The organism is Nocardia sp. Root136, assembly GCF_001427185.1.
Taxonomy (GTDB): domain Bacteria; phylum Actinomycetota; class Actinomycetes; order Mycobacteriales; family Mycobacteriaceae; genus Nocardia; species Nocardia salmonicida.
Window position 1 is genome coordinate 1 of record NZ_LMFE01000012.1, and the last position, 230,686, is coordinate 230,686.

Below are 230,686 nucleotides of genomic sequence, written 5' to 3' on the forward strand. Positions count from 1 at the left end.
AGTTTCATAGAGTTACGGTAGTTATAGCGGTGGGGAAACGCCCGGTCCCATTCCGAACCCGGAAGCTAAGGCCACCTGCGCCGATGGTACTGCACTCGACAGGGTGTGGGAGAGTAGGACACTGCCGGAACATCCTTCGCGATAGGGGACCCTTATTTGGGTCCCCTATCGGCGTTTGTGGGCTCGATGCGAGTCCGGTACGCCAGGCGGACGATGCCCCGTCCTTCGTCCGTGGTTGAATTCTTAGTGGCGGGGCCATGACAACACTCCCCGGAGGCCGGGGAACCTAGAGAGGGATCGCCGTGTCGGAACACAACGACGGACGGAAGCCTTTCCGCCGGGACGGAGACGCCCCCGGTTTCGGCCGGCGAGGCGAACCGACCGATCGCCCCCGCGGCGGACACGGTGACAATCGCGGCTCGGGCCGTGGCGAAGGCGGCGGATTCCGCCGTGACGACGCGGGCAGCCGGGGAAGTAGCGCCGGTCGTGGTGATTCCGATCGTGGCAGCTCCGATCGGGGTGGATTCCGTCGCAATGACGACAATCGCGGCTCCGGTCGTCCCGAGGGTCAGCGTGGCGGATACAACCGTGACGATCGCGGTGGCAGCAGCGACCGTGGTGGATTCAAGCGCAGTGACAGTGGCGACCGTGGCGGCTATCCGCGTCGCGATGACGCCGGTCGTAGCGGCTCCACTGATCGCGGTGGATACCGCGGCAACAACGACGACCGTCCCCGTGGTGGCTCGGATCGTGGCGGCTCCTCAGATCGCGGTGGCTACCAGCGTCGCGACGACAGCAACAAGGGCGGCTACCCCAAGCGCGACGACGCCGGTCGCAGCGGTGGTTACCAGCGCCGCGATGACAACGATCGTGGCGGATACAACCGTGACGATCGCGGTGGCAGCAGCGACCGTGGTGGATTCAAGCGCAGCGACAGTGGCGACCGCGGCGGCTACCAGCGCCGTGACGATGCCGGTCGTGGCGGCTCGAGTGATCGTGGTGGATTCAAGCGAAATGAAGGCGGCAGCGACCGTCCCTCCGGTGGTTACGATCGCGGCGGTGACCGTGGCGGCTACCGCGGCAACGACGACCGCCCCCGTGGTGGCTCGGATCGTGGTGCCACCTCGGATCGCGGTGGCTACCAGCGTCGCGACGACAGCAACAAGGGTGGCTACCCCAAGCGCGATGACGCCGGGCGCGGCGGCTACCCCAAGCGTGACGATAATGATCGCGGTGGCTACCCCAAGCGTGACGACAACGATCGCGGCGGATTCAAGCGCAGTGACAGTGGCGACCGCGGCGGCTACCAGCGCCGTGACGATGCCGGTCGTGGTGGCTCGAGTGATCGTGGTGGATTCAAGCGGAACGAAGGCGGCAGCGACCGTCCGTCCGGTGGTTACGATCGCGGCGGTGACCGTGGCGGCTACCGGGGCAACAACGACGACCGTCCCCGTGGCGGTGCAGGCGGGTTCCGTCGCGGCGAAGGCGACGACCGTTCGCGCGGCAGCTCCGATCGTGGAAGCGACCGTAGCGGCAGTTCGGATCGCGGTGGCTTCCGTCGCAATGACAGTGACGACCGTTCGCGCGGTGGTTCGGATCGTGGCGGCTACCAGAAGCGCGACGACAAGGGTGGTTACCCGCGGCGCGACGACAGCAACAAGGGCGGATACCCCAAGCGCGACGACAACGATCGCGGTCCCCGCCGGGACGACGATCGTGGTCGCGGCGGCTTCAAGCGTGATGCCCGCGCCGGTGGCGGTCAGGGACGGTTCGTCGGCGAGGACGGCAAGCCGCTCAACGGCACCTACCGCGAGAAGCGCACGGAGCGCGAAAGCGATGTACTCGGCGTCGTGTCGGCAGCGGCCGCTTCCGATATCGACGAGTCGACCATCGACGACAGCGCGGCCTCGGTCCGCGAGTCGGACAACATCTCTGCGGCAGCGACCGACAAGTCGGCTGCGTCCACTGAGCAGTCCGAGGACGCCTCATCCGAGCGCCCCGAGTCGAATGAGGCTCGCGTAGCCGATGTCGAGAAGGCCACTAGAAGCACATCGGCTGACACCGACGCGGATGCGGGCGATCGTCTTCGCGGAGTGTCGGATAGTGACGACCGGGCCGGCTCCGGGGATCGCGACGACAACAAATCGCGTGGCGCGGTGACCCCTGATGATCAGTCGCAAACTTCGGCCGTCAGCGATCGCGCTTCGGACCACGGCGATGATCCCCGTGACGCTTCAGATCACGGCGAAACCGTGCGTGCCGGTAACGAGTCGGATCGTGATGACAGCCCGCGCGGTGCCGGTCGTGACGACCGTTCCGGCGGTTCGGTTCGTGACGATCGGGTTCGCAGTGACTCCGACCGCGGCGAGCGCCGTGGATTCGCTGATCGCGGTGCCCGTACAGATCGTGACGACCGTTCGCGCAGCGGTTCGGAGTCCGGTGGCGAGGACCGTCGTCGTGGCGGCGAAGGTGCTCGCACGGCAGGTGGGCGGCCGGACGATCGCCGTGCGGCTCGTCCCGAGGAGCCCGATCTGCCCGAGGACGTGCAGGCCTCCGATCTGGATCCGGCCGTGCGCCGCGATCTGCTGAGCCTGGACAAGAACAACGCCGATTCGGTGGCCCGGCACATGGTGATGGCCGTCGAGCTGCTCGAAGACGACCCGCGCCTGGCGCTGGCACACGCACGGGCCGCGCGGCAGCGTGCGGGCCGGATCGCGGTGGTGCGTGAGACCGCCGGTGTGGTGGCCTATCACGCCGAGGAGTGGGCCGAGGCCCTGTCGGAGCTGCGGACCGCGCGACGGATGTCGGGTGGCGCCGGACTGCTCGCGGTGATGGCGGACTGCGAGCGTGGTCTCGGCAGGCCGGAACGGGCCATCGAGCTCGGTCGCAGCGAGGAAGCGCAGACGCTCACCGGTGACGAAGCCGCTGAGCTGCGCATGGTGGTGGCCGGCGCCCGGATGGATCTGGGTCAGTTCGACCAGGCCGTGGTGACGCTGCAGGCTTCGGATCTGGATCCCTCGCGCACCGGTTCCGCCGCAGCGCGCCTGTTCTACGCCTACGCCGATGCGCTGGTGGCGGCAGGCCGGACCGACGACGGACTGCAGTGGTTCCTCAACGCCGCTGCCGCCGACCTCGACGACGAAACCGACGCCGAGGAACGGGCAACCGAACTCACCGGCGACGCGCAGTAGATCAGCACCAGGCCGCGGGCCGAGAACTCCTCACGGGTTCCCGGACTGCGGCCTTTTGCATGTCAGAAGGGTGCCGAACCGCGGCGGCCGGGTCGGGAGAAGGCGACGGTCTCGCCCGCGACGCGCTGGTCGCCGAAGTGGGAACCGGCACACCGTGCACGAATACTCGGCACATGCTCGATCATGAAGGGTGCGAATGCTATTCGACAGCGCAGCAGAACCGAAGCTGTCGGTGCCTTCGCCTAGGGTCGCGGATGTGCTCGACCCGGCAGTGACGACGGAGTGAGGGTGGATGAACCGGCTGCGCGATCAATATGACGCTTTGCTGCTCGACCTGGACGGAACGCTGTACCGCGGACCCGAGGTCATCGAGGGTGCTCCCAAAGCGCTGGTACCGGACGGTGATTCGGCCCAACGGTTGGTCTACGTCACCAACAACGCCGCACGCGGTCCCGGTGCCGTGGCACACCACCTGGACGAGCTCGGCTACCCGGCCACCGCGGACGACGTGGTGACCAGCGCGCAAGCCGCCGCGCGCATGCTGGCCGAACGTCTGAGCCCCGGCGACAGGGTGCTCGTGGTCGGCACCGACGATCTGGTCGCCGAGGTGAAAGCCGTCGGCCTCGAGCCCATCCGCCGGTTCGGCGACACCCCGCCGTCGGCAGTCGTGCAAGGTCATTCGCCGACGACCGCGTGGCCGGACCTAGCCGAAGCCGCCTACGCCCTGCGCGCCGACGCGCTGTGGATCGCCGCCAATGCCGACCGCACCCTGCCCAACGAGCGAGGCCTCGCGCCGGGCAACGGTTCGATGGTCGCCGCGCTGGCCACCGCCTCCGATCGCGAGCCGTTGGTCGCGGGTAAGCCCTACGCGCCGCTGATGGAAGACGCGATCGAGCGAGCGGGCACCCGTCGGGCCCTGGTGGTCGGCGACCGTCTCGATACCGATATCGAGGGCGCCAACGGCCTCGGCCTCGACTCGCTGCTGGTGCTGACCGGAGTCAGCACCCTCGACGAGGTGATCAGCGCACCCGCGGCCCGGATCCCCACCTACATCGCCGCCACCCTCGACGCCCTCAACGACACCGCCCTGGCCGAGCCCGCCGCGCCCGCGGACATCGCGGAACTGTTGCGACAGCATCCCGGCCGGGCGGTACGGGTGCGCGCAGCCGATTCGGAAATCCGATAGCGTTGACGCCACGATGAGTACTGCGAGTTCACCGCCGAACGGCGCGTCACAGCCACCCCGGCCCGGGATTCCCGTGCCGGGCGCTCACCTGCCCGGTGTCCCGGCGCATCAGGAACCGGCTGATCCGAGCAGGATCAAGGCCGATGTCGACGCACTGCTCGCCGAACTCGGTCCGCCGCCTGCCATAAGCCCGGCGGAGAACACCGAGACCGGCGCCGACATCACCCGCCGTGCGCGCATCCTCGAGCAGGCGCACGACGTACTGGTGGACGCGCTGGCGACAGTGGACAAGATCTGAGGTGGCCAGGCGAGCGCGCGTGGACGCCGAACTGGTTCGCCGCGGATTGGCGCGATCGCGAGAACACGCGGTCGAACTGATCGGCGCGGGCCGCGTCCTGATTGCCGGAACCGTCGCCGTGAAACCCGCGACGGCCGTGGAGACGGGAACCCCGCTGATCGTGCGGGAGGAACCCGACGAGGTGTCGTGGGCCTCGCGTGGTGCGCACAAACTGCTCGGCGCACTCGAGGCCTTCGAACCCGAGGGGCTCAGCATCGCGGATAAGCGGTGTCTGGACGCGGGTGCGTCGACCGGCGGTTTCACCGACGTGCTGCTCAACAAGGGCGCGCGTGAAGTGGTCGCGGTCGACGTCGGCTACGGCCAACTCATCTGGCGACTGCAGAACGACGACCGGGTCAGGGTGTTCGACCGCACCAACGTGCGCAACATCACCCCCGAATCCATCAGTGGCACAGTCGACATCGTCGTCGGCGACCTGTCCTTCATTTCGCTCGGGCTCGTACTTCCCGCGCTGGCGGCCTGCGCGGCCGACGGTGCCGATCTGCTGCCGATGGTGAAACCACAGTTCGAGGTCGGCAAGGACCGGGTCGGATCGGGTGGGGTGGTGCGTGACCCGGCGTTGCGTACCGAGGTGGTGTGCGATGTGGCGAACGCCGCAGCCGCGCTCGGACTGCGCACCCTGGGTGTGGTCGCCAGTCCGCTGCCGGGCCCGTCGGGCAACGTCGAGTATTTCCTGTGGCTGCGCAAGGTCGGCCCGTTCGACTACGACGCCGAACAGGTGCGGGCGCTGGTCGCGCACGCTGTCGAGGAGGGTCCGCAGTGAGTACGCATCCCGGCGGCAGGGAGATCCTGCTCGTCGCCCATCCCGGCCGCGCGGAGATCATCGAGACCGCGCATCGGGTGGCGAAGATCTTCGCCGAAGCGGGCATCTGCCTGCGGGTGCTGGCCGACGAGGCCGACAGCACCCGGTTCGAAGACGAAGCCGGATATCCGGTGCGGGTGGTGCCGCACAGCCCGTCCGCGGCGCAGGGCTGCGAGATGGTGCTCGCCCTCGGCGGCGACGGCACCTTCCTGCGCGCGGCCGAACTCGGCAGGCCAACCGGTGTGCCCGTGCTCGGAATCAACCTGGGCCGCATCGGTTTTCTCACCGAAGCCGAGGCGGAGAACCTCGACGAGGCGCTCTCACAGGTGGTCGATCGCGACTACCAGGTGGAAAACCGGATGACCATCGATGTCACCGTGCGCGTCGACGACACGATCGTCGAACACGGCTGGGCGCTCAACGAGGCCAGCCTCGAGAACGCGCAGCGTATGGGTGTGCTGGAAGTGGTGCTCGAAGTGGACGGGCGGCCGGTCTCGGCGTTCGGCTGCGACGGCATCCTCATCTCCACTCCCACCGGGTCGACCGCCTACGCGTTCTCGGCGGGTGGGCCGGTGGTCTGGCCCGAAGTCGAGGCGATGCTGGTGATTCCGAGCAATGCGCACGCGTTGTTCGCGCGGCCACTGGTGACCAGTCCGGATTCGCGGATCGCGGTGGAGACCGTGGCGACCGGGCACGATGCGATCGTGTTCCTCGACGGCAGGCGAACCCTCGCGCTGCCGCGTGGTGGCCGTGCCGAAGTGGTGCGCGGCGAACAGCCGGTACGTTGGGTGCGGCTCGATTCGGCGCCCTTCGCCGACCGGATGGTGCGCAAGTTCCAGCTGCCGGTCACCGGCTGGCGGGGCAGACAGCGAACGGAAGAGCACTGATGCTGACAGAGATCAGGATTGACGGACTCGGTGTCATCTCGACGGCCACCGCGCAGTTCCATGCCGGTCTGACCGTGCTCACCGGCGAGACCGGTGCGGGCAAGACCATGGTTGTCACCAGCCTGCACCTGCTCAGCGGTGCGCGCGCCGACGCGGGACGGGTACGCCTCGGCGCGACGAAAGCCGTGGTGGAGGGCCGTTTCGTCGTCGATGACGTGAACGAGGCGGCGCGCGCGGCGGTCGGGGAAGTGCTGGAATCGGCGGGCGCCGAGGCCGACGAGGACGGCAGCGTGATCGCGGTCCGCACCGTCAACAGCGACGGACGTTCGCGCGCGCACCTCGGTGGGCGCGGGGTGCCCGCCTCGGTGCTCGGCGAGTTCACCTCGCGGCTGCTGACCGTGCACGGCCAGAACGACCAGTTGCGGTTGCAGCGGCCCGAACAGCAACTGTCGGCACTCGATCAGTTCGCCGGCGACGGGGTCGCCGGACTGCTGCGCAAGTACCAGGTGCATCGCCGGTCCTGGTTGGACGCGCGCGCCGAACTGCTCGAACGCACCGCGCGCAGTAGGGAATTGGCGCTCGAGGCCGACCGGCTCAAGTACTCGCTCACCGAAATCGACGGCATCGCGCCCGAACCCGGTGAGGACACCCGCTTGGTCGCCGAGATCCGCAGGCTCAGCGATCTCGATTCGTTGCGCGAGGCGGCCGTCGCCGCGCACGAGTCGATGTCGGGTCCCAGCGACGCGCCGGCCGACGGCGGTGGCGTGCTCGATCTGCTCGGCGGTGCCCGCGCCCGTCTGGACTCCGCCGACGACCCGGCGCTGGCCGCGCTGGCTCCGCGGCTGGGCGAGGCGATCGCGGTGGTCGTCGACGTGGCCACCGAACTCAGCAGCTACCTGTCGGAATTGCCGTCCGATCCCAGCGCGCTGGACACGATGCTCAATCGACAGGCCGAGCTCAAATCCCTGACCCGCAAATACGCCCCCGATATCGACGGCGTGATCGCCTGGGCCGACGAGTCGCGCGCGCGCCTCGACTCGCTCGATGTATCCGAGGACGCGCTGGCCAAGCTGGCCGGTGAGGTCGAGACCGCCGCGGGCAAGGTGCGGGAGGCGGCACGCAAACTCAGTGCCGCGCGCGCCAAGTCGGCGGGCAAGCTGGCGAGCGCGGTGAGCACCGAGCTCGGTGGGCTGGCGATGGGCAAGGCGCGCTTGGAAGTCCACGTCCGTCCGCTCCCGGCCAGTGCCCAGGATTCGGCGCCGCTCGAGATCGGCGGGGTGCAGCTGCACGCTGGGTCGAACGGGTGCGACGAAGTGGAATTTCGGCTCTCGGCGCACTCCGGCGCGCAGTCGCTGCCCTTGAGCAAGAGTGCTTCCGGCGGTGAACTCTCGCGGGTGATGCTCGCGCTCGAGGTGGTGCTCGCCGGTTCAGATCACGGCGCGACCATGGTGTTCGACGAGGTCGACGCGGGTGTCGGTGGCCGGGCCGCGGTGGAGATCGGCAAGCGCCTTGCCCGCCTGGCCCGCACCCACCAGGTCATCGTTGTGACCCACCTGCCCCAGGTGGCGGCCTTCGCCGACACCCACCTGGTGGTGAACAAGTCCGACGATGGAAAAGGCAAGGTGGACAGCGGAGTTCGCACGCTGACCGACGAGGAACGAGTGGTGGAGCTGGCACGCATGCTCGCGGGTCTGGACGACACCGAGACCGGCCGCGCGCACGCGGAAGAACTACTCGAAACCGCCCGAGCCGAGAGGTTGCCTGCCTGAGAAAGCGACGTCGCCTACCGCAACGGCAGGCGACGTCGACTTCGATCAGCGCAGGGCTTTGCGCACGCCCCCGATGAGCTGGTTGGTCAGCTGACGCAGGCCGAACTCGAGCACCTTCGCGGGCACGGGCAGCGACGGCTCGGACTCCATCGTGTACACCACGCGGGTGCCGCCCTCTGTGGTGTCGGCGAAGGTGATGGCGCCGACGTGGCGCTTGACCGGCGCGCCCTTGACGATCTTGTATTCCATCCGCTCGCCGGGAACCAGCGCGGTGATCTCCTCGGTGACGCCGAGCTTGCCGAAGCCGAGCACGTGCTGGGCGCCGACGCCGGTGGTCGGGTCGCCCGCTTTGACGAGCTTGACCTGGATCGGCAGGTACGGGCTGACGGCCTCACGCTCGGTGAAGAGGCGGTAGACGATGTCGCGAGGTGCGTCGAAAACCGTCTCGACGGTGCTGCGTGGCATGAATATGTCTCCTGTCCGAAATGTCTGTGACCCGGAGCATACGGGTAGTCGTCACCTGTGCGCCGACCGGCGCGCCTCCACCAAAGGTTGAGGGTTTGGCTTCATCATCGGCCTTATGAGGATGCCGGCGTTGTTGTCACGGAACACGGAAACGTTGCCCGGTGTCGCCGGGATCGCCCGGGTGGATCGCGATACCGGACGATTGCTGCGGCGGGTCGGCCCAGGGGACGTGGTCGTCCTCGACGAGACCGATCTGGACCGCCACACCGCCGACCGGTTGGTCGAGGCGGGGGTGCTCGCGGTGATCAACACCTCCCCATCGATTTCCGGTCGGTATCCCAATCTGGGACCAGAAGTATTGGTGGCCAACGGGATCGTGTTGATGGACACGGTGTCCTCCGACGCGTTCGGCAGAATCAAGGACGGGTCGAAGGTCCGCATCGACAGCGGCATCGTCTATGCCGACAAGCTCACCAAGAAGGAACCCGAGGTCCTGGTCGAGGGCATCGAATTCGACGAGTCGGCCATCGCCGATCGAATGATCGAGGCGCGCAACGGCCTCGCCGACCACCTCGACGCGTTCGCGGGCAACACCACCGAATTCGTCCGCACCGAGAGCGCGCTGCTGATCGACGGTGTCGGCGTGCCCGATATCGAGCTGGATATGCGCGACCGGCACGTGGTCGTGATCGCCGACGGCTCGGGCCATCTCGCGGAACTGCAGCGTCTCAAGCCGTTCATCAAGGAGTACGCGCCGATTCTGATCGGGGTCGGCAGCGGCGCGGATACCTTGCGCAAACTCAAGTACACGCCCGACCTGATCGTCGGCGATCCCGACGAGATCAGCACCGAGACCTTGAAATCGGGCGCCGAGATGATCCTGCCCGCCGACACCGACGGGCACGCCAAGGGGCTGGAGCGCATCCAGGATCTCGGTATCGGCGCCACCACGTTCCCGTCCTCTGGTTCGCCCACCGACCTCGCGTTGATGCTGGCCGACCACCACGGCGCGTCCCTGATCGTGCTGGCGGGCGCTCCTGCCTCGCTCGAGGACTTCTTCGACCGTGGGCGTCGCGACAGCAATCCGGCCACTTTCCTGACCAGGTTGAAGGTCGGTGCGAAGCTGGTCGACGCGAACGCGGTGTCGACGCTGTACCGGCATCGTTCCGCGGGTGCCGCGGTGGCGTTGGTGGTGCTGGCCGCGCTGGTGGCGATCGTGGTGGTGATCTTGGCCTCGCACAACGGCTCCGAGATGCTGGACTGGGCCATCGAGTACTGGAACAGCTTCGTCCTGTGGGTGCGTGGTCTGCTGTGATCTCGCTGCGTCAACACGCCATCTCGATCGCGGCGATCTTCCTCGCACTCGCGGTCGGGGTGGTGCTCGGTTCACACACCCTCGCGGGCGGCATGATCTCGGGCTTACGGTCGGACAAGACCGACCTGAACACCCAGGTGGACGAACTGGCTGCCCAGAACGCGCAACTCACCGCCCGCCTCGACTCCGCCGACCAGTTCATCGCGGGCTCGGCAGCCCGAATTCTGAGCGGCACACTGGCCGACCGCACGGTCGTCGTCCTCACCACCCCCGACGCCGACCCCGCCGACATCGACGGTGTGAGCAAGTCCCTGCAAACAGCAGGCGCCACACTGACCGGCCGCGTAGCCCTCACCGAGTCCTTCGTGGACGCGGGGGAGGGCGACCGCATGCGCTCCACCCTGACCAACATCGTCCCCGCGGGCGCCCAACTGAACACCGGCGCCGTGGACCAGGGCAGCCTCGCAGGCGATCTGCTCGGCCTCGCGCTGCTCCAGGACCCCACGACGAACCAGCCACGCAGCACTCCCCAGGAACTCGCCCTGATCCTCGAGACCCTTCGAGGCGGCGGCTTCCTCACCTATGGCGACACCCCGACCGGCCCCGCCCAACTCGCTGTCGTCGTCACCGGCAACGGTGTCGAATCCGACACCGGCCAGGGTGCGACTATCGCCCGCTTCACCGGCGCCCTCCGAGCCCGAGCCGCGGGCACCGTCCTCGCGGGCCGCGCGGGCGCCGCCGAAGGCAACGCTCCGATAGCCACCGTCCGATCCCAAGCCCCCCTGGCCACAACGGTCACCACAGTCGACAACCTCGACCGCGAAACAGGCCGGGTAACAACAGCACTCGCCCTCACCGAACAACTCACCGGCGGCGCGGGCCGCTACGGAACAGGCACGTCAGCGACCTCCCTGACTCTGGTAGCCATGCCCCGCTGAGTGAGAACCTCACCACCTTCCCGAGTCGAGTTCCTGCGCCTGGCGTCCCGACGAAACTCCTGATCTCGGGAGAACATGGGTAACTCCATGTACTCACATCGGTGTAGCTTACGGTTGGTGTCGTTGCACCGGTCGCTATCGCGTGGGCGGTGATCAGCCGGTAGTCGATGGTGAGGGCCGCAGCCGGATCTCGTTCGCCGACGCGGCGGTGGCACTGCTCGATGAGATCGAGAATCCACGATTCATACAGCGCCGCTTCACTATTGGCTACTGACGAGATCAGTAGGTGACGAGCGGCCGGATTCGATTCTCGAATCCGGCCGCTCGTCGCTCAGTTGATCTGATGGTTCTCTGCCCGGTAGTCGCATGCTAGATCCACACGGTCTCTGCACAGCTGGGTAACCAGATCGGACACAACTGATCGATACTGTGGCCGCATGGTCGCCCGTGGAAACCGTGGAACCGTCTCACGTACACGCTGCATGTTGTCGCCGTCGGCGCGTTGGCTACGGCGTGGATGGCGATCGGCCTCGGACTGTACTCGGAGCCGGGAGCAGATCCAGGGCTCGAGCTCGAAGCGGGCGGCCGCGTCGCGGCCAACCTCATGGTCTATTGGCCGTTCCTGCTTGTGATTAGCCCGGTACTGATCCTCACTGGCATGTTCGGGCTGCTGCCCTACCGGTTCGCGCCCGGCGGCACCATCGTGGGCGGGGTAGTTGCCAGTCTGTTCGCTCAGTGGAACCGAGCTGTACGTGTCCGATTACAAGCCCGCAGGTCCGGACACCTCGACATCAGCGTCGGCGCGGCATGCTTCGCTGTTGCCGCGGCGCTCGCAGCAGCTTTCGTGCATTGTTGTGCTAACCGCTCCAGTCGGACGCATGCGGCCACGATGCGAGGCGGAGCAGTGGTCAGGCTGGTTGGTAGGTCAGGTCCATCGCGCCGGAGGCGTAGGTAGATGAGCGGACCAGGGCCAGCGGAGTCTGGACGGTGCCCTCGGGGAACAGCCGCTGACCGGTGCCCAGCACGATCGGGTGCACCAGCAGCCGCAACTCGTCCAGCAGCCCCGCCTGCAGCAAGGCGCGGGTCAGGCTGATGCTGCCCGACAGGTTGACGTTCTTGCCCGGCTGCAGCTTGAGGTCTTTTACCGCGGTTAGGACATCACCGTCGATCACGGCGGTGTTGTTCCATGCGGTCTCGCGCAGGGTGGTGGAGGCGACCAGCTTGCGGATGCCGTTGATCGCATCGGCCATCGGTCCGGTCCGGTGCGGCCAGGCCGAGGCGAACGTCTCATAGGTCACCCGCCCCATCAGCAGCGTGTCGGCCTCGGCATGCATCTGCCCGACCGCGGCACCCATCTGCTCGTCCATGTACGGGAAGTGCCAGGTCTCCGGTGCCTCCACCACGCCGTCCAGCGACACGAACAGCCCGGCCACGATCTTTCGCTCAGCGGTCATCGAATATCTCCTCACAATCAGGGGTCGAAATTCCCTGTCCCCAGTGCTTCTGCTGTCTACCGGGGCGGGTGAGATAAACAATGCCGTCCGGCGCGGCACCCATCAACGCCCGATCACGCTACGATCGGTTAGCTGAACTACATGATCGGAGAGTGTGGTGCTGCAGCGGCACAAAATCGAGGTGCTGCTGACGCTCGGCAGGTGTCGGTCGAAGCGCTGTCTGATCACCCCGTAATCGGAGTGCCGGCCGATATGCCCGGGGCGTTCCAACATGATCGCAATCCGGCCTCAACGCCTTCGGGGCCCTGACATCGCCTATCTCCCCTTTACCGACGCCCTGCCGATAAGCTGGCGGCCCGCAGGTCGAGAGCGGGCTCGCCGAGAACGACATTGCTGATGATCAGCTCGATCAGCACCCGGTTGAAGTCGTCGCTCGTGCGTCGGTAGCGTTGGGGGCCCGCCTCGACAGCGGCCGAGGCGATCCTCCGCACGTTGGAGGTAAAGGGGAGAACGACATCTCGCGAACGGTAGTGCGTCCGGTCGCCGGGCTTGGGCGTCTCCTTCGGTTCGGCGGGCTCGGTGCGAATGGATCCCGGGGTGGATCGGCGGTACGCCGAGGCAGCGTGGTTCAGATCGTGCGGCGCAGATGGACCGCGACGGCGGTGAGGCCGCCGAGGCCCAGTGCAGCGCCCGCGCTGAAGGCGAGGACGGAGACGGACGAGGCGGCGAAGCCGGCCAGCACGCCGACCGGGACAATCCGGCAGGCCAGGGCCCAGCCGCGCCGACCGGTGGCGGCGAAGTGGCGAGCAAGGATCACGAAGGCGACGCACAAGGCGAGGAATCCCGCGCCCGCGGCGAGCAGGTGGACCGCGCCGTGCGCGCTCATCGTGGGCGGCGGGCCGACCGGAGTGCCGGCAGGGTAGCCAGCGCCGGGATCGGCGCGGAAGACAGAGTTGAGCGCGAACGAGACGCCGAGCGCCGCGACCAGGCGGGGCACCCAGGTGCCGGCGGTGGTGCCGCGCAGAACCTGCCGAATGCCGACCGCGCCCGCGCACATCAGGGCACCGGTTACGAGGAACACCCCGCAGTGGATCCAACCGTTGTCGCCCAGGCTGAGCTGGCTCAGCGCGTTGCGGCCGAAGGAGAAGCTGTCGTCAGCCAGACCGAGGACGAGTCCGACGGCGAGGAAGAGCGGGCCCGCGGCGGCACCGCAGGCGAGCAGGGTGCGTGGGTCGCGCGGGAACCGGGCCACGCTGGGGGCGGTGGAGGTGGTGAGTGTGGGGGTCATGAGTGGTGCCTTCCTGGTGTAAGTGCCACTCATGTAGACCGGCGGGAGAAAGCGAACTGAGCGGCCCCGGGGATGTGATGTAGGCCATGCATCGACGTAGATGCCGATGGCCTTCTAGCGCTTGCTGCCAGCTCAGGGCAAAATCGGCTGCTATGACCAGCCGGCCAAGAAGAAGATGCTGGTCAGTGCAGTTCCCCTTCATATGGTGCCCCGCCGAGGGCACAGTCGGGAAACCATTCCCGCCGGTCAGGCGTGGTTTTTGAGTCAATCGAAATCGGCAGGAATGCAAAACCCCAGATCGGGTGTCACAGGTTCGAACCTTAGGGGGTTGCTGTCAGCTATCACCCCAGCTCGGAGAGTCTATAGAGCAGCATGGCCGGCCTGGCTCCCGATCGAATGCCATCTTCCAGGCCACGCTTATCAGCGGAACGCGCCGCTGACGCAATTCGCCCACTCGGCGTAGCTGGTGGCGGGACGGCCGAGGACGTGTTCGACGTCGGGGCTGACCGAACGCTCTTCGGGGGTGGGTTCGCCGAGGATCGAAAGGGTGTGAACCGCAACGGATTCCGGCATGAAGTCGAGCATATTGGCCCGTGCTTGTTCGCGTGTGAGCTCGACGAACCGCAATGGTTCGCCCAACGCTGCGGCGATCGCCGCTGCCTGTTCGCGCGGGGTGATGGCAGCGGGTCCGGTCACCGTGTACGCCTGAGCGTGATGCCCGTCCTCGCGGAGCGCCGCCACCACTACCGCCGCGATATCGAACAGAGCCACCACCGGTAGCCCGATATCACCGAAGGGTGCGGGAACCATTCGCTGGGTGCGCACCGGCTCGATCCAGGCGAAGGTATTGCTGGCGAAACCAGCGGGCCGCACCGCCGTCCACTCCAGATCAGAAGCCGCCAAGGCCTTTTCGAAGGCGACCGTCCGGGCGTACCCGGGGTTGTCCGCCCGGGGCGCCGCACCCTGTGAGGATAGAAAGACCACTCGCTGAACACCCTGCGTGGCAACGGTTCGAGTAGCTCGGCCGGTTCGGGACCGACCATCAGCTGATCGCCGGAAATCAAAAGGAACATCGTCTCCGCCCCCGTTACCGTTAGTTGGCTCCTACCTCAGTGGCTGCCAACGCAGCGGCGTACGTGACTGCGCGGGCGAGTACGGGGCAAGCCCAAAACGGCCGTTGCGTGCGCTGTGGGTGGTCTTCTCCGGCGCCTGTTGCCGTCGTCGACCGGTGCGTCCACGTCCAGCTCCGACCTCGCGATCAATTCAGCGCGCCTCGGCGGCGAGCCCGATCCCGAGCCCGATGAGCACCGCTGCCAGTGCCCGCTCCATCCGCTGTCGAATACTGCTGCGCCGCAACCAATTACCTGATCGATCAGCGGCCAGCACAATGCCCACGCACCAGGCCGTATCGATCACCAACTGAATAGCCGCGAGAATCGCCACCGTCGGTAGAACAGGCCCCTCCGAGGAGAGGAACTGCGGCAGAATCGTCATCCCGAAAACAGCCGCCTTCGGATCCCGGCAGGTCCTCATAGCACCAACGAGGTTCGTGATCTCAATGTGGCACTGGGTGCCGTTCGATCACAGGCTAGCCATCCCCTGCAGTTCGGATTGCAACCCTACTGCTCGGCCTTCCGAGTGGCCAGGCGCTGCCGCCAGTGGTCCATGGCCTGCTGGAAGGCCTCGCTCACGAGGAGGAGGAGTTCGGCAGAAGTTTCGAAGCGGGCACCCGCCGGGGTGGTGGTACCGAGGATCTCGGCCGCGCGCTGTGACTCAGTCGCCAGGTCTTTGCTCATCTGCAGACCTGCCAGAAGGTTCCGGACCCAAAGTTCATCGTCGATGACATAGCGTTCGCGCCGCCCGCCGGGCACCCGTTCTCGCCGAAGCATCGCCTGCCCTTCGAGGAAGGTGATGGCATGCGAGATCGACGCGGGGCTGACGCAGAGCCGCTGGACCAGCTCCGCGGAGGTGAGCGCGCCGGAGTCGGTGATATGCAGGCAAGCCAGCACACGGGCCTCCATCCGGGGCATCCCCTGCTGAATCAGCAGCGCGGTAAAGGATTCGGTGAGGTCCTGGACCGCTTGGGGGTCGCGCCCGTGTCCGCTGTCGGGGATCGGCACCCGAGGTCGCGAGTGTTTCTGTCGGCGCGCACGCTGGCGTGTGTCCTGGTGTGCCCGGTCTGCCCGGTAATCCTCGGGTCCGCCATTGCGGGTGACCTCTCGCATGATGGTCGAGGCCGGACGCTCGAGCTGTCGGCCGATATCCGCGTATCCGAGTCCTTCGGCCAGTCCCGCGGCGATCTGCTGACGGTCCTCATTGGTGAGCCTGCCTCCGGGCATCGGGGCTGGTCCTTTCTCTGCGTCAGGCGCGGAACTAGTGCCCGCGCTCACCGCCCAGTATGCGTTCAACGTCATCTCATTGCAAAGACAAGCAAATTTTCCCATTGCGTTTATCGTCATTATCATTGCAACTTCGTCGATTGAAGCTGTCTCACCTGGTGATGTGAACGTCGATTGATGTTGACGAAAATGTGAACGCAACGTACTGTTCTGATCGTTCAGAGATTCTCGAATTTCTACGGATTTCGCAGAGTCAACACCGCGTGCAAGGAGATTCATCATGGGCAAGTCGACTGCTTCGAACCCGGCCCCCTCGTCCTGGGTCGGCATGGTGTCGGTGGACGACACCGAGTTGGCGGTGACCGACACCGGCGGCATCGGCCGTCCGGTCATCTACCTCAACGGTTCCTACGGCGTGCAGAAGCACTGGCAGCACGTCATCGCCGAACTCGGTAGCGACTACCGTCACATCACCTTCGACGAGCGCGCTCGCGGGAAGTCGCGGCGGTCCGCGGATTACTCCTTCGAGGCGTGTCTGCGCGATATCGATGCGGTCATCGAAGCGACTGGCGTTCAGCGGCCACTGATCGTGGGCTGGTCCTACGGCGCGCTGCTCGCGGCGCACTATGCCGACCGGAATCCGGATCGCATCCTGGGGGTGGTGTGTGTGGACGGTGCGATGCCGTACGGGCTGACCGGCCCAGAAGGCCGTGAGCAGATCCGGAAACTGTTCCGCCGCATGCGATTCCTGATGCCGGTGGCACGCCCGCTGGGCCTGGCCGCGCGGATGTCCGCCGATCAGCACGCCGATATCAATATCGAAGCCAATGAACTTCACGCCGCCCTCGCGCCGGTCCTCGAGCGCGTCACCATCCCGATGCGCTACGTCCTGGCGACCGGCGCGAACCTCGGCGGCAGCACGGAGGTCATGGAGGCGGTGCGCGCGTCACTGAATCCGGTGCTCGTCAGCAACTCGAACCTGAAAATCAGCGAGCAGGTCGCGAGCAATCACTCCCACATCTTGCGCAAGGACTTCCACGCCGTGGCCGACGCGGTGCGTGAGACGGCGACGGCTCGGGGTCAGTAGGACCACGTTCCCTCTCATCCATTGAACCGACCTTCATCGCACTCGTCTCGAGTCGAGCATGTCGAATCACCAGCAAGCCGGGGCCGGACGGTAGTCGAGGACGACAGTGCCGGAATCGAAGTTCTGGGTTCCTGCCAGCCGCCACGTAGTGCGGGATGCGTGCTCGGTGGTATCGCCGTCCAGTAGCACCGCATTGCCGCTGACCCGCTGAAGTGTCTTCGGCGCAATATATTTCGGGATTCGTCGCAGGCCGGCCGCGAAGGCGTCGGATTCGCCGCTGGCGAACTGTCCTCGGCACAGTAGCTCGTAGGTGATACGACCGAGCAGCAGTGCTCGGCTGTCCATGAGCTGTCCGCGCCGGTATTTCAGGTAATCCCTGTCGGTGAACCGCCTAGTCCATGACGGGTCTCCGGCGATTCCGTCCACAGACATATCGGCCGGCACAACGACTTTGCTCACCTTGACGAACACCCTACCGTCGAGAGCCGCCTCCTCGGACACGGATGCGCGGCGTGATGGTTCCAGCCTCGAAGGCAATCCGCCGGACAGCAAGTACGGAATCGAGCGTGCTGCGTTGAGCGCCACTTCACGATAGAAGGAAGACACATGCTCGAACGCCTGGAGCTGGAGGCTTTTCTCACGCTCGCCGAGGAGCTGCATTTCGGTAGGACCGCCGAACGCTTGCATGTGACAACGAGCCGCATCAGCCAGACGATACGCAAGCTCGAACGCCGCATCAGCGCACCGCTTTTCGACCGCAACAGCCGCACGGTGACACTGACGCCGCTCGGCAAGCAGCTACGTGACGAACTGCGCCCCGCCTACGACCAGATTTCCGCGAGCATCGCCGCGGCGAGCCAGGGCAACAGCGTCAAACGAACTATCGCAGTGGGTTTCTCGGCTGCCTGGTGTGGAAACCTGATGGTGAAGGCGACCGATCTGTTCCGTATCCGATATCCGGATACCGTCGTCGATGTCGAAGAGATTCAGCTGGTCGATCCGCTCGGCCGAATGCGTTCGGGTGCTGTCGATCTCCAGCTCACCGAATTTCCCATTGCCGAGCCCGACATCACGACGGGAGCGATCATGTTCGCCGAACCGCGCGCACTGATGGTTCCCGCCGGGCATCCGTTCGCGGCGCGAGAGTCGCTATCCATGGAGGATCTCGCGGACGCGACGCTGATCACCCTCGCCGACGAGCTGATTCCGCGCTACTGGAAGGATTACCACTTTCCCCGCCGGACCCCGTCCGGGCGGCCGATACCGCAGGGACCGGCCACGAATTTCTGGCCCGAGGTCCTCGTACACGTCAGCCAAGGCGTCGGTGTCAGCACCGCCGCTCTGCGCGCCGAACAGTTCCACGCCCGCCCCGGCATCGTATTCGTACCCTTCCGCGACGCACCGACAATAGATTACGGCCTGATGTGGCCGAGCGCGGGACAGAACCCGCTCGTCCAAAGATTCGTCGAAACCATTGCCGAGGTCGCTCTTTCGGATCATTGAGGCTGGCTACACCCAGCGTTACCGACTAACCGCTTGTCGGGTCACTGCGCAATCGCGAGGATCATGGAGCGGCCAGAAAGGCCCGCGCGGCACGACTCCATGCCCGATACACGGGGAAATTCCCTCACCGACGCAAACGGATTCGTGGCCTGAACTCGAAAGGTAGACCATGCGATTGCGCATCATGTCGCTGACCACCCTGGCAAGCGTGGCGATGTCCGCCCTGCTGGTCAGCGGCTGCGCCAACGACGACACCACCGGCGGTGTCGTATCCACCTCGGAAGCCCGTTCCGCCGCGGCCGATCAGGCCTCTGCCGACGCCAAAGGCCGCTACGCCGAAATCAACGGCGGTCGGCTCTATTACGAGACGCGTGGCAGCGGGCAGCCGTTGATTCTGCTGCACGGCGGACTCGTCACCGCCGAAAACTCCTTCGGCGGCCTCATTCCCGAACTGTCCAAGACCCGCCAGGTCATTTCGGTGGAACTGCAGGCTCACGGCCACACGCCCGATCGGGACCGGCCGCTGACCTACGAGTCGCTGGCCGATGACATCGCGGCGCTCATCAACCACCTCGAGCTCGGCAAGGCCGATCTACTCGGTTATTCACTCGGCGGTGGCGTGGCCATGCAGGTGGCCGCCCGCACACCGAATCTGGTCAACCGCCTGGCAATCGTTTCGGCGCCTTACCGTTCCGACGGCTGGCTGCCCGAGACCCGCGCAGGCATGGCCGCCATGGACCCTGTTGCCCTGCGTGAATCTCCCATGTACCCGCTCTACACCAGCATCGCGCCGGATCCAGGTGGTTGGACTTCCCTGGTCACCAAGACCAGGCAGCTGCTCACCCAGAATTACGACTGGACCGCACAGCTGGCCAAGATTCAGGCACCTGCCCTCATCCTGACCGCCGAATCCGATGCCCTGTATCGAGACCACGCCACCGATATGGTGGCCCGGCTCAACACGGCGAAGCCTAATGCCGGGCGACTCGAAATAATCCCGGGCACAACACATTACGACATCATGTACCGGCCCGACCTGCTCCTTCCGGTGCTCGGTACGTTCCTCTAGCCGACGCCCGTCCGACAGCGCCCACGCAGCGGCCTGGCACGGCGCGATCAGAGGCAACGCCGTGCCAGGTGGCGCCGGGTCGGGCGCTGAGAGCTGCCCTATATCGAATTCCCCCGTTCCCGAACAGCAAGAGGAACTCCTGTCATGCGCACCTGTGCTCCGCACATCACCATCGCCACCACCTTGATCACCGCCGGTGTCTGCTTGGGCGCCCCTGCCCAGGCAGACACCGGCGCCGCTCCCGCAGCCGTCGGCTTCACCGCTACCGTCGACGACTCCTCGGCCATCCTCACCATCGACTCCGGCGCACTCGTCGTCGAGAAAGACATACTCGAGATTCACGGCACCGCGGGTTCGTTGCTCGGCGGAGCCGAACTATCGTTCCGCATAGACGATTTCGTCTTTCCCATCGATGCCGAAATCCGTGACCGCACCGCCACCCTGACTCCGCGCCTGGACCTGGCCCACGCGGTATATCAGCCGGTTGCCCTGCCCTTCGAGGACACGGCACCGTTCAAGACGCCCTACGAGCGCGAGCAGGCCGCCTGGGCGCGGATGACGAGCACCATCGGCGTGGGTGTCAGCATCGGCGCTCTGGTCGGCGGAATCGGCGGCGCGACCGTTGGCTGTGTACTCGGCGGAATCGCCGGAGCGACCGTCGCCGCCGCGACCATCGTGGGCATGTTCGGACCATTCATCCCCGCCGCCGCCGTCGGCTGCCTCGGCGGCGTCGCCGCCATCGGTGCGATCGGCGCCGTAGCCGGACAACTGCTTGTCGCCGCGCCAATCGCGGTCGCTGCCGCCGCACAGTACTTCGCCACGATCAACGCCCCGATGCCGCCTTACACCACCCGGTAATTAAGCTCAACCCAGAAGATCAGGGCCTGCTCCAGCATCTATTTACCCACGCGGACACCCTTCCGGCATCGCCAACCACTTACAAACCACGGCCCGATTCTCGGAATGCCCGTGGTGGCTCGGGTGCCTTGGGACACGCCTTGGGGCACGGGTGTGCTCACCGATGGTTTGCGGGGGTCATGGACTCGGGTCTCGTACCGGGTCGGGTTGCAGGTCGTGGTGGCCGAACTGGTCGGCGGTGAGCAGGAATTTCAGCGGAATGTCTTGGGGGAATAGTTATATCCGCTGTTCCTGGAAGCAGTCGAGGGTCCGGCATCCCCGGGTGAGCAGGCGGAGCAGGATGTGCGCGGCGTCGATGTTCACGCGGGCGGCGGCGTAGCGGCCCGCGACGTATGCGCCGAGGCCGTGTTGTCAGTTGCGTGGTGGCCTCACCGGTATCGGTCGGGTCGGCCACCATCGGGGCGGATACAGCAGCGCACCACGCTCGCGCGGCGGAGAGGGGGTAAGCAGGTCGCGGGCGTGGCGGACCTGTTCGGGCGTCATCGCCGGCGGCCGCCCCAGCCGCTGCCCGCGTGCCCGCGCGGCGGCCAATCCTTCGTTGGTGCCTTGGACGACCAGCTCGCGAATGCCGAATTGAAAGCTGCTGTCGTGCAACAATTCACTGGTGCTGCGCGGCAAAGGTGTCGGGTGCATTTCATGCGGAATCTGCAAGGTGCGGTCGGTGCCAAGCATGTGCCGACGGTGATGGCGGCAGTCAAGACGATCTTCGTCCATGCCGACCCCGATGATGTTGCCGCCCAGTGGGACCAGGTCACCGACACCCTCGCGGCATCGGTTCCGAAGGTCACCGCGATGATGACGGCCGCGAAACACGATGTCCTCGCGTTCACCGCGATCCCGCGCGCTCATTGGTCCAAGATCTGGTCGAACAACCCGATCGAACGGTTGAACAAGGAGATCAAACGCCGCGCTGATGTCGTGGAGATCTTCCCAACCCGGCGGCATTCCTACGGTTGGCGACCGCGGTCGTGATCGAGTTCCGCGACGAGTGGCAGGTCACCCGCCGCTACGTCTCCGATGTCAGCATGGACGAGCTGCGAGCGGTGATCGCCGCGAAGGAACACGCCGCCCGGGCTCTGGCTCCGACAACCGAAATCGGTCAGAATTCAACCTGACTCGTTGATCACTACGCTATACCTCAGCTGTTCTCGGCACTGTTGACACCGACCGCTGAATCCACCGTCGTAGTTGATCTCGCCCTGGCATTGCGTACACACAGACGGTTCCCCTGCCGCTCGCCGCGTGGCCTGTCGGGCTAGCCGTTCGGTCTCGCGGACCAGGCACGGAACGTGATGATCCGCGCCGGTTTTCGTGCGGACGGGGTTGCCGCAGAACACGCAGATCTTCTTGACGTACTCCACGGACAGGCTGTTCTACCGCGAGTAGCCGCGGTCGGGCCCTCGACCATGGCTGAGGGGGCGCGAACTGCGTGCCGCGCACCGTACTTCGTCTTCGAGCGAGCCGCGGCGTCCACGGCGTCGGGAAGATGAGTGCCCGGACCTGGCCGCCTGTGCTGCCTGATCGGCGACTCTCGTTAACTGAAACCGGTCCGGCGAAGCCCGTCCACGCCCAGCTGGGCGGGCTTCGCCGTTGACGCGAGGCATTCGATCAGGCGGCGACGGCGTGCCGGATAATGATGTTGCCGAGCGCGTTTCGCGCGCAGACGTGCACCGATTCGCCGGTGGGCGCCATCGGGGCGATCGTGTTGTGCACGGCGCCGACGGTGGCATCGGTTTCCAGTCGTACCGCACTGCCGGGGTGGATGCCCACCTCGAGCTCGCCGACGGAGGTCTCCAGCCGGATCTCACCGCGGGCTGCTTCGCCGATGCGGATATCACCCTTGGCGGTCTTGGCGACCACCGAGCCCTGCGGACGTTCGATCACGATGTCGCCCAGGGAAACCGACAGGTCGCAGTGGCCGAGCGCACCGGCACCGAGCAGCTGACCGACCCCGGCGGTGGCCGTCAGGCGCGAGCCGGTGGGGACCTGGACCGTCACCTCGATCGTGGGGTTGCCGCCGAACGGGCTGTGGGTGCGCCAGCTCTTCGGTGTCACCACGGTCAGCGCGCCGTTCGCGAACTCGACCGTGGTCTGCTCGGCGGCCCGGACATCGGCCTTCTTGCTCGCGTCGGCCGGCTTGACCTCGACGACGACATCGGAGCGATCGCAGGCGATCACGGTGACGTCGGCAGCTAGAACGTCGATGGTGACGGCGATCGGGGCGGTGGTGGGGAAGGTGTACATCTGGTGCTCCTCGGAAGGTGTTGGCGTTTCGTTGATGTGACTACTGTCGCGGGCGCCGCTGATACGGGCCTGACACCGAACTGACGCCCCCTCTGACACCGATTTCGCCCACCGGACGGCCGACCAGTACCGCGCGCGACCGGTGGACGACCGGTGCACAATGGGCAACGTGCAAATCGGAATGCTCGGACCGCTGGAGATCAAGACCGAAGAAGGCGGCTCGATAGCGGTGCCCGGCGCCCGCCTGCGAGCGTTGCTGGTCGCCCTGGCGCTCGAGCCCGGTCGTGCGGTCCCGAAGACGAAACTGATCGACTGCATCTGGGCCGAGCAACCACCAGCCGACGCGGCGAATGCCTTGCAGGCGTTGGTCTCTCGGCTGCGCCGACTGTTGCCCGACGGCGCGCTCGGGGTGGCGGCAGGCGGATATCGGCTGGCCGTCGACCCCGACGCGGTCGACGCCGTACGGTTCGAGCGACTGCTCGATCAGGCCCGCAGCGACGACGTGCGCCATACCGACCTGCTGCGCGCGGCGCTGGAGCTGTGGCGCGGCGACCCGATGCAAGATATCGGCGACATCGCCCCCTTCGACCCAGTCATCACCCGCCTGCACGGTCTGCGCCTGACCGCCATGGAGCAATGCTACGAAGCCGAGGTGCAGCGTGGTCGCGGCCCCGACGTGGTCGCCGAACTCACCGAAGTGGTCGCGCAGCACCCGGTGCGGGAACGGCTCGTCGGGGCACTGATGCGGGCATTGGCTTCGGCGGGTCGTGGCGCCGAGGCGCTGGTCGTCTATCAGCGGGCCAGGGAGGCACTGGCCGACGAATTGGGCGTCGACCCGTCACCGGAGCTGTCCGAATTGCATGTCGCGTTGCTGCGAGGCGAAGTGGGCGCACGCCCGACGCAACGCTCGACGAACCTGCGCGCGGAGTTGACCAGCTATGTCGGCAAACAAGCCGACATAGCCGCTGTCCGCGAACTCCTTGCCGCACACCGGCTTACGACCATCACCGGCCCCGGCGGTGCCGGCAAGACCCGGCTCGCCGTCGAGACCGCCCGCACTGTGCTCGCCGACCTGCCCCAGGGCGCGTGGCTGGTGGAGTTGGCTGCCACCGACGCCGCCGCCGACCTCGCGCAAACCGCGTTCGCGGCGCTGGGACGCCGAGACTCGCTGCTCGGCGATGCCCCGAACGCCGACCCGATGGACCGGCTCGTCGCCGCGATCGGCGACCGCGAAACGCTGCTGATCCTGGACAACTGCGAGCATGTGATCGAGGCGGCGGCGGCCTTCTCTCACCGGCTGCTCGGCGAGTGCACGCGCCTGCGGATCCTCGCGACGAGCCGGGAAGCGCTCGGCATCACCGGCGAGGCCCTGTGGCAGGTCGCGCCCTTGGCCCTGCCCGCCGACGACGCGGACGCCGCCACGATCGAGGCTTCGCCCGCTGTCGCATTGCTGCGAGACCGAGCGAGCGCGGTACGCAACGACCTCACCGCCGACCCGGACACCCTCGCGACGATGGCCAGGGTCTGCCGCGCACTGGACGGAATTCCGCTGGCGATCGAACTCGCCGCCGCCCGGCTGCGCACCATGACCCTCGATCAGCTCGCTCACCGACTCGATGACCGCTTCCGCCTGCTGACCGGTGGTAGCCGCACCGCGATCGCACAGCACCGGACCTTGCGCGCGGTGGTCGACTGGAGCTGGGAACTGCTCGCCGACGCCGAACGCAGGGTGCTGAGCAGGCTCGCCGTCTTCGCCGGGGGCGCGACTCTCGAAGCGGCCGAGCAGGTCTGCGCCGACGGCACCGTGGTCGAACAGTGGGAGGTGCTCGACCTGCTGACGGCGCTGACCGAGAAGTCGCTGCTACTGGTCACCGAGGATGCGAGCCCCCGCTACCGCATGCTCGAGACGATCAAGCAATACGCGGCTACCCGCTTGGTCGAGGCAGGCGACGAGGACTCCGCGCGGACGGCGCATCGCACCTACTTCACCGACCTCGCCGCCACTGCCGAACCGCACCTGCGTCGCGCCGCGCAACTGGACTGGCTGATTATCCTCGAGGCCGACCACGACAACATCGCGGCAGCCATGCGCGGCGCCCTCACGACGGCCGACGCTCCCGCGGCGATGCGGCTCGCGGCCGCCGCGGGCTGGTACTGGTGGCTGGCCGGGCGCAAAGTCGAGGGCACTGAATTAGTCCTCGCCGCCGCCGAACTCCCCGGCGAGGTGGACAACGAGATCAAGGGCACGGTGTACGGCCTGGTCGTGCACTTCCTGACCTCCGGTCACAACGGCGAGCAGCAGGTGCAGGACTGGATCCACAAGGCGTACCAGGCAGGCCGTGAGGTGCAGGGCGGCCATCCGGCACTGCGTTTCACCGGGGCACTGGAACGCATGCTGCGCGGACCGGACGAGATTCTGCCCGCCTTCGAATCGATGCTCCCCGACGAGGATCCGTGGGTGCGGGCACTGGCGCGATTGCAGCTCGGCAAGCTGCGCACGGTGCTCGGCCACGCAGGGTCCGACGCCGACGCCTATCTCGAGCAGGCGCTCGCGGAGTTCCGTGCCATCGGTGAACGCTGGGGAATCTCCTTCGCCCTGACGGAATTGGCGGTCCGCACCGCCACTCGTGGCGAATTCGCCGCTGCGCTGGCACTTTTCGAGGAGGCCGTCGCGGTGGTCACCGAGGCGGGCACGCTCGAGGACGTGGTGCGGATGCGATCACGGCAGGCCCAGCTGTACTGGCTGCTCGATGACGGCAATGCGAGCGCAGCCGCCTTGGCGCAAGCGCAGTCCTGCGCGGACAAGACCGGCTGGCCCCCGGCACAGGCCCAAGTTGCCTTGACTCGTGCCGAACTGGCGAGATGGACCGGCGACGCGGCGCTGGCACTCGAGCAGCTCGACCTCGCGTGCACGCTGCTCGGCGCCGAAGCCGAACAGCCGGTGATCATCGCTTTCGTCCAGGATCTGCTCGGCTACCTCGCCGACGACCTCGACCAGGCACGTACCCACCATGCCGCGGCCTACCGGGCGGCGTCGGCGGGTGGGCACGCGCTGCTGCAGGCCCAGGTACTCGTCGGCATCGCGGATCTGGCACTGCGCACCGGCTGGTACGACCAGGCCGCCCGCCTGCTCGCGGCCGCCGACGCCACGCGCGGACTGCCCGACCTGTCCCAGCCCGACACGGCTCGCATCGAACGAGAAACACGACATCACCTCGGCGAAGTGAAATTCACCGAGGCGATGCGGGAAGGTGCGGGGGCGGACCCGGCGAAGCTCGCCGAACTCACGCTCGCTTGGTGAACGTGGCCCGCGACCACAGGTAGCCGACGACGGCGAACCCGGCGCACCAGGCCAGTGCGGCGGCGGTAGTGCCCCCGGCCGGGTTGCCAGCCAGGAATCCGCGCACGGATTCGATGATCGGGGTGAAGGGCTGGTACTCGGCGAACTGCCGGACACCGGGGCCCATCTTGTCGGCGGGCACGATCGCGCTGCTCACGAAGGGCAGCATGATCAGCGGCACCACCGACATACCCGCGGCCTCCGGGGTTTTCGCGGCCATGCCGAGCGCGACCGTGAGCCAAGCCGCCGCGAACGCCGTCGCGAGCAGGACACCCAGCGCACCGAGCCATTGCACCGCGGTCGCGGGCGAATGGAATCCCAGCACGAAGCCGATGCCGAGCACCGACGCGATGGCAACCACGTTGGTCAGCATGCTCGCCGCGACGTGACCGGTGAGCACGGCGCCGCGGGAGACGTCCATGACCTTGAACCGATTGATGACGCCCTTGGTCATGTCCGAGCTGACCGAGACCGCGGTACCGGACAGGCCGTAGCTGATGGCCAGCATGAGCATGCCGGGCACCGCGTAGTCGATGTAGTCCTCGCCGACATCGAACGCGTCACCGAAGACGTACACGAAGATCAGCATCATCATCACCGGCATCAGCGCGGCGTTGAAGACCGTGATGGGGCTGCGGGTGATGTGGGTGAAGTTGCGGCGCAACATGACCGATGAATCGAACAGTGCGTCGGACAGGCTGCTGGGTGCGGTGGTGGTGCTCATCGTGCGTCGGCCTCCGTGGTAGCGCGCCCGGTCAGGGCGAGAAAGACATCATCGAGATCGGGGGTGTGGATCGAGACCTCATCGGCCTCGATGGCGTGTGCGGCGAGCTGATCCAGCAGGGCCCGCAGGTTTTTCGTGCCACCGTCGCCGGGCACGCTGAGCGTGAGCGCCTCGTCGTCGGGGGTCGAGCCCGACAGGATCGCCGCGGCGGCGGCCAGCTGGTCGGGCTGAGTGAACCGAAACTCGAGGTGGCTGCCGGGAATTCGGCGCTTGAGTTCGGCCGCGGTGCCCTCGGCGACGATGCGGCCCTGGTCGAGTACCGCTATCTTGTCGGCGAGCTGGTCGGCTTCTTCGAGGTATTGGGTGGTGAGGAAGATCGTCACGCCCTCGTCGGTGAGTTCACGCACTATCTCCCACATGGTGCGGCGGCTGCGCGGATCGAGACCGGTGGTCGGCTCGTCGAGGAAGATGATCGCGGGCTTGGTCACCAGGGTCATCGCCAGATCGAGCTTGCGGCGCATGCCGCCGGAGTAGCTCGTGGCCTGCTTGTCCGCCGAGGCCGCCAGATCGAAGCGCTCGAGCAGATCAGCGACCACTTGCTTGCCCGCCTTGCCGCGCACACGGTGCAGGTCGGCCATCAGGCGCAGATTCTCCGCGCCGGTGAGCAGGTCGTCGACAGCGGCGAACTGGCCGGTGACGCCGATCGCCTTGCGGACTGCCTTGGTGTCGCTCATCAAGTCGTGGCCTGCCACCGTGGCGGTGCCGCCGTCGGCCCGCAACAGGGTGGTGAGCACATTGACCGTGGTGGTCTTGCCCGCGCCGTTCGGGCCGAGCAGCGCGAAGATGGTGCCTGCTTCGACGGTGAGGTCGATGCCGTCGAGAACTGTCTTGTCCCCGTAGGACTTCCGCAGCCCGGAGGCCGCGATTGCTGTGTTGTTCATGCCGACAACATTCGCCCGGTCGGCTGATACCGGGCTGACACCGCCCTGATACGCGCGCTGGCAGCGCGGGCGCCGGGTCGTGCAAGGCGTCTGTCAGCCCGGCGTCAGCCCGGCGTCAGCGCACCATCCGACGGTGGACGAGTGAACAGCACAGCATTCGCCGAACCGGCCATCAGCTCCAGCCTCGTCGCGTCCTCGGGCGCCGGCCGCGTGCGTGCGTCACTGCGGTCCGATCACCCACTCGCCCAGCTGATCCGCTTCGCCCTGGTCGGCGGCGCGAGCAATGTCGCCTACGTGCTGGTATTCCTGGCCTTCGACGGCTTCGATCCCCTGGCCACCAACGTACTCGGCTCCATCGTCAGCACGATGATCGCGAACGAACTCCACCGTCGCCTCACCTTCCGCGCGTCGGGCACCATCGGCTGGTTCACCGCTCAATGCCAGGGCGGCACGCTGGCGCTGCTCGGACTCCTGTTCACCACCGCGACGCTGGCCGCCCTCGAGTTCACTGCCCCCGGCCTCGGCCACCTCCCGCAAGCGGCCGCGGTCCTTGTCACGATGGCAACCGTCGGCGGCATGCGTTTCCTCGCCCTGCGCAGCATGGTCTTCTGACGAGACCAACGAACCCCGGCTGCCCCGCGATCGTGGGTTCGTTCGGGGCTGTCAGCGGGTGGGGCGGGTGGTGGCCTGGTGGTCTCGCCAGAGGCCGAGATCGAAGTACAGGATGTCCGGCAGCGCCCCTGTCAGACGCCGGTACCGGTCACGGTCACCCGGTCCACCCACACGGTTGAGCGCGGGGACGTGACGCTGCAGCTCGTGGATGGTCGGGCGAGAATCTTGCGCCTGGCGAGTTCGGGCAGGACGGACTCGAATGCCAGCCCATCGCACACCGGTCACACCGATAGACGCTGCCATACATGGCCACCACCTTCTACAGCTATATGTTGCGCGACACCGTCTTTGGCAGTGTGAGCCTCGAGCTCCGACATAGCACGCTCTACGGCAACGAACTCGAGCCTTCGCCGAAACATTCAGTCGGCCGAGCTGGGAGTCAGTCCTGCTCGCTGACCAGGTTCACTGAGCTCGGGATCTACCGCAGATACACCGGTGAGTCTATGCAGTATGCGAAGCGGCGGCTGAGTATCGATCGGGGGGCGCCGGTTCCAGTCGCGCACGGCGCTCAGGCCCGACTGGAATCGTGGGCTGTTCACAGCACTGTCTCACGGCCAGTTATGGGTGTTTCGTGGCGGCGTGCGCTGGAACCTGCATTTCGGCACCAGCGCTTACATGCTCTCGGGGTGGACGTCTGGTCCGATGCTGAAAATGGAGCTCACCTCGGCTCAGGTGACCGGCTCCCACCACGACAGCTTCATCACCGCTCTGACCGACTCGACGTGGGGACTGCCGCTGGTGGTCCGAAAAATCGAGTGTCACTGCACTGAAGAAGGCCAACCGTCAGGCTCGTGCTGGATCGAGCTGGGACGGGCGGGCAATGGTGCCGACAAGCAGAACATCCTGCAACTGCGTTTCGGCTACGACGCGGGAGATGATCTGAAGCAGCTGATTCCCGAGTTTCTTGATATCGGAGCCGATCCCGGCTGGCTGCAGCGGGTGCTACCTCGGTCAGAGTGAAGCAGCTAGATCGACCAACGCGCTGGGTTCATCACCAAGCCTATCCAGCTTCGCGAGCGTCGTCGGCCGGATGCTGACACAACCGTTGCCGGTGGGCGGGCAAGCGGGGCTGTGCGCTGAAGGAGGTTGCATGTCGCCGCTGGGTTACTGCTGACGGTACGGAGGCAGGATGAAGGGGTGGCACCGCGCGTTGTGTCACCCCTTGGTTGCGTCCAGCCCGGGTGTGGAGCTCCACACACTTCACCCGTTCGGCCGCCGGACCTTCCACCTCTCTTCACGCCCATCCCGTCAGGTGCCCAGTTGATCGGGTGGAACAGACAACTGTTGTCGCCAGTACCGCGAAATGTGCACGTCAGCCACATTTTTGACAATTAGATGGCAATCGGCCACAGGTCACGCGGTACTGTCGGCACCGGGACCAGCGGTGATCCTTCTGGTGAGGACATTGGTAACTCGCCGGGCACGTCCAGCAGTCTCGAACCCCGCTCCGCAGGCCCGGCAGCCCAACACGCGGCCCGCAAACGACCGGCAAAATACGCGGAGAGGCGGACTAGCGGTACAGTGGTGGTCCGTGGGTCATCAACGGAATCAGGCTAAAAGTGCCACCAAGCACATCTTCGTGAGCGGTGGCGTCGCCTCCTCATTGGGTAAGGGTCTCACCGCCTCCAGCCTCGGTCAGCTTCTGACCGCGCGCGGCATGCGGGTGACGATGCAGAAGCTCGACCCGTATCTCAATGTCGATCCGGGCACCATGAACCCGTTCCAGCACGGCGAGGTGTTCGTCACCGAGGACGGCGCGGAGACCGACCTGGACGTCGGTCACTACGAGCGCTTCCTCGATCGCGATCTGACGATGGACGCGAACGTGACCACCGGTCAGATCTATTCGACGGTGATCGCCAAGGAACGTCGCGGTGAGTATCTGGGCGATACGGTGCAGGTCATTCCGCACATCACCGACGAGATCAAGAGCCGCATCCTGGCGATGCAGGGTCCTGATCTCGAGGGACATGTGCCGGATGTGGTGATCACCGAGATCGGTGGCACCGTCGGTGACATCGAGTCGCAGCCGTTCCTCGAGGCGGCCCGCCAGATCCGTCACGATGTGGGTCGCGACAATGTGTTCTTCCTGCACGTGTCGCTGGTGCCGTACCTGGCGCCCTCGGGTGAGCTCAAGACCAAGCCGACGCAGCACTCGGTGGCCGCGTTGCGCAATATCGGTATCCAGCCCGACGCGCTGATCCTGCGTTGCGACCGTGAGGTGCCGCAGGGTCTCAAGAACAAGATCGCGCTGATGTGCGACGTCGATGTGGAGGCGTGCATCTCCACGCCGGACGCGCCGTCGATCTATGACATCCCGAAGGTGCTGCACAGCGAGGGCCTCGATGCCTATGTGGTGCGCAAGCTCGGGCTGCCGTTCCGCGATGTGGACTGGAAGGTGTGGGGCGATCTGCTCGATCGCGTGCACAGCCCGCGCGAGACCGTCGAGGTCGCGCTGGTCGGCAAGTACGTCGATCTGCCGGACGCGTACCTGTCGGTGACCGAGGCGCTGCGCGCGGGTGGCTTCGCCCATCGCGCCAAGGTGAACATCCGTTGGGTGCCCTCGGACGAGTGCGAGACCGAGGTCGGCGCCCAGGCGGCGCTGCGTGATGTCGACGCTGTGCTGATCCCCGGTGGGTTCGGCATCCGTGGCATCGAGGGCAAGGTCGGGGCGATCGGCTACGCCCGCCACCGCGGCATCCCGCTGCTCGGGCTGTGCCTCGGTCTGCAGTGCGTGGTCATCGAGGCGGCGCGGTCGGTCGGCATCGCCGACGCCAACTCCGCGGAATTCGAGCCCGACACCAAGAACCCGGTCATCTCGACCATGGCCGATCAGGAAGACGTCGTCGCCGGTGAAGCCGATCTGGGCGGCACCATGCGCTTGGGCGCCTACCCCGCCACCCTGAAGAAGGGCTCGGTCGTCGCGCAGGCGTACGGCACCGAGAACGTGTCCGAGCGGCACCGGCACCGGTTCGAGGTGAACAACTCCTACCGCGATGCCATCGCCAAGAGCGGGCTGGTCTTCTCCGGTACCTCGCCGGACGGGCACCTGGTCGAGTTCGTCGAATACCCGGCTTCGGTGCATCCGTTCTTCGTCGCCACCCAGGCGCATCCGGAGCTCAAGAGCCGCCCGACCCGCCCGCATCCGCTGTTCGCGGCGCTGATCAGCGCCGCGTTGAAATACAAACTGGCCGAACGCCTTCCCGTAGACTTTCCGGAGGAAGAGCTCGCGGAGCAGCCCGCGCAAGCCTAGGAACAACGGCGATAGGAACGCATGAGCGAGCCCGGTAGTCACGACTTCGAGACGGTGTCGAGCCGGGTGCTCTACAGCGGCGCGATCCTGGCCCTGCGCCAGGATCAGGTCAGGATGCCGGACGGGCGGGTCGCCGAGCGCGAGGTCATCGAGCACCACGGTGCTGTCGCGGTGCTCGCGCTCGACGACGACGGCAATGTCGTGCTGATCCGTCAGTATCGGCATCCGATCGGTACCCGGTTGCTGGAACTGCCTGCCGGGCTGCTCGATATCGAGGGTGAGGACCCGCTCACCGCGGCCAAGCGTGAGCTGGCCGAGGAGACGGGCCTCGCCGCCGCGCAGTGGTCGGTGCTGGTGGATGTGGCGTTGTCGCCGGGCTTCACCGACGAGGCGCTTCGCGTGTTCTTCGCGACCGGTCTCAGCGTCACCGACCGGCCCGATCCCGAACACGAGGAAGCGGATCTGGAACTGGTGCGGATGCCGCTCGACGAGGCGGTGCGCGCCGCGCTGGCGGGCGAGATCGTGAACGCGACCGCGGTCGCGGGCGTGCTCGCCTACGCGGCGGCTCAGGCGAGCACGGCGCCGCTGCGCGCTCCCGACGCGCCGTGGCCCGGCCAACCGACGAAGTTCCTGCGACGCAAAGCCGCTGAGGCGCAGTCGGCGTCGGCTCACGGTAACCACGCGTGACCACAGCAGCGGCGCGCGCCTCGGCAGCCGAACCCGCGTACTAGACGGGCAGGGGCGTGCTCGAGCGGGAGATCGACGCCTACCTCGACCACCTCGCGGTCGAGCGCGGAGCCGCGCGCAACACCCTCGGCGCCTACCGTCGTGATCTGGCCCGCTACCGCAATTTCCTCACCGGACGCGGCGTCGAGAGCTTGAGCGCGGTGGCCCGAGGCGACGTCGCCGAATTCACCATGGCCTTGCGTTCCGGTGGCGCCGATCATCCTGCCCTGGCAGCCGGTTCGGTGGCCAGGGCATTGATCGCGGTCCGCGGACTACACCGCTTCGCCGCCGCCGAAGGAATCACCGACACCGATGTGGCGCATGCGGTGAAACCACCCGCGCCCGGGCGCCGGTTGCCCAAAGCGTTGCCCTACGACCAGGTTCTGCGACTTCTCGAGTCGGCGGGCGGTGAATCCGAGGGCTCCGACGGGGGACCGCGCGGACTGCGCGACCGGGCCCTGCTGGAATTGCTCTACTCCACGGGTGCGCGGATCTCGGAAATGGTCGGGCTCGACGTCGACGACATCGACGCCGAGCAACGCTGTGTGGTGCTGCACGGCAAGGGCGGAAAACAGCGCCTCGTGCCGGTCGGCCGTCCGGCACTGGCCGCAGTCGACGCGTATCTGGTGCGTGGTCGTCCCACCCTCGCCGCGAGCGGAAAAGGTTCCGGCGGAGCGCTTTTCCTCAACGCTCGCGGCGGCAGACTGTCACGGCAGAGCGCATGGCAGGTATTGCAGACCGCCGCCGAACGGGCCGGGATCGGGGCGACGGTCTCACCGCACACCCTGCGTCATTCTTTCGCCACCCACCTGCTCGACGGTGGCGCCGATGTGCGGGTGGTGCAGGAACTGCTCGGCCACGCTTCGGTGACCACGACCCAGATCTACACCCTCGTCACGGTGAGCACCCTGCGTGAAGTGTGGGCCACCGCCCATCCCCGTGCCACGTGAACCATCACCTCCGATACGCGCTGAGCAGGTATCGTGCGAACACGCCCGGCGTTGCCATGCTGTACCTCACCGGTCCGAGCGGTAGCGTCTACCCCAGAGTCAGACCGTACGAAAGCGAGCCGGTCCCGTATCGGCCTCGCTACCCTCGACAGGGGTTACCGGCAAGGAAAACGTATAAGGAGCAGCGGATCGTGACGACAGCGGAAACACCGTGGGACGGTGGACCGGAAGAGGTCGCCGAGGCCGTCGAGATGGGCCCGACAGGCCGCCCGCTGCGACTGGTACCCGATCCACCCCAGGTCCAGCGACATGGCGACGCACTCGTCGTCGCCATGTGCAATCAGAAGGGCGGGGTCGGAAAAACCACCTCGACCATCAATCTCGGTGCGGCACTGGCCGAATACGGCCGCCGGGTGCTGCTCGTCGACCTCGACCCGCAGGGCGCGCTCTCGGCCGGGCTCGGTGTCGCGCACCACGATCTCGATCTCACCGTGCACGACCTGCTGATCGGCGGTAAGGCGAAGGTCGATGACGTCCTGCAGACCACCAAGGTCGACGGCATGGATCTGTTGCCGAGCAACATCGACCTCTCGGCCGCGGAGATCCAGTTGGTCAACGAGGTCGGCCGCGAACAGTCGCTCGGTCGTGCCCTGCACAGCGTGCGCGATCGCTACGACTACATCCTCATCGACTGCCAGCCCTCGCTCGGCCTGCTCACGGTCAACGCGCTGGCCTGCTCCGACGGCGTGATCATTCCGATGGAATGCGAGTACTTCTCGCTGCGCGGCCTCGCCCTGCTCAACGACACCGTCGAGAAGGTGCGCGACCGCCTCAACCCGCGGCTGAGTCTCTACGGCATCGTGGTCACCATGTTCGATGCGCGCCTGCTGCATTCGCGTCAGGTGATGTCGCGCGTGGTCGAGGTGTTCGGCGATCTGGTCTACGACACCGCCATCTCGCGCACCGTGCGTTTCCCCGATGCCAGCGTCGCCGGGGAGCCGATCACCACCTGGTCGCCGAAATCGGGCGGCGCCGAGTCGTATCGAGCGATGGCCCGTGAAGTCATCCACCGGTCTGGCCGGTGATCGGAGCTACACCTGCGGTGCAAGCAGTACCCGAAGACGCGGTGCCGGCCGAGGAGAAAACCGGTTTTCATCTGCGGCTCACTAATTTCGAGGGGCCGTTCGATCTACTGCTGACGCTGATCAGCTCGCGCAAACTCGATGTCACCGAAGTCGCGCTTCATCAGGTCACCGACGAATTCATCGCCTACACCAAGGCATTGACCGCCGAACTGGCCGGCAACACCAAGCTGCGCGCGGACAAGATTCTCGATCAGACCACCGAATTCCTCGTCGTCGCCGCCACTTTGCTCGACCTCAAGGCGGCGCGGCTGCTGCCCTCGGGCGAGATGACTGACGCCGACGACCTGGAACTGCTCGATGCTCGCGACCTGCTGTTCGCGCGACTGCTGCAATACCGCGCGTTCAAGCAGGTGGCCGAGCTGCTCGCCGAGCTGGAAGCCGCGGCGCTGCGCCGGTATCCGCGCTCGGTGGCGCTCGAGGAACAGTTCGAAGGACTGTTGCCCGAGGTCACCCTCGGCGTGGATATCGCCGCGTTCGCCGAGATCGCCGCAGCGGCCTTTCGGCCACGCCCGATCGCCGAAGTCGGGCTCGGGCATCTGCACATGCACACCATCTCGGTCGCCGAACAGGCCGAGCTGGTGCTGGCCATCTTGAAACAACGCGGTCCGGGCGGCTGGACGACCTTCGCCGAATTGGTGGTCGACTGCACAGTCCCGGTGGAAATCGTGGCGAGATTTCTGGCGTTGCTCGAGCTGTACCGGGGCAAAACCATCGCTTTCGACCAACCGGATCCGCTCGGGCCCCTCGCGGTGAGCTGGCTCGGTGAGCTGGATCCCGACGCCGAGGCCGCGGCGTTGACTTTCGAGGAGGACTACGGATGACAGAGGCAGTGGTGGAATTCACCTCTGAGCCACTTGACGACCTCGAAGTGCGCTCGGCGCTCGAGGCGATGTTGCTCGTCGTCGACGCCCCCGCGCCGACAGAACAGCTGGCAGCGGCCCTGGACGACACCACCGAGCGCATCGAAACCGTGCTCCGCGCGATGGCGGCCGAACTGACCGAACGGGGCAGCGGCATCGACCTGCGTTTCGTCGGTGACGGATGGCGCTTCTATACTCGACAGGAGTACGCGCCCTATGTCGAGCGTGTACTGCTCGATGGGGCCCGGACGAAACTGACCCGGGCCGCCTTGGAAACCTTGGCGGTGGTCGCCTACCGCCAGCCGGTGACTCGCATGCGGGTCAGCGCGGTCCGAGGAGTGAACGTCGACGGAGTGATGCGCACGCTGCTGGCCAGAGGCCTGATCGCGGAAGCAGGTCAGGACCCCGAAACCAACGGCACGTTGTACCGCACCACCGAGTTGTTCCTCGAACGGATCGGGCTCGCCTCTCTCGGCGACCTGCCACTGCTGGCGCCGCTGCTTCCCGGCGTCGATCTGATCGACGAGATCAGCGAGAGCCTGGAAACCGATCCGCGGTTCACCAGGCTGAAGAAACCCGCCGAGTCCGACATGGATCTCGGCACCGACGATTGACAGTCACCAAGCTGAACAAACCCGCCGAGTCCGACAGGGATCCCGGCACTGACGATTGACAGGACAGATGAATAATTCCGCTCGCCGAGATGGCACACCGGATCGAAGAAATCGCAGCGACCAGCCCCGAAGTGGCGCGAATCGAACCGCGGGTAACCGTGGCGACAGTGCGCGCACCGGGCAGGGTGGCTCCCGCGCAGCGGCTCCCAGCCGGCGCGGCACCGGCGCGGGTGGCTTCCAGCGCGGTAATCAGACAGCCGCCCGGTCCGCGGGCAGCTTCCAGCGTGACGCGGAGTCCGGCGGCCGCCGTGGCACCTCGACCGGTGGTGGCTACCAGCGTGACGACCGTCGTGGCGGCCCCGCCGGCGGTGACCGTCGCGGCAGTTCGCCCGGTGGATACCAGCGTGATGATCGACGCGGCGCCCCGGCCGGTGGTGACCGTCGTGGCCCGTCTGCCGGTGGTTACCAGCGTGACGACCGTCGTGGCGCCCCCGCGGGCGGAGGTCAGCGTGACGACCGTCGCGGCACCGGTGCTTCCAGCGGTGGCGGTTACCCGCGTGGTGACGCCGACCGTGGACAGCGTGGCGGCACGGCTGGTCAGCGCAGCGGCGCTTCGGCCGGCTCCCAAGCCTTCGCGGCGCGCAAGAAGACCTCCTCGAAGCCGCAGAAGAAGGTCGTCGCTCCGACGATCCTGAACAACGCCAAGCCTGCGCGTCACCAGCACGCCGAGGTCACCGAGGGCCCCAAGAAGCTTCCGTGGGGCGAAGGCGAACGCCTGCAGAAGGTCCTCGCCAAGGCTGGTGTGGCTTCGCGTCGCGCCGCCGAGGAGATGATCGCCGCCGGTCGCGTCGAGGTCGACGGCAAGATCGTGCGTGAGCAGGGTCTGCGCATCGACGCCGAGAACGCGGTGGTGCGCGTCGACGGCACCCGTGTCGTGGTGCGCGACGAACTGGTGCACCTGGTGCTGAACAAGCCCAAGGGCTGGCAGTCCACCATGTCCGACGATCTGGGGCGCCCCTGCGTCGGCGATATCATCGCCGAGCGGATCGCCGCTGGTCAGCGCCTGTTCCACGTCGGCCGTCTCGATGCCGACACCGAGGGCCTGCTGCTGGTCACCAATGACGGCGAGATGGCGCATCGACTGATGCACCCCTCGTTCGAGGTGCCCAAGACCTACCTGGCCACCGTCGACGGTGAGGTGAACTACCGCCTGGTCGGCAAGCGCCTGCGCGAAGGCGTCGAGCTCGAGGACGGGCCGGCCAAGGTCGACAAGTTCATGGTGCTCGAGGCCTACCAGGGCCGGTCGCTGGTGAAGCTCGTGTTGCACGAGGGCCGCAAACACATCGTGCGTAGGCTGCTCGACGAGGTCGGCCACCCGGTGATCCGGCTGGTGCGCACCCACCTCGGCCCGGTGGCACTGGGTGACCAGCGCCCCGGCACGCTGCGGGTGCTCGGCCGCGACGAGATCGGCAAACTCTACGAGGCGGTGCAGCTGTGAACGGTGTGGACTTTCCCTTGGAGTTCGAGAGCGACCGGATGACCGGTGACGCGACGCTCATCGTCGCGATGGACGGCCCCTCCGGTACCGGCAAGTCCAGCGTGTCGCGTCGTCTGGCGGCGCGCCTCGGCGCCCGCTACCTCGACACCGGTGCCATGTACCGGGTCGCGACCCTGCGCGTGCTGCGTGCGGGCGTCGAGCTGACCGATGCGGCCGCGATCGCGGAAACCGTTGCGGCACTGCCGCTTTCGATCGGTACCGATCCCAGTCACGAGGTCATCGAACTCGATGGCGAGGACGTCTCGCAGGAGATCCGCGGCGACGCCGTCACCAAGGCCGTCTCGGCGGTTTCCGCGGTGGCGCCGGTGCGCGAGCAGCTCGTGGCCCTGCAGCGCGAGATCGCCGCGATGGCAGGGCGCATCGTGGTCGAAGGCCGCGATATCGGCACCGTCGTGCTCACCGGCGCCGATGCCAAGATCTACCTCACCGCCTCCGCGGAGGCACGCGCCGAGCGGCGCAATGCTCAGAACATCCGCGAGGGCCGCGGCGACGATTACGCGGCCGTGCTGGCCGACGTGCAGCGCCGCGACACCCTCGATTCCACCCGCACAGTGTCGCCGTTGCGCCCCGCCGCCGACGCGGTGCTCGTCGACACCAGCGACCTGACGATGGCACAGACCATCGAGGAGCTGTATCGCGTGGTGGCTCAGCAGCTTTCGGCCACGACAGGAGGTCCGCGATGATCGAAGAGATTCTCGTAGGCGACGGAACCTGGACCGACGAGTCCGAATGGGACGTTCTCGATATCGATGCGGACGGCGAAGGCGAACAGCACATCGCGATGCCGACGCTCGCCGTGGTCGGGCGCCCCAATGTGGGCAAGTCGACCCTGGTCAACCGCATTCTCGGCCGACGCGAAGCGGTCGTCGAAGACGTTCCCGGCGTCACCCGTGACCGCATTTCGTATGAGGCCAACTGGGCCGGGCGCCGCTTCATGGTGCAGGACACCGGCGGGTGGGAACCCGACGCCAAGGGTCTGCAGCAGCACGTCGCTCGCCAGGCCGAGGTGGCGATGGAGACCGCCGACGCGATCCTGCTCGTCGTCGACGCCACCGTCGGCGCGACCACGACCGACGAGGCCGCGGTGCGCAAGCTGCGCCGCTCCAAGATCCCGGTGATCCTGGTGGCCAACAAGGTCGACGACCAGAAGGTCGAGCTCGAGGCGGCCACGCTCTGGTCGCTGGGTCTCGGTGAGCCGCGCATGGTCTCGGCCGCGCACGGCCGAGGCACCGGCGACCTGCTCGACGACGTGCTCGGCGCGTTGCCCGAGACCCCGCGCGAAGGCACCGCTGTGGCGGGACCGCGTCGCGTGGCGCTGGTCGGCAAGCCGAACGTCGGCAAGTCCAGCCTGCTCAACAAGCTGGCGGGCGACGAGCGTTCGGTGGTCCACGATGTCGCGGGCACCACCGTCGACCCGGTCGACTCGCTGGTCGAGTTGGGTGGCAAGACCTGGAAGTTCGTCGACACCGCCGGCCTGCGTCGCAAGGTCTCCAATGCCACCGGCACCGAGTTCTACGCGTCGCTGCGCACGAAGTCGGCGCTGGAGGCTTCCGAGGTCGCGATCATGCTGATCGACGCCTCGGTGCCGATCACCGAACAGGATCTGCGCGTGATCAGCCTGGTCGCCGAGTCCGGTCGCGCGCTGGTGCTGGCGTTCAACAAGTGGGACCTGGTCGACGAGGACCGCCGCTACATGCTCGAGCGCGAGATCGATCGCGATCTGGTGCGCGTGCCGTGGGCCCAGCGGGTCAACATCTCCGCCCACACCGGCCGCGCCGTGGCCAAACTGGTGCCGCAGATGGAAACCGCGCTCGAGTCCTGGGACAAGCGCATCTCCACCGGTCGCCTCAACACCTGGCTCAAGGAAGTCATCGCGGCCACCCCGCCGCCGATGCGTGGCGGCCGTCAGCCCCGCGTCATGTTCGCCACCCAGGCGAGCACTCGCCCGCCGACGTTCGTGCTGTTCACCACCGGGTTCCTCGAGGCAGGCTACCGCCGCTTCCTGGAGCGCCGTCTGCGTGAGGAGTTCGGTTTCGACGGTTCGCCGGTGCGCATCTCGGTACGCGTGCGCGAGAAGAAGGAACGTAAGAAGTAATTCGTGTGTCAGACGAGTGAGCCCCGGCGAATTTCGCCGGGGCTCTTCGTTTTTCAGTTGCCGAGCACTCGGTCCAACAGGTGGTCGACCAATTGTGTCGCGCGCGAAGCGTAGTCGTCGTTGGTGAGCATTCCCTGTGCCAGCCCGCCGACCGCGAGCAGGGCCACCTCGGCATCGGCGATGAGCGTCTCCTCGTCGGCGTCGGGACCGCGCAGTTGCCGTAGTTGTCCCGCGACCGCGTCGTCTACATGCCCGAAATGATCGGCGCTCCCGGTCTCAGTGTGCAGACCGCGCCGATCGACGAATCGGGCTTCGGTACCTGGTTCGGTGAGGTACTCGACGGTCTCGGCGTCGACCGGGTTCACTTGGTCGGCTACTCGCAGGGCGCGTGGCAGGTGATGGTCATCGCGTCCGCTCAGCAGAAACGACTGGCCAGCGTGAACGTGGTGGAGCCGAGCGGCACCCTGACGAAGATCAAATGGAGCCTGTTGTGGATGATGCTCCGCGTCGGGGCCCGGCCCACGGATAAGAACCTCCGCACGATGAACGCGCGGCTCAATCCCGGCGTCACCCTGACCGATGCGGAATTCGCCGGCGTGAAAGCGGCACTCGGGTACATCCCCACGATCGGCTACCCGAAGTTGTTCACCGACGAGCGGCTGGCCACGATCACCACGCCGACCCTGGTACTGATCGGGTCGGAGTCGTTGGTGGTCGATCCGCAACTCGCCGAACAGCGCCTGCGCGACAACCTGCCCACCTGCGAGATCGAGATCTTTCCCAGGGCGGGACACGGCCTCTTCCACCAGTTCCCGAAACTGGTCACTGCCCGCATTCTCGACTTCACCCGCCGCTACGAGTCGACGGACGCCCGCCACGGCGAGTAGTCGACGCCGCTCGCCCTTGCCGTTCAGATGCCACCACGCCGCGCCCGCGATCACCGCGAAGAACGTGACCGCGGGCCTGATAATCGTCTGAGAACAACCAATTGGTGGACACCTTGGCAATGTCGGGCACGTTGATAGCGGTAAGAGGTCCTCTGTGGCCTCCGCGAGGGAGTGCGTCATGAGTCTTGTCGGAACCCTGGTCGGCTACGCGCTGACCGTGTTCTTGGTGCTGTTGATCGCCCGGATGGTGGTGGACTGGATCGATGCCCTCGGCAACGGTCCACAGTGGGCGCGCAAGGCGAGGGAGGTGACCCACGCCGCCACCGAGCCGGTCATCGCCCCGGTGCGGAAAGTATTGAAGCCGATACGCATCGGCGACTTCTCCCTCGACCTGGCCTTCACCGCGGTTTTCATCGCCGTCCTGATCCTGCGCGCCGTGGCGTTCAGCCTGTAGTCACCGATGAGTGCCTGGGCGCGCGGTCTACGGACAGGCCGGCGAGCAGGACCAGAGACTGCTCGGCATCGGAGCCCGGCTCGGCGTGATAGACGACGAGCGTCTGCCCCGGCGCCCCGTTGACCGTGAACGTCTCGTAGGACAGCGCGAGCTCGCCCACCAGCGGATGGGTGAATCGCTTCTGCCCGGCGGTTTTCGCGCGGACTTCGTGCTTGGCCCACAGGCGGCGGAAGTCCTCGCTCTTCAATGACAGCTCGCCGACCAGTTCCGTCAGGCGCAGGTCGTCGAGGTCGGTGCCCGTGCTGACCCGCAGCCCGGCCGCGGTCTCCGCGGCGATCTTCGGCCAGTCCGGAAAAATATTGCGCGACGGCCAGCGGCGTCGCGGCCAAGACTTCCATATGCCGCCCGAGCACCAGCGCCGGCGTGTCCGACCAGGTGCGCATCAGACGCAACAGGCTCGGCGTGACGCGTTCCGGTCGTCTCGCCGCGCGGGTGCGTCGCGGTGCCGGACGCGCCAACTCCCGCAGATGGGCGGCGCCGTCGTCGTCGAGAGAGAACACCCGGGCCAACGCCGCCACGATCTGATCGGACGGATGCCTGTCGCGGCCTTGCTCGAGCCGGATGTAGTAATCGGCGCTCATCCCGATCAGTGAAGTAGAAGCCGCGAATCAAGTGGAGGGGGCCCCGTTGGCCTGCGCTCGGCACTCCGCCTCTCGGGTGGTCCGGGCTACGGGCGTACCCAGTCCACTGGCGTCGAGTATGCGTCCGATCGCTGTTCTGCTCCGGCTCTGAGCTTTTAGAGGGGACTTTCTACTCTATTTGCTTCCTGTTAACTGTGTTGGGATTGTGGCTCCGTCAAATGCTCCACAGCGCAGGATGTGAGGTGGTCAGATGATCAATACCACGCAGGATCCCGATGTTTGCAATACAGACGAATCCGCAGTGGATGGCCAGTCCGTTCGGATGAGGTCGAGGATTCCGAGCCGATCTTGCGCGCAGCGCAATCTCGGGAGCAAGTGTCTGCATTCCTGCCGTCCAGACGATCCCAGGGCAGCGTGCTCGGTAATAAGTAGTCGGTCCGGGGCTGTAGCTACTGCCCCTTCTTCCGACGGGTCCCGCAGTGAATTCCATGTCATCGCCCGTCTCGATGCCGGTGACGCTGTCGCCGATGTATTCAGCAGCGATATCGCCGATGCGGCGAGCGGTGTTCGCCACATCGCTGATTGGCCGCAGTCGTTGCCGTTGCGGCCGAGCAAGGCGGTCGGTCTGGACGAGCTCGATCACGCGCTGGCCGACGCCGGGTATCAGCGCTCCAGTAGCTGGCGCAAGCGGGTTACCAACAGCGGTGCCGTGCGCTACTTCGCCCATGCGACCACTCCGTCCTGTGCTCGTGGGCGGACTCGATAGCCCCGCGCAAGGCACCGCCTTGCGCGATTTATCGGTCGCCCTCCCATACTTGCTATGCGCGCGCATGGCACCAGACCAAAGGCAAGAGACCTAATGGACTTGCAGATCTCGGATTCGGCAGGTGCGCAGTGGTTCACTCGTGCCGCAGCATGCGCCGGGTTCGCCCGTCGGCCTCGACACGCGGCCGCCAGCACGGCCATCGGCTATGTTCGTACCGACTTGCCCGGTCCTGGCCAGTCGCAGTACGAATCGCTGATCCGCGCCGCCGCTACCGATCTTGGCTATGACCTGCTCGGGACCCTGGTACTCACGGCGACACCGCTGAACCGGCTGCAAGTCATGGTTACGGAGTTCGCCGTCGATGCGGTGTTGTGTCCCTCATTCGCCCACCTTGATGGGCAGGTGCCCACCGAACTGCTGACGGTCACCGACGTGATCGTTGTCGACCCGCCCATCACCTACTGCCGCTGGGATCCCCAGTTCCTGGACTGAGTATCTTCGAGGGTTGCTCACCCTGTGATGAGCGACCCTGGGCCTTTCGGGGCTGCGAGGTTTCGGCGCTCGTTCAGGGTGCAACCCACCTCCATGGTCGCAAGCCCCGGTGCTCACGCAGGCATGCCAGCCGGTAGTCGGCCTGGTGGCGTGCGTGGTCGGAAACAGCGGCGTGTCGTAGCGCGAACAGACACAGCTCGAAGGATCGGACATCGCGGATCACCGGGTACCCCTCCCACTCGGTGACATCGGAGCCGTAGGCGTCGGCGAACTGCTCCCACCTCGCTGGCGGGTCCGAGAGAGTGTCGGACTGGACCGCGACGGTTGCTTGGTCCCACTGCGGGGTCCGATGGAGCAGCGTTCCAGGTCCACGACGTGTCCCCCGGAAGAGCTTTCGTCGAACCCGGATTCGTGAGCACCGAACTCGGTGCCGGAATGCGCGACGACAACCGGCGCGCTGAGCTCGATGCATGGCGGAACGACTTGGAAGTCCTTCTCCCCGAGGACATCGCCGACGCTGTCGCTTTCGCCGTCTCGGCGCCACGACGGGTGAATGTGGCCGAACTCGTCGTCGTCCCCACCGAGCAGGGATGACCCTGGACTCCGCTGGTGGAGGTTCACGGCTGATCGGGAGCCCCCTCCACCCGCCACCGCGTCAGCACCGCGCGCACGCAGGATGCGTCGGTGAGCGCGTCGACCGTGTCGGTGAGGGCGGATTCCCTGGCGCGGTGGGTGAGCACGATCAGGTGGGCGGCGTCGTTGTGGTGCTCCTGACGGACTCGCTCGATGCTCACTCCGTGGTCGGCGAAGACCGAGGCGACCTGGGCCAAGGCGCCGGCATGGTCGGTGACGCGCAGGTTCAGGTAGTAGCGGGTCGGGGTGTCGCCGAGGGGACTCACGGGGAGTTCGGCGTAGTAGGAGGCGCGGGGTGCGCGGCCGCCGTTGACGCGATTGCGCGCGGCGGTGACCAGGTCGCCGAGCAGAGCTGACGCGGTGGCGGTCGGGGAGTCGCGGCCGGTGAACATCAGCCGTCCGGCGCTGTCGGCTTCGACGGTCACCGCGCTGAACGGTGCGTCCACCTGGGCGAGCGGGTGGGCCTCCGGGAGCAGCGCGGGGTGCACGCGTACCGAAATGCTTTCCTTGCCACCGGCTTCGGGGCCGGGTCGCTCACTGATCCTGGTGCAGACGGTGAGTGGCCGCAGCCGCAGGGACAGCGCGGCCGCGGCGGCGAGGTCGTGCGGGTCGGCCGTGCCGAACTCCTCGAAATGCACGTCGGTGACGTCCACTCGGGTGTGGAAGGCGAGCGTCGCCAGGATCGCCGCCTGCGCCACCGCGTTGGTCCCGTCGGTGGGGAAGACCGCGAGCACCTGCCGCACCCGATCACCCGACAGCGATTGAGTCAGCGGCCGGACCACGGGGACGCCGCCGGTCACCGCCGCCTCGAAGAACAGATCGGCCCTGAATTCCTCAGCGGCCGAGGCCAACCGGGGCCCGTGCTCGGCGACCAGCGCCGTGTTCGCGGTGATCACCGACCGTCCCGCCCGCAGCGCGTCGAGCACGGCAGGCGCCGAGGCGACAGTCTCGGTCGCGTCGATGACGAGCTCGGCATCGGACATCGCACCGAGCACCAGTCGCGTTCCGGCCCGCTCGCTCAGATCGTCGACGGTGTCGCGAATGATCCGCACCGCCTCCGTGGCGAGTGGGCCGGTGCCGAGAACAGCGATGTGCTGATGGGTCATAGGAATTCGCCTAACGCCGAGACTGCCGAACCGGGAGCCGACACAGCGCGCGCCACCCCCTGCCCGCCAGTATCGCGGCCGAAACCATTCGGCCGCAGCCATTTTCGTTTCCGAATTGGTACGGCCGTGCCCGGATTGCCTGGATACTCGAAGGGTCACCCGCGGATCGCACGCGGGCGAGCAGGGGAGAGGACTTCGTAGATGGCCCTGGTTGTGCAGAAATTCGGCGGTTCGTCGGTAGCCACCGCGGAGCGGATCCGGCGGGTTGCCGAACGGATCGTGGAGACGAAGAAGCAGGGGCACGATGTCGTGGTGGTCTGTTCGGCGATGGGCGACACCACCGATGAGCTCCTCGAATTGGCGGGGCAGATCGCCTCGGCGCCGGAACCACGTGAGCTGGACATGCTGCTCACCGCCGGGGAGCGGATCTCGAATGCCTTGGTAGCCATGGCTATTCATGCACTCGGTGCGGACGCCAGATCGTTGACCGGCTCCCAAGCCGGCGTGATCACCACCGGCGCGCACGGTCGCGCCAAGATCATCGATGTCGATCCGGGGCGGGTGCGCCGCGCCCTCGACGACGGTGAAGTGGTGTTGGTCGCCGGGTTCCAGGGCGTGAGCCAGGACAACCACGATGTGACCACCCTCGGCCGCGGTGGCTCCGACACCACCGCTGTCGCGCTGGCCGCGGCGTTGCATGCCGATGTGTGCGAGATCTACACCGATGTCGACGGGGTCTTCACCGCCGACCCGCGCATCGTGGCCGACGCCCAGAAACTCGACCAGATCTCCTACGAAGAGATGCTGGAAATGGCGGCCTGCGGTTCGAAGGTTCTCATGCTGCGTTGCGTCGAATACGCGCGCCGCTACCAGGTGCCCGTGCATGTGCGCTCGTCCTACACCGACACGATCGGCACCACCGTCTTCGGTTCGATGGCCGACATCCCCGCCGACCAGGCCGTGCTCACCGGCGTCGCGCACGACCGCAACGAGGCCAAGGTCACCGTCGTCGGCCTGCCCGACGAACCCGGCTACGCCGCGAAGGTGTTCCGCGCGGTCGCCGACGCCGAGATCGGCATCGACATGGTCGTGCAGAACACCGGCACCGGTCGCACCGACATCACCTTCACCCTGCCCGCCGCCGACGGTGCGCGTGCGGTCGCCCTGCTGCGCGAGCGCCGCGCCGAGATCGGCTTCGCCGATGTCCGCTACGACGACCGCGTCGGCAAGGTCTCGCTGATCGGCGCGGGCATGCGCAACAATCCGGGCGTCACCGCCTCCTTCTGCGAGGCGCTGGCCGAGGCGAACATCAACCTCGACCTGATCGCCACCTCGGAGATCCGCATCTCCGTGCTGGTCCGCGACACCGACCTCGACGACGCCGTGCGCATCCTGCACCGGGCCTTCGACCTCGGCGGTGCGGAAGTCGCCGTGGTGCACGGTGGAACGGGCAGATGAGCCTGGTTGACGTCACGCCCGAGCCGGTAGTAATTTACCAATGAGTAAATTACCGAATCGGAGGGTTCGTTGAGTACCCAAATGACCACCTTCACCAGGGCGGGACTCGAGTTCGACGTCGTCGACTCCGGCCCACCCGACGGCCCCGTCATCGTTGCGCTGCACGGCTTTCCGCAAACCGCCACCTCCCTGCGGCCGCTCACCGACTTGCTCAACGCCCGCGGCTACCGCACCATCGCCCCGAACCAGCGCGGCTATTCGCCGGGCGCCCGTCCGGCGGGCCGCATGGCCTACCGTGTGCACGAACTCGTCGACGACGTGGTCGCGTTGATCGACGACATCGACCGTGGTCCGGTGCATCTGGTCGGACACGACTGGGGCGCGATGGTCGCCTGGTCGGTGGCCGCGGCCCGCCCCGAACTCGTCCGCACGTTGGTGACCGTGTCGGTGCCGCATCCTGGCGCCTTCACCCGCTCGATGATCAGCAGCGATCAGCTGCTTCGCTCGTACTACATGGCGTTGTTCCAGCTGCCGGTGCTCCCGGAGCGCTTCATCCGCGCGCGGCCTGCCGTCTTCGACCAGATCTTGGCCAAATCCGGCATGTCCGCCGACGCGATCGCCCGCGTGCATACCGAGATCATCGATTCGGGCGCGCTCACCACCGCGTTGAACTGGTATCGGGCCCTGGCGATCACCACACCGCGCGCCGTGACGGCGCGCGTCAGCGTGCCGGTGACGCATGTGTGGAGCACCGGCGACGTGGGGCTGACCCGCCGCGGCGCCGAGTTGACCGGCGGATTCGTCACCGGTGACTACCGCCTTGCCGTGCTCGACGGCTCGCACTGGCTGCCGGAGGAGCGCCCGGACGAACTCGCCGCGCTGGTCATCGACCGGATCGAGTCGCTGCGGGGCTGAGGTCTCAACCGATCGGCGAAGAAGCCAACGGCCGCAACGCTTCCACGGTCGCCGGGATCAACGGCGCGCGCCGCAAGGCCGCGCGGGCGGCCAGTTGCTCGATGATCCGCCCGCGCACCCCCGGCCATTCGTCGTGCAGGATCGAATAGAACGCGGTGTCTCGCACTTCGCCGTCGAGCCCACGCGAATGTGCCCGTCGCACACCGTCACTCACCGCACCCAGGCGTTCGATCGCCGCCCGGGAGCGCAGGTTGCGGGCGTCGGCGCGCAGGGTCACCCGCCGCACGCCCCAGCTGTCGAAGGCGTGGGCCAACAGCATCAGCTTGGAGTCGAGATTGACCTGACCGCCCCGCACCGCCGGGGTGAGCCAGGTATTGCCGATCTCCACCGCGTCGGGGATCGCCCCGCCCGGCAACGCGGTGACCGGTTCGGCCGACAGCGGCCAGGTCAGCGGTCCCTGCCAGTAGTCGATCCGGGTGAATCGGGTCGCTCCGACTACACACTCGTCGGCGACGGTGACGATCGCGAAGGCCAGCGCCGTGCCTGCCAGCTGCGCCGCCTCGGCCTGGAAGACATAGGTGCGTGCCTCCTGTTCGCCGTGCGGGACGACAGTGAACCCGGCCGGTCCGTCGAGCGCGGCGGCCGCGGCGATCAGTCCGGGTACGTGGTGGGGTGCGAGAGGTTCCAGCCGTGCGATGCGGCCGTGGAGGATAACGGGTGCGGGCATGGTGACCGGCGTCCCTTCGTCTGAGAGGGTCGCCGACAGCGCGAGGCGTGGATCTCACGCGGCACGCGATTTCGGCGAAGCGACACGAACGATCCAGCAGCATCGAAAAAACTAGATGCAAGATAGCCGACGCGACGCGTTCGCCAGTTCGAACCCACGCGGATGTCGCGGCCGGAAAGTTTCGGGTCGCGATGATCGGTCCTACCGCGGGTCGATGCCCCCTTCCGCGGTGCTGAGGGCGCGCCGTGGCCCAGGGGGGAGACGTCCCGTGTCACGGCCCGGTTTCTGCGCGACATAGCGACCGAAGCGGTTCGGGGCGTGCGGGTTCGGGGTGCGTGTCGCACTCGTTGATCGGTCTTCGTCACGGTGCCGTGTCGAAGGGCTCGTGGACGTACCAACTGGATCGCGGTGCGAGTCGGGGCTCGTTTTCCCACGTCAGGGCCGTAACGGTTCGATAAATGACACGCATGTCGGCTTCTTGAGCGAATGTCCAGTTCAACGGGGGTTTCGCCAGTTCCAACCCGTGTTCTTCGGATATGTAACGCGCGTTATCCCCTTGTGTCGCACAATTGTTCGATGTGATGCAGATCACACCTCCTATTCTCTGACCTGCCCAGCTGGCAAGCTCGTAATTGCTGAACGTTAACCGTTCGTGATCACCAACCGGATCGACGCCGATTCCCGGTCACGAACGGCCCGCAGTCCGCCGCGGCGCGACGGTCATCGAAAGATCCGATACGGATCGTCTACCGGCCGTATCGGGACGGCTGTCCGGAAGGGGCCTAGTTGATATGAGCAGCTTCTACTTCGACTCGAACAGCAATCTTCCAGTTACTGAACGAAGTCGCCGCCTCGCCGCGACCTCGGCCGTCGAATCGTCCATCGCCCCGCTGGCGACGCCCGGGTTGATCCTCGGTCTGATCCTGCTCGGTCTCGGCGTGGCCGGCCTGCTGCGCCTCGGTGATTGGGTGGGCAATTACGGGTCCGTCCTGGTCGTGTTGGCCTATCTCCTCTATATGACCGCGGCGGTGAGCCTGGCTCTCTGGGGTGCGGTCAGCGTCTGGTCGCTGCATCGGCGATAGCCCAGCGGTCGGCCGTGCGCGAGAGCCGGGCAAAAGCGACACTCGCTGGTTACGGTTCGGCCGATGGATGGTGTCGGATGGCTACGCGGTGCGTATTGTGGAATCTGGCAAATGTCGAGCATTTCGGTCGCCGGCGATTCCGATAAAAGCGTGTTGATCGGGGAATGTTATCCACCGCAGGGGGTGGGATAACATTCCCCGATCGTCACTTACCTCTCGTCGCCGACGAAATGTGCGTGGATTTCGAGCTGTTGCCGAGCTTCCGAGCTCGATTAAGGTGCAGGAATCGACCTACTCCATCCGGCGGAGGTGTGGACATGCCCGATTCCCCTCGTGGATCCACCGATAAGGAGCCGGAGCGGCTCGGCGCCATCATGAATCGGTCCGAGAAGGTGGTCGTTTCCCCGGTCACCGAACCGCCGGTCGATTCCACGCCCGACTCGCCCGAACGGGTCGCGATGCGGGCCGAGATCAAGAAGTTCGTGCTCACCGTCGTCGTCATCGCCGCGCTCGGCGGCGCGCTGTTCGGCTACGACACCGGCGTCATCTCCGGCGTGCTGGTCTACCTCACGCCCGACTTCGCGCTCAGTCAGACCCAGGTCGGCGTCATCACGAGTTCGCTGCTCATCGGCGCCGCGATCGGCTCGATCACCGGCGGCTGGATGGCCGACCGGTGGGGCAGACGGATGACGCTGCTGTTCGCGGGCGCCCTGTTCTTCGTCGGTGCGCTCGCCCAGGCGCTCGCACCCGATGCCACGGTCATGATCATCACCCGCCTGGTCCTCGGCGTCGCCGTCGGTACCGCCTCGCTGGTGGTGCCCATGTACGTCTCCGAGATCTCCCCGCCGACCTATCGCGGGCGCCTGGTCTCGATGAACTCGCTGATGATCGCCAGCGGACAGTTGCTGGCCTACATCGTCAACGCACTGCTCGCCCCGACCGGGAACTGGCGGCTCATGCTCGCGATGGCGGCCATTCCCGCCGCGGCGCTCGTGATCGGCATGTATTTCATGCCGGATTCGCCGCGGTGGTACTTGAAGCAGGGCCGCACCGCTGATGCGAAGAAGGTGCTCGAGCAGTCCTACTACCCCGAGAACGTCGAGCCGACGATCGCCGAGATCGAACAGTCCGAAGCCGCTGACGAGGCGGTCAGGGACAGTTTGAGCGACCAGTTGCGCAAACCGAAGGTGCGCGCGCTGTTCTACACCGGCGTCGGATTGGCCTTGATTCAGCAATTCGTCGGCGTCAATACCGTCATCTACTACGCGCCGTCCACTCTCGCCCAAGCGGGCATGGGTGACAATGCGGCGATCACCTCCTCGATCGGCATCGGTGTCGGCGCGGTGATCGGCGTGATGCTCGGCATGAGCCTGGTCGACAAGATCGGCAGGCGCCCGCCGATGTTCATCGGGCTGGGAATCATGGTCGTCGCGTTGGTCGGTATGGGTCTGATGGAAGGACTCACGCAGAGCACCGCCACCGGGTACGTGTTGGTGACATTGATGGTTGTCTACGTCTGTGCGTTCCAGCTCGGCGTCGGTGTGCCCACCTGGTTGCTGATCTCGGAGATCTTCCCCGCCCCGATCCGCGCCACCGCGATGAGTATCTGCACCTTCCTCATCTGGATGGGAAATTTCACCGTCTCGCTGATATTCCCGCCGCTGGGCGAACTGTGGGGCGCCTCGACGATGTTCTTCCTCTTCGCGGTCGTCTCCGCGATCTCGCTGGTGTTCTGCTATCGCCGGGTGCCCGAGACCATGGGCCAGTCGCTCGACGACATCACCAACGAAGCGGAGAGCTGAAAGGGCCTACGGGTAGGCTGACCAGGTGAAGCAACTGTGAAAAACCTGACGGTCGGCGTCGTCGCGACCTCTCGCAAGGAAAACGAACACCGGCTGGCCATCCACCCGGCTCACTTCGACCGCATCAGTCCCGAACTGCGCGGTCAGATCTACCTGGAACACGGTTACGGCAATCGATTCGGTTACCCCGACGATGTCCTCGCCCCACTGGTAGCGGGCCATCGCACGCGAGAAGAGCTCTTCGCCGAATGTGATGTGCTGCTCCTGGCCAAGCCGTTGGCCGAAGACCTCGCGCAGATGCGCCCCGGCACGATCGTGTGGGGCTGGCCGCACTGTGTGCAGGACGCGAGCATGACCCAATTGGCTGTCGACCGTGACCTGACCCTGATCGCCTGGGAGGCGATGAACCACTGGACCAAGTCGGGTGCTTTCAGCGTCCACGTGTTCCACAAGAACAACGAACTGGCCGGTTACTGCTCGGTCATGCACGCTCTCCAATTGCGCGGCGTGAGTGGAGATTACGGTCGCCGGATGCGCGCGGCGGTGATCAGCTTCGGCGCCACCGCACGTGGCGCGGTGCGGGCGCTGTCGGCGCTGGGGATCAGTGATGTGACGGTATTGACCCAGCGCAGTGTGTCGGCGGTGGCCTCGCCGTTCGCCTCGGTGCGGATGCAGCATTTCAAGCGTGATCCAGCACTGCCGGGCCGGACACTCGCCCTGAAGGCGCCGGAGCCGGGGCCGCTGGCGGAGATGCTGGCCAACTACGACGTGATCGTGAACTGCATGTTCCAGGACACCGAGGACCCGTTGACGTTCGTCATGAACGACGACCTCGAACTGTTCACGCGCGGAACACTTTTCGTCGACGTCTCGTGCGACGAGGGGATGGGCTTCGAGTTCTCGCGCCCGACCTCGTTCGCCGATCCGATGTTCACCGTCGGTGACGATTTGCACTACTACGGTGTCGACCACAGTCCCTCGTTCCTCTGGGACTCGGCGACGTGGGAGAACTCCGAAGCCCTGCTCGAGTACCTGCCCGTCGTGCTCGGCGGCCCCGAAGCGTGGGATGGCAGCGAAACGATTCGCCGGGCGATCGAGATTCGCGGCGGTCGGGTGCAGAACCCGCGGATCCTGTCGTTCCAGGGTCGCTCCGACACCTATCCGTACGCGGTGAACTGACCTTCGACCATCAGCGGCGCACGGGGTATTTCCCGTGCGCCGCTGGTCTGTCTGCTCGAAATCGGTCGGCCGGTTCCTGGCATATGCGCAGTAAGATGGCAGGAAATCGAGAGTTATTCGCAATGGCGAGGAGCGGCGATGGATGGGCACGACGCCGCGTGGAACGAGCGAGTGCGCGGTGAGAACACCACCCAGCGCCTCGATCGGAACTGGTCCTCGCTCCTGCAGGAATTGCGCGTCCTGCAGACCGGCGTCCAGGTGCTGACCGGCTTCCTGCTGACCTTGCCGTTCCAATCCAGGTTCGACACCCTGAACACCCCGTTGCGCGTTGTCTACCTCGTGGTGGTTTCCGCCGCCGTCGCCGCGACCGCGCTGCTGGTCGCCCCGGTGGCCATGCATCGGGTGCTGTTCCGCCGACATCGTCTCGATGTGCTCGTGATCGGCGCCCACCGCCTGGCACTCGTCGGAATCGCGCTGCTCGGCGTCGCGTTGACCGGCATCGCGGTGCTGATCTTCGATATGGTCATCGGCACCGCCGCGGGCGTCATCGCGGGAATTGTCGCGGCTGTGCTGTTTCTCGGTCTCTGGGTGATCCAGCCGTTCCTCTATCGGCACTAGCCAAGCCGAGCAGGCCGAGGGCGAAATCCGCGTAGGCGGTGGCGATCTGTTCGGGTGAGGACGGGCCGTCGAGCCGGAACCATTGGGGGAGCGCGGTGCACATCGTCGCGATGGCACGCCCCGCGTCGCGGGCATGGTCGGTCGATCTGTCCGCTTCGGCGAGCGCGGTGTCGATGTCGGCATCAAGGATGTACTGGATCTCGTTGCGGGAGGCCGTGATTCGATTGCGATCGACCGGGTTCAGGCTGCGCATCTCGCTGGCGCCGATGAAGGCGAGTTCGCGGCGGTGGGTGTGGAACAGTGCGAGTGCCTCGACGACACGGATCACTCGTTCGCGGCCGTTCGCGCCATCGAGACGTGCCGCGCGCACCCGCCGGTGCAATTCGTCCATGGTGAGGTCGAGAGCGCGGACCAGCAGGTCCTGCTTGTCGCGGTAGTGGTGGTAGACGCCGGGCACGCTCATGCCGGCGCGCGCCGCGATCGAGCGCATCGTGGCGCCGTGGTAGCCGGTCTCGACGAAGGAGTCGATAGCGGCGGCGAGCACCGGGTCGATATCCAGCGGCGGGAACTCGCGCCAGGAATCCGGTGTGGCGTAGGTGCCCGGGCCGGATTCGTCGGGCGCGCGGCGGCGAGGAGAGCGCGAAGGGGGCTCGGCGGAGGGCGCCGCGCGGCGTTCGGAGGCCGGCACATCATCAGCTCCAATGATGGCCTGGTCGTCGATCAGCCAGGCCACTGTCGTGCCCAACTCGATCGCCAGGGATCGTAGGCGCGCGACCGATGCGCCGGTCTTGCCGGTCTCGATGGCGCTCAGCGTGGCCGGGCTGACGTCGATCCGCTGGGCGACCGCCCGCAACGACAGTCCCGCCGTGGTCCTCGCCTGGCGCACCCGCGCGCCCACCGCATGTTCGGCTGCCATCGACTCCATGTTGTTCAGAATACCTGAACAACATGGCTCAGTGACCGCGCCTGTTGACAGCAGTAATAAGCACATGTCACTGTCATGGCAGTCTATTGCCGAGCGATCGTTCGGCAACCGAGCCGAGGAGCGGACCCGTGCCGATCGACCTGTCCCAGCCGTCCGAGGTGCAGAGCCTGGCCGAGCGCACTCGCGCCTTCATCCGCGACCATGTGCTCTCGGTCGAAGACGCGCACGACGGCGACATCGCCGCGGCAGGCGGCGAGAAGCTGCGCATCGAACTCCAGCAGGCCGCCCGCGACGCGGGTGTCTTCGCCCCGCACGCGCCGATCGAATACGGTGGCCACGGTCTCGACATGTCGAGTCGCGCTCCGGTGTTCGAGGAGGCGGGCTACTCGCTGTTCGGCCCGACGGCCCTCAATATCGCCGCCCCCGACGAGGGCAACGTCCACATGCTCGCCCACATCGCCGACCCGGAGCAGAAGCAGCAGTTCCTCGCCCCGCTCGCTCGCGGCGAGGTGCGCTCGGCCTTCGCCATGACCGAACCGGCCCCCGGCGCGGGCTCTGACCCGTCCGCGCTGAGCACCCGCGCGGTCCGCGCCGACGGCGGCTGGCGCATCACCGGCCACAAATGGTTCATCACCGGCGCCGACGGCGCGGGATTCTTCATCATCATGGCCCGCACCTCGGGCGAGCCGGGCCAACGCGGCGGCGCCACCATGTTCCTCGCCCCCGCCGACAGCCCCGGCATCCGCGTCGGCCGTCACCTCGACACCCTCGACAAGTCGATGATCGGTGGCCACTGCGAGGTCTTCTTCGACGACCTGCTCGTTCCGGAATCGGCCGTACTCGGCGAGGTCGACCGCGGCTTCGAATACGCCCAGGTGCGCCTCGGCCCCGCCCGCATGACCCACGTGATGCGCTGGCTCGGCGCCGCCCGCCGCGGTCATGACGTCGCCCTCGCGCATGTGGCGCAGCGTGAGGGCTTCGGCTCCCGGCTCGGCGACCTCGGCATGGTCCAGAAGATGATCGCCGACAACGAGATCGACATCGCCGCCACGCGCGCGCTGCTGACCCGCGCCTGCTGGGAACTCGACCGTGGTGAACCCGCCGCGAACGCGACCTCCATCGCGAAAACCTATGCCGCCGAAGCGATCTTCCGCATCGTCGATCGCAGCATGCAGATGTGTGGCGGTCTCGGTGTCTCCGCTGACCTCCCGCTGGCGCGGCTCTCGCGCGAAGTGCGTCCGTTCCGTATCTACGACGGCCCCTCCGAGGTGCACCGCTGGGCCATCGCCAAACGTGCGGTGAGCGCGGCCAAGCGCGCGAAGCGAGAATCCGAATGACACTGCCGGGCATGGACATCGCCGCGCTGGAGCAGTTCCTGCGCGGGCAGGGCGTCGAGGTGCGCGGCGATCTGCGCGTCGAACTGATCAGTGGCGGCCGGTCCAATCTGACGTTCGCCGCCGCCGATGACGTCTCGCGCTGGGTGGTGCGCCGCCCGCCGGTGGCCGGACTCACCCCGTCCGCACACGACATGGCCCGCGAATACACCGTCACCAGCGCGCTGCAGAAATCCGCGGTGCCCGTGGCGAAGACGATCGCCTTCGACGCGACCGGATCCGCGCTCGGCGCGCCGATGACCGTCGTCGAGTTCGTGGACGGGACGGTGTTCCGCGATCAGGACGAGCTGGCGACGCTCACCGACGAGCAGGTGAATTCCAGTGCGCGCGAACTGGTCCGCGTTCTGGCCGAGCTGCACGCGGTCGACCCGGCCGCGGTCGGGCTCGAATCATTCGGTCGGCCGAACGGTTTCGTCACCCGGCAGGTCAAGCTCTGGGCATCCCAGTGGGAGCGCGTCAAAACCCGAGAGCTCCCCGACGTGGCAACTCTGCACGCGGCGTTGTCCGCCGCGATCCCGCGGGAGTCGGCGTCCTCGATCGTGCACGGGGATTTCCGGATCGACAACACGATCCTCGACAGCACGGACCCGAATATCGTGCGTGCCGTGGTCGATTGGGAGCTCTCCACCCTGGGCGACCCGCTCACCGACGTCGCCCTGATGTGCGTGTACCGGGCCCCGATATTCGACCTGATCCTCGGCACCCGCGCCGCGTGGACCAGCTCTCGCCTGCCGTCTCCCGACGAGCTCGCCCAGACCTACGCCGACGCGTCCGGGCGCGAGCTGGACAACTGGGGCTTCTATCTCGCCCTGGCCAACTTCAAACTCGGCATCATCGGCGAAGGCATCACCCACCGCGCCCACCAGGGCTCCGATACCGGTTCTGCCGCCGACCGGGCCGCCGATGCCACGCCGGAATTCATGGCCGCCGGTCTGCGCGCGCTGAAGGGGTCCGCGCAGTAATCAGTGGAGCGCTGCGGGTCAACCCCTCACTGCCGTCAGGAATCCTGGTCGCCGATGATCTCCGTCGGCAGGAACGTCGCGCCGAGTTGCATCGCGATCGCACTGCTGTGTTCGACGATTCGCTCGGCGTCCACGTCGAGCACGCCCGTGCGCCAAGCGGACACCAGTTCCATGAATCCGCCGATACCGGCCAGTGTGCTCATGCGCATGGCGGTTTCGTCGATATCGGGGCGTAGATAGGGCCAGGCGATAGCGATCAGCCCATCGGTCGCGTCGGTGAGCATGGCTTTGCGTCGCTGTTCGAGCACGGCACTGCCGGCGTGATCGGCCAGCAGGATTCTGGCCCGCCCGCGTAGATCGGTCTGTAGCGCGACGGCGCGGGCGATGGTCGCGCGGGTGATCTCGAGTGGCGTCCGGTCGGCCTGTTCGACCACGACGTTGACCAGTTCGGCGAACACCTCGGTGCGCACCTCGTCCCAGACCGCGGCGAGCAGTTCGTCGCGATCGGCGAAGTGCTCGTAGAAGTAGCGGTCGTTGAGCGAGGCCCGTTGACAGACCCCGCGCATGGTGACCGCGGCCCATCCGTTGTCGAGCCAGATATCGAGGGCGGCCTCGACCAGGCCGACCCGTCGCTGCGCCCTGCGCTCCTCGGCGGTCCGCCCGCCCCACGTCCGTGCCGGTGCGCGCACATCCATGGTTGACAAAGTACACCTCCGCGCGCCTAATTGGTGTCAGGTGCGGCCAATGGTGGCAGATGCCACCAATTAGAGCCTCGCCGGTAGAACCGGGAGTTGCCATGCGATTGTTCCCCTTCGGCGGTCAGCGCCGGACCACGAACGCTGATGCGGTGGTGACCGGCGCGGGCAGTGGGATCGGCCGCGCGTTCGCCGTCGAATTGGGTCGCCGCGGCGGTCGTGTCCTGTGTTCCGACATCGATCGAGACCGCGCGGACGAGACCGCCGAACTCGTCGAAGCGGCGGGCGGCAAAGCGATCGGAACCCGCTGCGATGTCACCGTGATCGATGAGGTCACGCAATTGGCCGCGACCGCGCAGGACTGGTTCGGCGGCCCACCCACCGTGGTGGTCAACAACGCGGGCATCGGTGCGGGCGGGCCGGTGGTCGGCGAGTTCGCCCTCGACGATTGGCAGCGCACGCTCGGCGTCAATCTCTGGGGCGTCATCCACGGTTGCCACGTCTTCGCGCCGATCCTGCGCGCGGCCGGGCGCGGATCGCTGGTGAACGTCGCCTCGGCGGCCGCGTTCGGCGCGGCACCGAGAATGGCCGCCTACAACGTCAGCAAGGCCGGCGTGCTCGCGCTGTCGGAGACGATGTCGGCCGAGCTGGCAGGCACCGGCGTCGGCGTCACGGTGCTGTGCCCGACCGGCGTGAAAACCAATATCATGCAGGCGGATTCACCCATGGACGACACCGCCGAGCGGCTGGGCGGACTGCTCCTGCGCTGGACCGGACGCGCACCGGCGGCCATCGTCCGCACCACCCTCGACGCAGTCGACCACGGCGACCTCTATGTGGTGCCGCAGCTCGAGGCCAAGATGCTCTGGCAGGCCAAACGATGGCTGCCCACCACCTACACCCGTTCGGCGGGCCTGCTGGAGCGGGTCGTGCGCTGATCCACCCCACCGAAGGAGATCGAACAATGACGTTCGCCTATCCCGAGATGCTCGCCACCATTCGCGCCAAGCAGTGGGCGCTGGCCGATATCGATTGGGATGCACCGGGTGCCGACACCATCACCGACGAACAGCGCCCACGGCTTGCCACCTTCATGGCCGATCTGGTGTGGATCGAACACGTCGGCGCCCGTGGCTTCGCCGCGCTGACCCACCAGGCGCCACCCGGCCCGCTGCGCGAGATCTACCGGTACTTCCACGCCGAGGAGCAGAAGCACGCCAACGCCGAACTCGCGCTGATGCGCCGCTGGGGAATGCTTCCCGACGGTGACGCGATGCCGTTGCCCAACAAGAACATTCGCCTGGTCATCAGCTGGCTCGACCGCTACGCCGACCAGCTGACCCTGCCCGTGCTCGGCACCGTGATCCCCTCGCTGGAGACCGCACTCGACGGCGCGCTGGTGAAGTTCCTGCTCGACGAGGTCGAGGACCCGGTGTGCCACGAGGTGTTCCGGCACATCAACAGCGACGAGTCCCGGCACCTGGCAGTCGGATTCCAGGTTCTCGAACAGCTCGGCGCGGGCCCGCTGCGCCGGATCGCCATCGAGACAGCCGGTTTCGCGGTGCGTCCGTCGTTCGTGCTCGGCGCGCTGCTGTACGCGCCACTGTTGTCGCGGATGTCGACCAACATCATCGCGCTCGGCCTCGACGAGGAGAAGCTGTGGCAGGCGGTACGCCGCTACGAGAACGTGGGGGAGCGCAGCCCGGCCATCCGCCGGGTCCCGCTCTACCACGTGGTGAAGATGCACGGAAAAGCCACCATTCACCGTCGCCAGCCGTTCCAGCTGCTGGCCGATGTGTCCAATGCCTGCATCGACCGCTTCCCGATTCGTGTCCTCGGACGTCGGCCGTCCTGGTCGGACGAGCTCACCTACGAACCGGTGGCGAAATGACGATGCCGCGTTTCGCCGATACCTTCACCGGTCCGCAGGTGCACCGTACGGCCTTCGCGCCCCGGCACGAATTCACCGGTCAGCGCGTCGCGATCATCGGCAGCGGGGCGGCGGCCGCGCGACTGCTGCCCGGCATCGCCGCCGAGGCCGCGCGGGTGACGGTGTTCCAGACCGAGGCGGTCTGGGTCCTCCCGCGCCTCCCGCTGCCCACGGCGACGACGCTGCGCCGCGCACCGCAAGGACTGCTTCGGCTCGCCGCCCGCGTCAATCTCCGAGTCCAGGTGCGCGATTCGTGGCTGCGCCACCGCCTGACCCCGGACGACACCGCGGGAGTGGCGGTGCACAACAGCTACTACCGTGCCCTGCGGCAACCGCACTGCACCCTGGTGACCTGGCCGATCGCACGACTGGTGCCGCTGGGCGTGCGTACCGTCGACGGCATCGAGCACCGGGTGGACACCATTGTCTACGCCGACGACGCGGGCCATGTAGTGCGCACGGTCGCACGGCCCGGCCGCCTGCATCCGTCGGCGGAACTGATGAAGGAGATCGCATGACCACCACCGGAATCGAGCACGAGATCGTCATCGTGGGAGCCGGGTTCTCCGGGATCGGCGTGGCGATCGAGTTGCGCAAGGCCGGGTTCGACGACTTCGTGATCATCGACGAGGCCGACGGTGTCGGTGGCACCTGGCACTGGAACACCTATCCCGGTGTCGCCGTGGATATTCCGTCGTTCAGCTATCAGTTCTCCTTCGAGCAGCGCACCGACTGGTCGCGGGTCTACGCGCCCGGCCGCGAGCTCAAGGCCTACGCGGAGTCGTGCGTGGACAAATACGAACTGCGCGAGCGCATTCGCTTCGGCACCACCGTGACCGGCGCGGACTTCGACGAGGAGGCCGACCGGTGGGTGTTGCACACCGCCGACGGCAGCGATTTGACCGCGCGTTTCGTGATCAGCGCGACCGGCGTGCTCACCAGACCCAAACTCCCCGATATCCCCGGCATCGAGTCCTTCGCGGGGACTGTCATGCACACCTCACGCTGGGATCACCGCCAGGACCTGCGGGGAAAGCGCGTGGCGATCATCGGCACCGGCGCCTCCGCGGTCCAGGTGATCCCGGAGATCGCCTCGCAGGTCGAGCACCTGACGGTGTTCCAGCGCACGCCGATCTGGTGCCTGCCCCGCCCGGACCTGCCGTTGCCCCTCGCCGCCCGGCTGGCGCTGAAGGTCCCCGGCGGACGGACGCTGACCCGACTGGTGAGCCAGACCTACGTCGAGTTCACCTTCCCGCTGGCCGCGCACTATCACAGCTCGCTGCCCACCGCCGCGATCGGCGAACGCGCGGGCCTGGCCCATCTGCGGCGCCAAGTGAAGGACCCCGCCGTGCGGGCCGCGCTGACCCCGAAATACGCCCTCGGGTGCAAACGGCCCAGCTTCTCCAACGACTATCTGTCGACGTTCAATCGTTCGAACGTGACCCTGGAAACCGACCCGATCAGCGAGATCACCGCCACCGGCGTCCGCACCGCCGAAGGCACCGAACACCCCGCCGACGTGCTGGTCCTCGCCACCGGCTTCAAGGTCATGGAATCGGGCAATATGCCGACCTATGACCTGCGCGGCGTCGACGGCCGCGATCTGGAGACCTGGTGGGACAAGAACCGGCTGCAAGCCTACGAGGGCGTCAGCGTCCCCGGCTTCCCGAACTTCTTCTCCATCATCGGCCCCTACGGCTACAACGGCGCGTCCTACTTCACCCTGATCGAGAACCAGACCCGCCACATCCTGCGCTGCCTGCACCACGCCCGCACGCACGACGCGGACCGCATCGAGGTCAGCGAGGAAGCCAACGATCGCTTCTTCCGTGAGATGCTCGCCCGCCGCGGCGGCCAGGTGTTCTGGGACGAAAGCTGCGCCACCGCCAACAGCTACTACTTCGACAAACACGGTGACGTGCCCCTGCGCCCCAGCTCCACCGTCGAAGCTGCTTGGCGCAGTACACATTTCCCGCTCACCGACTATGTCTTCACGTAGCCGTGTGCCTCGGGGTTACTCGGTGTCGGTACCCGAGGCCACGGCTTCGGTGACGCGAGCCGCCAGTGCGCGCAGGTGATCGATGAGTTCCGGTGGTTCGTGGACCCGGAAGCCGAAGCCGAAAAGGCCGACGTAGACGGCGATCTCGTCGAGTGAGTTCGACCCTGTGTGTAGCAGGCAGGAGCCGGTGTCGATGGCTTCGATGACACCGACTGTCGCCGGGATACGGTCGGCGGCTTCGACAGCCGACACCAGCAGTGTGATGCGAGCCTGGTACCGATAGGGGGCAGTGCTCACGCTGCGTGAGACGAATCCGGCGAGATCGATGTCGGGCGCTGGACGTGGGTTGTAGCGCGGTCCGGTCGGGATGCGGGGTTGCAATCGGTCGACACGGTAGGTGCGCCAATCGGCGCGGTCGACGTCCCAGCCGACCAGATACCAGCGTCGTCCGGTGTGGACGAGCCGATGTGGTTCGGCGGTGCGGCGGGTGGTGCCGCCGTCATGGGTGCGGTAGTCGAATCGGAGTAGGTGTCGATCGCGAATCGCACCGGCGATGGCGGTGAGAGTCTCGGGGTCGACCGGTGTGGTGCCGCTGGGCACGGTCACCGTCGCGGCCTGCAACGCGGCGATGCGATGGCGCAGCCGCGACGGGAGCACCTGTTCGAGTTTGGCGAGCGCACGCAGCGACGATTCTTCGATGCCCGCAACGGTGCCTGCGACGGCCGTCCCCAGTCCCACCGCGACCGCGATCGCCTCCTCGTCGTCCAGCAGCAGGGGAGGCAGCGCGGCCCCGGCCCGCAGCCGGTACCCGGCCGAGCCCGCGACGGCGTGTACGGGGTAGCCCAGCGTGCGCAGCTTGTCGACGTCGCGACGCACTGTCCGGATATCGACATCGAGGCGTTCGGCGAGGTCACGACCGGTCCAATCGCGGGGGGTCTGCAGCAGGGAGAGCAAGCGGAGCAGTCGCGCTGAGGATTCGAGCATGAATTCATTCTTCCGGAAAGCTAGGGCCGAAGCTGTCCTAGGTGCTGCTTAGCGTAGTTCTCATGAGCACCGAGATCACCCCCTTCCGAATCGACATCCCCCAGGCGAACCTCGACGATTTGCACCGCCGACTGGACGACACCCGCTGGCCCGACGGGGTTACCGGCGTCGGCTGGTCACAGGGCATCCCGCTCGACTACACCAGGGAACTGGCCGGCCACTGGCGCAACACCTACGACTGGCGAGCGCAGGAGGCCCGGCTCAACTCCTTTCCACAGTTCCGCACCGAAATCGACGGACACGACGTGCATTTCGTCCACGTGCGATCGGCGGAACCCGAGGCATTGCCGTTGGTGCTCACCCATGGCTGGCCCGGCTCGATCGTGGAGTTCCTCGATGTGATCGGACCGCTGACCGATCCGGTGGCGCACGGCGGCAGCGCCGACGACGCTTTTCATGTCGTGGTGCCGACCATCCCCGGTTACGGGTTCTCCGGCCCCGCGGTCGGCTGGTCGACCACCCGAGCCGCGCACGCCTGGGCTCAGTTGATGGCCCGGCTCGGCTACGACCGCTACGTCGCGCACGGCGAAGACACCGGTGCGGCCATCTCCCGCGAGCTGGCGGTGATCGACGCCGAACATCTGCTGGCACTCCACGTGACGATGATCGCCTCGGCCACGGTCACTCCCGAGACCGCCGACCTCGACGACCCCGCCGAGAAGCGCGCGCTGGAGCTTGCCCAACGCGCCGACTACGAACTCGGCGCATACGCGTTGCTGCAAGCCAGTCGCCCGCAAACTCTGTCCTACGCACTCGCCGACTCACCGGTGGGCCAAATGGCGTGGATCGTCGAACGATTCAAGGACTGGACGGATTCCACCGACGCGCCGGAGGACGCCGTCGACCGCGACGCGATGCTCACGAACGTGATGATCTACTGGCTCAACGGCACCGCGGGCTCGTCGGCGCGCTACTACTACGAGGGCGCCGCGACCTGGGGCCGACCCGAACCTGCCACCGATGTTCCGGTCGCCGTGGCCGTCATGCCTTTCGACCTGGGTGTCCCCATGCGCCGCATGGCCGAACGCAATCACAACATCGTGCGCTGGACCGAGTTCGAGCGCGGCGGCCACTTCGCCGCCATGGAGGAACCCGACCTGATCATCGACGACCTGCGCGCCGCCTTCGGCGACTACCGCTAGTCGCGCCTGCGGTGTGACGACAGCGCCGATTCGATGTCGTCGAGGTATGTCCGAACCGGACCCACGCTGAGGAGTCCGCTCTGCGCGGTGGTTTCGGCCGCGGCGGGGGTCAGCTGGGTCCGGGCTCGGCGCATGACCTCGACATCGTCGACGGTGACGGCCGCGTGTGCCACGATCGCCCACAGCGCTTCGAACAACAGGTCGCGCGGTGGTGAGGTGATGTCGCGCAGGGCATTTCGCGCGTCGTCGAGCTGTCCTCGGGCGACGAGCAGGGTGGGCTCGACCCAGGATCTGTAGGGTCCCCAGTCGGTATCGGGGGCGATCGCCGCGATCCGTGCGGTCTGCTGGTGTCGCAGATACAGGCTCAGCTCGGCCAGCGGTAATAGTCCGTGCTCGAGCCCTGGCATACCGGCACCGGTGAGTGCGGTAGCGGCTGCCTTATACGCCGCCTCTCCGGTCGCGAGATCTGTTGTCGTACTGGTGCGTAGAGCTCGGAACCAGGTGGTGAACACCTCGACCAGTGGCAGTTCGTAGCGCTGCGCGAGCGCGTCGGCGGCATCGGCGTGCCGGTCGGCGCCGGTGTGATCGGCCAGGGCGCAGCGCGTTTGCACGAGGAGCAAGTGGCCCAGCACCTCGTAGGTGGCGAGCTTGCTCTTCGCCGCGACCGCGACGATCTCGGCGCCGATGGCTTCGCGCCGCTGCGCGAGTCCGGCCCGCTGGAAGCTCTGCATGAACACTCCGTTGAGCGCGAATGTCAGGAGTGCGGGGTCGTGCAGTCGGCGCGCGATGTCCTCGGCCTGGCGGGCGGCCCGCAACGGGCGCAGACCGGCTTCCGTCGGATCGTTCACCGGCAGGCCGCCGCGCGATTCGACGGCGATGGTCGCGAGCAGCCTGGTCCGGTCGGCGTCGTCGTCGGCGGGCAGTTGTAGCAGGGTCTTCTCGGCGATGTCGACGAGTCGTCGGTCCTGCGCCGGGTCGTCCGAGCGGGTCCAGATCGCGGGCACGTCGTAGATGCCGATCACCCGTGCGGTCAATTCGGGGTCGCCGAGTTCGTCGGCCGCGAGGACTGCGGAAATCCGGTGTGCACGTGCCGCTGCCAATCCGCCGCCGCCCGTCACCGCGAGGTCGCGCATCAGTCCGGCGGTCGATTCCAGGCGCGTCCTCGTGCGTGGCGGGACGGCGCTGTCGTAGGCGGCGCGCGCCTGTTCCCAGACCTGTGCGGTGGGGTCGGTCGCGACTGGGTCTAGGTGTGCCGCCTGGCGCAGCAGGTCGTGTTCGAGGCGGCGTAGTGCTGGTCCCGGGTCGATGCCCAGATCCTCGGCCAGCATCCGCCGAGCCCTGGCGAGGACGGCGAGCGCGTCGGCTTGACGGCCCGAGCGATACAGGGCGGTGGCCAGCAGCCCCCACGCGTCTTCGCGCCACGGATGCTCGGTGACGTGCGCGTCGAGGTCGGGGACCGCTGCCGCGGCGGCGCCGAGCGCCACTTGGGCTTCGGCACGGCGTTCGACCGCCAACAGTCGCTGCTCGGTGAGCCGCGATCGTTCGGCCTTGGCCCACCCCGCATCGGCGAAGTCGGTGTAGGCAGGTCCGAGCCACCAGCCCAGTGCCTCCGTGAGTACCGAGAAGGCTTGTCCCGCAGGCAGAGTCGATGCCATCCGGACCGCATCGTCGAATCGCCACGCATCGACGGCATCGGGTTCGACCCGCAGCGCGTACCCGAGCCCTTCGGTGACCAGCAGGCGCGCCGGTGTGCGAGGCGGGCGGTCGGGCTCGAGCGCGCGCCGCAGTCCGGCCACGAAGGTGCGCACCGCGCCCACCGCGTCCGCGGGCGGCTCGTCCCACAGATCATCGACCAATCGACTGACCGGAACCACGCGCCGGTCGGCGAGGATCAGCCGCGCGAGCACCTCGCGATAGCGCGGTCCGCGCAGCGCGACCGGTCTGCCCAGGTCGTCATGCGCGGTGACGGGACCGAGCACCTGAAACCGCATCAGGCCAATGTAGTGCGCGTTCATCGGGTGCTCATCGCGACACCGCACGCTCGAACTCGATCCGCTCGGACCCTGCGGACCAGCCTTCGAACGAAGAGAGCCAACGCGATGACCCACACCATTCCCGGATTCGACTACCACCGCGTCCGCGTCACCGACGAGGTCGCGCTCAATGTCGCCGTTTCCGGTTCGGGTGCTCCGATCGTGCTGCTGCACGGCTTCCCGCAGACCCACCTGATGTGGCGTCACGTCGCCGCTGATCTGGCCGTCGACCACACGGTGATAGTGCCGGACCTACGCGGCTACGGAGACAGCGACAAACCCGCCGCCGCACCCGACACCTACTCCAAGCGCCGCATGGCAGCCGACATCGTTTCCGTGGCAGCGGCTTTCGGTCATGAACGCTTCGCGCTCGCCGGGCACGACCGCGGCGCACTCGTCGCCTTCCGCGCCGGACTCGACCACCCCGCGACGATCACCCACCTCGCCTGCCTGGACGTGCTACCCACCCTCGACATGTGGGAAGTGCTGCACGGTGTCGACGCCGCCGTCGGGTTCCACCTGTACCTGATGGCCCAGCCGCCGGGCCTGCCCGAACAGATGATCTCGGCCGGCGCCGACGCGTTCTTCGCCTACTTCCTCGACCTGTGGACCAAGGATCCCGCCGCGATCCCCGCGCCCGTGCGCGCCGCGTATCTGGAGGCCAGTCGCGAAGCCGTCCCCTCGATCGTGGCCGACTATCGCGCCTCGGCGACCATCGATATCGACCACGACCGCGCGGTAGGCGCGCGGCTGTCCATGCCCGTGACGGTCATGCAGCAGGACTGGGGCGCGGCGCTCGGATTCGAAGCGGCGGCGCTGTGGTCGAGTTGGGCACCGGATCTCGACCACCGCACCGTCGACACGGGTCACTTCATGGCCGAAGAGGACCCTGAATCCGTGGCCGCGGCCCTTCGTGAGCTGGTCCTGCGCTGAGCCAAGCGTGCGCGGGGCTCAGTACGAGACGGTGAAGCGTTGGCCGACGAACGAGCCGTCCTGTAGTGCGTCGACGATGGCGCTGGCGTAATCGCCGACGCTGATGCGACTTTCACCGTCGGCGTCCGTGATCGGGGTATCGCGAGCCTCGGCCCGGTAGGAGCCGGTCGCCTCGCCGGGGACCAGGTGCACGGGCGGCGGGCTGACGTAGGACCACCGGACCGGCGAGTCGGACGCCCGCAAGATCTCCAGCGCTTCGGTCTGGTCGCGAGCTGTTTCCAGGTACTGGGCGGGGAAGTTCGGCGCATCGACGAAACGCTGTCCCGGCGCGTACTCGAGGCTGCCGCCCCCACCGAGGAACACCAGGCGATCGACCCCGGCGAGAGGAAGGGCTTCGAGCAGGGTCGCGGCGCCGCGCGGCACCAGTCGGTCCTCGCCCTTGATGGCCGCGACGACGGCGTCGTGACCCGCGACGGCATTCTTGACCGAGGCCGCGTCGGTGACATCCATCGTGTCCCGGCCGAGCGCGGTGACCTGCCAGCCGCGCGCGACGGCCTCCCTGGCCACCGCACCGCCGAGGTTGCCGCCGGCGCCGATGACCGCGATCTTCATGGGCCTGCGGTGATACAGGCGATCGACGAAATCATCGATGAGCGGCGCGATGTCGGGCAGATTCTCTTCGAGCGCGAAATGTCCGGTGTCGAAAAGGTGGACCGCGGCGTCGGGGAGGTCACGGAGGTAGGCGGTGGCGCCCGTCTCGGGGAAGAAGGCGTCGTTGCGACCCCACAGCACCAGCGTCGGCGGCTGGTGCTCGCGCAACCACTGCTGCCACACCGGGTAGAGCGCCACATTGGTGTGGTAGTCGAGGGCCAAATGCACCTGCGCGTCCTTGCGGCCCGGGAGGTCGAGGAAATGCTGATCCAGGGTCCAGCCGTCGGGCGCGATGAGCTCCGGATCGGTGGTGCCGCCCTCGTATTGGCCGCGGGTGACGGGCAGTTCGAGGATCTGTCGAACATTGTCCTCGGCGCCCGGCAGACCTGGCTTGTTCGCGGTCATCGCGCGCGCCATCTCGGACAGGCCCTCGTCGTAGGCGTTGGAGTTCTGGACGATCAGACCCGCGATCTGTGCCGGACGGCGGGTCGCGAGCCGCAACCCGACCGGACCGCCGAAGTCGAAGGCGTACAACACGAATCGTCGCAGTCCGACCGCGTCGACGAACCCTTCGACGATATCGGCGAGACGCTCGAAGGAGTAGACGAAATCGTCGGGGACTTCGGTATGCCCGAAGCCGGGGTAGTCCGGGGCGATCATCCGGTATCGCCCGCCCAGTGCGTCCATGAGCCGACGGAACTGGTGCGATGCCGAGGGAAAGCCGTGCAGGAGAAGCAGTGCCGGCGCGCCGGTCGGCCCGGTTTCCCGGTAGAAGACCCGGACGCCGTCGATCTCGACGACCCGATGCCTGATGTGCGGAACGGTCACTGCCGCCATGTCGAAACCGACCTCTCTGAACGCTTTTCGTAGACGGATCTATGATCAACCGTTCGCCGGGCGTGATCAACGACAAATCACCCAAGGGTCGTTAACCGGTGGGCAATGATCGAAGGCGGGGCGTGGAGCGAAACGAGATCGAGGCGTTCCTGACGCTGTCGGAGGAACTGCATTTCGGCAGAACCGCGGAGCGGCTGCGGGTCTCCACGGCGCACGTCAGCAAGACGATCAAGGCGTTGGAGCGGCAGGTCGGGGTGCCGCTGTTCGAACGGACCAGTCGCAAGGTCGTCCTGACGCCGGTCGGATGTCAGCTGCGCGACGAACTTCGGCCGGCCTACGAACAGGTTCAGCGCAGCGTACGCAATGCCACACTGGCCGGACGTGGCATCCACGGCACCCTGCGGGTCGGCTATTTCGGGTCGGCCGGTGGACGGTACCTCCTCGAGGTGGGCGAGATCTTCGAGGCCAGGCACCCGGAATGCACCGTGCGGATCACCGAGTTGCAGCTGAGCGACGGTGCGAATCGGTTGCGCGAGGGTGATGTCGAAGCCATGCTGTGCTGCTTCCCGATGAGCGAGCCTGACATGACCATCGGCCCACCCCTGCTCCGTGAAGCCAAGATGCTCGCCGTCCCCTCCGGCCACCCTTTCGCCCGCAGACCCTCGCTGTCCCTGGAAGACCTCGCCGAGGTCGCCATGATCCAGAACCCGCCACAGCTTCCCGCCTACTTCGACGAATTCCACCACCCCAAGAAGACCCCATCCGGCCGCCCCATCGAACCCGGCCCGACCGCCGCCACCTTCCAGGAGATCCTCGCCCTCGTCGGCGCAGGCAAAGGCGTCTACCTGACCACCGAACAAGCCCCCCAGTTCTACGTCCGCCCCGACGTCACCTTCATCCCCGTCACCGACGCCCCACCCCTTCGATTCGGCCTCGGCTGGCTCAACACCGGACTCACCGCACGAGTACAGGCCTTCGTCCAAGCCGCGTGCGACACCGTCGCCCAGCAGCGCTCCTGAGGGAAGTCACCGGTCGTGCTCGGTGGCTCGCTGTTGGGCTCGGTGGGTGAGGGCGTTGACGATGCGTTGCCAGGCGGGGGAGGACTCCGCGATTCGGGAGGCTACGAGTTCGGTGGATCGGGTGGTGGGGCGTTGGTGTCGGATGTGCCAGGTGTCCAGGTCGTCGATGAGTTGGTCGAGGCGTGGATCGTGGGGGTTCCAGTCGACCGATTCGTCGACTGCGAGGTAGAGGCGGGTGGTTTCGGGGTCGTCGAATTCGGCGTTCTTCTCGCGGATTCGCTGGGGGAGGGCGTCGGCGTCCAACGCTTGCAGCAGGATCCAGGAGTCGCGCTCCAGTCGCACTCGTTGTTCGCTGATGCCGAGACCGCGCATCCGGTTCAGGATGGCGACCACTTCGGTGGGGAGGAAGAGGCTTTCGCCGCCGGCCAGTTCGGCGATCCGGTGGCGATACTCGGCGAGCTGATCGATCTTGCGCTGCAACGCCGCGTCGATATCGCTGATGGCGGAGGCGAATTCGGTCGGTTGCGCGTGCAGCAGCGCGTCGATCCTGGACAGGGGGACGCCGGCGTCGGCGAGGGTTCTGATCCGGATGAGATCCACCGCCGCCTGGGCGGGATAGCGGCGGTAGCCGGAGGCGTCGCGCTCTGGCTCGGGCAACAGCCCGACCTGGTGGTAATGGCGCACGGTGCGCACGGTCACGTCGGCAGTCGCCGCGAGTTGGCCGATGGTGAGCACCGCGCCGATTCTAGGGGCCTGCCACCTGGTCGACGACATCGCGGATCGCCTCGACCACGGCATCGGGACGGTCGAAACAGAGTCGGTGGTGCACGGTGTCGGTGATGATGCGCTGCTCTCCTCGCGAAACTCCGCTCACCAAGGCCGCGTCCATTCGTCGCCTGCCGTCGTGGATCTCGGCCAGCGCATCAGCGGTCTGGCTGGGGTCGGCGCCCATCACGCTGAGCGCTACCAGGGGGATATCAGGAAGGTTCGGCCCGGCGTGCAGTTCGGTCGCCACCTCGGTCAATCCGCTGCGCTCGGCGAAGCCCGCACGAATCCATTCGGTACTCGACTTGGCGTCGATCAGCGGCTGCCGCACGTGCTCGGGGTAGTTCGCGAGCAACTCGCCGCGCAGCTCGCGCAGGGTGGTGCGCATCTGTTCGACCTGTTCGAGATCGGGCGCGGGCGCCGCGGCTGCCGCCAGTCGCATCGCCTGCGGCATGAACTCGTCCCAGTCGCGATGCAGACCGTCCATCCAGACCAGTCCGGCCACGTCCTGTGGGTACAGCTGAGCGAACCGGTGCGCGTAGAGGCAGCCGAGGGAGTGCGCCGCGAGAACATAAGGGCCGGGGATTCTTTGGGCGCGCAGCAGCTGATGCAGTTCCGTGGCGACCGCTTCGGCGGTGCGAGGCAAGGGCAGCGGATCGCTGTAGCCGGTGCCGGCGCGGTCGTAGACGACGGCAGTGGTGAACTGAGAAACCTGTTGCTGCACACCGAAATAGTCCAGACCGACCGCGCTCGCACCGGGCAGGAACACCACGGCCGGTCCGCCACTGCCCGACCGGTGCGCGAAGACGCGCGTGCCGTCGATCTCCTCGAATCCGCCGACCGGCGGGGCAAGCCGGGTCGTGGACGTGTTGTTGTTCGTCATGCGACAAGGGTGCAACCCTGACGCAGCGTCAAGGTCAACCCGTACCGAGGCGGCGAGCGAAGCCGGCCGATCTCGCCTGGGTTCGGGCGCACTTCGAGACGGAGGATCACCGAGGCGAGACGTCACATCGCCAGAGGTGGTGTCGTGACAGTGGGTCTGTTCGGTGGGCGGTAGGTGCGCCAGGCTTCGGCGAGACGGTCGACTGCCGTCGTGAGAGTTTCCAGCGGATGGAGGAAATGAAGCCGCAGGTAGTGCTCGCTCCCGCCGGTCGGATCCAGGCCGCTGCCCGCGAGGATCGAAACATGCTGGCGCAGTGCGGCTTGCGCGAAGGAAGCGCCGTCGCCATGTGGCAATCGGATCCAGAGGGTCTGTCCGCCATCGACCGGCGGTACCTCCCATTCGGGGATTCGGCGGGCTAGTTCCGCGCGGAGATGGTTGTGGCGAAGTCGGCGCTCGGTGGCTTGCGCGCGCAGCAGGTCGTCGAGGCGGGGGAGTAGCTCCGCCGCGGCCAGCTGGGCGGGCAGGTTGCCGCCGAGGTCGTGTACCGCGCGAAGCCTGGCGAGCTTGGCGACGACAGGGGATGCCGCGCGGATCCAGCCGACTCGCAGTCCGCCCCAGACGCTTTTACTCAGCGAACCGATGGTGATCACGGTGTCCGCGAACGCGGCGAGTGGTCGCGGAATCTCGTGGCCGGGGAAGCCGAGCTCGGCCAGGACTTCGTCATCGATGAGCGGAATTCCTTCTGCTGCCGATTTTTCCGCGAGTCTGCGCCGTGTGAGCGTGGACAGTACCGAGCCTGTCGGGTTCTGGAAGGTGGGGATCACGTAGGCGAGAGTGGGGCGCTGGTCGCGGATCGCTGCCGCGAAACCGTCCAGCCCCGGCGGCAGACCGGACACGACCGCCGCTTCCGCGCGAAAGGCTTCCAGCGCGCCGGGATAGGTCGGAGCCTCCACGAGAACGCGATCACCAGGCCGGAGGAAGGCGCGTGCGAGAAGTGAAAGCGCCTGTTGCCCACCGGTGGTGACGAGGATCTGCCCGGCCTCGGTCGGTAGACCCCGCCCTCGGTAGTACTCGGCGACGGCCTCCCGAAGCGCCGGATGCCCGGACGGGTAGTAGCCGATGTCGTCGGTCGTGGCGGCCAAGGCGGGCAGCATCGCCGCATAGGACTCGGCCAATGCGTGGGGAGGTCGATCCGGTGCCGCGCACGCCAGCGAGATCACGTCGGAGCGCGGCTCGAGCAGGTCGAGAAACATCGGCTCACTGGTAGCTTCCGGCGGATCGACCTGCGGCGATCCCGCGACACGGGTGCCACTGCCTTGTCGTCGAACGATCCGCCCTTCGTCGTGCAGCAGGTCATAGGCCGCCACCACGGTGCTCCGCCCGACCGACAATGCGACAGCCAGCTTGCGGTCTGGCGGCAGCAGCGCGCCAGGAGGGAGTTCGCCGTCCTCGATCAGCCCGCGCAACGCCGCCGCGAGCAGCGCATACAGCGGCCCGCGCCCCGCCGACCAGCGACCGAGCCGATCTGTCACAGTAATTGGATCCATAGCCAAACCAATTATGGCCGATTGGCGCTGGATCGTCGCCCCGAGCAGCTCGACGATGATCACCATGACAGCCTCGAGCACTACCGGTTCGGTATCGATCCCCGCGGCCATCGCCGCCCTGCCCGGCCCCTTTCAACAGCAGGAGCTGGCCATGGTCAACGACACCGTTGTCCGCGTCGCCCAACTGTCGGGCGAATTCCCCTGGCACCACCACGACGAAGACGAACTCTTCCTCTGCTGGGACGGCACCTTCCGCATCGAACTGGAAGACCGCGCCCCCGTCATCCTGCATCCGGGCGAATTGTTCGTGGTGCCCAAGGGAATCCGGCACCGCCCGGTCGCCGACGAGGTCGCGCACGTGCTCTTGATCGAGCGCCCGGAGACAGCGCAATACGGCAACTGAACTTCCTCGGCGACGACCTCGGTGTTCATGCGCTCGGCGGCGATCAGTCGATGCGGTGGGTGCCGAGGTTGTGGGTCATCGTCGGGTCGCGGTGATCGAAGAACAGCGACTTGCCGGTGTCGAGGCCGGCGATCTGCTGCATCTCGTCATCGGTGAGGGTGAAATCGAGGCAGTCGAAATTCTCCGCCATGCGTTGCGCGCGAACAGATTTGGGGATGGCGACGACGCCGCGCTCGGTGAGCCAGCGCAACACGACCTGGGCGACCGACTTGTCGTGGGCTTCGGCGATCGACACCAGGGTGGGATTGGTGAACAGGTTGTTCTTGCCCTCGGCGAACGGCCCCCATGACTCGATCTGCACACCCAGCTCGCTCATCAGTGCCTGGTCGTCGCGGCGCTGGAAGAACGGGTTGGTTTCGATCTGGTTCACCGCCGGAGTGATCTCGTTGTGGTCGATCAGGTCGACCAGGCGGTCCGGGTAGAAGTTGGCGACGCCGATCGCGCGGATCAGGCCCTGCTTGTACAGCGCCTCCATGGCACGCCACTCGGCGTAGTAGTCGCCGTAGGGCTGGTGGATCAGGTACAGGTCCAGATAGTCGAGGCCGAGGCGGCGCAGGGAATTCTCGAAGGCGCGCTTCGTGTTGTCCTCGCCAGAGTCCTGCACCCACAATTTGGTCGTCACGAACAGCTGCTCTCGGGGGATGCCCGCAGCGGCGATCGCGCGTCCGACGCCTTCCTCGTTCTGGTAGGCCGACGCGGTGTCGATCAGCCGATATCCGGTGGCCAGGGCGTCGCTGACGGTCTTCTCGACCTCGTCGGAGGGGATCTGGTAGACGCCGTAGCCCAGGATCGGCATCTCGACACCGTTGTTCAACGTGACGTGCTGCATGCTTGCGGTCCTTTCGCGAGTTCGGTGGGAGCGGTCAGCGTGGCTGTCGCGACGACGGCCACTGCGAGCATGACCGTGCCCCCGAGTCGGGTGTCGGCGACACGCGCTGTTCACACCATTCGACACCGTGAGTGTCGCGCGTGGCAGTGACTGCTGTTCCAGGTACTGCCAGTCACCCCCTGCGACTCAGTGTCCGGATTCGACCGGCACGGTCCGCAGGAGTTCAGCGACTTCCGCGGGCGTCGCGGACGGAAAGAGTTGTCGCACCCCGATCATGGCCAGTAGCCGGTCCTGATCGGCGCCGACCCCCATACGCGACACCACATCGTGCGCGGAGCGGTTGGCTTCCGCGATCTCGTCGGCTTTGCCCAGGCGTGCGAGGTTTTCGCCCACGATTTTATCGAGGTCGGTGGAACGCTTGTAGAACAGCGCGGTGATCCCGACCGGCACCGCACCCATGATCGAAGTCGCGGCGGCGGCGTCTCGATTGCCGAACGCCACCATCGACGCCGCGGCGAGAACGACCACGACTCCACAGCAGCCGCTGATCATGTACGCCCAGAAGAACGCCGTGCTCTGCGCCATCGCGCTGCGCACCTGTCGAAGGTATTCCTCGGTTCGGGGTCGCGGCGTCTGGGTGTGGTCGGTGTCCTGATCCGCCGGTTCGGTCGGTATCGAGACGACGGGAGGAACGGCGTCGGCGGTCATGGTGGTTTCGATCGCCCGCTTGTTGATTCGGCGACTGAATGTCGTCGAGAACCACGCCGACACCGCCGCGATCACCGTCGGGATCAGCCCACCCACCCCGATCAAGGCCAAGACTTCGTTCACGGTATCCCCCCGAATCCAGCTACACCCCTGCGAATTACCCCGCGCACTCTACCGCGAGCCGTTATCCCCTTACCTGTTGTCCACTCGCGCAGGATGATTCGCGATCATCGTTCGGCCGTCGGCTTGGTCGCCGGGTCGAAGAGGAAAAGATGTTCTTGTCGTATCGGTCGCCGCGGCTGGTGATGATGGCGACGTCGGCGCCGTAGAAGCGGATGTCGAGGAAGGAGTCGGCCAGCTTGCTGCCCTTCAGGAACCCGCTGAACAGTGCGCGATGCGCCTCGGTCACATCCGCACGGCCCTGATAGTGGGTGCCGACCCGCACGATGGTGCGCCGCTGGGACTTGGTGGGATGGGCGTTATAAACAAGAACTCTTGTTAGAAACAAGAGCTCGTGCTGTAATCAGCGTCACCTACCAGAGGAGACGCCATGCAGCGCAGCGCGGCAGCCACCATCCACTCGAGTCGCCGGGGTGGACGCGGTCGACCGAAGCGGGGACGAATGTTCAGAACGAGATGGGCGGCAGTGCCGCTGGCGGTGGTTTGTCTGGCGGTGTCGAGCGCGGGCAACGCCACCGGCGACCCGTATCCGAGTTTCCCGCCGGACCAGAACCAGCTTCCACAGCTGCCCGCCGAACCCCAGCTCTACGACATGCTGCCGATCCCGGTGCCCGCGGAAGATCCCTGGTACGACGACCCGGCGGACCTGAGTTCTTATGCGCCCGGACAGATCATTCGCTCCCGAACGGTGCAGACGCGTCTGCTCGGCCTGCCCTTCCCGGTGCACACCGAACAACTGCTGTACCGAAGCAACGACGTGCACGACAACCCGATCGCGACCGCGACCTCGGTGATCGTCCCCGGCATCCCGTGGTCGGGCAGTTCGCGACCGGTGGTGTCGTTCCAGGAAGCCATCGACGCGACCGATTCGTCGTGCAACCCGTCGTACACGTTGCAGACGGGCACGATGAAAGAGGCCGCGCTGGCGATCTATTGGCTCGCGCAGGGATTCGCGATCAACGTCGCCGACTTCGACGGCAAGTTCAATACCTTCAACACCTATGACGAAGGCAAAATGGTGCTCGACAGTCTGCGCGCCATGAAGAACTCGGCGTTGGGCCTGACCGACTCCGGGATCGCGCTCTACGGGTACTCCGGCGGCGGCTCCGGTTCGATCCGCGCGGCCGAACTTCGCGAGAGTTATGCCCCCGATGTGCGGTTGCTCGGCACCGCGGTGGGCGGATTCCCCGCCGACCTCCGCGCCCAGGCCCGTTACGCGATCGCCCAGCAGCCGGGCCTCACCGGTGCCAGTAATTTCACGATGTGGCTCGGCTTCGCCGCGTTGTCGCGGGAATTCCCCGACCAGTTCGACGCGAAGGAATTGCTGACCCCCGAGGGTCAGGCGATCGTGGCGGATATGCGGAGTCGCTGCGTTTATACGATCGCCGCGGCGGGCGCGTACCGGCCGATCAGTGCTTATTTCCAGCCGGGGAAGTCACTGGAAACGGCGCCGGGTGTGATGGAGGTGCTCGCGGATCAGAGTCTGGGGCACCATATTCCGGACAGCCCGATCTTCTGGTGGCACGGAATCTGGGACGAGCTGATCCCGACGTCGGCGGTCCTGCCGACGGTGAACGACTACTGGAACCGCGGCGCGGACCTGCGGTTCTACACGATGCCGCTGCCCGAACACGTCGTCAACGCCGTCGCGGGCTGGCCGCCCGCGGTGGCCTGGACCAGTGCGGTGCTGCGCGGTCTGGCGCCGGGTGAGCGATTCAAGGCCGATATTCCGCTGCCCAACTAGACGACAACAGCACGGCGCGCGGAGGGAATGCGCGCCGTGCTGTCGACGAACCGAAGCTTTACGCCGAAGCCTGCTCATAGGCCGAGATGACTTCCGCCGAGATCCTGCCGCGGCTGGACACGGTGTGCCCGTTCTGCGAAGCCCACGCGCGGATCTCGGTCAGATCGTTGCGACGGGTGGATTCGGCTGCCGGTGCCGAGCCGAGGCGACGTGCGGCGCCTGCTTTGGCCCGGCCGGTGCGACGCGCGTACGGAACCCACTGTTCGAACACCTCACGCAACTCTGCCGCGTTGGCATCGGACAGGTCGATTTCGTAGGCCGCCCCATCGATTCCGAATGTGACAGTCGCATCGGCAGCGGACGTGCCATCGAAATCATCGACAAGTGTGACAACGACTTTGCGCGCCATGGGAGTCCTGTTCGTTCGGGTGCCGAGAATTACCGTCGCTGATCTTAGTTGACCGCGGCGCGGGTTATTCGCTCGGTTCGTCGACCAGTGTTCGGATGTCGCCGAAGAATCGGCCGAGGAGTGGTCAGTCGGCGCGAGGGATGCGTCCGTCGACGTCGGTGAACCCGTAGTCCTCGGCGAGATCGGCGACTTTCCAGGATTTCCCGGTGCGCGTCGACCGGCCGGGGTCGGCGGCCAGCGCTACCACGGCGCGCCCGGGGAAGCGTGGGGACTCGGCGGTGTCGAGGTCGAAGGTGCCTTCGCCGGGCAGGGTGACCTGGCGACGGCCGTGCTCGTCGGCCGGAACCATTTGCAGCAGTTCGGTATTCACGATACCGGGCCAGATCGAGACCGCGGTCGCGCCGGTGCCTGCCAGGTCGTGCGCGAGGTCGGCGGTGAGGCGATCCAGGGCGGTCTTGCCGACGCCGTAGACGGCATTGTGCATGTACCGGCGGGCGCCGGGGGAGGAGACGTTGACGATGAGGCCCGCTGACTCGATCAGCAGCGGTGCGGCGAAAACACTGGCCACATAGTGCGATCGCACGCCGATCTCGAAGGTCTCGTCCCACGCCTTCGGCGGCACGTCCCAGAATTTGCGGCCCAGCCAGCGGGCGGCGGCGGGGGAGTTGTAGACATTGTTGACCAGCACATCGAGGCGCCCCTGCTCCTCGCGGATCCGGGTGAAGAGCTTCTCGACCGCATCGTCGTCGCGATGATCGCAGACTGCCACGACGCCGTGTCCGCCGAGTTCGGTGACCATCGCTGCGGTCTCCCCGACGGTGCCGGGTAGCTTCCCGGGCTCGGTGGTGCGTCCGGTGACGTACACGGTCGCCCCGGCCGCGCCCAACTCGAGGGCGATGCCTTTACCGATGCCACGACTTGCCCCGGTGACGACCGCGACGCGCCCGGCCAGAATCTTGGGTGTTCCGCTCATGACCTCAGGACACTACCGTCAAATCAGAACACGTTCTAGAAATTGGAGGCGGTAGTGGAGCAGAGATTTCTCGACACAGGCGAAATCAGGATGCATGTCACCGAGCAGGGGCAGGGCTACCCGGTGGTGTTCTGTCATGGATTTCCGCACACGGGGTTCATCTGGCACCGGCAGATAGCGGCCGTGGCCGAGGCGGGATTCCGGGCCATCGCGCCCGACCTTCGCGGCTACGGTCGAACCGAGGCGCCCGCTGATGTCGCCGCCTACACCAACGAGGCCGTGATCGGTGACCTCCTGGCCCTGCTCGACGACATCGGCGCCGAGAAGGCTGTGTTCGTCGGCCTCGATTTCGGTGCCCAACTGGTGTGGGAGCTGTCGCTGCGCGCTCCCGAACGCGTCGAAGCGCTGGTGGTGCTGAACAATCCGTACTCGCCGCGCCCGCCGCGTCCACCGTCGGCCTTCTGGACGAAGGCCGCCCAGCGCCACTTCCTGCACCTGTCCTACTTCCAGGAGCCCGGTGTCGCCGATGTCGAACTCGCCGCGCGACCGAGGGAATTCCTGTCCCGCGTCTACTTCTCCCTCTCCGGGGACTACCACTATCTCGACACCTGGAAGAACCCGCCGGGGCTCGGCTATCTGGATGTGCTGCCCCAGGCGCCCGCACTGCCGTGGAGTTGGCTCAGTGACAGTGAATTCGACACCATCGCTACGGACTTCGAGCGGACGGGCTTCACCGGGGGATTGAACTGGTACCGCAATCTGGACCGCAACTGGGAACTCGCCGAGCCGTTCGCCGATGCCCGGATCGAGGTCCCGACCTACTTCCTCTACGGCGAGAACGACCCCGACATGGAGGGCTTCAGCGGCCGCGACCCGCTTGCCACGCTCCGGGCGAATGTCACCGATCTCCGTGCGGTAGTAGAACTTCCGGGTGCGGGCCATCTCGTGCACCTCGAGCGAACCGACGCGGTCAACGACTTCCTGGTCACCGCGCTGCACGAGGTCGGTGTCGATCAGCGCGCGCGGTCGTAGGTCAGGGCCATCTCGCCCAGTTCGCCGACCTCGTGACGGGTGAGCGTCCACCGCGAGCCGGGCAGCCCGTCGTCGAACAGTCGCTGTCCGTCGCCGGCGATCTCGGGGCACAGCAGTAGGTGCAGTCGGTCGATCAGGTCCGCCGCGAGCAGATCCTTGATCACGGTCGGGCTGCTGTTGACGAGAATGTCACCCGTGCCGGTGGCTTTCAGTGCGGTGACGACGTCGGCGGCCGGCGCGTTCGCGATGCGGGTGCGTTCCCACGGCGACTCGATGAGAGTGGTCGACAGGACCACCTTCTCGGTGTCGACCAGCCACTTCGCGTAGGCGCGGTCGCGCGGGTCGGCGTTCTCGTCGGCGGCGACCGTCGGCCAGAACCCCAGAAAGCCTTCGGCATTGACCCGGCCGAGCAGCGCCGTCGTCGCGCCCTCCCAGATGCGGGTGAGGTGATCGCGGGCGACATCGGTGGTGGCGTAGCGGACGATCGCCTGCATGTCGGTGGGACCGCCGGGGCCGTTGTAGCGCCCGTCGAGGGTGAGGCCGATATTCGCGGTCACAGTGCGTTCGGTCATGGCTGTTCCTTGTTGTGGGGGAGTGTGTCGGCGAGGTTGTCGAGGACTCGGCTCCAGCCGGTTTCGATGCCGGCGATGTAGGGGACGGCCTCGACGGTGGTTTCGGTGATGGTCAGGTCGAGGGTCAGGCGGGTGGCGCCGGGCTGCTGCTCGAGGGTCAGGTCGTAGTGGCCGGTGAAGGAGACGGCGCCCGCCGCATCGAGCACCGAGAGATCGAACTCGAGGTGGCCCGGTCTCTTCGCGGCCGTGACTCGCCCCTCGGAGCGGTATCGCCGCCCTTCGGCGTCGCGGTAGTCCAGTGCGGCGCGACCGCCCTTCTTCGGCTCTATGACGCAGTCCGTGATCGTCATCGACGCTGGGGCCCACCAGGATCGGAGCAGAGGCGGATCGGTCCAGTGCTGCCAGACGAGATCCCGGGACGCGGTCAGTGCGCGCTCGAAGGTGAAGCGTCGCCCGTCTGCCCAGCGATCCCGTTCCGCGGCCATCGATTCCACCTCGATGGCGGCACGGTATCGCTCGATGACCGCGCGCTCGTCCGCATGAGTGGAGATGGTTTCGACGAGGTCGGTGAGTCTGCTCGCGAGTTCCTGTAGTGGCGCCGACTCGATCGCGTAGACGCGACGTTGCCCCAGTGGAAAGACCGTGACGAGCCCGGCGCGCGCCAATGTTTGGAGGTGCTTGGTGGTCTGGGGCTGCCGCAAACCGGTCAGGTCGGCCAGTTCGCCGACCGAGCGGGGGCGCTCGGCGAGGAGTTCGACGATGCGCCACCGTGCGCCGTCTCCGAGAGCTGATGCGACCACGTCCATGATCCAAGTATTCACTGTAGTGAATATTCCTGTCAAGGAATATGAATCGCTCGGTTGAAACTGGCGGAGAGGCGGTACTTTTGGTGGGAGGCACATCGGGCGGACCACCTGAAAGGATGCGGCCTCTTGAAGATTGCACTCGGAGCCGACGAACGGACGACGAGCTAGTGTTCACGCGCTGGGGCGATGTGGTCTATCGGTTCCGGTTCGGTGTGCTCGGCGTCGTGGTGGCCGCACTGCTCGCGCTCGGCGGGTACGGGCTGGGGCTGCACGATGAGCTGAGCTCCGGTGGCATGGACGATCCCGGCTCGGAATCCGCCCTGGCGGGGCGCTTGGCGGACAGTGCGTTCGGTCGCAATCACGACCTCGATGTGGTCGTGCTCTACACCGCGCCGCCCGGCAGGACCGTCGACGATCCCGAGTTCAGCCGCAAGATCGTCGACAACCTCAACAGCCTGGCGCGTGCGTACCCCGGCGTGATAGCCGGCGTCAACGGGGCCTACTGGCAGACGGAAACGGGTCGGGCGAGCGGTTCCCTGTTCGCCACCTCGGACCGCACCCGCGCGGTGGCCGCCGTCGCCATCGTCGGCGACAACGATACCGAGATGCTGCGCAACACCAGAAAGGTGAAGGACGCCTTCGCGATTCCCGGTGTCGATGTGCAGGTGGGCGGGCTGCAACCGGTGGCGGGAACACTCAACGACACCCTGGCCGACGACATCCGCCGCATGGAATTCCTCGCGTTCCCGGTGGTCGCGCTGCTGCTGTTCTTCATCTTCGGCGGTGTGGTCGCCGCCGCGCTGCCGTTGATCGTCGGCGGGCTGACGATGCTGGGCGCGAGCGGGATCGTGCGCACCTTCACCTACGTCACCGAGGTGAACTCCTTTGTCGCGCCAGTTGTTTCGATGATCGGTGCCGGATTGGCCATCGACTACGGGCTGTTCATCGTGAGTCGCTTCCGCGAAGAACTCGCCGAGGGCCACGACGTCGCCGCGGCGGTACGGCGCACGATGACGACGGCGGGGCGCACCGTGGTGTTCTCCGCGACGATGATCATCGCGAGTGCGGGCGGCATGCTGCTGTTCCCGCAGGGGTTCTTGAAATCCATCGCCTACGGAGCCATCGCGACGGTATCGCTGGCCGCGCTCACCGCGATCACCTTGCTGCCCGCGATGCTCGCGATTCTCGGCGCGCGCGTGGACATGTGGGGAAGCAGGCGGCTCCGGAGAACGAAGTCCGCGCACGAGGTGGAGAACGGGTTCTGGGGCCGCAGCACACAGTGGGTGATGAAGCACCCGGTGAAGGTCGCGGGCGTGCTGTGCGTGGTGTTGGTGCTGTTGATCCTGCCTGCTCGCAACCTGGCCTTCGGTGGTTTCAGCGAACGATATCTGCCGCCGGACAACAGCACTCGCGTCGCACAGGAGCAGATCGACGCGACCTTCCCTGGTCGCAGATCCGATCCGATCGACCTGATCTTCGTTTCCGGCGACACCGTCGCGATCGGCGCCGCCCTGAAACTGGCCAACCAGGCGCCCGGTCTGGCGACGAAGTTCGAACTGCCGTCGCGGTCGCCGGTGCAGTCGGATGTGTACCGCACCACAACGACACTCGCGGACTCCGATTCCGCCGACGCCACCATCGACTATCTCCGCGGCATCGAACTGCCCGACGGAGTGCGGATGCTCGTCGGGGGCGTCCCCGCCATCCAGAAGGACAGCCTCGACGCGTTGCTCGAGCGCATGCCGTGGATGATCGCCCTCGTCCTGCTGGTCACCACACTGCTGATGTTCTTGACCTTCGGTTCGCTCATCCTGCCGATCAAGGCCGCCCTCATGAGCGCTCTCGGCCTCGGCTCGACGCTGGGCATCCTCACCTGGATCTTCATCGACGGCCACGGCGCGGGTCCGCTGAACTTCACCCCGCAACCCATTCAGGCCAACATGCTGGTGATGATCATCGCGATCATCTACGGCTTGTCCACCGACTACGAGGTCTTCCTGCTCTCGCGCATGGTCGAAGCGCGGGCCCAGGGCGCCACCACCACCGAGGCGGTCCGCATCGGCACCGCGCACACCGGTCGCATCATCACCGCCGCCGCCTTGATCCTGCTCGTGGTCACCGGTGCCTTCGCGTTCTCGGACCTGGTCCTGATGCAATACGTCGCCTACGGCATGATCGCCGCGCTCATCATCGACGCCACCGTGCTGCGCATGCTCCTCGTCCCCGCGACGATGAAGTTGCTCGGCGACGACTGCTGGTGGGCTCCGACGTGGATGAAGACCGTCCACGACAGATTCGGGCTGGGCGAATCACCGTCCCCGGCAACCACCGCGGCAGATTGTCGGACCCCTGGCATACGGTGACGGAAAGGTCTGCCACCCGTGTGTTCAGCTGCCATGAACGGAGTCATGATGAGCCGCCATATTCAGATCACCTTCGACGCGCACGACCCGGCCGCGCTGTCGACCTTCTGGCGCGACGCGCTGGGTTATGTGCATCCGGGACCGCCGGGAGTCGAGGTGCCTGCCGGGGTCGACCCGCTGGTCGTGTGGGACCAGTTTCTCGCGCGGATCGGTGTTCCGGCCGAAGAGCGGAACTCGAAGTCGGCCATCGAGGATCCGGAGGGGCATGGCCCTCGGGTGTTCTTCCAGCAGGTGCCGGAGGGCAAGGTCGCGAAGAATCGGGTTCATCTCGATGTTCGGGCGGCGCCCGGATTGCAGGGCGACGAGCGAATGGCGGCGTTGGAAACCGAGTGCGAGCGGCTGGTCGCGCTGGGCGGCAAGCGGGTCGAGCGCTTCGAACCCGAGCCGCCGATGAGTGCGGGGTGGATCGTGATGACCGATCCCGAAGGCAACGAGTTCTGTCTTGATTGATCTGACACCCACCTCATGAACCACGCTCCGATACGCGCGCTCGCCCTGCTCACCACCGGCCTTCTCGCCGGTGCGTTCGGCTACGGCGCCGCGAATCTGGTCCCGACTTTTCATCGGGTCCCGCTGCAGATGCGCCTGGAATTCCACACCGAGCTCATGCAGAACAACAGCATCAGCATGCAGCTCACCATGGCCGCCGCCGCGCTGAGCTGCCTCGCCCTGGCCGTGGTGCAGACCGGCAGGGATCGGGCGCTCGCCGCGGCGGCCACGGTGCTGGTGGTCGGGTCGTTCCTCATCACCCGGCTCGGCAACGTGCCGATCAACCACAAGATCAATGCCTGGGCCGTCGACGGAGCGCCCGCCGACTACGCCGTCATCCTCGAGCGATGGGACTTCTTCCATTTCCTGCGTACCGGGACAGCGCTGGCGGCTTTCGCGCTGATCATCGCGCTGGTGGTGTGGTGTTCGGGCGAGGCGAAGCGGGAGTTTCGCCGTGCGAGCGAGGGTGTCGGCGCTACCGTGGATTGACCACGACGACGTGGTCACGTGGCTGCCACTGGAAGGAAGCCCCGGGATGCGGCATTTCGACTTTCGCGGGACCTTGATCGCCTATGACGAGGCCGGTGCGGGGCCGCCGATCGTCTTCCTGCACAACCTCGGCGGAGACCGTCACATCTGGCGTGCGCAATTCGACGCGCTCAAGCACAACCATCGGGTCTTCGCGATCGACCTCATCGGCTACGGCGACTCGGACGCCCCCGACAACGGGTACACGGTCGAGAACTATCTGGCCATGGTCACCGCGTTCCTCGAGGAGCGGGAGCTGCGCGATGTGACGCTGGTCGGCCACTGCTTCGGTAGCGCGCTGTCGCTGCTCTATGCGCGGCGCAGTCCCGACCGGGTGCGGTCGCTGGTGCTCAGCAGCCCGCTCACCCCGGCCACCTTGCGACCGACCCGCACGGCATGGGCGGCAGCGCTCGGCCGACGGCTGCACATCGACTCGGTGCTGGCGCGAGTCCGCATTCCCGGCCCGGTGGCCGGGCTGCTCGTGGCAGAACAACTCGGTTCGGAGAACGCCCCGGCCGAGATCGTCGCGCATCTGCGCGAGAGCTGGACCGAACCCCGTCGGCTGATGGTCACCGCCGCGATCTCTCGCGAGATTCCGCTGCTCGGCGAACTGGACAGCTTCGTGCCGCCCGCCGGCTTTCCGCCCGTCACCACGATCTGGGGCAATCGTAATCGAGTGCTGAGCGCGCGAGCCGGCGCCACGCTGAACAGCACGTTGAAACCATCGCGGTCGATCGTTGTCGACGGTGCGGGTCACCTGGTGATGGTCGAGTCGCCCGAGCAGTTCACCGCCGCGGTGCTCGCCGCGACGACGGGCACGCGCGTCGTGGATTCCTAGTCCGAACCGCCGTCGCGGTCGAGCGTTGATCCGCCCGCCGCGACATGCGGCCACAGCGGGCGCTGAGCGTCGGTGAACCGAACTTGTCGGTGCGCACCTTTATTCTGCTCACATGGACGGACCGGACTCTGCGCTACGCCGCCTGACACGCGAGGCGGGAAAGTTGTTGCGGCCATATGGCTTTCACGGAACGGAAGCCGCCTGGACGCAGATCACCGCCGACGGTGTCGCAACGATCCGCCGCACCCGTACCCAGCGGACCTGGACAGACGGTCAGCAGGCGATCGGATTCGGCCTGGAACTCGGCGCGACGCCGACTGCCTGGTGGGAATACTGCAACTGGCGCGCCACCGTGCGAGGACTCCCACCGACCGCGCTCGAACAAGCGACCGGGCCCGCACTGATCGACGATCGTGGAATGGGCGAGGAGTTGACCGAGTTGTGGTCGCTGCGGGTCGATCCGGCCCATCGGTCGCGCCCCGCGCTACAAGCCGACGTCGACGCCATTCGCGCCGACTTGCCGGTGCGTGTGCATGCCTACGCGCGCCGGGCACTGCGCCTGCTCGAGCCGGACGCCTACCTCGATGAACTACTGGCGGAGCCGAATCCGCAACCCGCCGCCCTGGAGGCGATCGTCGTTCTGCTCGCCGATCACGGCCCGGGACCGCGACTCGATGACGCGGTGGACCGGTTCCGAGCATCCGTCGCCGAACCCGATGACGCAGACGCCGACAGCGTCATCGCCTACCTGCGGGGTCGAGCCGTTCCGGTCTGACTGAGCTGCTCGGGCGGCCCGATGGACGACTCGCCATTATCATTCCGCCCGTGGGAGATGCGGTACACGGGAATACTCGGCGGATTCGCCCCGGCAACAGGAAGGACTTCGGCATCGCCGCCGAACTGTTGGCCGCGGCCTTGGCGGACGACCCGGCGACCCTGTGGCTGCACCCCAAGGAATCCACCCGCAGGATCAGGCTCGCCCGGTCGTTTCGATCCTCGCTCGACGATTCCCGCGATTGCAGCGATGGGGTGGACCTCGCCCTCGACGGCACCGGCGCGATCGTCGGCGTCGCGGTCTGGCTGGCGACCTTTCATATTCTGCCCCGAGCGACGGTAGGTCGACAGCTCAGAGCGTTGCGTACCTACGGTTCACACGCCGCACAGGCGCGCGCAGGCGCGCAGGCGACCTACGCGGCGGGCGTGCAGGAGCAGCATTGGCACCTGTTGGCGGTCGGCGTCTCCGCGAAAGCGCGCGGACGCGGACACGGACAGGACCTGATCGCGGCGGGAATGTATCGAGCGGCCGCCGACGGTGTCCCCGTTCATCTGGAAACAACGAACCCGAACAACCTCTCCTTCTATGAACGCCTCGGATTCGACACGACCGCGGTGATCGACCTCCCCGGCGGCGGCCCGCGCAGATGGCTCATGCGCCAAGTGCCGCAACCGATCTCGAGTCCTGCTCGCGGTAGAAGGTCACGCAGTACCTGACGGCGCTACGAAACGCGAGTAATTCGTGGAGGAAATTGTTGTGGAAATCCATGACGATTCCGCGGAAAGGGAATAGGAACGTCAAAACCTGTGCGTGGTGATAGCGATCGGCGTGAGGTTCGTGATCTGATCGAGATGTCCCGAAGCTGGGATGTTTCACAGACTGTAAATGAGGATGACCGTATGAACTCCAGAATTTCCCGTCCGCTCGCCGTCGCCGCCATCGTATTGTCCGCCGGTGCGATCGGCGCCGGTACCGCTACGGCGGCCGCTCCGGCGCCCGTCTCGGGTTCGGTGGAAGTGTGTGTCCCGCTTCCGCTTCCGGTGCTCGAGGTCAGCCTTTGTCTGTGACCGGCTAACACGGATACATGCGGCGGTGGCGGCACCGGTCACGGGGTGAAGATGTGCGCGGCTCCGTTCGGAAGCCGCCACCGCCGCACCCGAGTAGACCCGCAGGCCTGCGGGCTTTCTTGTCGGAAAGCATCAATGATCCAGCGTTCTCTTACGCTTTGTCACAAGCGAAGCTTGGACGGCCGATTGTCGTTCACGGTAGTTTGGGGGCTTGCCCAGTGAACTGGGTGGGAAGGATTCATCATGGCTGGCGCAACTTCCATCGAACCGTTCCTGACAGTTTCGGGGCGGCCGGTATCGAACCCTCTGAAGGATGTGCGGACGATATCCCGCCAGATGGTGGTGCATTTCATCGAGAATGTCGTACCGTGTGGCACGCTGCCGGGCGAAGCGCTCGACGGAGACGTCACGACGGTGACTCGCGTCTGTCTGGAACTGACCAGGAGCATGCTCGACGGCCGCGATATCCCGGGGCGCGTGGAGCGGGTGCAGGCCGCCGCCGCCGACTGGGCGCGCGAGGGAATCCCGATCGACACCATCCACGACGCGGTGCACGAGGGCTTCAAACTCGGCTTCGATCTGGTCATTACCAATGTCACCAACCACGACTACGACACCGTCGTCGGGGTGGCTCGGCGGCTGATGGACGCCCAGAAGATGATCACCTCGGCGGTCTCGGTGGCCTACGTTCGTGAACTGCGATCGGTGGACAGCGAGCACCACACGGCGGTGCATACGCTGACCTCGGCATTGCTCGGCGGCCAGAACACCTCGACGATGGCGCGGGAGTGCGGCATCGAGGTCGCCGATCGCTATCACGTGATGGCAATCGAACTGCCGCCGCACGCAGAGGAATTCGATCCCACCCTCGATGCCAAGGTCGTCGCTCGACGCAAATTGCGCCGCGTGCAGGCAGAACTGGCGGACCGCTGTGACGGGAAGGTGCTGTCGTTGTTGAGCGTGGACGGCGGCACGCTCCTGTTGCCCGCGCACGAATTCACCCAGGTGGAATTGGACGAGTTGATCGTGCACCTGTCCGCCGCGGCGCAGGTGCCGGTGCGTGCGGTGGCGACGCCGGCGACGCCGTCCGAAATTCCGCACGCCGCCGAGCAAGTCCATGAACTCGTCGAAATCGTGCATCGGTTCGGTGGTCCGAGCAAGGTATATCGCCCGCACGAGCTGGCCTTCGAATATCAACTGACCCGACCGGGGCCCGCACGCGATTATCTGAGCTCCATCGTGGATTCCCTCGAAGCCCATCCTGAACTATTACGCACGCTCGAGGTGTATATGTCCACGAATATGCAGCGTGCGCGGACCGCGCGCCTGATGTTCATTCACACGAACACCGTCGATTACCGATTGAAACGGATCGGCCAGATGACCGGGTTCGACCTCAATGACGTTTCCGGTGTGTGCCATCTGCGCGCCGCGCTGTTGATCCGGGCCCATCGTGGGTCCGGATCAACAGAGCTCTATCGAAGCCCGGGCGAAACCAGTTCGCGCGCAGGCTGATTCACATGGGGTAGAGCGGGTGCTTGCGCGGGTTGAACTCCGGCTTGACCTGCGGCTTGTCGCGCAGCAGGCGCAGTGCGTGCCGGATCTCGAGGCGGGTGCGTGAGGGCTCGATCACCGCGTCGATGTAGCCGCGCTCGGCGGCGATCCACGGGGTGGCGATGGTCTCGTTGTACTGGTTGATCATGAAATCGCGCGCCGCGGCGCGGTGTTCCTCGGGGACAGCGGCCAATTGGCGTTTGGCGGCGAGGTCGACCGCACTTTCGGCGCCGATCACGGCGATCCGGGCGGTCGGCCAGGCGAAGCTGACGTCGGCACCGACCTGACGGCACCCCATCATTCCGTAGGCGCCGCCATAGGACTTGCGCACCACCAGGCTGATGATCGGTACCGTCGCCTCGATGATCGCCCGCGGCATCCGGCCGCCCCGGATGATCACACCCGCGTCTTCCTGCTCGAGGCCGGGCAGCACGCCGGGGGTGTCGGTGACGAAGATCAGCGGGATGTTGAAGGCGTTGCACAGCCGGATGAAGTAGGTCCCCTTGTCGGAGCAGGCGGCGTCGACGGACCCGCCGAGGACCAGTGGCTGATTGGCGATCACGCCGACCGGATAGCCGTCGACCCTGGCGAACCCGGTGATCAGGTTCGGGGCGAAAGTCGCTCGGATCTCATGGAATTCACCATCGTCGAACAGGCGCAACAGGACGTCGTGCATGTCGTAGCCCGCACGATCGGAATCCGGGATGATCGTCTCGAGTTCCAGGTCGTAGGCGGTGATGTCGGGTTCCAGGCCTGGATTGACGATCGGCGGCTGTTCGAGGCAGCTCGACGGCATGTAACCGAGGTAACTGCGGGCCCAGTCGAAGGCTTCCTGCTCGTTGTCCGCGACGTGATGCAGGGTGCCGCGTTTGGCCTGCACCTCCGCGCCACCGAGCGCCTCGGCGCTGATGTCCTCACCGTTGACGGCCTTGATCACGTCAGGCCCGGTGACGAACATGTAGGTATCCTTCGTGCCCACGAGCACGTCGGTATTGATCGGCCCGTAGACCGAGCCCGCCGCGCATTTGCCGAGCATGATCGACACCTGCGGCACATAGCCCGACAACTTCTCCAGAACCCGGGTCATATCGCCGAACGAGGCGAGCGAACCGGCCGCATCCTGAACCCGCGCGCCCGGGGATTCGTTGATCGTCACCACCGGGCAGCCGTTGTCGAACGCGAGTTTCAGCGCCTGCATGAACTTGCGCGCCGCCGTGATACCGACCGACCCGCCGTACACGGTCGGATCGTGAGCGATCACGACCACTGTCCGGCCATGGATCAACCCACGACCGGTCACCAGTCCGTCACCGTAGAGGGCATCAGGCTGTCCGGGCTGACGGGCCAGTGCTCCGATTTCGATGAATGTTCCAGGGTCGAGCAGCATGTTCATCCGCTCGCGAACGCTCGGAACGCCCTTCTTCGCTCGCTTGGCTACGGCGGCCTCACCTGCTGGTTCCGCGGCGATCGCCAGAATCTCAGCCAGCCCGTCGAGCTTCGCCTTGGTGCTTACCACGCTTACTGCCACCTTCCAACCAACTCAAGTGCTGTGCGCGACGGTAGTCGAATCACCGTGTGGCAGCGCGAGAAGCAGAGGAGGCGGGAGAGGTCACAAAGTCTCGCCCAGCTATCTCATCGCATTCTCTACAGCGCGTTCAGCGGTCCTTCGGTACGGTCGCGGTGACCGGCCAGATCGGCAGACGCAGTGCGGCGGTCGCGGTGGCGGGAACGACGGGGTCGTTCGGCGCTACCGTGGCGATCCGCTCGTAGGGATCGCCCATCACCGGGCGCGGATCCGATTCGCCCTTGTTGGGCCACAGGGCGGCGGCGCGTTCGGCCTGGGCCGCGATCGTCAGTGACGGATTGACACCGAGGTTGGCCGAGATCGCCGAGCCGTCGACGACGCTGAGACCGGGGTAGCCGTAGACCCGGTGGTAAGGGTCGATGACGCCGTTGCCCGCATCGGTGCCGATGACGCAGCCGCCGATGAAATGCGCGGTCATCGGGACGTTGAACACATCCGGCCACGTGCTGCCGGGGGTGGCGCCGAGTTTCGCGGCGACGTGCCGTGTCGCCTCGTGACCGGGCGGGATCCAGGACGGATTGGGTTCGCCGAACCCCTGCTTGCTGGTGAACCGGCGACCGAACACCCCGCGTTTGGTGTAGGTGGTGATCGAGTTGTCGAGGCTCTGCATCACGAGCAGGACCAGCGTGCGCTCGCTCCACCGATTGGTGCGCAGCAGTCGCACGGTCTGTACCGGGTGGCGCCCGGCGATCAGCAGGACTCGCGACCAGCGCGGCAGTCGGTGGTCGCCGTCGACGAGATAGGTGTTGAGCAATCCCATGGCATTGGAACCCTTGCCGTAGCGCACGGGCTCGACATGGGTGTTCGGCGTGGGATGGAACGAGGACGTGATCGCCACGCCCTTGGTGATGTCGACGGCCGGGTCGACCTCGGTGCGTCCGGCGCCGAGGATCGCTTCGGAATTGGTTCGCGTGAGCACGCCCAGCCGCGGCGAGATCTCGGGGAGTATCGCGGCGTCTCGCATGCGGAACAGCAGGTGCTGGGTGCCCCAGGTGCCTGCGGCCAGCACGACGCGTCGCGCCGACAGCGTGGCGCGGTTCTTGCGCACCCAGCGTCCGGTGCGTTCGGTGTCGACCAGCCAGCTGCCGTCGGACTGCGGCCGGATCGCGGTCACGGTGGTCATCGGCGAGACCACGGCCCCGGCTTTCTCCGCCAACCCGAGATAGTTCTTGACCAGGGTGTTCTTGGCGCCGTGACGGCAGCCGGTCATGCATTCGCCGCACTCGATACATCCGGTGCGCTCGGGTCCGGCACCGCCGAAGTAGGGGTCGGCGACGGTCTCGCCCGGAGTGCCGAAATACACGCCGACCGGGGTCGGCACGAAGGTGTCACCGACTCCCATCTCCTTCGCCACCGACTCGATGATGGTGTCGGCCGGTGTCATGTGCGGATTGCGCACGACGCCGAGCATGCGGCGCGCCTGGTCGTAATGGGGGCTGAGCTCGGCGTCCCAGTCGGTGATGCCCGCCCACTGCCGGTCGCCGAAGAACGATTCGCCGGGTTTGTAGAGGGTGTTGGCGTAGTTGAGCGAACCGCCGCCGACCCCGGCGCCGGCCAGGATGAAGCAGTCGCGCAGGCGGTGGATGCGCTGAATCCCATAGCAGCCGAAGCGTGGGGCCCACAGGTATCGGCGCAGATCCCAGTTGGTCGCCGCGAAGTCCGCGTCCGCGAACCGGCGACCGGCCTCGAGGACACCGACGGTGTACCCCTTTTCCACCAGGCGCAGGGCGGTGACACTGCCGCCGAACCCCGACCCGACGATCAGGACGTCGTAGTCGTAGGAAGGGGTGGCGCTATGGGAGGAGGCTTCTGACACGGACCCGACGGTAGAAGCCCACGTGCCGAAGTGACCGATTCGACGCGCCCACTGGCAGAACTCACGATCTCGGGCGCGCGCGTATGGCACGGATGACAGTGGATGAATTCGTTGTGGATTCGTCATTGCCGTCGCGCGTCGTGACCGCTGTGCGATCATCTAGAACGAGTTCGTTCGCGACACGGGTGTGGTGGCCGTGCTGTTCGCTGATCTCCCGGGGGTTCTTCATGTCTTCACTTCCACCCGAGCCGCTTCCCGCCCCGCCGCCGAGGCCGAGGCGGAGGGCCACGTTCGCCGTGCAGGCCGGAGTCGCGGTGGTCCTGCTCGCCGCTGCTTTCCTCGCCCTGCGTCCACCCGCTGCGAATGTCGCCGACACGGTGTCGAATACGACGCTCACGGTCGACGAGAGCGCGAAGGTCGATCTCGCCAGGCCCTTCGTCGATACCCCCGCGGACAGCTGGGCCGAGGGGGAGACCGGAATCGTGCCGCCGGCCGCGGTGGCCATCGGCCGTTACTCCGCCGAACAGGTGGCGACCGCGATGGGCGCCGTGCGCCGACTCATCGCGACGTCGCGGCTGAATCGGTATGTGATCGAGACCCACGACGCGGAGCCGGTGCTGGCGCTGCTCGCGCCGCACCAGGCCGAGGAGATGCGGACACAGCGGGCGAACAACGAAGCGGGTAACTGGCGGCTCTCGGTCCGGATCGCGCGAGGATACGAGCTGTTGCCGGTGACGCCGCGGGTGAGCGGCACGATGGCGGTTCTGGTCAACGACAAGGGTGAGTTGGTGATCCGGACGAATTACCTGGTCGCGTACGCGTTCGACGCGCCGGACCCGAGCTCCCTGGACGGCCCGCTCGACATAGTCGCCGTCGATCGGTGGGAAGCCGACTACATCTGGGTCGACGACGAACGATACGACGCCGGATCGCAGGGTATCTACTACGGCGATTTCCGCGGCTTCCAGTATTCGGTCAACTGCGCGCTGCCCAGCGGGATCATCGCGCCCGCCTACAGCGATCCGACAACATTCCGGCCGCACGGACCGAACGCGCCGCCCGAGAGCTACTTCGATCCGAACGCGCCGATGCAGACCGTAGGCGGCTGTTGATCGATCGGTGGGGGGAGAGGGATGTCACCTCGAATATGTTGTAGGTCAACATGATTGATAGGATTTCGAAGTGAGTGGATGGTCCGGGACCGCAGACCTTGGCCGTCCACTCGCTTGGGGAATGTGATTGTTCAACTGTGCGGCATCACAACGCCCGCCAGACGTCATCTCGGCGCCTTCGCCCGCTCGCGTTCGTCGAGTTGTATGGTGCTCGGCGGCCACCCGTCTTCTGGCTACGTGCCGGTAACCCCCGCACGGTGTTTCCTTATGAGACACGGGGGTGCAGACTGCGCACGGACCGGGAGTTGCAAACCTCACCCGCAGGACGATGTCCTGGGTAAATGGAAGGAGTCGGCGAGTGTTCAGCCGTATCGCCATCGTGAATCGGGGCGAGGCCGCAATGCGCCTCATCCATGCCGTCCGTGATCTGGCGGCGGCAACCGGGCTACCTATCGAAACCGTAGCCCTGCACACCGACGTCGACCGGAACGCGACCTTCGTCCGGGAAGCCGATATCGCCTATGACCTCGGTCCGGCGTCGGCACGCCCGTATCTGGACCTCAAGGCACTCGAGAACGCGCTGGTCGCCACCAAGGCCGACGCGGCCTGGGTGGGCTGGGGCTTCGTCGCCGAGGATCCCGCGTTCGCGGAGCTGTGCGACCACATCGGTGTCACCTTCGTCGGGCCGAGTGCCGACGCGATGCGCAAGCTCGGTGACAAGATCGGCGCCAAGCTGATCGCCGAGGAAGTCGGTGTGCCCGTCGCGCCGTGGAGCCGGGGCGCGGTCGACACCGTCGAGGACGCCATCGAAGCGGCCACCGAGATCGGGTACCCGCTGATGCTGAAGGCCACCGCCGGTGGCGGCGGTCGCGGTATCCGCGTGATCACCAACGAGGCCGAGCTCGTCGACGCCTACGAGCGCACCAAGCAGGAAGCCGCCCGCGCCTTCGGCAGCGGTGTCGTCTTCCTGGAGCGCCTGGTCACCGGCGCCCGCCACGTCGAGGTCCAGGTGATCGCCGACGGTCAGGGCACCGCGTGGGCGCTGGGCGTGCGCGACTGCTCGGTGCAGCGGCGCAACCAGAAGGTGATCGAGGAGTCCTCCTCGCCCGTGCTGAGTGCCGAGCAGACCGCCGAACTCAAGGCCTCGGCCGAGCGCCTGGCGATCGCGGTCGGGTACTGCGGCGCGGCGACCGTCGAATTCCTGTACCACCCCGGCGACAAGCTGTTCGCGTTCCTCGAGGTCAATACCCGCCTGCAGGTCGAGCACCCGATCACCGAGCTCACCACCGGTTTCGACCTGGTGCACGCGCAGTTGCGGGTGGCCTCGGGCATCAAGCTCGAGGGTGAGCCGCCGGTCGAGCGAGGCCACGCCATCGAAGCCCGCCTCAATGCCGAAGACCCCGACCGCGACTTCGCACCCGCTCCCGGTCGCATCGTGCGACTCGATCTTCCTGCGGGCCCGGGCATTCGCGTCGACACCGGCGTCAGCCAGGGCGACACGATCCCCGCCGACTTCGACTCGATGATCGCCAAGATCATCGCCTACGGCCGCGACCGCGACGAAGCCCTCGGCCGACTGCGCCGGGCCATGGCCCAGACCCGCGTCGTCATCGCGGGCGGCGCGACGAACAAGAGCTTCGTGCTCGACCTGCTCGATCAGCCCGAGGTCATCGACGCCAGCGCCGACACCGGCTGGATCGACCGGGTGCGCGGCGAAGGTCGCCTGGTGACCCACCGCCACTCCACTGTCGCGCTGGCCGTGGCCGCGATCGACGCCTACGAGGAAGACGAGCGGGTCGAGCGGCATCGACTGCTGTCGACCGCGTCCGGCGGGCGTCCGCAGGTGCAGCACGAGAGTGGTCGACCCCTGGATCTGAAACTGCGTGGCGCGGGATATCGCGTGCGCGTGGCCCGGATCGGTGCGCACCGCTTCCGCGTCGGCATCGAGGCCGGTGGCGACTTGCGCACCGCCGATGTCGATCTCGAGCGTTTCGATCACCACACCGGCCAGATCGTCGTCAACGGCACCCGTTACCGCCTGATCACCGGCACCCACGGGCCCACCCACGTGGTGGATGTCGACGGCGTGACCCACCGGATCAGCCGCGACGAAGGCGGTGTCGTCCGCTCGCCCGCTCCCGCGCTGGTCGTCGGCACCCCGCTCGAGGTCGGCGCCGAGGTCGAGGCCGGAGCGCCCGTGCTCGTGCTGGAGAGCATGAAGATGGAAACGGTGCTGCGCGCACCGTTCCGGGCCCGGTTGAAGGAATGCGCGGTCTCCGTCGGCACCCAGGTCGAGGCGGGCGCGCCGCTGCTGCGGCTCGAGCCGCTCGCCGACGACGACGAAGCCGCCGAAGCCGAGACCACCGGCACCGTCGAACTCGACTTGCCCAGCGCGGCAACACCCTTGCGCGCACACGAGCGCGTAGCCCGCGGCCTGCAGGACCTGAGCAGCCTGCTGCTCGGCTTCGACGTGGACCCGCACGACGACCGTCGCGTCCTCGACGACTACCTCACGGCCCGTCGCGAAGCCGTCGCCGACAGCCTGCGCCCGCTCGCCGAAGAGCTCGAACTGGTGCAGATGTTCGCCGACCTCGCCGAACTGAGCCACAATCGGTCGGCCGACGACGATCACGGCCACGGGCACGTGCACAGCGCCCGCGAGTACTTCCACACCTACCTGCAGAGCCTCGACGTCGAACGGGCCGGACTTCCGGAGTCGTACCAGGCCAAACTCGGTACGGCGCTGCGCCACTACGGGATCACCGAGCTGGACCGGACGCCCGACCTCGAAGCGGCGGTCTTCCGGATCTTCCTCGCTCAGCAGCGTCCCACCGACACCGTCACCGTCGTCGCCGCGCTGCTGCGCGAATGGCTGACAGAGCCGATGCCCGACCAGGTGCTGCGCGAACCCGTCGGCCTGGCGCTCGAGCGTCTCGTCGCGGCGACGCAGGTGCGTTTCCCGGTGATCGCCGATCTCGCCCGCGGTCTGGTCTACGCCTGGTACGGCCAGCCACTGCTGCGCCGCAACCGTGCTCGCGTGTACACCAATGTCCGTAAGCACCTGAGCTACCTGGACGCGAACCCGCAGGCCGACGATCGCGACGCCAGGATCGCCGAGATGGTGCGCAGCACCGAACCGCTGGTGCGGTTGCTCGGCCAGCGGCTCGAGCGCGACAAGCCCGACCACACCTCGATGCTCGAGGTGCTGACGCGGCGCTACTACGGCAACAAGGGTCTCACCGGCGTCCGGACCGAACAGGTCGGCGACACCACCTTCGTCGTCGCCGAACGCTACGGTTCGACGTTGGTCTCGACCGCCGTGAGTTTCGACAAGCTCGACTCGGCACTGGACGGGCTCGCCGAATTGGCAACCGGCACTGTCTCCATCGACGCCGACATCTACCTCAGCTGGGAATCGCAGCCCGAGGACTTCGACGCGATGGCCGCGGCCCTGCAAGAGGTGCTCGGCGCGCACCCGGTGCCCAACCAGGTGCACCGGATCACCGCCACCGTCGCCGGCAGCGGCGGCTCGGTCATGCACCACCACTTCACCTTCCGTCCGTCGGTGACCGGAATGGCCGAGGAGCGGCTGATTCGCGGGCTGCACCCCTACATCGCGCAGCGGATGCAGCTGGAGCGGCTGCGCAAGTTCGACCTCACCCGGTTGCCGTCTTCGGACGAAGAGGTCTATCTGTTCCGCGGCGTGGCCAAGGAGAATCCCTCCGACGAGCGCCTCATCGCCTTCGCCCAGGTCCGTGACCTCGCGGCGTTGCGCGATCACGACGGCCGATTGGTGGCCCTGCCCACCGCCGAGAGCGCCATCGCCACCTGCGTCGACTCGATCCGTCGGGCCCAGTCGCGGTTCCCCTCGGCCAAGCGGCTCAACACCAACCGCATCGTGATGTACATCTGGCCGCACATGGATGTCACCCGCGCGGAGCTCGAGACCATCGGCGGCCACGTGCTGCCGACGGCCGCGGGCGCCGGGCTCGAGGAGATCCTGCTCATCGCCCGCCAGCGCGATCCCGAGACCGGCGAGCTGACCAAGGTCGGTGTGCGCATCTCGTTCCGCCCCAACGGCGAATCCGAGGTGACGGTCGGCGAACGGACCGACGAACCGGTCGAGCCGCTGGACGAATACCGGCAGAAGGTCCTGCGCGCCGCGGCTCGCAACACCGTGTACCCGTACGAATTGACCTCGCTGCTCGGCGATTTCGCCGAGTACGATCTCGATGCCGACCATGCGCTGGTGCCGGTCGATCGGCCGAAGGGCCACAACACCGCGGCGATCGTCGCCGGTGTGGTGACCACGCCGACCGTGCAGCATCCGCAGGGTGTCACCCGCGTGCTGCTGCTCGGTGACCCGACCAAATCCCTCGGGGCACTGTCGGAACCGGAATGCCGTCGCGTGATCGCCGCGCTGGATCTAGCCGAGAGCCTCCAGGTTCCGCTCGAGTGGTACGCGCTGTCCTCGGGCGCGCGCATCTCGATGGCCTCGGGTACCGAGAACATGGACTGGGTCGCGGCCGCGCTCAAGCGGATCGTCGAATTCACCCAGGACGGTCGCGAGATCAATATCGTGGTCGCGGGCATCAACGTCGGCGCGCAGCCGTACTGGAACGCCGAGGCCACCATGCTCATGCACACCAAGGGTGTGCTGGTCATGACCCCCGACTCGGCCATGGTGCTGACCGGCAAGCAGTCGCTCGACTTCTCCGGCGGTGTCTCGGCCGAGGACAACTTCGGCATCGGCGGCTACGACCGCGTGATGGGCCCGAACGGGCAGGCGCAGTACTGGGCGCCGAACCTGTCCGCCGCCCGCGATGTCCTGATGGCGCACTACGACCACACCTACGTCGCCCCCGGTGAGCTGGCACCGCGCCGTGCGGCGACCGGCGATCCCGTCGACCGCGATATCTCGGGCTTCCCGCATGTGTTGGCGGACAGCACCTTCGCCACCGTCGGCGAGATCTTCTCCGCCACCGCCAACCCGGATCGCAAGAAGCCCTTCGACATTCGCACGGTGATGCGGGCGCTGGCCGACCAGGACCACCCGGTCCTGGAACGCTGGGCCGGGATGGCCGACGCCGAGACCGCGGTGGTGCACGACGCGCACCTCGGCGGAATCCCGGTGTGCCTGTTGGGCATCGAGTCACGCAATGTGGCCCGGCGCGGCTTCCCGTCCACCGACGGGCCCGACACGTACACCGCGGGCACGCTGTTCCCGCGCTCGTCGAAGAAGGCCGCACGGGCCATCAACGCCGCCAGCGGCAACCGCCCGCTGGTGGTGCTGGCCAACCTGTCCGGCTTCGACGGCTCGCCCGAATCGATGCGCAAGCTGCAACTCGAGTACGGCGCCGAAATCGGCCGCGCCATCGTGAATTTCGAAGGCCCCATCGTGTTCTGCGTGATCTCGCGCTACCACGGCGGCGCGTTCGTGGTGTTCTCGAAGGCACTGAACCCGAACATGACGGTGCTCGCGCTGGAAGGTTCGTTCGCCTCGGTGCTCGGCGGTGCCCCGGCAGCGGCGGTGGTGTTCGCCGGTGAGGTGAAGGCAAGGACCGCGGCCGATCCGCGCGTGCGGGAGCTGGAATCCCGGGTCGCGAATGCCGTCGGCACCGATCGCGCGGAGCTGAGCGCAGAACTCGACGAGACGCGGTCCTCGGTGCGCGCGGAGAAGCTGGGCGATGTGGCCGCGGAGTTCGACCGCGTCCACAACATCCAGCGCGCGGTCGAGGTCGGCTCGGTGGACGCCATCGTCAGCGTCGCGGATCTGCGACCGCGGATCATCACCGCTATCGAGGCTCGACTGCCCGCGTAGTAGCGGCCGACCGGGCTCGGAATTCGACCGAGCCCGGTCAGCCTGCGCCGTACAGGCGCGATACCGACGATCGGAACTGAGCGGCCACGTCGCCACGGTCGTCGGAACAGCCGAATCTCGTGAGCTCGGCCGCATCGTGGTGACCGCTGTCAGGAATCGGTCGAGAGCCGTAGTGGCGAGGTGGTCCGGACCACAGTGAACGCCCAGCTACCCTGGTCTCTTCGCATCACGACTAGGAGCGTTTCTGATGGCCTTGGCTCGACACTGCGACCGGGATGGTTGCGACAGCTGGCAGCGCATCGATCACGACGTCAACAACCGGTGGATCACCGTCGACCTCGGTGCGGGCGACGTGCGGCACTTCGACACCCGTGATTGCCTGCTGCACTGGGCGGCGGCCACCAGCGTCCCCACCGAGGTCTATCCGGCTGTGTGATTTTCACAGGTTCGCAACCTATGGTCGGGTCCGCCCTCAGAACGCCTACCTGCACAGGAAGGAAGACTGGCGAGACATGCCGAGCATCACAACATGCCGAGACGCGCTGGAATTGGCGGTGCGTGCTCCCTCGGTGCACAACACCCAACCCTGGCGGTGGCGAATCCAGCGGGGTCGGGTCGATCTGTTCGCCGACTTCGGGCGACAGGTCACCGCGACCGACCCACTCGCGCGCGCTCTCGTGGTGAGTTGCGGCGCCGCGTTGCATCATCTCGAAGTGGCGTTCGCCATGCTGGGATGGCAGGCCGAAACCGACCGGATGCCCGATCCTGATCGTCCCGACCATCTCGCCACGATGAAGTTCACACCGCGCCCGCCGTCGGATCATGACATCCGGCTCGCCGCCGCCATCCACCTGCGGCAATCCGATCGGCGCCGCTACCCCGGCCTGCCGGTGGCAGCACACGACCTGCGTGCGGTCTCGCGATGTGCCTCCCGGTTCGGGGCCGCGGCCAGGCATGTCCCCGACCGCATGCTCTCGCAGCTGGCCGCCCCCATGCGCCGAGCCGCCGCCCGGCACGCGACGGACACGAACTATCTCGCCGAACTCGAGCAGTGGAGCGGCTGCCATGATGAGACCACCGGCGTGCCTGCCCGCAACGCGCCCGCCGCCAGGGCATCGGACGAACTGCCGGTGCGGGTCTTCGCCGAAGCCGAGCTGTCGGAGTACACCGACGAACCCGACTCCGCCCATTGGCTGGTCGTGTGCACCCCGCGTGACAACCGCCTCTCCCAGCTGGGCGCAGGTCAGGCGACGAGCGCGATATTGCTCCAGGCCACCTACCTCGGCCTCGCTACCAGCCTGCAATCCGAACCGCTGGGAATGCTCGATCTGCGTGAACAGATCCGCACCACAGTCCTGCAGGAATGTGCCTATCCCCACGTCATGATCCGGGTCGGCGTCATGCCACACGCCGCGGCCCCGCTGGAATCCACCCCGCGCCGCCCGGTCGCCGAGGTCATCGAGACGAACTGAACATCGGATCGACCGGTCACGGTCCGGGGTGCCGGCTGATTGCTTTGCCCGTTTGCGGGCATGTCCACGACAGGGCGGTCTCGTCCTCGAAAGGAGCATGCGCATGAACCAGACGGAGAAGCAGTTCCCCGATGACGCTCGGACCACTCGCTCACACGCGGGGGAGTCGATCAGGGACGCGAGGAACTGGCCCGGATTGATTCTTGCCGCGATCGGATTGGTGCTGCTCGGTCTCACACTCACCGCCGCCGGGTACGGCTTCGCGGGTTGGGCCGTGATCGCGGGCGTGGCCTGTGCGGTGTGTCTGTTGCTCGGAATCGGGCTCGTGGTCGCCGAACATCGGCGGGTGAAGGCGCAAGAGGGTCTCGCCCTGGGTGAACCGCGGGGTCACTGACGTGGTGGTCATCCGCGCGCCGCGTGTCTACCGCCCGCAGGCCGACACCTGGATGCTGGCCCGTGCCCTGAGCGAGGTGCCGTCGCTGCGCGGCGGCCGGGTGCTCGACGTGTGTGCTGGTACCGGCGCGTTGACGGTGGCGGCCGCGGCGGCGGGTGCGGGCAGTCTGACCGCGGTCGACCTGTCCCGGTCGGCGCTGATGTCGACGTGGATGAACTGCCGGTTGCGTGGGGTGGCGGTGGAGCTGCTGCACGGCGATTTCGCCTCCGCGCTGCGGCTGCCGCGCTTCGACGTGGTGGTCGCGAACCCGCCCTATGTTCCCGTCGCACGGGCGGGCGGTCGCGGTGCGGCTCTGGCGTGGGACGCGGGCCCGGACGGCAGGAGCGTGCTCGACCGGCTGTGCGCGATGCTGCCGGACCTGCTCACCGCGCGCGGCGTCGGGTTGATCGTGCATTCGGCGATCAGCGATCCAGGGCGCAGCTTGGACCAGCTCCGCGAGCTGGGTGCCAACGCGGAGGTCGTGGCGACGGGAACGGTGCCGTTCGGACCGGTCATGCGCTCGCGTGCCGGATGGCTGGCCGCGAAGGGCTTCATCACTCATGGCCAGCGCGATGAAGAACTGGTGGTGATCCGTGTCGACCGAACCTCGTCCCCTGTTGTCTCCGACCCCGCTTGAACCGCGGCGAGTCGTGCTCACCGACGATGGGCCCGCGCTCATCGACGGACCTGTCGACCTGGTCACCGCCGACGGCGCCGTGCTGCACTGCGACCGTTTCGTGGTGGCGCTGTGTCTGTGCCGTCGGTCGAGCACCTACCCGCTGTGCGATACCAGCCATCGGCGCCGACGTCATCCGAGGAGCGGGCAGTGATGCCCGGCCGATCCCTCCCGCTCCCGCGCGGCGAGCTGTCCGCCGCGGTGGTCGAATTGCTCACGCGCACACCAGGTTCGGCGGTTCCTGAGGCTGCCGGACTCGACCCCTACGGCGAAGATTTTCTGCTGACCCTGCACACCTGCTACGAACTGCATTATCAGGGATTCGCCGGTGTCGACGAGAACTGGGAATGGGACCCCGACCTCCTGCGTGTGCGCCGTGACCTGGAGAACACCCTGCTCACGGCGCTGCATGCCGATGTCCCCGGTGGCGACGACGTCGAGGGGGAACTCGACCGCCTGCTCGAACCGACCAGCGACACCGACGGCATCGCCGGATTCCTCGCCGAGCGGGGGACCGCCGACCGATTGCGCGAGTACTTCGTCCACCGCTCGATCTACCACCACATCGAGGCCGACCCGTATGCCTGGGTGATCCCGCGGCTGCGCGGACAGGTGAAAGCGTCGCTGGTGGCGGTGGAATTCGACGAATTCGGCGGCGGGCGTGGCGAACGCGTCCACGCGCAACTGTTCGCTGACCTGCTCTCGGGCGCGGGACTCGAGCCGGGCTACCTGCACTACCTCGACACGGTGCCCGCGCCGATGCTCGCACTGGTGGACATGATGTCGCTGTTCGGCCTGCATCGGGGGCTGCGCGGCGCACTGATCGGGCATTTCGCCACCGCCGAGATCACGTCGTCGCCCGCCTCGCGGCGCCTCGCGGGGCTGGCCCGCACGCTGCTCCCGCATCCCGCCTGCGCGCACTTCTACGCCGAGCACGTCGAGGCCGATGCCGTGCACGAGCAGGTGATGCGGCGCGATGTGATCGCCGGGCTGCTGGCCGCGGAACCAGGCTCGGCTGCCTCGATCGTCTTCGGCATCCAGGCGACGAACCTGCTCGAAGACCGCTTCGCCGATCACGTCCTGAAGTGCTGGAACGAGGACCGCGGTTCCCTGCGCGAGCCGCTCAGTGCACCCGCCGAACCTGCGTGAAGGTGATGGCGACCGGATAACCGCCCTGTGCCCGGTCGTAGGCGTCGTGATCGGCGGTGAGGTGGTCGGTGATCGAGTGCATCACATGCCAGCCGAACCCCACCGTGTCGATCGGGTCGGTGTCCCCGCACACGGCACTTACCTCGATCCGGATCCGGAACCCGTCGGCGACGACGTCGCAGTTGAGTTGGGAATCGGGCACCGCGCCGAGAATCAGGCACGTGGCGGCCTCGTCGAGCGCTACTCGCGTGTCCGCCACCTCGTCGACGGTGAAACCCGCGATCAGGGCGACGGTTTCGGCGACGGCCCGGAGCATGACAACCTGGCTGAGATCGGCGTCGATCTGAATTTGGATCGATGTCGCATGTATCGAATCGGCGATGATCCTGTCGCTCGAATCCACGATGTCCTCCTCCCGAACTGCGCTGGAGTGGCTTCACGGTGCGCATACCCAGGAATCGGTGGGGTGAAACAGCTCCTCAGTAGCCGGATTCCGGTCCCGACGCCTCGTCGATGGACAGGTAGTACCGAAACAGCGGGCGCACGCCGACCAGGCCGAGTGCCCGCTCCACCTCACGGCTTCCGGTGAGCAGTCGGATATCGACCCCCCGTGCCCACGCGTCGGCTTTGGCGACGCCGAGCAGCGCGGCCACCCGCAGGCTGAGGAACTCGGTATCGCGCAGATCGAGGACGACCACGCGCGCGCCGGAACGCACCGAGCGGTCGAGCAACGCACAGAAGCGGGGCATCCGCGCCGCGTCGAGTTCGATACCGCCGTGTAGTACCCAGCAGCCGGGTCGTCCCGGATCGCGCAGCGCCAACTCCGCCGCGGCAGCCGCGGAGCACCCGCGATACCAACGCAGTCGGCTCGGATGCCGACGATCCATGACGACAGACATAGAACCTCCTGTGCGACAGGAATGTCCGGCTCGCGCCCGCCGAGGCGGAACAGGCCGACTTGCGGGGAGCGGCACACGAGAACCAGGGTCGGCTGGAGGTCTCAACCTGCAACAATTCTGGCACGTGCCGCCGTTGCTGTCACCGCGTTGGCGTCGGCTCGGCGAGTGCCTGCTCCCGCAGCAACGCCAAGGTCCGCGACAGGATCCGGGAGACCTGCATCTGGGAGACGCCGAGCTCCTCGGCGATCTGGCCCTGTGTCTTGGCCTCGTAGAACCGCATGATCAGCACCCGCCGCTCCTCGGCGGGGAGCGCGGCGATCAGCGGGCGCACCGCCATCGCGTCCTCGGTGAGCTGATAGCACGGCTCCTCCGAGCCGAGGGTGTCGGTGATCGGCTGCGAGGAATTGTCGCGACCGTCGTGGGTGACACCGTCGATCGAGTTGGTCTGATAGCCGTTGCCCGCGACCAGCGTGCGGGTGACCTCGACCAGGTCGACGTCGAGTTCGTCGGCGAGTTCGCGCGCATTGGGCAGCCTGCCGAGTCGCTGCGACAGTTCCTCGGTGGCGGGTCCGATCCTGAGCTGGATCTCCTTGAGCCGACGCGGCACGCGGACCGCCCACGTGCGATCACGGAAGTGCCTGCGTACCTCGCCCATGATCGTCGGGATCGCGAAGGACAGGAAGGAGGAGCCGCGGGTGACGTCGTAGCGATCGACGGCCAGCACCAGCCCTACCCGGGCAGTCTGCTCGAGGTCGTCGAACTGCTCGCCACGGCCGTTGAACTTGCGCGCGATGTGATCGGCGAGCGGCAGACACAGTTCGATGACCTGCCCGCGTAGCGCGTCGTGGTGTTCATCGCCGTCGGGCAGTGCCCGCAGCTTCTCGAACCACGGTTCGATGTTGTCGTAGCTGTCACCGTGCGAATGTGATCGTCGGGCGGTCGGACGATCGGCTGCTGCAGTTGAATCCCATGTCATCGCTACTTGCCTCACTTCCAGGCGGTTGCAGATGTGTTCATGGGGTACCCACCGGGACCCGGGGCCATGCCCTACCTATGAGGCTAGCGCCCGATGGTCACGACTCGGTAGGTCCGTGCAATCGTCGGATCCAGCCGAATTCGACGGTGGTCGGGTAGCCGCCGCGGGCCGGGTCGAAGCCGGCGTAATCGGTGCGCAGCGCGTCGGTGAGCGTCGCGACGACGTGCCAGCCGAAAGATTGTTCGTCGAGGGCGTCGGGCTCTCGTGCCAGTGCGCTCACCCGGGCGCCCAGGGCACCGTCGCCACCGGTGAACGAGCAGTCGAGCTGGGAGTCCGGCATCGCGACCATCATCAACGCGGTGGCGACCTCGTCCAGTGCCAGGAGCAGATCGGTGACCTCGTCGAGCGCGAAACCACCCACGAGCAGGACGGTCTCGGCGAGTGCGTGCACCATGCTCAGCTGGTCCAGCTCGGCGGGCACCTGGAATCCGACGGTTCTCGAGCGGGGAGCGGTGTCGCGATCTCGAGCTCGCACGCCACCTCCCTCATCACCGACCGTTTGGTCGGAGGTTACCCCGTAACCATCAGGTCACGCCTCTGGCCCGTTTCGGATCGTCCTCCGCCGAGGCCGAATCGCTGTTTGCCGCGCGCAGAACGCGGTAGTCCATCCTGGACGGCGGCAGCCCGATTCTCGAATTCCGCGAGTGTGACGAAGGGACGACGAAATAACATGACCGACCACGATGTTCCGTCCGAATTCACCCACCCSCCCACCCCACCGGACGAGGATCCGGGGACACCGTGCGAGCAGGCGGGACCGGCCCCCGACCAGGAGGGACCCGCATTGCGCGGCCCCACCGGCGCCCCGATTCCCGGCGAGGCGACCGTGCGCGCCCAGCAGGGCCCTCGGCTCACCACCCCGCAGGGCGCGGGCGTGGCCGACACCGATCACGCGCTCAAGGCGGGACCGCGGGGACCGACGTTGCTGCAGGACTTCCATCTGCGGGAGAAGATCACCCATTTCGATCACGAGCGCATCCCCGAGCGGGTGGTGCACGCCCGCGGCACCGCCGCCCACGGGGTTTTCGTGGCCAACGGCGCCGCGGCGTCGCTGACGCGGGCGAAGTTCCTGGCCGCCGACGCGCGCACACCGGTCTTCGTCCGGTTCTCCACGGTGCTCGGCTCACGCGGGTCGGCCGACACGGTGCGTGACACCCGTGGCTTCGCGGTGAAGTTCTACACCGGCGAAGGGGTCTACGATCTGGTCGGCAACAACATCCCGGTGTTCTTCATCCAGGAAGCGATCAAATTCCCCGATGTGATCCACGCCGGGAAACCGGAGCCGGACCGCGAGATCCCGCAAGCGCAATCCGCCCACGACACCTTCTGGGACTTCGTCACCCTGCACACCGAGGCGACCGCGCATACCTTCTGGAACATGTCCGATCGGGCGCTGCCGCGCTCGTTGCGGATGATGGAGGGATTCGGCATCCACACCTACCGGCTGGTCGCTGAGGACGGCACGACGAGTTTGGTGAAATTCCACTGGAAGCCGCGACTGGGCGTGCACTCGATGCTGTGGGAGGAATGCCAGCTGACGGCCGGGTTCGACCCCGATTTCCATCGTCGGGATCTGGCCGACACGATCGCGGCGGGCATGGCACCGGAGTGGGATTTCGGCGTGCAGGTGTTCCCCGATACGCCCGAGCACCTCTTCGAGGGCATCGATCTGCTCGACCCGACCAAGCTCGTCCCCGAGGAACTCGCGCCGGTGCAAACGATCGGCACCCTGCGGCTCACGGCGAATCCGGAGAACTTCTTCGCCGAAACCGAGCAGGTCGCCTTCTGTCCGACCCACTTGGTCCCTGGTATCGAGGTCACCGACGATCCGCTGCTGCAGGGCAGGTTGTTCTCCTATCTCGACACTCAGATCAGTCGCCTCGGCGGACCGAACTTCACCCAGCTGCCGATCAACACACCGCACGCCGATGTCAACGACCTCTCCCGTGACGGTATGCACCAGGGCGCCGTGCACGCCGGAGTCGCTGCCTACAAACCCAATTCGCTGGGCGGTGGTTGCCCCTACGCGGCGAGTTTCGCCGACGACGCCTATGTCGAATCCCCGACGCCCATCCCGCCGCCGACCGCGAAATTGCGGACCTCCGCCAACAGTGCGGGCTCGGTCTCGTTCGCCGACCACTACTCGCAGCCGCGGATGTTCTATCGCAGCCTGACCGCGGGCGAACAGCGGAATCTGGCCGACGCGTTCTCGTTCGAACTCGGCAAGTGCCTGTCCGAGACGATCCAGAAGCGTGGTCTGCAGATGCTGGTCAATGTCGACGACGGGCTGGCCGACTATGTAGCCGGGCAACTCGGGCTCGACAAGCCGTCCCCGAACAGCGAACACGTGGAGCTCGCGCCGAGTCCCGCGTTGTCGCAGCGGCACGGCAGTTTCCCGGTGGACGGGCGGACGGTGGCCGTACTGGTCGACGAGGCCACGTCGGCCGACGCGGTGCGGGAGGTCTCGACCGCCTTGGAAGAGGCCAAGGTCCGGCCGATGGTCGTGGCGGCACGCGGCGGAGTGATCGACGGCGTACCTGTGGCACGGACCTTCGCCACGATGCGGTCGGTCGAATTCGACGGTGCGCTGTTGCTGGCTGCCCCGGAGGACCCGAGGGTGAACCTGCTGGTCGAGGAGATGTGGCGGCACGGCAAGGCGATCGCGGCGGTCGGTACCGCGGTCTCGGTGCTGCAGCGCAACGACATCGACTCCGACGCACCGGGAATCACCGTCGCCGATTCCGGGGCGGCCGCGAGCGGACTGGTCACCGACCTGGGTGAGCATCGCGCGTGGGCGCGGATCGAAGGCGAGTCCTGAACCGTGCCGACGTTTCGGGCGCCCTCCTCGTTTCGAGTGCGGGCACGCGGGCACTCCCTCCCTGTGGCAATCGGCCGAATGTAGAACGGGCGCCGAAGAACCGGACGAGCCACGCGTTCGTTCGACGGTGTCGACACCGGAGTTACCTCGGGGCAGGTCGAGCGTTCCATCACGATGCCAACGACGTCATCGCGGTGTGCGCGCTCGACCTGCGTCGCGGCCTTCGCGGGCGCTCGATTCGCGCGCCCGCGTTCACTGATGAACAGGAGGCGATGATGTTCGCGATCGAGCTCACCGAGCCGAGCCCGGTGCCCGCACCCCCGGATCCCGCGCCGCCGGGCCCCGCGCCCGACCCGTTCCCGCCGGGTCCCGGCGACCCCGTGCCGGCGCCGCCCGTCCCGCCCGGCCCGGCTCCGGTACCCGCTCCGCCGGTACCGCCCGGTCCCGATCCGGTGCCTGCCCCGCCGACTCCGCCCGGTCCCGGTGAGCCGGTACCCCCGCCAGCCCCGCCCGGCCCCGACCCGGTGCCGCCGCCGGTCTTTTGATGACCTGGTGGCCGTCGGACCCTAGCTGAGGGTGTCGACCTGAGCGCCTTCGTGCGCGGTCAGCAGCACGTGGTCGAGCCGGGTTCGCAGCCGCACCTCGTCGCTGGCCACGGTCGGCAACTCGGCCACCACGTGTTCGGCGATCGCGCGCAGCTTCACGTTGGTCTCCTGCGAACGCCACCGAAGCACCCGGAACGCCTGCTCGGCATTGACACCGTAGGCGAGCATCAACGCGCCTTTGGCCTGCTCGATCACCACGCGCGCCTCCAGCAGCTCCGGCAGGGCGCTGTCGAGCGCCTCGCGCCGGTATTCGGCCGCGGTATCGGACAGGTCGATGTAGTAGCCCTCGATGCCGATCACCGTCCCGTCCACGTCGGTGAGCGGCGCGGACACGACCAGCACATCGCGCACCCGCTCCTGCGTATCGATGATGCGGTGATGGCTGGAAAACACGTCGCCGTCCTCGACCGTGGTGATCATCGCCGCGACCCGATCCCGATCGTCGGGATGTTTGTGCGAGACGAGCATCTCGGTCGTCGGCACGGTGCCGGGCGGGTACCCGTGCATCCGCGCGACCTCGTCGGACCATTCCCATTGCCGGGCGGCGGATCGAAACCGGAAACGGCCGACCGACAACGAGTCGCCCACTCCGATCACGCGCTCGACCAGAGCGCGCTCTGCCATGGCTTCGTTGTCCTGTTCGGTCATGCCCTGATTATTCACCTGGGTGGCGCGCCTGTTTGCACCTGGCAGACCAGGGTAGGCCGTTGATGGGTCCCCAGGACGGCCCACGGCCACCAGGTGGCCGAGAAACAGCCTGAAAGGAATACCATGGGTATCGCTGACAAGGCGAAGAACAAGGCCGACGAGCTGGCAGGCAAGGCCAAGGAAGCTACCGGTCGCGCTACCGACGACCGCGAACTCGAGAACGAGGGCCGCGGCGAGCAGGCGAAGTCGAACCTCAAGGACGCAGGCGAGAAGGTCAAGGACGCTTTCCGCGACTGACCTCCTAAACGCCGCCCGGGTCATCGGTCCTGCACGGGCCGATGACCCGCGCTCACTCCGCAGGTGCTGGAGGTGATGGAAGTGTCCGCGCATGTTCCGACGGTCGGTGTCGAAGAAGAGTTCCTGCTCACCGATCCCGAGTCCGGGGCGCCCGCGGCGAAGAACACCCAGGTCGCCGCTACCGCGAAACGGGCGGGGATCGATCTGCAGCTGGAGCTGACGAGCTGTCAGGTCGAGACGAGCAGCGCGGTGCACTCCGATATCGGCGCCCTGCTGGCGGAATTGCGGACCTCGCGGCGCCGGGTGGCCGAATGCGCGGCCGAGAACCGAACCCGCCTGCTGGCGGTCGGGGTGCCGCCGACCCTGGTCGAGGGATATCCGGTCACCGATACACCGCGCTACCAGCGCATCGCGCACTCCTTCGGCATGATCGCCCACGAGCAGGGGCTGTGCGGGTGCCACGTGCACGTGGCCGTTCCCGACCGCGATACAGCGGTCCTGGTCAGCAATTATGTCCGCCCGCGGCTACCGATCCTGCTGGCGTCGACCGCGAATTCGGCGATCTACCGTGGCAGCGAAACCGGTTACGCGAGTTGGCGCAGCATTCTGTGGCGCCGATGGCCCAGTGCGGGTCCGCCACCGTATTTCACCTCGCTGCGTGACTACGAATCGATCGTCGCGATGATGCGGGCCAGCGGCAGCATTCTGGACAACAAAATGGTGTATTGGGATGTCCGCCCGTCGGAGAGCTTCCCGACCGTCGAAATCCGGGTCAGTGATGTTCCGGCGACCGTGGAGGAATCCGCCCTGCTGGCCGCGCTCATTCGAGGAATCGTCAGCACCGCGCTCGATGCGATCGCTCAGCACATTCCCGCTCCGGCGGTGTCCGGCGAGGTATTGCGTGCCGCCTATTGGAACGCCGCGCGCTCAGGTCTGGACGGCGACGGCCTCGACCTTGTCGCCGGTCGCGTCGTTCCCCATCGCGAACTACTCGCCGAGCTCATCGACGACATCGCACCGGCACTGCGTCGTTGTGGCGACCACACGTTCGTCACCGAGACGGTCGCGAGACTCGTCGAGCGCGGAAACGGCGCGCGTCGGCAACTGGCGGCGTGGAATCGAAGGCGCGAGATCGCCGATGTCATCGGCGAACTCGCCGACGCCACCCTCGAAGGATGCCGCTGACCGCTTCCGGCGGCATCAGATCCATCACAATCGCTGACACCACCGACTCGGCGTGCTCAAATGGAAACACCTGCCGTCTTGAGCTACCAGGATCGGCCGGGGCAGTGTGTACCCCTGCCGGTGTCGAGGGATCGAGCACTCGTGAACACCCATTCCAGTCATGGCGACGATACGATCCGGGTCGAGGAATCCGACTCGGCGCTACGCGCGGAGGTCACCCTCCATCACACAGCGACCGTGCTGCACGTGCACGGCGAGATCGACGCGTGCAACCTGCTTTTGTGGCGCGTGATTCTCGACGATGCCATCGCGGCGGAGGGGGAGTCGGGCCATCTGGTGATCGACATCAGAGATGTGACCTTCATGTCGTGCCGGGCGATCCTCGACATGGCTACCCGTGCCCAACAGAGCGAGCTACGCACGAGCGTGGTCATTCCCGTGCCGTCGGTCACCAACCGGATCATCATCGCCGCAGGCCTCACCGAGTGGCTACCGGTCTACGTCAGCCGCACCGAAGCCATAGCCGCCGCGCCCACGGTTCCGCTCCAGCGGTCCATCCGAACCATCCCGCCTACGTCGTGGAGGACGACGTAGGCACGGTTCAATCGTTCGCGACGGAATTCGCCAGGAGCGGGAGCAACGCCTTGGCGCTGACCATATGGTCCTGCCCGGCGAGTACCCGATGCGTCGCCTGGGGAATCGCCGCGGCCAACTCCCGCGCCACCTGCTGCATCCCGGGCGGGTTCTTCTCTCCGACCACGACACTCACCGGCACCCGGATGTTCTCGAAACGCTCCACCGGGGGAAGTACCTCGGTGATGGCGATGTCGTACATCAGCGTGGGAGCGAGTGCCTTCATCGTTTTCCAGCCGGGGAACAGCGGTAGCAGCGCGACGAACGCACCCGGCATCCCGATCCCGCGCAGGAAGGCCTTCAGCGCCCGCGCGTTCTTCGCCTCGCCGAGAAGTGCGCGTACCGACTTGCCCAACTCGGCATAGGACGCCCGCTCGGCCGCGTCGTGCACATAGGGCGCGTCGTAGACCACGACCCTGTCGATCTTGTCCGGCATCCGGACCGCCGCTTCGAGTGCCAGCGTGGCACCCGACGAATGCCCGTAGAGAATCGCGCGCCCACCGGCGGCATCGACAACGGCCTCGATATCGTCGACTTCCCGCTCGATCGCATACGGCAGCTCGTTCCCGCTGTCCCCACGCCCGCGCCGGTCGTAGCTGTAGACGGTGAACTTCGTAGCGAACACCTCCACATCGGCGACAATCGGCCGAAACCTCCGGAAACACGTCGCGCCGGTGATGTACACCAGTACAGGTCCGTCGCCGGACACGTCATACGCGAGTTCGGTGCCATCCTTCGATGTAGCGATCCTCATAACTCGTTCCTCTCGGTGCCGGCGCGCGGATCTCTGATCCGATGTCTTCTACCAGTACGACGCCCTCGCCCCCCGAAACTCATCGGTGCGGCAAGAAACCCTGCCCGTTCCGAGCTGTATATTTGCGCCGCAGTCGGACCGGGACGCGTGTTCGACACGGCGAATCGGGAGGATCAGTGGTGATGGGTTCGGGCGTGAAGCGGGCAGTCGCTGTGGCGCTGGCCATCACTGTATCGGCGCTACCCACCGCCTCCGCTGATCCCGCGTCCGACGGACTCGAATTCTATTCGCCCGCAACAGAATCAGTGGCCGGCGAGCACGGCTCGGTGATCGCGTCCCGACCGATAGTCGGGGATCCCGGACTACCGGGCGCGCACAATTTCCTGGTGCTCTACCGGTCGGTGGATATGCACGGGCAGCCGGTCGCTGTGTCGGGCACGGTCGCTGTTCCCGAAGGAACTCCGCCCCCCGGTGGTTGGCCGCTGATCTCCTGGGCACACGGAACCACCGGCACCGCTGATGTGTGCGCGCCTTCGCGCGATACCGGTGCCGAATTCCCCGCCCACGACTACACCTCGTTGACCCGCGAGACCTTGGCTCAGTGGGTGGCAGCCGGATACGCGGTGGCGCAGACCGACTATCAGGGTCTGGGTACGCCGGGACCGCACGGATATCTCATCGGTGAGGCCGAGCAGCGTGCGGTCGCCGACATGGCGCTGGCCTCGCGCGCGATCGCGCCCGAGATCGGCACTCGCTGGGTGGCGATGGGACATTCCCAGGGCGGCCAGGCCGCGGTGTTCGCCAACGCGCGCTCGCAGCAGTGGGCGCCGCAGCTGCGGTTGCTGGGTTCGGTGGCCATGGCGCCCGCCTCGCATCTGGGGGTGGTGGTGCAGGGGTTCGCCCTCGCCGAGCGCACCGGCATCGCGGAAAAGGTCGACGCGCCGGCCGGGTCGGTGTCGTTCATCCCGTTGTTCATTCGTGGCGCCCAGGCCGTCGCCGCTATCGACCCCTCGAAATTCCTTGTGGAAAAGGCTGATTCGATGGTGGATCAGGCCGACGATCGCTGCATCGGACAGTTGCGTGAGCGGGATTCCTGGGGTGGCCTCGGCGCGGGCGAGGCGTTCTCCGCCGATGCCGACCCCAGCGCGCTGGTGAAGGTCCTCGACGACAACGACCCCAGCGGGTTGCCCCTCACCACCCCGATGCTGGTGCTGCAAGGCAAGGCCGACACCGTCGTCCTGCCTACGGGCACCGACGCCATGGTCGCCCAGCAGCAGCTCAGCGGCGGATCCGTGGAATACCGCACCTACCCCGGCGTCGATCACCGGGCCGTCCTCGGCGCGGGCAACGCCGACGCCCTGGCGTGGGTGAACGCCCGCTTCGCCCGTTGAAGCGCCTACGGGCGAGGAACCGGACGGCGGTCACGATGTCGGGCGAACCACGGCGGATGTCGTCGCGGCGTCCGACGGTCAGGCGTCGGGGTTGGTAGCGTGGCCGACGTGCGCTTGCGCACAGCAGTTGCGTAGGTGCTGGTAGCGGGCCTGGAAGGGTCGGCTGCGGTTGTCTGTGGCGTCGCCTGTCCCACGACGAGAGGCCGTTCGATGCGTGCGCGAATCAGTGTGACCGTCGATGGGCGGACGCGGGTGGTCGACGTCGACACCCGCACCACCCTGTTGGATGTCCTGCGCGAACAGCTGGGCGTCACCAGCCCGAAGAAGGGCTGCGATCGCGGGCAATGCGGGTCGTGCACGGTCCTGTTGGACGGACGAAGGGCGACCTTGTGCCTCGCGCTGGCCGTCGCCCCATGACGGCGCCACGATCGTCACCGCCGACGGACTCGCCGACGGCGACGACCTGCATCCGGTCCAGCAAGCCTTCCTCGAACACGACGGCTTCCAGTGCGGATACTGCACGCCGGGGCAGATCTGTTCGGCGGTGGGCATGCTCGACGAGGTGAAGGCGGGCGCTCCGAGCCAGGTGAGCGCTGATCCGACGGCCGAGAACGCGTTGAGTGCCGCCGAGATCCGGGAACGGATGAGCGGCAATCTGTGTCGCTGCGGGGCGTATCCGAACATTGTCGCGGCGATTCAGGAGGTCGCCCGATGAGGGAGTTCGCCTACGAACGCGCCACCGACGCGGGGCACGCGGTCGCCGCGGTTCTCGCCGAACCCGACGCCGTATTCCTCGGCGCGGGAACCAATCTCGTCGATCACCTCAAACTGGGGATCATCGCGCCCGGCAAGCTGGTGGATGTCAGCAGACTGCCGTTCGATCAGGTGACCGACCTGCCCGACGGTGGTATGCGCATCGGTGCGGCGGTACGCAATGCCGACCTGGCCGCGCATCCAGTGATCCGGGCGCGCTATCCGATGCTGTCGGCCGCCCTCGTGGCCGGAGCGTCCGCCCAACTGCGCAACCTCGCCACCACGGGCGGAAACCTGTTGCAGCGCAACAGATGTCCCTACTTCCAGGACTCGACCGTGCCGTGCAACAAGCGCGAGCCGCGCAGCGGATGCTCGGCGATCGGCGGGTTCGATCGCGACCAGGCCATCCTCGGGGCGTCCAGTCAGTGCATCGCCACCCATCCCTCCGATATGGCGGTGGCGATGGTCGGGCTGGGCGCGATAGTGCGGGTGCTCGGCGCGCACGGCGAGCGTGAGATCCCGCTGGTCGACCTGTACCGGTTGCCCGGCGACGAACCCGAACGCGACACCGTCCTCGAACACGGGGACCTGATCACCGCCGTCGACCTGCCCGCGCTCGAGTGGGCTACCACCTCCACCTACCGCAAGGTCCGCGATCGTGCGTCGTTCGCCTTCGCGCTGGTCTCGGTGGCGGCCGCCGTCGACATCGCCGACGGGGTCGTGCGAGATGTGCGGATCGCCTTCGGCGGTGTCGCGGCCAAACCATGGCGAGCGCACACCGCCGAGGCCGAATTACGCGGGCGGGCTGCCACCGAGGAAAGCTTCGCCGTCGCGGCGGATGCCGAACTCGCCGACGCGCGCCCACAGCGTCAGAACGGCTTCAAGATCGCCTTGGCGCGCAACGTCCTCGTCGCGACCCTGCGTGAGCTGAGCGAGGCGCCGTGAACTCACCGGCGATCGGCACCTCACCCACCCGCCTCGACGGACCGGCCAAACTCCGCGGTCTCGCGCCCTACGCGATGGAGCATCCGCAACCGGATCCTCTGTACGGCTTCGTGATCCAGTCGACGATCATCCGAGGCCGTATCCGCGAGATCGACACCTCCGTGGCCGAGGGGATCGACGGTGTGGTCGCGGTGCTCACCCACCACAACGCCGCCCGGCTGGCCGTCGACGACGACAACGAACTGTTCATCCTGCAGAACGACGAGATCGCTTTCCGCGGGCAGGTGATCGGCGCGGTCGTCGCGACGAGCCCGGAGGTGGCCTGTGAAGCCGCCGCGCAGGTGCGCGTGACCTATGACGAGCGGCCCGCCGACGTCACGCTCGACGCCGGCAGCGAGAACCTCCACGCTCCCGAGGAGGTGAGCGGCGGCTTTCCCACCGACACCTCGATCGGCGACGTGGACGCGGCCATGGCCATCGCCCCGGTCACGATCGACCAGACCTATACGACCGCGATGGTCCACAACAATCCGATGGAACCGCACGCCACTGTCGCGCACTGGATCGACGACACCCTGGTGCTGTACGACTCCACCCAGGGCCCACACGTCGTGCGGGCCCAGATCGCGCCGCTGTTCGGGTTGGCGCCCGAACAGGTGCGGGTGATCGCGCCTTTCGTCGGCGGCGGCTTCGGGTCCAAGGGCGAGCCGCACGCCAATATCGTGGTCGCGGCGATGGCAGCGAAACTGTCCGGCGGACGACCGGTGAAACTGCCGCTGACCAGGCAGCAGCTGTTCTCCCTCGCCGGGTACCGGACCCCGACCATCCAGCGGGTCCGGCTCGGCGCGCATCCCGACGGCACCCTGACCGCGATCGCCCACGCGGCGATCGCACAGGCCTCCACGGTGAAGGAATTCGCCGAACCGACCGCGGTGGTCAGCCGCGTGATGTACGCGGCGGCCACCCGATCGACCTCGCACCGTTTCGCGACGCTGGATGTCCCAGTCGCGTCGTGGATGCGGGCGCCAGGACACTGTCCTGGAATGTTCGCGGCGGAGACAGCGATGGACGAACTCGCGGTCGCCCTCGGCATGGACCCGATCGCCTTGCGCATGCACAACGAACCCGAGGTCGACCCGGAATCGGGGCACCCCTTCTCCACGCACGGGCTGGCCGAGTGCCTGCGAACCGGGGCACAGCGCTTCGGCTGGGCCGAACGCGACCCGGCGCCGAAGTCGCGGCGCGAGGGCCGCTGGCTGGTCGGATCCGGGGTCGCGGCGGCCACCTACCCGGCCGACACCGCCGCGGGCAACAGCGCCCGCGTGCGTCGCACCGGCGACCGCTACGAAGTCGCCATCGACGCGGTGGACATCGGCACCGGCACCTGGACCTCGCTCGGCCAGATCGCCGCCGACGCGCTCGGTGTCGACCTGGACCGCATCGAGCTGCGCATCGGCGATTCCGATCTCCCCGAGGCGACGGTCGCGGGCGGTTCGACCGGCATGGCGTCGTGGGGCTCGGCCGTGGTGGCGGCCGCGCGGGCCTTCCGCGACCGATTCGGCCAGGAACCCGCCGACGGCGCCGAGATCACGGTGCAAGCCCCCGACTACCCTGAGCGAGAGAACTTTTCGACCCACGCCTACGGTGCCCACTTCGTCGAGGTCCGCGTGAACACCGACACCGCCGAGATCCGGGTTCCGCGCGTGGTCAGTGTCTTCGGCGCGGGTCGCATCATCAATCCGCGCATGGCCCGTTCGCAGTTCGTCGGCGCCGTCACCATGGGTCTGTCGATGGCGCTACTCGAACAGAGCGAATTCGATCCGCGCCTCGGTGCGGTGGTCAACCACGACCTGGCCGGGTACCACATCCCGGTCAACGCCGATATCGGCGAGATCGATGTCAGCTGGATCGACGAACACGACCCGCATCTGAACCCGATGGGCAGCAAGGGAATCGGTGAGATCGGCATCGTCGGGTCGGCGGCCGCGGTCGGCAACGCGATCTACCACGCCACCGGCGTCCGTCTCCGGCATGTCCCCATCCATCTGGAAGACCTGCTCGGCGCGCTGTGATCAACAGCGAGTCGGCGCGGGTTCGCCGCGGAATCGCGCTTCGATGAAGTTCCAGGCCTCGGGCAGACCTGCCACCGCGGTCGTCATGTGTTCGGCGATCTGATAGCGGGAGAAGGTGACCGGCGCGCCCGCCGCGCAGTAACGGTTGGCCACGTCTTCGACGGCGTCGAAGGGTGTCAGCCCGTCGAAGACGCCCTGCCAGATCAGCATCGGGGTCTCGGGGATCGCGGGGTCGTAGCGCAAACTGTTCTCGCGCAACACCGCCCGGGCTTCGGGGCTGTCCATCAGGGACTTGGTCGCCGCCAACTGTTCGGCGCTGCGGGCAACACCGTGGAACAGCAGAAAGCGTCGGCACTCGTCAGCGGTGAAGTCGCGGAACCACAGACCCTCGCCGTTGAGCTGGTCGGAAATGGGCAAACGCTGCGGGTATTCGCGTTCCAGGCCCATCGCCGCCGCCCAGGCGAGGCCGAAACCGGGATGGTGGCCGAAGCCGATCCCGAGGGCCATCTGTTCGAGGTCGGCCGGGATGCCGCCCGCGGCGACGCCGGCGAGCGTCAACTCCGGTGCGTAGGTCGGTTGCATGGCGGCCGCCCACGCGGTCGCCAGTCCGCCACCGGAGTACCCGGCGAGTGCGATCGGGGACTGTCCGAGGCCGAGCTCGGGCGCTCGCTGCAGCGCACGCACGCTGTCGAGGGTCACCATGCCGCTGAGCTTGGCGGCGCCGTAGGCGACATTCGGGCCCAGATAGTCGGGCAAGGCGACCGCCCAACCCCGCCCCAGCGGCAGCACCGCACCGAACGCGTCGGGGGTCTCGTCGTTGATCAGCGAGGTGGAAGGGTTGCACTTGGTGCCGAGGGAGTTGATCAGCGCCTGGTACGACACCAGCGGCGGGTTCGCGACACCGGCGGGGATCAAGACCGTGGTCACACCCATGATCGGGTCGCCTGCGGAGTTGGTCGAGCGGAAGGCGACGTGCCAGATGTCGGTGCCCTGGTAGGAGCCGAGGTTGAACTTGCGCTGTCGCACCACGTCACCGGGAGCGAAGTCGCCGATATCGGCCGGTGCGGTGAAGAAGGGGTCGGGATTCGGTGTGGGGTAGTGCGGTTCCGGCGTCGCCATGGGAGCGAAAACGGCGACAGTGAGGCTGTAGAACAGCGCCGTCAACGCGGCCGTCAATATCCGGCGCATGGTAATTCCCTATCTCTCGAGAAGTCAGCAGTTGGTCGGGGCGGTCTCGCCGCGGAAGCGGGCATCGAGCCACGCGACGGCAGACGGAAAACCCATCACCGCGGTGGCCAGATGATCGGGGCTCGGATAGAGCTCGGACAGCACCGGTGTCCCGGCTCGGCAGTAGCGCTGGTTCGTGCGATCGACGGCGTCGACGGGGATGAGCGGATCGATGGGGGTGTGCCACTCGAAGATCGGCATCGTGGGCACGGGCTCGAACAGCTCCAGGCTGTTGGCGTCGCCCACTTCCCATGCCCGCGGGTCGTCGATCAGGGACACGGTCGAGGCGAGATCGGAGGCGCTGTGCATCGCACCGGCGGCGATGAGTTCGACGGTGCAACCGTTGGACATGGCATCGCGCACCGCCAAGCCGGTGTCGTTGAGCTGCGCACTGATCGGAAGACGATCGGGGTACTCGCGTTCGAGCCCGAGCGCGGCGGCCATCGCGAGCCCGAACATGGGATGCGGGGCGAAACCGAGTGTGCGCGCCATCGTGGTGATGTTCATCGGCACGCCGCCCTGCGCGGCGCCGACCAGGCGCAGTTCGGGCGCGTACTGGGGCGCGAGCGCGGCGGCCCAACCGGTGGCCATACCACCGCCGGAGTATCCGAGCATGGCCGAGGGGCTGTCGGCGAGGCCGAGTTCTCCGACCCTGGTCGCGGCGCGAATGCCGTCGAGGGTGATCTGGCCGCCGAGTTTGGCCGCGCCGTAGGCGGCGTTCGGGCCGAGATGGTCGGGCAGGGCGATGCTCCAGCCGCGTAGCAGCATCGTATTCAGCAGCGGCACAGCACGATAGAGCAGATTGGGATCGTAGGCGTAGAGAGCGCGCGAGACCGCGCACTGGGTGCCGAGGCCGTTGATGATGTGCTGATAGGACAGCAGCGGCGCGCCCGGACGATGATCCTTCGGGGTGAGGATCGTGGTGGTCGCGGCGATCGGCCGCCCCTGCGAGTCGTTGGATCGGAACTTCACCAAAGTGGCTGTGGCGGTGGGGAAGTAGGGCAGCGGCTCCTGAACGCGGACCGCGAGCACGGCGCCGGGTTCCTTGCTCGCGATGTCGGCGGGCGCGGCGTAGAAGGGGTCGGGGTCAGGCGCCGGATACACCGGTGGCGCACCGGCGGCCGACGGTGGGCCGGAGGCGGCGAGCAATCCGACCATGAGGGCACAGGTCAGGGTGCGCAGACTAATTCTCATGGATCACCGCCGACGTGGGGAAGTGGACGCCGGTGGCGCGTTCGGACACCGTCCACAACTGCTGCCACAGGGCCCGGTCCTGCGACAATGCGCTCGACGGGCAGGCGCCGACCGGTCCTCGGGTCTTGAACAGCTTGGTCGGGCCCCAGTAAATGTCGGGGTCCGCATCCGGTGCGGTGGCGGCATACAGCATGGATCGGGCCGCGGCGGTGCGTGATTGGCCGACCAGGCGGATGAAGGGCTCGGCGACGTAATCGAGTGGCGTCTGGGTCTTGGCGACGAGCCCGGTCGGCGCGACACCGGGGTGCACGGCGTAGGAACGCAGCGTCGACCCGGATTCGCGGAGCCTGCGCTGCAGTTCGCGGCCGAACATCAGGGTCGCCAGTTTCGATTCCGGATAGGCCGCATGTCGACTGTATCGACGGTGTTCGAAGCGTAGATCGTCGAGCGGAAGTGCGTTGGTCCACCCGTGGGAAATGCTCGACAACGAGATGACGCGGTCTTTGATCCGATCCAGCAGCAGGCCCGTCAACGCGAAGTGCCCGAGATGGTTGACCCCGAATTGTGTTTCGAATCCGTCGGCGGTACGGGCGAACGGCACATTCATCAGCCCGGCATTGTTGATCAGCACATCGAATTCGCCACACTCTCGCGCGAATCGGCGCACATCGGACAGGTCGGCAAGATCCAAGGCGGCCACGGAGATATCGCCGTCCAGTTGATCGGCGATATCTCGCCCCCGTTTCGTATCCCGGCAGGCCATGATCACCGTGGCGCCATGGGCAGCCAACGTGCGGGTCACCACCTCGCCGAGTCCGCCGTTGGCCCCGGTGATAACGAATCGTCGGCCGTGCTGATCCGGTATCGGATCGGGAGTCCTTGCCATGGCGCATGACCTTACGAATCGCGGTCATCGGGTGGCAATGCGTTTGGAAAATGTCAGGGACGACGCGGCGGCCATTGGTCGTTTCCCAAAGAGGTTCGGCGCGCCGCGAATTCGCTTGCCCGCTGTCGTAGCGTGGCGCCGGTCAGTGTTGTCGAGTAGGTCGCTGGGCGAATACCCGATCCCGCCGCACTGCTCGCTTCCCTGTCGATACCTCTGATGCAGGAGATGTTTGCCCTATGGCTCGCGAAGACGAACTACGCACTTACATGAAGAAGGCGATCCGGGAACTGCAGACCACCCGCGCGCGCCTCGATGATGTGGAAGCGCGGGCGACCGAGCCGATCGCCATTGTCGGTATGGCGTGCCGTTACCCGGGTGGGGTGACCTCGCCGGAGCAGTTGTGGCAGGCGGCGGTCGACGGGCGCAGTCTGGTGTCGCAGTGGCCGACCGATCGCGGCTGGGACATCGAGGGTCTGTTCGATCCGGAGCCGGGCGTGCCGGGCAAGTCGTATGTGCGAACGGGCGGATTCCTCGACGGCGCCACCGGATTCGACGCGAACTTCTTCGGGATCAGCCCCCGTGAGGCCCAGGCGATGGATTCGCAGCAGCGGCTGGTGCTGGAGACCGCCTGGGAAGCCTTCGAGCGGGCGGGTATCGACCCGACGACGGTTCGCGGCAGTGCCACAGGCGTCTTCGTCGGCTTGATGCCGGACTCCGAAGGCCCGTCGTCGCGCGATATCGACGATCGATTGCGCGAGTCGATCGATCAGTTCCTGATGACCGGTCAGGCGTCGAGCATCGCCTCGGGGCGGGTGTCCTATGTGCTGGGACTCGAAGGCCCGTCGGTCACTGTGGACACGGCGTGCTCGTCCTCGCTGGTCGCGATACACCAGGCGGTGCGATCGCTGCGTTCCGGTGAGTCGACGATGGCGCTGGCCGGCGGTGTCACCGTGATGTCGACACCGGCCGCGTTCGTCGCGTTCTCCACCCAGCGCGCGCTGGCGACCGACGGCCGGTGCAAGTCCTTCGCCGCGGGCGCCGACGGCACCGCATGGGGCGAGGGCGTCGGGATGCTTCTGCTCGAGCGCGTCTCCGAGGCCAGGCGCCTCGGGCACAAGATCCTGGGTCTGGTGCGTGGCACCGCGGTGAACTCCGACGGCGCGTCCAACGGTCTGACCGCGCCGAACGGGCGGTCCCAGCAGCGAGTGATCCGATCGGCGCTGGCGGACGCGGGGTTGGCCACGACGGACGTGGACGTCGTCGAGGCGCACGGGACCGGGACCCGGCTGGGCGATCCCATCGAGGCGGAGGCCTTGCTCGCCACCTACGGTGCCGAGCGCGAGGGCAGCGAGCCGCTGTTGCTCGGGTCGCTCAAGTCGAATATGGGACATACGCAGGCCGCCGCCGGGGTCGGTGGGCTGATCAAGATGGTGATGGCGATGCGGCACGGGGTGGTGCCGCCGACGCTGAATGTCGATGAGCCGACGCCACATGTGGATTGGTCGTCGGGCTCGGTCCGATTGGTGACCCAGGCACAGGCGTGGCCCGCGACCGGGCAGCCGCCGCGCGCCGCGGTGTCGTCTTTCGGCATCAGCGGTACCAACGCGCACGTTGTCATCGAGCGAGGCGAGTTCTCGCCGGAGGTGGATCGAGCGGTCGAAACTGTTGCACCGCCGGTGATTCCGTGGCTCGTCAGTGCACGCTCCGCCGCCGCGGTGGTTGCTCAGGCGAGCGCGCTGCTCGACCAGCTCGAGACAGCCGACCCGGTCGATGTCGGCGCCGCACTGCTTGGCACGCGTGCTCGGTTCGAGCATCGCGCCGTAATCGTCGGCCACGACGCCGAGGAACTGACCGCCGGGCTGCGCGCGCTCTCGGACGGGCGATCGGCGCAGAACGTGGTATGTGGCACTGTCACCGCGGCGGTCACGGCGGTGATGTTCCCCGGCCAGGGCGCTCAGCGCGCGGGGATGGGGCGCGAGTTGTACGAGGGCTATCCGGTGTACCGCGCCGCCTTCGACGAGATCTGCGCGGAGTTCGACCAGCATCTCGAAACACCGCTGCGCGACGTCGTTTTCGACGATCAGGACACTGCGGGCGCGCTCGACCGGACCGAGATCACCCAGGTCGCCCTCTTCGCCACCGAGGTGGCGATGTACCGCCTGGCCGAATCATGGGGATTGCGACCGGCGTTCGTGTTCGGTCACTCGATCGGTGAGATCGTCGCCGCCTATGTGGCCGGGGTCTGGTCGCTCGCGGATGCCTGCACCCTGGTCGCCGCACGTGGTCGGCTCATGCAGTCCGCGCCCGCCGGTGGGGCGATGATCGCGGTCGCCGCGGACGCGGAGACCGTGGCCGAACTCGTGCGCCGACACGATGATGTCAGCATCGCCGCGGTGAACGGGCCCGCGTCCGTGGTTGTCTCGGGTGTGGCGGGTTCGGTGAACGCCATCGCCGAGCAACTGGCGGCCGACGGCGTGCACACCACCCGGTTGCGGGTGAGTCATGCGTTCCATTCGTCCCAGATGGACGCGGTGCTGGCGGAATTCGGTGAAATCTGCCGTGGACTCACCTATCGCCCGCCGACCGTGCCGGTGATCTCGGCGCTCACCGGCAAGGTGGCCGAGGCCGCGCAGCTGTGCTCGCCGGATTACTGGGTGAGCCACCTGCGCGAACCGGTCCGCTACCTGGACGCGGTGCGGTGGGCCCGCGAACAGGGTGCGGTGAACTGCTTCGCCGAGATGGGACCAGGGGCCGCGCTGACGGCGATGGTGCACGAGATCGTCGACGACGGCGCCGCGATGACCGCCGCCGCGTTGCAGCGGCCCGGCGTCGCCGGTGACCTCGCGTTCGTCGCCGGTCTGTCCGCGCTGTATTCCCACGGGGCATCGCTGGATCTGGCCGCCCTGCTCGAGGGCGCCGACCCCCGCCCGATCGATCTGCCCACCTATGCCTTCCAGCGTGAGCGGTTCTGGCTCGAGGTGAGCGAAGGCAGCAATGTGCGTGGCGCCGGACTCGACGCCGACGATCATCCGCTGCTCGGCGCGAAGATCGGCCTGGCGCAGGACGGCGGATTGTTGCTGACCGGGCTGCTGTCGCTGCACACGCATCCCTGGTTGGCCGGGCACCGGATCGGTGGCGTGGTACTGCTTCCCGGCACCGCGTTCATCGAACTGGCTTGGCATGCGGGTCAATCGGTGCAGTGCCCGGTTGTCGGCGAGCTCGTGCTCGAATCCCCGCTCGTGATTCCCGAGACCGGTGCGGTGGAACTGCAGGTACTGGTCGGACCGGCACAGGAATCAGGGCATCGGACGATCGGGGTGTACTCGCGTCTACAGACAGCTTCCGCGCCGGAGCTGCCGTGGATCGGACACGCCACCGGCACCGTGCGACCGTCGGACGAGATCGCCGCTGCCACAGCCGATGGCGGCGCGTGGCCTCCCCCGGGCGCGGTCGCGCTGGCGGTCGGTGACCCTTATGACGCGATGGCGGCAGCCGGATACGACTACGGCTCCGCCTTCCGCGGCCTCGGTCAGGTCTGGCGCCACGGCGACGACGTACTGGCCGAGGTGGCGCTGCCCGAATCGGCCACGGCGGACGCTGTCGAATTCGGTCTGCACCCGGCGCTGCTCGACGCCGCACTGCACGCGATGATCGCGACCGGCACGGTCGGCCCGACCGAATCCGGCAAGATCCGCCTCCCGTTCGCCTGGGAAGGAGTGTGTCTGCACGCAGTCGGCGCGTCGTCGCTGCGGGTTCGGCTCACCCCGGTCGGCGCCGACCGCATCGGCCTCGAACTCACCGATTCGGCGGGTAGGCCGGTCGCCAGTGCGGAATCGCTGGCACTGCGTGAGATTCCCCTGGCGGCGTTGGGTCAGCGGGCATCCTCCTCGGACGGCGGACTCTACGAGGTGAACTGGGTGGCCGTACCGTCACCCGGACCCGTTGCGGGACACGGTGAATGGTCCGAGCTGGACTTCGCTGCCGACGGCGTAACTGTCGAGCGGTGCGAACGCGCTGACCGCGACCTCGTCGTCGTGCGCGTGCCCGCAACCAGCGTCGGTTCGGTGGATCCGGCCGTCGTGCGCGAGCAGGTGACCGCCGTGCAGACGGTGGTGCAGCAATTGCTCGCCGACGACGACTTCGCCGAGGCCCTGGTGGTTTTCGTGACCAGCGGCGCCGTCGCGACCCACGGCGCCGAAGATGTCGGCGATCTGGCAGGCGCGGCCGTGTGGGGTCTGCTGCGGACCGCGCAGAACGAGAACCCCGGCCGCATCGCGCTGCTCGATCTCGACGGTCGCGGCGACTACCGCGAGGCGGTGCTCAGCTGCGCCGCACTCACCACCGAGCCGCAGCTGGCGATCCGGCACGGTGAAACGCACTCGCCGCGCCTGGTGCGCGCCGGTGCGGACACGGTCGGGTCGGCCGAGCTGCTCGGCGACGACGACTGGCAGTTGGTCGACCACGGGCGCGGAACGCTGCACGGCGACAACATGATTCTGGCCGCGCGACCGGAGACAGAACCGCTCGGACCGGGGCAGGTGCGGATCGCGGTGCGGGCGGCGGGTGTCAACTTCCGTGACGTGCTGATCGTGCTCGGGATGTACCCGATCCCGAATACCGCCATCGGTGGTGAAGGTGCGGGCGTGATCGTCGAAGTCGGCGCCGATGTCGTCGATTTCGCGTCCGGCGATCGGGTGATGGGCATCTTCACCGGGGTGAGCGCCACGGTGGTGGCCGACCGGAGGACGGTCATCAAGATTCCCGCGGGCTGGTCGTTCGAGGATGCGGCGGCCGCGCCGATCGTGTTCGCGACCGCCTACTACTCGCTGGTCGACCTGGCGCAGGTGCGGGCGGGGGAGTCGCTGCTGATCCACGCCGCCACCGGTGGTGTCGGTATGGCAGCGGTGCAGCTGGGGCGCCATCTCGGGTTGGACCTCTACGTCACGGCCAGCCCCGGCAAGTGGGACGTGCTGCGCGCGAACGGCTTCGACGACGAGCGGATCGGTAATACGCGAACCACCGAGTTCAAGACGAAGTTCCTCGACGCCACCGGTGGGCGCGGTGTCGATGTCGTGCTCGACTCGCTCGCCGGCGACAAAGTGGACGCGTCGCTGGATCTGCTCCCGCGCGGCGGCCGGTTCATCGAGATGGGCCTGACCGACCTGCGCGACGCCGACGAGATCGCGGGCACCCATCCGGGCGTCCGATACCAGAACTTCATCCTGATGGAGGCAGGCCCCGACCGGCTGCGCGAGATCCTGACCGAGCTGCGCGCACTCTTCGAATCCGGTGTTTTGCAACCACTCCCGGTCACGCGCTGGGATGTGCGACGGGCGCCCGAGGCGTTCCGGCAGCTGAGCCAGGCACGCCACGTCGGCAAGTACGTGCTGACCGTGCCGACACCACTGGACCGAAACGGCACCGTCCTGGTGACCGGCGGCACCGGCGGCCTCGGCGCGCTGGCCGCCCGGCACCTGGTGACCGCGCACGGGGTTCGCCACCTGCTGCTGACCAGCCGTCGCGGACCCGACGCGGACGGCGCGAGAGAACTCGTGGCCGAACTGTCCGCACTCGGCGCCCAGGTCGAGATCGCCGCCTGCGATGTCGGCGACCGCGCCGCGCTCACGGCACTGGTCGCGGCGATACCCACCGCGCACCCGCTGACCGGGGTGGTGCACACCGCGGGCGTCGTCGACGACGCGCTGTTCACCGAGCACACCCCGGAGCACATCGCGACAGTGTCGCGCCCCAAGGCCGATGCAGCCTGGTATCTGCACGAGGTCACCCGGGCCCACCCCCTGTCGATGTTCGTCCTGTACTCCTCGATCGCGGGTCTGCTCGGCAACCCCGGCCAGGCGAACTACGCCGCGGCCAACGGTTTCCTCGACGCGCTGGCCCAGCATCGGAGCCACCGCGGCCTGCCTGCGACCGCGATGGCCTGGGGGCTGTGGGAACGCGGCACGGGCATCACCGGTCATCTGACCGAGCGGGACCTGCGGCGAATGCGCCGCGAAGGGCTGATCCCGCTCACCGACGACGACGGCATGGCCCTGTTCGACAGCGCCCTGTCGACCGGCAGACCGCTGGCGGTGCCCGCACGGCTCGACCTCACGGCACTGGGCTCGCTCGGCGACGTCGACGAGATGCCCGCGATGCTGCGGTCGCTGCTTCGCGGTCCGCGCCGGGCGGCCGGCGGCGGCTCCGACGAGTCGGCGAAGCTGCTGGCGAGCCTGACCGGTCGCGAACCGGCCGAACAGGAGGCAATCATCCTCGGCGTCATCCGGTCGCACGCGGCAGCCGTACTCGGGCATGCGTCCGCGGAGGCGGTGCCCGCCGAGACCGCGTTCACCGACCTCGGTTTCGACTCGCTGGGCGCCGTGGAATTCCGTAACCGGCTCGAAGCGGCCACCGGAGCGAAGTTGCGCACGACGATCGTCTTCGACTATCCCAATGCCGCCGCGCTGGCCGATTACCTGCGCACCGAGATCGCCCCCGTGGACGACCCGGCAGCGCGGATCGTCGGACAACTCGACGCGCTGGCCGCGGGTTGTGTCGGCGTGGAGCTGGCGCCGGAGCGGGTCGACGAACTGCTGGTGCGGATCAACGACCTCGTGCGCACCCTGCGCGGTGACGCGGCGGTCGATGTCGTCGACAACATCGACGGCGCCGATGACGACGCCCTTTTCGATCTCATCGACCAGGTCCGTTCGGTCTGAGCCGGACCAGAAAGCGAGAGTCGAATGGCCGACGAAGCGGAACTGCGCGCCTATCTCAAGCGCGCCACCCGACAGTTGCAGGAGACCAGACAGCAGCTCGGTGACGAGCAGGCACGCGCGCGGGAACCGATCGCGATCGTGGGAATGTCGTGTCGGTTCCCCGGCGGGATCGCATCACCCGATCACCTGTGGCAGGCGCTGATCGAGGGGCGCGACCTGATCACCGAGTTCCCGGCGGATCGGGGCTGGGACGTCGACGGGTTCTACGATCCCGACCCGGACAAGTTCGCCAAATCCTATGTGCGCGAGGGTGGTTTTCTCGAGGGGGCGGGTGAGTTCGATGCCGGGTTCTTCGGGATCAGCCCGCGCGAAGCCGAGGCGATGGACCCACAGCAGCGGCTGTTGCTCGAGCTCGCCTGGGAATCGGTCGAGCAGGCCCGCGTCGACCCGACGACGTTGCGCGGCAGCGACACCGGCGTCTTCGTGGGATTCAGCGATCAAGGGTACGGATTCGGCGCCACCCAGGCGTGGGACGGTGCGGAGACCTACTACTTCACCGGCAATCACGCCTCGATGGCGGCGGGGCGGGTCGCCTACCTGTTGGGTCTGGAGGGCCCGGCGGTCACCGTCGACACCGCCTGCTCGTCGTCGCTGGTCGCGATTCATCAGGCGATGCAGTCGTTGCGCCTGCGGGAGTGCGGGATGGCACTCGCCGGGGGCGTCACGGTGATGTCCACCCCGATGCCGTTCGCGCTGTTCTCCCGTCAGCGTGCGCTGGCGCCGAACGGGCGGTGCAAGTCCTACGCCGCGGGAGCGGACGGCACCGCGTGGGGTGAGGGTGTCGGTTTCGTTCTACTGGAACGTCTTTCGGACGCGCTGCGCCACGGGCACCGGGTACTCGCGGTGCTGCGCGGCTCCGCGGTGAACAGCGATGGCGCGTCCAACGGGCTCACCGCACCGCGCGGACCGGCGCAGCAGCGGGTGATCGGATCCGCACTCGCCAACGCCGGCCTGCGCCCGTCCGATATCGACATGGTGGAGGGGCACGGCACCGGCACGGTGCTGGGCGATCCGGTGGAGGCGCAGGCCCTGCTGGCGACCTACGGGCAGCGCGACGGTGCGCCAGCGGTGTTGCTGGGGTCGGTGAAATCGAATATGGGACATACGCAGTCGGCCGCGGGGATAGCCGGACTGATCAAGGTGGTTCAGGCGATCCACCACGAGATGGTCCCGCCCACACTGCATGTCGACGCGCCGACCCCGCACACCGACTGGACCGAGGATCGCATCCGGCTGGCGCTGCGACTACAACCGTGGCCGCGCACCGAGCACGCACGAAGGGCGGGGGTGTCGTCCTTCGGCATCAGCGGCACCAACGCCCACCTGATCGTCGAGCAGGCACCGCAAACCTCAGCGGCCGATGACCGGCCGACGCCCGCTCCCGCCCATCCGCCGAGGCCGTCCCATCCGCCGACGCCTTGGCTGCTGTCGGCACGCACCGCCGCAGCACTGTGCGACCAAGCGGCCCGCGTAGGTGAAGCAGTCGCGAACTCCTCGCACCGCCTCGCCGACATCGCCCACTCCTTGGCCACCACGCGAACGCGATTCGACCATCGCGCCGTTGTCGTGGCGAACACCCGCGGTGAGTTCCTGGACGGGCTCGCCGCCATCGCCGATGGACACACCGCCCCGTCGGCAGTCCTCGCACATCGTGGCACCGGCGGCAAGCTGGCGATGATGTTCCCGGGTCAGAGCGACCGGCTCGCGGGCATCGGCAGCGGGCTGTACGACGCGTACCCGGTCTTCGCCGATGCTCTCGACAGCGTCTGCGCCGGGTTCGACGCCCATCTCGCGCACCCGCTACGCGCGGAGATGTTCGGAACGGGTGAACAGCTCACCCGGACCGAATACACCCAGCCCGCCGTTTTCGCATTGCAGGTGGCGCTGTTCCGGCTGTTCGAATCCTGGGGAACAACACCGGATTTCGTTGTCGGGCACTCTGTCGGTGAACTCTGCGCCGCGCACGTCGCGGGTGTGCTGTCGCTGGACGACGCGATCGCGGTGGTGGCGGCGCGCGGTCGGTTGATGCAACGAATGGACGTGGGAGCGATGGTCTCGGTGCGGGCATCCTGTGCCGAGGTCACCGGCTCGATCGCCGGTCGAGAGTCCGAACTGTCGGTCGCCGCGGCCAATGGGCCGAACGCCACCGTGATCGCAGGCGATGTCGCTGCGGTCGGTGAGCTCGCACGGTACTGGCGGGAACGTGGTCGACGGGTCACCAGGCTCGGCGCCGATCGTGGATTCCACTCGCCGCACGTGGATCTGATCGCCGACGAGTTCCGCGCCGTCGTGGCCGGCGTCCGGCTCCAGGAACCGCGTATCCCCATCATGTCCACGGTGACCGGCATGGCATCGGCACCGGGACAGCTGACTTCGATCGACTACTGGGTACGTCAAGCCCGGGAGCCGGTGCGTTTCCACGACAGCGTGCTGCGGCTGCACGAATCCGGCGTCGTCATCTACCTCGAACTCGGCGCGGGAGACACCCTCTCCGGGCTGGTCTACGAGGCACTCGCCGATACCGGCAGCACGGCGGTCCCGGTGCTGCGCCCCGGCGTCGACGAAGCCACTTCGGTGGTGAAAGCCGCTGCGGCAGCGTGGGTTACCGGTGCCCAAGTCGAATGGTCGGCGCTGTGTTCCGACGAGACGACCAGAGCGGTCGATCTGCCGACCTATCCGTTCCAGCACCGCCGCTACTGGGTCCACACCGACAGTGCCGTACTGGAGAGCATGATCGGCGTCGCGGGAGCCGAACTCGCCGGTGACCGGAGCGTCGGCCGACGCGAGGGACCGGCGGGGGAGGTGGCTCCCACGCATCCGGACTGGCAGGCCGTCCCCGAGGGCGAGCGCTCCGAAGTCGCGGTGCGACTCGTAGTGGATCAGATCCGCGAGATCCTCATCGACCTCACCGAAGACGACATCGATCTCGACGCCACGGTTCTCGCGATCGGACTCACCTCACTGTCCGCCCTCGAACTGCGCGGCAGAATCAATGCCGCCGCGGGCACCGCTCTCTCACTGGAGGATCTGTTCACCCACCCGACCCCGCGGGCGCTCGGCGCTGTACTCGCCGCCCGGATCTGGAGCGACGCGTCGACCCACGAGGCGGTGCTCGCATGAGCGGGAAATTGTCGCCGGTGCGTGGCACCCTCGGCTTCGAACAACTGGTGCCCGCCGCGCTGGCCCACCGGCGCGGGCTCGCCGAGGTCTACGTCGCCGACACGGCGATGGTCGGAAGCTCGGAATACCTTGCCGCCGTGCAGGTGCCGCGGGCGCACTCGCTCTGGTTCGATCGGCTGGTTCCTTACCACGATCCGTTCTCCGCCGTCGAGGCCGTCCGGCAGGCGCTGCTCGTAGTCGGTCAACGACACCTCGGTGTTCCCGCCGACGCGCCGGCCAGCCTGCAGCGGATGGCGTTCGCGGTGGAGGACCTGAGCTTGTTCCGCGACAGCGAACGAGAACCGCTAGAGGGGGTGGTTCGCCTGCGACCGGGTGCGGCGGGCACCGGGCGTGGCTACTACCACGACGTATCCTTCGACGCCACGCTGACCATCCACGGAGCGCTGGCGATGACAGTGCGCGGCAGCGGAATCACCTTCCCCCGTGACGCGTACGACGAGTTCCGCGAACTCCAGCAGGGCAAGCGCTCGGCGCTCGTCGCGGTCGGTCCCGATGCGGTGCGGCGCCTCCCACCGGAACTCGTGGGGCGGCGCGATCCCCGCAATGTCGTGCTCGCCCGCACCGCGGCGCAGGACCTGGTCGTGGTGGTGGATCGCGGGCATCCGAGTTTCTTCGACCACCAATACGACCATGTGCCGGGGCCGTTGCTTCTCGAGGTGTTCCGGCAGGCGGCGGTGCTGGCGGCGACCGCGACGGGTCTGCTCGCCTCGCCGGTCGCCGCGGTACTCGACCTCGAGGCCCAGTTCACCGACTTCGCCGAGCTGGACGCCCCCATCACCTGCACCACCGCGGCTGTCGGCGATCTCGACCTGGACGAGATCACGGTCGAGGTGGCGCTGCACCAGTACGGCAACCGCATCGCCCTCGCACACGTCGAGCTGGCGCACTATCCCGTGTCCGGGCAACGACAGGAGAACCTCGGATCATGACCACAGCATCGGCGAAACGGTACGCGGTCATCGGTGGCGGCTTGTCCGGCATCGGCGCCGCCTTCGCACTACATCGGGCGGGCCACAGCGTCGAACTGATCGAGCAGGACGCGGTGCTCGGTGGCCGCTGCGGCTTCGACACCCTCGGCGGCCGGCCGATCATGTTGGGCGGCAAGAACATCGGCCGTCACTACCAGCAGCTGCGCGGCTTCATCGCCGCGTCCGGGGAGCGAACCTACGAGCCGTTCGGAATCAACAGCTCGCAGATCATCAACGGCGAACTGGTGACCCTCGACAACCCCGGCATCGCCGGTTTCCTGCGCCATCTGCTGCGCATGGGTTCGCCGGTCGACGCGGCGCGCATGCTGTACTACGGTGCGCGCGTGCGGTTCGACGAACGCAACCGCTACCTGGGGTCGGACTATTTCGGTAAGGCGGGAACCGACAGCGACGACGTCGCGCTCGGCGCGCACTTCGGAGCCGAGTTCGGTCGTACTGTGCTGCGGCCGTTGACAGTTCGGCTCAACGCGGCCGAACCAGACGAGGTGTATCTCGGCGCGTTCGGGGTGAGCCTCGGCATGGTGCAGGACAGATATGACCAACTCGTCGACGGTTTGCAGCCGGTCCTTGACTGGTTCACCGGGCAGGTGCCGGTCCGGCTGAACACCCGCGTCGATCGCATCGTGCTGCGGGAGGGCCGGGTTATCGGACTCGACACCTCCGAAAACGGCGACGCCACGACGTTTTCCGCCTACGACGGTGTGGTGCTGGCCGTCCCGGCGTACGCGGCGGCGAATCTGTTGGAACCCGTGGCTCCCGCGCTGAGCAAAGTGCTGGGCCAGGTGGCCTATCAGCCGTCCACTGTCGCGGTGGTGCAGTACGAGCAGCCGTTCTTCGGCAGCACCGTTCGATCGATCGCGTTCGACTCGGGACCGTGCAGCGCCGCCGGGGTCTACGGCGTCAACGATCTCGACATCGTCCGCTACACCTTCAGTGGGCGCGATGCCCGGCCGACGCCGGATGCGCGAGTGTTGGCGAACTGGATCGACGAGGCCGAGGCGAAGGTACGAGGTCATCTCGGTGGACCGTCGATCGCGAGGGTCCGCACCGAAACACGCAGTTGGGCCGCGGCGCACTGCGCCTACCTCCCCGATCACGCCGGGTTCCGCGCGGCTCTCCGCGAGCAGACCGAATCCGTTGCGGGACTGCAGCTTGCGGGCGACTACCTACTCGGGGCGCAGTTGGAAGCCTGCTACCGATCCGGTGTCGCGGCAGCCGACGCGTTGACCGCGTGAGCGTGGGCCCGGGGCGCCGCGTGTGAGCTACGCGGCGCCCCGGGCATGCACCATGTCGTCGGCGAGCAGTGCGATGCGAGCCCGCAGAATGCCCTCCGCGGTCGTCAGGTCCAGGTCGGTCAGGCCGCCCACCCGTCGCAGGCGGTAGTCGATGGTGTTGGGGTGCACATGAAGTCGCCGCCCGGTGGCTTTGCGATTGAGACCGGTCGCCATGTAGGTCCGCAGCGTTTCCAGGAGTTCCGGATGGGTGGCGAGCGGGGCGATGACATCGGCCAGATGCTCGCGCGCCGGTCCGGGCCGGGTGAGCTGATACTCGATCGCCACATCCGAGAGCTCGTACAGGCCCGCGGGTTTGGCGATGCCGCGCACCAGATCGAGCAGCTCGTGTGCTTCCTCGGTGGCCTTGGGGATCTGGTCGGTCGGGGCGGGCACCAGGGTCGCGGTGAGCTCGACCCCCGAGGTCGCGCTGATCGTGGCGAGGATGTCGCCGGTCATCCGCGCCGTGTCGGGCTCGTCGCTCGGGATCAGCAGGGTTCCGCCGGTGGTGCTCAGCAGTGCGAGCGACCGGGAGGCGAAGGCATCGGCCAGCGCCGCCTGCACGCGTCGAAGTTTGCGCCGCGCGACCACCTGCGCGTCGACGCGTGGGTCGTGCTCCTCGGGCAGCTCCGGAATCATCAGTGCCACCACCTGATACGACTCGGCCACTCTGATGCCGGTCTGCCGGGTGAGGGCGCCGATGCCATGGCCGCTCAGTAGTGCCGACATCATCGTCTGCGCACCGGTCTGGTGTTCCTTGGCGACCTGGCGCTGCTCTTCGAGATAGGCACTCGTCACCGTCGCGTTGATGACCTCGAGCGTGCGAAGCAGCAGGCGAGTACCCGCGACGACTTCGGCGAGATCGGCCGCTGTCACCTGCCCGATCACGAGTTCGAAGCCGATCCGGAACCCCTCGGCGTAGGCGCGCAGTAGTGTCCCGACGGGTACACCCTCCCGTGCGTGCTGGGCGGATGCCGCGCGCAGCGCCACCAGTTGCGGCTCGGACGGGGTCGTCCGCCTGTCCAGCATTTCCATCGCCAGCATCAGACAGCGGCGGGTGAACTCGGTGACGTCACCGCGCATCGCCTCGCTCGGTAGTGCCTGGCACGGCATGACATTCTCGGCGAAATAGGAGACGAGCTGTGACACCAACTCGTCGGCGTTTCCCAGGAAACTCGATGCGGTTCGACCGTCCGCGATGATGAGCGGATCGTAGATCCGATCCATGGCTGAAGAATTCATCGAAGGCACTCCGTCGTGGCAGACAGCGAATGGGGCTGGTCGTGGTCCTGTGTGAATCGCAACATAGCCACTTCGGAGGTCGTAGTCCCCGATCCCATCGTATGGCCTGGTGGGATCACGATCCCCTGACAGCCGGGTTTGTGCGGCCTCACAGGCGGGCGGTGCCGCCGGTCGCCGAACGGTGGCGAGGCAATCCGACGCGGTCATAGACCGACGTGCTCACCGCACCGAGGGCGAGCCCGATCGCCAGACCGAGCAGGGTCATCCAGAACCCCCTCGCGAGCCCGGATCCGAGGTCGCCGTCGAAGTACAGGATCGCGCGGACCGCCGTGTACACCTGATGCAGCGGTTCGAACGAGGCCAGCACACCGAAGTAGCGAGGCGTGGCCTCGATCGGCACCGACCCGGCCGAGGACGGCAGCCCGAGAATGACGAAGACGATCAGGTTCACCAGTAGCCCCGCCGAGCCGAACGCGGCCAGCACCGACAGACCGGTGACGCCGACGGCGATCACGGCGAAGGCGCTGTAGAGGAAGAGCGGAAGCGGTTGTGCGACAGGCATTCCCACCATCGACGCGACGACCAGCAGCACCGTCGTGACCAGATGCGCGGCGACGACGAGTACGCCCCATTTGAGCAGCAGGGTGCGCAGTCGGGAGATCCGCGCGGGTGGCACATGCGGCGACCACGGCCCGTACTCGGTCGGCACGAACCCGAGCGCGCCGTCCACCATCGTGTGCACGATCATCGCGCCGAGCGTGCCCGCGAGCAGGAGCACGAGTGCGTAGAAGAACGCGCTGAGCCCGGCGCCGCTGCCGTCGGGCAGCGGATGGAACTCGGTGTGGATCACCTCGACGGGGCTGCGCAATGCCACAGCGGTTGTCCCCGGCAGTGCGTAGTCCGGGCCGAGTGCGCTGGTCACGGTCGCGAGCAGTTGTTCGCCGATCCGCGCGTTCACCTCGGTCAATGCTCGATCGCTGACCCGCCCCACGATCGCGGAGGCGAACGCCCCGGTGCGCGGATTGGTCCGCACGGTGATCGTGGGGCGTTCGATCTCGCCGGGAACCACGCTCCCCGTGCCGAGATTGCCGAGACGTTTGGTGAAGTCGCCCGCGATGATGATCGCGCCGTAGAGTTCGCCGCTGCGTAGCTGTCGCTCGGCCTGGGCTATCCCGAGCACGCGCAGGTCGATCTTGTCCGCGGGCACACCGTCGCGCAGTGCCTCGGTGATCTCGTTGCCGACATCGCGCCACTGCGGTGGCGAGCCGAGCGTATCGCCTACATCCAGGTCTACCAGCGCGATCGGGAAGTCGTGCAGATTCTTCTCCGGGTCGACGACGTAGCCGAGATACATCGTGGCCATCAGCGCACTGAGCAGGGTCAACACGATCGTCGGGAACAGCCAGATACGCACCGCCGCACGCTAACAGCGGCGAAGGCCCGGCGGCGGTGCGTTGGAATCTGTCCAATGCCGGTGATCGAGGACTGGCATCGGTCCGAAACAACTCAGATGTCGGGGAGCAGTCTCGCGTCCGACGGTACGTTCATGAAGGCCGAGATCACGTGATCACTGAGGTAGAGCCTGAATTCCGTGCGGTACTCGGCGGGGATATCCGCCGGGACCATGTCGAGAGCGTCCTCGACCTCCTCCCAGATTCGAGGAAAGGGAATTCCGTTCCGGGAACAGGATTCGACGGCGACCATCAGCTGATGTGTCAGGCTATCCATCTGTACAGTCGATGTCACACTGAATTCCGTGTCGAGTAGCAGCTCGAGATCATCCATTGTTTTCCCCTTACCAGTTTCGCACCCCTGCAGTGCGCTCAAGGTAGGTGACCGATTCGCGTGGGGGAAATCGTGCGGGGGTTACTGGGCGTTCGGATATTTTTCGGCCCTCGACTTGTGATCCGCACCGACTGACCGGTGTAGGTTCGACCGATGATCTCCACGGCCCTGTACTGCGGCACTCGCTGGGACGAGCAGGGGCGATGGTTCTACGAGCTGCTCTGCGACGACGGGACCACCGAGCTGATGCCCGGTGTCGGCACGCGGCTGGCCTTCCGGATTACCGATTCCGGCCGATTCTGTCTCGGCTACCACGGGTTCGGCGGTGGGCGTCGGGGGCGGCTGGCCTGTCCTCGCCGCGCGCGGCTCGACGCGGGGCGCCAGTGCGAGCAGTGCCGGATCAACGAGGGGTGGTCGGTGGTGCACAGCCATCGCGGTCCGCTCACGGCGTTGCCCGAACAGGTTCGCGACTATATGTCGCAGCCGCACCATCTCTACATCGCGTATTTCGGTGACGGGATGACCAAGGTCGGTACGGCCTCGGCGTCGCGGCGCAATCGCCGTCTGTTCGAACAGGGTGCGCTGGTCGCTCGATTCATCACCGATTCTCCCGACGGACTCCATGTCCGAGACCTCGAACGGACGGTGACCGAGCGAGCCGGCATCGGTCAGGCGGTCGCCGGTGTCACCAAGACCCGCATTCTGACGAAACCGCTGCGTCCGTGGGCGGCCCTGGAATCAGCCGTCGCCGACGCGGCCGAGCATGCCGCGAGCGCACTGCCCGCCGACATCACGCGTACCGACATCGCCTGGTCGGGCGGACGGGACTTCTACGCCACGATCCTCGCGCACGGCCGCTTCCCGGTCGCCACCGAAATCGCCGGGGAACCGGGTGAATACGTCATCGACGCGGTCACCGCGCACGGTCACACCATCGCGTGCCGGGACCCCGCGGGCGCGAGCGAACTCGTCCTGGTCAACGACACCCGGCTCGTCGGTCGCCGCGTCGAACTCGACCCCACGATCACGGCGACTCCGGAACCCGCGCAGACCAGCCTGTTCTGACGAGTCCTCATTCCATGGCGGCGAGTTGCGCCCGCATGGTATCCAGACCCATGCCGCCCAATCGCAAAGCGCGGGTGTGGAATTGCTTCGCATCGAACGCCGCGCCCGCACGTTCGCGCGCCTCGTCGCGGGCCGCGAGCCACAGCCGTTCACCGAGCTTGTACGCGGGCGCCTGTCCTGGCCACCCCAGGTAGCGGTCGATTTCGTCGCGGGCCGTGGCCGAATCGGTGACCGTTCGGGTCAGCAGGAACTCCAGGCCGAGGTCGGGAGTCCAACGTTCGCCCTCGTGGAAGTCGGTGCCCGCGGGGATCTCCCATTCGAGGTGCATTCCGATATCCACGATCACCCGCGCGGCGCGAAACAGCTGCTGCGACAGCATGCCGAACAGATCGCCGTCGTCGCTGAGATAGCCGAGCTCCTGCATGAGGCGTTCGGCGTAGAGCGCCCAGCCCTCGCCGTGGCCGGAGACGAACGACATCATCCGCTGGTACTGATTCAGCGAATCCGCCTCGCGCACAGCGGTCGCGATCTGCAGATGATGGCCCGGCACGCCCTCGTGGTAGACGGTGCTGACCTCACGCCAGGTCGCGAAGTCCTCTTTCCCCGGCTCCACCGACCAACACATGCGCGCGGGCCGGCTGAAATCCGCACTGGGCCCGACGTAATACGCCCCGACCACCCCGCCGGGCGGTGCGATCGTGGCTTCCAGTCGCATGAGCTCATCGGGAATATCGAAATGCTCGCCGCGCAGCGACTCCAGCGCCTCGTCGGACATCTTCTGCAGCCACGCTCGAAGCTCTGACTGCCCGCTCACCCGGTACTTCGGGTCGGCATCGAGCACAGTCGCCGTCTCGGTGAGCGAGGCCCCCGGCGCGATCCGGGCAGCGACGGTCGACATCTCGGTCTCGAGCCGCGCGAACTCCGCCCAGCTCCAGTCGTAGGCCTCCCGGAGATCGAGGTCGGCGCCGGTGAAATAGCGCGACCAGAGCCGGTAGGTGTGCTCGCCGACGGCATCGTTGGCGGGAGCCAGAGGTACGAGCTCGGCGCGCAGGAACTCGGCGAACTCGGCATAGGCCCGCTGGGCGGCGTGCGCGCCCTGGTGCAGTCGCGCCAGCGGCGCACCGTCGATCTCCGCGGCGGCGGCGACGAAGGCGGTGAAGAATCCGTCCTTCCCGCCGGAACCGGCCCAGGTGTCGGCCTGCTCGGCGACTTTGACGACCTGTCGCAGCCCACTGATCTGGCCGCGTTCCGCCGCGACCAGCAGCGACGAGCGCACACCGGCGAGCGCGGCGGGCACCCCCGCGAGACGCTGCGCGATCACCGTCCAGTCCGCGGCGGTCTCGGCGGCCATCACGTCGAACACCATCCGAATGTTCTGGACCGGACTCTCGATCACATTGAGCGAGGCGAGCGGGAGCCCGGCGTCATGGATCTCCACGTCGAGCCCTATGCGTTCGGCGAAGACGGCTTTCGCCACCCGTTCACCGTCATCGGCGGGTTGCGCGGAGAGTATGGCGCGCACTGCGTTTCGAGCGATGTCCGCCCGGAGCTCGTGTCCGGCGGGCGAATAGTCGGTCAGGCGGTCGTCGTGGCCCGCGATGCCGAACATGGTCGCCGTGACCGGATCGGCGGCCGCGTAGTCCTCGACGAACCGATCACAGATCTCATCCACACCCATGCCGACACGCTAACGGCCATCGGGCCACGGTGGGTGACGTACTTCCGGGAGTACGGCGGGTCGACGGCACGTCGGGTGACCGGGGCTGCGATGTTCCCGGCGGCGTCAGCCGTTCTGCCGACCTACCATCTCGGTGATCCAGGCGGGTGCGAACGGGGAGGTGCAGCCAGGGGGAGTCGGGTAGTCCTTCAGGACCTGGAGACGCTCGCCGATGTCGAGCGCGCGGGCGCGGTGGTCGGGATGGTCGATACCGATCTGAGCGAGGCAGTGGTTCATCGCCCATTGCAGGCGATCGGGCGCGGTCTTCAGCTGTGCCTCGATGAGGTCGAGCAGACCGGTGAGGTCGAGGCCATCGGGCTTCTTCGCGACTCGTTCGGTGGTCAGCGCCCAGCCCGCGCTCGCGACCACCGGATCCGGGTCGGCGAACCACACCGTGCGCAGCTCCTCGGCGTGCGGGTTCTTCTTCACGACATAGTTGACGAGCCAGTCGTGGACCTTGGGGGTGCGTGCCTGGCGGATCATGGCGTCCAGTTCGTCCCGCTCGAAGATCTTCGGGCGGCAGATCCGCAGCGCGAGCAGTTTCGCCGCGGTGTCGTCGGTGTCCCAGAGCAGGCGGGCCAGTACGGGTTGGGTCTTCAATCGTTTGGCCAGTGCGCGCAGCTCGGTGAGGTTGACGCCGTGATCGTCGCCGTGCTTCTCGTTCACCGCACGAATCCTGGGATCGTCGAGGGCGGCCAGTTCGGCCATCACCTCGTCCACCGTCGTCTCCGACACCTGTGCCTCCCGGTCTATCGCTCGTCGCTGCCCATCATGCGTCGCGCCGGGTGTGTGCGTTCGAGTCGGGTGCGTGCGAGAACACCGCGACCAGGAAGTCGGAGTCGTCGGTGAAGGGCCGTAGATCCCAGGTCGACAGCAGTAGGTCGGCTGTGAGACCGACAGATGCGGCATCGGTCAGGAACTCGGCGAACTCATAGCCGCGGTCCGCGCCGAAGCCGATGACGACCCGGCCGCCCGGCGCGAGATGCCCGGCGAATCCCGCCAACACCGCCGACCGAGTGGACGGAGCAAGAAAGGTCATCACATTGCCCGCGCACACGATGGCATCGAAGTCGGCGCCAGACACATCCAGTTCGGCCAGGTCGCCGACCAGCCACGTCGGACCGGGATGATCCGCGCGCGCCGCATCGATGAGCACCGGATCGACATCGACCCCCACCACCGTGTGCCCGGCGTCGTGCAGGTATCCGCCCGTGCGCCCCGGCCCACATCCCGCGTCGAGCACGCGACTGCCACGCCCGAGCATCGCGTCGATCAACCGAGCCTCGCCCACGATGTCGGTCCCCTGCGCGGCGAGGTCCCGAAACCGCTCCACATACCGCGCCGAATGCCCCGGATCCGCGGCGGTGATCTCTTCCCAGCCGCTGGGTGTGCGCTCGTTCGCCGCGTTCATGATCGCTGCCTCCTGGGCTCGGTCCACCGAATCACTCTGCCGACCTTAGTCGCGCAGGTGAGAAGGCCGAGTCACCAGCTAGCGGCGTGAGTGGTGGCCGTCCGAAAGCCGACCACCACTCAGGACCCGCTACGGCGTCGAGTAGCCGATGAGGGCGCCGATGCCCGCACCGATCGGGATGGTGACCAGTGCGCCGACTCCACCGAGGAAGAAGCCGAGCACGGCGCCGATGCCTGCGCCGATGAGCGCGCCGATGCCCGCGTTGTGCTGTTTGCGAGCCTCGACGTCACCGGCCGCGTCGATGAACTCCGCCATGTTGGCGGTGACGACGGCCGGGGCGGCGGTGGGAGTCAGCGTCGCGGAACGGCCGTCGGCGGAGATACCCGCCACCAGGTCGAAATCGCCTGCGCCGGTGATGATGCGGGTCGGCACCGCGGCGACCACCCGCCCCTCCCCGTTCGTGAGCGTGACCGCACCACCGGCGACACTGAAGGTGCCGTCCGGGGCGGACACTGTGAGCCCGGAGCCATCGGCCCGCGGACTCGCGGTGAACGCCACGCCGCCGTCGACGCCCTGCACGATGGGAACCGCTGGTGATGGTGCGGCCTGCGCGGTGGTGGTGGCCGCGAGGCCGACAGCTCCTGCCGCGAGAACGGCGATCGAGCTGAATCGCGAGAAGTGCATCCTGCCCCTCCAGTCTGCCCGCCGAATCCGGCGGAACATCCTCTGCCGGACCGGATCTCGGTCCGAGGACATTTTCGCATCGTCGTCGATTCCGTGGAACCCACCAGGAGTGATACCGGAAAAACATCATCACTTCGACATAAAAAGCGAATTACATTGCCATACCGTAGATATCGATACGGTTACCGGAAATTTTCCTCTGCTCGGCGGTCCGGAACTTGTTCATCCGCGTGTGCGCGACGACCTCGACGCTGATTCGACAGCCGCGAGAGCCCCTGTCGTGGCGGCCGGACTCGTTGCGGCGCTGAGGACTCGCGGGTCCGGTACGGAGCTGCCGTCGCAGATTGCCATGTGCGCCGTTCGGATTTCGTTGGCAGGATCGAAGGGTTCAACGAGCCGAGGCGGAGGGAAAACCGATGACAATCCTGGTTACCGGGGCGACGGCCAATATCGGGCGGCTGGTCGTGGACCAGCTGATCGCGCGAGGCGCCACCGACCTTCGCGCGCTGACCATCGACCCGGGTAAAGCCGGACTGCCCGAGGGGGTTCAGGTGGTCCGAGGCCATCTGGGGCGACCGGACAGCTTGTCCGCGGCGTTCGAGGGCGTCGACCGGATGTATCTGGCACCTTCGCCGGGCACTGTCACCGAGGTGCTCGAGCTGGCGCGGGCCGCCGGTGTGCGGCACGTCGTCGATCTGTCCGGCGAGCCCGAAAGCTGGTGGGGCAGTGTGTGCAACGCGGTGGAAGGCAGCGGCTTGGCCTGGACCCATCTGTGGCCCGCCGACTTCATGGAGAACACCCTGACGTGGTCCCAGCAGATCCGCGAAAACGGTGCGGTCCGGGAACCGCACCCCGACACCGCGAGCGCGCCCATCGCCATGAACGACATCGCCGCGGTCGCCGCGACCGCGCTACTGACCGATGGTCACCTCGGCCGCGCACACGCCCTCGTGGGCCCGGAGATCCTCAGCCGCACCGACCTGCTCGCCCATCTCGCCGACGCGCTCGATCGCGAGATCACCTTCCGCACCTCCACTCGCGAGGAAACCATCACCGCCCTGCGGCCCACCATGGGCGACAACGCCACCTGGTACGTCGACAATGTCCTGATCGACTTCGCCCCGACCCCGGAATCCCTGCCCATCACCAGCGTCGAGGACATCACCGGCAAGCCCGCCACCACCTTCAGTCAGTGGGCACACGCGAACGCCGACCGCTTTCTCGCCGATTGACATGCCCGGCTGAGAATTTCATTGCCCCGCGGTAGGAAATGTTGTGGGAAACAAGGAATCGGCGGGCGCTGAGGGAGTTGGACCAAACCTTGTGTGGTTGGTTCCTGGCGGGCGGGTGAAATGCCATTATGTGGGCATTTCGGGTGGCTTCCAGGGGTTCGGCGGTACAGCAGTGGGAAAGATATTGGCTCCAATGGGTCGTTTGTTCGCGGCGGTCGTACTGATTGTCGCAGCGATTATCGCGCTGCACGGGCATTTACCTGGGACCTCCGTTCCCAGTGAAAACGGCGGTGCTTCGCCGTTGGCTGTCGCATTGATGCCGGTATTGCTGCTGGTCTCGGTGGTGATCTTGCTCGCCGGAGTCATTGTCAGTCAGCATCGGTTGCCCTTGGCGATGCCCGCGCTCGACAGTGATCTCGGGGTTCGCCTGTCGTTCAAGCGGTTCGCGGTGCTGGCTCCCGTCGCGCTCAGCGCTGTCGCGCTGACATTCGCTGTCGGAATCACCATGCTGTTCGTCCTGCCCGGTGCCAGGCGGCAACCGACTTCACCGGCCGCGGCGGAAGGGACGCCGCCGGTGTCGGGTGCCGTCGAGGTACAGGTGGTCGACTCGGCGGTCGACCCTTCGCGTCTGAGCGGGACGGCGCTGCTGGGGGCGGTGGGGCTGGCGGTCGTGCTGATCGCCATCGCGCTGGTCGGTCTCGTCGGGGTCACCGTCTCCGGGCGGCGGACGCCCCTGGTCGAAGGGGTGAAGCTGACCGAGGAGCAAGTGTCGAACACGGTCGACTCGCTGACCAGGGCAGCCGAGATGGGCCTGGCCGCGATGAACGCGCCGGGGCAGGACCCGCGAACCGCGGTGATCGCCTGCTATGTGGCGATGGAGGCCGGACTGGCGGCGGATCGTGCTGCGGCACCGCTGGTTTCGGATACGCCGAGGGAAGTGCTGGAGCGGGCTTTCGACAGTGGCGTGCTGCACGACGACGGCGCGCACGAACTGGTCGCGCTGTTCGAGGAAGCCAGGTTCAGTCCGCACGCGATGCTGGGTTGGCAGCGCATCCGTGCCGAACAACTACTGCGCCTGGTACTGGCCGATCTCCAAGCCCGCGACGAGGTTTCGGTGTAACTGCCTGCGCGGGGGGCCTATTCGTGGCGTCGCAGCTCGGCGTACAGCCACGTGCCGATCATCCGGGCGGTCATGGCGATAGCGGCGGCGCGGTCGCTGTCGGCCACGTCGTCGGCCGAGGCGCGCAACACCGCCGCGAAACCGGTGTTGACCAGAACCCACGACATCATGTCGTGGTCATGGTCGTGTCCGGGCCCGACGAACTGGATCACGATGAGCTTGAGCAGCATTCGCAGTCGCGGTTCGAATTCGGGCAACCCGCTGCTGTAGAACTGCACGCTGCGCACGAGCGCGCGAACCAGATCCGACTTGGCGGCCAACGCATCGGCGAAGACGTCGAGAATCTCCGATGCGATCGCGACGTAGTCGTCACTGCTGGTCGGCGAGGTCTCTACGGTCAAGCTGAATACGCGCTGGGTGAAATCCTGCTCGACGTCGGTGATGAGCCGATCGAGGAGTTCGTCGACGAGGAAGGACCGCTCCGGAAAGTACCGGTACAGCGTTCCGATGCTGATCCGCGCGTGCGCGGCGATGACATTGGTGGAGGTGTTGTCGATTCCTCGCTGGCCGAACAACTCCGCGGCGGTATCGAGAATGTGTTCCCTGGTCGCCTTCGCCCGCTCTTGCTTCGGGCGGATTCGCCGGTCGACGGGTTTCGGTGGCATCGGAGTTCCTTTTCGGCGAAGTCGGTCCCACCGCTGACATCGGTTGAGCGATCGAGGCGGCGGCATGGTGCGCGTACTGCAGGGGGAACTGCCGGGCGGGGAACGTCGAGTTGTCATGGGCGAAGAGTAGATTTCGCGAGCGGGTTTTCGGTGCTCGGTGGTCCGGTATTGAGTCGGCTCATCAAGGTTCGTGCCAGAACGTGCGTTTCCCGCACAAAGGCACTCGGGGGTGAGTCGAACCGGAAACTACGGGACGACCAGCGCGGCGGCGCGCTCCCAATAGGTGTGCATGTCCTGCTCCCAGTAACCCCAGGAATGGGTGCCTGCCGGGCGGAAATCGAAGGTCGCCGGGATATCGAGTGCGGCCAGTCGGTCGCGCAACAACGCGGTGCACACCACGGTGATCCCGTCGAGCACACCGCCGATGATCAGCTGGTCGAGCAGCTTCATCGGACTGCTCTTGACGCCGGGGCCGTTGAGGGTATCCAGCGGGCCGGGCAGGCCGTTGCCGGTAGTGACATACACCTGCACCCCGCGCAGCTTCTCGGCATTGAGGGCCGCGTCGTTGGTCGTCCAGGCCGGATCGGTGGGCGGCCCCCACATATTCAGCGGGTTGCCGCGCCGCGCGGTGACGATCGAGGCCACCATCGCCTGTCCGGCCGGGTTGCTGGTCTGGATGCAGCCGCTGAAGGAGCCGACCATCCGGAATCGTTGCGGCGCTTCCTGTGCCATCCGGAACACCGCCGCGCTGGCCATCGACAAACCGGCGACCGCGTCGCGGCCGGTGCCGTGGAAGGCCGAGTCGATGATCGGAGGCAGTTCGGTGGTGAGGAACGTCAGCCAGCGATTGCGTCCGGTGCCGGGATCATCGGCCTGCCAGTCGGTGTAGAAGGTGCCCGCGCCGCCGATCGGCATCACCACGTTCGCCTGTGTGGTGCTGAAAAACTTGACGGCATCGGTCTTGGTGAACCAGTTGCTGCCCTCCCGCCAATCGGGGGTGTCGGTGCCACCGTCCACCCCGTTGATCAGATACAGCGAGCCCGCGGGCGCCGCCGGATCGGCGGCGGGAATGACCGCGACGGTGACCGGGCGGTTCATCGCCGCCGAGTGCACGGTCAGGTCGATCACCTTGCCGGGGCCGTTGGCGGCGGCGGAGACGGCGAACGAGCCGTTCGGCGCCGGTAGTGCCGCCGACATGGCGTGGGCCGCGACCAGGTCAGGGGCCGCCTGCGCTGTCGCGACGACGGGTAGGCCGGTGGCGGCGAGCGCCACCGCGAGTGCCAGCCGCCGCATCATCGAATGCACCACTGTCTTGTCTCCGTTCGCTCCGGTGTCGTCGCTATCGCCCATGGCGGCTCGTCCCGTCGACGAACCGCAGCTGCATGGCATCGGGCCACAGGACCGACCACGGTTGGCTCGGCCCGTCGCACAGCCACACCGCGACGCCGCGGTTCACGCCGGGAAAGCCGAGGGGTTCGTCGATGTGGGTCAGCAGGGTGGTCCGGTTGAAGCGGGTGCGCAGCACGGTGCCCGGATCGTCGACCCCGACGTAGAGCACGGTGGTCGCGGTGTCGGGTGGTGTGCCGAAGTAGCCGTAGCCACGGTTCGGGCTGAACACCGGGGGCAGCCCGGCCGCGGGCCCGAGGTCGTCGAGTGCGGCTGCCTGCCAATAGTTCTGGGTCACGATCACCAGAGCTTCGCGCTGCCGCTGCGGTACCCGGTCGTAGCTCTCGGCCACCGCGGTGACCAGGTCGTCCCAACCGTCCAGCCCGAAAAGCAGACTGCGCGAGTGGATCTGTGAATAGTCGTCGGTGGACTGTCGCAGTGCCGAGTCCGGGAGGGGCAGGACGACGACGAGCGCCACACAGATCGCGGTCGCGAGTGCGCCGATGCCACCGCTGATGATCGCCCCGAGCCGGGAGAAGCCACGGTCGGCCAGATACACCGCGCCCGCCGCGAACAGGCCGGGAAACGCACCGGCGACGAAGTAGGGGCGCAGACCCGCGAGTACCACCGCGCCGAGACCGAGCGCGATCATCGGAATCAGGAAGTAGTACGGCCGGAATCGCTCGGCGCGCAGGCCCGCCCACATGCCGGCGATCAACAGCAGCCCGCCCGCTCCGGTGACCTGGATCATCGTCCACGGCACCGCCGTCAACCCGGCGGTGGCGAGTTGTTCGTCGCGCACGACCGCGCCCATCGCCAACTGCGGCCAGCCGTTGCTGTGCTGCCACCACAGAATCGGGACAGCCGACCCGGCGAGCAGGCCCGAGCCCAGCCACCACGCGGGCCGACGCAGCATCTGCCTCGGCCCGAACACGGCCACACCGAGGGCCAGCATCGTCCAGATGATCGGAATCAGCCATTTGACCTGGAAGTCGACCGCGGCGACGAACCCCGCTGCGACCAGAAGGTAGTCCTCGCGGGTCCGCACCCAGCGGATCAGCAGCCACGCCAGCATCGCCGTCAAGGTGATGTCGAGGGCGAAGGTGCTCAGCATCGCCGATTGCATCACCGCCATCGGGGTGGTCGCGTAGGCGAGCGCGGCGACGGTCTGGGGGAGTCGTCCACCGCCGAACTCCCTGGCCATCATCGCGCTGAGCACGATGGCCAGCACCGTGAACAGGAGCGCGGGCAACCGCAGGACGGCGGTGGATCCCGGCGCGAGGTAGTCCGACAGTGCCGCAAGCAGCGGAACCAGCGGGCCCTGATCGGCATAGCTCACCGACGGATGCCGTCCGGCCGCGAGGAAATACAGTTCGTCGCCGCCGATGCGGTAGCGGTCGATCCTGGCGAGGAACAGGGTCGCGGCCACGGTCGCGACAATCGACACCTCGCGCCACGCGAAGGCGGGCAGCGTGCTGGTGGGTGCGGCGGGCACGTCGACGGTGCCGCTCCGGACTTTCATGGTGGTACTCCGGGGTCAGTCCCGGTCGCCGCGGACTGGCGTCGGAGCAGCTCCGGAAGGTGTCGAGTGGGCGAGAGATTCGTGTTCAGGAGGGGGCTGCAGGCGTGTGAGCCACGCCGGCGCCCACCAGCAGGCGTCCCCGAGCAGCCGCATGGATGCGGGCACCAGCAGCATCCGCAGGATGGTGGCATCGATGAACAGCGCGGTGACCATGCCGAGGGCGATGTACTGCATCATCAGCAGATCCGACAACGCGAACGCGCCGGTGACCACCAGCAGGATCAGCGCGGCAGCGGTGATGATGCGGCCCGTACGGGCGATACCCGCCTGCACCGCTTCGGTCGTGGAGGCTCCCGCTGCCCGGGCTTCGACGATGCGAGACAGCAGGAATACCTCGTAATCGGTCGACAGCCCGTAGACCACCGACACGATGACGACCAGGACCAGCGACATGATGGGTTGCGGGGTGAAGCCGAGCAACCCCGCGCCGTGCCCATCGATGAAGACCCACGTCAGCACGCCGAGGGTGGCGCCGAGCCCGAGCAGGTTCAACGCGGCGGCTTTGAGCGGCAGTATCAGCGAACCGAATGTCAGCGCCATCAGGAGCGTGCCGGCCAGGAAGACGAACGCGATCATCAGCGGCATCCGCTCGACGAGCGCGTCGATACTGTCCTTCTCCACGGCGGGATTGCCCCCGACCATCAGGGTCGTGCCGGGCGGCAGCGGCATCGAACGCAGATAGTCGACGGTCGCCTCGGCGTTGTCGGAACCGGCGAGCACGGTGTGGGTGGTGAGAACCTGGGGCTGGAACGGCGACTGCATCGGCTCGGCGAACGGCGCGCCGAGGCCGGGGGCGTGGTTGGCGTCGGCGCGGACGGTCTCGGCGGTATCGGGGTCGAAAGTAATGATGACCAGGTCGATCGGGTCGATCTGGCGCAGCGGGAACAGTTCGTCGAAGTGCTGCTGGGCCATGCGCGTCGGATGGGTCGGCGGGAGAAAACGCTCGTTGATGGAGCCGAAGGCCAGATTCTGGATCGGGACGATGAGCAGCAGCAGTCCGAGGCAGATCGGAATCGCCACCACCAGTGGACGTTTCATGACGCCTGCGGCGAACCGGCCCCACCTGTTGTCGGGGACACGGTCACTGGCGACCGGTTTGCGGAACCAGTCGACGCCGAGCCAGTCGACTCGCCTGCCCAGCACGGCCAGCATCGCGGGCAGCAGGGTGATCGAGGTCAGCGCCGCCAGCGAGATGGTGATGATGGCGCCGTAGGCGAACGATCGCAGGAAGCCCTGCGGGAACACCAGAATGCCCGCCGCCGCGACCACCACGATCAAGGCCGAGAACAACACCGTGCGCCCCGCCGTGGTCACCGAACGCCGGACCGCGTCGTCGACCGTGCGGCCGTCGGCCAGTTCCTCGCGGAAACGACTGAGTACGAACAGCCCGTAGTCGATCGCCAGGCCGAGGCCGATCATCGAGACAACCGGGGAGACAAAGGAGTTCACCTCGGTGACCGCGGTGAGGCAGCGCAGCAGCCCCCATGCGCCGAGCATGGTGAGTCCGCCGATGATCAGCGGCAGCGCCGCGGCGACGACGCCGCCGAACAGGAAGAACAGCAGGATCGCGACCGCGGGGATGGCGAACAGCTCCACACGTCGCTGATCCTGAACCATGGTGTCGTTCAACGCGAGAGCGACCGGTTGCCCGCCGGCGAGTTCGACCTCGACCCCGGGGATCACGAACTCCTCGGCGATCTTGCGGTAGTTGCGGCCCTGTTCGGTGGGATCGAGACCGCTGACCGCGACCGAGGCGAACGCGTAGTCGCGTTCGGGCGAGCCGAAGACGTCGGGAAGCGCCACGCCGGTATCGGTCGGCCAATACGCGCCGTTGATCCGGTCGATCTCGTTCGGGAAACGCTGCGGCAGACTGTTCAGTCCCGCCACGACTGTCTCGGTAAAGGCTGGATCGTCAATTGTTGATCCTGCGGGCGCCCGAAACAACAAAATCACATCGCTGCTGTGATCACGGCCGAATGCGTTGTCGCGCACGTGCGCCGCACGAACCGATTCCGACGACGGATCGTCGAACCCTTTCGAACTCAGATCCGCGCCGAGCCCGAGCCCGTAAGTTCCCAGTGCCAACAATCCGGTCACCATAATCAAGATCACCAAATATCGCCGACGCACGACGGTGTCTGCCCACTGTGTCAACTCGGCGAACACATTCGCCTCCCAACTGCTCGCGATGTGTCGAACTTGTCACTGTCAGTGGTCTTTTCGGTCGCTACCACGCAATGTTGCGGCCGGTCACAACGACTCTCCGAGTCTTGTTGTGAGGCATGACTTCGCTATATGGGCCCGATCACAGAGGGGCGCGCTATTACCCGTCCGAAATTCCAGACGTCGGTAATCGGACGATCGCCACGGTGGTGGGCTTCTACGTTGACACCAACGGTCAATGCCACAGGCCGGTCGAACCGGAGGAAATTACGTGTCGGATATTGCCATTGTCGGAATCGGATGTCGGTTCGCGGGCGGGATCGACTCCCCGGAATCGTTCTGGGACTTTATCGTCGACAAGCGCGACGGCGTGGTGGAGATGCCCGCCGATCGCTGGGACTGGCGCCGCTACTACGACCCCGAGCCGCGGACGCCGGGGCGCAGCTATACCAAGCACGGCGCCTTCATGACCAATGATCCGTGGGAGTTCGATCCCGACTTCTTCGGGATCTCGCCGCGTGAGGCCACGGTGCTCGACCCGCAGCAGCGGCTGATGCTCGAGGTGACCTGGGAGGCCCTCGACGACGCCGGGATCGCGGGGCGCTCGGCCGGCGAACAGGTCGGGGTCTATGTGGGCGGCTTCGTCGTCGACCAGTCGGTGATCGGCGTGGTGGGCCCCGCGCTGTTCCACACCGACATGCACACCCCGGCCAGTGCCTCCTACACGATGCTGTCCAATCGGATCGCCTACGCGCTGAACCTGGTCGGGCCGGCGATCACTGTCGACACCGCGTGTTCCTCGTCCCTGGTCGCGCTGCACCTGGCCTGCCAGGCGCTGGAGAACGACGACTGCAAGGTCGCGCTGGCGGGCGGGGTCAATGTGATGCTGCAGCCGGAAACCTTCGTGCTCATGTGCAAAGGCGGTTTCCTGGCGACCGACGGTCGCTGCAAGTCCTTCGACGCCTCCGCCGACGGCTACGGTCGCGGTGAAGGCGCGGGCATGGTGGCTCTGAAGAAGCTCGAAGACGCTGTCCGCGACGGTGATCGCGTCTATGCCGTGATCAAGGCCACCGGGTCCAATCAGGACGGGCGAACAACGGCGATCACGGTGCCGAACGCCGACTCGCAGGAGGCGCTGGCCCGCACCGTCTGCGAACGCTCGGGCCTGGCACCGGACGAGATCACCTACCTGGAGGCGCACGGCACCGGAACGCTGGTCGGTGATCCGGTCGAATTGCGCGCTCTCGGTGCGGTTTTCGGGGCACCGTCCGGGCGCACCGGCACCATCGGCGTCGGCTCGGTGAAGGCGACGATCGGGCACACCGAGGCCGCCGCAGGCGTGGCCAGCGTGATCAAAGCCGCACTGGCGCTGCACCATCGCACGCTGCCGCCGCAGGGCTGGTTGAACAATCCGAACCCCGACATCCCCTTCGATGAGCTGGGCCTGCACGTGCAGACCGAGGCGCAACCGCTGCCCGCCGACGCCGCGCCGATGTCGGTGGCGGTCAACGGTTTCGGTTACGGCGGCACCAACGCCCACGCGATCCTGCAGGAGTTCCGCGCGTCCGTATCGCCGACCGAACCGGCCCGCCACCTCGGCGTCCTGCCCATCTCGGCCCGCAGTACCGGCGCCGCGCGCGCGTTGGCGGGCCGGTTCGCCGACCTGATCACCACGGGGGCCGACCCGGATCAGCTGGCCGAAGCGGCGTGGACCCGAATGTCACACCACCCGTTCCGCACCGGCGTCCTCCTCGACGGCTCCACCGACGAGCTTGTCCGTGAACTGCGCGAGTACGCGTCGGGCACCGGCCGCGACGCCAGCCGCACAGTCTCCTCCAGCGCCGCCGAGCCGGTGTTCGTGTTCTCGGGGATGGGTCCCCAGCACTGGAAAATGGCCCGTGGTCTGCTCGCGGCAGGCGGGGTGTTCGCCGAGACCGCCGAGGAGATCGACGCGGAATTCCGCGCGATCGCGGGCTGGTCGATCATCGAAGAACTGAGCAAGCCGGAGCACGAGTCCCGGGTCACCAGCACCGAGGTCGCCCAGCCCGCGAACTTCCTCGTCCAAGTGGGTCTGGTGCGCGAGCTGGCCGAATACGGCATCGTCCCCGCGGCCATCGTCGGGCACAGCGTGGGTGAGGTGTCGGCGGCGTATGTGAGCGGCATGCTGTCGCTGCGCGAGGCGGTGGGCGTGGCCTATCACCGGGCGCGATTGCAGGCTACGACTGCGGGAAGTGGCGGGATGCTCGCCGTCGGCATGACCAAGGAGCAGGCCGACGCGCTCATCGTCGGCGATCCGCGCGTCGACATCGCGGCGATCAACAGCCCCACGTCGCTGACCCTGTCCGGCGACGTCGACCGGCTCGACGAGATCGCCGAAAAGCTCACGGAGGACGGCATATTCGCCCGTCGGCTGCGGGTCGAGGTGCCTTATCACAGCCGACTGATGGATCCGATCCACGACGAACTGCGCACGGCGCTGGCCGAGCTGGCGCCGCAGGCGCCGTCGGTGCCGCTGTACTCCTCGGTGACCGGCGAGCTCGTCACCGACGGCGACTGGAACGCCGAGTACTGGTGGTCGAATGTCCGTCAGCCGGTGCGCTTCTTCGCCGCGATCGGGAGCCTGATCGCCGCGGGCAGTCGGATCTTCCTCGAGGTCGGTCCACATCCGGTGCTGTCGGGCAATATCCGCGAAGCGCTGGTCGACGCGGACGTGAACGGCACCACGGTGCCCACCCTCGACCGCGAGCAGTCCGATTCGCACAGCTTCCGGCGCACGCTCATCGGCCTGCATGCCGCCGGTGTGCTCGATCGTGGGCTGCTGTTCCCGGCGGAGCGGGGCGTCACCGCGCACGTGCCGCTGCCACGGTATCCCTGGCAGCGCACCCGTCTGCACTCGGCGCTGCCACTGTTCGAGCAGGCCCGCCTCGGTACGCCCGGCGGCCACGCCATGCTCGGCGACCCCGATGTGGAGGGGCGTCCCGAGTGGTTGCTGCAGGTGGGCACCGAACTGCTGCCGTGGCTGGTCGACCATGTCGTCAACGGCGTCAAGATCATGCCGGGTGCGGCGTACCTGGACGCGGCGCTGAGCGCCACCGCCGCCCGGATCGGCAGTAAACAGGTCGCGCTGGAAGGGGTTCGGTTCGTCGCACCGCTGATCATGGGCGCCCCCGATGTTCCGCTGGTCGCGATGAGCGTGGAGGAGGCCAGCGGCCGCTTCCTGATCAGATCGCGCAGCGCCACCGGTACGGCGTGGACAGTGCACTCGACGGGGCGCTCGTTGACCGGCAGTCACGAACAGACCGACGTCGAGTTGCCCACCATCGAGATCGGTGTCGATGTCGACCCGGCGATGTTCTACGCGGGTCTCGCCTCGGCCGGCCTGCAGTACGGTCCGACGTTCCAGCGGGTGATCTCGGTGCGCGTCGGTCGCGACGTCGTGCTGGCCACCGTCGACGGCAGTATCGCCCAAGGGTCGGGGCATCTGGCGCATCCGGCCGTGGTCGATGCCGCGATGCAGTGCGCGGCGATGCTTTTCGCCGACGAGCGGATCAACGAGGGCGTCATGGTGCCCGTGGGAGTGAACGCGGTGCGACTGCTCGCCGAACTCCCCGCGGAGATCACCGTCGTCGCCCGCCGCGACCCCGGCGCCCGCCTGCGCGCCGATGTCGACCTGCTCGACCGGGACCGAAAGCTGGTCGCGCGGTTGACCGGCCTGCAGATCGGTGCGCTCAAGCCCGGTGACAGCCCGCTGCACCGGATGGCCGACTTCTACTACACCGAGGTGCTCGAAGAGCGCGATCCGATCGACCCCGCGGCCCTGGCCGAAGCCGGGTCGGTGTCCACCCTGATCGTCGCGCTCGGCGACAGTCCGCGCACCGCCGAACTCGCCGTCGCGATCCCCGGGTCGCGAGTGTTGCTGGTCGACCCGAACAGCGACGAACTGGAGGCCGATCTCGTCGCGAATCTGGAGGCGGCGAAAGCCGACGACACGCAGCGCACACACGTCTGCGTCGTGGTCGGTGCGGGTACCGACGACGTCGCCGACCTGTGGACGCTCAAGCGCGTCGCTGTCGCGGTGTCGGAGTACGTCACCCCGACCGTGGAAGGCGCCCCGCCCCAGATCAGCTTCGGCGACGGCAACGTCCACGCCACGCTGGTGACCGAATCCGCCTTCATGGCTCCCGGTAGCGAGGCCGAACCGGACCCGCGCCAGGCCGCGCTCGCCGGTGGCCGCCGGGTGCTGCTCAATGAGCAGACCCCACTGCGCTGGCGGCTGATCGACACCGAGCCCGCCACCACGATCGGCGAACTCGTCACCGAACTAGGTGTGCCCGGTGCCTTCACCCTCGACAACAGCGACGAGGTCCTGCTGCGCGCGGGTAAGCGCTTGGCGCCGATGGTGACCAAGCCGCTGCCCGAGCGCATCGAAGAGCTGGAGACGTCGCATCCGTTGGCCGATCCGGAGGTGAACTTCGAGCTGGACATGCCACGCACGCGCTCGCTCTCGCAGGTGGCGTGGCGTGAGTGCCCGCGTCCGGAACCCGCCCCGGGCCAGATCGAGGTCGCGATGGCGGTGATCGGATTGAACTACAAGGATCCGCTCAAGGTCATCGGACTGCTCGGCGAACGTGAACTCGCACCGACGTATTTCGGCACCGTTCCCGGCATGGAGGGCATCGGCACCGTGGTGCGGGTCGGTGCCGACGTCACCGACGTCGCGGTCGGTGACAAGGTCGCGGTGGCGTCCAAGGGCATGATGCGCCGATTCGCCGTCGTCGATCGGGCGCTGGCCGTGATCGTGCCCGCCGACACCGATCCCGGCTACTGCACCAGCACCATCGCCTTCGGCACGGCCGAATACGCCCTGCACGATCTGGCCCGCCTCGAAGCGGGCGAGACCGTGCTGATCCACGGCGCGGCAGGCGGTGTCGGCACGGCGGCCATCCAGGTGGCCAAGTCGATCGGCGCCCGCATCATCGGCACGGCGAGCTCACCCGAGCGGCGCGAACACGTCCTGGCGATGGGCGCGGACTTCGCGGTGAACTCGCGTTCGCTCAACTTCGTCGACGATGTCCTCGCACTGACCGGCGGTGCAGGCGCCGACGTGATCGTCAGCAGCGCGCCCGGTGAGATCCTGCGCCAGAACTTCAACGCCGCAGCCGAATTCGGGCGCATCGTCGAGGTCGGCAAGGCCGACATCTACACCGGCGGGCTGCTGGAACTGGCCAACTTCGACAAGAATCTCGCCTACTACTCGATGGATCTGGACCGCCTGGTCGCGGTGCGCCCGCAACGACTGTCGCGACTGCTCCAGCGGGTGTTCGAGAAGGTCACCGAGGGTGTCTACACCCCGTTGCCGTACCAGATGTTCCAGACGCATGAGGTGAGCCAGGCGTTCGAGGAGACACTGCGGTCCTCGCGCGTCGGCCGGGTCGCGCTGCGGATGGACGACCCGCAACCGCCCGTGCGGCCCTACCTGCCGCCCCTCGACATCGACGGCGCCGGAAGCTATCTCATCACCGGCGGGTTCGGTGGATTCGGCATGGCGATCGGTCGCTGGCTGGCGATGCGCGGTGCGCGCAGGCTGGTGCTGGTCGGGCGCAGCGGCGCCGCCACCGAGACGGCGCAGCGCCAGCTCGAGGCGTGGCGCGCGGTGGGCATCGAGGTGATCGAAGAACACGCCGACGTGACCGATGCCGACGCCGTCGCCGCGATCATCGATCGCGCGCACAGCGAACATCATCGGTTGCGCGCGGTGTTCCACGCCGCGGGCGCGGTGGCCGACAACCGACTGGCCAGCATGGCGATCGACGAGCTCGACCGGGTCTATCGTCCCAAAGTCCATGGTGCGCAGGTGATCCACCAGGCGGTAGCCGATGCCGGCATCACCCTGGACATGTTCGTCCTGTGCTCCTCGGGTGGCTCGATGTACGGGATCTACGGTCAGTACAACTATTGCGCCGCCAATGTCGCCGTCGAAACATTGGCACGGCGCTGGGCCGCCGCCGGTGAGCGCGCGCTGTGCATCGGCTGGGGCCACCTGTCCGGCGCCTCGGGCGGCATGGCCTCGGACGAAACCGCCGAAAAGTATCTGGACCTGGTGGGGTTCGGTCCGATCGACATGGCCGACGCCACCGCCTACCTGGAACAGACCCTGCGCCTCGGCGTGACGAACGCGGCGATCATCCCCACCGACTGGGCGAAACTCACCGGAACCTTCCCGCAGCTGGTGCGCACCGGCCGCACCGCAGCCTTGGCCCAATCCTCGGCCAAGGACACCTCCGAATTGGCCAGGCTCCGTGCCGAACTCGCGGCGATGGAGGAGGCCAAGCGCGGACCCGCCATCGCCCGCAAGATGGCCGACGAACTCGCCGTTGTCATGGGGGTTCCGGTCGAGTCGATCGACATGACGGTGCCGGTGCCCGAGCTGGGGCTCGACTCGTTGATGGCGGTCGAACTGGGCGCGCGGGTCACCAAGACGCTCGGCATCGACCTGATGTCGATGCAGATGGGTCGTTCGTTCAGCCTGGAACAGGCAGGCCCGAAGGTCGCGGAGCTGATTCTCGCCTCCGAACCCACTGTGACACCGCCGCTTCCGGAGGTGGCGTCCGTGCCCGGTGAATCCGCCCCGGCGAGCGTCGAAGTGCCCGACCGGTGGACCGTCGATCGATCGGCGGAGGTCTCGATGGCGGGATCGCACTGATGGTCGACTTCGGTTTGATCGACGAATGGCGCCCGTCTCCCGGTCGGCTCGTGACCTGGTTCGCCTCGGCGGACTCGGTCGCGCGCGCGGCCGGGGCGCCTGCCCATCCGGCGCCGCCCTCGCTACAGCAGGAGCAGTATCTGCGTCTCGCCGACCGGCACGGCGGCGCGGATTTCCGGTTCTCCGGCCTGTGCCTGGTGACCGCCGAGATCCCCACCGGTGACCTCGACCGCGACGCCATCACCCGGGCGATCCACGCATTCCTGATGCGCCACGACACCTTTCGCACGTGGTTCGCCGTCGAACCGGGTGGCACGGTGCGCCGCCATCTGGTGCCGGAGGCCGATGTGGAGTTCGTCCCGGTCGACTACGGCCACGTCGACGACCCCGAGTCGATCTGCCGACACGTGGAGAAGACGACACCCGGCCCGTTCCAATGGGATTGCTTCACCTTCGGCACCATCGAGCACGGCGATTCCACCACCGTGTATCTGGCCGTCGACCATCTGCACACCGACGGTCTCGGGCAGTACCTGTCCGCGGCCGACTTCGCCCAGCTCTACGCCGCGCAGTTGTGGGACGAGGCCGAACCGCTCGCTCCCGCGGCGAGCTATCTCGACTACTGCCGCAACGAGCGAATCTTCAGTGAGCAGCAGAGCCTGTCCTCGGCGGGGGTGAAGAAGTGGCTCGCGCTGTTGCGCGGCAACGACAACCGGTTGCCGGTGTTCCCGCTCGACCTGGGCGAGAAGACCGACGGTTACCACCGCAGCGCCCACCTCAGTGTCGTGCTGTTCGACGACGAACAGGCCGACCGATTCGACGAGGTCTGCCGGGCCAACGGCGCCGAATTCGTCGGCGGTGTGTTCGCCGCGGCCGCATTGGCCGAACGCGAGCTGGTCGGTTCGGACTACTACTTCGGTATGACCCCGGTCAGTACCAGGACCACGGCGGCCGAGAACAATTCGGTGGGCTGGTACGTGACGCTCGTTCCGGTCGCGTTCCCGCTCAGTGAACGCACCACGTTCGCCCGCGCGCTCATGATCGCGCAACGGGCCTACGACAGCGGACTGCTGTTGGCGCCCACCTCTTTTCACCGTGTTCTCGACCTGCTGCCCGCTGATTCCGAGATCAAGGCCGAGCCGGGGTGGGTCACCCCGATGATCTCGTTCATCGATGCGAGGGAATTCCTGGGCAACGAGCTGTTCGACGGCATGAAAGCCGGGGTCTTCGCCAACCGCGCCGCCTCGGAGGAAGCCCTCATCTGGATCAACCGGCTACCGGGGCAAACGACGCTGAGCGTCATCTTCCCCGACACCGCGATCGCGCAGGAGTCGGTGCGGCGCTATCTGGCCGCCATGAAGTCCGTATTCGGAGCCATCATCGACAGCGCCACGGAGCACCCATGATCCGAGAAGAATTCGAACCGACCATCTTTCGTGATCCCGGCATTCCCGATGGCGAGAAGTCGCGATACCGCGTCGGCATCTCCGGCGAGCCCGGCGGCTTCGAGGTATCCCACGTCGTCGTGCACGATCGGGGCGGCTACCACACGACGATCGAGGCGAGTCCGGAAGACAAGAGTGGGCGCGACCGTGCACTGGTCATGACGGTCGAACAGCGAATCGGGCGCATCGACGGGCGACTGCACGCGGAAAGCTATCGCGCGCAGACACGGTCGGGAGCGACGGTGGTCTCTCGCGAGGAAGTGAATTTCGTCGACACCGTGCATCTGCAGTTCGGTGGGCTGCCCGGTCCGTTCCCTCCGAATGTGATGCCGATCGCCGCTGGGCTGACCATGTTGCGCGGACTGGAATTCGCCGACGGGCTGATCGAAACGGTCGACGTGTGGCTCGCGTCCTCCGTGCACTGGCCACTGCTGGTCCGGGTGGAGAAACAGGTTGTCTTCGCGGGGACGGCCGGGGTGTTCCCGTGTTGGCAGGTGCGGTTGCGGCCCGGCTTCGAGCAGGTGAACGGGATGCTGGACAAGATGGTCGGCTCGGTGGTGCCGCCGTTCATCGCACTGTTCGAGGTGGCGGCGCCGCATCGGATGGTGCAGCTGAGTTTCCCGACCCAGATGTCGATGTCGGCCCCGCGCGCCACGATGGAACTGGTGTCATGAGCGAAACCACCGGGGTCGCGAAAGCGCAGGTACCCGGGCTCGGCGCGTGGCTGGCGTTCGGCGCCTGTCTGATCGCGGTGTTCATGCAGATGATCGACGTGACGATCGTGAACACCGCGCTGCCGAGCCTGACCGCCGACCTCGGTGCGTCCAGGTCGGCGCAACTGCTGGTGATCTCCGGCTATGCGCTGGCGTTCGCCTGCACCCTGCTCACTGCCGCGCGGATCGGTGCGATGGTCGGTCGGCGCACGATGTTCCTGGTGTCGGTGGTCGCCTTCACCGCAGCCTCGGTATGGTGCGGATTGGCTGGTGGTCCAACTGAACTCGTGATCGCGCGCGTGGTCCAAGGCGCGGCGGGGGCGGGCATGGCGGCCCAGACGATCGCTCTTCTCACCGTCGGCTTTCCGCGCGAACGCCATCCCTTGGTCTTCGCGCTCTATGGGGGAGTGGCCGGATTCGCCGGGATGCTCGGGCCCATCGTGGGCGGCGTGCTGCTCACCATCGACATCGGTGGGTGGGGGTGGCGGTCGGTCTTCCTGATCAATCTGCCGATCGGGCTGTTCGCGTTCGGGTTGGCGTGGAAATTCCTGGACCGGAACAGCCCGGTCGGTCGTGACCGACTCGATCTGGTCGGTGCCGCGCTGTCCGGGCTCGGTTTGTTCGCTCTGATCGCGGGAATGGCTCAGATCCAGGAGCACGGGTGGCGGCTCCACCTCGTCGCCGTCACCGGTGCCGGGCTAGTCCTGACGGCGGGGTTCCTCGCTCAGCAGCGCGCCCGCACCGCGCGCGGCGCCGACCCGCTCGTGCGCCTCGACCTGTTCGGCAACCGCGGTTTCCGGATCGGCTCGGTGCTGGTCGGCACCTTCTTCGGACTGTTCACCGCGTTCGTGTTCGCCGCCTCGATCACCATGCAGGATGTGCTCGGCTACTCGCCGCTGCTCACCGGCATGGTGATGACCCTGTTCGCCCTCGGTGCGGGCGCCGGTGCCCTCGGCTCGCTGATTCTGGTTCCCCGCTGGGATATCTGGGCGCTGGCGGCCGGGATCGCGCTGTTCGGCGGGTGCATCGCCGCGGGCGGGGTGTACCTGTACCTGGTCGACGGTGTGGCGAACGCGCTGCTGTGCGCCGGTCCGGTGTTCGCGGCCGGATTCGGTGTCGGCCTGTTCGGCGTGCAACTGCAACCGATGATGCTGTCCGGGTTGGACGCGAATCGGATGGCCGAGTCCTCCGGTGTGCTGCCGACCATCGAACAGATCGGCAACGCTGTCGGCCTCGCGGTCTTGACCACGGTGTTCTTCAGCTCGCACAGCCTGGGCGGCAGCATCATGATGATGGGCGCTATCGCCGTCGTCGCGATGGTGCTCGCGGTGCTGACCTTGGCGATGCCGTCGCGTGAGCGTCGAGAACAGGCCGCGGTCAGCGTTTCCTGAGGTGTCGGTGCTGGTCGTCGGCGTGCGGTTGCCGCTGATTGTCGTACCCCGGTGCCAGACTCCGGCAGGTGAGATGGGCGATAGCGGAGACGGGCGACGGCGGCGCTCGGTTGTGTCCGCTCGATCAGGACGGTCACCCGGCGGGACCGGTGATCGACGAGCCCTCGCTCGTCGAGGCGGTGCGCACTCGCCCTGATGTCGAGCGGTGGGTATGGCGGTCCACGGCCGAGATCTACCGTGCGTTGCTGGCGGCGGGCGTGTGGGTCGAACGGTGCTACGACGTCCAGGCGGCGGAGTCTCTGCTGATCGGACACGAGGAAGGGCAGGCGGGGCAGGCGCGCTCGCTGGCGGCGGGCTGGGCACGGTTGCACAACCTGGCTGTCCCGCCGGATGCTCCCGCGCGGGCCGCCGAGACCCAGCCGTCGCTGTTCGACTCGGGCCCGGTGCCGCTGCCGCCGGGGATCGACGAGTTCACCGCCTTGCTTGCGGTCTATGCCGGACAGGTCGCGCGCACCGCCCGGGCCGAGCATCCCGAGCGCATGCGGCTGCTGCTCGCCGCCGAATCGGCGGGCATGCTCGTCGCTGTCGAGATGGGGCAGCTCGGAATTCCGTGGCGTGCCGATGTACACCGCGAACTCTTGGATTCGATGCTGGGCGAGCGCTTTCCGGGTGGATCCGAACCACGGCGGATGGCGGAATTGGCCGAGGAGGTGTCGCGGGCCTTCGGGCCAGGGGTGCGAGTCCGGCCCGATCTGCCCGCCGACATCATCAGGGCTTTCGGTCGCGCCGGAATCCTGCTGTCCTCCACCAGGAAATGGGAGATCCAGCAGATCGACCACCCGGCTGTCGCCCCGCTGCTGGCCTACAAATCGCTCTACCGGCTGTACACGGCGCATGGGTGGTCCTGGCTCGAGCAGTGGGTGCACGGCGGCCGATTCCGCCCCGAGTACCTACCCGGCGGCACAGTGTCGGGGCGTTGGACCACCAATGGCGGCGGCGCACTACAGATTCCGAAGATCATTCGGCAGGCGATCAGGGCCGATCCAGGATGGTCGCTGGTGGTCGCCGACGCCGACCAGATGGAGCCGAGGGTCTTGGCGGCGATCTCGCGTGATCCCGGACTGATGGAGGTGGCGGGCCGTGGCGAAGACCTCTACGCGGACCTGGCGGCTCGTGGTTTCGGCGGTGATCGAGACCGAGCCAAGATCGCGCTGCTGGGCGCCATCTACGGACAGACCTCCGGCGACGCCCTGACCCACCTCGCCGGCTTGCGCCGGCGCTACCCGGCGGCGGTGGCCTACGTCGACGACGCGGCGCACGCGGGTGAGGAAGGCCGCCTGGTGCGCACCTGGCTGGGGCGCACCTGCACGCCGTTGTCGGTCGGGCTCGACGACACGGACGCGCCCCGCGACACCCGCGCCGATTCCGCCGCCCGTGCCCGTGGCCGCTTCACCCGCAACTTCGTGGTGCAGGGCAGCGCCGCCGACTGGGCCCTGTTGGTACTGGCCGGAATCCGGCACGCGATCCGCGACCTGCGCGCGGAACTGGTCTTCTTCCAGCACGACGAAGTGATCGTGCACTGCCCGACCGAGGAAGCCACGGCGGTGGCCGAAGCGATCGCCGCCGCCGCCGACGCCGCGGGCCGGATCGTCTTCGGGCAGACGCCGGTCCGGTTCCCGTTCACCACCGCGGTCGTCCAGTGCTACGGCGACGCCAAGTAGGACGGTCGCCGCGCGCCACCTGCGCCAGTTGTCGGTGGGTATCGGTAGCGTCTTGCCTGTGGAAACAGGGGAACGTATCCAAGAACTCGCCGACCGGATGGTGGCGCTGCGCGACGCCTACTACCAGGGGGCGCCGCTGGTCGCCGACGCGGAATTCGACGCGATCGAAGACGAGCTGCGAGCCCTGATCGAGGCGCATCCCGACCTCACACCGGACCCGAATCCGCTCGAACAGGTGGGTGCGCCCGCCGTGCTGCACGCCCCGGTACGGCACTCACGCCCGATGCTGTCGCTGGAGAAGGCGACGAAGCCGGAACAAGTCGAGGCGTTCTTCGGTCGCTTTCCCGGTCAGTCGGTGGTCGTGATGCCCAAGCTCGACGGCCTGTCGCTGGCCCTCGTCTTCGAGAAGGGGCGGCTGGCGCGTGCGGTCACCCGTGGCGACGGCACCACCGGTGACGACGTGACCCCGCTGGTCCGTGCCCTCGTCGACGGCGTCCCCGAGCGGATCGAGCTGCTCGGCCGCGTCGAGGTGCGTGGCGAGGCGGTGATGCTGCGGTCGACCTTCCTCGCCTACAACGCCGCGCACCCGGACAAGCCGCTGATCAACCCGCGCAATGCCGCGGCGGGCACCCTGCGGGCGAAGGACCCGGCCACCGTGTCCGAGCGGCGCCTGCAGTTCTTCGGCTTCGACCTGGATACCTCGGCCGACGACGCCGCGCACGACCTGGGGGAAGGGCTGCGCGCGATCGGGGTCGCGGGTGCGCAGATGCGGCTGTGCGCCGACGCCGCGCAGGCGCAGGCGGCGATCACCGAGATCGAGCAGGGTCGCAATGATCTGGACTACGACATCGACGGTGCCGTACTACGCCTGGCCGACCGTGATGCCTACGCGGCGGCAGGGACCCGGTCGAACTCCCCGCGGGGTGCGATGGCGTTCAAGTTCGCCGCCGAGGAGAAGACCACGCTGCTGCGCGAGGTGATCTGGGATGTCGGCAAGACGGGCAAGATCGTCCCCGTCGCGTGGCTCGAGCCGGTGTTCGTCGGCGGCACGACGGTCACGAAGGCGACGCTGGCGAACCAAGAGGTGATCCGCGCTCGCGACATCAAGGTCGGTGACACGGTGCTGGTGCGCCGCGCCGGTGATGTCATCCCGTTCGTGGCGGGTGTGCTCGACGCCGCCAAGCGCACGGGCGAGGAACTCGACATCATCTCGCCCACCGAGTGCCCCTCGTGCGGTCAGCCGGTCACCGAGCAGGGCAACAGCCGAGAACTGTTCTGTACCAACGTTTCCTGTCCCGCGCAGACTGTGCGCAGACTGATCCACTGGGCCTCGCGCGCGGCGGCCGACATCGACGCCATCGGGGGAGTGTGGATCGAACGCCTCGCCGAGGCGGGCATTCTCGAAAGTCCGTCGGACTTCTACACGCTGACCAAAGAACAGCTGCTCGAATTCGACCGCGTCGGCGAGGTCTCCGCCGCGCGCATGATCGATTCGATCGACGCCAGCCGTCAGGTCGGCCTGCGCCGCGCCCTCATCGGCCTCGCCATCCCGATGGCTTCCGACGGCACCGCCGCGCGCCTGGCCCGGTCGGGCTTCGGCTCCCTGGAGGAGGTCGCCGACGCGGGCGAGGAACGACTGGTCGCGGTGGAGGACATCGGCCCGAAGGTCGCCGCCTCCCTGGTCGCGCACCTGACGCGACTGCGTCCGGAACTGGACCGCCTACGAGAACTCGGCGTCAGTCTCGACGTGCGCGAAGAGGACCTGCCGCCGGTCATCGCGGCGGGCGCGCCCCTCGAGGGCAAAACGGTCGTGATCACCGGTGCGATCAGCGACCCGCGCTCCGGCGAAAAGGTCGCTCGCCCCACCTTTCAGCGCCTCTGTGAGCAGGCCGGGGCGACGGCCGCGTCCTCGGTCTCGGCCAACACCGACATGCTCATCACCGGCGCCGGAGTCGGTGACAGCAAGCTGGCCAAGGCCGAGAAGCTCGGCGTCGAGGTCGTCGACCAGGGCGAGATCTGGACGTTGCTGATCGACGCAAAGGTCATCTGACGGTCGAAAGGCGCCACAGCGGTATCCGCCGAGTTCGGGAGCGGATACCGCTGTGTCGACAGTGTCTTCTCAATCGGTCCGGTGGTCAGGGGCGCGGTCGGTGACGTAGTCCTTCGCCCAGCGGTAGTCGGGTTTGCCGCTGGGGGAGCGGGAGATCGTTTCCGCTATCCAGATGCGTTTGGGGATCTTGTACCCGGCGAGATGAGGGTGCAGGTGGGTCCGCACGGCATCGAAGTCCAGGGTGCGGTCGGGGGAGATCGAGATGATCGCGGCGACCTGCTGGCCCCACCGTTCGTGCGGGACGCCGATGACCACCGCGTCGTAGATCGCGTCGTGGGATTTCACCACGGCCTCGACCTCCTCGGGGAACACCTTCTCGCCCCCGGTGTTGATCACCATGTTGCCGCGGCCGATCAGGGTGATGGAGCCGTCGGACTCGGCGCGGGCGCGGTCGTCGGTGACCACGATGCGGGCGCCGTCCACCGTCTTGAACAGCCGGGCGGTGCGCTCGGGGTCGTTGTAGTAGCCGAGCGGGACCGCGCCGGTCTTGGCCAGCCAGCCCTCCTCGCCGGGAGCGACGGGCCGCCCGTCCTCGTCGACGACCACCGCGCCGCGCCCGGTCTGCACCCGAGGTCCGCGCGCCGGATCGTCGTCCTTCTGCGCGAAACCGATACCGCCGAAACCGGTTTCGGACGAGCCGATCGAGTCCGACACCATCGACGTCGGAAACTGCTCCAGCAGTGCGTTCTTCACCGGCTGCGACAGCAGCGCGGCCCCCGAGGCGATCACGAGCAGCGAGGAGGCGTCCACCGGTGCTTCGACGAAGGTGTCGATGAGTGGGCGAGCCATCGCGTCGCCGGTGATGACCATGACGTGCGGCTGGTGCGTGGCAACGGACTGCCACACCCGCGCCGGGTCGAAGCGCGGCTCGAACAGCACCGTATTGCCCGACCAGAGTGCGTTGAACGTCGGCATCATCGCCGCGGCGTGGATCAGCGGCGGGAGCACGAACCAGATGGCCGGCACGCCCTGGGCGCCGGTCTCGGACTGCTGATACTCGTCGCGCACCGGTTCACCGCTGTAGAAGTCGACCCCGCCGCCGAGCACCCGCCACATGTCTTCCTGACGCCACATGACGCCTTTCGGCATGCCGGTGGTGCCGCCGGTGTACATCATGAACAGGTCGTCCGCGGTGCGAGTGACCGAGGGCCGGACCGGGTCTCCCGCCTCGACGAGCTGCTCGTACAGGACCGCGCCCGCCCCCGGTACACCGACATCACGGTCGTCGTCGACGCAGATCGATTGGCGCACAGTCGGTGTGACCTCGAGGGCCGCACGGACCGTCTCGCCGTAACAGGCGTGGTAGATCAACACCTCGAGGTCGGCGTTGCCGTAGACGTAGGCCAGCTCAGTCGGGCCGTACCGGTAGTTGATGTTGATCGGGACGGCGGCCAGCTTGAAGCAGGCGAGCAACGTCTCCATGGTCTCGATGCTGTTGTGCATCTGGAAGCCGATGTGCGTGCCGTGGCCGACGCCCGACTCGGCCAACTGGTTGGCGAGCTGGTTGGCCCGAATATCGAGCTCCTGGAAGGTCACTCGACGATCGCGCTGAATGAGGGCTATTCGATCGGGCATGGCGTCGACGGAGTGTTCGAACAGGTCGGCGAAATTGTTGGCCATGTCAGTCCATCTCTTGACGATCTCTCACACGACGGTGAGTGGCAGGGGTTTTCCGCGGTCGGTGAAGGCGAAGCCCGCACCGGTGCTGAAGCGGGTCACCGCGACCTCGGATGCTTCTCGGAACGGTTGCTCGGCCAGGTCGATGTCGACGGTCCAGCCGTGCTGGTCCGTCGCCGTGACGCGGGCGACGAAGCGTGGGTTGACCCCGCGGACCAGGGCATCGAGGGGACGCAGGTCTTCGGGTGTCAGCATCGAAGGCCAGGCCCCGTCGGTTCGAGCCCCACTGACGTGCGGAAAACGCAGGCGCACACCGGAGGACAGCACCGCGATGTCGACTCCGGTGTAGTTCACCGGGTTCAGCGCCGGATGCAGGCGCAGGACCGTGGCAAGCGCGTGCGGATCGTCGCCGAGGGCCAGGCATCGACGAATTCGCTCGGAGGTCAGTCCAGCGATCCCCGCGAACTGCTTGCGCCCGATCCCGAGAGCGGTCTCCGCGTCGGCGCGTTCGTTGATGGCGACCATGAACCCGAGGGTCAGCAGATGCTGCTGCAGGCAGATCTCATCGGCCATCCGCCGCAAGGCCGCGTGGGAGAAATCGGCGAACCGCAGATCACTCAGCAGCGGCCCGGTGTAGTCGGCCATGCCCTCGTCGCCGGGATCGATCTCGGCCAACTCCAGCTCCGCGGCAACGGAATTCGCGAGGAGCGCGGCATTGCGCGGCACCGCGGGCGGGACGTGCGCGGGATCGATGACCACTGTCCACGCGCACACCGGGGTGCGGTCGGCGGGCCGGCGCGGTGGGCGGTGCACCGGGCGAACCTGGGCGTGCGGATTGGTGGCCAGCGCCGTCGCGTCGAAGGTGGGGTCCTCGATGTCGTGGCACATCGACACCACGAATTCCTCGCCCATCGGTTCGACATCGGCCAGCGCACCGCAGTGATCGAGCCAGAACTCGCCGTGATCGTGGTCGTCGACCCGGAACCGGAAGTCCATGAACTGCGGCGGCGCGCCGATATCGAGTTGCAGCCCCTTGAAGATGGTCTCGACGCTGTCGCCGGTGAAGCGCAGGGCCCGCTGCATCCGGCGGGTGTAGATCGGGCTGGCCAGCTGCCACTCCTCGATGGCCACCGCCGTCATGCCCTCCCGGCCGAAGGCGGCGATGGTGTGCGCCATCCCGGACCGATCGATGAGGTGACCGCACAGCAACAGCTCGGGGACCAGCGCGGCAAGTTGGTGCCGGGACAGCCCGGCGTAGCTGCTCATCGGGCTCACCACAGGGAGGCCGGTGCTTCGCCGACGGGGTACCAGCCGGGCAGCGGGTCACGCGAGACGGAGCGTTCGATGCGCTTGTGCATGCCCGGCGAGAGCGCGTTGTCGGTGATCATGTCGAGGAACATCGCCGAGACATTGCCGAAGTCGAAGAAGTCACGCTGCCAAGACCATTGGAAGTCGCCGCCGTAGCGGAACCAGCTGCCGCCGATGCCTTCGGGGGAGTAGTGGCGACCGTCGGCGCGCTTGCCCTCGTTGATCTGCTTCCAGAAGCCGATGACGGTGCCGCTGCGCTCGTCGATGACGAACTCCTGGTACGGATAGGTCCAGCCCTCGAGGCCGAGCATTTCCTGACCGAGGGCGTAGTCGCGGATCTCGTCGCGACCGACGGACATGAACTCCTGCTTGGGACCGTAGTTCCAGCCATAGGTCGCGTCCACCGTGTACATCTCGGCGAGGGGCTTCCAGTCGCCCTTCTCCTCGCACCGCTGGTTCTCCACGACCCAGCGCCGCACCATCTCGTCGAGTTCGGCCCGCTCGAAACTTGCCATCAGTCTGTGCCTTTCACGGAGGAGTCGGGTTCGCCACCGTCGGCGATCGACAGAGCTTGGGTGGGGCAGTAGCGGATCGCGGCCTCGACGGCCGTGCGTTGCGCGTCGCCGGGGGTGGCGTCCACGATCTCGACCAGGCCGCGTTTGGGCACGGTGAAGACCGCGGGCGCTTCGTCCTGGCAGACCCCGTGTCCCTGGCACAGATCCAGATCGACCACGATTCTCATGACGCGCCTCCGTCCGGCACCGGCCGCAGGGGCGCCTCGGGCTGCACCTCGACCAGCACCATGTGGACCCCGCGTGGGACGGAGACCACCGTCGCCACCGCGTCGGCGAGATGCTGCGGCCGCAGCATGTAGGGATGGCGGGCCAAGCCCCAGTCCTTCCAGTCCCGCAGCACCGGTCCGACGATCTCGGGGGTCGAATCCATGCCCATTCCGGTCAGGGTCGGGCCCGGCCGTACCAGTGACGCGCGAATGCCGCTGCCTTCCAATTCCATGCGCAGCTGGCCGACCATCGCCTCGAGGCCGTTCTTCGCGGCGCTGTAGGCGCCGGAGCGCGGCCGTGGATGGTCGGCGCAATCGGAGCTGATCACGACCAGATCGCCGCGCCGCCGCGCTGTCATCCCCGGCAGCACCCGGTGGATGAGGCGTTGGGCGCCGACGAGGTGGACCTGCACCTGGAACAGGAATCGCTCCGGGTCCATCTCGCCCACCAGGGAGAATTCGATATCGCCCGCACCGGAGACGAGGATCTCGGTGGGGCCGTGCGCGCGCTCGGCGGCCGTCACGAACTCGTCCACGGACGCGGCATCGGTGACGTCGAGTCGGTGCGCGTACGCCTCGCCGCCGTCGGCGCGGATCTTGGCGGCGATCTCCTCGCACAACTCGACTCGACGCGCGCCCAGCGTCACCGGATGCCCGAGCTGGGCCAGCGCGACGGCGCTCGCGGCGCCGATGCCGGAGGAGGCGCCGGCTATCAGCACGGGCCTGCGGTGGGGATGGGGTTCGAATCGGGGCACTAGCTGACCTCTACTGTGATGGGGAGTTTGGCGAAGCCACGGACATTCGTGGAGTGCACTCGGGCGATGCCGTCGGCGGCGACGTCGAAAGCCGAGACCCGCGAGGCGAATTCGCCGAGCACGATGGTGGCCTCCAGCCGGGCCAGATGCGCGCCGAGGCAGAAGTGCACGCCCGCACCGAAACTGGCGAGCGCGGAGCTGCTGCTGCGGTCGATGACGTAGCTGTCACCGTCGTCGAAGGCCGCCGGATCGCGGTTGGCCGAGCCGATCAGCAACAGCACCTTCGCGCCCGCCGGAATGGTGCCGCCGTGGTATTCGAGGTCCACCGCCGCGGTGCGGGCCACGATCTGGCTGGAGGTGTCGTAGCGCAGGGTTTCCTCCACCCAGTCGCTGACCAGTTCCGGCTCGGCGACGACCTTGGCGTACTCCGCGGGGTTGGCGCCGGCCCAGTAGAGCGCATTGCCCAAAAGCTTGGTGGTGGTCTCGTTTCCGGCGACAACCATCAGGAACATGAAGCCGATGATCTCCTCGTCGGTGAGGGTGTCGTCATCGATCTCGGCATCGAGCAGCGCCGAGGTGAGATCGTCGCTGGGCGCGGCGCGGCGCTGGGCGACCATGTCGGCGTAGTAGCCGAACAACCGGATCGAGGCGTCGATCGCGTCGACGGGCACATCGAGCACGCCCTCTTCGCGGTGCACCACCAGATCGGCCAAACGGCGGATCTCGGCGCGATCGGGCTCGGGCACGCCCATCAATTCGGAGATGACGTCCATCGGCAGCTTGCCCGCGACCTCGTCGATCCAGTCGAAGCTGCCACGCGCGAGCGCCGGCTCGAGATGCTCGAGGGTGATCTCCCGGATCCGTACTTCCATCTCGGCTACGCGTTTCGGTGTGAAACCCTTGAAAACGAGCCTGCGCATCCGCATATGTCGCGGATCGTCCATTGCCAGGAACGACATCACCCGATGGGCGTGCGGGCCCCAGGCCGCCGGGTCGAGGGAGACGCCATTGGCGCTGGAAAGCCGATTGCTGTCCCGAAATGCCGCGAGTACATCGGAATGCCGGGAAAGTGCCCAGAAATCGAGCTCCGGATTGTGGTAAAGCGGCGCCTCGGTGCGCAATCGGTGGTAAGTCGGGTACGGGTCTTCGTGGAATCCGTAGTCATACGGGTCGAAAGTCACGGGCTCCACTGTGGCGCTGGTCATCGCGAATACCCCGGTTTCGATAGGTCGTCCCCTTCGGTGGCGGGGGCGGACAACCCCGAGGGAGACAGGTAGCTGGACATGTGTCTGGACGGTACCATCGACACGAGTTCGGCACAACGCTTTCAGGGGTCTTGCGGGGGCTGACCGGCTGGTGGTGGCTGAGTTTCGGGCCGGTCAAATATCTGGACCAGTGTCTGGAATGTGGTCCAAATCATATGGTACCGTCACCGCCATGGCACGGGTAGACGACGAAGTTGCACCGGTCAACGGTGGTGCGACGGACGCGAGCGACACAGATGTGCAGGACGGGGAACAGGCCGGTGCCGGGCAGATAATTCGTCGAAACTTCTCCGACACTGTCCTTTCGAGTGTCGCGACTCTGGGCCGTGCTTTGCGTATCGGCGCGGCAGCGAGCTACATCGGTGTGATCGACGCTATTCGTGGGCGATTCCAGGTACACGAAACGCTCACCCAAGCCTGGTTTCTGATCAGGGTCACCGCGGTACCGAGTATTTTGATGGCCATTCCCTTCGGCGTCATCGTTTCCGCGCAAGTCGGCAATATCGTGTCCGAACTCGGGGCCGATTCGATGATCGGTGCGGCGGGCGGACTCGGCGTCATCAAACAGGGTGCGCCGATGGCCACCGCGATGCTGCTCGGTGGGGCGGGCGCCGCCGCGATCGCGGCCGACCTGGGCGCACGGACCGTCCGCGAGGAGGTCGACGCACTGCGGGTGATGGGCATCGACCCGGTGCAACGCCTGGTGGTGCCGCGTATCGCGGCCATGATGTTGGTCGCGCCGCTGCTCAATATCCTGATCATCTTCATCGGCGTCGGCTCGGGCTTCCTGGTCGCGGTGTCGGCGTTGAACGTCACCCCGGGCAGCTACTGGCAGTCCTTCGGCGCCTTCACCACCTCGATCGACGTGTGGGTATCGCTGGTCAAGGCCCTGATCTTCGGCTTCCTGGTCGTCGTGATCGCCTGTCAACGCGGGTTGGAAGCCAAGGGCGGACCGCGCGGTGTCGCCGACGGGGTCAATGCGGCCGTGGTGATGTCGATCGCCGCGTCCGTTGTGCTGAACACCGTGATCACCCAGGTCGTCACCATGTTCTTCCCGGTGAGGATGGCCTGATGAGCGCGCCCTATTATCCCGCCGCGCTGCGCTGGATCGGCTGGCTGCGCCGTCGTGGCATACGCCCGTTCGGCCCGATCGAGTCGATCGGGTTCGTGCTCGGCTTCTGCTGGCAGGTGCTCTCGTCGGTGCCCTACACACTCGTGCACTACCGCCGTCAGACGATCACGATGGTGACGGACATGACCTGGGGCCGCGGCTCGGTGATCATCGGCGGTGGTGTGGTGCCGCTGATGCTGTTGCTCGGCGCGGCCATGGGCGCCTCCATCGGCATCGAGGCGTTCAGTGCGCTCGACCTGTTGTCGCTGGGACAACTCAGCGGTCTCATCTCGGCCTTCGGGGTGACCCGCGAGCTCGCGCCGATCGCGGCGGGGATCGGATTCGCGGCCCAGGCCGGGTGCCGAATGACCGCCGAGATCGGCTCCATGCGCATCTCCGAGGAAATCGACGCGCTCGAATCACTCGGTATCCGGTCGGTGCCGTTCGTCGTGACGACCCGGGTCATCGCCGGGATCTTCGCCGTCGCACCGGCATTCGTGGTCGCGCTGATCCTGAGCTACTTCTCCTGCGCCTTCATCGTCACGACCATCCACGGGACACCGGCCGGAACGTACAACCACTACTTCGAGCAGTTCGTGGTCGGCTGGGATGTCTTCGCCGCGACTGTCAAAGTGATGGTGTTCGCGGTCGCTGTCGTGCTGATCCATTGCTATCAGGGTTATTTCGCCACGGGCGGTCCCGAGGGCGTCGGCATCGGTTCCGGGCGCGCCATTCGGGCGAGCCTGGTGGCGATCATCGCGCTCGACATGGTCGCCACCATTCTGCTGTGGGGATTCCAATCCCCCGTCACGTTCACCGGGTGATGCCATGCCTGCCTATGCTCTGCCGGGTACCGAAGTCGGGCCACTGCGTGCCCGCATTCTCGGCACTCTCGCCGTCGTGCTCACGCTGATCGGCGTGCTCGTCTGGCGGGTGGTGCCCGACAGCGAGCCCGACGACCAGATCCAGGTCGCACTGCTGGTCGGCCAGGTCGGCGAGGGTGTCGGGGAGGGCACCGATGTCCGGCTCGACGGCGTGCGCGTCGGCTCGGTCGCCGCGATCGACTTCGCCGGCCGCGGCGAGCAGCGAATCGAGCTGGCGCTGAGTGGTTCTCAGCTGTTCGGCCTGACGAACGCCCTGACCGTCGACTACGCGCCGGGAAACCTCTTCGGCATCAGCGCCATCGAGCTGCATTCGACAGCGGGCGGTGCGGAGCTGGTCGACGGCTCGACGGTCGATCTGACCGACCGCGACGCTGATCGAGTCCACGACGCCACGCTCTCGGCCTTGCTGAATTCGACGGGCCAGCTCGCCGACGAGGTGCTGACACCGAAACTCGTCGAACTGCTCAGCACGATCTCGCGCGACCTCACGGCCTTCACGCCGCTGATGCAGGCGATCGGCACGACCGCCCGCTCCTATGCCGAGACCCGGCAACTCCCGCCGTCGATGCTGTTCGAACAGTTCGGTTCGGCGCTGACCGGGTTGCCGCCGATGCTGACCGGCGGGCTGACGCTGCTGAACGCGGAGTACACGAACAAGTACCTGGCGGTACCCGACCAACTCCAACGCTTCGGCCAGATGTTCGAAGGCATCCAATACCAACTGCTGCCGACGGTGACCCAACTGCTCAGCACGTCCCAACAGTATTTCGGTGGAATCCTGCCCATGATCAGCCTTGTCCTCGACCGCCTTGCCGCATCGGTCAGCGACCCGCACCGGTCGGCGCAGCAGCTGAGCGAACTACTCACCCGCCTCGACATCGCCTTTCGCGACACACCCGACGGCCCGGTGCTCACTGCCGGGGTCGAACTGGATGTGGTGCCCGGTCTGGCGGCGCCACTGGCCTCGATACTCGGGGGCGCGCGCTGATGACGACACGTTCCCTGCTCGTGCGCGTAGCCGCCGCGGTCCTGCTGATGGGTCTGGTGCTGGTGGGCGTCCTGCGTGTGATCGAGAGACCGATCGACGGCGAAACCGACACCTACACAGCGCTGTTCACCGATGCGAACGGCCTGCGGGCCGGCGACGACGTGCGCCTCTACGGCGTTCAGGTCGGCAAGGTGCGTGCGGTCGAACTCGACGGCGCGCTCGCTCGCGTGACTTTTATCGTCAGCAGGGATCGGCCGGTGTTCACCAACACCGTGATCGCCATCCGCTACCAGAACCTCACCGGATTCCGATATCTGGACGTTGAGCAGCCCGAACAGCCTGCGGCACGGCGTGATCCGGCATCGGTCTTCGGCACCGCGGAGACGGTGCCCGACTTCGACATCACCCGACTGTTCAAAGGACTACAGCCGGTCCTGGCCGAACTCTCGCCCGACGATCTCAATCAGTTCGCGACCAGCATTCTCGCGGTCGTCCAGGGCGACGGGACGGGTGTCGGGCAGGCGCTGGGCGCCATCGACAAGCTCAGCCGCTATGCCTCCGATCGGCAGGCGGTGCTGTCGACGCTGGTGGGCAACCTCGCTCAGGTGGCCGATCATCTCGGCGGGAAGTCCGGCAACGCGATGACCCTGCTGACCAATCTGACCAACCTGTTCATCACCATCACCGAGAAGCTGCCCGGACTCGTCGACTTCGCGAACGGCATACCCGGTGTACTGCAACCACTTCGGAGCATGCTGACCGTCTTCGGGGTCACCGGGGAACCCGACGGGGACCTCGATGTAGCGCTGCGCAGGGCATTTCCTGATCCGTATGACGCGGTGGCCGCGTTCGAGAGCATGCCCGGTCTCATTCAAGCGATGACACAGGCAATTCCGCCCACCGGGCCCGACCTCATCTGCTCGCGCGGTGCTGCCACGGCGCCCCAACCTCTGCAAGTACTCATCGCCGGACAGGGGATCGTGCTGTGTCACCGATAGCGCGCGGACGCGCCGCCGATCCGCGGGCAGGCGAATTGCGCTGGGGGATAGCGGGAATGTGCGCCGCTGTGCTCTTGCTGGTCGCGATCGGCGCGGTCTATGTCACCGGAACGACCGCCGAGCGCACGTATTCCGCCGAGATGGCCCAGGCGGGCTCGGTCCGCACCGGCGACGACGTGCGGCTCGCGGGGATACCCGTCGGGAAGGTGACCGCGCTGACCCTGCTGCCCGATCGGGTCAGGATGGAATTCACGGTCGCCGAGGACGCGTTCCTCGGCGATCAGACCACCCTCGACATCCGGATGCTCACCTTCGTCGGCGGCTACTACCTGGCCGTCCTGCCCGCCGGCACGAAACCGCTCGGCGCCGCGGTGATCCCGATGGAGCGAGTCATCGTGCCCTACAACCTGACCAAGGCTTTCCAGGACGCCGTGGAGCCGGTCCGCCGGATCGACGGGAGCGTCTTCCGCCAAGACCTCGCCGCACTGTCCACCGCGATCGACAAGAGCCCGGACGCCGTGCGGTCGACGGTGCGCGCCGCCGGTGACGTGGTCGCGATCCTGGACGAGCAGAACGCCGACATCTCCCGTGCCCTGTCCATCGCCGACGAATACCTGACCGCGCTCGACGCGAACGTCGATGTGCTGGCGGACCTGATCATCACCCTCGGCACGCTCGAACAGATCATCCAGACCAACAAGGTGCAGGTTGCCGAATCCCTGTACGACCTGGCAGTGATCCTGCAGGATCTCACGCCGCTCGGACGGGCGTGGGACGCGTCGATCAAAGAGCGCGCCCAGCCGCTCGCCGATGCCATCCCCGCGCTCGAGCAGCTCGGCGGGCGGCTGGGCGCCCTGCTGGATGCCGTGCGCGCGTTCGAACAGCGACTGCTCTCGCTGATGCCCGCGGGCGGTGGGGTGAGTGTCGACCAGTCCGGCGCGACCATCCAACTCCCCGCCGTGTGCGTGCCGCTGCCGGGAGGTGGTTGTTGATGCTGAACAAGATCCTGGGATCGCGCGGGCTGATGTCGGCCGTGGTCGTCGTGGCGCTCGTCCTGGCCGGTGCGATCGGCCTGCGGCTGAGCTCGCCGAATCCGCCGATGCGTAGCTACTGCGCAGACATGCCGGACAGTATCGGGCTGTATGAAGGCAGCGCGGTCACGGTTATGGGGGTGCAGGTCGGGAGCGTCACCGAGATCAGCATCGAGGGTGCGGTGGCGCGCGTCGAATTCACCGTCCGCGCCGATCGCAAGCTGCCGACCGATGTCGGAGCGGTGACCGTGAGCGACACCTTGATCGCCGACCGGCGGCTGGCCCTGATCGGGGCCGAACCCGCTGGGCCGGGCTGGAATTCGAGCGCGTGCATCACCAAGACGCTGACCCCCAAAAGCCTGACGCAGACCTTCGACGCGCTCGCCGGGCTCGCCGACCAGCTCAACGGTGCGGGCGAAACGGGTCAGCAGCGCACCGCCGTCGGGGCCGGAGTCGATGCGCTCGATCGCGCGACAGCGGGGACCGGTGATCAGATCAACGAGATCATCGCCGCGTTGAGCAGAGCGCTGGTCGCACCCGACGCGGCGATCGGCCACATCGGGCAACTGCTCGACGCGCTCACCGAGCTCGCTCACCGAGCCCGTGGCGGCTGGTCGCAGGTGGAGACCACGGTGAGCGGGCTGCCGCAGACCTTCAACGACATCGTCACCATCGCGTTCCCGCCGATCATCGAGATCGTCGCCGCGCTCGCCGACCTGCTGCCCCAGCTCAACGACGTGATCGTGATGTTCGGGTCGCCCGCGCTGCGCGCGTTGAATTCCGTGCCGGATCTTTCGCGCATGATCGCGGCGGGCGTCGGCTCGCTCGCCGATGTCATCGCCATGGCCCCGGCCGTCGCGAGCGGCTTCGCCGGCGCCGTCGACCCGGCCAGCGGAGCGCTGACCATCGGCTACGCGCCACCGAAACTCGTACTCGCCCAGCAAGACACGGCCCACGTCTGTGCGGCCGTGCAGGTCATTACCGGACAGCCCTGCCAGGCGACCGAAAGCGGTGCGATGACGATTCCTGCCCTGCCCCTGCTGCTCGGGGCGGTGAGCGCACGATGAGACGCGTTGCCCTGCTCCTGTTCACAGTGCTGCTCGCCGCCACCGGCTGCGGCTTTCAGCCCGCCGACCTGCCGGTACCGGGTTCGGGCGTCGACGGACCGACGTATCAGCTGCGGATCGAGTTCGCCGATGTGCTCAATCTCCCGCAGGGCGCCAAGGTGATCGCGGCCGGTGTCCGGGTCGGCATACTCACCGGGGTCACCCTCGTCGATCCGGTCGCCGCCACACCGGACCGTAAGGCCGTGCCGGGCTATGCCGTCGCCGATGTCGCCCTCGCGCAGTCGGTTCGGCTCTCGGTCGGCACCACCGCCGAACTCCGCCAGGAGACTCCGCTCGGCGACGTCCACATCGCGCTGACCGAACCGGTGCACGCGAGGACGGGTGAGCTGACGGCGGGCGCGACCATTCCGCTCGCGGACACCACCCAGTCGCCCCCGATCGAGGACATCCTGGCCGGACTGTCCACCTTCATCGGCAGCGGCGCGGTGACCGACTTCCAATCCATCGTGCGCACCATGAACGGCGTGTTCCCCGACGATCCGCGCGATACCGCCCGTCTCGCAGGCATTCTCGGCGCCGACATCACCGACCTCGGCGACCACCTGCACTCGGTCGACGCCCTGCTCGACGGCTTGGAGGCCACCGTCGAGGAGGGCATGCAGCAGAACCTGCCGATTCTCGACGAACTGCTGACCCCCTACGGCGTCCAACACACCACCGATGCGGTGAACGCGCAGATCCGGGTCATCTTCGTGCTGACCGCGCTCGGCCCGGTCGCGCCGAGTGCGCAGTGGCTCGGCCCACTGCTGTCCTCCTTGGATGACACCACCCGCGCCCTGGTGCCCATGCTGCTGGGCAGCCGCCCGCTCGACGCCGATTCACCGTCGAACATGAAGGCGCTCATCGATCTGATCAACACCGATCTCGTTCCCTTCGCCACGCACGGTCCGAAGGTCGACCTGGTCGATGTCACCCTCGGGCCGTCGACCGGCTCGATCACTGCCGACGAGCACACGGCCCGCATCGTCGACACCCTGCGGATGATCGGACTCCTACGATGAATGTCCGTGCGGCAGTGTCGCTCTCCGCGATCGCGGCGGTCCTGGTTCTCGGTGTCGGGTACATGTCGCTCGGGGTGCTGCGGCTGGACCCGCGACTGAGCTACATCACCGCCGACATGCGGCTGGACAACTCGGGCGGGCTCGCGCCGAATTCGCCTGTCCTGCTCGCCGGTGTGCAGGTCGGGCGCACCGAGTCGGTACGCAAGCAGGCGGGCGGGGTGCTCGTTCGGCTGCGGATCGACAGCCGCTACCGAATCCCGGTGTCCAGCAACGTGCGGATCGAGCAGCTCTCGGCCCTCGGCGAGCCGTATATCGCGTTCGCGCCGGAATCGGGTGCGGGCCCGTATCTCGAGGACGGCCAAGTCGTCGCGGCCGACCGGATCCACCTGCCGATGACCATCACGGCCCTGTCGGCCCGACTGGTCGAACTGCTCGAGCAGATCCATCCCGAGGCGATCGCGAACCTGGTCGACACCTTCGACCGCGCGCTCGCCGGGACGGACACGGCGATGCAGACCCTGCAGCGGTCATCGACCCTGCTCGCGGCCACTCTGCTCAGCCGCACCGAGGCCGTTCGGCAACTGTTCGCCGATGTGCAAGCCCTCGGCGGCAACATGGAATGGCTAGGGCCCTCGCTCGGCACGGCGGGTCCGCTGTTCGGCGAGTTCGGCGTGACGCTGAACGCGATCGTGGAATCGGGATCGGAGCTCGTCGAGAGCCGCCCGGTGCCCTCGTACTTCACCGGCGACGGCCTCGTGCCGTTCCTGGCCGAGCTCACCACCCTGATCGAGGAGATCGGGCCCAGCATCGCCCCGCTGGGACAGGTGCTGGGTCCGGTGGTCACCGATGCGGTGAACCGGACACCCGCCATCGACATCAGCACCCTGATCGAGCAAGCCCTACAGAGCGTGGACGCCGACGGCACAGTGCATTTGCGCATCGGCGTCAAATAGTCGGACAAAGGACGGACCATGAGTACAGCGACCGAAGAAGCCACCACCACCGAGGCCGCCGAGCAGCCGCCGCGCACCGTATCCCTGCGACTGTCGACCGTGCTGAGCACCGCCACGATCGCGGTCCTCGTCGCCGCGGTGGTCACCTTCGCGTCGCTGTACTTCTCGGCCGAGGCGACGATCGCCGATCGCGATGCACGCGACGCCGACGCCCGGCACGTCGAACAGATCGCCTCCGACTACGGGGTCGGCGCGTCCACCATCGACTACCGCGACGTGCAGGCGTGGTTCGCCCGACTGCGAACCGGCACCACCCCGCAACTGGCCGCGAAATTCGACGCCACCGCACCGCAATTGGAGCAGATCCTGCTGCCGCTGCAGTGGACGTCGAAGGCGACCCCGCTCTCGGCGACCGTGACCTCGGAAAGCGGTGGCATCTACAAGGTCAACGCCTACCTCGATGTGGTCTCCACCAGCGCCCAGACGCCCGACGGAACGCGGACCACCGTCACCTACTCGCTCACTGTCGACCGCAATGCCGACTGGCAGATCACCGAGGTGGGTGGCCTGCAGAACGCGCTGCCGACCAAATAGCCGACTCAGTAGGCGATGAAGAGGATCTCGTCGGGGGTGTAGTCGTGTCCGGGGTGGTTTTCGGCCAGGTGCGCCTGGGTCTGCTTGATCAGGTCGTCTTCGTCGGTGCCCTTGATGGCGACGCCGCAGGGGCAGTTCAGGCGAGTCTTCATCGGTGTTCTCCTTTGGTTCCGACTATCCGAGCAGGTTTCCGGACAGTAGTCCGGATTGTATTCCAGTTCATATGTTAGCGTGGCTCGCATGGCAGCTCTGGACGAAATCTCCGCCGGTACCAGCGACCTGTTCGCACTCGCCGAACAGGTCACCGGATTCATGCCGCCGGACGAGGGACACGCGCTCTACGCTGCCGCTCGCGCGTACGCGGGCGACGGAATCATCATGGAGATCGGCACCTATTGCGGCAAGTCGACCGTCTATCTCGGCGCCGCCGCCCGCGAGACCGGCGCCGCCGTGTTCACCGTCGACCACCACCGCGGCTCCGAGGAGCACCAGCTGGGTTGGGAGTACCACGACACCACCCTGGTCGACCCGGAGACCGGCGTCTTCGACACCGTGACCACGTTCCGGCGCACCATGATTCGGGCGGAACTCACCGACACGGTGACCGCGATCATCGGCTCGTCCACCGCCGCGGCGCGCGTCTGGCGCACCCCGCTGCGGATGCTGTTCGTCGACGGCGGCCACACCGAGGAAGCCGCCCAGCGCGACTACGACAACTGGGTGCCCTGGGTGGCGGGGGGCGGGCTGCTGGCCATCCACGACGTCTTCCCCGACCCCGCCGATGGCGGCCGCGCGCCGTTCAACATCTATCGCCGGGCACTCGACAGCGGCAAGTTCAGCGAACTCTCGGTCACCGGTTCGCTGCGCATCTTGCAGCGCACCGCCGCCTGCGGCTGAGTCTCAGCGGGGGAGCGCGTCGCGGAAGATGCCGTTGCCCGCGGTGGTGCGGGTGAGGGCGTCGGCGGCGAGCACGACAGCCGCCCCGGTCCACGTGGTGCGTTCTTCCGGCCAGCGCTTGCCATCGGTGAAAACCAGTCCGGTCCAATAGGAACCGTCGAGTTCGCGCAGATGCTGCATATTGGCGAACAGCGTGGCGGCGGCAGCGGTGTCGCCGATGGCGTCCAGGGCGAGCACCAGTTCACAGGTCTCGGCGCCGGTGACCCACGGTGCGTCGGAGACGCAGCGGATCCCGAGGTCGCCGACGACGAATTCGTTCCAGCGCCGAGCTATCAGCTCCGTGGCCGCGACGCCGCGCACCGCACCGCCGAGGACGGGGTAGTACCAGTCCATGGAGTAGCGGCTCTTGTCCAGGAAGACGTCCGGACGATGGCGCAGGGCGTGGCCGAGCCGGTCGCGGGCCGCCGCCCAGTCCGGGCGTGGATCGCCCACCCGCTCGGCCAGCGTCACCGCGCAGCCGAGGCTGTGGAAGATGCTGGAACAGCCGGTCAGCAAGGCTTCGCCGGAGGACCCGGATTCATTTGCCGACCAGTGGATCTCGCCGTGCGCGCCCAGCTGGAGGCCGAGCACGAAGTCGATGCCCGCGCGAACCGTCGGCCACAGCTCGGCGGCGAAGCCGGTATCGCCGGTGACCGACAGGGCGTGCAGGACGCCGGTGGCCAGGTAGGCGCAGAAATTGGTGTCGGCATCGTGATTCTCGATCACGCCACCGCGCACCTGCATCGGCCACGAGCCGTCGGAGCGTTGCGATTTCGCCGACCAGATGTAGGCCTCACGGGCCTCGTCCCACAGGCCGGCCACGGTGAGTGCCATCGCGGACTCGATGTGGTCCCACGGATCGGTGTGACCGCCGCTGAACCAGGGAATCGCGCCATCGGGTTCCTGGGCGGCGGCGATGGATTCGGCGGTCTGCCGGATATCCCGCGCGGAGAGGACTCCGGGAAGGGTCGGTAGCTCAACGGGCATCGCCGCGCACCGCCGGTTTCGTGAAGTAGAGCGCGACGGACTTGCCGACCAGCGGATTCAACACACGTTCGGCCGTGCGCGTCACGGCGGGCGCCGACATCATGTCCCACACCAGCATGCGGTGATAGGCGCTCACCAGTGGGTGCTTGTCATTGCGCACGCCGACAGCGCATTTGAGCCACCAGAAGGGTGCGTGCAGCGCGTGCGCGAAGTCCTGGTGGTGGTAGCGCAGACCGCGCGCGGTGATCTTGTCGCGCAGCTCGTCAGCGCGATAGATGCGCACGTGGCCGCCTTCGTTGGCGTGGTACTCGTCCGAGAGCGCCCAGCAGATGCGTTCGGGCAGCCAGCGCGGCACCGTGACCACCAGCGTGCCGCCGGGTTTGACCACCCGCGCCAGTTCGGCGATCGCCTGCGTGTCCTGCGGCACGTGCTCGAGGATCTCCGAGGCGATGACCACGTCGAATTCCTCGTTGCCGTAGGGCAGATCGAGCGCGTCACCGCGCACGGTCTCGGCCTTGGCGTACTCCGGCGCCTCGCCGGCCGCGGCCATGGCCTCGAACATGATGTCGACATCGGCCAGGTCGGCGGCGTTCTGGTCGAACGCGACGATGTCGGCTCCGCGTCGGTAGGCCTCGAAGGAATGTCTGCCCGCGCCGCAGCCGATGTCGATGACCCGTGATCCGGGGCCGACGCCCAAGCGGTCGAAATCGACGGTCAACATGAGGCCTCCAGGTGCTGCACAGGGTCGGGCGGTGTCGTCATCGGGCGGTGCCCGGCGGGGTGGGGGAGCGGCGGGTGATCGCCTGGTCGTAGATCGCGACCGTCTGCGCGGCGACGGCCGACCAGCTGAACAGCTCGAGAACGCGAACACGACCCGCCGCGCCGAGGAGCTCGCGCCGGGCGGGGTCGGCGAGCAGATCGCCGAGCACCCGGGTCAGCGCGTCCACATCGCCCGGCTCGACCAGTTCGGCGCACTCGCCGACGACCTCGGGCAGCGCGCCCGCTCGGCTGGCGACCAGCGGCGTGCCGCTGGCCATCGCCTCGACCGCGGGGAGCGAAAACCCCTCGTACATCGACGGAATGCAGGCGAGCTCCGCGGAGGCCAGCAGTTCGGCCAACTGCTCGTCGCTCATTCCGCTGACCGGCGTGACGATATCGGCGATGCCGAGTTCGGCGATGAGCTTCTCGGTGGGGCCGTTCGGTTCCAGCTTCGCGACGAGCCGGAGCTCGACATCGCTGGTATTGCGCAGCCGGGCAACGGCTTTCAGCAGGTGTGCGATGCCCTTGAGCGGCTTGTCGGCGCTGGCGACCGCGACGATCCGCCCACGCACCCGCGGTGTCTCGCGTGGCCGGAACAGCTCGGTGTCCACGCCGAGGGGAACGGTATGCAGCTGTCCCGGCCGCACGCCGAAGTCTTCGGCGATATCCGCGGCCGACGACGACGACACCGTGATCAGGTCCGGAATCTGCTGTGCGACTCGCTGTTGCATGCCGAGGAACCCGTACCAGCGTCGCACGAACAGTTTGCGCCGCCACGGCGTCGCGGCCAGATCGACCGCGCGGTCGCGCGTGATCGGATGATGCACGGTCGCCACCAGCGGCAGCTGCTCGGCGATGTCGAGCAGGCCGGAGCCGAGGCACTGATTGTCGTGCACGACATCGAAATCCTGTGCGCGCGAGGCCAATAGCCGGGCGGCGCGCAGGCTGAACGTGCGCGGTTCGGGGAACCCTGCCGTCCACATGGTGGCGAGCTCGAGCAGATCGATGCGATCGCGGATCTCGCGGGGATGCGGTGTGCGAAAGGGGTCTTCGTCGCGGTAGAGGTCCAGACTCGGCACCTCGGTGAGACGCACCCGCGGATCGAGATCCTCGGGATAGGGCTGGCCGGAGAACACCTCGACTTCGTGGCCGAGCTCGACGAGCCCCTGGCTCAGGTACCGGACATACACTCCCTGTCCGCCGCAGTGCGGCTTGCTCCGGTAGGACAGCAGTGCGATCCTCATCAGTCCCGTTCTCCTGACTCGTAGCTGACCTGCCAGTGTTTGATGCCGTTGATCCACCCAGACCGTAGCCGCTGCGGCTCCGACACCTGGGACAGATCGGGCATCACGTCGGCGATGGCGTTGAAGATCAGATCGATCTCGAGCCGGGCCAGGTTGGCGCCGACACAGAAATGGGTGCCGGTGCCGCCGAAGGCCAGATGCGGATTGGGGTCGCGCAGGATGTCGAAGCTGAACGGGCGCTCGAAGGCATCCTCGTCGAAATTGGCTGAGCTGTAGAACAATCCGACGCGTTCACCAGCGCGGATGAGCTGGCCGCCGAGCTCGGTGTCGGCGGTCGCGGTGCGCTGGAAGACCGTCACCGGGGTCGCCCACCGCACGATCTCGTCGATCGCGGTCCGTGGGCGTTGCCGCTTGTAGAGCTCCCACTGATCCGGATTGTCGATGAACGCCTTCATGCCGTGGGTGATGGCGTTGCGGGTGGTCTCGTTGCCCGCCACCGCCAGCAGGATCACGAAGAATCCGAACTCGTCGGAGCCCAGCGCCTCCCCGTCGAGATCGGCGTGCACCAGTGTGCTGACGATGTCGTCGGCCGGTTCGGCGCGCCGCTGTTCGGCCATGTTCCAGGCGTAGCCGAGGATCTCCATGGCCGCTGTCGACGAGGCGTCGGTCGTGATGGCGTCGCCGTACTCCGGATCGTCGTAGTTGAGCATCTGGTTCGACCAGTCGAACAGCTTGCGGCGGTCCTGCTGGGGGACACCGACCAGTTCGGCGATGGCCTGCAGCGGAAGCTCGCACGCCACCTGTTCGACGAAATCGCCGCCGCCTGCCGCCCGTGCCGCGTGCACGATCGCCGCCGCCCGTTCGGTCAACGCCGCGCGCAACCCCTCGACCGCGCGCGGTGTGAACCCCTTGGAGATGATGCGGCGGATCTTGGTGTGCTTGGGCGGATCCATGTTCAGCAACAGGGCGCCGGTGAGTTCGATCTGCTCGGGAGTCACCTCACCGGGCAGCCGGATGACCGAACCCTTCTGCTGGGAGGAGAACAGCTCGGGATTGCGCGAGATCTCCTTGATGTCCTCGTGCTTGCTGATCACCCAGTAGCCGCCGTCGCGGAACCCGCCCGACTGCGGGTCGGTCTGGGCGTTCCACCAGACCGGGGCGGTGCGGCGCAGCTCGGCGAATTCCTGGACGGGGTTGCGGGATTCCCACAGGGCCGGATCGGTGAAATCGAATCCGCTGGGAATGGACGACGCTGTCACAGTGATTCTCCGCCCGCGCTCAGCGCTGCCTGCGGCGGTAACGGACGCGGCAGGGTTGCTCGAGCTGAACCACCATCTTCGAGTGATCGTTGCGGTAGGTGTCGGACGGCTGGGCGAGTTCGAACTCCCAGTCCCGCAGCAGAATCGAGAAGATCGCCTTGAGCTGCATGAGCGCGAACGGAGCTCCGACGCAGCGATGCTTGCCCGCGCCGAACGGAATCCAGGTCCAGCGGTTGAGGATGTCTTCCTGGCGGGGATCGAGGTAGCGCGCGGGATCGAAGGCGTCGGGGTCGGGGAAGTCCTCCGGAATCCGGTTGGAGACGGCGGGTGTGGCCGCGACCATGTCGCCCGGTGCGATCTGATGTCCGCACACCTCGAACTCCGCGCGCGCCACCCGCATGAGCACGATCAGCGGCGGATGCAACCGCAGCGACTCTTTGAGCGCTGCCTCCAGATTCGGAATCTGGCGCAGCGCATGATGACTGACGTCGGCGCCGTCGGCGTAGAGCTGGTCGAGTTCGGCGACGACACCGGCCATCGTCTCGGGGTGCCGCAGCAGCTCGATGATCGTCCAGGCCGCTGTGCCCGAGGTGGTGTGGTGGCCCGCGAACATCATCGAGATGAAGATGCCGGTGATCTCGCTAGCCGAGAACCGCAGTGCCCCGTTCTCGTCCTTCACCGAGATGAGGACATCGAGCATGTCGCGGTCGTCTTTGCCCTCGGGCGGGTTCGCCTCCCGCTGATCCATGATCGCCTGCACCAGCTCGACCAGGGCGACACGCGCCGCGTCGCGCCGGGTGAAGCTCTCGATCGGCGCGTACGGATCGACATAGGCCAGGGCGTCGGTGCCCTGCTCGAGTTCGTGATAGAGGTGCGCGAAGCGCCCATCGAGCTGATTGCGGAACTTCACGCCGATCAGACAGGCGGAGGAGGTGTAGATGGTCAGCTCGGCGAAGAACTCGAGCAGGTCGATCTCGCCCTCGTCGTCCCACTGGGCGACCATCTGGTCCACCTCGTGGGCGATGGTGCCCGCGTGCCCACGCATGTGGTCCGCGCGCAGTGCCGAATTGTGCAGCATCTCCTTGCGGCGTTCCGGTGGTGCGTCGAAGACGACGCCCTCGCCGAAGATCGGCTTCATGAACGGGTAGGCCGCGGCTTGATCGAGATCGTCGTCGCCGGCGCGGAAGAAGAATTCATTGGCTTCGGCGCCGGACAACAGGACGACATCGCGTCCCGCGAGTTCGAAGGCCCCGACATCGCCGCACTCGGCTCGTACGCGGCGCATCAGCGCGATCGGGTCGGTGCGGAACTCGGCGAGGTGCCCGTGTTCCTCTTCGCCTCCGGATACGCGCTGCGGTTTGACCAGCGTCATTGGAACGTCCTTCCCGGAATACTGTCCAGACACTTGATGGACATGTGTCTGGACAGTACTACGGTGGCGACCGTGCGACAAGGCTCGATCGGCCCGAATCCAGCGCGTCAGTCGTCGGTGGCGGGCTCGGCCATCAATCGGCGCGCGCACATTTCGAGCAGATCGGCGACCTGCTCGTAGGACAGCAGGCCCATGCCGCCCTGCAGGAGCGCGCCCGAGTACAGCAGTTCGAGTGCGGCCAGGCGTTCCGGATCTTTCGCGCTGAGCGCTTGCTCGAGTCGGTGGCGGATCTCCATGCCGATGCGTACTCGCAGGTGATGCACGTCGGGATCGTCGCCGAGCAGCGCGCTGCTGACCGCCCCGGCCAGTGCGGGTTCGTCGGCCACCAGCATCGAGACCTGCCGAAGGACAGCGACCACGCGCGTGGTCGCATCGGCATCGCCTGCCTCCAGCGGGGGCATGGCGACCAGTCGCCGCCAGAACACCTCCGAGATCAGGTGTTCCTTGGAGGAGAAGTACGTGTACGCGGTGGCGGTGCCGACGCCGGCCGCTGCGGCGACGAGCCGGATCGTCGTCCCCGAGTAGCCCTCGCGGGACAGCACGTCGACAGCGGCGACGGTCAGGCGGTCCACGGTATCGGCCTGCTTCTCGGTCAGACGTCGGCGCGTTGCTTCGATGCCGGTAGGCGCGATTTCGGACATGTGTCCGGATACTACTACAGTCGGGTGTACAGACCAATGGACTGTACGGTCTTGCGTCTTGTCATTAAACCGAACTATATTCCGTACACCTGTCCAGACACGTATCGGAGCCCCGCTATGAACGGCCTCGTCCCCCCCGAAGGCACACCACTGTTGATCGGCGGCAAGTTGATTCCGGGTGGCTCCGGTGTCTTCGCGACAATCAATCCCGCCACCGAAGAGGTGCTCGGCTACGCCGCGGACGCCTCGGGCGCCGACATGGAGGCGGCTATCGTCGCGGCGCGGACCGCTTTCGACGAGACGCAGTGGTCGCGCGATCCGGCGTTCCGCGCGCACTGCCTACGTCAACTACGTGACGTACTCGGCGAGAACCTGGAGGAACTACGGGCGATCACGATCGCCGAGGTCGGCGCACCGGTCATGCTGACCAGCGGGCCGCAGCTGGAGGGACCGATCGCGGATCTGTCCTTCGCCGCCGACCTGGCCGAGAACTACGTCTGGGAAACCGATCTCGGCACCAGGGACCAGATGGGCATCTCCAGCCGTCGGGTCGTCCGGCGCGAGGCCGTCGGTGTCGTCGGCGCCATCACGCCGTGGAACTTCCCGCACCAGATCAACCTGGCCAAGATCGGGCCCGCACTGGCCGCGGGCAACACCCTGGTGCTCAAGCCCGCCCCGGACACTCCGTGGTGCGCGGCCGTGCTCGGCCCGCTCATCGCCGAGCACACCGATATCCCGGCGGGCGTGATCAATATCGTCACCTCGTCCGATCACGGCATCGGCGCCCAGTTGGTCCTCGATCCGCGGGTCGACATGATCACCTTCACCGGCTCGACCCAGACGGGTCGCTCGGTGATGGTCGGCGCGTCGGCGACGCTCAAGCGCACCTTCCTCGAACTGGGCGGCAAATCCGCCGCCGTCGTGCTCGACGACGCCGATATCGCGACAGCGGCCAGCTACACCGCGTTCACGGTCGCCGTGCACGCCGGCCAGGGCTGTGCGCTCACCACCCGGCTGCTGGTGCCGCGCGAGTCCTACGACGCCGCGGTCAGCGCGGCCGCTGGTGCGCTGCGCGGCCTGAAGGCCGGCGACCCGAACAAGCCCGGAACCGTCTGCGGGCCACTGATTTCCGAGCGGCAGCGAGCGCGGGTGGAGCGCTACCTCGAGAGCGCGCGCGCCGAAGGCGGGCACATCGAAGTCGGTGGCGGCAGGCCCGCGGACAAAGAGCGCGGGTACTACATCGAACCGACCCTCATCAGTGGGCTCGACAACTCCGCGACCGTCGCGCAGGAGGAGATCTTCGGGCCGGTGCTCGTCGTGATCGCCCACGACGGCGACGACGACGCGATCCGGCTCACCAACGAATCGCCCTACGGTCTGTCGGGCTCGGTCTGGGGCACCGATCCGGACCGGGTCGAGCGCGTGGTCTCGGGGGTGCGGACCGGGACCCTGAGCGTCAACGGCGGGCTCTGGTACCACGCCGACGCGCCGTTCGGCGGCTACAAGCAGTCCGGCATCGGCCGTGAGATGGGCGTCGCCGGTTTCGAGGAATACCTCGAGACCAAGCTGATCGCCACCCCCGCCTGACCTCACCGAATCATCCACACTCAGGAGCTGAAAACCATGGCACGTTTCACTGGTCGTACCGCGATCGTCACCGGCGCCGCACAGGGTATCGGTGCGGTCTACGCCACCGCGCTCGCCGCCGAGGGCGCCAATGTCGTTGTCGCCGATCTCAATGTCGAGCGCGGTGAGGAGGTGGCCAAGCAGATCGTCGCCGACGGCGGGTCGGCGGCCTTCCGCCGCGTCGACGTCGCCGATCCCGAATCCGCCGCCGCACTGGCGGAATTCACCGTCGCCGAGTTCGGCGCCATCAACCATCTGGTCAACAACGCGGCCATCTACGGGGAGATGAAGCTCGATCTGCTGCTCACCGTGCCGTGGGATTACTACAAGAAGTTCATGGGCGTGAACTTCGACGGTGCGCTCAATGTGACGCGCGCGGTCTGGCAGCCGATGATCGCGGCGGGCGGCGGCTCGATCGTCAACCAGTCCTCGACCGCCGCCTGGCTGTACTCGGGCTTCTACGGGCTGGCCAAGGTCGGCATCAACGGCCTCACCCAGCAGCTCGCCACCGAGCTCGGTGGTTCGCAGATCAGGGTGAACGCCATCGCGCCCGGCCCGATCGACACCGAAGCCACCCTGACTGTCACGCCAGGAAACATGGTCAAGGACATGGTGAAGCGCATCCCGATCAAGCGAATGGGCACCCCGCAGGACCTGGTGGGCGCTTGCCTGTACCTGCTCTCCGACGACGCGGGCTGGGTCACCGGCCAGATCCTCAATGTCGACGGCGGACAGATCATCCGATGACCACCGAATCCACCAGTGCCCCGGTCGGTTTCATCGGCCTCGGCAATATGGGCGCGCCGATCGCGCGACGGCTGCTGGAATGGCCGGGCGGGCTGGCGGTCTGTGATGTCCGCGCCGAGGTCACCGAAGCGTTCGTCGCGGCGGGCGCGCGTTCGGTCGCCGATCCGGCGCAGGTCGCGACGCACGCGCGGATCATCTGCGTGACCGTCATCGACGACGCGCAGGTGACCGAGGTCCTGACCGGCCCGGCGGGCATCCTCTCCACCGCGGCGCCGGGCACGGTCGTCGCGGTGCACTCCACCATCAGTGACCGGACCGCGCAGGAGTTGGCCGCCCGCTGCGCGGAGCACGAGGTCGAGTTCGTCGACGCGCCCGTCAGCGGCGGCGCGCCCGGCGCCACCCAGGGCAGGCTGGCGGTGATGGTCGGCGGCAGTGCCGCCGCGGTGGACCAGATCAGGGCGCCGTTCGGTTGCTTCGCCGACCTGATCGTGCACGCCGGTCCGGTCGGAGCGGGCACGCGAATGAAGTTGGCGCGCAACCTGCTCCACTTCATCTCGTTCACCGCCACCACCGAGGCGCAGCGGCTCGCCGAGGCCGCCGGGATCAGTCTCACCGCGCTCGGCAAGGTGGTCCGGCACTCCGACGCGGTGACCGGCGGGCCGGGCGCGATCATGCTGCGCGACACCACCGCGCCGATCGAGCCGGACGACTTCTGGTTTCCCGTCCTCGGTCACGTGCGCGATCTCGGCGAGAAGGACCTGTCGCTGGCGCTCGAACTCGGTGACCGGCTCGACGTCGACCTGCCACTGGCACAACTCGCCATCGCGCGCCTGGCCGAGGGCCTCGGCGTCGCCCACCCTGTGCTCGACAAGGAGACATCATGACCACCAATGGAGAAACTCCCGCCGACGTCCGCCAGCGTGGCCTGGCCAAGATGAGCGAGGTCTACGGCTGGGAATTCGCCGACGGCCCCGGCGATCATTTCGCCGTCACCGCCGACCATCTGTTCGCCGACATCTGGTCGCGGCCCGCGCTGACCGTGCGTGAACGGCGACTGCTGCTGCTCGGCGCGCTCACCGCGCAGGGCAGTTTCGACATCGCCGAGATCCAGATCGGCGCCGCACTGCGCAACGGTGAGTTGTCCGAGGAACAGCTGCGCGAGATCGCGCTGTTCCTGTGCCACTACGTCGGCTGGCCGGCGGGGACGACACTCGACGGCACCGTCGGCAAGGTGATCGCGCAGGAGCGGCGCAAGAAATGACACACACCGAACGCGGCCGTCCGCGACCGCTGTAGCGTGCGGTCGATGGGTATGCCGAAGAATCAGCCGAAAGGGCTGAACGCGCCGATGACGACGTGGATCATCCGATACGGATCGCGCGCGCAGGCGTGGATCTATCGCCGCACCAACGGGCGCGTCGGCGGAAACTGGCGGATCGGCGCCGGGTTCCGCAAGCCGGTGCCGACCCTGTTGCTCGAACATCGAGGTCGCAAGTCCGGCAAGATCTTCACCGCGCCACTGCTCTACCTCGTCGACGGCCAGGATCTGGTCATCGTCGGTTCACAGGGCGGCCTGGCGAATCACCCGCAGTGGTATCTGAATCTGCTCGCGGATCCGAACGCGCACGTTCGGATCCGCGCCGAGCACTACCCGGTCCTGGCCCACGTCGCCGATGCCGAACAGCGGCAACGGCTGTGGCCGCGGTTGACCGAGCTCTACGCCGATTTCGATGCCTACCAGTCGTGGACGGAGCGGGAGATCCCCGTGGTGATCCTCTCCCGCACCGGCGCCTGAGCGGTCAGTCGGTCGCGAGCCGGTCGTCGTAGACGCGGCGGGCATCGCGGTCGACATCGATGAAGGTGCGGTGCACGCCCAACCGGCGTGCCATGAATTCGCCGAGCGGGCGTGGGGTCAGCTTGTTGAAGGCGGCGAGCACGCCCGCGAGGCGGGTGACCGAGACGCGTCGTCGTGGCCGGGCGATCAGTGCGGCGACCGCGGCGGCGACGTCGGTGGGGTCGGCGAGCAAGGCGCGCGGCGCGCGGGTTCCGGTGATCATCTCGGTCCTGGTGAACGTCGGCAGGACCGCCGAGAACCGCACGCCGGTGCCGCGGTGCTCGAGGCGCATGGTTTCGGTGAAGCTGAGCACGGCCTGCTTGCTCGCGCAGTAAGTGGCCATTCCCGGCGTCGGGTTCTCACCCGCCATCGAGGCCATGTTCACGATGTGGCCGCGACCGCGAGCCAGCATCGACGGCAGCACGAGTTTTGTGCCGAGGGCGACGCCGTAGACATTGATGTCGAGAATCCGGCGGGTGATCTCGTCGGACTCCTCGGTGAACCGGCCGACCGGCATGATGCCCGCATTGTTGATCAGCACATCGACAGGGCCGCAGGTCTTTTCGACCTCGGCGAGGAAGGTCGCGAACGAGGCCGGGTCGGTGACGTCGAGGTGCAGTGCCACCGTCGCGGCGATCTCTGTTCCGGTGCGGGCGACAGTGGTCGCGTCGATGTCGCCGATGGCGACGACCGATCCGGCGTCGACGAGCGCGCTCGCGACCGCCCGTCCGATGCCGCGGGCGCCGCCGGTGACAACGACTACCTTACCGACGGCGGACCTGGTGTTTCGTTCATCAGACATGTGTCCAGATACTATTCTGGACCGCATTCCGAATCAACCCCGGACAACCCGCCCACGCAGTGCGGTTCACCGAGGCATCGGAACTGCCGAGTAACATCCGGACGCATGTCTGAAAGCGATTCCATCAGCCTCGAAGCAACCAGGCGTCGATTGACCGGTAAGCAGGCCGATACCGTCGATCGATTGACCAGGGCCGCGCTGGTGGTGCTGACACGCGATGGCTTCTCCGGCATGACGATTCGGCTGGTCGCCGCAGAGGCGGGCGTCGCCACCGCGACCGCCTACACCTACTTCTCCTCCAAGGAGCACCTGGTCGCCGAGATCTTCTGGCGTCGCCTACTGGCCTCGGGCTCGCCCGCGAACGAGGATCCCGACCCGACGGTGCGGGTGCTGGCCGAGCTACGCAACATCGCGCTACTGGTGGCCGAAGAGCAGGAGTTGTCCGGCGCGGTCACCGGCGCACTCCTGGGCTCGGACCCCGACGTCGAACACCTGCGCACCCGCATCGGCATCGAGATCCGCGGCAGGCTCGCGCGCGCACTCGGCCCCGACGCCGACAACGAGGTCATCGAATGGCTCGAGATGATCTACGCCGGCGCGCTGGTGCGGGCGGGTATGGGCTACGAGTCGTACTCCGAAATCGCCGACCGCATCGAGCGGGCCGCGTTGAGGATCCTGCGCCCCGCCTGACGTTCACGGTTCGAAGCTCGCCAACATCTGCTCGAGAGCAGCCTGATCAGGACCGACGAACGGCTCTGCCTGCGGCGCCTCGGCAAGCATGTCCCAGTACTGCGACATGCGTCCCGATGCGGGCGGAAGGTGGGTGCTGAGTATCCGTCGCGGGTCGAACGCGCGCACAGCCGACACCGTGGCAAGGTATTTTCTCTCGTCCACGGCGTGCACCCACGGACTGTCCACCGCCGCCCAGAGATGCTGCGCCGCGCGAATCGCGTCCGACGGCGCGTAACCCACGTCGTCGGCGGTCGCGAGTTCGGCGCTCGGCATCGGAGCACCGAAACAGTCCGAGGTGAAACATGATTCGCTGCGTTCGTCGTAGAACCCGACGGTGCTCGGGTTGTCGAACAGCGGTGGCCGGAACGCGGTGAGGAGCCGGTCGCCGACGTCGAGGGACTGCCCCGGATTCAGCAGGTACACCCGATCCATCGGGACCGGTCGAGCACACGACATGATGCCCAGGCCGAGGAATGTCGTGATCAGCCGGGCGTTCGGGGCGGCGTCGAGCAGGTCGAACAGCGATCCGGTGTGGTCGCGATCAGGATGGGTGAGCCATATCCATTCCACGTCGGCGGGATCGATGACAGAACTCAGCGCCGCCATGAATCCACGGTCGGGAAGGCTGAGTCCGGTGTCGACGACGACGGGTTCCGCCGCGTGCAGAACGTAGGCATTCACCGGTAGACGGCCGATACCCGGAACCTCCAGTTCGTCGGCGAGAACAGTGATGTCGGGCTGGATTCGATTGATACGCATGGTGTTTCCTCAGTCCTCGAAATCGATTCGGATGATCGAGCGCGCGATGACAGCGAGATCGTCGGCGGTCGGGTCGTAACCACGGGTGACCTTCAGTCCGAGCTCGAACGGGCGGGCACCGTCGTCCATCGCCGCGCGCATCGCGGCGCCGACTCGCGACGGTGCGGCATCGACGAGCACGGCACGACCGTGACGGATATGCCCGCGATGGGTGACCGTGACGGGTGCGCCGCCGACCAGATTGTGGCGCCACGGCCGCTCGGTGAAGATCAGCGTCTCGTCACCGACTCGATGCAGACAGACCGGGATCCGCAGACTGCGACCGGTGCGACGGCCGGTGATGTCGACTATTCCCTGCCGCCGGATGCGATTGCCGAGCCATCGGGTCGCCAATACGCGCCGAACCACAGGATTGATCAGTCGCATCAATTCCGGCGGCGGCGGACTGAGTCGCACATTCGTGGTTTCGGAATTCGTCATATATCGAGGCTAGGAGCATTCCCGTCCGAGCGATATTCCACAAACGTGGTATTTCCCCTGGTCCGGCAACGGCCTACCGTTGATCTGGTGAGCACGGATTCGATGCGACGCGCCGCCGACCAGATCGGACTGCTGTGCCGCGAGCCGCGTGACCTGGTGTCGCTGTGGCAGCAGGTGACGGAGGTGTTGGCCACCGCCGTCCCGCACTACTGGACGCCGTGCTGGTACACCCTCGATCCCGCGTCTTTGCTGATGACAAGTCACTTCCATCTCGGCCTCGCCGAGTTTCCGCCGCAGTGGCTGGCCGCGGAGTACGGCGAGGAGCGCAACGGCATCGTCGACGTCGTCAGGTCGGCGACCGGATTGTCGACCCTGCACGACACCCTCGGCGGTGACCCATCCAACAGTGAACGCTGGCAACGCAATATGACGATGGGTGGGGACCAGGAATTGATCGCGCGCCTGCGCACCCGTTCCGGTGAAGTATGGGGAGCGCTCGCGCTCTATCGCGAACCCGGCGCCGCGATGTTCGACCCCGCCGAGAAGGAGTTCGTGGCGACGGTGGCGCCGACACTGGCCGACGGCGTACGCCGGTCTCTGCTGATCGGGCAGGCCGACGAACCCGAATACGCGGATTCACCCGGTCTGCTGGTGCTCGATTCGGCCTACGAGATCGAATCGGCCAGTGCGGGCGTACAGCGCTGGATAGCCGATCTGCCCGACGGTGACTGGGATCGCCAGAAGCTGCCGAGCGCGGTGGTCACCCTCGCCGCCCGTGCGTTCCGCAATGCGGCCGAGGACCGCCCCGACGAGGTGCTCGTCTCGCGAGCGCTGTCCAGGTCGGGCACCTGGGTGGTGCTGCACGGCGCCCGCCTGACCTCGACGGGGCAGACCAGGGTCGCGGTGATCATCGAACCCGCCCATCCCAGCCGTATCTACCCGCTGCTGATGTCGGCCTACGGGCTCACCGAGCGCGAGCGCGACGTCGCCCGGTTGGTGCTGCAGGGCGCGTCGACCTCACAGATCGCCCAGGACATGACCGTCTCGGCACACACCGTGCAGCAGCATCTGAAGGCCATCTTCGACAAGACCGGCGTTCGCAGCCGCCGTGACCTGGTCGCCAAGGTGTTCTTCACCCACTACGAACCCCGCTTCCGGGACAACGAGCACCGCGTCACCGCCACCAAGCCGGTCCGGGGCGGACCATGGCCGACCTACTGACCTAGTTGTCGACGGCGGTGGCGAGCAGTACGCGCAACTCTTCGACAACCTCGTCGAGCGGGGCAGTGGAGCGGTCGACGCGGCACAGGATAACCGCCCCTTCCACACCGGCGATCGCCATCGTGGCCAAGCGCGCCGCACGCGCCGGTGCGACACCTTCCGCGGTGATCGCGATGGTCAGGGTGTCGTGCCAACGGTGCAGGATGTTGGCTACTTCGGGTTGCAAGTGGTGGTCTTCGGGGGATCCGCCGACCGCCACCGACACCACTGGGCACCCCGCCTCGAAATCGGATGCCAGCAGGGTCGCCGTCCAGAATTCGGCGATCCCGGCCAGCACTCCGAGGGCGCCGCGATCGGCTGCCGCAGTGATGAGAGCGCTGATCGTATCGCCTGCGAGAGTGAGTGATTCGGTCATGATCTCGGCACGTCCGCCGGGAAAGTGGTGGTACACCGAGCCGCGCGGAGCGCCACTGCGCGCGAGCACCGCGTCGACGGTCACGCCCGCCGCACCGCGCTCGCCCAGGAGTTCGATCGCACCGCACAGCATCTTCTGGCGCGTATCGGTACGAGCTCCCACCGTCAGGCCTCCTTCACCGGCGCCGTGAGCACCTCGATACGGGCGGGGACATCTTCTATGCAGTTTTGCATAGCCCAGGGCACTGTTGAGTCAGCGGTCGTCAAGCCGAACAGACTGCCTGTCGAGTTTCTGTGATGAGGTCCGCAAGTTTGCTAGGACTATTGCCGGAATCACAGTCCACCTCTCATGATGGTCTTTTGATCACCATGACGCCGAGGAACCGCTGTGACGCACTTCGCCGCCCGCCTCAATGAGCTCTTCGACAACCCATCCGAGCCGGACGTTCGTCTATGCACGAACCGCCACGTGGCGCGCATGCTGCAGGCGGCCGGTCACCGCATCTCCGCACCGTACTTGTCACAGCTGCGGTCGGGGCATCGCGACAACCCGTCCCCGAAAACTGTGGCGGCGTTGGCCGAGTATTTCCAGGTCACGCCCGATTACTTCTTCCTCGCGGCGAACCATCCGGAAGCCGACGATCACAGGCTCATCCGCGAGCTGGAACTCGGGGAGCCGCGCGCACTGTTGCTGCGTGCCGTGGGATTGTCACACGAGGCCATGGACATCCTCGTCACGATGGCCGAGCGCCTTCGCGTCAGTGACGGATTGCTCGACATTTGCCTTGACGGCTGAGGTGGGCTATCGATCCGCGCACTGGATCACGGCTACCGCTCGTCCGAAGATCCTCTTGCCATTCTGTTGTGCGGTGATGGCGATCGTCGCGGTCTTGCGGTCGGGATCGACAGCCTTGACTTTGCCCGTGTACTCGACCGTGGCTCCGCTGTTGGGCACATAGACCGGGCTGGCCAGGCGCACCGCGTATTCGGTGACCACGCCGGGATCGCCCGCCCATGAGGTCACATACCCGGCACCTATGCCGACCATCAGCATGCCCTGTGCGACAGGCGATTCCAGATCGACCGATGCCGCCGCCGCGTTGTTCCAGTGCATGGGGTTCGGGTCGCCCGCCACGCCCGCGTAGTTGACCAGATCGCCGAGCCTCACGGTGACGGTTCTCGACGGAAGCTCGTCGCCGACGGCTACCGCGCTGAACGGCACCATATTCCGGCCCGGGTTCGCGATTGTTGCCCGACGGTGCGGCGCAGGATGCTCGGGTGCGTGGTGTTGTCGTGGAATCGACGTGCCATGGCGGAAGTTCTGCATCCGCACTCCCTCGAATATGCGCGACGTGGCGATGTTCACCTCCGACCGGCCGACGAATGATGTGCGTGTGGTGACGATCTGATCGCCGTGCTGGTCGACGACCGAACATTTGATTCCGAAGATGTTGCCTCCGAACACCTTTCGGATCGCATCGAGCTCGACCTCGAAGCGCAACGAGTCGCCCACGAGGATCGGCCTGTCGATGGTGAGGGAGTAGTCGGTCTGCGTGATCCGGCTGAGGTCACAGCTCTGGGCGACTCGATCGAACATATCCATCTGGGCGAGAAGCGCTGGTATCGAGACGAAGGTCGGTGGCGCGACGAGACCGCCGTAACCGCAGTCGACGGCCGCTCGCTCGCAGCGGTGAGCGGGATGGTCGTCCTGAACCGCGCGGGCGAACTCGCGGACCTTCTCACGCCCGACCACATAGCGGTCGCTGGTTCGATAGGACTGCCCCAGCGTCGTCGAGGATGCGACTGAATCGGGCAACCTGGAGTCGTCTGGGGTCGTGCGCACATCCATTAAGGTAGCTAATAGTTAGCCGGATGGGCGATATTTGCGGTTCTCAGGGTGTCGGATGATCGATCTGTTCACGGAGGATGTCGCCGTGACCTGCGTGGCGAGCGAATTCCTCGATCATGGCGAGCAGTGTCCATCGCATGCTGACCGTCCCCTCGCGGGGATTGTCTCTCGTCTCGTCGAGGTCGAAGCGGGCGGCGATCACCCGTGATCGCGCGCTGGCCCGCTCGAACTCGGCGATCACGTCGTCCAGTGATTCGCCGTCGGCAACGACGAAGGTGCCCTCGTCCCGGCTCGAGTATCCGTCGCACTCGGTCTCGTCGAGTCCGGCCCAGAACCGCTGAAACCAGATCCGCTCCGCCGCAGCGGCATGTTTGATCAAGGAGATCGGCGTCGTCAGCGACGCGACGAGCCGTCGGCGGGCGTCATCGTCGGACAGGCCGCGTGCGGTCGCGATGAGCGCTTCGCGGTTGCGATCGAGTGTGTTCTCGATGATCGTTCGCTCGGCGCCGGTGGTAATCGAGTTGGTAGACATGGACTTTCACTCCGTTCTGTTGCTGATCGAAGACTTGGCGAACTCGGGTAATCGGTAGGGCGCCGCTTCGGCCACTGACCACGGGGCAGATGCAACGCGCCCAACTGCGGAGGCGAAGCGGGGGAGAGGTGCATCTTGTACTCGTCGCAGAATGTGCGCTCAGGAAGGCGATGCGGGTCGATCTTCACCGCGGCCGAGGTAGGTCGAGCGTCGAAGGACTCGATGCCACCTGACGCGAGTATGGCACATTGCCGATCCGGCACCGAGGCGTCCCTCTTCCGCTATGCGACCACACGGAACCGCGTGGTACCCCGAGGATCTCGGCGCTCCCGTTGGAGCGTTGCATCCTTGGTGGCCGCTCGTCCAGATCGCGAAAAAGGTGCATCTACCAGCCGATTAGTACCTTCGCCAAGGGGTGAGGTAATCTTTTCGAGCACCCGGAGACGGGCGCAAGAACGGGCTGTGGCGCAGCTTGGTAGCGCACTTGACTGGGGGTCAAGTGGTCGCAGGTTCAAATCCTGTCAGCCCGACAGTGAAAACCCCCTCTGACCTGGGTCGGAGGGGGTTTTCTTGTACCCGGAGATTTGACGTGGTTTGGTCAAACTTCACAGAAACTCCACAGTTTTGAATCTGATCACCTGTCCAGTGCCCCGTGATTCCCCTCCACCGGGTTGCTGGGAGAGTGGTCCGTGCGGTCGGTCAGGTGCAGTCTCTTCTTCACGTCCGCCGTCAACGCCGACCTGTGCGGCGGAGTCCCGCTCTGCCCGACCGATGCCGCAACGCGCCTGGGATCGATGCGACGGCGCCAACCGTCCGACCTGTTGGGTAGTCCGCGCGTGTGAGTCGAACTGGACTCTGAGTGGTCCCGTGCGCCGTCTCTCGATATCAGGTTTGCGCTGATACAGCCGAAGTCGCTACTCCCTATGGGGAATCGCGAAGCTCGGCCTTCGTATCCCGTGTGGCGGACAGCAGAGCGATCCGCGAAGTCGCTTGTGGCAGTGGCTATCAAGCGACCGTAGATCCGATATCCAGTCGGCGGGCGCGGCTCCTGCGCCGGTGGCCCTGCAGAGCCTAGGCTGGACCGCGCCCCGCGACGTGGCGGCGGCGCGTGGGTGCACGGGGAAGGACTCGCCTCGACCAGCTCATCGGTCGAGGCGAGTCGTATCACGTCCGGACTCAACCTATCTCGACTTCATGCTGCTTCTGGACCAACCTGGGCACCTCTGTTGTGCGCAGGAGGGCTCGTTGGCAGGATCAGGGTGAACCCAGTTATCCCGCGAGGTTCTGTCCGAACCGCTCAACAAATAACACCGAGGACGCCACGAGCATGTGCCGATCTTCCGGGCCGCGCACCGACGCCGAGCTGCGCCGGCAGTTCGAATGGGCACTCGGTGAAGCCCAGCAGGGCCGCGGCCGGACCCACTTGTCGCTCAACAGTGACGTCCAGGACGCGCTACTCGAGATCATGGACGCCACACCTGACGTATCAGCGGATCTGATCGCCGCGGCCCAGTCCGCGTTCGCCGACCAACTCGCCGGCGTCGGGCGGAACAATGGCGAGACCGAATTAAATTCAAGAAGCTGTTCGAGCAGTCACGCCGATCGGGGTGATCCACAGGTTCGTGGCGGCACGACACTGGCGATGACCCAGCGAGTTGGGTTCGAATCCTGACCGACCTGCTATGTCCGGTGTGGTCTAGTGAGAGCATCTCTCACTCTGATCGAGACGGCGGCATGACCGATCACTCGCACCACCCACTGCTGTTCCTCGATGTCGACGGGCCGCTTCTGCCGTTCGGCGAAGACCCCGGACGCGGGCCACGCAACGCCGTATCGGACGCACGCTTCTCGCGGCTCAGCCTCGGGGCAGGTTGTCGGCTGGCAGAGTTGCCGTGCCAGCTGGTCTGGGCCACGACATGGGAAGACGAGGCGAACGCCGAGATCGCGCCCCGGCTCGGGCTGCCCCGGCTGCCGGTCGTGCGCTGGCCGGAACCCGCTGCTGAGCACGAACGCGAGGACCGCTGGTTCGGGCTGTGCTGGAAGACCCGGACCCTGGTGGACTGGGCGGCCGGGCGTCCGTTCGCCTGGGTCGACGACGAGATCACCGATGCTGACCGCTCCTGGGTGGCTGTCCATCATCGCGGTCCCGCGTTCCTGTGGCAGGTCGAGTCGTTCCGAGGGCTTACCGGCGAGGACTTCGCGGCCCTCGATCGCTGGCTGCGATCGATAGTCCTCGACGACACCGGGAGCAACGTCCAGCACGGGTTGCCACGTTCGTCCCCCCAGGCACGCATCGATGCCGACAATCACCTCGAGATGGATGGGACGGGCGGTGCGGCTGAAGCGAGAAATGCCGCTCGCCCGTGCGAGCGGGGATGAGCCCGAATCGTCCGACTGGACGGTGCTTCCGTCGTCGCCGCCCTACCCGCGCGAACGGGGATAACGCCAGTCCTGCCCGCGGCGGCTGTGTTCCTTGTGTAGTCGGCTTATCGTGGTCGAACTCTAACCTCGCACTGTGGGGGTCAGGGGTTCGAGTCCTTAGCTCCACTTGTATTGCAGGTCAGGCCGGGTTTCGAAGATCGCTTCGAAACCCGGCCTGACTCGTTTTCCCAACTAAGTCCCAGTCGAATCGACGCGATGTATGTGCGGCGCTCGATGTCGGGCGGCGACTCGCATTCGGCGAGCGGCAGCACGCCCAAGGAAATTGCATGAGTCGGTTGGGCTCTACGGTGTTGCTCCATTGCCCATTCAGCGGAGTCGAGGCCTACTCCTCGACGCCTTGCACGGCGCGGTCGAGCGCATCGGCAGCTGCCTGGTGCGTGCGCCCGCGTGCCATGTAGTGACGTTGGGTCATTGCTGGGTCGGCATGGCCGAGAACATCGGGGGTGATGCGGGCAGACAATCCGGCGTCCTCGAGGATAGTGGCGACGACGTGGCGGAAGCTGTGCGGGCGGAGTTAGATTGCTTTGGCTGGTGAGCGCGTCCGGTTATATCCGTGGTTGCCGCTGGCCTTTCTTCATGTGCGGACCGGTGTGCGGCGGTGACGACTCCGAACTGCAATTTTGGAAAATCGCTCCCCGGGGCAATTTGTCGCCACCGCCGCATGTAACTCGGCTAGCCGGTTACAGGCAGAATTTGAATACGCCAGCCGAGCCCGACGGGATGTCGAAGCACACTTCCGCCGATCCGGAGACCGGGGCGGCGGTGGTAGCGGCAGCGGCTGTGCCCGCCCCGAGTGCGCTGGCGGACAGTGCGAACGCGGTGACGGTCAGCGAGCGGATAATTCTGGAGTTCATATTTTCATCCTCGATTGTGCGATTGTTGCATCCCAGGTTCGGGACCAGTCAATAAGAACATAGTGTGTTGGCCAGAACTTCTGATCTGCCAGGAGTTTTGGCATTTCGTGTTCTGATTGTCGAACGGCGGTGAGATTTCACAGCGGCCTATTCAGGCAATTGCGGAGCCGAGGGTTCGCTACCATTGTCAACTTGTTCGATTGGTCAAATTTGATGCACATCAATAGATCGCCGGGCGAATGTGTTTCTCGCCGTGGCATACGCAAGGAATGGGGCCTGGTCCCCGGTTCCAATGCGGTTGCCATAGTCGGTCGTGTATTCGAGAAAGCAGACGATACGTACCGCTGACGCGCGGCGGTGTCAGGCGGTCATCCTGGCTTGCGATACCGGACGCAGGTTGGCTTCCGCACGTCTTAGGACCGCCGCATCCGAGTCGAGCGCACTGTCCTGCGAGAGGATGTTCTCGTACAGGCGCAGTAGCGCGCGGCCCGGTTCGACCCCGAGTTCCGCATCCAAGCGTTGTCTGACCTCATGGAACAGATGTAGGGCCTCGGACTGGCGGCCGGTGCGGTAGAGCGCCAGCATCAGCAGTTCGCACAGGTGCTCGCGCGACGGGTGGGCGGCGAGCAGTCGCTGCAATTCAACGGTGGCCTCGCGATTGTTACCCAGCAATAGGTGCGCGCTGACCAAATCCTCCCATGCGAGGAGGCGCTGCTCCTCGAGGAACGCGGCTGCGGATCGGCATCCTTCGCCGCCGTGTGTGTTCAGAAGTGCGGGCCCGCGCCAGAGTCGCAGCCCTTGCTGCAGCGACCGCAGGGCGCGCTCCGGATCGGCGGTCAGCTCGCTGAATCCGCGTGTCGTGTGATCGAGGAACCGATTGGCGTCCACGGCAGCGCGTGGGATATCGAGCATGTAGCCGTTCTGTACTGCTCGTAACACCACCGGCTCTCTGACCGCTGCCACACATTTTTGTATTGTCTTTCGAATGCGTGTAGCTTGCGCCTGAATTGCGTTTCGAGGATTCTTGAGAACCTCGCCCGGCCACAATTCTTCGGCGAGCTCGGCGTAGTAGACGGTGTTGCCGGCTCTGAGCGTGAGCACGGACAGCATCGCTCGCATCTTGTCGGCTCGCATTTCGGTGCGTCCTTCGGCGGTGACGAGGGAAACGGATCCAAGTAGATCGATATGGACGGCCCCGGTGTGCCGCAGGTCGTCCCGTCTGGTGTTGGCGGGTGCGTCCCAGGACAGGCTGAGCGCCATTGTCGAACCTCTCTCATGCTCGGAATTGCCCCCTGGCAAGGCCGATTTTAATGAGGGGTCACAACTATCGCGCAGAGGCGATCTTGGTAATTTTTCACTGCGGTCCGAGGACCGGCTTGTGGTAGCCGACACCTGGCAGTCTGTCAGTGGCTCGTCAGCGGAAACGTCAGCGTGGTGGGTATAAGGTCAGATTGTTTATGAGACATCCGTGGCCGCTGACTGCGATATTGGAGTAGCTGTGACAGCACAAGATTTTCTGCTCGAATGTATCGCCGATTCGTGGCTGGATGGAAATAGTGAAGGTTTGTCCGCGGATACGCCGCTTTTGGAGTTGAACATCATCTCTTCCGCTGAAGTATTCGATCTGGTGCATGCCATTCAGGCAGAATTCGGGATTGTCATTCCGCTTCAGGAGGTCAGGCCGGACAACTTCCGTTCAGTCGCGGTGATCGCGGACCTGATCGACCGTTTTCGTGGGAAGTAGGGGACATTCGATGGCTGAGACGACAGCGCCGGTGGAAACGGTGGCCGAGGTGGTCATCGCGATGGCTATGCGGCACACGCATTACCGGCGCGACCAACTCGATCCAACGGCTGATCTCGAGGGGGAGCTGGGTATCGACTCGGTTGTGCTCATCGCGATCATCGGGGACGCGGCGAAGCAATTGGGACTGCCCGCCAATCTCACCTCCGATATCACGGTGACGACGCTGAACGCGCTGATCGAGGAACTGGAAGCTCACGACGAAGGTGTGGCCAACGGCGTTGTGCCGGCGGAGCCCGCCGCGGTCGCTGAGGAAATGTCAGAGCAGGAGCCGGAACTGGCGATCGGCGAGCTGGATCCGCTCGGGCCTGCCGGGGTCACCACCTGGGACGGCCGCTCGATGCGCGACTTCCTGGTCAGCGATAAACCCGATCTGTTCGCCAAGGCATCGGAGTTCGCAGCGCATCGCCGTGATCGCGAAGCCGAGCACTTGTACTGGTACGGCATGCCGCTGCGGTCGCGGTGCACCAACCGGGCCCGGATCCACGACGAAATCTCCGGTCGCACTCGCGAATTCCTGATGTTCGGCTCGAACAACTATCTCGGCCTGGCTAACCATCCGGAGGTTATCGATGCGATCTGCGCCGCCACCCGGGAATTCGGTGCCACCAATACCGGATGTCGCATCATCGGTGGAACCAACCACCTACACAAGGAACTGGAGCGCAGGCTCGCCGCCTTCAAGGGGCGCGAGGCCGCCATCGTGTATCCGGGCGGCTATGCCGCCAACTTGGGTGCGATCTCCGCGCTGGTTGGGCCAAACGACGCGGTCATCGTGGACAAGCTCAACCACATGAGCATCGTCGACGGCTGGAAACTGTCCGGTGGGCTGCGCCGGATCTACCGCCACAATGACATGGCGCACCTCGAGAGCGTCCTGGATCGGTGCGCCGAGCAGGCTCGGGGCATGCTGATCGCCACCGACGGCGTGTTCAGCATGCACGGCGATATCTGCGAACTGCCGCAGATCGTGCAGTTGGCCCGACAGTACGGCGCGCGGGTGCTGGTCGACGACGCGCACGCCACCGGGGTCCTCGGCGTCAGGGGGACCGGCACCGCCGAGCACTTCGGTCTGAAGGGCGAGGTCGATTTGGAACTCGGCACCATGAGCAAGACCCTGGCAGGTATGGGTGGTTTCGTCGTCGGTGACGAAGAAGTGATCGACTACCTGCGCTTCTACTCCAACTCGTATGTGTTCGCCGCAACCATTCCGGCCGGTGTGGTGGCGGGGCTGATCGCCGCAATCGACGTGATGGAGCGCGAACCTGAGCGAATCACCCTGCTGTGGAACAATATTCGCAGTCTCAGCGGCTACCTCAACATTGCCGGTTTCGACCTGGAGCGCACCCAGAGCGCGGTCCTGCCGATCGTTGTCGGAGACGAGCGCAAGGCCATGGAGATGGGTCGGGCCGTGCGTGCGCGTGGATTGTTCTGCCAGACAGTAGTTTTCCCCGGTGTCCCGCTCGGTGAGGCGCGGCTGCGGGTCAGTGTGACCTCCGAGCACACGCCCGAGGACTTGGCGCTGGCCGCCCAGATCTTCATCGACGCGGGCCGGGAAACCGGGGTACTGCAGTGAGCGACCGGGTCATCTGCCTGCCGGACATCACCTCCGACGAGCACGCGGCCCGTCCGGCGCTGCTCGGGCGGACCACGCTCACCTACGGTGAGCTCGCCACCGCGGTGCACGCCGTTGCGCACCGCCTCGGAGAACTGGGTGCTGCGCTGGGTGATCGGGTGGTTATCTGGATGGACAAACGCCCAGAGTATGTCCAGGCGATGCTGGGGGCGCTACACCGCGGTTGTGCGTATGTAGCCGTCGACGGCGCGCACCCGGCGAGCCGGGTGACAACGATTGTTGCGGATACCGATCCGATCCTGCTCGTCACCGACGAGCGGCATTTGTATCAGATCGTGCACCTGGACCTGCCGGCCTCGGTCCGCGCGGTAGTGGTCGTCGGCCGAATCAGTGGCATTTCCGCAAAGGTCCGGATGGTCCCGTGGTCTGACTTCATCGCCGGCGCCGGGTCGGGCCAGGTGCCGCGCATGGCGGTGACGCCGTCCAGCCTGGCCGCGATTCTTTACACCTCCGGGTCGACCGGTATGCCGAAGGGCGTGCAGATCTCACATAGCAATCTCGGCGCGTTCATCGACTGGGCTTGTGACGAGCTGGATGTGGGCGACACGGATGTCTTCGCTAACCACGCTTCGTTCAACTTCGACCTCAGCACGTTCGACCTGTTCGTCGCGATATCGGTCGGCGCAGCGATGTGGATCATCGATGATGGGCTGGCCCGCGATCCAGCGGCGCTGGCCGCCGGTATCCGTGAACACGGCGTCACCGTGTGGTACTCGGTGCCGTCGATCCTGACTTTGCTGACCGCATGCGGTGCGCTGACCCCCGACATCGTTCGCGGCCTGCGCTATGTGCTCTTCGCCGGCGAGGTGTATCCCAAACCGCGGCTGCTCGAGCTCGCGGCGCAGCTGCCCGAGCGGACCCAGCTCTACAACCTGTACGGCCCCACCGAGACGAATGTGTGCACCTACCACCGGGTGACGGCGCATGATCTCGACCGTGCGGAGCCGTTACCGCTCGGTCTACCTGTCGGCGGTGCCAAATTGCTGGTCGTCGACGATCACGGGCTGCCGATCGACGGCCCCGGCGTCGGGGAGTTGGTGGTCGAGGGCGACTGCGTCACGCCCGGGTATTGGCGACGCGAGCGAGAGCCGATGGCCGAGCAGCATCGGCAGCGCCGCCACCCGACCGGTGATCTGGTGAGTTGGGTCGACGGCCACCTCATCTATCACGGCCGCAAGGACCGGATGGTGAAACTGTCCGGGTACCGCACCGAGCTCGGCGAGATCGAATCGGTGATCGTGCGACACTCCTCGATCGACGAGGCAGTGGTGATCGTCGCCGGAGAAGGCTCGGCTGGGCAGCTGGCGGCCTTCTACACGGTCCGCCCCGGTGCGCCGGAGCTGACACTCCTCGACTTGAAACGTCATTGCGCCGAATACCTCCCTCGCTACATGCTGCCGCGCAAAGCGATTCGCGTCGAAACCTTGCCGCGCAATGCCAATGGCAAGATCGACTACAGGCGCCTCGCCGGGTGAGCAAAGCCATGCCGACGGTGCCATTGGAGCTCCATACGCAACAGCCGGCACCGGACCCGAATGGTCTTTGGTTCCCCGGTGCTGGTGCCGGTGCCCGTCAGGCCACTATCCGGCTGGTGTGCTTCGCCCACGCGGGTGGCGCACCGTCGGTCTTCCGGGACTGGCCGGACCATCTGGGCCCGGATGTTCATATCGTTCCGATGTTGCTACCCGGGCGCGGGCTTCGCCTGTGGGAGCCTGCCTCGACCGATATCCGGGCACTGGCGCGCGAGGCCGCAGCGGCGCTGATCGATCAGGGGCTACTCGACCGCTACGCGGTGTTCGGTCACAGCATGGGCGCGCTGCTGGCCTACGAGTTGGCATGTGTCCTACGCGAGCTCGACGCGCCTGACCCCACACACTTTTTCGTTTCCGGCAGTCGTGCTCCTCACCTGTACGGGACCCCACTCGGCGCAGAACTGTCCGATGACGAGCTCCTGGCCTGGGTTCGGGAGCTGGGTGGACTACTCGGTTCCGGTGCGAGATCACAGTTCGACCGTCGGCTCCCCACCCTGCGCGCGGACCTGCGTGCTTGCGAGACCTATCGCCCACAACCCCGGCCGCCGCTGGAATGTCCGTTGACCGTGTTCTCCGCCGCGGGTGACCGTCTCGCCGGGCCGGAGCAGGCCAGCCAGTGGCGCCGGTACACCACCGGCTCGATGCGTCGGGGCCACTTCCCCGGCGGCCACTTCTATCTTGTCGGCCCGCACCGCTTCAGCTTGCTCCGCGAGCTGCGGGACGACCTCACCCGCTATACGCCCGCCCCCGGATCGACGGCCCCGGCCCGCAATCGCCGAAGGATGCAACCATGAAACTCTCCACGCTGACCAAAGCACATGCCGCGGGCAGCCTGCCGCTGCTGTTGTCGCTGGCAAGGAGCTTCGCTACTCCGCTGTACCGTGCGAGTTTTCTCGTCGCGGCGCTGGACCAGGGTGTGCTGCAAGAACTCTCCGGCGCCCCGCGGGACCTCGATGCCATCGCCGACGCAATCGGGATTGTGGGTGATCGCCGGCTGTTGGGCGCGTGGCTCGATCTTGGTGTGCGGCTCGGCGAGCTCGGGATCTCTGAGGGCCGCTATCGGCTGTCCAGCCGCCGAGCCAAAGCGCTGGCGCGGCCCCGCAACGACGCGGTCGCCGCCGCGCTGGAAGAGCTGGTGCGCTTTCATCTTCCGGTCCTGCTGAACGGGCCCGCCATGGTGCGTAGCGGCGCCAGGTTGACGATGTCGGATCAGGACGGCTCGATCATCGCCCGGTCCAGCCGGATCGTGCAGCCGTTCCTCGAGGAAGCGGTCGAAGGCGTGCTGGCTCCAACCGGGCCGGTACGCCTGCTGGAAATCGGTTGCGGCAGCGGGGTGTACGTGCGCCACGCGGCATCGCTCAATCCCGGTCTGACCGCCGTCGCCATCGATTATCAGGCCGAGGTCGCCGCAGAGGCCGCCGCCAATCTGGCGCTGTGGGGCTTGGCGGATCGCGTCGAGGTCAAGTGCTCGGATGTGCGCGAGTTCGCCTCGTCTGAACTGTTCGACATCGTCACGATGCACAACAACATCTACTACTTCGCCGTCGAGGAGCGCACAAAGCTGCTCGAGTGCGTGCGATTGCTGCTGAAACCCGGCGGGCGACTTCTGCTCACCACCGCGTGCAGGGGTGGAAATCTCAGCACCGAAGTGCTCGGCCTGTGGTTCGAGTTCGCCGACTTCGGCGGCCCGCTGCCCGCTGCCACCGAGCTGGCCCAGCAGCTGACAGCCGCAGGTTTCGCCGATGTCGAGGTGCGCCGCCTGATCCCCGGCGAGCAGTTCTGCTCGTTCGCCGGACGTAATCCGTCATCGCAGACTGACACCGAGGAGCTCCTGTCATGACTGCCACCCGCCAGACCGCGCGTGACTTGATTATCGTCCTCGGCGAACCGGGGCTGGTATCCCCGCAATCGTTGGGCGGCAAAGGAGCTCGCCTCGACGAGATGATCCGGACCGGGCTGCCGGTGCCGCCGGCTTTTTGCCTCACCACGGAATTGTTCGATCGCTTCCGGAGCGAGATCGGTCTCGATGACCGAGCGTTGGCAGGCGCGCCCGAAGCCATCAGAGCTCGTCTGCTGGCCGCCGAGATTCCCGCCGAAATCAGGGAAGCCATCCTCGATGCCTACACGGCACTGGGCGCACCGCGCGTCGCGGTGCGATCCTCGGCTTGCCGCGAGGATTCGGCCGCGCAATCCTTCGCCGGGCAATACGACACCGTGCTGGATATCTCCGGCGCCACGGCGGTTCTCGAGGCGGTCAAAGCGTGCTGGGCGTCGCTGTGGTCTGACCGTGTGGCCGCCTACCGCGGTGCCGACGCTGCCGGTTCGATCGCTGTGGTGATCCAGCAGATGGTTCAGGCCGAGGCCGCGGGTGTGCTGTTCACCCGGGATCCGATCAGTGGGCGCACCGACCGCTTTGTGGTGGACGCAGTGTGGGGACTCGGAGAAGGACTTGTCTCGGGACGGGTGAGCGCGGACTCGTTTACGGTTGATCCGGCCGGAGGGCGTGTGACCGACCAGAGCGTCCGATACAAGGTCACCAAGACTGTGTCAGTGGCGCCGGGCATCGTGGAGCTGGTCAGAGTCCCCGAGGAACTGCGCGGCGTTGCTTGCCTGTCGCACGAGCAACTGGCCGGACTCGCCGCACTTGCGGTGCGGGTACGCGAGCAGTACGGCGCAGAGCAGGACATCGAATGGGCGGTGCAGGGCGGCGCGCTGTATCTGCTGCAGACTCGGCCCATCACCGTTGAGCCGCCGAAGCCCTTGTGCCGCAGTCCTTACCGGGAGCAGCAGCTCGACGCTGTGCGGCAGGGCACTCTGTGGTCGAGGATGGATATCGGTGAGATCTTCACCGGTGTCATGACACCACTGGGCCTTTCGTTCTCCGAGTATTATCAACACAACGTGCACAGTGATTGTGTGCGGGCTACGGGTGTGCGTGATACCGGCGACATCGCCGGGCAGATGGGGTACCTCCAAGGTTATGTGTACTTGAATGTCTCCTACACCAGCTACCTGCTCAGCCAGAGCATCGGGACCAAGGATGAGAAGCGCATTACCGCGCGCTTCGCGAGCGAGGATGTCGACCAGGCCGCGTATCGAAATCCCTTCGGCAACTATGGCTCCGTTGTCCGCATGGCCATGTCGACCGCCTTTTGGGGCAGGGCGACCGTCGCCGAGCTGCGCGACATGCGCAAACGCGCGCGCCGGATGGCCGACGCGCGCATCGTCGAGTTCAACCGAGCCCGTGCCATCGACCTGACAGCGCTCGACCGCCACACATTGCACGCCGAAATGCAGCACCGCCTGAGGTTCTTCCACGACATGCACGTCGGCTACATGCCGTACTTCATCAACGCCTTCACCCTCTACGGCGTGCTCGAGACGATGTGCGGCACATGGCTCGGCGCGGCGGGGGAGCGTCTGCAGAACCGCTTGAAGACCGACATGTCGAACTTGCGCACCGTCGCGTCCGCGCGTGAAGTGTGGGAGCTCGCCCAGCTGGTGCGCAAGCGCCCCCGGGTGCTTCGGATCATCACCTCGGGTTCAGCCGGCGATGTCGCTCAACGGTTGCGTGCCGACCAGGCGGGCCGGGTGTTCTGGAAGACGCATATGGAGCCGTTCCTGCGGGAGAACGGTGTGCGGGCGCAGCAGGAGATGGAACTCACCCATCCGCGCTGGATCGATGATTTGTCCTACGTGATCAAGATGATTCGCCGCTATGCCGAGGATGGATTCTCCTTCGATGACGCCATCGAATCCGCCTCCGGCTCCCGCACTGACGAGGCAGCCGGAGCCATCCGAAGGCTGCCGCCGATCAAACGCCGGGCGCTGAAATCGGTGATCGCGCTGTACGAGAAGTGCAGCTCCCTGCGCGAGGTCGCCCGGATGTCGATGATCACGTCGGTGTGGCTGGTGCGCGAGATCGTCTACGAGGTGGGCGCTCGATTGGTCGCGGCGGGGGTGTTGCGCTCGCTCGACGAGGTGGCCTACCTCAACTTCTCCGATGTACTGCGCTACCTGGCGAGCGGGGACGATCCCCACGAGATATTTCCTCGCACAGCGATCGACGAAGCCCGGCGCACTTTCCAGAACTATGCCCGCTTGCCCGCGCCGCCGATGAGCTTCGTTGGCGAATGGGATCCCACCCGTCCTGGATCGCCGATCCCGGACGGCCTACGCCTCGAAGGGCTCGGCACCAGCCCCGGCACCGCTGTCGGGCGTGCCCGCGTCGTACAAGATCTGGCCTGGCAGGCTGACGAATTCGAGGCCGGAGAGATCCTGGTGACGCGCTATACCGACTCGTCGTGGACTCCGCTGTTCGCAATCGCGGGCGGCATCGTCACCGATATCGGTTCGATGCTGTCGCACTCCGCGATCGTGGCACGCGAATTCGGGCTGCCATCGGTCGTCAATACCCACCATGCGACCGCCGTGATCAGAACCGGCGACCTGATCATGGTCGATGGCGACCGCGGTGTCGTCGAGATCATCGAGGAGTGAGACGGCTATGCGTAATGAGCCCATAGCTATCGTCGGGATGGCGGGTCTCTACCCGGCGGCTCGTGGCATCGAGCAGTTCTGGCGGCTGCTCGCTACCGACGAACCGGCCGCCCCGCCTTCGAGTCTGGACGAACTGGACATCGATGTCAGCGCGTTCCGGATCCCGCCGGTGCAGCGCGGTTCGATGAGCAGGATGCAGATTCTCATGCTCGAGGCTGCTGGGCAGTGCCTCGCCGATGCTGGATATCCGGACCGTCCGCTGCCGAGCGAACGCACAGATGTCATTGTGGGCACCTGTTTCGGGCTCGACCGCCAGTACGCGAACGCACTACGCATCGACGGTGCCCGCTACGCCCGGGAACTCGAGCGCGCCGCGGCGGCCGATCAGGATGATCGGGTCCGTCGCGTCGCCGGTCGGTTGAGCGGAGAGCTGCGCGCCGGCCTTGCTTATCGCCTGGGTGCCTCGCGCCACGATCGGGTGGGCGAGATGGCGAGCACGATCCCGGCGCGTATCGCGGCGACCTTCCAGCTGCTCGGCCGCACGATCGCACTGGAATCTGCCGATGCGTCCTCGTTCGTGGCGATGTACGCCGCGATCACGAATTTGCGCGCGGGGGCCGCTGATGCGGTGCTGGTGGTGACTGGTCAGCGCCGGGAAGGTTCGCTCGTCGAAGAAGCGTTGGCCGCAAAAGGTCTCAGTACAGGCCACGATGGGAGTTTCACGCTCTCGGACGGTGTCGGTGCGCTCCTGCTCAAACGCCAGTCGACCGCCGTGGCGGACGGCGACCGCGTCTATGCCTCGATTCTCGACTGCGTCCTTCGCCATGAACCTCACCGTGGCGCCTTCCGTTACTCGACGACGCCAGAGGAACGGTTTCTCCTCGCCCAGCAGTGCCACCTGGACACCGCGGTCGACCCAGCGGCGGTTCGCTATGTCGAAAATGTGGGACCGGGGATCGCGGCCGTCAGCGCGGCCGATGTCAAGGGGTTCGGTCAGCTGCTCGGTGATGCGTCGGCGGCCACAGTAATCTTCGGTAGTGCCATAGAGCGACTTGGACACACTTTTGCGAATGCGGGACTTGCCGGTGTCACCACGGCCGCTCTGGCGCTGCATCACCGCACAATCCCGCTCCAGCCCGTCGGCAGCCATTCAGGTATCATATCCAGCCACGAAAGCTGGCCTGCCGAACCGGAATCCGGATCCAGATACGCGGCGGTGTGTGGATCCAGCTTGGGCGGCATGCTCAGCTATCTATTGCTCGAAGGCCGCGCCACACCCAGAGCCGGGACCACCGTGCGCCTCCAGTCGGCGGCGAGCGACGAACCGATCGCGATCGTCGGGTTCGGCGGGGCCTTCGCCGGGTCTGACGACGCGGAGAGTTTCTGGGCTGACAGCCGCTCCGGTCGCGGCGGTGTCGGCAAGGTACCGGAATCCGTGCTCGATCGCGACCTGTACTTCGCTCCCGGCGAAATCAGGCTGACCCACTGCTATTCCGAGATCGGTGCGGCCATACGGATTCCGGATCGGCCACCTGCCGCGCTGCGGATCCCACCGCGCCGCTATGCGGCGATGGACCCAGCGCAGCGCATCGCGCTGTCGGTGGCCGGCGAAACCCTCGCCCGATACGGGCGGACTGCAGCGCTGCGCCAATGCTCCGGGGTTGTGGCGATCGGGAGCACGCTGTGCCTGGCGACGGAGCGTAAGCGGGCCGGTGAGCGGTCGTTCCACGAACTCGAATCGGCCGCAGCCGAGGTCGAAGCGTTCGCGGACTTGCCCGCGGCTGCGCGCACCCGAATTCTTGAGCGCGCCCGCTGCAGCTACGCCCCGGAGGGCGAGCCGCTCGTGCCCGCAGATCTGGACGGCTGGCTCGCTAGCGGAGTGGCGGGGGTCATCGCCAGCGAATACCGGCTTAGCGCTGTCCCTATGGTTGTCGAGGCCGCGTGTGCGTCGGCTTTGGCGGCGATCGACCTCTCGGTCAGCGCCTTGCGAATGGGCCGAGTCGATTTCGCCCTGACCGGGGGAATCGAATTGGCCTGCACACCACGCGATCTAGTGCTCTGCTCGGCACTCGGCCTGTTGTCGCACACCAGGATCACCCCGTTCGATACCGAGGCCGACGGATTCAGCCCCGGCGACGGCTGCGCGCTGTTCCTGCTCAAACGTCTCTCGGACGCGCGCCGCGACGGTGACGAGATCTTCGGTCTTATCCGCGGCGTCGGCGCCGCCAACGACGCGAAATCACTGATCGCCCCCGACGTCGACGGCCAGGTCCGGGCCATGCGGTCCGCCTTCGCTCAGGTGGACTACGAGCCCGCCGCGGTGGACTATCTCGAGGCGCACGGGACCGGAACCCGGGTGGGAGATCGGGTCGAAATCACCGCCACGGCAGGTGTTTACGCTGCTGCACCGCAGCGGGCTCGCCCGCTAGTGATCGGTTCAGTGAAGGCTTTGGTCGGGCACACTTTCGCGGCCGCGGGCGGCGCAGGATTGCTGCACGCGCTACAGGCCATGCGCGCGGGCATGTTTCCACACAATGCCCACCTGACCACGATCAATCCGGAGTTGCCGCTACGGGACATCCCCGCAGTGTTGCCGCGCGCATCGACACCGTGGCCGTCGAAACCGGACAGGCCACGGCGGGCGGGTGTGAGCTCCTTCGGCACTGGCGGCATCAACTATCACCTTCTCCTCCAAGAAGACGGGCAGCGCTGACCCAATGAACTTCGATCTCCCATCTGATACCGAGACCATGTGCGCGGCGCTGACAGCCTTCGCGCGCCGCGACCTCGGGGGTACCGGAACCTTTGTGCCCCAAGACTTCCGGCGGCGCTGGCAGCTCGCCGGCCGACAGGGGATCCTCGGCGCGACCGTGCCCGAGGAGCTCGGCGGCAGCGGCCTGGACGCCGTGTCGGCGGTCGCGCTGATGGAAGCCCTCGGAGTCGGGACCGCCGACACCGGATTCGGTTTCTCGGTGGCAGCACACCTGTTCGCCTGTCTGATGCCGATCGTCGAATTCGGCACGCCCGAGCAGCGGTCGCGCTGGCTGCCGCGGTTGAGTTCCGGTGAATTGATCGCGGCGCATGCCATCACCGAACCAGAAGCAGGCTCCGACATCTTCGCCATGCGCGCCACCGCCGAGCGGCGTGGTGAGGGTTATCTACTCAACGGCGTCAAGGCATTCGTCACGAACGCGCCCATCGCCGATGTGTTCATCGTCCAGGCTGTCACCACTCCCGGTGGGGGATTCTTCGGGCTGACCACCTTCATCGTCGAAGCTGGGACGCCGGGGCTGACCACGGGCCCGGCCTATGACAAGGTCGGCCTGCGCGGCTCGCCGACCGGCGAGGTGCACCTGGACGAGGTCCGCGTGCCCGCGGATTGCGTGCTCGGCGGCGAGGGGGCCGGTGCCGCGGTGTTCTCCGATTCCATGAAGTGGGAGCGCACCTGCCTGTTCGGCGTCTATCTCGGCGCCATGCGGCGGGTGCTCGACAGCACCATCGAATTCGCCGGTGAGCGCATGCAATTCGGTTCTCCCATCGGCGAGTTCCAAGCGGTGAGCCATCGCATCGTCGACATGGTCATGCGCCTGGAGTGCGCGCGGTTGCTGCTTTTCAAGGCGGCCGTGGACTTGACCCGGGGCGGCGCGGGAGAGTTGGTGTGGCCGGCGCTGGCAAAGATCGCGGTCAGTGAAGCGGCGGTGCAACTGGGTTTGGACGCTATCGGTGTGCGTGGCGGCCTCGGCATCGCCGACGGGGAGGCCGAAACGCTACTCCGTGACGCACTGCCATCGCGAATCTTTTCCGGCACCAACGAGATTCAGAAGAACAACGTGGCGCGCGCACTAGGGCTCGGCCGACGCCGGCCCGCCCAGCGGCGCTGAGAGGGGATTCAGGTCATGCAGGTCATCGTTCATCTCATCCAACTTCATCCCGGAGTCGACCCTGCGACCTTCGAATCATGGGTGCGGACAATCGATTACACCACCTGTCCACGACTGCCGAGCGTGCGTGCCTTCAGTGTGCAGCGCTCGGCCCACCGCCCGGGCGAACCCTGGCACTATTTCGAGATCATCCAGGTGACCAGTCAACCCGACTTCGAAGCCGATATGCGCACGTCGGCTTTCGCTGGACTGGTGGCCGCCTTCGACACGATGGCGACGGTAGTGCAGGAGTTCGCCGGGCTACGTCTGGACCCCGGCTACGCGGCTACCTGATTATCCCGGGACCGGTGCCCAGCGCGGGGGAGCACGCGGTCCAAACCTGCGGGCAACCACCAGTTCCAGTCACCGAACAGCTTGATCAGCGCGGGTACCAGCACGAGCCGAACCAGGGTCGCATCGATGGCGATGGCGATCGCGAGCGAGAAACCGAACTGTTTCAGTTCGGGCACCGGGGCGATGAGGAAGCTGCCGAACACCGCGACCATGATCGCCGCCGCCGCGGTGATCGGACGTGCGGTGTGCTCGATGCCGACGGCGATGGCCGAGTCGGTGTCGTGCCCGTCTTCCCAGGCTTCCTGAATGCGTCGGATGAGGAAGACCTCGTAGTCCATGGACAATCCGAACAACAGCACGAACACCGTGATGGGGATATAGACCTGCAAGAACCCTGGGCTGGTAAAGCCCAGTAGCGCCGCGCCATAACCCCATTGGAAGACCGCGACGGTGAGACCAGTGGCCGCCGCGGTCGCGAGCAGATTCATCAGGACGGCTTTGATCGGCAGCGCGACACTTCGGAATATCACCAGCAGGAACAGCAGTGACATGCCGAGAACCAGCGCGACGACCCAGGGCAGCTTCTGTGTGGTCTCGTCGGACAGATCGACGAAGCCCGCAGTTGCCCCGCCGACCAATACCCGGGTGCCCGGCATATCCGCGGCCAGGTCGTCACGGATATGCCGTACCAGTGCGATCGCTTCACCGGAGTCGATGGCCACCTTCGGCACCACGTTGAGCAGCATTCGATTGTCGTTGATCAAAGTCTCGATGTCACCGACGCGGTGGTCCCCGGCCAGGTTTGTCGCAAGGCGCTGGGCCTGCTGCTGGCCCCCGGCGTCGAGCGCGCCGTCGCTGGGTCCCGTGATGACAACCTGAACCGGGGACACTGCGCCGGGGTCGAACGAACGGTCGAGAACGAGCTGCGCCTTGGCCGTCGGATGGTCGCCCAACGACGCGGTGCCGAGGTCGATGCCGTAGCGCAGGCTGCCGATCGGGATCGCGGCCACCAGCAAGATGGACCCTGCCGCCGTCGCGAACAGGACGGGGCGGCGCATCACCAGATGAGCCCATCGTGCCCACCGGCCATGTGCGGCGGCGGAATCCGAACGCGCATCGGCAGGACGCCACCGCAGTGGCAATTGCCACTTGTTTACTCGATGGCCGAGGACGCCCAGGATCGCGGGCAAAAGCGTCAGCGCCGCGATCAGGGTGCAAACCACCGATACGAGAACGCCGGTGCCGACCTCCCGGAAAATCGGCGAGTCCATGATGAAGAACGAACACACCGAAATGCCCACCACCACACCGGAGAAGGCGATGGTGCGGCCGGACGTTGCGACAGCGACACCAGTGGCTTCCGCGATTGCCGCAGGGGCGGGTCCGGTGATCCGGCGCCGGGCCAGTTCTTCGCGGAACCGGCTGACGATGAACATCGCGTAGTCGATGCCGATTCCCGTGCCGATCATGGTGACGATGGTGATCAGGAAGGCGTCGAATGTCAGCGCGTAGCTGAGCAGGTAGAGCACGCCGAAGGTCAAGGTGAGCCCGGCGATGGCGAGCAGCAGGGGTAACGCGGCGGCCAGGACGGCGCCGAAGGCCAGCACCAGGATCACCAGTGCGAGCGGCAAGCCGATCGATTCGGCCTCGGTGGTCGCCGCGGTCTCGACTGCGGTGAGATCGTTGGTGATCGGCGAGAAGCCAGTCACATTCGCCGTCACTCCGGCCCCCGTGGCGCCGGCGACCGCCCGCTGCAAGGCGGCTGCGCGCGCGGGCAGCGAGCTGGCGTCACCCTCCAGGGCCACCAGCGCCAGCGCCGCGTGTCCATCGCCGGACACCTGATTCTTCGCGATCGGATCGAACGGGCCGATCACGGTGACCACACCGGTTTCGGCGCGCGCCGCCGCCAGCACCCGGTCGACGACCGCCCGTCGGCCCGGATCGGCGATACCGCCGTCCGGGCTGTCGAACACGATGACGTCCTGCTCGTTGCCCATGCCGGCGAAGTACCGCTGGACCAGCGCGGACGCCTGCGTCGACGCGGCTTGGTCCACCCCGTAGTTCGGCGCCTTCAGCTGGCCCATCAGGAGCGGTAGAACTGCGCTGCACGCGATCAGCAGCACAACCCAGGCTGTGATTACCAGGCGACGGTGGTGTGCCATCAGGGCACCCCAGCTGTGGTGTCTCATCCGTTGTCTCTCGCTAGTGGGGGCGCGTGCTGGTCAGAGCGCACGCAATGATGCGGCTGGATCCCGTCGGGGCGACGGTGGGAACTGTTGCGTCGAATAGCCAAGGCGTGCAACGAAAAACACCCGTCCTGCCATCGAGAAATCGGTCCGCAGCCGAGCCAATAGGTCCGCGTGCTGGATGACGACGCTGATCGGGTGCAGGACCAGACCCACGTCGGTGGCCAGCAGCCAGAAATCGGTGAGCAGCTGCCCGGCGGCGAGCATCTCGTCGTCGTCGGCGGTTGTTTCCGGCAGGCTCAGCATCAACACCGCTGGGGAATGCCGGACGAGGGCGGCGAGTTGCCCGGCGAGAATTCGCGGAAACCCGGTCGCACGCAGTGCCCGCATGGTGATGGGCGCCAGCGCGATACGGCGAAGCAGAGTTTCGCGTGGAGAGAGCGGGCCGAACAGGTGCTCGAAGGTGAAGCCGTCGCCGCGTTCCTGTGCCTCGGCTTCGCTACGGCGGATGAATGAGTGTGTTTCCCGCCATGCTGCGGGGTGCGTGAAGTCCCGGCCGGCGTGGCGGGCGATGAAGCGTGCGAACCGGGTTCGATCGTCCTCGGACGACAGAACCCGGATATCAAAGCGCTGGGAACTCGGCGTGCTGCGCCGGACCAGCGTGTTCAGGATGGCTGAGGGGATGGGCTTGTCCAGGTAAGGCCCACGATCGGTGTGTCGCGCCTCGGCGAGATCCCGGAGCCGCGTGAGGGACTCGGTCTGTTCGCTGGCGCGCTCGAGCCGGACCAGTCGTAGCGGACGCCAGTCCGCGGGCAGCCCGAACACGCCGAGGTCGGCGGCGGACGCCATCACACCGGCGCGCACGATCCAGCCCTGGGCGGCCAGTGCCCGCAGCAGCAGTCGCCAGTACAGCCCGCAGCTGAGCTCCATCTCCGCGTGATGGGCGGGAAGTGCTGTTAGCTCACGGACACGATCGGCAGCGAGCAGCAGGAACTCGGCGTCGGTCTCAGTGTCGCCGCACAATACGGCAGCGCGGCGGCGGCCCAGGTCGCTGACCACGTACGCCAATCCCCACGGCTGACTGTTGTGCGAGGACGGTGATCGGGTCGCGATGTCCGCAGCCGCCGTCAGCGCTGTGCTGAACGAAATATCTTCCCGCCGAAGGGAACTCCGTACTGTCATGCTCGTCTCCCGCTCTACCAGACCAATGCCAAGGAGTAGTCCGCACACTCGACCGCCCATGCATGTCGTGGCCATCGGCCGGCGGCGGCCACACTCCGCAAGTTCGAACCCGCCGTCCACTGGAACGCGCCGTCGGCTTGCCACCCGGTCAGTCGCACCTCGCGGGGATCGACACGCAGGCCGAACCCGAAGTATTTGAGTACGGCCTCTCGGCACACCCACCGCAGTGGCGTCCCCATCGTGTCGAGCCGCGAGGGCCCAGGTTCCGCAGTCCCTAACTCGGCCTCCAACAGTGGCGAGAATGTGCGGTTGCGCTCCAGATCGATACCGACCGGATCGGACGTGCACGCGGCGACGGCAAGGCCGCCGGAGTGCGAAATACTGATCCCCACAGGTGAATCCACTACCGGCATGCCCGCGCGTAGGCCGGTGTCGATGGTCCGCACCACGATGGTGCTGGTGGCGTCGAGGAGACCGAAGTGCTTCCGCCGGTAAGCCTGGACCGCATGCTTGGCTGCCACCCGTCCTGCCAGCCACTGGGCGCGCCGCTTGGGAATCGGCAACGCCGCCGCTTGGGCCGCCTCCGAAGCGGACATGTGGGGCGCCGGGGCCGACAAATTTATCGACACGACAGCAATAGTCGGCCCGTCGGCAATATGGGAAATACACAATGGCCGCGCAGGATCCAGCATGCAGTACTCGCGAAGCGGCATTTTCGAATTCTCCAGTATCTGAATGGTGTCATTATCGATGCGGCCGCTGACGATTCCGCTGACCGACGGTTGACGTACTGTGCCCGGTTGCCGCAGGGAAGCTCGATCCTCGTCAGGATTTCGGAAAATGTTGACGCGCTGTTGATTCCGTGGGTAGCTTGACCGGAGTTCGTCCGAATCGACTATCAATAACGGTCCCTATTCTGCGAGTGTTCGATTCGTCGAATAAAGATTGGGCCGTCAAGTAGGGGCTGGCATGAAGACCTTGTCCATGGATTCCGTTGTCGTCGCGCGAAACTGGGTCGAACTCGTCAGCGCGAGAGCTCAGCAATTCGGTGATCGCACGGCATATACCTTCCTCGATGAGGACGGTCGGGAATCCGCCGTACTGACCTACCGCGGGTTGGATCGGCGCGCGCGGGCGATCGCGCACACGCTCACCACACGCTGCGCCCGCGGCGACCGGGTTCTGTTGCTGTACCCGGCCGGACTGGACTATGTCGCCGCGTTCTTCGGCTGCCTCTACGCCGGCGTGATCGCTGTGCCGCTGTATGAGCCGACGCGCACCCGGACCGAGCAGATCGCCGCAGTCGCGCAGGATTGTGCCGCAGTCGTGGTGTTGACCACGTATGACATCGACCAGTCATTCGCGAGCGGGACTCAGCATGCGTTGGCTGCCCTGCCGCGGATCGCCACTGACACCCTGCGCGACATCGATGATCCGCACCCGGCGACCACGGCGGTCGATGGCGCCACCGTCGCCTACCTGCAATACACCTCTGGTTCGACGGCCACGCCCAAGGGCGTGATCATCGATCACGTCATGGCGTTGCACCAGTGCGCAGACATGGCCCATTGCTGGCAGGTCGCGCAGGACGACACCATCGTGTCGTGGCTGCCGCACTTCCATGACTTCGGACAGGTGACTGCGATTCTGCTGCCTGTTTATGTGGGGTGCAGCGCGGTGCTGATGGCTCCGTCCACCTTCGCCAAGAATCCGATCCGCTGGCTCGACGCCATCACCGTTTATCACGGAACACATAGTGGCGCACCGAATTTCGCGCTCGACCTGTGCGTTGACAAGACAACACCGCATCAGCGTGCCGCGTTGGATCTCAGTAGCTGGCGGGTGTTGAGCAATGGGGCCGAACCTGTGCACAAAGCCGCGCTCGATCGTTTCCAGGCCACGTTCGCACCGTGCGGGCTCGGCGGGACCACCCTGACCCCCGGGTACGGCCTCGCCGAGGCGACCCTCAAAGTGACGTGTGGCGACGTGCGCGGCCAGCGCCTTGCGGTTCGCTTCGATCGACAAGCGCTCGGGCTAGGCGAAGCCGACCCGACCACGGCGGAGGACGGCGTAGACCTGGTCGGTCTCGGCGTCACCGCCTTGTCCACCGAGCTCGCCATCGTCGACCCGGCGACCGCATCACGTGTGCCCGACCGCCGGGTCGGCGAGATCTGGGTGTCGGGGCCGGCTGTTTCGGCCGGCTACTGGCAGCGACCGGATGAGACCGACGAAACCTTCGGTGCCCGGATCAGTGGCGAGGACAACTTCTGGCTGCGGACCGGCGACCTCGGTTTTGTGTACGCGGGCGAGATGTTCATCTGCGGTCGCGTGAAGAACATGATGATCGTCAACGGTGTCAACTACTACCTCGAGGACATCGAGGGGACCCTCGCCGGTCACGACGCGCTACGTGCGGGCAGCGTCTTAGCTTTCGGCATCGAGAAAGACCGGAGGGAAAGCCTGGTCCTCGTGGCCGAGTATCGGCCGGAAGGCGGGGCTGAACCGGCGTCGCTGGCCGCTGCGATGGCCGAGCTCGTCGCCTTGCGGCACGGCATCGCCCCGGTGACGGTCGTCCTGATCGCCCACGGCACGATCCCGCGCACTACCAGCGGAAAACTGCGCCGACAGCAGTGCCGCAACGACTTTCGATCTGGCGAACTATCCGAGATATACCGTTGGGAAGGCGTGAGCACCACGATGAAAGAAGACACCACAGAGCCCGTTGCCTCGGATTCATCCGTTGTGCCGAACATGAGCGAGCTCGTGCGGCTCGGCTTGATCGAACAAGTGCGGACCTGGCTGGATAACCGCCCGGGTGCCGACAGGTGCGCACTGGACCTGAGCCGATCGCTCGCTGAACACGGCCTCGGATCGATCGACCATGTCGATCTGCACGAGAGGCTCGAGACCTGGGCGGGTAGACGGTTCTCCCCGGAACTGATGTGGGATACGGGAACCGTTGAAGACATGGTGGCAGCCATCGCCCGTGTCCTGAGTCCTGCGCCCGCGGGGATATGAGATGCGACTTCGTTCTGTAGCGGCAGGCCTGCCGTCGCGCACGGTGACCAACGCGGACATCCTCCGCATGATCGCCGAACACAGCTCGGGCGGTTTCGAAGGCAATCTCGACGAAACGTTGCGCGTGATCGAAGGCCTCCTTCGCTACACCGGCTCGGCCGAACGGCGCTGGCTCGACGTCGGCGAGCGCCCGATCGAGCTGCTCCGAAACGCCACGAAAACCGCGTTGGAGCAGGCGGAGGTGCAGGCCGGTGAGGTCGATCTGCTGATCTACACCGGTATCGGGCGCGGATTCATCGAACCCGGTGGCGCCTACCACTGCGCCACCGCACTCGGGTTGGGGGAGCCGGACTGCTTCGACATCATCGACGCCTGCATGAGCTGGACGCGTGCCGTGCAGGTGGCGGAATCATTGATGCGGGCGGGCCGCTACCGCACCGCGGTGATCGTCAACGCGGAGTTCAGTTTACGGATGGGCGGGATGGTGTTCCCCCACCTGTTCACCTTGTCCAACCAGGAAGCGCTCGCCTCGATCTTCCCGGCCTACACCCTGGGGGAGGCCGCGACGGCGACCGTGCTGAGCGCCGATGACGATGAGCCCTGGGATTTCCGGTTCGTCTCCCGTCCTGACCTGGCACCGCTGTGCAACGTGACGTTGCCGGGGTACGAGGGCTTCTGCGAACCGTCGGACAAACTGGCCGCCAACGGTGTCGGGTACTTCAGCTCATTCGGGGCCGAGATGCACGAGGTCGGCATGGTCGAAGCGCTAGGCGTCTTCCGGAGTCTCGACGTGGATCCCGAGAAGGTGTCCGCACTGTTCACCCATGCCTCGAGCAAGCGGCACTGGCAGATGATGGCAGACAGCGTCGGGCTCGGCGAGGCGATCCATCACGTCTACCCCACGACCGGCAACCTCGTGTCCGCGTCAGTGCCGACAGCGATGGCCTCGGCGATCGCAACCGGTGCGCTGCAGCGTGGTGAACGCGCGGTCGGTTGGGTCGGCAGTGCCGGAATGTCTTTCGGTGCTTTTTCTTTCGTCTACTGATGATCATCAGAAACGGGTAGTCACATGTTCAGACATCTCGCTAAGGCTGTGGGCTACGCCGCGCTCGGCGCTGCTGAGTACTCGATCGGTTCGGTGCGCCTGCATCGACAGGACAGTCGGGAGGAGCGGCGTGCTCACGCGATCGTCGACTTCCTGTTGCGGATGGGTCCGATTTACATCAAGATCGGCCAGATCGCGGCGACCAGATCGGATCTGCTGCCCGAATCCTGGATAGACACCCTGCGTGTGTTGCAGGACGACACCCCGCACATGAGCGAGGACCGAACCCGGCGGGCCGTCGAGCGTGAGATCGGCGCCCCACTGGCATCGCGGTTTCGTTCGTTCGACCTGGTCCCGATCGCCAGCGCCTCGGTTGCCCAGGTTCACATCGCCGAACTGATCGACGGCCGTAAGGTCGCGGTCAAGCTCGTCAAGGACTCGGTGCCCGCTCAGATCCAGAGCAGCCTGCGTTCGCTGCGCAGCGCGGTGAGGGTGGCCCACGCTGTGGCCTGGCCGGTGCGGTACTTGGATATGCCTACACGATTCGACGAAGTAGCCAGGTTGCTGCGGCCGCAGGCCGATATGAATCACGAAGCTACCCAACAGCGACGTATCCACGCGAACTTCGCGGGGCACCCGTTCGTGAAAGTGCCCGCGGTGTTCGACGAATTCGTCACCGAGCGAATGCTGGTGATGGAGTACATGGCGGGCATTCCAGGCAAGGACGCCGCCACAGTGGGATTTCCGCCCGAGCGCCTCGCACAGCGGTTGCAGGACGCGATCTACACGATGCTTTACATGCACGGCATCTGTCACGGGGATCCGCATCCGGGCAACGTCATGTTCACCACCGATGGTGAGGTGATCCTGGTGGACTACGGTGTCACCGCCGAGCTTACCGAGGATGAGAAGTGGGGCCTGTCCTCGTTTTACTACGCCTGCAGCCGCAAAGAATGGAGTGTCGCCGTTGAGCGGTTCACTCGGCACTTTGTGGTCGCCGCGCCGACCCTGGCCGAGTATCGCGCTGCATACGACGCAGAAATGGTGCAGGTGTTGCGCCAGCATTTCGATATCTCCAACAACCGATGGTCGACTGTCGCCTACTTCAACGACGTCAATTCAGTACTGCGCCGCTATGATTCGCAATACACGACCACGTTCACCAAGGTGGAGTTGGTTTTCCTGTCGGGTGAGGGTTTCGCGACCCAGATCGACCCGGGCATCGATATCTGGTCGAACGCACGAAAATTCACCGATCGCTACTCGCCGTACATGAGCGCCGAGGTGGAACAGCGGTTCGAGACCGAATTCCAGGAGCAGATGCCCGCGTCGCTGGCCATGCGCGATCGCGCGCAAGCGACGCTCGTCGCGCCGACGCACATCGACCGCTATTTCTTCCCCAGTAGTTTTCCGGTGTTCGTGGCTGAGGCTGCCGGTGGCAGCGTCACCGATTGCGATGGGAACACATTTCTCGACCTGTCCGGTGGCTACGGGCCACACCTGCTCGGCTACGCGCATCCGGTGATCAACGCCGCGATCGCAAGCGGGCTGGACAAGGGACTGGTCAACGGCATCGGCAACACACCGGAGCTCGAGCTGGCCGAAAAGCTGGTCGGTGCCTTCCCTTCCGCCCAGAAGGCGGTGCTGTGCAATTCGGGCACCGAATCGGTTCTGTTCGCCATTCGGATGGCGCGCGGTTACCGGCAGCGGACCCGGGTGGCCAAGTTCGAAGGGCACTATCACGGCTTTTCCGACCAGGCGATGGTGAGTTCGTGGTTCCGGTTCTCCGGTGCCAAGGATCGGCCGGAGCCGGTGGCCGGCACGCTCGGCAGCGACCCTGCCACGGTCGCGGGCACCGTCGTGTTGCAGTACGGAGACATCTCCGGCCTGGATCGGCTGCGCGCAGAGGCCGACCAACTGGCATGCGTTCTCCTCGAGCCCATGCCGACCTCCGTCGTCACTCTGAACGTGGAATTCCTACGGGAACTGCGTGCCCTGTGCACCGAGCTCGACATCCCTTTGATCTTCGACGAGGTGGTCTCCGGTTTCCGGGTGGCCTACGGCGGCGCGCAAGTGCTCGCCGATGTCCACCCCGATCTCACCTGCCTCGGCAAGGTAATCGGCGGCGGTCTGCCGTGCGGGGCGGTAATCGGCAAGCAGTACCTGATCGACATGGCCAAGAGTTCGCAAGATCCGTTCTACGACTACGAGAACAAGGTGTTCGCGGGCGGCACCCTGAGTGGCAATTCACTTACCTGCACCGCAGGGCTCGCGGTGTTGAATCACCTGGACAGCCATCCCGAGATCTACCCCCAGCTCGAAGAGAACACCCGGCTGCTCGCGCAGCTGATGCGTGAGGCGACGGAGTCGCGGGGGATCGCCTGCCGGATCAACGCCGAGCACTCGATCTTCTCGCTGAACTTCAGCCACCGCCCCGCCGGCCTTTACCGAGAGAGGATGGCGGGCAGCAACTTCAAGGCCACGATCGCGCTGGCGTACTACATGCGCAAGCACTACGTCTACCTACCTGAGATGCACAGCTTCTTGATCAGCGCCGCACACGATGTCGAGGATCTCGGCCAGATCGCGCAGGCTTTCGAGAAGAGCCTCGACGAAATGCTTGCCGACCAGCTTTTCGTCACCTAGGAGTGATGGCGGACGGCTCAGCGTGGCGCCGTCGGACCATCGCGAACCACGCACCGCGGTACTCCGCTCTACCCCGGCGGAGTACCGCGGTGCGTGCTCGGCCGGCCGGTCGGTGCGAAGGCGACCCGTTCCAGCAGTTCCAATGCTTCAGCGAGTGTAGCCATTTCGGTCGGTGCGAGCTGCTCTGCCAGGGCGCGGGTGAGAAGGCTGTCCGTTACCGTGGTCCGCAGGCCGCGCACCCAGCGGCGACCTTCCTCGGTGAGCGCGAGCTGGATCCGGCGCGCGTCGACGCTGTCGCGTTTGCCGACGACCAAGCCCCGGTCTCGGAGACCGTCGACTAGATTGCGAATTGTTTGGGGCCGGAGTCGCTCGATCTGTGCCAGGTCCGTCGAGAACATCGGGCCGCCACGGTCGAGGCGACCGAGAACCGAAATCTGGGTCAGCGACAACTCCGCGAGCGCGGCGTCGTTACGGGTGTGGCGCAGAATCAGACCGGACACGATCCGCAGCCATCCCGCCAGCGCCGCGACGTCGCTACGCAGCGGCTCCTGGCCTCGTCGGATTCGTTCGGTGAGTACTGATTCCTGGTCCGAAACAGTCTCCGGGTGAGCGGCTTCGGCAACCGGTCGATAGTTCCTGCGGTAGCGATGGATTCGAGGGTGTGGATACGTCATTTGTGACCCTTCATTGCGGACATGTGGGTGAAACCGGTCTTGGTGACAGCTGGCATCGGATTCTGTACCGAGTGCGACAAGCTTCTGCCCTGGTGCGACACTGAATGCTGAATGTGCTCAGGTCGGCCGCCCGGATGGCGCTGGGGCTTGCCCCAGCAGCGATGGCTACATCGGGTGAACGAGGAGTAGCTGGAGACGCTCTGATCGATCCTGATATCTGAATCAGTGACAACTCGGTGCCTGTCAGGCAGCGGTGCGTTTTCCGCTGGCACGCTGTGTTGACGACGGCGGTCGGCTGATTCCTTCCCGATTGAGCTGTGCTGCAATGTGCGTTGGTGTAGCTGCAGCGTATCCGCCACCCTCTCGAGATCCAGAGCCGTTCTGCTCAGCAACCGCGAGACCGCGGTCGACACATACGCCATGCCGGACAGCATTGCGTATGCCGCGGCAGTCGAAGAATGGGTCGGGAAGGCGCGGTGATTTCTCACAGCGGCGTCAGATTCGCATGCCAATGCGGTACAGCAGAAGCAACTATACCGCGCCGCAATACAATTCGCTGATAACGTTCGCGACGTGGATTTGAACCCGGCGCATTTGCGGACATCGTTAGATTCCGCCCTTAGTCAGGTCGGCAATATCTTCGCGCTATCAAACGATGTGCTGCGCAAGACATTCAAGCGGCCTTTTCAATTCAGGGAGCTCATCGAGCAGTCATGGTTTGTCGCGAATGTTTCTATCCTGCCCAGTGCGTTGGTCGCGATCCCATTCGGTGCCGTCGTGGCATTACAGACGGGCTCGCTGATCAAACAACTCGGTGCCGAATCGTTCACGGGAGCGACGAGTGTGCTGGCCACCGTCCAGCAGGCCGCCCCGGTTGTCACTGCGTTGATCATCGCCGGCGCAGCAGGTTCCGCGGTCGCCGCCGATCTCGGCTCTCGGACTATCCGCGAGGAGATCGATGCCATGGAGGTTCTCGGCATTGATCCCATCCAGCGACTGGTCGTCCCGCGAGTCCTTGCGATGATGCTGGTGGCGGTGTTGCTCAACGGCCTGGTGTCAGTGGTCGGCATTGCGGGCGGCTACTTCTACAACGTGCTCCTGCAAGGCGGCACACCTGGTGCGTACTTGGCCTCCTTCTCCGCGCTGGCCCAGCTCCCCGACCTGTGGGTCGGGGAGATCAAGGCATTGCTGTTCGGATTCATCGCTGGTGTGATCGCTTCCTACAAAGGTCTGCGACCCGGCAGCGGCCCGAAAGGCGTCGGCGAGGCGGTTAATCAGTCGGTGGTCATTACCTTCATGGCGCTCTTCTTCGTGAATCTGATTGTGACGCTGGTGTATCTACAGCTCATTCCCGCCAAGGGGGCGTGATCCATGGCGACTAAATACCGTCCTACACGCTTTGCCAAGATGAGTCGCCGACTCGGGAAAATCAGCCGTGCGCCAGTGGATGTCATTGATCGTGCGGGCGAGCAGATGCTGTTCTACTCGCGCACTGTCGCGTGGATGCCGCGAACGGTCGTGCGCTATCGGAAGGAGGTCATGCGACTTTTGGCCGAAGTGACCTTCGGGAGCGGCGCGCTCGCGGTGATCGGCGGCACAATCGGCGTTATCGTCTTCATGTCCGGCTCGGTCGGTGTTGTCGTCGGTCTGCAGGGTTTCAAGGCTCTGGACGCGCTCGGCAGCTCGACCTTGACCGGTTTCCTCACCGGCTACATCAATACCCGTGAGATCGCGCCGCTGGTGGCGGCGCTGGCGCTTTCAGCGACGGTCGGCTGCGGCTTCACCGCGCAGCTGGGCGCCATGCGAATCTCCGAGGAGATCGACGCGCTGGAGGTCATGGCGGTACCCGGTGTGCCATTTCTGGTGTCCACCAGGGTGATTGCCGGATTCATCGCCGTGATCCCCCTCTACGTCGTCGGCCTGCTCGGCACCTTCGTCGCCTCTCGGCTGATCAGCATCTGGTTCAACGGGCAGTCGAGTGGAGCCTACGACCACTACTTCGGACTATTCCTCCCGCCGGAGGACGTCCTCTATTCCTTTCTCAAGGTCATGATCTTCGCGTTCGTCATCATCCTGGTGCATTGCTACTACGGCTTCCATGCCACGGGTGGTCCTGCCGGGGTCGGCGTCGCAGTCGGCAGGGCAGTGCGCGCGGCCATCGTGCTGGTCATGGTGCTGGATCTGTTTCTCGGCCTGGCCCTGTGGGGCACGACCACCACCGTCCGGATCGCCGGATGAGCAGGGAGTTCGAACATTGAATACGATCCGGAAGACGCATGTCCGGATGGCTGGCATGGCGTTCTTCGTGGCGGCTGGTCTGTTCCTATGGACCACCATCGCGGTCTACAACAAGGACTTCGTCCGAACCGTCCAGGTCACGCTCATCACCGACAGCGCGGGAAACGCTTTGGCCCGGCACGCTGATGTGAAGGTGCGTGGCGTGAATGTGGGCCAGGTGCGGGCAAGCAGCAGTGAACGTGGCCAGGTGGTCTTGGACCTGGCGATCGACCCGGGCAAGGCGGGCCTGATTCCGGCGAACGCGTCCGCTCGGCTGTTGCCGAAAACCCTTTTCGGGGAACGGTATGTGGCGCTGGTCATTCCGGCCGATCCGAGCCCGGCGCGGCTGACCTCGGGCCTGACCCTGTATCAGGACCGCAGCGGCAATGCTATCGAGGTCGGCAAGCTTCTCGACGATCTGATGCCGTTGCTGGAAGCCATCCCGCCACAGGATCTCGCCTCGGTCCTGGGCGCGCTGTCCCAAGCTCTGTCGGGGCAGGGCGAGGCGCTCGGTGTAACGGTGGACCGGTTGGACACCATCCTCGGCGATGTCAACGCCGTGCTGCCGGATCTGCAGCAGGGCCTGCAACGCTTCGCCACGGTAGCGGCCACCTACTCCGACGCCGCACCGCAATTGGTCGAGGCGATGAACAACTTCCGTACCACCAATGCAACTGTCATCGATCGGCGCAAGGATATCGAAAACCTCTACGCGACAGTAACTCCGAGCTCGTCTCGGCTCGCCGACTTCCTGATCACGAACCGCGACAACATCATCGATGTGGCCGCAGACTCGCGTCCTGCGATGGAGTTGCTGGCGAAATTCTCACCGACTTATGCCTGCACGCTGGCGAACTTCGCGCAGATCAAGCCACGCATCGATGAGCTGTTCGGCAAGGGTACGGACATGCCCGGCACCAGGGTGACGATCGAACTTGTCAACAACCGCGGCCGGTATCTGCCCAACCAGGACGAGCCGCGCTGGTTCGATACCCGTGGCCCGTGGTGCCTGCCCGAGATGCCCCTGGGAATCGATCCGGGTCAGTACCCCAGCGGACCTCCGAACGACGGCGCCTATCAGCCGCCCAGTCGAAACCCCGGCGACCAGACCAGCGGGCATCTACCAGAGCCGCAGCTGCGGGTGTTCCCCTCCGCGCAGCAGCCGACACTGGCCGGTTCGCCGGGAGAGCAGGATTCGCTCGGCGCCATCTACGCTGCCGCACAAAATGTTTCACCGGAGTATGTCCCTGGCTGGCTGACCAAGGCTGCCGCGCCGGCTTTTCGTGGCAGTGAGGTGAGTGTCCGATGAACGGACGTCGGCGTGGCTTGGTCGGCCCGCTCGTCAAAGTGACCATATTCGCGATCGTGACGGTGTTCGCAACCACGATCCTGGCGCTATCGATTGCCAACTACACCGGCGGTGGCACCGTGTTCAAGGCCCGGTTCACCGATGTGACTTCCGTCGTCCCCGGCGACGAGGTGCGCGTCGCCGGGGTGCGAGTCGGCAAGGTCACCGCGGTGGAGATTGTGGACCGTCGCGAGGCCGAGGTGGAATTCGAACTGCACGACAGGAATTGGTTGCCGGCGTCGGCCACCGCCACCATCCGCTACCGAAACCTGGTCGGGCAACGCTACATCGCCCTCGAGCAGGGCGCCGGGGAGCAGGGGCGCAAGCTGAATGCGGGCGCCACGATCGGATTGGACCGTACCCGGCCCGCGTTGAACCTGACCACGTTGTTCAACGGGTTCCGCCCGCTGTTCCGCACTCTCACCGCAGACGACGTGAACAAGCTGTCCTACGAGATCATTCAGGTGTTCCAGGGCGAGCAGGGCACGATCCACGATTTGGTGGCCTCGACGGCGGCATTGACCAACAAGATCGCCGACAAGGATGCGGTGATCGGGCATCTGGTTCGAGACCTCACCGCGGTGCTCACCACCGTCAACGACCGCGACGACCAGTTCGACCAGCTCATCGTGAACACCGAAGCTCTGGTGAGTGGTTTGTCCGCGGAGCGTGACATGGTCGGCCGATCGGTCACCTCGATGGGCAATCTCGCCGCGGCCACCGCGGATCTGCTGGTTCCGGTGCGCCCGACCCTGCAGGGCTCGATCGCGGGTTTGAGCGAGCTCACCGGCACCCTCAACGAGCGTTCCGACGATGTGAACACCGCATTGGCGACTTTGCCGGTGAAGATGGAGAAGCTCGGCCGGGTCGGCAGTTACGGCGGCTGGTTCCAGTTCTACCTGTGCGGCCTCGACATTCAGCTCGGTACCGGGGCCAAGGACGCGCCGCAGCTCAACCTGCCCACTATGCCGACGATCAACCAGCCGCTGTACACCAACACGGCTCCGCGCTGCCACGGGAAGGCCCGCTGATGGAATTTCGAACATTGCACCGCGGCAAACGAAGTCCCGCCGCGCTGGGCCGCATCGGGGTCGGGTTGGTGTTGCTGATCACGATCGGCGTCTTCTTCCTGGACCAGGTGCCGTTCCTCGGAATGAGCACCAGCTACTCCGCCGAGTTCACCGAGGCCGCCGGTCTGAAGAAGGGCAATGAGGTTCGCATCGCCGGGGTGAAGGTCGGCCAAGTGTCCGATGTACGCCTCGACGGTGACAAGGTGCTCGTCGACTTCCGCACCTCCGGTGCGTGGATCGGCAACGAGACCACCGCATCGATCCAGATCAAGACGGTGCTCGGTCAGAAGTATCTGGCCCTGGATCCAAAGGGTTCTGGCGCTGCCGATTCCGACACCCCGATTCCCTTGTCCCGCACTCTCTCTCCCTACGACGTAGTCGAGGCGTTCACCGACGCCGCCACCGATCTCGACCGGATCGACACCGCACAGCTGGCCAACAGCATGCAGGTTCTCTCGGAGGCGTTCGCGACCACCCCGACCGAAATCCGTGGCTCCATCGACGGCATGGCCCGGCTCTCAGCGACCATCGCCACCCGAGACGAACAGCTGCGGGTGATGTTCGACGCCACCGCGGGCACCACGGCCGTGCTGGCCGACCGCAATGCCGAGTTCGAGCGGCTGCTCAGCGCCGGCGGGGCGTTGCTCGCCGAACTGAATACACGTCAGCAAGCCATCCACCAATTGCTCACCGGCGCTAAGTCATTGGCTGCGGAACTTGGCGCGCTGGTAAAGGACAACAAGGACCAGATGGGTACGGCCCTGACCAATCTGCACACCGCAATCGGCACGTTGAACGACAACCAGGAGAACATCTCCAAGACCCTGAAACTGGCGGCCCCCTTCTACCGGCTCTACGCGAATGTGATGGGCAACGGTCGCTGGTTCGAGGCTGTCATCGTGAACCTTTCCCCGCCCGCGCTGCCGGAAATCCCCGGTGTCCGGCCGCCGATCCGCACCATCGGAGGTAACTGAGGTGGTATCCAGGATTCGCTCCCTGCCCGTCATCGCAATCTTGCTGGTCGTGGCGGTAGTCGCGGCAGGCACTCTGTGGTGGGGATTCGACCGGGTCACCAGTACCTGGATCACCGCCTATTTCGACCGAACCGTCGGCATCTACGAGGGTTCGGATGTTCGAATCCTCGGCGTGCCTGTGGGTTCGGTGGAATCGGTGGAGCCGATGGGCGATCAGGTGCGGGTGGTGCTGCGATTGGAACATCGTGTCGACGTGCCCGCTGATGCCGGGGCCGCGCTGGTGACACCCTCGGTGGTCTCGGACCGTCATATCCAGCTCACCCCGGTCTACCGCAGCGGCCCGAAAATGGAAGACAATGCGGTCATTCCACGCGAACGCACTGTCACCCCGGTCGAAGTCGATCAGCTCTACAAGAGCATCACCGAACTTTCCGATGCGCTCGGCCCCAATGGCGCCAACAAGGAAGGCGCGGTGAACCAGCTGGTGCGCACCGGCGCGGCGAACCTGGCCGGCAACGGCGAAGCGATGGCCGACAGCATCACTCAGCTCTCCCGCGCGGCACACACCCTGTCGGATTCGCGCGGCGACATCGGTGCGACTGTGCGCAACCTGCAGAGGTTCGTGTCGATGCTGACCGCCAACGATCAACAGGTACGCGAATTCAACACGCAGCTTGCAGATCTGACGGGGTTCCTGGCCGGCGAACGCCAGAATCTCGGCCAAGCATTGAATTTGTTGTCGGTCGCGCTCGGGGACGTCGCCGGCTTCATCGCCGACAACCGAGAACTGATCGGGGACAACGCCGAAGCGCTGACCACACTCACCAAGACCCTCTCCGATCACCGCGACGATATCGCGGCGGCACTACCAGTGATGGCGGTGGCAGCGAGCAATATCATCGGCATCCACAATGGTGAAGCAGGAACCTTGGATATGCGGTCGAATTTCTACGACCAACTGCAGGACCCCTTCGGCACCGTCTGCAAGATGATGGATCTGGGCAAGCTGATGCCGGGCAATCCCACCTTCGACGACGTCAGTCGGCAACTTCGGCCGCTGCTCGACCATTGCGCGACCATCGCCGCCTCGCTGGCGACCGCGGTGAAAACTCCGATGATCCTGCCGTTCGGAATCCTCAGCGCCGAGAACATGCAGCGCGACCCGGTACCGGGGACAGTGCCCGGCACACCCTCGAATCAGCTACCACCCTCGGAACAGGGAGATCGATGATGAGCAGAATTCGCTGCACCGCCCGCGGATTCGGTGCCGCGGTGACTATTGCGGCGACCGCCGCGCTGGTGAGCTCGTGTGCCTCCGACGGCATCTACAGCGTCGCACTGCCCGGAGGGGCCGATATCGGTGTGCGCCCGATGACCATCGACATCGAGTTCGACGATGTGCTCGACCTGGTCCCACAGTCCGCGGTGAAGGTCGACGGCGTCCCGGTGGGCCGGGTCGAGGAGATCACCCTCGCGAAGGACATGTGGACTGCCAATGTGCGGGCCGTGGTGAACTCCTCGGTCGAACTACCGGTCACTGCGCGGGCCGAGGTACGGCAGTCGAACCTGCTGGGGGAGAAGTACATTGAACTCTTCCGGCCTGGCAATGAAGCGGATTCGGCTCGGCTCACCGATGGTTCGGTGATCTCGGCGGCCAATACTCGCCACGCGACCGAGGTCGAGCAAGTTCTCGGTGCGATGTCGCTGCTGGTCAACGGCGGCGGTGTGGCGCAGTTGCAGCCCATCGTCACCGAACTGAACAAAGCTCTCGGCGGGCGCGAAGACAAGGCGCGCTCCCTGCTGGAGCAGGCCAATACCTTGATCGCGGGCCTCAACGCTCAGGTCGATGACATCACTGCGGCGATCGACGGTCTGGCCACTCTCAGCGGGCGGGTGGGTACCCAGACCGAGAAGATCGGCGCCATTCTCGACGAATTGCCCGAAGGAATCAAGATTCTCGAGGAGCAGCGGCCCCAGCTGATGGCGCTGCTGACCCAACTGGACCGGGTCGGGCAGGCGGGCTTCGATGTGCTGAACACCGCCAAAGCGGACCTCATCACGGATCTGACCTCCCTACGCCCGGTCTTGCAGGAGTTGGGCAAGGGTGCCGATGATCTGGTGACCGCGCTTCCCCTGATGCCCACCTACCCGTTCCCGGATGCGGCACTGGAGAGCACCTTCGGCGGTTCGGTCAACACCTGGCTCTCGGTCGATATGGAGATAGGCGTTCTGATGAACAATTTCGGTGTCGGTAAGCCGGCCCCGGTCTACACCCCGCCGCCGTTCGGTCCGGAGGTCCCAGTCAACCCGACCAACCCGTACTACAACGGCAATGGTCCGCGTGCGGGCTGGCCGACCATCACCCTGCTGCCGACACTGCCCATACCGCACCTGCCGACGCTAGCGGGTGCCCTGACACCGCTGCTGGAACAACTCGGGGTAACTCCCGCCCCCGCTGGAGAAGGTGGTCCGCGATGACCCGTCTAGTTCGGTTTCAGCTGATCGCCTTCGCGGTGATCGCCGTGATCGGTGTCAGCTATGTCGGTGCCACCTATGTCCGGCTCGACGAGATGTTCGGATTCGGCGTCTATCAGGTGCGGGTCGAGTCGGGTGAGACCGGCGGTCTCTACCAGGGTGCGGAGGTGACCTATCGTGGAGTCCCCGTAGGCCGGGTCGGCGAGCTCGAGCTCACCGCGGCGGGTGTGGCGATGCGGCTGGATATCAGCTCGGACGCGCCGAAGATCCCGGCATCAGCCATCGCCGTGGTCGCGAACCGCTCCGCCGTCGGCGAGCAGTACCTCGATCTGCAGCCGGATGCCCCGAACGGGCCTTTCCTGCAAGACAAGTCGGTGATTCGCGGTGCGGTGACTCCAGTCCCGGTCGAGCAGCTGATCGCCGGAGTCGACCACTTCACCAAGTCGGTGGACCTGGTCGCGCTGCATACGACTGTCACCGAACTCGGAAAAGCATTCCACGGCAAGGGCGATGACCTGCAGGTCTTGGTTCAGTCGTTGAACAACGTCACCGCCGAATTCCACACGTCGCTTCCGCAGACCATCCAGTTGATCCGCGACGGCCGGATCGCACTCGGCACCCAGGCCGAGCAGTCCGGCGCCATCCTGGAATTCAGTGACGGCCTTGATCAGCTCACCGCGCAATTGCGAGACAGCGATCCGGATGTGCGACGCCTGATCGGCACGGGCACGCAGGCGGGCGAGCAGATCGACGGACTACTGGTCGACAGCGGCGACGCGATCACCGCGAACCTCGCCTCGTTGCGCACCTTGCTGAAGGCAGTTTCTCCGAAATTCTATGCACTGCAACCGATCCTATATATGTTGCCGCCGATCTCCTTTGGTGGTTCCGCCGCCGCACCCGGTGACGGCACGACCCATTTCGGCTATGTCTTCGAGCTGAACCACCCGCCGGCCTGCTCGGTCGGTTACGAGGGCACGCGGCAGATCCTGGCGGATATGAAGGCTGCGAATCCGGACTTCGACGACACTCGCGACGACTTCCCGTTCAACACCAACGCCCAGTGCACCGTGCCCTTCGGTAACCCCACCGCGGTGCGGGGTGGGGCGCGCGCCGAATTCGCTGACCCGAGTATCCCGCAGCCGTGGGACGGCACTCCGAAAACCGATCCGGACAAGCTCGATGTGAGCCCGATCGCCGTCCAGGTAGCGACCCTGCTCGGGGTCACACCGAAGCGGTGACCGACAACAATGATGCGAGGTACATGTGGTGAGTGAGTCGACCGAATCCCGGGAAACGGCGGCCCGTGTCGCCCACCCGCCGACTGCGGCTACTGCGGTCGCGGGGGGTGCACTGGTTATGGCGCTGATTGCGGCAATCTGGTTCGGTGGGGGGTGGGTGCGCGCGGCCTATTTCACCGATGGCCCGCGCGCCGAAGCCCGTGAGGCCGCCTTGACCGCCGCGTCCCAGGCCGCCATCAACATGACCACGATCAAGGTCGACGATATTCCCGGCTCCCTGGAACTGGCCCGTTCCGCCATGACCGGCGCGATCCTGGATTCGGCGAACCAAAACCGGCAGAAGTCCGAGGAGATGGCACAACAGGCCTCCGTCGGTATGCAGTCACAGGTGCTGAACGCCGCGCTCACCTCACTGAACAGCGAGCTGGACAAGGCCGTGGCCATGGTGGTGCTGAAGGTCACGGAGGTGAAGCAGGACAAGTCGGCGTCGAACTACCGGTACTCCTGGAGTCTGGAGATGACGAAGGAGGGGGATGTCTGGAA

At 66.7% G+C, this 230,686-nt stretch carries 202 protein-coding genes, 1 tRNA gene, 1 rRNA gene and 5 pseudogenes (1 of these 209 cut by a window edge); 129 read left to right on the forward strand and 80 right to left on the reverse strand.

Translation table 11 applies throughout. The annotated features are described in order from the left end of the window. Nucleotides 1-13: 13 nt before the first annotated feature. The 7 genes from rrf to recN all read left to right on the forward strand — a co-directional run bounded on the left by rrf (nt 14) and on the right by recN (nt 8,193). A 5S ribosomal RNA gene (rrf, locus tag ASD42_RS29610) occupies nt 14-130 on the forward strand. 2,122 nt (nt 131-2,252) lie between these two features. After that, nucleotides 2,253-3,191, forward strand: a complete 939-nt coding sequence (locus tag ASD42_RS29615; protein ID WP_082844138.1) for a hypothetical protein — start codon at nt 2,253-2,255, stop codon at nt 3,189-3,191. A 292-nt stretch (nt 3,192-3,483) separates the two neighbouring features. Continuing rightward, the gene (locus tag ASD42_RS29620) at nt 3,484-4,377 is read left to right on the forward strand and encodes an HAD-IIA family hydrolase (protein ID WP_056822847.1); all 894 of its coding nucleotides are present in this window, start codon (nt 3,484-3,486) and stop codon (nt 4,375-4,377) included. A 13-nt stretch (nt 4,378-4,390) separates the two neighbouring features. Then, the gene (locus tag ASD42_RS29625) at nt 4,391-4,675 is read left to right on the forward strand and encodes a hypothetical protein (protein WP_056822851.1); all 285 of its coding nucleotides are present in this window, start codon (nt 4,391-4,393) and stop codon (nt 4,673-4,675) included. Nucleotide 4,676: 1 nt separating this feature from the next. Then, the gene (locus tag ASD42_RS29630) at nt 4,677-5,498 is read left to right on the forward strand and encodes a TlyA family RNA methyltransferase (protein ID WP_056822854.1); all 822 of its coding nucleotides are present in this window, start codon (nt 4,677-4,679) and stop codon (nt 5,496-5,498) included. Continuing rightward, entirely contained in the window at nt 5,495-6,424 is a 930-nt protein-coding gene (locus tag ASD42_RS29635) for an NAD kinase (RefSeq protein ID WP_056822857.1), read from the forward strand. Before ASD42_RS29630 ends, ASD42_RS29635 begins: the two co-directional genes overlap by 4 nt. Continuing rightward, nucleotides 6,424-8,193, forward strand: coding sequence for a DNA repair protein RecN (gene recN, locus ASD42_RS29640; protein ID WP_056822860.1), 1,770 nt, complete (start codon nt 6,424-6,426; stop codon nt 8,191-8,193). The genes ASD42_RS29635 and recN overlap by 1 nt, the downstream gene beginning before the upstream one ends. A 45-nt stretch (nt 8,194-8,238) precedes the next feature. On the opposite strand, the gene ASD42_RS29645 is transcribed toward recN, so the two are convergent. Next, a complete protein-coding gene (locus ASD42_RS29645; protein WP_056822863.1) occupies nt 8,239-8,658 on the reverse strand; it encodes an SRPBCC family protein in 420 nt (139 codons plus the stop codon). Between the two features lie 115 nt (nt 8,659-8,773). Between ASD42_RS29645 and steA the strand changes: the two genes are divergently transcribed. Further along, a complete protein-coding gene (gene steA, locus ASD42_RS29650) occupies nt 8,774-9,973 on the forward strand; it encodes a putative cytokinetic ring protein SteA (protein ID WP_056822866.1) in 1,200 nt (399 codons plus the stop codon). Beyond that, a complete protein-coding gene (locus tag ASD42_RS29655; RefSeq protein ID WP_156677641.1) occupies nt 9,970-10,911 on the forward strand; it encodes a copper transporter in 942 nt (313 codons plus the stop codon). The genes steA and ASD42_RS29655 overlap by 4 nt, the downstream gene beginning before the upstream one ends. Nucleotides 10,912-11,819: 908 nt before the next feature. Here the strand turns inward: ASD42_RS29655 and ASD42_RS29660 are convergent. The 6 genes from ASD42_RS29660 to ASD42_RS29680 all read right to left on the reverse strand — a co-directional run bounded on the left by ASD42_RS29660 (nt 11,820) and on the right by ASD42_RS29680 (nt 16,097). After that, nucleotides 11,820-12,365 (reverse strand): dihydrofolate reductase family protein, encoded by a 546-nt coding sequence (locus tag ASD42_RS29660; protein ID WP_056822871.1) that lies wholly within the window; start codon nt 12,363-12,365, stop codon nt 11,820-11,822. Between the two features lie 326 nt (nt 12,366-12,691). Beyond that, nucleotides 12,692-12,856: a hypothetical protein gene (locus tag ASD42_RS34640; protein WP_156677629.1), complete on the reverse strand. Its 165-nt coding sequence runs from the start codon at nt 12,854-12,856 to the stop codon at nt 12,692-12,694. Nucleotides 12,857-12,993: 137 nt separating this feature from the next. After that, nucleotides 12,994-13,653 carry a DUF998 domain-containing protein gene (locus ASD42_RS29665; protein ID WP_156677630.1) on the reverse strand — a complete coding sequence of 220 codons (660 nt, stop codon included), beginning with the start codon at nt 13,651-13,653 and terminating at the stop codon, nt 12,994-12,996. A gap of 420 nt (nt 13,654-14,073) precedes the next feature. Continuing rightward, entirely contained in the window at nt 14,074-14,637 is a 564-nt protein-coding gene (locus ASD42_RS29670) for a hypothetical protein (protein WP_235569879.1), read from the reverse strand. A gap of 279 nt (nt 14,638-14,916) precedes the next feature. Then, entirely contained in the window at nt 14,917-15,186 is a 270-nt protein-coding gene (locus ASD42_RS29675) for a LysE family translocator (protein ID WP_084787361.1), read from the reverse strand. A gap of 86 nt (nt 15,187-15,272) precedes the next feature. Next, nucleotides 15,273-16,097, reverse strand: coding sequence for a GbsR/MarR family transcriptional regulator (locus ASD42_RS29680; RefSeq protein ID WP_235569881.1), 825 nt, complete (start codon nt 16,095-16,097; stop codon nt 15,273-15,275). A 175-nt stretch (nt 16,098-16,272) separates the two neighbouring features. Here ASD42_RS29680 and ASD42_RS29685 point away from each other — a divergent pair, with 175 nt between their 5' ends. Beyond that, entirely contained in the window at nt 16,273-17,079 is an 807-nt protein-coding gene (locus tag ASD42_RS29685; protein WP_056822883.1) for an alpha/beta fold hydrolase, read from the forward strand. A gap of 66 nt (nt 17,080-17,145) precedes the next feature. Here ASD42_RS29685 and ASD42_RS29690 read toward each other — a convergent pair whose 3' ends face one another. After that, complete coding sequence (locus ASD42_RS29690; RefSeq protein ID WP_200950538.1) at nt 17,146-17,685, reverse strand: hypothetical protein; 540 nt, start codon at nt 17,683-17,685, stop codon at nt 17,146-17,148. Between ASD42_RS29690 and ASD42_RS29695 the strand changes: the two genes are divergently transcribed. The 4 genes and pseudogenes from ASD42_RS29695 to ASD42_RS29710 all read left to right on the forward strand — a co-directional run. Next, nucleotides 17,686-18,582: a LysR family transcriptional regulator gene (locus ASD42_RS29695; RefSeq protein ID WP_056822889.1), complete on the forward strand. Its 897-nt coding sequence runs from the start codon at nt 17,686-17,688 to the stop codon at nt 18,580-18,582. Between the two features lie 169 nt (nt 18,583-18,751). Continuing rightward, nucleotides 18,752-19,651: an alpha/beta fold hydrolase gene (locus ASD42_RS29700; protein WP_056822891.1), complete on the forward strand. Its 900-nt coding sequence runs from the start codon at nt 18,752-18,754 to the stop codon at nt 19,649-19,651. Nucleotides 19,652-19,795: 144 nt separating this feature from the next. After that, nucleotides 19,796-20,509, forward strand: coding sequence for a hypothetical protein (locus ASD42_RS29705; RefSeq protein ID WP_056822894.1), 714 nt, complete (start codon nt 19,796-19,798; stop codon nt 20,507-20,509). A gap of 621 nt (nt 20,510-21,130) precedes the next feature. Further along, nucleotides 21,131-21,684, forward strand: a pseudogene (locus tag ASD42_RS29710) (transposase); the annotation flags it as partial. Between the two features lie 493 nt (nt 21,685-22,177). On the opposite strand, the gene ASD42_RS29715 reads toward ASD42_RS29710, so the two are convergent. After that, complete coding sequence (locus ASD42_RS29715) at nt 22,178-22,813, reverse strand: hypothetical protein (protein WP_056822899.1); 636 nt, start codon at nt 22,811-22,813, stop codon at nt 22,178-22,180. Nucleotides 22,814-22,973: 160 nt separating this feature from the next. Between ASD42_RS29715 and ASD42_RS29720 the strand changes: the two genes are divergently transcribed. Next, nucleotides 22,974-26,114, forward strand: coding sequence for a BTAD domain-containing putative transcriptional regulator (locus ASD42_RS29720; RefSeq protein WP_200950539.1), 3,141 nt, complete (start codon nt 22,974-22,976; stop codon nt 26,112-26,114). On the opposite strand, the gene ASD42_RS29725 is transcribed toward ASD42_RS29720, so the two are convergent. After that, nucleotides 26,098-26,877 (reverse strand): ABC transporter permease, encoded by a 780-nt coding sequence (locus ASD42_RS29725; RefSeq protein ID WP_056822901.1) that lies wholly within the window; start codon nt 26,875-26,877, stop codon nt 26,098-26,100. The genes ASD42_RS29720 and ASD42_RS29725 overlap by 17 nt on opposite strands. Then, a complete protein-coding gene (locus ASD42_RS29730; protein WP_056822903.1) occupies nt 26,874-27,818 on the reverse strand; it encodes an ATP-binding cassette domain-containing protein in 945 nt (314 codons plus the stop codon). The genes ASD42_RS29725 and ASD42_RS29730 overlap by 4 nt, the downstream gene beginning before the upstream one ends. Before the next feature lie 141 nt (nt 27,819-27,959). Here ASD42_RS29730 and ASD42_RS29735 point away from each other — a divergent pair, with 141 nt between their 5' ends. Beyond that, nucleotides 27,960-28,430 (forward strand): GtrA family protein, encoded by a 471-nt coding sequence (locus ASD42_RS29735; protein WP_056822906.1) that lies wholly within the window; start codon nt 27,960-27,962, stop codon nt 28,428-28,430. A 51-nt stretch (nt 28,431-28,481) separates the two neighbouring features. On the opposite strand, the gene ASD42_RS34645 is transcribed toward ASD42_RS29735, so the two are convergent. After that, nucleotides 28,482-28,733: a hypothetical protein gene (locus ASD42_RS34645; RefSeq protein ID WP_131816750.1), complete on the reverse strand. Its 252-nt coding sequence runs from the start codon at nt 28,731-28,733 to the stop codon at nt 28,482-28,484. A 336-nt stretch (nt 28,734-29,069) separates the two neighbouring features. On the opposite strand from ASD42_RS34645, the gene ASD42_RS29740 reads away from it, so the two are divergent. The 10 genes from ASD42_RS29740 to der all read left to right on the forward strand — a co-directional run bounded on the left by ASD42_RS29740 (nt 29,070) and on the right by der (nt 39,691). After that, complete coding sequence (locus tag ASD42_RS29740) at nt 29,070-29,450, forward strand: hypothetical protein (RefSeq protein WP_156677631.1); 381 nt, start codon at nt 29,070-29,072, stop codon at nt 29,448-29,450. 571 nt (nt 29,451-30,021) lie between these two features. Then, on the forward strand, nt 30,022-31,743 hold the full coding sequence (locus ASD42_RS29745; protein WP_084787362.1) for a CTP synthase: 1,722 nt from the start codon (nt 30,022-30,024) through the stop codon (nt 31,741-31,743). A 21-nt stretch (nt 31,744-31,764) separates the two neighbouring features. Continuing rightward, a complete protein-coding gene (locus ASD42_RS29750) occupies nt 31,765-32,430 on the forward strand; it encodes an NUDIX domain-containing protein (RefSeq protein ID WP_056822915.1) in 666 nt (221 codons plus the stop codon). 56 nt (nt 32,431-32,486) lie between these two features. Beyond that, nucleotides 32,487-33,419, forward strand: coding sequence for a site-specific tyrosine recombinase XerD (gene xerD, locus ASD42_RS29755; RefSeq protein ID WP_056822918.1), 933 nt, complete (start codon nt 32,487-32,489; stop codon nt 33,417-33,419). Nucleotides 33,420-33,670: 251 nt separating this feature from the next. Further along, nucleotides 33,671-34,504 carry a ParA family protein gene (locus ASD42_RS29760; protein ID WP_131816759.1) on the forward strand — a complete coding sequence of 278 codons (834 nt, stop codon included), beginning with the start codon at nt 33,671-33,673 and terminating at the stop codon, nt 34,502-34,504. Then, a complete protein-coding gene (locus ASD42_RS29765; protein WP_371852114.1) occupies nt 34,501-35,385 on the forward strand; it encodes a segregation and condensation protein A in 885 nt (294 codons plus the stop codon). The genes ASD42_RS29760 and ASD42_RS29765 overlap by 4 nt, the downstream gene beginning before the upstream one ends. Then, nucleotides 35,382-36,038 carry an SMC-Scp complex subunit ScpB gene (scpB, locus tag ASD42_RS29770; RefSeq protein ID WP_056822925.1) on the forward strand — a complete coding sequence of 219 codons (657 nt, stop codon included), beginning with the start codon at nt 35,382-35,384 and terminating at the stop codon, nt 36,036-36,038. The genes ASD42_RS29765 and scpB overlap by 4 nt, the downstream gene beginning before the upstream one ends. Before the next feature lie 67 nt (nt 36,039-36,105). After that, nucleotides 36,106-37,536: a pseudouridine synthase gene (locus tag ASD42_RS35510; protein WP_235569882.1), complete on the forward strand. Its 1,431-nt coding sequence runs from the start codon at nt 36,106-36,108 to the stop codon at nt 37,534-37,536. Between the two features lie 38 nt (nt 37,537-37,574). Further along, entirely contained in the window at nt 37,575-38,279 is a 705-nt protein-coding gene (cmk, locus tag ASD42_RS29780) for a (d)CMP kinase (protein ID WP_056823264.1), read from the forward strand. Further along, entirely contained in the window at nt 38,276-39,691 is a 1,416-nt protein-coding gene (gene der, locus ASD42_RS29785; protein WP_056822927.1) for a ribosome biogenesis GTPase Der, read from the forward strand. Before cmk ends, der begins: the two co-directional genes overlap by 4 nt. 53 nt (nt 39,692-39,744) lie before the next feature. Here the strand turns inward: der and ASD42_RS34795 are convergent, their stop codons facing one another. Beyond that, on the reverse strand, nt 39,745-40,056 hold the full coding sequence (locus ASD42_RS34795) for a hypothetical protein (RefSeq protein ID WP_056822929.1): 312 nt from the start codon (nt 40,054-40,056) through the stop codon (nt 39,745-39,747). On the opposite strand from ASD42_RS34795, the gene ASD42_RS29795 reads away from it, so the two are divergent. Both ASD42_RS29795 and ASD42_RS29800 read left to right on the forward strand, forming a co-directional pair. Then, the gene (locus ASD42_RS29795; protein ID WP_056822931.1) at nt 40,057-40,578 is read left to right on the forward strand and encodes an alpha/beta fold hydrolase; all 522 of its coding nucleotides are present in this window, start codon (nt 40,057-40,059) and stop codon (nt 40,576-40,578) included. It abuts the gene before it with no gap. 178 nt (nt 40,579-40,756) lie between these two features. Then, entirely contained in the window at nt 40,757-41,032 is a 276-nt protein-coding gene (locus tag ASD42_RS29800; protein ID WP_056822932.1) for a YggT family protein, read from the forward strand. Here ASD42_RS29800 and ASD42_RS35515 read toward each other — a convergent pair. Next, nucleotides 41,022-41,673, reverse strand: a pseudogene (locus tag ASD42_RS35515) (helix-turn-helix transcriptional regulator). The gene ASD42_RS29800 and the pseudogene ASD42_RS35515 sit on opposite strands and share 11 nt — an antisense overlap. Nucleotides 41,674-41,887: 214 nt before the next feature. After that, nucleotides 41,888-42,400: a hypothetical protein gene (locus ASD42_RS34650; RefSeq protein WP_156677633.1), complete on the reverse strand. Its 513-nt coding sequence runs from the start codon at nt 42,398-42,400 to the stop codon at nt 41,888-41,890. 132 nt (nt 42,401-42,532) lie between these two features. Here ASD42_RS34650 and ASD42_RS29810 point away from each other — a divergent pair, with 132 nt between their 5' ends. Together ASD42_RS29810 and ASD42_RS35005 are read left to right on the forward strand one after the other, a co-directional pair. Continuing rightward, a complete protein-coding gene (locus ASD42_RS29810) occupies nt 42,533-42,931 on the forward strand; it encodes a hypothetical protein (RefSeq protein ID WP_056822937.1) in 399 nt (132 codons plus the stop codon). Between the two features lie 375 nt (nt 42,932-43,306). Beyond that, entirely contained in the window at nt 43,307-43,525 is a 219-nt protein-coding gene (locus ASD42_RS35005; RefSeq protein WP_056822940.1) for a hypothetical protein, read from the forward strand. A 23-nt stretch (nt 43,526-43,548) separates the two neighbouring features. Here ASD42_RS35005 and ASD42_RS29820 read toward each other — a convergent pair whose 3' ends face one another. Then, complete coding sequence (locus tag ASD42_RS29820; RefSeq protein ID WP_056822942.1) at nt 43,549-44,670, reverse strand: ACT domain-containing protein; 1,122 nt, start codon at nt 44,668-44,670, stop codon at nt 43,549-43,551. A 201-nt stretch (nt 44,671-44,871) separates the two neighbouring features. Here ASD42_RS29820 and ASD42_RS29825 point away from each other — a divergent pair, with 201 nt between their 5' ends. Together ASD42_RS29825 and ASD42_RS29830 are read left to right on the forward strand one after the other, a co-directional pair. Continuing rightward, entirely contained in the window at nt 44,872-46,128 is a 1,257-nt protein-coding gene (locus ASD42_RS29825) for an aspartate kinase (protein ID WP_056822945.1), read from the forward strand. 81 nt (nt 46,129-46,209) lie between these two features. Next, the gene (locus tag ASD42_RS29830; protein ID WP_056822948.1) at nt 46,210-47,043 is read left to right on the forward strand and encodes an alpha/beta fold hydrolase; all 834 of its coding nucleotides are present in this window, start codon (nt 46,210-46,212) and stop codon (nt 47,041-47,043) included. Nucleotides 47,044-47,047: 4 nt separating this feature from the next. Here ASD42_RS29830 and ASD42_RS29835 read toward each other — a convergent pair whose 3' ends face one another. Beyond that, nucleotides 47,048-47,770, reverse strand: coding sequence for a GNAT family N-acetyltransferase (locus ASD42_RS29835; RefSeq protein ID WP_056822950.1), 723 nt, complete (start codon nt 47,768-47,770; stop codon nt 47,048-47,050). A gap of 791 nt (nt 47,771-48,561) precedes the next feature. On the opposite strand from ASD42_RS29835, the gene ASD42_RS29840 reads away from it, so the two are divergent. The 4 genes from ASD42_RS29840 to ASD42_RS29855 all read left to right on the forward strand — a co-directional run bounded on the left by ASD42_RS29840 (nt 48,562) and on the right by ASD42_RS29855 (nt 52,451). After that, nucleotides 48,562-48,852, forward strand: a complete 291-nt coding sequence (locus ASD42_RS29840; protein WP_056822952.1) for a hypothetical protein — start codon at nt 48,562-48,564, stop codon at nt 48,850-48,852. Nucleotides 48,853-49,169: 317 nt separating this feature from the next. After that, nucleotides 49,170-50,654, forward strand: coding sequence for a sugar porter family MFS transporter (locus ASD42_RS29845; RefSeq protein WP_056823269.1), 1,485 nt, complete (start codon nt 49,170-49,172; stop codon nt 50,652-50,654). A gap of 36 nt (nt 50,655-50,690) precedes the next feature. Further along, nucleotides 50,691-51,833 (forward strand): N(5)-(carboxyethyl)ornithine synthase, encoded by a 1,143-nt coding sequence (locus tag ASD42_RS29850; protein ID WP_056822953.1) that lies wholly within the window; start codon nt 50,691-50,693, stop codon nt 51,831-51,833. 138 nt (nt 51,834-51,971) lie between these two features. Beyond that, the gene (locus ASD42_RS29855; protein WP_056822955.1) at nt 51,972-52,451 is read left to right on the forward strand and encodes a DUF6328 family protein; all 480 of its coding nucleotides are present in this window, start codon (nt 51,972-51,974) and stop codon (nt 52,449-52,451) included. Here ASD42_RS29855 and ASD42_RS29860 read toward each other — a convergent pair. Continuing rightward, nucleotides 52,378-53,367 carry a TetR family transcriptional regulator gene (locus tag ASD42_RS29860; protein WP_084787376.1) on the reverse strand — a complete coding sequence of 330 codons (990 nt, stop codon included), beginning with the start codon at nt 53,365-53,367 and terminating at the stop codon, nt 52,378-52,380. The two genes, ASD42_RS29855 and ASD42_RS29860, sit on opposite strands and share 74 nt — an antisense overlap. Before the next feature lie 137 nt (nt 53,368-53,504). On the opposite strand from ASD42_RS29860, the gene ASD42_RS29865 reads away from it, so the two are divergent. Both ASD42_RS29865 and ASD42_RS29870 read left to right on the forward strand, forming a co-directional pair. Continuing rightward, complete coding sequence (locus ASD42_RS29865; RefSeq protein WP_056822956.1) at nt 53,505-54,713, forward strand: acyl-CoA dehydrogenase family protein; 1,209 nt, start codon at nt 53,505-53,507, stop codon at nt 54,711-54,713. After that, nucleotides 54,710-55,732 carry a phosphotransferase family protein gene (locus ASD42_RS29870; RefSeq protein ID WP_056822957.1) on the forward strand — a complete coding sequence of 341 codons (1,023 nt, stop codon included), beginning with the start codon at nt 54,710-54,712 and terminating at the stop codon, nt 55,730-55,732. The genes ASD42_RS29865 and ASD42_RS29870 overlap by 4 nt, the downstream gene beginning before the upstream one ends. A 35-nt stretch (nt 55,733-55,767) precedes the next feature. Here ASD42_RS29870 and ASD42_RS29875 read toward each other — a convergent pair whose 3' ends face one another. Further along, nucleotides 55,768-56,427 (reverse strand): TetR/AcrR family transcriptional regulator, encoded by a 660-nt coding sequence (locus ASD42_RS29875; RefSeq protein ID WP_056822959.1) that lies wholly within the window; start codon nt 56,425-56,427, stop codon nt 55,768-55,770. Between the two features lie 101 nt (nt 56,428-56,528). Between ASD42_RS29875 and ASD42_RS29880 the strand changes: the two genes are divergently transcribed. The 4 genes from ASD42_RS29880 to ASD42_RS29895 are packed head-to-tail and all read left to right on the forward strand — an operon-like array spanning nt 56,529 to nt 60,356. Then, nucleotides 56,529-57,365: an SDR family NAD(P)-dependent oxidoreductase gene (locus ASD42_RS29880; RefSeq protein WP_056822962.1), complete on the forward strand. Its 837-nt coding sequence runs from the start codon at nt 56,529-56,531 to the stop codon at nt 57,363-57,365. Between the two features lie 26 nt (nt 57,366-57,391). Then, on the forward strand, nt 57,392-58,318 hold the full coding sequence (locus tag ASD42_RS29885) for a hypothetical protein (protein ID WP_056822964.1): 927 nt from the start codon (nt 57,392-57,394) through the stop codon (nt 58,316-58,318). Next, nucleotides 58,315-58,875, forward strand: a complete 561-nt coding sequence (locus ASD42_RS29890) for an NAD(P)/FAD-dependent oxidoreductase (protein ID WP_156677634.1) — start codon at nt 58,315-58,317, stop codon at nt 58,873-58,875. The genes ASD42_RS29885 and ASD42_RS29890 overlap by 4 nt, the downstream gene beginning before the upstream one ends. Beyond that, nucleotides 58,872-60,356: a flavin-containing monooxygenase gene (locus ASD42_RS29895; RefSeq protein WP_056822968.1), complete on the forward strand. Its 1,485-nt coding sequence runs from the start codon at nt 58,872-58,874 to the stop codon at nt 60,354-60,356. The genes ASD42_RS29890 and ASD42_RS29895 overlap by 4 nt, the downstream gene beginning before the upstream one ends. Nucleotides 60,357-60,371: 15 nt before the next feature. Here the strand turns inward: ASD42_RS29895 and ASD42_RS29900 are convergent, their stop codons facing one another. Further along, on the reverse strand, nt 60,372-61,340 hold the full coding sequence (locus ASD42_RS29900) for a helix-turn-helix transcriptional regulator (protein ID WP_056822970.1): 969 nt from the start codon (nt 61,338-61,340) through the stop codon (nt 60,372-60,374). Nucleotides 61,341-61,402: 62 nt separating this feature from the next. On the opposite strand from ASD42_RS29900, the gene ASD42_RS29905 reads away from it, so the two are divergent. Further along, entirely contained in the window at nt 61,403-62,542 is a 1,140-nt protein-coding gene (locus ASD42_RS29905) for an epoxide hydrolase family protein (RefSeq protein WP_156677635.1), read from the forward strand. Here ASD42_RS29905 and ASD42_RS29910 read toward each other — a convergent pair. Continuing rightward, nucleotides 62,539-64,533: a BTAD domain-containing putative transcriptional regulator gene (locus ASD42_RS29910; RefSeq protein WP_056823275.1), complete on the reverse strand. Its 1,995-nt coding sequence runs from the start codon at nt 64,531-64,533 to the stop codon at nt 62,539-62,541. The two genes, ASD42_RS29905 and ASD42_RS29910, sit on opposite strands and share 4 nt — an antisense overlap. Nucleotides 64,534-64,641: 108 nt before the next feature. Here ASD42_RS29910 and ASD42_RS29915 point away from each other — a divergent pair, with 108 nt between their 5' ends. After that, a complete protein-coding gene (locus ASD42_RS29915) occupies nt 64,642-65,508 on the forward strand; it encodes an alpha/beta fold hydrolase (protein WP_056822974.1) in 867 nt (288 codons plus the stop codon). 18 nt (nt 65,509-65,526) lie between these two features. Here ASD42_RS29915 and ASD42_RS34070 read toward each other — a convergent pair whose 3' ends face one another. Then, nucleotides 65,527-66,996, reverse strand: a complete 1,470-nt coding sequence (locus tag ASD42_RS34070; protein ID WP_084787364.1) for an alpha/beta fold hydrolase — start codon at nt 66,994-66,996, stop codon at nt 65,527-65,529. A 122-nt stretch (nt 66,997-67,118) separates the two neighbouring features. On the opposite strand from ASD42_RS34070, the gene ASD42_RS29925 reads away from it, so the two are divergent. Continuing rightward, entirely contained in the window at nt 67,119-68,015 is an 897-nt protein-coding gene (locus tag ASD42_RS29925) for a LysR family transcriptional regulator (RefSeq protein ID WP_056822976.1), read from the forward strand. 6 nt (nt 68,016-68,021) lie between these two features. Here the strand turns inward: ASD42_RS29925 and ASD42_RS29930 are convergent, their stop codons facing one another. The 3 genes from ASD42_RS29930 to yczR form a co-directional block, all read right to left on the reverse strand. Then, entirely contained in the window at nt 68,022-68,750 is a 729-nt protein-coding gene (locus tag ASD42_RS29930; protein ID WP_056823278.1) for a MerR family transcriptional regulator, read from the reverse strand. Between the two features lie 10 nt (nt 68,751-68,760). Continuing rightward, nucleotides 68,761-69,663: an alpha/beta fold hydrolase gene (locus ASD42_RS29935; protein WP_056822978.1), complete on the reverse strand. Its 903-nt coding sequence runs from the start codon at nt 69,661-69,663 to the stop codon at nt 68,761-68,763. 122 nt (nt 69,664-69,785) lie between these two features. Continuing rightward, entirely contained in the window at nt 69,786-71,195 is a 1,410-nt protein-coding gene (gene yczR / locus ASD42_RS29940; RefSeq protein ID WP_235569883.1) for an aminotransferase-like domain-containing protein, read from the reverse strand. A gap of 79 nt (nt 71,196-71,274) precedes the next feature. Between yczR and ASD42_RS29945 the strand changes: the two genes are divergently transcribed. Beyond that, the gene (locus ASD42_RS29945; RefSeq protein ID WP_235569884.1) at nt 71,275-71,613 is read left to right on the forward strand and encodes a cupin domain-containing protein; all 339 of its coding nucleotides are present in this window, start codon (nt 71,275-71,277) and stop codon (nt 71,611-71,613) included. 43 nt (nt 71,614-71,656) lie between these two features. On the opposite strand, the gene ASD42_RS29950 is transcribed toward ASD42_RS29945, so the two are convergent. From ASD42_RS29950 to ASD42_RS35010, 3 genes are all read right to left on the reverse strand, one after another. After that, nucleotides 71,657-72,502, reverse strand: coding sequence for an aldo/keto reductase (locus ASD42_RS29950; RefSeq protein ID WP_056822982.1), 846 nt, complete (start codon nt 72,500-72,502; stop codon nt 71,657-71,659). A 186-nt stretch (nt 72,503-72,688) separates the two neighbouring features. Further along, a complete protein-coding gene (locus tag ASD42_RS29955) occupies nt 72,689-73,333 on the reverse strand; it encodes a TRADD-N-associated membrane domain-containing protein (protein ID WP_056822984.1) in 645 nt (214 codons plus the stop codon). A gap of 61 nt (nt 73,334-73,394) precedes the next feature. Further along, on the reverse strand, nt 73,395-73,655 hold the full coding sequence (locus tag ASD42_RS35010; protein ID WP_056822987.1) for a hypothetical protein: 261 nt from the start codon (nt 73,653-73,655) through the stop codon (nt 73,395-73,397). A 177-nt stretch (nt 73,656-73,832) separates the two neighbouring features. On the opposite strand from ASD42_RS35010, the gene ASD42_RS29965 reads away from it, so the two are divergent. Continuing rightward, nucleotides 73,833-75,134, forward strand: coding sequence for a lipase family protein (locus ASD42_RS29965; RefSeq protein WP_056822988.1), 1,302 nt, complete (start codon nt 73,833-73,835; stop codon nt 75,132-75,134). A 58-nt stretch (nt 75,135-75,192) separates the two neighbouring features. Here the strand turns inward: ASD42_RS29965 and ASD42_RS29970 are convergent, their stop codons facing one another. Both ASD42_RS29970 and ASD42_RS29975 read right to left on the reverse strand, forming a co-directional pair. Next, nucleotides 75,193-75,543, reverse strand: a complete 351-nt coding sequence (locus tag ASD42_RS29970) for a histone-like nucleoid-structuring protein Lsr2 (RefSeq protein WP_056822989.1) — start codon at nt 75,541-75,543, stop codon at nt 75,193-75,195. 124 nt (nt 75,544-75,667) lie between these two features. Beyond that, nucleotides 75,668-76,516, reverse strand: coding sequence for an SDR family NAD(P)-dependent oxidoreductase (locus tag ASD42_RS29975; protein WP_056822992.1), 849 nt, complete (start codon nt 76,514-76,516; stop codon nt 75,668-75,670). 90 nt (nt 76,517-76,606) lie between these two features. Between ASD42_RS29975 and ASD42_RS29980 the strand changes: the two genes are divergently transcribed. Beyond that, a complete protein-coding gene (locus ASD42_RS29980; protein ID WP_056822993.1) occupies nt 76,607-77,548 on the forward strand; it encodes an alpha/beta fold hydrolase in 942 nt (313 codons plus the stop codon). Here ASD42_RS29980 and ASD42_RS29985 read toward each other — a convergent pair. Next, nucleotides 77,530-78,120 carry a dihydrofolate reductase family protein gene (locus ASD42_RS29985; RefSeq protein WP_056822996.1) on the reverse strand — a complete coding sequence of 197 codons (591 nt, stop codon included), beginning with the start codon at nt 78,118-78,120 and terminating at the stop codon, nt 77,530-77,532. The two genes, ASD42_RS29980 and ASD42_RS29985, sit on opposite strands and share 19 nt — an antisense overlap. Continuing rightward, nucleotides 78,117-78,926 carry a metalloregulator ArsR/SmtB family transcription factor gene (locus tag ASD42_RS29990; RefSeq protein ID WP_056822997.1) on the reverse strand — a complete coding sequence of 270 codons (810 nt, stop codon included), beginning with the start codon at nt 78,924-78,926 and terminating at the stop codon, nt 78,117-78,119. Before ASD42_RS29990 ends, ASD42_RS29985 begins: the two co-directional genes overlap by 4 nt. 167 nt (nt 78,927-79,093) lie before the next feature. On the opposite strand from ASD42_RS29990, the gene ASD42_RS29995 reads away from it, so the two are divergent. The 8 genes from ASD42_RS29995 (at nt 79,094) to ASD42_RS30025 (ending at nt 86,561) form a co-directional block, all read left to right on the forward strand. Then, a complete protein-coding gene (locus tag ASD42_RS29995; RefSeq protein WP_056822999.1) occupies nt 79,094-81,289 on the forward strand; it encodes an MMPL family transporter in 2,196 nt (731 codons plus the stop codon). Between the two features lie 48 nt (nt 81,290-81,337). Next, on the forward strand, nt 81,338-81,799 hold the full coding sequence (locus tag ASD42_RS30000) for a VOC family protein (RefSeq protein WP_056823283.1): 462 nt from the start codon (nt 81,338-81,340) through the stop codon (nt 81,797-81,799). 15 nt (nt 81,800-81,814) lie between these two features. Continuing rightward, on the forward strand, nt 81,815-82,327 hold the full coding sequence (locus tag ASD42_RS30005) for a DUF1772 domain-containing protein (protein WP_056823001.1): 513 nt from the start codon (nt 81,815-81,817) through the stop codon (nt 82,325-82,327). Nucleotides 82,328-82,373: 46 nt separating this feature from the next. Then, nucleotides 82,374-83,204, forward strand: coding sequence for an alpha/beta fold hydrolase (locus ASD42_RS30010; RefSeq protein WP_156677636.1), 831 nt, complete (start codon nt 82,374-82,376; stop codon nt 83,202-83,204). A gap of 112 nt (nt 83,205-83,316) precedes the next feature. Next, entirely contained in the window at nt 83,317-83,979 is a 663-nt protein-coding gene (locus tag ASD42_RS30015) for a hypothetical protein (RefSeq protein ID WP_056823007.1), read from the forward strand. A gap of 50 nt (nt 83,980-84,029) precedes the next feature. Further along, on the forward strand, nt 84,030-84,695 hold the full coding sequence (locus tag ASD42_RS30020) for a GNAT family N-acetyltransferase (RefSeq protein WP_056823009.1): 666 nt from the start codon (nt 84,030-84,032) through the stop codon (nt 84,693-84,695). Between the two features lie 183 nt (nt 84,696-84,878). Beyond that, entirely contained in the window at nt 84,879-85,046 is a 168-nt protein-coding gene (locus ASD42_RS35015; RefSeq protein WP_165610405.1) for a hypothetical protein, read from the forward strand. A gap of 243 nt (nt 85,047-85,289) precedes the next feature. After that, nucleotides 85,290-86,561: a PucR family transcriptional regulator gene (locus tag ASD42_RS30025; protein ID WP_056823011.1), complete on the forward strand. Its 1,272-nt coding sequence runs from the start codon at nt 85,290-85,292 to the stop codon at nt 86,559-86,561. 1 nt (nt 86,562) lies between these two features. Here the strand turns inward: ASD42_RS30025 and ASD42_RS30030 are convergent, their stop codons facing one another. After that, nucleotides 86,563-88,116, reverse strand: coding sequence for an acyl-CoA carboxylase subunit beta (locus ASD42_RS30030; protein ID WP_056823013.1), 1,554 nt, complete (start codon nt 88,114-88,116; stop codon nt 86,563-86,565). 139 nt (nt 88,117-88,255) lie between these two features. Then, complete coding sequence (locus tag ASD42_RS30035; RefSeq protein ID WP_056823015.1) at nt 88,256-90,001, reverse strand: GMC oxidoreductase; 1,746 nt, start codon at nt 89,999-90,001, stop codon at nt 88,256-88,258. Between the two features lie 296 nt (nt 90,002-90,297). On the opposite strand from ASD42_RS30035, the gene ASD42_RS30040 reads away from it, so the two are divergent. From ASD42_RS30040 to ASD42_RS34660, 8 genes are all read left to right on the forward strand, one after another. Continuing rightward, on the forward strand, nt 90,298-91,113 hold the full coding sequence (locus tag ASD42_RS30040; RefSeq protein WP_056823018.1) for a hypothetical protein: 816 nt from the start codon (nt 90,298-90,300) through the stop codon (nt 91,111-91,113). A 358-nt stretch (nt 91,114-91,471) separates the two neighbouring features. Beyond that, nucleotides 91,472-96,934 carry an ATP-binding protein gene (locus ASD42_RS30045; RefSeq protein WP_056823021.1) on the forward strand — a complete coding sequence of 1,821 codons (5,463 nt, stop codon included), beginning with the start codon at nt 91,472-91,474 and terminating at the stop codon, nt 96,932-96,934. Nucleotides 96,935-97,181: 247 nt separating this feature from the next. Next, on the forward strand, nt 97,182-97,370 hold the full coding sequence (locus ASD42_RS30050) for a hypothetical protein (protein WP_056823023.1): 189 nt from the start codon (nt 97,182-97,184) through the stop codon (nt 97,368-97,370). 76 nt (nt 97,371-97,446) lie between these two features. Then, on the forward strand, nt 97,447-98,406 hold the full coding sequence (locus tag ASD42_RS30055) for an Acg family FMN-binding oxidoreductase (RefSeq protein ID WP_056823026.1): 960 nt from the start codon (nt 97,447-97,449) through the stop codon (nt 98,404-98,406). A gap of 103 nt (nt 98,407-98,509) precedes the next feature. After that, on the forward strand, nt 98,510-98,800 hold the full coding sequence (locus ASD42_RS30060) for a hypothetical protein (protein WP_056823027.1): 291 nt from the start codon (nt 98,510-98,512) through the stop codon (nt 98,798-98,800). After that, on the forward strand, nt 98,781-99,476 hold the full coding sequence (locus ASD42_RS30065; protein WP_268793559.1) for a HemK2/MTQ2 family protein methyltransferase: 696 nt from the start codon (nt 98,781-98,783) through the stop codon (nt 99,474-99,476). Before ASD42_RS30060 ends, ASD42_RS30065 begins: the two co-directional genes overlap by 20 nt. 13 nt (nt 99,477-99,489) lie before the next feature. Further along, nucleotides 99,490-99,669 carry a CDGSH iron-sulfur domain-containing protein gene (locus ASD42_RS30070; RefSeq protein WP_235569885.1) on the forward strand — a complete coding sequence of 60 codons (180 nt, stop codon included), beginning with the start codon at nt 99,490-99,492 and terminating at the stop codon, nt 99,667-99,669. Continuing rightward, the gene (locus ASD42_RS34660; protein WP_056823030.1) at nt 99,669-100,664 is read left to right on the forward strand and encodes an iron-containing redox enzyme family protein; all 996 of its coding nucleotides are present in this window, start codon (nt 99,669-99,671) and stop codon (nt 100,662-100,664) included. Before ASD42_RS30070 ends, ASD42_RS34660 begins: the two co-directional genes overlap by 1 nt. On the opposite strand, the gene ASD42_RS34665 is transcribed toward ASD42_RS34660, so the two are convergent. From ASD42_RS34665 to ASD42_RS30095, 4 genes are all read right to left on the reverse strand, one after another. Beyond that, the gene (locus tag ASD42_RS34665) at nt 100,639-101,067 is read right to left on the reverse strand and encodes an ATP-binding protein (RefSeq protein ID WP_156677637.1); all 429 of its coding nucleotides are present in this window, start codon (nt 101,065-101,067) and stop codon (nt 100,639-100,641) included. The genes ASD42_RS34660 and ASD42_RS34665 overlap by 26 nt on opposite strands. Before the next feature lie 76 nt (nt 101,068-101,143). Continuing rightward, nucleotides 101,144-101,563, reverse strand: a complete 420-nt coding sequence (locus tag ASD42_RS34670) for an STAS domain-containing protein (RefSeq protein WP_131816744.1) — start codon at nt 101,561-101,563, stop codon at nt 101,144-101,146. A 139-nt stretch (nt 101,564-101,702) separates the two neighbouring features. Then, nucleotides 101,703-102,539: an RNA polymerase sigma factor SigF gene (locus ASD42_RS30090; RefSeq protein WP_056823036.1), complete on the reverse strand. Its 837-nt coding sequence runs from the start codon at nt 102,537-102,539 to the stop codon at nt 101,703-101,705. A 97-nt stretch (nt 102,540-102,636) separates the two neighbouring features. Further along, nucleotides 102,637-103,074, reverse strand: a complete 438-nt coding sequence (locus tag ASD42_RS30095) for an ATP-binding protein (RefSeq protein ID WP_056823038.1) — start codon at nt 103,072-103,074, stop codon at nt 102,637-102,639. Between the two features lie 195 nt (nt 103,075-103,269). On the opposite strand from ASD42_RS30095, the gene ASD42_RS30100 reads away from it, so the two are divergent. Both ASD42_RS30100 and ASD42_RS30105 read left to right on the forward strand, forming a co-directional pair. Further along, complete coding sequence (locus tag ASD42_RS30100) at nt 103,270-105,417, forward strand: catalase (protein WP_056823042.1); 2,148 nt, start codon at nt 103,270-103,272, stop codon at nt 105,415-105,417. A gap of 275 nt (nt 105,418-105,692) precedes the next feature. After that, on the forward strand, nt 105,693-105,962 hold the full coding sequence (locus ASD42_RS30105) for a hypothetical protein (protein ID WP_156677638.1): 270 nt from the start codon (nt 105,693-105,695) through the stop codon (nt 105,960-105,962). 21 nt (nt 105,963-105,983) lie between these two features. Here the strand turns inward: ASD42_RS30105 and ASD42_RS30110 are convergent, their stop codons facing one another. Next, on the reverse strand, nt 105,984-106,670 hold the full coding sequence (locus tag ASD42_RS30110; protein ID WP_056823047.1) for a PAS and ANTAR domain-containing protein: 687 nt from the start codon (nt 106,668-106,670) through the stop codon (nt 105,984-105,986). A 123-nt stretch (nt 106,671-106,793) separates the two neighbouring features. On the opposite strand from ASD42_RS30110, the gene ASD42_RS30115 reads away from it, so the two are divergent. The 3 genes from ASD42_RS30115 to ASD42_RS30125 all read left to right on the forward strand — a co-directional run bounded on the left by ASD42_RS30115 (nt 106,794) and on the right by ASD42_RS30125 (nt 108,746). Next, the gene (locus tag ASD42_RS30115) at nt 106,794-106,967 is read left to right on the forward strand and encodes a CsbD family protein (RefSeq protein WP_056823050.1); all 174 of its coding nucleotides are present in this window, start codon (nt 106,794-106,796) and stop codon (nt 106,965-106,967) included. 75 nt (nt 106,968-107,042) lie between these two features. Further along, nucleotides 107,043-108,152 carry a glutamate--cysteine ligase 2 gene (locus tag ASD42_RS30120; protein WP_174555371.1) on the forward strand — a complete coding sequence of 370 codons (1,110 nt, stop codon included), beginning with the start codon at nt 107,043-107,045 and terminating at the stop codon, nt 108,150-108,152. Between the two features lie 141 nt (nt 108,153-108,293). Next, nucleotides 108,294-108,746, forward strand: a complete 453-nt coding sequence (locus ASD42_RS30125; protein WP_056823053.1) for an STAS domain-containing protein — start codon at nt 108,294-108,296, stop codon at nt 108,744-108,746. A 7-nt stretch (nt 108,747-108,753) separates the two neighbouring features. On the opposite strand, the gene ASD42_RS30130 is transcribed toward ASD42_RS30125, so the two are convergent. After that, complete coding sequence (locus tag ASD42_RS30130; protein ID WP_056823056.1) at nt 108,754-109,539, reverse strand: alpha/beta fold hydrolase; 786 nt, start codon at nt 109,537-109,539, stop codon at nt 108,754-108,756. Nucleotides 109,540-109,721: 182 nt separating this feature from the next. Between ASD42_RS30130 and ASD42_RS30135 the strand changes: the two genes are divergently transcribed. The 4 genes and pseudogenes from ASD42_RS30135 to ASD42_RS30150 all read left to right on the forward strand — a co-directional run bounded on the left by ASD42_RS30135 (nt 109,722) and on the right by ASD42_RS30150 (nt 114,700). Further along, a complete protein-coding gene (locus tag ASD42_RS30135) occupies nt 109,722-110,930 on the forward strand; it encodes an alpha/beta hydrolase family protein (RefSeq protein ID WP_056823059.1) in 1,209 nt (402 codons plus the stop codon). 210 nt (nt 110,931-111,140) lie between these two features. Continuing rightward, nucleotides 111,141-111,645: pseudogene (locus tag ASD42_RS30140) on the forward strand (2Fe-2S iron-sulfur cluster-binding protein). Then, complete coding sequence (locus tag ASD42_RS30145; protein WP_056823061.1) at nt 111,642-112,628, forward strand: FAD binding domain-containing protein; 987 nt, start codon at nt 111,642-111,644, stop codon at nt 112,626-112,628. The pseudogene ASD42_RS30140 and the gene ASD42_RS30145 overlap by 4 nt, the downstream one beginning before the upstream one ends. Further along, nucleotides 112,625-114,700 (forward strand): xanthine dehydrogenase family protein molybdopterin-binding subunit, encoded by a 2,076-nt coding sequence (locus ASD42_RS30150; protein WP_056823063.1) that lies wholly within the window; start codon nt 112,625-112,627, stop codon nt 114,698-114,700. Before ASD42_RS30145 ends, ASD42_RS30150 begins: the two co-directional genes overlap by 4 nt. Here ASD42_RS30150 and ASD42_RS30155 read toward each other — a convergent pair whose 3' ends face one another. Genes ASD42_RS30155 through ASD42_RS30165 form a run of 3 tightly spaced genes read right to left on the reverse strand, consistent with a single transcriptional unit; the run spans nt 114,701 to nt 118,007 of the window. Continuing rightward, entirely contained in the window at nt 114,701-115,888 is a 1,188-nt protein-coding gene (locus ASD42_RS30155) for a lipase family protein (protein WP_056823064.1), read from the reverse strand. It lies immediately after the preceding gene. Between the two features lie 24 nt (nt 115,889-115,912). Then, nucleotides 115,913-117,121, reverse strand: coding sequence for a lipase family protein (locus ASD42_RS30160; RefSeq protein WP_056823066.1), 1,209 nt, complete (start codon nt 117,119-117,121; stop codon nt 115,913-115,915). Next, nucleotides 117,111-118,007, reverse strand: a complete 897-nt coding sequence (locus ASD42_RS30165) for an oxidoreductase (protein ID WP_056823067.1) — start codon at nt 118,005-118,007, stop codon at nt 117,111-117,113. Before ASD42_RS30165 ends, ASD42_RS30160 begins: the two co-directional genes overlap by 11 nt. Nucleotides 118,008-118,243: 236 nt before the next feature. Between ASD42_RS30165 and ASD42_RS30170 the strand changes: the two genes are divergently transcribed. Genes ASD42_RS30170 through ASD42_RS30185 form a run of 4 tightly spaced genes read left to right on the forward strand, consistent with a single transcriptional unit; the run spans nt 118,244 to nt 130,187 of the window. Further along, a complete protein-coding gene (locus ASD42_RS30170) occupies nt 118,244-124,723 on the forward strand; it encodes a type I polyketide synthase (protein WP_056823069.1) in 6,480 nt (2,159 codons plus the stop codon). Between the two features lie 24 nt (nt 124,724-124,747). Continuing rightward, nucleotides 124,748-127,903: a type I polyketide synthase gene (locus tag ASD42_RS30175; RefSeq protein ID WP_056823071.1), complete on the forward strand. Its 3,156-nt coding sequence runs from the start codon at nt 124,748-124,750 to the stop codon at nt 127,901-127,903. Beyond that, nucleotides 127,900-128,892 carry an AfsA-related hotdog domain-containing protein gene (locus tag ASD42_RS30180; protein WP_056823074.1) on the forward strand — a complete coding sequence of 331 codons (993 nt, stop codon included), beginning with the start codon at nt 127,900-127,902 and terminating at the stop codon, nt 128,890-128,892. The genes ASD42_RS30175 and ASD42_RS30180 overlap by 4 nt, the downstream gene beginning before the upstream one ends. Then, nucleotides 128,889-130,187: a protoporphyrinogen/coproporphyrinogen oxidase gene (locus tag ASD42_RS30185; protein ID WP_056823076.1), complete on the forward strand. Its 1,299-nt coding sequence runs from the start codon at nt 128,889-128,891 to the stop codon at nt 130,185-130,187. Before ASD42_RS30180 ends, ASD42_RS30185 begins: the two co-directional genes overlap by 4 nt. Nucleotides 130,188-130,214: 27 nt before the next feature. Here the strand turns inward: ASD42_RS30185 and ASD42_RS30190 are convergent, their stop codons facing one another. The 3 genes from ASD42_RS30190 to ASD42_RS30200 all read right to left on the reverse strand — a co-directional run bounded on the left by ASD42_RS30190 (nt 130,215) and on the right by ASD42_RS30200 (nt 133,193). After that, nucleotides 130,215-131,465 carry a PucR family transcriptional regulator gene (locus tag ASD42_RS30190; RefSeq protein ID WP_056823078.1) on the reverse strand — a complete coding sequence of 417 codons (1,251 nt, stop codon included), beginning with the start codon at nt 131,463-131,465 and terminating at the stop codon, nt 130,215-130,217. 148 nt (nt 131,466-131,613) lie between these two features. Next, a complete protein-coding gene (locus tag ASD42_RS30195; RefSeq protein ID WP_084787367.1) occupies nt 131,614-132,879 on the reverse strand; it encodes a YhgE/Pip domain-containing protein in 1,266 nt (421 codons plus the stop codon). A gap of 92 nt (nt 132,880-132,971) precedes the next feature. Further along, entirely contained in the window at nt 132,972-133,193 is a 222-nt protein-coding gene (locus tag ASD42_RS30200) for a hypothetical protein (protein ID WP_131816742.1), read from the reverse strand. 210 nt (nt 133,194-133,403) lie between these two features. Between ASD42_RS30200 and ASD42_RS30205 the strand changes: the two genes are divergently transcribed. Then, complete coding sequence (locus ASD42_RS30205) at nt 133,404-134,315, forward strand: DUF2797 domain-containing protein (RefSeq protein ID WP_056823082.1); 912 nt, start codon at nt 133,404-133,406, stop codon at nt 134,313-134,315. A 7-nt stretch (nt 134,316-134,322) separates the two neighbouring features. On the opposite strand, the gene ASD42_RS30210 is transcribed toward ASD42_RS30205, so the two are convergent. From ASD42_RS30210 to ASD42_RS30225, 4 genes are all read right to left on the reverse strand, one after another. Continuing rightward, entirely contained in the window at nt 134,323-135,993 is a 1,671-nt protein-coding gene (locus ASD42_RS30210; protein ID WP_056823084.1) for a DUF885 domain-containing protein, read from the reverse strand. Between the two features lie 105 nt (nt 135,994-136,098). Further along, nucleotides 136,099-136,740: a DNA alkylation repair protein gene (locus ASD42_RS30215; protein ID WP_056823298.1), complete on the reverse strand. Its 642-nt coding sequence runs from the start codon at nt 136,738-136,740 to the stop codon at nt 136,099-136,101. A 61-nt stretch (nt 136,741-136,801) separates the two neighbouring features. After that, on the reverse strand, nt 136,802-137,443 hold the full coding sequence (locus ASD42_RS30220; RefSeq protein ID WP_056823086.1) for a class I SAM-dependent methyltransferase: 642 nt from the start codon (nt 137,441-137,443) through the stop codon (nt 136,802-136,804). Nucleotides 137,444-137,572: 129 nt separating this feature from the next. Next, nucleotides 137,573-138,127 (reverse strand): hypothetical protein, encoded by a 555-nt coding sequence (locus ASD42_RS30225; protein WP_056823089.1) that lies wholly within the window; start codon nt 138,125-138,127, stop codon nt 137,573-137,575. Between the two features lie 416 nt (nt 138,128-138,543). Here ASD42_RS30225 and ASD42_RS30230 point away from each other — a divergent pair, with 416 nt between their 5' ends. Together ASD42_RS30230 and ASD42_RS30235 are read left to right on the forward strand one after the other, a co-directional pair. Continuing rightward, nucleotides 138,544-139,359 (forward strand): NAD(P)H-binding protein, encoded by an 816-nt coding sequence (locus ASD42_RS30230; RefSeq protein WP_056823092.1) that lies wholly within the window; start codon nt 138,544-138,546, stop codon nt 139,357-139,359. Nucleotides 139,360-139,660: 301 nt separating this feature from the next. Beyond that, nucleotides 139,661-140,479, forward strand: a complete 819-nt coding sequence (locus tag ASD42_RS30235; protein ID WP_235569887.1) for a DUF4129 domain-containing protein — start codon at nt 139,661-139,663, stop codon at nt 140,477-140,479. A gap of 17 nt (nt 140,480-140,496) precedes the next feature. On the opposite strand, the gene ASD42_RS30240 is transcribed toward ASD42_RS30235, so the two are convergent. From ASD42_RS30240 to ASD42_RS30255, 4 genes are all read right to left on the reverse strand, one after another. Next, nucleotides 140,497-141,144 carry a TetR/AcrR family transcriptional regulator gene (locus ASD42_RS30240; RefSeq protein WP_056823096.1) on the reverse strand — a complete coding sequence of 216 codons (648 nt, stop codon included), beginning with the start codon at nt 141,142-141,144 and terminating at the stop codon, nt 140,497-140,499. A 246-nt stretch (nt 141,145-141,390) separates the two neighbouring features. Further along, nucleotides 141,391-142,494, reverse strand: coding sequence for an alpha/beta hydrolase (locus ASD42_RS30245; protein ID WP_056823098.1), 1,104 nt, complete (start codon nt 142,492-142,494; stop codon nt 141,391-141,393). Further along, nucleotides 142,484-144,052, reverse strand: coding sequence for a glycosyltransferase family 39 protein (locus tag ASD42_RS30250; RefSeq protein ID WP_056823101.1), 1,569 nt, complete (start codon nt 144,050-144,052; stop codon nt 142,484-142,486). Before ASD42_RS30250 ends, ASD42_RS30245 begins: the two co-directional genes overlap by 11 nt. Nucleotides 144,053-144,067: 15 nt before the next feature. Then, nucleotides 144,068-146,278: an MMPL family transporter gene (locus ASD42_RS30255; protein WP_056823103.1), complete on the reverse strand. Its 2,211-nt coding sequence runs from the start codon at nt 146,276-146,278 to the stop codon at nt 144,068-144,070. A 268-nt stretch (nt 146,279-146,546) separates the two neighbouring features. On the opposite strand from ASD42_RS30255, the gene ASD42_RS30260 reads away from it, so the two are divergent. From ASD42_RS30260 to ligA, 6 genes are all read left to right on the forward strand, one after another. Then, nucleotides 146,547-152,978, forward strand: coding sequence for a type I polyketide synthase (locus ASD42_RS30260; protein ID WP_056823105.1), 6,432 nt, complete (start codon nt 146,547-146,549; stop codon nt 152,976-152,978). After that, entirely contained in the window at nt 152,978-154,384 is a 1,407-nt protein-coding gene (locus tag ASD42_RS30265) for a condensation domain-containing protein (protein WP_056823302.1), read from the forward strand. The genes ASD42_RS30260 and ASD42_RS30265 overlap by 1 nt, the downstream gene beginning before the upstream one ends. Continuing rightward, on the forward strand, nt 154,381-155,097 hold the full coding sequence (locus ASD42_RS30270; RefSeq protein WP_056823107.1) for a hypothetical protein: 717 nt from the start codon (nt 154,381-154,383) through the stop codon (nt 155,095-155,097). Before ASD42_RS30265 ends, ASD42_RS30270 begins: the two co-directional genes overlap by 4 nt. Beyond that, on the forward strand, nt 155,094-156,527 hold the full coding sequence (locus ASD42_RS30275) for an MFS transporter (RefSeq protein ID WP_056823109.1): 1,434 nt from the start codon (nt 155,094-155,096) through the stop codon (nt 156,525-156,527). Before ASD42_RS30270 ends, ASD42_RS30275 begins: the two co-directional genes overlap by 4 nt. A 68-nt stretch (nt 156,528-156,595) precedes the next feature. Next, nucleotides 156,596-158,248: a bifunctional 3'-5' exonuclease/DNA polymerase gene (locus tag ASD42_RS30280; protein WP_056823112.1), complete on the forward strand. Its 1,653-nt coding sequence runs from the start codon at nt 156,596-156,598 to the stop codon at nt 158,246-158,248. A 58-nt stretch (nt 158,249-158,306) separates the two neighbouring features. Then, on the forward strand, nt 158,307-160,298 hold the full coding sequence (ligA, locus tag ASD42_RS30285) for an NAD-dependent DNA ligase LigA (RefSeq protein WP_084787369.1): 1,992 nt from the start codon (nt 158,307-158,309) through the stop codon (nt 160,296-160,298). A 69-nt stretch (nt 160,299-160,367) separates the two neighbouring features. Here ligA and ASD42_RS30290 read toward each other — a convergent pair whose 3' ends face one another. The 6 genes from ASD42_RS30290 to ASD42_RS30315 are packed head-to-tail and all read right to left on the reverse strand — an operon-like array spanning nt 160,368 to nt 166,024. Further along, nucleotides 160,368-161,978 carry an acyl-CoA synthetase gene (locus ASD42_RS30290; protein ID WP_056823114.1) on the reverse strand — a complete coding sequence of 537 codons (1,611 nt, stop codon included), beginning with the start codon at nt 161,976-161,978 and terminating at the stop codon, nt 160,368-160,370. Between the two features lie 24 nt (nt 161,979-162,002). After that, nucleotides 162,003-163,241, reverse strand: coding sequence for a hypothetical protein (locus ASD42_RS30295; protein WP_056823116.1), 1,239 nt, complete (start codon nt 163,239-163,241; stop codon nt 162,003-162,005). Nucleotides 163,242-163,246: 5 nt separating this feature from the next. Beyond that, entirely contained in the window at nt 163,247-163,798 is a 552-nt protein-coding gene (locus ASD42_RS30300; protein WP_056823117.1) for a hypothetical protein, read from the reverse strand. Beyond that, on the reverse strand, nt 163,798-164,025 hold the full coding sequence (locus ASD42_RS30305; protein ID WP_056823119.1) for a ferredoxin: 228 nt from the start codon (nt 164,023-164,025) through the stop codon (nt 163,798-163,800). The genes ASD42_RS30300 and ASD42_RS30305 overlap by 1 nt, the downstream gene beginning before the upstream one ends. Then, complete coding sequence (locus ASD42_RS30310; protein WP_056823122.1) at nt 164,022-164,819, reverse strand: SDR family oxidoreductase; 798 nt, start codon at nt 164,817-164,819, stop codon at nt 164,022-164,024. Before ASD42_RS30310 ends, ASD42_RS30305 begins: the two co-directional genes overlap by 4 nt. Further along, nucleotides 164,819-166,024 (reverse strand): cytochrome P450, encoded by a 1,206-nt coding sequence (locus ASD42_RS30315; protein WP_056823124.1) that lies wholly within the window; start codon nt 166,022-166,024, stop codon nt 164,819-164,821. Before ASD42_RS30315 ends, ASD42_RS30310 begins: the two co-directional genes overlap by 1 nt. A 190-nt stretch (nt 166,025-166,214) precedes the next feature. Here ASD42_RS30315 and ASD42_RS30320 point away from each other — a divergent pair, with 190 nt between their 5' ends. From ASD42_RS30320 to ASD42_RS30360, 9 genes are read left to right on the forward strand one after another with little or no spacing between them, the layout of a single operon-like run. After that, nucleotides 166,215-167,156, forward strand: a complete 942-nt coding sequence (locus ASD42_RS30320; RefSeq protein WP_235569888.1) for an ABC transporter permease — start codon at nt 166,215-166,217, stop codon at nt 167,154-167,156. Next, nucleotides 167,156-168,019 (forward strand): ABC transporter permease, encoded by an 864-nt coding sequence (locus tag ASD42_RS30325; protein ID WP_056823127.1) that lies wholly within the window; start codon nt 167,156-167,158, stop codon nt 168,017-168,019. The genes ASD42_RS30320 and ASD42_RS30325 overlap by 1 nt, the downstream gene beginning before the upstream one ends. Nucleotides 168,020-168,023: 4 nt before the next feature. Beyond that, nucleotides 168,024-169,067, forward strand: coding sequence for a hypothetical protein (locus ASD42_RS30330; RefSeq protein WP_056823128.1), 1,044 nt, complete (start codon nt 168,024-168,026; stop codon nt 169,065-169,067). After that, on the forward strand, nt 169,067-170,065 hold the full coding sequence (locus ASD42_RS30335) for an MlaD family protein (protein ID WP_056823131.1): 999 nt from the start codon (nt 169,067-169,069) through the stop codon (nt 170,063-170,065). Before ASD42_RS30330 ends, ASD42_RS30335 begins: the two co-directional genes overlap by 1 nt. Then, nucleotides 170,053-171,057, forward strand: a complete 1,005-nt coding sequence (locus ASD42_RS30340; RefSeq protein ID WP_235569889.1) for an MlaD family protein — start codon at nt 170,053-170,055, stop codon at nt 171,055-171,057. The genes ASD42_RS30335 and ASD42_RS30340 overlap by 13 nt, the downstream gene beginning before the upstream one ends. Then, entirely contained in the window at nt 171,057-172,163 is a 1,107-nt protein-coding gene (locus ASD42_RS30345; RefSeq protein WP_056823315.1) for an MlaD family protein, read from the forward strand. The genes ASD42_RS30340 and ASD42_RS30345 overlap by 1 nt, the downstream gene beginning before the upstream one ends. After that, nucleotides 172,160-173,224, forward strand: coding sequence for an MlaD family protein (locus tag ASD42_RS30350; protein WP_056823133.1), 1,065 nt, complete (start codon nt 172,160-172,162; stop codon nt 173,222-173,224). The genes ASD42_RS30345 and ASD42_RS30350 overlap by 4 nt, the downstream gene beginning before the upstream one ends. Further along, nucleotides 173,221-174,177: an MlaD family protein gene (locus tag ASD42_RS30355; protein ID WP_056823135.1), complete on the forward strand. Its 957-nt coding sequence runs from the start codon at nt 173,221-173,223 to the stop codon at nt 174,175-174,177. Before ASD42_RS30350 ends, ASD42_RS30355 begins: the two co-directional genes overlap by 4 nt. An 18-nt stretch (nt 174,178-174,195) precedes the next feature. Then, nucleotides 174,196-174,771, forward strand: a complete 576-nt coding sequence (locus ASD42_RS30360) for a hypothetical protein (protein WP_056823137.1) — start codon at nt 174,196-174,198, stop codon at nt 174,769-174,771. Between the two features lie 5 nt (nt 174,772-174,776). On the opposite strand, the gene ASD42_RS33540 is transcribed toward ASD42_RS30360, so the two are convergent. Further along, nucleotides 174,777-174,923, reverse strand: a complete 147-nt coding sequence (locus ASD42_RS33540; RefSeq protein WP_063816260.1) for a DUF1059 domain-containing protein — start codon at nt 174,921-174,923, stop codon at nt 174,777-174,779. 88 nt (nt 174,924-175,011) lie between these two features. Here ASD42_RS33540 and ASD42_RS30365 point away from each other — a divergent pair, with 88 nt between their 5' ends. Beyond that, on the forward strand, nt 175,012-175,668 hold the full coding sequence (locus ASD42_RS30365; RefSeq protein ID WP_131817198.1) for a class I SAM-dependent methyltransferase: 657 nt from the start codon (nt 175,012-175,014) through the stop codon (nt 175,666-175,668). A 3-nt stretch (nt 175,669-175,671) separates the two neighbouring features. Here the strand turns inward: ASD42_RS30365 and ASD42_RS30370 are convergent, their stop codons facing one another. The 6 genes from ASD42_RS30370 to ASD42_RS30395 form a co-directional block, all read right to left on the reverse strand. Continuing rightward, the gene (locus ASD42_RS30370; protein WP_056823139.1) at nt 175,672-176,694 is read right to left on the reverse strand and encodes a prenyltransferase; all 1,023 of its coding nucleotides are present in this window, start codon (nt 176,692-176,694) and stop codon (nt 175,672-175,674) included. Beyond that, a complete protein-coding gene (locus ASD42_RS30375; RefSeq protein WP_056823140.1) occupies nt 176,684-177,415 on the reverse strand; it encodes a class I SAM-dependent methyltransferase in 732 nt (243 codons plus the stop codon). The genes ASD42_RS30370 and ASD42_RS30375 overlap by 11 nt, the downstream gene beginning before the upstream one ends. A 37-nt stretch (nt 177,416-177,452) precedes the next feature. Continuing rightward, nucleotides 177,453-178,697, reverse strand: coding sequence for a glycosyltransferase family 4 protein (locus tag ASD42_RS30380; protein ID WP_056823142.1), 1,245 nt, complete (start codon nt 178,695-178,697; stop codon nt 177,453-177,455). Next, nucleotides 178,697-179,956: a cytochrome P450 gene (locus ASD42_RS30385; RefSeq protein ID WP_056823143.1), complete on the reverse strand. Its 1,260-nt coding sequence runs from the start codon at nt 179,954-179,956 to the stop codon at nt 178,697-178,699. The genes ASD42_RS30380 and ASD42_RS30385 overlap by 1 nt, the downstream gene beginning before the upstream one ends. 19 nt (nt 179,957-179,975) lie before the next feature. Beyond that, nucleotides 179,976-181,328: a cytochrome P450 gene (locus ASD42_RS30390; protein ID WP_056823146.1), complete on the reverse strand. Its 1,353-nt coding sequence runs from the start codon at nt 181,326-181,328 to the stop codon at nt 179,976-179,978. A 107-nt stretch (nt 181,329-181,435) separates the two neighbouring features. Further along, on the reverse strand, nt 181,436-182,029 hold the full coding sequence (locus ASD42_RS30395) for a TetR/AcrR family transcriptional regulator (protein WP_056823148.1): 594 nt from the start codon (nt 182,027-182,029) through the stop codon (nt 181,436-181,438). 117 nt (nt 182,030-182,146) lie between these two features. Between ASD42_RS30395 and ASD42_RS30400 the strand changes: the two genes are divergently transcribed. From ASD42_RS30400 to ASD42_RS30420, 5 genes are read left to right on the forward strand one after another with little or no spacing between them, the layout of a single operon-like run. Further along, nucleotides 182,147-183,616 (forward strand): aldehyde dehydrogenase, encoded by a 1,470-nt coding sequence (locus tag ASD42_RS30400; RefSeq protein ID WP_056823150.1) that lies wholly within the window; start codon nt 182,147-182,149, stop codon nt 183,614-183,616. A gap of 36 nt (nt 183,617-183,652) precedes the next feature. Continuing rightward, nucleotides 183,653-184,402 carry an SDR family oxidoreductase gene (locus tag ASD42_RS30405; RefSeq protein WP_056823151.1) on the forward strand — a complete coding sequence of 250 codons (750 nt, stop codon included), beginning with the start codon at nt 183,653-183,655 and terminating at the stop codon, nt 184,400-184,402. Next, nucleotides 184,399-185,286 (forward strand): NAD(P)-dependent oxidoreductase, encoded by an 888-nt coding sequence (locus tag ASD42_RS30410; protein WP_056823153.1) that lies wholly within the window; start codon nt 184,399-184,401, stop codon nt 185,284-185,286. The genes ASD42_RS30405 and ASD42_RS30410 overlap by 4 nt, the downstream gene beginning before the upstream one ends. Beyond that, nucleotides 185,283-185,663 carry a carboxymuconolactone decarboxylase family protein gene (locus ASD42_RS30415; protein ID WP_056823156.1) on the forward strand — a complete coding sequence of 127 codons (381 nt, stop codon included), beginning with the start codon at nt 185,283-185,285 and terminating at the stop codon, nt 185,661-185,663. Before ASD42_RS30410 ends, ASD42_RS30415 begins: the two co-directional genes overlap by 4 nt. A 51-nt stretch (nt 185,664-185,714) precedes the next feature. Beyond that, nucleotides 185,715-186,197 carry a nitroreductase family deazaflavin-dependent oxidoreductase gene (locus ASD42_RS30420; RefSeq protein ID WP_131816754.1) on the forward strand — a complete coding sequence of 161 codons (483 nt, stop codon included), beginning with the start codon at nt 185,715-185,717 and terminating at the stop codon, nt 186,195-186,197. Nucleotides 186,198-186,201: 4 nt separating this feature from the next. Here ASD42_RS30420 and ASD42_RS30425 read toward each other — a convergent pair whose 3' ends face one another. Beyond that, a complete protein-coding gene (locus ASD42_RS30425; RefSeq protein ID WP_056823161.1) occupies nt 186,202-187,038 on the reverse strand; it encodes an SDR family oxidoreductase in 837 nt (278 codons plus the stop codon). 105 nt (nt 187,039-187,143) lie between these two features. Between ASD42_RS30425 and ASD42_RS30430 the strand changes: the two genes are divergently transcribed. Then, nucleotides 187,144-187,728, forward strand: a complete 585-nt coding sequence (locus ASD42_RS30430) for a TetR/AcrR family transcriptional regulator (RefSeq protein ID WP_056823162.1) — start codon at nt 187,144-187,146, stop codon at nt 187,726-187,728. A 3-nt stretch (nt 187,729-187,731) separates the two neighbouring features. Here the strand turns inward: ASD42_RS30430 and ASD42_RS30435 are convergent, their stop codons facing one another. Further along, nucleotides 187,732-188,529: an MBL fold metallo-hydrolase gene (locus tag ASD42_RS30435; RefSeq protein ID WP_056823164.1), complete on the reverse strand. Its 798-nt coding sequence runs from the start codon at nt 188,527-188,529 to the stop codon at nt 187,732-187,734. A 9-nt stretch (nt 188,530-188,538) separates the two neighbouring features. Then, nucleotides 188,539-189,009 (reverse strand): grhN, encoded by a 471-nt coding sequence (locus ASD42_RS30440; RefSeq protein ID WP_235569890.1) that lies wholly within the window; start codon nt 189,007-189,009, stop codon nt 188,539-188,541. An 87-nt stretch (nt 189,010-189,096) separates the two neighbouring features. On the opposite strand from ASD42_RS30440, the gene ASD42_RS30445 reads away from it, so the two are divergent. Further along, nucleotides 189,097-190,230, forward strand: coding sequence for a helix-turn-helix transcriptional regulator (locus ASD42_RS30445; protein ID WP_307593119.1), 1,134 nt, complete (start codon nt 189,097-189,099; stop codon nt 190,228-190,230). 1 nt (nt 190,231) lies between these two features. Here the strand turns inward: ASD42_RS30445 and ASD42_RS30450 are convergent, their stop codons facing one another. Continuing rightward, nucleotides 190,232-190,807, reverse strand: a complete 576-nt coding sequence (locus tag ASD42_RS30450) for a TetR/AcrR family transcriptional regulator (protein WP_082844136.1) — start codon at nt 190,805-190,807, stop codon at nt 190,232-190,234. 225 nt (nt 190,808-191,032) lie between these two features. Between ASD42_RS30450 and ASD42_RS30455 the strand changes: the two genes are divergently transcribed. Continuing rightward, nucleotides 191,033-191,440: a helix-turn-helix domain-containing protein gene (locus ASD42_RS30455; RefSeq protein WP_056823169.1), complete on the forward strand. Its 408-nt coding sequence runs from the start codon at nt 191,033-191,035 to the stop codon at nt 191,438-191,440. A 6-nt stretch (nt 191,441-191,446) separates the two neighbouring features. On the opposite strand, the gene ASD42_RS30460 is transcribed toward ASD42_RS30455, so the two are convergent. Further along, entirely contained in the window at nt 191,447-192,487 is a 1,041-nt protein-coding gene (locus ASD42_RS30460; RefSeq protein WP_162256245.1) for a fused (3R)-hydroxyacyl-ACP dehydratase subunits HadA/HadB, read from the reverse strand. Between the two features lie 49 nt (nt 192,488-192,536). After that, nucleotides 192,537-193,025: a DinB family protein gene (locus ASD42_RS30465; RefSeq protein WP_056823173.1), complete on the reverse strand. Its 489-nt coding sequence runs from the start codon at nt 193,023-193,025 to the stop codon at nt 192,537-192,539. Nucleotides 193,026-193,481: 456 nt separating this feature from the next. Between ASD42_RS30465 and ASD42_RS30470 the strand changes: the two genes are divergently transcribed. The 3 genes from ASD42_RS30470 to ASD42_RS30480 all read left to right on the forward strand — a co-directional run bounded on the left by ASD42_RS30470 (nt 193,482) and on the right by ASD42_RS30480 (nt 195,404). After that, nucleotides 193,482-193,555, forward strand: a tRNA-Pro gene (locus tag ASD42_RS30470). Nucleotides 193,556-194,352: 797 nt separating this feature from the next. Beyond that, nucleotides 194,353-194,697, forward strand: a complete 345-nt coding sequence (locus tag ASD42_RS30475; protein WP_056823175.1) for a hypothetical protein — start codon at nt 194,353-194,355, stop codon at nt 194,695-194,697. Nucleotides 194,698-194,759: 62 nt separating this feature from the next. After that, nucleotides 194,760-195,404: an HAD domain-containing protein gene (locus ASD42_RS30480; RefSeq protein WP_063893769.1), complete on the forward strand. Its 645-nt coding sequence runs from the start codon at nt 194,760-194,762 to the stop codon at nt 195,402-195,404. Between the two features lie 385 nt (nt 195,405-195,789). Here ASD42_RS30480 and ASD42_RS34085 read toward each other — a convergent pair. The 3 genes and pseudogenes from ASD42_RS34085 to ASD42_RS30490 form a co-directional block, all read right to left on the reverse strand. Further along, a pseudogene (locus tag ASD42_RS34085) lies at nt 195,790-195,972 on the reverse strand (tyrosine-type recombinase/integrase); the annotation flags it as partial. 175 nt (nt 195,973-196,147) lie between these two features. Further along, nucleotides 196,148-196,321 (reverse strand): hypothetical protein, encoded by a 174-nt coding sequence (locus tag ASD42_RS35020; protein ID WP_200950540.1) that lies wholly within the window; start codon nt 196,319-196,321, stop codon nt 196,148-196,150. Between the two features lie 360 nt (nt 196,322-196,681). Further along, nucleotides 196,682-197,581, reverse strand: a complete 900-nt coding sequence (locus ASD42_RS30490; RefSeq protein WP_200950541.1) for an AfsR/SARP family transcriptional regulator — start codon at nt 197,579-197,581, stop codon at nt 196,682-196,684. Between the two features lie 238 nt (nt 197,582-197,819). Here ASD42_RS30490 and ASD42_RS30495 point away from each other — a divergent pair, with 238 nt between their 5' ends. The 10 genes and pseudogenes from ASD42_RS30495 to ASD42_RS30535 all read left to right on the forward strand — a co-directional run bounded on the left by ASD42_RS30495 (nt 197,820) and on the right by ASD42_RS30535 (nt 210,007). Next, a complete protein-coding gene (locus ASD42_RS30495) occupies nt 197,820-198,065 on the forward strand; it encodes an acyl carrier protein (protein WP_056823179.1) in 246 nt (81 codons plus the stop codon). 10 nt (nt 198,066-198,075) lie between these two features. Then, entirely contained in the window at nt 198,076-199,701 is a 1,626-nt protein-coding gene (locus tag ASD42_RS30500; RefSeq protein WP_084787371.1) for an aminotransferase class I/II-fold pyridoxal phosphate-dependent enzyme, read from the forward strand. Further along, nucleotides 199,698-201,236, forward strand: a complete 1,539-nt coding sequence (locus ASD42_RS30505; protein WP_056823184.1) for an amino acid adenylation domain-containing protein — start codon at nt 199,698-199,700, stop codon at nt 201,234-201,236. Before ASD42_RS30500 ends, ASD42_RS30505 begins: the two co-directional genes overlap by 4 nt. Before the next feature lie 8 nt (nt 201,237-201,244). Next, entirely contained in the window at nt 201,245-202,087 is an 843-nt protein-coding gene (locus ASD42_RS30510; RefSeq protein ID WP_063893780.1) for a thioesterase II family protein, read from the forward strand. After that, on the forward strand, nt 202,084-203,133 hold the full coding sequence (locus ASD42_RS30515; protein ID WP_056823186.1) for an SAM-dependent methyltransferase: 1,050 nt from the start codon (nt 202,084-202,086) through the stop codon (nt 203,131-203,133). Before ASD42_RS30510 ends, ASD42_RS30515 begins: the two co-directional genes overlap by 4 nt. Next, entirely contained in the window at nt 203,130-205,793 is a 2,664-nt protein-coding gene (locus ASD42_RS30520) for a PEP/pyruvate-binding domain-containing protein (RefSeq protein WP_056823188.1), read from the forward strand. The genes ASD42_RS30515 and ASD42_RS30520 overlap by 4 nt, the downstream gene beginning before the upstream one ends. 193 nt (nt 205,794-205,986) lie before the next feature. After that, nucleotides 205,987-206,862, forward strand: a pseudogene (locus tag ASD42_RS35915) (beta-ketoacyl synthase N-terminal-like domain-containing protein); the annotation flags it as partial. A gap of 171 nt (nt 206,863-207,033) precedes the next feature. Then, nucleotides 207,034-208,506, forward strand: coding sequence for a beta-ketoacyl [acyl carrier protein] synthase domain-containing protein (locus ASD42_RS35525; protein ID WP_235569892.1), 1,473 nt, complete (start codon nt 207,034-207,036; stop codon nt 208,504-208,506). Between the two features lie 4 nt (nt 208,507-208,510). Then, nucleotides 208,511-209,674: an L-prolyl-[peptidyl-carrier protein] dehydrogenase gene (redW, locus tag ASD42_RS30530; protein WP_056823194.1), complete on the forward strand. Its 1,164-nt coding sequence runs from the start codon at nt 208,511-208,513 to the stop codon at nt 209,672-209,674. Between the two features lie 15 nt (nt 209,675-209,689). Beyond that, the gene (locus tag ASD42_RS30535) at nt 209,690-210,007 is read left to right on the forward strand and encodes a RedY protein (protein WP_056823195.1); all 318 of its coding nucleotides are present in this window, start codon (nt 209,690-209,692) and stop codon (nt 210,005-210,007) included. On the opposite strand, the gene ASD42_RS30540 is transcribed toward ASD42_RS30535, so the two are convergent. The 3 genes from ASD42_RS30540 to ASD42_RS30550 all read right to left on the reverse strand — a co-directional run bounded on the left by ASD42_RS30540 (nt 209,992) and on the right by ASD42_RS30550 (nt 214,277). Then, entirely contained in the window at nt 209,992-212,091 is a 2,100-nt protein-coding gene (locus tag ASD42_RS30540) for an MMPL family transporter (protein ID WP_056823329.1), read from the reverse strand. The genes ASD42_RS30535 and ASD42_RS30540 overlap by 16 nt on opposite strands. Before the next feature lie 138 nt (nt 212,092-212,229). Further along, entirely contained in the window at nt 212,230-213,375 is a 1,146-nt protein-coding gene (locus ASD42_RS30545; protein ID WP_063893771.1) for a nitroreductase family protein, read from the reverse strand. Between the two features lie 14 nt (nt 213,376-213,389). After that, nucleotides 213,390-214,277 (reverse strand): 4'-phosphopantetheinyl transferase family protein, encoded by an 888-nt coding sequence (locus ASD42_RS30550; protein ID WP_200950543.1) that lies wholly within the window; start codon nt 214,275-214,277, stop codon nt 213,390-213,392. A gap of 67 nt (nt 214,278-214,344) precedes the next feature. Here ASD42_RS30550 and ASD42_RS30555 point away from each other — a divergent pair, with 67 nt between their 5' ends. The 3 genes from ASD42_RS30555 to ASD42_RS30565 are packed head-to-tail and all read left to right on the forward strand — an operon-like array spanning nt 214,345 to nt 220,084. After that, a complete protein-coding gene (locus ASD42_RS30555; RefSeq protein WP_056823202.1) occupies nt 214,345-216,393 on the forward strand; it encodes an AMP-binding protein in 2,049 nt (682 codons plus the stop codon). A 1-nt stretch (nt 216,394) separates the two neighbouring features. After that, entirely contained in the window at nt 216,395-217,438 is a 1,044-nt protein-coding gene (locus ASD42_RS30560) for a 3-oxoacyl-[acyl-carrier-protein] synthase III C-terminal domain-containing protein (RefSeq protein ID WP_056823204.1), read from the forward strand. Nucleotides 217,439-217,462: 24 nt separating this feature from the next. Further along, a complete protein-coding gene (locus ASD42_RS30565; protein ID WP_056823205.1) occupies nt 217,463-220,084 on the forward strand; it encodes an aminotransferase class III-fold pyridoxal phosphate-dependent enzyme in 2,622 nt (873 codons plus the stop codon). Between the two features lie 68 nt (nt 220,085-220,152). Here ASD42_RS30565 and ASD42_RS30570 read toward each other — a convergent pair whose 3' ends face one another. Continuing rightward, complete coding sequence (locus tag ASD42_RS30570; protein WP_056823208.1) at nt 220,153-220,758, reverse strand: MarR family winged helix-turn-helix transcriptional regulator; 606 nt, start codon at nt 220,756-220,758, stop codon at nt 220,153-220,155. A gap of 573 nt (nt 220,759-221,331) precedes the next feature. Between ASD42_RS30570 and ASD42_RS30575 the strand changes: the two genes are divergently transcribed. From ASD42_RS30575 to ASD42_RS30615, 9 genes are all read left to right on the forward strand, one after another. Beyond that, nucleotides 221,332-222,126 carry an MlaE family ABC transporter permease gene (locus ASD42_RS30575; protein WP_056823210.1) on the forward strand — a complete coding sequence of 265 codons (795 nt, stop codon included), beginning with the start codon at nt 221,332-221,334 and terminating at the stop codon, nt 222,124-222,126. A 3-nt stretch (nt 222,127-222,129) separates the two neighbouring features. Further along, nucleotides 222,130-222,996: an ABC transporter permease gene (locus tag ASD42_RS30580; protein ID WP_082844284.1), complete on the forward strand. Its 867-nt coding sequence runs from the start codon at nt 222,130-222,132 to the stop codon at nt 222,994-222,996. Between the two features lie 46 nt (nt 222,997-223,042). Continuing rightward, nucleotides 223,043-224,344, forward strand: coding sequence for an MCE family protein (locus ASD42_RS30585; protein WP_056823215.1), 1,302 nt, complete (start codon nt 223,043-223,045; stop codon nt 224,342-224,344). Beyond that, nucleotides 224,341-225,414 (forward strand): MCE family protein, encoded by a 1,074-nt coding sequence (locus ASD42_RS30590; protein WP_056823217.1) that lies wholly within the window; start codon nt 224,341-224,343, stop codon nt 225,412-225,414. The genes ASD42_RS30585 and ASD42_RS30590 overlap by 4 nt, the downstream gene beginning before the upstream one ends. Beyond that, entirely contained in the window at nt 225,414-226,427 is a 1,014-nt protein-coding gene (locus ASD42_RS30595; protein WP_056823219.1) for an MCE family protein, read from the forward strand. The genes ASD42_RS30590 and ASD42_RS30595 overlap by 1 nt, the downstream gene beginning before the upstream one ends. A gap of 1 nt (nt 226,428) precedes the next feature. After that, nucleotides 226,429-227,658 (forward strand): MCE family protein, encoded by a 1,230-nt coding sequence (locus ASD42_RS30600; RefSeq protein WP_056823221.1) that lies wholly within the window; start codon nt 226,429-226,431, stop codon nt 227,656-227,658. Beyond that, nucleotides 227,655-228,905, forward strand: a complete 1,251-nt coding sequence (locus ASD42_RS30605; RefSeq protein ID WP_056823223.1) for an MCE family protein — start codon at nt 227,655-227,657, stop codon at nt 228,903-228,905. The genes ASD42_RS30600 and ASD42_RS30605 overlap by 4 nt, the downstream gene beginning before the upstream one ends. Further along, a complete protein-coding gene (locus ASD42_RS30610) occupies nt 228,902-230,143 on the forward strand; it encodes an MCE family protein (protein ID WP_056823225.1) in 1,242 nt (413 codons plus the stop codon). The genes ASD42_RS30605 and ASD42_RS30610 overlap by 4 nt, the downstream gene beginning before the upstream one ends. Nucleotides 230,144-230,261: 118 nt before the next feature. Then, nucleotides 230,262-230,686: the 5' portion of a hypothetical protein gene (locus ASD42_RS30615; protein WP_056823228.1), read on the forward strand. It continues 109 nt past the right edge of the window; the window shows 425 of its 534 coding nt (coding positions 1-425); it begins with the start codon at nt 230,262-230,264; its stop codon lies beyond the right edge, outside the window.

Excerpts from the sequence above, each read along its gene's own strand:
- ASD42_RS29620 (WP_056822847.1), top strand. The coding sequence starts at position 3,484 with ATGAACCGGCTGCGCGATCAATATGACGCTTTGCTGCTCGACCTGGAC.
- ASD42_RS29625 (WP_056822851.1), top strand. The coding sequence starts at position 4,391 with ATGAGTACTGCGAGTTCACCGCCGAACGGCGCGTCACAGCCACCCCGG.
- recN (WP_056822860.1), top strand. The coding sequence starts at position 6,424 with ATGCTGACAGAGATCAGGATTGACGGACTCGGTGTCATCTCGACGGCC.
- ASD42_RS29645 (WP_056822863.1), bottom strand. The coding sequence starts at position 8,658 with ATGCCACGCAGCACCGTCGAGACGGTTTTCGACGCACCTCGCGACATC.
- steA (WP_056822866.1), top strand. The coding sequence starts at position 8,774 with ATGAGGATGCCGGCGTTGTTGTCACGGAACACGGAAACGTTGCCCGGT.
- ASD42_RS29660 (WP_056822871.1), bottom strand. The coding sequence starts at position 12,365 with ATGACCGCTGAGCGAAAGATCGTGGCCGGGCTGTTCGTGTCGCTGGAC.
- ASD42_RS29665 (WP_156677630.1), bottom strand. The coding sequence starts at position 13,653 with ATGACCCCCACACTCACCACCTCCACCGCCCCCAGCGTGGCCCGGTTC.
- ASD42_RS29675 (WP_084787361.1), bottom strand. The coding sequence starts at position 15,186 with ATGAGGACCTGCCGGGATCCGAAGGCGGCTGTTTTCGGGATGACGATT.
- ASD42_RS29680 (WP_235569881.1), bottom strand. The coding sequence starts at position 16,097 with ATGGGAAAATTTGCTTGTCTTTGCAATGAGATGACGTTGAACGCATAC.
- ASD42_RS29685 (WP_056822883.1), top strand. The coding sequence starts at position 16,273 with ATGGGCAAGTCGACTGCTTCGAACCCGGCCCCCTCGTCCTGGGTCGGC.
- ASD42_RS29695 (WP_056822889.1), top strand. The coding sequence starts at position 17,686 with ATGCTCGAACGCCTGGAGCTGGAGGCTTTTCTCACGCTCGCCGAGGAG.
- ASD42_RS29700 (WP_056822891.1), top strand. The coding sequence starts at position 18,752 with ATGCGATTGCGCATCATGTCGCTGACCACCCTGGCAAGCGTGGCGATG.
- ASD42_RS29705 (WP_056822894.1), top strand. The coding sequence starts at position 19,796 with ATGCGCACCTGTGCTCCGCACATCACCATCGCCACCACCTTGATCACC.
- ASD42_RS29715 (WP_056822899.1), bottom strand. The coding sequence starts at position 22,813 with ATGTACACCTTCCCCACCACCGCCCCGATCGCCGTCACCATCGACGTT.
- ASD42_RS29720 (WP_200950539.1), top strand. The coding sequence starts at position 22,974 with ATGGGCAACGTGCAAATCGGAATGCTCGGACCGCTGGAGATCAAGACC.
- ASD42_RS29725 (WP_056822901.1), bottom strand. The coding sequence starts at position 26,877 with ATGAGCACCACCACCGCACCCAGCAGCCTGTCCGACGCACTGTTCGAT.
- ASD42_RS29730 (WP_056822903.1), bottom strand. The coding sequence starts at position 27,818 with ATGAACAACACAGCAATCGCGGCCTCCGGGCTGCGGAAGTCCTACGGG.
- ASD42_RS34645 (WP_131816750.1), bottom strand. The coding sequence starts at position 28,733 with ATGGCAGCGTCTATCGGTGTGACCGGTGTGCGATGGGCTGGCATTCGA.
- ASD42_RS29750 (WP_056822915.1), top strand. The coding sequence starts at position 31,765 with ATGAGCGAGCCCGGTAGTCACGACTTCGAGACGGTGTCGAGCCGGGTG.
- ASD42_RS29760 (WP_131816759.1), top strand. The coding sequence starts at position 33,671 with ATGGGCCCGACAGGCCGCCCGCTGCGACTGGTACCCGATCCACCCCAG.
- scpB (WP_056822925.1), top strand. The coding sequence starts at position 35,382 with ATGACAGAGGCAGTGGTGGAATTCACCTCTGAGCCACTTGACGACCTC.
- ASD42_RS35510 (WP_235569882.1), top strand. The coding sequence starts at position 36,106 with ATGAATAATTCCGCTCGCCGAGATGGCACACCGGATCGAAGAAATCGC.
- cmk (WP_056823264.1), top strand. The coding sequence starts at position 37,575 with ATGACCGGTGACGCGACGCTCATCGTCGCGATGGACGGCCCCTCCGGT.
- der (WP_056822927.1), top strand. The coding sequence starts at position 38,276 with ATGATCGAAGAGATTCTCGTAGGCGACGGAACCTGGACCGACGAGTCC.
- ASD42_RS29800 (WP_056822932.1), top strand. The coding sequence starts at position 40,757 with ATGAGTCTTGTCGGAACCCTGGTCGGCTACGCGCTGACCGTGTTCTTG.
- ASD42_RS34650 (WP_156677633.1), bottom strand. The coding sequence starts at position 42,400 with ATGGGCGAAGTAGCGCACGGCACCGCTGTTGGTAACCCGCTTGCGCCA.
- ASD42_RS29810 (WP_056822937.1), top strand. The coding sequence starts at position 42,533 with ATGGACTTGCAGATCTCGGATTCGGCAGGTGCGCAGTGGTTCACTCGT.
- ASD42_RS29820 (WP_056822942.1), bottom strand. The coding sequence starts at position 44,670 with ATGACCCATCAGCACATCGCTGTTCTCGGCACCGGCCCACTCGCCACG.
- ASD42_RS29825 (WP_056822945.1), top strand. The coding sequence starts at position 44,872 with ATGGCCCTGGTTGTGCAGAAATTCGGCGGTTCGTCGGTAGCCACCGCG.
- ASD42_RS29830 (WP_056822948.1), top strand. The coding sequence starts at position 46,210 with ATGACCACCTTCACCAGGGCGGGACTCGAGTTCGACGTCGTCGACTCC.
- ASD42_RS29835 (WP_056822950.1), bottom strand. The coding sequence starts at position 47,770 with ATGCCCGCACCCGTTATCCTCCACGGCCGCATCGCACGGCTGGAACCT.
- ASD42_RS29840 (WP_056822952.1), top strand. The coding sequence starts at position 48,562 with ATGAGCAGCTTCTACTTCGACTCGAACAGCAATCTTCCAGTTACTGAA.
- ASD42_RS29845 (WP_056823269.1), top strand. The coding sequence starts at position 49,170 with ATGCCCGATTCCCCTCGTGGATCCACCGATAAGGAGCCGGAGCGGCTC.
- ASD42_RS29855 (WP_056822955.1), top strand. The coding sequence starts at position 51,972 with ATGGATGGGCACGACGCCGCGTGGAACGAGCGAGTGCGCGGTGAGAAC.
- ASD42_RS29860 (WP_084787376.1), bottom strand. The coding sequence starts at position 53,367 with ATGGCAGCCGAACATGCGGTGGGCGCGCGGGTGCGCCAGGCGAGGACC.
- ASD42_RS29870 (WP_056822957.1), top strand. The coding sequence starts at position 54,710 with ATGACACTGCCGGGCATGGACATCGCCGCGCTGGAGCAGTTCCTGCGC.
- ASD42_RS29875 (WP_056822959.1), bottom strand. The coding sequence starts at position 56,427 with ATGGATGTGCGCGCACCGGCACGGACGTGGGGCGGGCGGACCGCCGAG.
- ASD42_RS29880 (WP_056822962.1), top strand. The coding sequence starts at position 56,529 with ATGCGATTGTTCCCCTTCGGCGGTCAGCGCCGGACCACGAACGCTGAT.
- ASD42_RS29885 (WP_056822964.1), top strand. The coding sequence starts at position 57,392 with ATGACGTTCGCCTATCCCGAGATGCTCGCCACCATTCGCGCCAAGCAG.
- ASD42_RS29890 (WP_156677634.1), top strand. The coding sequence starts at position 58,315 with ATGACGATGCCGCGTTTCGCCGATACCTTCACCGGTCCGCAGGTGCAC.
- ASD42_RS29895 (WP_056822968.1), top strand. The coding sequence starts at position 58,872 with ATGACCACCACCGGAATCGAGCACGAGATCGTCATCGTGGGAGCCGGG.
- ASD42_RS29900 (WP_056822970.1), bottom strand. The coding sequence starts at position 61,340 with ATGCTCGAATCCTCAGCGCGACTGCTCCGCTTGCTCTCCCTGCTGCAG.
- ASD42_RS29905 (WP_156677635.1), top strand. The coding sequence starts at position 61,403 with ATGAGCACCGAGATCACCCCCTTCCGAATCGACATCCCCCAGGCGAAC.
- ASD42_RS29910 (WP_056823275.1), bottom strand. The coding sequence starts at position 64,533 with ATGCGGTTTCAGGTGCTCGGTCCCGTCACCGCGCATGACGACCTGGGC.
- ASD42_RS29915 (WP_056822974.1), top strand. The coding sequence starts at position 64,642 with ATGACCCACACCATTCCCGGATTCGACTACCACCGCGTCCGCGTCACC.
- ASD42_RS34070 (WP_084787364.1), bottom strand. The coding sequence starts at position 66,996 with ATGGCGGCAGTGACCGTTCCGCACATCAGGCATCGGGTCGTCGAGATC.
- ASD42_RS29935 (WP_056822978.1), bottom strand. The coding sequence starts at position 69,663 with ATGACGAACAACAACACGTCCACGACCCGGCTTGCCCCGCCGGTCGGC.
- ASD42_RS29945 (WP_235569884.1), top strand. The coding sequence starts at position 71,275 with ATGACAGCCTCGAGCACTACCGGTTCGGTATCGATCCCCGCGGCCATC.
- ASD42_RS29950 (WP_056822982.1), bottom strand. The coding sequence starts at position 72,502 with ATGCAGCACGTCACGTTGAACAACGGTGTCGAGATGCCGATCCTGGGC.
- ASD42_RS29965 (WP_056822988.1), top strand. The coding sequence starts at position 73,833 with ATGTTCAGAACGAGATGGGCGGCAGTGCCGCTGGCGGTGGTTTGTCTG.
- ASD42_RS29970 (WP_056822989.1), bottom strand. The coding sequence starts at position 75,543 with ATGGCGCGCAAAGTCGTTGTCACACTTGTCGATGATTTCGATGGCACG.
- ASD42_RS29975 (WP_056822992.1), bottom strand. The coding sequence starts at position 76,516 with ATGAGCGGAACACCCAAGATTCTGGCCGGGCGCGTCGCGGTCGTCACC.
- ASD42_RS29980 (WP_056822993.1), top strand. The coding sequence starts at position 76,607 with ATGCATGTCACCGAGCAGGGGCAGGGCTACCCGGTGGTGTTCTGTCAT.
- ASD42_RS29985 (WP_056822996.1), bottom strand. The coding sequence starts at position 78,120 with ATGACCGAACGCACTGTGACCGCGAATATCGGCCTCACCCTCGACGGG.
- ASD42_RS29990 (WP_056822997.1), bottom strand. The coding sequence starts at position 78,926 with ATGGACGTGGTCGCATCAGCTCTCGGAGACGGCGCACGGTGGCGCATC.
- ASD42_RS30000 (WP_056823283.1), top strand. The coding sequence starts at position 81,338 with ATGAGCCGCCATATTCAGATCACCTTCGACGCGCACGACCCGGCCGCG.
- ASD42_RS30005 (WP_056823001.1), top strand. The coding sequence starts at position 81,815 with ATGAACCACGCTCCGATACGCGCGCTCGCCCTGCTCACCACCGGCCTT.
- ASD42_RS30010 (WP_156677636.1), top strand. The coding sequence starts at position 82,374 with ATGCGGCATTTCGACTTTCGCGGGACCTTGATCGCCTATGACGAGGCC.
- ASD42_RS30015 (WP_056823007.1), top strand. The coding sequence starts at position 83,317 with ATGGACGGACCGGACTCTGCGCTACGCCGCCTGACACGCGAGGCGGGA.
- ASD42_RS35015 (WP_165610405.1), top strand. The coding sequence starts at position 84,879 with ATGAACTCCAGAATTTCCCGTCCGCTCGCCGTCGCCGCCATCGTATTG.
- ASD42_RS30025 (WP_056823011.1), top strand. The coding sequence starts at position 85,290 with ATGGCTGGCGCAACTTCCATCGAACCGTTCCTGACAGTTTCGGGGCGG.
- ASD42_RS30050 (WP_056823023.1), top strand. The coding sequence starts at position 97,182 with ATGGCCTTGGCTCGACACTGCGACCGGGATGGTTGCGACAGCTGGCAG.
- ASD42_RS30055 (WP_056823026.1), top strand. The coding sequence starts at position 97,447 with ATGCCGAGCATCACAACATGCCGAGACGCGCTGGAATTGGCGGTGCGT.
- ASD42_RS30060 (WP_056823027.1), top strand. The coding sequence starts at position 98,510 with ATGAACCAGACGGAGAAGCAGTTCCCCGATGACGCTCGGACCACTCGC.
- ASD42_RS34660 (WP_056823030.1), top strand. The coding sequence starts at position 99,669 with ATGCCCGGCCGATCCCTCCCGCTCCCGCGCGGCGAGCTGTCCGCCGCG.
- ASD42_RS34670 (WP_131816744.1), bottom strand. The coding sequence starts at position 101,563 with ATGTCTGTCGTCATGGATCGTCGGCATCCGAGCCGACTGCGTTGGTAT.
- ASD42_RS30090 (WP_056823036.1), bottom strand. The coding sequence starts at position 102,539 with ATGACATGGGATTCAACTGCAGCAGCCGATCGTCCGACCGCCCGACGA.
- ASD42_RS30105 (WP_156677638.1), top strand. The coding sequence starts at position 105,693 with ATGTTCGCGATCGAGCTCACCGAGCCGAGCCCGGTGCCCGCACCCCCG.
- ASD42_RS30110 (WP_056823047.1), bottom strand. The coding sequence starts at position 106,670 with ATGACCGAACAGGACAACGAAGCCATGGCAGAGCGCGCTCTGGTCGAG.
- ASD42_RS30115 (WP_056823050.1), top strand. The coding sequence starts at position 106,794 with ATGGGTATCGCTGACAAGGCGAAGAACAAGGCCGACGAGCTGGCAGGC.
- ASD42_RS30120 (WP_174555371.1), top strand. The coding sequence starts at position 107,043 with ATGGAAGTGTCCGCGCATGTTCCGACGGTCGGTGTCGAAGAAGAGTTC.
- ASD42_RS30130 (WP_056823056.1), bottom strand. The coding sequence starts at position 109,539 with ATGAGGATCGCTACATCGAAGGATGGCACCGAACTCGCGTATGACGTG.
- ASD42_RS30135 (WP_056823059.1), top strand. The coding sequence starts at position 109,722 with ATGGGTTCGGGCGTGAAGCGGGCAGTCGCTGTGGCGCTGGCCATCACT.
- ASD42_RS30145 (WP_056823061.1), top strand. The coding sequence starts at position 111,642 with ATGAGGGAGTTCGCCTACGAACGCGCCACCGACGCGGGGCACGCGGTC.
- ASD42_RS30155 (WP_056823064.1), bottom strand. The coding sequence starts at position 115,888 with ATGCGCCGGATATTGACGGCCGCGTTGACGGCGCTGTTCTACAGCCTC.
- ASD42_RS30160 (WP_056823066.1), bottom strand. The coding sequence starts at position 117,121 with ATGAGAATTAGTCTGCGCACCCTGACCTGTGCCCTCATGGTCGGATTG.
- ASD42_RS30165 (WP_056823067.1), bottom strand. The coding sequence starts at position 118,007 with ATGGCAAGGACTCCCGATCCGATACCGGATCAGCACGGCCGACGATTC.
- ASD42_RS30170 (WP_056823069.1), top strand. The coding sequence starts at position 118,244 with ATGGCTCGCGAAGACGAACTACGCACTTACATGAAGAAGGCGATCCGG.
- ASD42_RS30175 (WP_056823071.1), top strand. The coding sequence starts at position 124,748 with ATGGCCGACGAAGCGGAACTGCGCGCCTATCTCAAGCGCGCCACCCGA.
- ASD42_RS30180 (WP_056823074.1), top strand. The coding sequence starts at position 127,900 with ATGAGCGGGAAATTGTCGCCGGTGCGTGGCACCCTCGGCTTCGAACAA.
- ASD42_RS30185 (WP_056823076.1), top strand. The coding sequence starts at position 128,889 with ATGACCACAGCATCGGCGAAACGGTACGCGGTCATCGGTGGCGGCTTG.
- ASD42_RS30190 (WP_056823078.1), bottom strand. The coding sequence starts at position 131,465 with ATGAATTCTTCAGCCATGGATCGGATCTACGATCCGCTCATCATCGCG.
- ASD42_RS30200 (WP_131816742.1), bottom strand. The coding sequence starts at position 133,193 with ATGGATAGCCTGACACATCAGCTGATGGTCGCCGTCGAATCCTGTTCC.
- ASD42_RS30205 (WP_056823082.1), top strand. The coding sequence starts at position 133,404 with ATGATCTCCACGGCCCTGTACTGCGGCACTCGCTGGGACGAGCAGGGG.
- ASD42_RS30210 (WP_056823084.1), bottom strand. The coding sequence starts at position 135,993 with ATGGGTGTGGATGAGATCTGTGATCGGTTCGTCGAGGACTACGCGGCC.
- ASD42_RS30215 (WP_056823298.1), bottom strand. The coding sequence starts at position 136,740 with ATGGCCGAACTGGCCGCCCTCGACGATCCCAGGATTCGTGCGGTGAAC.
- ASD42_RS30220 (WP_056823086.1), bottom strand. The coding sequence starts at position 137,443 with ATGAACGCGGCGAACGAGCGCACACCCAGCGGCTGGGAAGAGATCACC.
- ASD42_RS30225 (WP_056823089.1), bottom strand. The coding sequence starts at position 138,127 with ATGCACTTCTCGCGATTCAGCTCGATCGCCGTTCTCGCGGCAGGAGCT.
- ASD42_RS30230 (WP_056823092.1), top strand. The coding sequence starts at position 138,544 with ATGACAATCCTGGTTACCGGGGCGACGGCCAATATCGGGCGGCTGGTC.
- ASD42_RS30240 (WP_056823096.1), bottom strand. The coding sequence starts at position 141,144 with ATGCCACCGAAACCCGTCGACCGGCGAATCCGCCCGAAGCAAGAGCGG.
- ASD42_RS30245 (WP_056823098.1), bottom strand. The coding sequence starts at position 142,494 with ATGGGCGATAGCGACGACACCGGAGCGAACGGAGACAAGACAGTGGTG.
- ASD42_RS30250 (WP_056823101.1), bottom strand. The coding sequence starts at position 144,052 with ATGAAAGTCCGGAGCGGCACCGTCGACGTGCCCGCCGCACCCACCAGC.
- ASD42_RS30265 (WP_056823302.1), top strand. The coding sequence starts at position 152,978 with ATGGTCGACTTCGGTTTGATCGACGAATGGCGCCCGTCTCCCGGTCGG.
- ASD42_RS30270 (WP_056823107.1), top strand. The coding sequence starts at position 154,381 with ATGATCCGAGAAGAATTCGAACCGACCATCTTTCGTGATCCCGGCATT.
- ASD42_RS30275 (WP_056823109.1), top strand. The coding sequence starts at position 155,094 with ATGAGCGAAACCACCGGGGTCGCGAAAGCGCAGGTACCCGGGCTCGGC.
- ASD42_RS30290 (WP_056823114.1), bottom strand. The coding sequence starts at position 161,978 with ATGGCCAACAATTTCGCCGACCTGTTCGAACACTCCGTCGACGCCATG.
- ASD42_RS30295 (WP_056823116.1), bottom strand. The coding sequence starts at position 163,241 with ATGAGCAGCTACGCCGGGCTGTCCCGGCACCAACTTGCCGCGCTGGTC.
- ASD42_RS30300 (WP_056823117.1), bottom strand. The coding sequence starts at position 163,798 with ATGGCAAGTTTCGAGCGGGCCGAACTCGACGAGATGGTGCGGCGCTGG.
- ASD42_RS30305 (WP_056823119.1), bottom strand. The coding sequence starts at position 164,025 with ATGAGAATCGTGGTCGATCTGGATCTGTGCCAGGGACACGGGGTCTGC.
- ASD42_RS30315 (WP_056823124.1), bottom strand. The coding sequence starts at position 166,024 with ATGACCAGCGCCACAGTGGAGCCCGTGACTTTCGACCCGTATGACTAC.
- ASD42_RS30325 (WP_056823127.1), top strand. The coding sequence starts at position 167,156 with ATGAGCGCGCCCTATTATCCCGCCGCGCTGCGCTGGATCGGCTGGCTG.
- ASD42_RS30330 (WP_056823128.1), top strand. The coding sequence starts at position 168,024 with ATGCCTGCCTATGCTCTGCCGGGTACCGAAGTCGGGCCACTGCGTGCC.
- ASD42_RS30335 (WP_056823131.1), top strand. The coding sequence starts at position 169,067 with ATGACGACACGTTCCCTGCTCGTGCGCGTAGCCGCCGCGGTCCTGCTG.
- ASD42_RS30345 (WP_056823315.1), top strand. The coding sequence starts at position 171,057 with ATGCTGAACAAGATCCTGGGATCGCGCGGGCTGATGTCGGCCGTGGTC.
- ASD42_RS30350 (WP_056823133.1), top strand. The coding sequence starts at position 172,160 with ATGAGACGCGTTGCCCTGCTCCTGTTCACAGTGCTGCTCGCCGCCACC.
- ASD42_RS30355 (WP_056823135.1), top strand. The coding sequence starts at position 173,221 with ATGAATGTCCGTGCGGCAGTGTCGCTCTCCGCGATCGCGGCGGTCCTG.
- ASD42_RS30360 (WP_056823137.1), top strand. The coding sequence starts at position 174,196 with ATGAGTACAGCGACCGAAGAAGCCACCACCACCGAGGCCGCCGAGCAG.
- ASD42_RS33540 (WP_063816260.1), bottom strand. The coding sequence starts at position 174,923 with ATGAAGACTCGCCTGAACTGCCCCTGCGGCGTCGCCATCAAGGGCACC.
- ASD42_RS30365 (WP_131817198.1), top strand. The coding sequence starts at position 175,012 with ATGGCAGCTCTGGACGAAATCTCCGCCGGTACCAGCGACCTGTTCGCA.
- ASD42_RS30370 (WP_056823139.1), bottom strand. The coding sequence starts at position 176,694 with ATGCCCGTTGAGCTACCGACCCTTCCCGGAGTCCTCTCCGCGCGGGAT.
- ASD42_RS30375 (WP_056823140.1), bottom strand. The coding sequence starts at position 177,415 with ATGTTGACCGTCGATTTCGACCGCTTGGGCGTCGGCCCCGGATCACGG.
- ASD42_RS30380 (WP_056823142.1), bottom strand. The coding sequence starts at position 178,697 with ATGAGGATCGCACTGCTGTCCTACCGGAGCAAGCCGCACTGCGGCGGA.
- ASD42_RS30390 (WP_056823146.1), bottom strand. The coding sequence starts at position 181,328 with ATGACGCTGGTCAAACCGCAGCGCGTATCCGGAGGCGAAGAGGAACAC.
- ASD42_RS30395 (WP_056823148.1), bottom strand. The coding sequence starts at position 182,029 with ATGTCCGAAATCGCGCCTACCGGCATCGAAGCAACGCGCCGACGTCTG.
- ASD42_RS30400 (WP_056823150.1), top strand. The coding sequence starts at position 182,147 with ATGAACGGCCTCGTCCCCCCCGAAGGCACACCACTGTTGATCGGCGGC.
- ASD42_RS30405 (WP_056823151.1), top strand. The coding sequence starts at position 183,653 with ATGGCACGTTTCACTGGTCGTACCGCGATCGTCACCGGCGCCGCACAG.
- ASD42_RS30410 (WP_056823153.1), top strand. The coding sequence starts at position 184,399 with ATGACCACCGAATCCACCAGTGCCCCGGTCGGTTTCATCGGCCTCGGC.
- ASD42_RS30415 (WP_056823156.1), top strand. The coding sequence starts at position 185,283 with ATGACCACCAATGGAGAAACTCCCGCCGACGTCCGCCAGCGTGGCCTG.
- ASD42_RS30420 (WP_131816754.1), top strand. The coding sequence starts at position 185,715 with ATGCCGAAGAATCAGCCGAAAGGGCTGAACGCGCCGATGACGACGTGG.
- ASD42_RS30425 (WP_056823161.1), bottom strand. The coding sequence starts at position 187,038 with ATGTCTGATGAACGAAACACCAGGTCCGCCGTCGGTAAGGTAGTCGTT.
- ASD42_RS30430 (WP_056823162.1), top strand. The coding sequence starts at position 187,144 with ATGTCTGAAAGCGATTCCATCAGCCTCGAAGCAACCAGGCGTCGATTG.
- ASD42_RS30435 (WP_056823164.1), bottom strand. The coding sequence starts at position 188,529 with ATGCGTATCAATCGAATCCAGCCCGACATCACTGTTCTCGCCGACGAA.
- ASD42_RS30440 (WP_235569890.1), bottom strand. The coding sequence starts at position 189,009 with ATGACGAATTCCGAAACCACGAATGTGCGACTCAGTCCGCCGCCGCCG.
- ASD42_RS30465 (WP_056823173.1), bottom strand. The coding sequence starts at position 193,025 with ATGTCTACCAACTCGATTACCACCGGCGCCGAGCGAACGATCATCGAG.
- ASD42_RS30475 (WP_056823175.1), top strand. The coding sequence starts at position 194,353 with ATGTGCCGATCTTCCGGGCCGCGCACCGACGCCGAGCTGCGCCGGCAG.
- ASD42_RS30480 (WP_063893769.1), top strand. The coding sequence starts at position 194,760 with ATGACCGATCACTCGCACCACCCACTGCTGTTCCTCGATGTCGACGGG.
- ASD42_RS35020 (WP_200950540.1), bottom strand. The coding sequence starts at position 196,321 with ATGAACTCCAGAATTATCCGCTCGCTGACCGTCACCGCGTTCGCACTG.
- ASD42_RS30490 (WP_200950541.1), bottom strand. The coding sequence starts at position 197,581 with ATGGCGCTCAGCCTGTCCTGGGACGCACCCGCCAACACCAGACGGGAC.
- ASD42_RS30500 (WP_084787371.1), top strand. The coding sequence starts at position 198,076 with ATGGCTGAGACGACAGCGCCGGTGGAAACGGTGGCCGAGGTGGTCATC.
- ASD42_RS30510 (WP_063893780.1), top strand. The coding sequence starts at position 201,245 with ATGCCGACGGTGCCATTGGAGCTCCATACGCAACAGCCGGCACCGGAC.
- ASD42_RS30515 (WP_056823186.1), top strand. The coding sequence starts at position 202,084 with ATGAAACTCTCCACGCTGACCAAAGCACATGCCGCGGGCAGCCTGCCG.
- ASD42_RS30520 (WP_056823188.1), top strand. The coding sequence starts at position 203,130 with ATGACTGCCACCCGCCAGACCGCGCGTGACTTGATTATCGTCCTCGGC.
- ASD42_RS35525 (WP_235569892.1), top strand. The coding sequence starts at position 207,034 with ATGCTCAGCTATCTATTGCTCGAAGGCCGCGCCACACCCAGAGCCGGG.
- redW (WP_056823194.1), top strand. The coding sequence starts at position 208,511 with ATGAACTTCGATCTCCCATCTGATACCGAGACCATGTGCGCGGCGCTG.
- ASD42_RS30535 (WP_056823195.1), top strand. The coding sequence starts at position 209,690 with ATGCAGGTCATCGTTCATCTCATCCAACTTCATCCCGGAGTCGACCCT.
- ASD42_RS30540 (WP_056823329.1), bottom strand. The coding sequence starts at position 212,091 with ATGGGCCAGCTGAAGGCGCCGAACTACGGGGTGGACCAAGCCGCGTCG.
- ASD42_RS30545 (WP_063893771.1), bottom strand. The coding sequence starts at position 213,375 with ATGACAGTACGGAGTTCCCTTCGGCGGGAAGATATTTCGTTCAGCACA.
- ASD42_RS30555 (WP_056823202.1), top strand. The coding sequence starts at position 214,345 with ATGAAGACCTTGTCCATGGATTCCGTTGTCGTCGCGCGAAACTGGGTC.
- ASD42_RS30560 (WP_056823204.1), top strand. The coding sequence starts at position 216,395 with ATGCGACTTCGTTCTGTAGCGGCAGGCCTGCCGTCGCGCACGGTGACC.
- ASD42_RS30565 (WP_056823205.1), top strand. The coding sequence starts at position 217,463 with ATGTTCAGACATCTCGCTAAGGCTGTGGGCTACGCCGCGCTCGGCGCT.
- ASD42_RS30570 (WP_056823208.1), bottom strand. The coding sequence starts at position 220,758 with ATGACGTATCCACACCCTCGAATCCATCGCTACCGCAGGAACTATCGA.
- ASD42_RS30580 (WP_082844284.1), top strand. The coding sequence starts at position 222,130 with ATGGCGACTAAATACCGTCCTACACGCTTTGCCAAGATGAGTCGCCGA.
- ASD42_RS30585 (WP_056823215.1), top strand. The coding sequence starts at position 223,043 with ATGGCTGGCATGGCGTTCTTCGTGGCGGCTGGTCTGTTCCTATGGACC.
- ASD42_RS30590 (WP_056823217.1), top strand. The coding sequence starts at position 224,341 with ATGAACGGACGTCGGCGTGGCTTGGTCGGCCCGCTCGTCAAAGTGACC.
- ASD42_RS30595 (WP_056823219.1), top strand. The coding sequence starts at position 225,414 with ATGGAATTTCGAACATTGCACCGCGGCAAACGAAGTCCCGCCGCGCTG.
- ASD42_RS30605 (WP_056823223.1), top strand. The coding sequence starts at position 227,655 with ATGATGAGCAGAATTCGCTGCACCGCCCGCGGATTCGGTGCCGCGGTG.
- ASD42_RS30610 (WP_056823225.1), top strand. The coding sequence starts at position 228,902 with ATGACCCGTCTAGTTCGGTTTCAGCTGATCGCCTTCGCGGTGATCGCC.